At 53.6% G+C, this 230,686-nt stretch carries 221 protein-coding genes, 3 tRNA genes and 3 pseudogenes (2 of these 227 running past the window's edge); 103 read left to right on the top strand and 124 right to left on the bottom strand.

Features of this window, described 5'->3' with window-relative positions; all coding sequences use genetic code 11:
• The 5 genes and pseudogenes from JK231_RS09755 to trpA form a co-directional block, all read left to right on the top strand.
• On the top strand, positions 1-65 hold the end of the coding sequence (locus tag JK231_RS09755) for an anthranilate synthase component 1 (protein WP_211728441.1). Its footprint begins 1,498 nt before the window's first position; the window shows 65 of its 1,563 coding nt (coding positions 1,499-1,563); its start codon lies off the left edge, out of view; its stop codon occupies positions 63-65.
• Positions 65-1,658: pseudogene (trpD, locus tag JK231_RS25475) on the top strand (bifunctional anthranilate synthase glutamate amidotransferase component TrpG/anthranilate phosphoribosyltransferase TrpD). Before JK231_RS09755 ends, trpD begins: the two are co-directional and overlap by 1 nt.
• Position 1,659: 1 nt before the next feature.
• Positions 1,660-3,027 carry a bifunctional indole-3-glycerol-phosphate synthase TrpC/phosphoribosylanthranilate isomerase TrpF gene (gene trpCF, locus JK231_RS09740; RefSeq protein ID WP_160833612.1) on the top strand — a complete coding sequence of 456 codons (1,368 nt, stop codon included), beginning with the start codon at positions 1,660-1,662 and terminating at the stop codon, positions 3,025-3,027.
• Positions 3,028-3,072: 45 nt separating this feature from the next.
• On the top strand, positions 3,073-4,266 hold the full coding sequence (trpB, locus tag JK231_RS09735; protein ID WP_211728440.1) for a tryptophan synthase subunit beta: 1,194 nt from the start codon (positions 3,073-3,075) through the stop codon (positions 4,264-4,266).
• The gene (gene trpA / locus JK231_RS09730) at positions 4,266-5,069 is read left to right on the top strand and encodes a tryptophan synthase subunit alpha (protein WP_097116993.1); all 804 of its coding nucleotides are present in this window, start codon (positions 4,266-4,268) and stop codon (positions 5,067-5,069) included. Before trpB ends, trpA begins: the two co-directional genes overlap by 1 nt.
• Positions 5,070-5,114: 45 nt before the next feature.
• Here trpA and JK231_RS09725 read toward each other — a convergent pair whose 3' ends face one another.
• Positions 5,115-5,552, bottom strand: coding sequence for a hypothetical protein (locus tag JK231_RS09725; protein ID WP_211728439.1), 438 nt, complete (start codon positions 5,550-5,552; stop codon positions 5,115-5,117).
• 249 nt (positions 5,553-5,801) lie between these two features.
• On the opposite strand from JK231_RS09725, the gene JK231_RS09720 reads away from it, so the two are divergent.
• Complete coding sequence (locus tag JK231_RS09720; RefSeq protein ID WP_034828856.1) at positions 5,802-6,116, top strand: BON domain-containing protein; 315 nt, start codon at positions 5,802-5,804, stop codon at positions 6,114-6,116.
• Between the two features lie 60 nt (positions 6,117-6,176).
• On the opposite strand, the gene ompW is transcribed toward JK231_RS09720, so the two are convergent.
• Positions 6,177-6,809: an outer membrane protein OmpW gene (gene ompW, locus JK231_RS09715; RefSeq protein WP_097116991.1), complete on the bottom strand. Its 633-nt coding sequence runs from the start codon at positions 6,807-6,809 to the stop codon at positions 6,177-6,179.
• 340 nt (positions 6,810-7,149) lie between these two features.
• Here ompW and JK231_RS09710 point away from each other — a divergent pair, with 340 nt between their 5' ends.
• From JK231_RS09710 to yciA, 3 genes are read left to right on the top strand one after another with little or no spacing between them, the layout of a single operon-like run.
• Positions 7,150-7,884: a YciC family protein gene (locus tag JK231_RS09710; RefSeq protein ID WP_211728438.1), complete on the top strand. Its 735-nt coding sequence runs from the start codon at positions 7,150-7,152 to the stop codon at positions 7,882-7,884.
• A 59-nt stretch (positions 7,885-7,943) separates the two neighbouring features.
• Positions 7,944-8,483 (top strand): septation protein A, encoded by a 540-nt coding sequence (locus JK231_RS09705; protein WP_038646666.1) that lies wholly within the window; start codon positions 7,944-7,946, stop codon positions 8,481-8,483.
• A gap of 53 nt (positions 8,484-8,536) precedes the next feature.
• Positions 8,537-8,953, top strand: coding sequence for an acyl-CoA thioester hydrolase YciA (yciA, locus tag JK231_RS09700; protein ID WP_097116990.1), 417 nt, complete (start codon positions 8,537-8,539; stop codon positions 8,951-8,953).
• 53 nt (positions 8,954-9,006) lie between these two features.
• Here the strand turns inward: yciA and tonB are convergent, their stop codons facing one another.
• Positions 9,007-9,729, bottom strand: coding sequence for a TonB system transport protein TonB (tonB, locus tag JK231_RS09695; protein WP_200570156.1), 723 nt, complete (start codon positions 9,727-9,729; stop codon positions 9,007-9,009).
• A 205-nt stretch (positions 9,730-9,934) separates the two neighbouring features.
• Here tonB and JK231_RS09690 point away from each other — a divergent pair, with 205 nt between their 5' ends.
• Positions 9,935-10,231 (top strand): YciI family protein, encoded by a 297-nt coding sequence (locus JK231_RS09690; protein ID WP_034828845.1) that lies wholly within the window; start codon positions 9,935-9,937, stop codon positions 10,229-10,231.
• Between the two features lie 3 nt (positions 10,232-10,234).
• Positions 10,235-10,405 carry a hypothetical protein gene (locus JK231_RS09685; protein ID WP_166936081.1) on the top strand — a complete coding sequence of 57 codons (171 nt, stop codon included), beginning with the start codon at positions 10,235-10,237 and terminating at the stop codon, positions 10,403-10,405.
• Positions 10,406-10,421: 16 nt separating this feature from the next.
• Here the strand turns inward: JK231_RS09685 and JK231_RS09680 are convergent, their stop codons facing one another.
• Positions 10,422-10,595 carry a YciY family protein gene (locus JK231_RS09680; protein WP_097117257.1) on the bottom strand — a complete coding sequence of 58 codons (174 nt, stop codon included), beginning with the start codon at positions 10,593-10,595 and terminating at the stop codon, positions 10,422-10,424.
• Positions 10,596-10,758: 163 nt separating this feature from the next.
• On the opposite strand from JK231_RS09680, the gene cls reads away from it, so the two are divergent.
• Together cls and JK231_RS09670 are read left to right on the top strand one after the other, a co-directional pair.
• The gene (gene cls, locus JK231_RS09675) at positions 10,759-12,219 is read left to right on the top strand and encodes a cardiolipin synthase (protein ID WP_211728437.1); all 1,461 of its coding nucleotides are present in this window, start codon (positions 10,759-10,761) and stop codon (positions 12,217-12,219) included.
• A gap of 37 nt (positions 12,220-12,256) precedes the next feature.
• Positions 12,257-12,586 (top strand): HI1450 family dsDNA-mimic protein, encoded by a 330-nt coding sequence (locus JK231_RS09670; RefSeq protein WP_196250121.1) that lies wholly within the window; start codon positions 12,257-12,259, stop codon positions 12,584-12,586.
• A 53-nt stretch (positions 12,587-12,639) separates the two neighbouring features.
• On the opposite strand, the gene oppF is transcribed toward JK231_RS09670, so the two are convergent.
• The 7 genes from oppF to JK231_RS09635 form a co-directional block, all read right to left on the bottom strand.
• Entirely contained in the window at positions 12,640-13,644 is a 1,005-nt protein-coding gene (gene oppF, locus JK231_RS09665; protein WP_034828839.1) for a murein tripeptide/oligopeptide ABC transporter ATP binding protein OppF, read from the bottom strand.
• Positions 13,641-14,660, bottom strand: coding sequence for an ABC transporter ATP-binding protein (locus JK231_RS09660; RefSeq protein ID WP_097116989.1), 1,020 nt, complete (start codon positions 14,658-14,660; stop codon positions 13,641-13,643). Before JK231_RS09660 ends, oppF begins: the two co-directional genes overlap by 4 nt.
• 11 nt (positions 14,661-14,671) lie before the next feature.
• Entirely contained in the window at positions 14,672-15,580 is a 909-nt protein-coding gene (gene oppC / locus JK231_RS09655; protein ID WP_034828835.1) for an oligopeptide ABC transporter permease OppC, read from the bottom strand.
• A 15-nt stretch (positions 15,581-15,595) separates the two neighbouring features.
• Complete coding sequence (oppB, locus tag JK231_RS09650; RefSeq protein ID WP_034828832.1) at positions 15,596-16,516, bottom strand: oligopeptide ABC transporter permease OppB; 921 nt, start codon at positions 16,514-16,516, stop codon at positions 15,596-15,598.
• Between the two features lie 81 nt (positions 16,517-16,597).
• Complete coding sequence (gene oppA, locus JK231_RS09645; RefSeq protein ID WP_211728436.1) at positions 16,598-18,235, bottom strand: oligopeptide ABC transporter substrate-binding protein OppA; 1,638 nt, start codon at positions 18,233-18,235, stop codon at positions 16,598-16,600.
• A gap of 159 nt (positions 18,236-18,394) precedes the next feature.
• Positions 18,395-20,029, bottom strand: a complete 1,635-nt coding sequence (locus JK231_RS09640) for an ABC transporter substrate-binding protein (RefSeq protein WP_211728435.1) — start codon at positions 20,027-20,029, stop codon at positions 18,395-18,397.
• A gap of 574 nt (positions 20,030-20,603) precedes the next feature.
• A complete protein-coding gene (locus JK231_RS09635) occupies positions 20,604-21,251 on the bottom strand; it encodes a YchE family NAAT transporter (protein WP_211728434.1) in 648 nt (215 codons plus the stop codon).
• A gap of 443 nt (positions 21,252-21,694) precedes the next feature.
• Here JK231_RS09635 and adhE point away from each other — a divergent pair, with 443 nt between their 5' ends.
• On the top strand, positions 21,695-24,373 hold the full coding sequence (adhE, locus tag JK231_RS09630) for a bifunctional acetaldehyde-CoA/alcohol dehydrogenase (RefSeq protein ID WP_097116985.1): 2,679 nt from the start codon (positions 21,695-21,697) through the stop codon (positions 24,371-24,373).
• Between the two features lie 51 nt (positions 24,374-24,424).
• On the opposite strand, the gene tdk is transcribed toward adhE, so the two are convergent.
• Positions 24,425-25,045: a thymidine kinase gene (tdk, locus tag JK231_RS09625; RefSeq protein WP_034828884.1), complete on the bottom strand. Its 621-nt coding sequence runs from the start codon at positions 25,043-25,045 to the stop codon at positions 24,425-24,427.
• Between the two features lie 417 nt (positions 25,046-25,462).
• Here tdk and hns point away from each other — a divergent pair, with 417 nt between their 5' ends.
• Entirely contained in the window at positions 25,463-25,870 is a 408-nt protein-coding gene (gene hns / locus JK231_RS09620; protein WP_211728433.1) for a histone-like nucleoid-structuring protein H-NS, read from the top strand.
• A 96-nt stretch (positions 25,871-25,966) separates the two neighbouring features.
• Here the strand turns inward: hns and JK231_RS09615 are convergent, their stop codons facing one another.
• From JK231_RS09615 to rssA, 5 genes are all read right to left on the bottom strand, one after another.
• Complete coding sequence (locus JK231_RS09615; protein ID WP_211728432.1) at positions 25,967-26,974, bottom strand: NAD-dependent epimerase; 1,008 nt, start codon at positions 26,972-26,974, stop codon at positions 25,967-25,969.
• Between the two features lie 14 nt (positions 26,975-26,988).
• Positions 26,989-28,329: a UDP-glucose/GDP-mannose dehydrogenase family protein gene (locus tag JK231_RS09610; RefSeq protein ID WP_034828819.1), complete on the bottom strand. Its 1,341-nt coding sequence runs from the start codon at positions 28,327-28,329 to the stop codon at positions 26,989-26,991.
• A 23-nt stretch (positions 28,330-28,352) separates the two neighbouring features.
• Positions 28,353-29,261 carry a UTP--glucose-1-phosphate uridylyltransferase GalU gene (gene galU, locus JK231_RS09605; RefSeq protein ID WP_034828817.1) on the bottom strand — a complete coding sequence of 303 codons (909 nt, stop codon included), beginning with the start codon at positions 29,259-29,261 and terminating at the stop codon, positions 28,353-28,355.
• 193 nt (positions 29,262-29,454) lie between these two features.
• On the bottom strand, positions 29,455-30,471 hold the full coding sequence (rssB, locus tag JK231_RS09600; protein WP_034828815.1) for a two-component system response regulator RssB: 1,017 nt from the start codon (positions 30,469-30,471) through the stop codon (positions 29,455-29,457).
• A gap of 102 nt (positions 30,472-30,573) precedes the next feature.
• Complete coding sequence (rssA, locus tag JK231_RS09595; RefSeq protein ID WP_211728431.1) at positions 30,574-31,479, bottom strand: patatin-like phospholipase RssA; 906 nt, start codon at positions 31,477-31,479, stop codon at positions 30,574-30,576.
• A 96-nt stretch (positions 31,480-31,575) separates the two neighbouring features.
• On the opposite strand from rssA, the gene JK231_RS09590 reads away from it, so the two are divergent.
• The 5 genes from JK231_RS09590 (at position 31,576) to xthA (ending at position 34,218) form a co-directional block, all read left to right on the top strand.
• The gene (locus JK231_RS09590) at positions 31,576-32,031 is read left to right on the top strand and encodes a YchJ family protein (protein ID WP_058959826.1); all 456 of its coding nucleotides are present in this window, start codon (positions 31,576-31,578) and stop codon (positions 32,029-32,031) included.
• 57 nt (positions 32,032-32,088) lie between these two features.
• Positions 32,089-32,937, top strand: coding sequence for a formyltetrahydrofolate deformylase (purU, locus tag JK231_RS09585; protein WP_034828882.1), 849 nt, complete (start codon positions 32,089-32,091; stop codon positions 32,935-32,937).
• 143 nt (positions 32,938-33,080) lie between these two features.
• Positions 33,081-33,165, top strand: a tRNA-Tyr gene (locus JK231_RS09580).
• Between the two features lie 45 nt (positions 33,166-33,210).
• Positions 33,211-33,295 (top strand) — tRNA-Tyr (locus tag JK231_RS09575).
• Between the two features lie 110 nt (positions 33,296-33,405).
• The gene (xthA, locus tag JK231_RS09570) at positions 33,406-34,218 is read left to right on the top strand and encodes an exodeoxyribonuclease III (RefSeq protein WP_097116982.1); all 813 of its coding nucleotides are present in this window, start codon (positions 33,406-33,408) and stop codon (positions 34,216-34,218) included.
• A gap of 33 nt (positions 34,219-34,251) precedes the next feature.
• Here xthA and JK231_RS09565 read toward each other — a convergent pair whose 3' ends face one another.
• The 4 genes from JK231_RS09565 to JK231_RS09550 form a co-directional block, all read right to left on the bottom strand.
• Positions 34,252-34,506, bottom strand: a complete 255-nt coding sequence (locus JK231_RS09565; protein ID WP_236699723.1) for a YnjH family protein — start codon at positions 34,504-34,506, stop codon at positions 34,252-34,254.
• Positions 34,507-34,547: 41 nt separating this feature from the next.
• Entirely contained in the window at positions 34,548-36,470 is a 1,923-nt protein-coding gene (locus tag JK231_RS09560; RefSeq protein WP_097116980.1) for a DNA topoisomerase III, read from the bottom strand.
• A gap of 22 nt (positions 36,471-36,492) precedes the next feature.
• Positions 36,493-37,536, bottom strand: a complete 1,044-nt coding sequence (gene selD, locus JK231_RS09555; RefSeq protein ID WP_097116979.1) for a selenide, water dikinase SelD — start codon at positions 37,534-37,536, stop codon at positions 36,493-36,495.
• Between the two features lie 153 nt (positions 37,537-37,689).
• Positions 37,690-38,241 (bottom strand): NAD(P)H nitroreductase, encoded by a 552-nt coding sequence (locus JK231_RS09550; RefSeq protein ID WP_034828801.1) that lies wholly within the window; start codon positions 38,239-38,241, stop codon positions 37,690-37,692.
• A 169-nt stretch (positions 38,242-38,410) separates the two neighbouring features.
• On the opposite strand from JK231_RS09550, the gene sppA reads away from it, so the two are divergent.
• The 3 genes from sppA to pncA all read left to right on the top strand — a co-directional run bounded on the left by sppA (position 38,411) and on the right by pncA (position 41,994).
• Positions 38,411-40,270 (top strand): signal peptide peptidase SppA, encoded by a 1,860-nt coding sequence (gene sppA, locus JK231_RS09545; protein ID WP_211728430.1) that lies wholly within the window; start codon positions 38,411-38,413, stop codon positions 40,268-40,270.
• A gap of 85 nt (positions 40,271-40,355) precedes the next feature.
• On the top strand, positions 40,356-41,369 hold the full coding sequence (gene ansA / locus JK231_RS09540) for an asparaginase (RefSeq protein WP_034828797.1): 1,014 nt from the start codon (positions 40,356-40,358) through the stop codon (positions 41,367-41,369).
• Positions 41,370-41,385: 16 nt separating this feature from the next.
• Positions 41,386-41,994 (top strand): bifunctional nicotinamidase/pyrazinamidase, encoded by a 609-nt coding sequence (gene pncA, locus JK231_RS09535; RefSeq protein WP_034828795.1) that lies wholly within the window; start codon positions 41,386-41,388, stop codon positions 41,992-41,994.
• Between the two features lie 35 nt (positions 41,995-42,029).
• Here pncA and JK231_RS09530 read toward each other — a convergent pair whose 3' ends face one another.
• Both JK231_RS09530 and msrB read right to left on the bottom strand, forming a co-directional pair.
• Positions 42,030-42,311: a DUF1315 family protein gene (locus JK231_RS09530; protein ID WP_160833623.1), complete on the bottom strand. Its 282-nt coding sequence runs from the start codon at positions 42,309-42,311 to the stop codon at positions 42,030-42,032.
• Positions 42,312-42,313: 2 nt separating this feature from the next.
• Positions 42,314-42,724: a peptide-methionine (R)-S-oxide reductase MsrB gene (gene msrB / locus JK231_RS09525; protein WP_034828790.1), complete on the bottom strand. Its 411-nt coding sequence runs from the start codon at positions 42,722-42,724 to the stop codon at positions 42,314-42,316.
• A gap of 338 nt (positions 42,725-43,062) precedes the next feature.
• Between msrB and gapA the strand changes: the two genes are divergently transcribed.
• The gene (gene gapA, locus JK231_RS09520) at positions 43,063-44,061 is read left to right on the top strand and encodes a glyceraldehyde-3-phosphate dehydrogenase (protein ID WP_034828788.1); all 999 of its coding nucleotides are present in this window, start codon (positions 43,063-43,065) and stop codon (positions 44,059-44,061) included.
• Positions 44,062-44,134: 73 nt separating this feature from the next.
• On the top strand, positions 44,135-45,010 hold the full coding sequence (locus tag JK231_RS09515) for a D-hexose-6-phosphate mutarotase (RefSeq protein WP_211728429.1): 876 nt from the start codon (positions 44,135-44,137) through the stop codon (positions 45,008-45,010).
• A 21-nt stretch (positions 45,011-45,031) separates the two neighbouring features.
• On the opposite strand, the gene JK231_RS09510 is transcribed toward JK231_RS09515, so the two are convergent.
• Positions 45,032-45,880, bottom strand: a complete 849-nt coding sequence (locus JK231_RS09510) for an aldo/keto reductase (RefSeq protein WP_097116973.1) — start codon at positions 45,878-45,880, stop codon at positions 45,032-45,034.
• An 84-nt stretch (positions 45,881-45,964) separates the two neighbouring features.
• Positions 45,965-46,714, bottom strand: a complete 750-nt coding sequence (locus JK231_RS09505; protein WP_058959835.1) for a MipA/OmpV family protein — start codon at positions 46,712-46,714, stop codon at positions 45,965-45,967.
• Positions 46,715-47,121: 407 nt separating this feature from the next.
• Between JK231_RS09505 and yeaG the strand changes: the two genes are divergently transcribed.
• The 6 genes from yeaG to JK231_RS09475 all read left to right on the top strand — a co-directional run bounded on the left by yeaG (position 47,122) and on the right by JK231_RS09475 (position 55,850).
• Positions 47,122-49,056: a protein kinase YeaG gene (gene yeaG, locus JK231_RS09500; RefSeq protein WP_034828773.1), complete on the top strand. Its 1,935-nt coding sequence runs from the start codon at positions 47,122-47,124 to the stop codon at positions 49,054-49,056.
• 91 nt (positions 49,057-49,147) lie between these two features.
• Positions 49,148-50,425 carry a YeaH/YhbH family protein gene (locus JK231_RS09495; protein WP_034828771.1) on the top strand — a complete coding sequence of 426 codons (1,278 nt, stop codon included), beginning with the start codon at positions 49,148-49,150 and terminating at the stop codon, positions 50,423-50,425.
• A 230-nt stretch (positions 50,426-50,655) separates the two neighbouring features.
• Positions 50,656-52,383 carry a potassium/proton antiporter gene (locus tag JK231_RS09490; protein ID WP_038646621.1) on the top strand — a complete coding sequence of 576 codons (1,728 nt, stop codon included), beginning with the start codon at positions 50,656-50,658 and terminating at the stop codon, positions 52,381-52,383.
• A gap of 77 nt (positions 52,384-52,460) precedes the next feature.
• The gene (locus JK231_RS09485; protein ID WP_034828766.1) at positions 52,461-52,694 is read left to right on the top strand and encodes a DUF1480 family protein; all 234 of its coding nucleotides are present in this window, start codon (positions 52,461-52,463) and stop codon (positions 52,692-52,694) included.
• A 377-nt stretch (positions 52,695-53,071) separates the two neighbouring features.
• The gene (gene wbaP / locus JK231_RS09480) at positions 53,072-54,538 is read left to right on the top strand and encodes an undecaprenyl-phosphate galactose phosphotransferase WbaP (RefSeq protein ID WP_058959838.1); all 1,467 of its coding nucleotides are present in this window, start codon (positions 53,072-53,074) and stop codon (positions 54,536-54,538) included.
• Positions 54,539-54,656: 118 nt separating this feature from the next.
• Entirely contained in the window at positions 54,657-55,850 is a 1,194-nt protein-coding gene (locus tag JK231_RS09475; RefSeq protein WP_211728428.1) for a multidrug effflux MFS transporter, read from the top strand.
• Here JK231_RS09475 and dadX read toward each other — a convergent pair.
• Both dadX and JK231_RS09465 read right to left on the bottom strand, forming a co-directional pair.
• The gene (gene dadX, locus JK231_RS09470; protein ID WP_097116917.1) at positions 55,843-56,913 is read right to left on the bottom strand and encodes a catabolic alanine racemase DadX; all 1,071 of its coding nucleotides are present in this window, start codon (positions 56,911-56,913) and stop codon (positions 55,843-55,845) included. The genes JK231_RS09475 and dadX overlap by 8 nt on opposite strands.
• A gap of 21 nt (positions 56,914-56,934) precedes the next feature.
• Positions 56,935-58,236, bottom strand: coding sequence for a D-amino acid dehydrogenase (locus JK231_RS09465; protein ID WP_034828758.1), 1,302 nt, complete (start codon positions 58,234-58,236; stop codon positions 56,935-56,937).
• Positions 58,237-58,737: 501 nt separating this feature from the next.
• On the opposite strand from JK231_RS09465, the gene JK231_RS09460 reads away from it, so the two are divergent.
• Entirely contained in the window at positions 58,738-60,273 is a 1,536-nt protein-coding gene (locus JK231_RS09460; protein ID WP_097116914.1) for a SpoVR family protein, read from the top strand.
• 37 nt (positions 60,274-60,310) lie between these two features.
• Here JK231_RS09460 and fadR read toward each other — a convergent pair whose 3' ends face one another.
• Positions 60,311-61,030, bottom strand: coding sequence for a fatty acid metabolism transcriptional regulator FadR (fadR, locus tag JK231_RS09455; protein WP_034828755.1), 720 nt, complete (start codon positions 61,028-61,030; stop codon positions 60,311-60,313).
• A 316-nt stretch (positions 61,031-61,346) separates the two neighbouring features.
• Here fadR and dsbB point away from each other — a divergent pair, with 316 nt between their 5' ends.
• Positions 61,347-61,880: a disulfide bond formation protein DsbB gene (gene dsbB / locus JK231_RS09450; protein WP_097116888.1), complete on the top strand. Its 534-nt coding sequence runs from the start codon at positions 61,347-61,349 to the stop codon at positions 61,878-61,880.
• Positions 61,881-61,919: 39 nt separating this feature from the next.
• Here the strand turns inward: dsbB and JK231_RS09445 are convergent, their stop codons facing one another.
• From JK231_RS09445 to JK231_RS09435, 3 genes are all read right to left on the bottom strand, one after another.
• Positions 61,920-62,366: a YcgN family cysteine cluster protein gene (locus JK231_RS09445; protein WP_034828749.1), complete on the bottom strand. Its 447-nt coding sequence runs from the start codon at positions 62,364-62,366 to the stop codon at positions 61,920-61,922.
• Positions 62,367-62,431: 65 nt separating this feature from the next.
• On the bottom strand, positions 62,432-63,091 hold the full coding sequence (locus JK231_RS09440; RefSeq protein WP_034828748.1) for a fumarylacetoacetate hydrolase family protein: 660 nt from the start codon (positions 63,089-63,091) through the stop codon (positions 62,432-62,434).
• A 267-nt stretch (positions 63,092-63,358) separates the two neighbouring features.
• Entirely contained in the window at positions 63,359-63,634 is a 276-nt protein-coding gene (locus JK231_RS09435) for a YcgL domain-containing protein (RefSeq protein ID WP_058959843.1), read from the bottom strand.
• 153 nt (positions 63,635-63,787) lie between these two features.
• Here JK231_RS09435 and minC point away from each other — a divergent pair, with 153 nt between their 5' ends.
• The 3 genes from minC to minE are packed head-to-tail and all read left to right on the top strand — an operon-like array spanning position 63,788 to position 65,623.
• On the top strand, positions 63,788-64,498 hold the full coding sequence (gene minC / locus JK231_RS09430) for a septum site-determining protein MinC (protein WP_034828744.1): 711 nt from the start codon (positions 63,788-63,790) through the stop codon (positions 64,496-64,498).
• A 33-nt stretch (positions 64,499-64,531) separates the two neighbouring features.
• Complete coding sequence (minD, locus tag JK231_RS09425; protein WP_034828743.1) at positions 64,532-65,344, top strand: septum site-determining protein MinD; 813 nt, start codon at positions 64,532-64,534, stop codon at positions 65,342-65,344.
• A 3-nt stretch (positions 65,345-65,347) separates the two neighbouring features.
• Complete coding sequence (gene minE, locus JK231_RS09420) at positions 65,348-65,623, top strand: cell division topological specificity factor MinE (RefSeq protein WP_034828741.1); 276 nt, start codon at positions 65,348-65,350, stop codon at positions 65,621-65,623.
• Between the two features lie 54 nt (positions 65,624-65,677).
• Here the strand turns inward: minE and rnd are convergent, their stop codons facing one another.
• The 5 genes from rnd to JK231_RS09395 all read right to left on the bottom strand — a co-directional run bounded on the left by rnd (position 65,678) and on the right by JK231_RS09395 (position 72,099).
• Entirely contained in the window at positions 65,678-66,799 is a 1,122-nt protein-coding gene (rnd, locus tag JK231_RS09415) for a ribonuclease D (protein WP_058959851.1), read from the bottom strand.
• 98 nt (positions 66,800-66,897) lie between these two features.
• Positions 66,898-68,574: a long-chain-fatty-acid--CoA ligase FadD gene (fadD, locus tag JK231_RS09410; protein ID WP_211728427.1), complete on the bottom strand. Its 1,677-nt coding sequence runs from the start codon at positions 68,572-68,574 to the stop codon at positions 66,898-66,900.
• Between the two features lie 207 nt (positions 68,575-68,781).
• On the bottom strand, positions 68,782-69,378 hold the full coding sequence (locus JK231_RS09405) for a Slp family lipoprotein (RefSeq protein WP_034828738.1): 597 nt from the start codon (positions 69,376-69,378) through the stop codon (positions 68,782-68,784).
• 59 nt (positions 69,379-69,437) lie between these two features.
• Complete coding sequence (gene tsaB, locus JK231_RS09400) at positions 69,438-70,136, bottom strand: tRNA (adenosine(37)-N6)-threonylcarbamoyltransferase complex dimerization subunit type 1 TsaB (protein WP_097116884.1); 699 nt, start codon at positions 70,134-70,136, stop codon at positions 69,438-69,440.
• Positions 70,137-70,188: 52 nt separating this feature from the next.
• On the bottom strand, positions 70,189-72,099 hold the full coding sequence (locus JK231_RS09395) for an ATP-dependent DNA helicase (RefSeq protein ID WP_160869317.1): 1,911 nt from the start codon (positions 72,097-72,099) through the stop codon (positions 70,189-70,191).
• 123 nt (positions 72,100-72,222) lie between these two features.
• Here JK231_RS09395 and JK231_RS09390 point away from each other — a divergent pair, with 123 nt between their 5' ends.
• Positions 72,223-72,567: a RidA family protein gene (locus tag JK231_RS09390; RefSeq protein ID WP_097116882.1), complete on the top strand. Its 345-nt coding sequence runs from the start codon at positions 72,223-72,225 to the stop codon at positions 72,565-72,567.
• A 12-nt stretch (positions 72,568-72,579) separates the two neighbouring features.
• Here JK231_RS09390 and JK231_RS09385 read toward each other — a convergent pair whose 3' ends face one another.
• Complete coding sequence (locus JK231_RS09385; RefSeq protein ID WP_034828730.1) at positions 72,580-72,765, bottom strand: YoaH family protein; 186 nt, start codon at positions 72,763-72,765, stop codon at positions 72,580-72,582.
• 110 nt (positions 72,766-72,875) lie between these two features.
• Between JK231_RS09385 and pabB the strand changes: the two genes are divergently transcribed.
• The 4 genes from pabB (at position 72,876) to JK231_RS09365 (ending at position 78,142) form a co-directional block, all read left to right on the top strand.
• Positions 72,876-74,234 (top strand): aminodeoxychorismate synthase component 1, encoded by a 1,359-nt coding sequence (gene pabB, locus JK231_RS09380; RefSeq protein ID WP_211728426.1) that lies wholly within the window; start codon positions 72,876-72,878, stop codon positions 74,232-74,234.
• Positions 74,235-74,804 (top strand): CoA pyrophosphatase, encoded by a 570-nt coding sequence (locus JK231_RS09375; RefSeq protein WP_097116881.1) that lies wholly within the window; start codon positions 74,235-74,237, stop codon positions 74,802-74,804.
• Positions 74,805-74,995: 191 nt separating this feature from the next.
• Positions 74,996-76,360: an L-serine ammonia-lyase gene (locus JK231_RS09370; protein WP_058962469.1), complete on the top strand. Its 1,365-nt coding sequence runs from the start codon at positions 74,996-74,998 to the stop codon at positions 76,358-76,360.
• A 219-nt stretch (positions 76,361-76,579) separates the two neighbouring features.
• Positions 76,580-78,142, top strand: coding sequence for an EAL domain-containing protein (locus JK231_RS09365; protein WP_097116880.1), 1,563 nt, complete (start codon positions 76,580-76,582; stop codon positions 78,140-78,142).
• Positions 78,143-78,471: 329 nt separating this feature from the next.
• Here the strand turns inward: JK231_RS09365 and JK231_RS09360 are convergent, their stop codons facing one another.
• Entirely contained in the window at positions 78,472-80,037 is a 1,566-nt protein-coding gene (locus JK231_RS09360; RefSeq protein ID WP_211728425.1) for a TerC family protein, read from the bottom strand.
• 511 nt (positions 80,038-80,548) lie between these two features.
• Here JK231_RS09360 and manX point away from each other — a divergent pair.
• The 4 genes from manX to JK231_RS09340 all read left to right on the top strand — a co-directional run bounded on the left by manX (position 80,549) and on the right by JK231_RS09340 (position 83,783).
• Positions 80,549-81,514 (top strand): PTS mannose transporter subunit IIAB, encoded by a 966-nt coding sequence (gene manX, locus JK231_RS09355; protein WP_160833635.1) that lies wholly within the window; start codon positions 80,549-80,551, stop codon positions 81,512-81,514.
• Positions 81,515-81,571: 57 nt separating this feature from the next.
• On the top strand, positions 81,572-82,372 hold the full coding sequence (locus JK231_RS09350; protein ID WP_034828717.1) for a PTS mannose/fructose/sorbose transporter subunit IIC: 801 nt from the start codon (positions 81,572-81,574) through the stop codon (positions 82,370-82,372).
• A 14-nt stretch (positions 82,373-82,386) separates the two neighbouring features.
• Positions 82,387-83,232 carry a PTS mannose transporter subunit IID gene (locus JK231_RS09345; RefSeq protein WP_038646579.1) on the top strand — a complete coding sequence of 282 codons (846 nt, stop codon included), beginning with the start codon at positions 82,387-82,389 and terminating at the stop codon, positions 83,230-83,232.
• 92 nt (positions 83,233-83,324) lie between these two features.
• Entirely contained in the window at positions 83,325-83,783 is a 459-nt protein-coding gene (locus JK231_RS09340; protein ID WP_058960161.1) for a DUF986 family protein, read from the top strand.
• Here JK231_RS09340 and rlmA read toward each other — a convergent pair.
• The 5 genes and pseudogenes from rlmA to JK231_RS09315 all read right to left on the bottom strand — a co-directional run bounded on the left by rlmA (position 83,780) and on the right by JK231_RS09315 (position 86,925).
• Positions 83,780-84,586, bottom strand: coding sequence for a 23S rRNA (guanine(745)-N(1))-methyltransferase (gene rlmA / locus JK231_RS09335; RefSeq protein WP_160833636.1), 807 nt, complete (start codon positions 84,584-84,586; stop codon positions 83,780-83,782). The two genes, JK231_RS09340 and rlmA, sit on opposite strands and share 4 nt — an antisense overlap.
• Positions 84,587-84,725: 139 nt before the next feature.
• On the bottom strand, positions 84,726-84,935 hold the full coding sequence (cspE, locus tag JK231_RS09330) for a transcription antiterminator/RNA stability regulator CspE (RefSeq protein ID WP_034828712.1): 210 nt from the start codon (positions 84,933-84,935) through the stop codon (positions 84,726-84,728).
• Between the two features lie 86 nt (positions 84,936-85,021).
• A pseudogene (locus JK231_RS09325) lies at positions 85,022-85,093 on the bottom strand (DUF2627 domain-containing protein); the annotation flags it as partial.
• A 527-nt stretch (positions 85,094-85,620) separates the two neighbouring features.
• On the bottom strand, positions 85,621-86,631 hold the full coding sequence (locus tag JK231_RS09320) for an MBL fold metallo-hydrolase (RefSeq protein WP_097116877.1): 1,011 nt from the start codon (positions 86,629-86,631) through the stop codon (positions 85,621-85,623).
• A gap of 18 nt (positions 86,632-86,649) precedes the next feature.
• Positions 86,650-86,925, bottom strand: coding sequence for a YebO family protein (locus JK231_RS09315; protein WP_034828707.1), 276 nt, complete (start codon positions 86,923-86,925; stop codon positions 86,650-86,652).
• A 218-nt stretch (positions 86,926-87,143) separates the two neighbouring features.
• Here JK231_RS09315 and JK231_RS09310 point away from each other — a divergent pair, with 218 nt between their 5' ends.
• Positions 87,144-87,380 carry a YobH family protein gene (locus JK231_RS09310; RefSeq protein WP_034828706.1) on the top strand — a complete coding sequence of 79 codons (237 nt, stop codon included), beginning with the start codon at positions 87,144-87,146 and terminating at the stop codon, positions 87,378-87,380.
• Between the two features lie 36 nt (positions 87,381-87,416).
• Here the strand turns inward: JK231_RS09310 and kdgR are convergent, their stop codons facing one another.
• The gene (gene kdgR, locus JK231_RS09305; protein ID WP_034828705.1) at positions 87,417-88,208 is read right to left on the bottom strand and encodes a DNA-binding transcriptional regulator KdgR; all 792 of its coding nucleotides are present in this window, start codon (positions 88,206-88,208) and stop codon (positions 87,417-87,419) included.
• A gap of 193 nt (positions 88,209-88,401) precedes the next feature.
• Here kdgR and JK231_RS09300 point away from each other — a divergent pair, with 193 nt between their 5' ends.
• Positions 88,402-89,784 (top strand): MFS transporter, encoded by a 1,383-nt coding sequence (locus tag JK231_RS09300; protein ID WP_160833637.1) that lies wholly within the window; start codon positions 88,402-88,404, stop codon positions 89,782-89,784.
• Positions 89,785-89,836: 52 nt separating this feature from the next.
• Here the strand turns inward: JK231_RS09300 and htpX are convergent, their stop codons facing one another.
• The 4 genes from htpX to JK231_RS09280 all read right to left on the bottom strand — a co-directional run bounded on the left by htpX (position 89,837) and on the right by JK231_RS09280 (position 94,273).
• Positions 89,837-90,718: a protease HtpX gene (htpX, locus tag JK231_RS09295; protein WP_038646563.1), complete on the bottom strand. Its 882-nt coding sequence runs from the start codon at positions 90,716-90,718 to the stop codon at positions 89,837-89,839.
• Positions 90,719-90,936: 218 nt separating this feature from the next.
• Positions 90,937-92,976 carry a carboxy terminal-processing peptidase gene (prc, locus tag JK231_RS09290; RefSeq protein ID WP_211728424.1) on the bottom strand — a complete coding sequence of 680 codons (2,040 nt, stop codon included), beginning with the start codon at positions 92,974-92,976 and terminating at the stop codon, positions 90,937-90,939.
• Positions 92,977-92,995: 19 nt separating this feature from the next.
• The gene (gene proQ / locus JK231_RS09285; RefSeq protein WP_034828699.1) at positions 92,996-93,676 is read right to left on the bottom strand and encodes an RNA chaperone ProQ; all 681 of its coding nucleotides are present in this window, start codon (positions 93,674-93,676) and stop codon (positions 92,996-92,998) included.
• Positions 93,677-93,772: 96 nt separating this feature from the next.
• Positions 93,773-94,273, bottom strand: coding sequence for a GAF domain-containing protein (locus JK231_RS09280; protein ID WP_038646557.1), 501 nt, complete (start codon positions 94,271-94,273; stop codon positions 93,773-93,775).
• A 217-nt stretch (positions 94,274-94,490) separates the two neighbouring features.
• On the opposite strand from JK231_RS09280, the gene yebS reads away from it, so the two are divergent.
• The 3 genes from yebS (at position 94,491) to rsmF (ending at position 99,837) form a co-directional block, all read left to right on the top strand.
• A complete protein-coding gene (yebS, locus tag JK231_RS09275) occupies positions 94,491-95,735 on the top strand; it encodes a membrane integrity lipid transport subunit YebS (RefSeq protein WP_097116874.1) in 1,245 nt (414 codons plus the stop codon).
• A complete protein-coding gene (locus tag JK231_RS09270; RefSeq protein WP_211728423.1) occupies positions 95,704-98,337 on the top strand; it encodes a PqiB family protein in 2,634 nt (877 codons plus the stop codon). The genes yebS and JK231_RS09270 overlap by 32 nt, the downstream gene beginning before the upstream one ends.
• A gap of 75 nt (positions 98,338-98,412) precedes the next feature.
• Positions 98,413-99,837, top strand: coding sequence for a 16S rRNA (cytosine(1407)-C(5))-methyltransferase RsmF (gene rsmF, locus JK231_RS09265; protein ID WP_211728422.1), 1,425 nt, complete (start codon positions 98,413-98,415; stop codon positions 99,835-99,837).
• A 2-nt stretch (positions 99,838-99,839) separates the two neighbouring features.
• Here the strand turns inward: rsmF and JK231_RS09260 are convergent, their stop codons facing one another.
• Positions 99,840-100,487: a metallophosphoesterase gene (locus JK231_RS09260; protein ID WP_034828689.1), complete on the bottom strand. Its 648-nt coding sequence runs from the start codon at positions 100,485-100,487 to the stop codon at positions 99,840-99,842.
• Between the two features lie 465 nt (positions 100,488-100,952).
• Here JK231_RS09260 and JK231_RS09255 point away from each other — a divergent pair, with 465 nt between their 5' ends.
• On the top strand, positions 100,953-101,213 hold the full coding sequence (locus tag JK231_RS09255; protein WP_211728421.1) for a DUF3761 domain-containing protein: 261 nt from the start codon (positions 100,953-100,955) through the stop codon (positions 101,211-101,213).
• A gap of 62 nt (positions 101,214-101,275) precedes the next feature.
• Positions 101,276-101,554 carry a hypothetical protein gene (locus JK231_RS09250; RefSeq protein WP_097116869.1) on the top strand — a complete coding sequence of 93 codons (279 nt, stop codon included), beginning with the start codon at positions 101,276-101,278 and terminating at the stop codon, positions 101,552-101,554.
• 42 nt (positions 101,555-101,596) lie between these two features.
• Here JK231_RS09250 and JK231_RS09245 read toward each other — a convergent pair whose 3' ends face one another.
• The 5 genes from JK231_RS09245 to copC form a co-directional block, all read right to left on the bottom strand.
• Positions 101,597-101,764 (bottom strand): hypothetical protein, encoded by a 168-nt coding sequence (locus JK231_RS09245; RefSeq protein ID WP_166932300.1) that lies wholly within the window; start codon positions 101,762-101,764, stop codon positions 101,597-101,599.
• 108 nt (positions 101,765-101,872) lie between these two features.
• The gene (locus tag JK231_RS09240) at positions 101,873-102,199 is read right to left on the bottom strand and encodes a hypothetical protein (protein ID WP_211728420.1); all 327 of its coding nucleotides are present in this window, start codon (positions 102,197-102,199) and stop codon (positions 101,873-101,875) included.
• Positions 102,200-102,665: 466 nt separating this feature from the next.
• Positions 102,666-103,013, bottom strand: a complete 348-nt coding sequence (locus JK231_RS09235; RefSeq protein ID WP_176505731.1) for a YebY family protein — start codon at positions 103,011-103,013, stop codon at positions 102,666-102,668.
• A gap of 29 nt (positions 103,014-103,042) precedes the next feature.
• Positions 103,043-103,924 (bottom strand): copper homeostasis membrane protein CopD, encoded by an 882-nt coding sequence (gene copD, locus JK231_RS09230; RefSeq protein ID WP_097116866.1) that lies wholly within the window; start codon positions 103,922-103,924, stop codon positions 103,043-103,045.
• Between the two features lie 3 nt (positions 103,925-103,927).
• The gene (gene copC / locus JK231_RS09225) at positions 103,928-104,305 is read right to left on the bottom strand and encodes a copper homeostasis periplasmic binding protein CopC (RefSeq protein WP_211728419.1); all 378 of its coding nucleotides are present in this window, start codon (positions 104,303-104,305) and stop codon (positions 103,928-103,930) included.
• Positions 104,306-104,458: 153 nt separating this feature from the next.
• Here copC and JK231_RS09220 point away from each other — a divergent pair, with 153 nt between their 5' ends.
• Entirely contained in the window at positions 104,459-104,689 is a 231-nt protein-coding gene (locus JK231_RS09220; RefSeq protein WP_034828680.1) for a DNA polymerase III subunit theta, read from the top strand.
• Positions 104,690-104,696: 7 nt separating this feature from the next.
• Entirely contained in the window at positions 104,697-105,365 is a 669-nt protein-coding gene (exoX, locus tag JK231_RS09215) for an exodeoxyribonuclease X (RefSeq protein ID WP_038646533.1), read from the top strand.
• On the opposite strand, the gene JK231_RS09210 is transcribed toward exoX, so the two are convergent.
• Positions 105,359-107,422, bottom strand: a complete 2,064-nt coding sequence (locus JK231_RS09210; protein WP_211728418.1) for a prolyl oligopeptidase family serine peptidase — start codon at positions 107,420-107,422, stop codon at positions 105,359-105,361. The genes exoX and JK231_RS09210 overlap by 7 nt on opposite strands.
• Positions 107,423-107,549: 127 nt before the next feature.
• Entirely contained in the window at positions 107,550-108,062 is a 513-nt protein-coding gene (locus JK231_RS09205; RefSeq protein WP_160832844.1) for a phenolic acid decarboxylase, read from the bottom strand.
• 91 nt (positions 108,063-108,153) lie between these two features.
• Here JK231_RS09205 and JK231_RS09200 point away from each other — a divergent pair, with 91 nt between their 5' ends.
• Complete coding sequence (locus tag JK231_RS09200; protein WP_211728417.1) at positions 108,154-109,026, top strand: LysR family transcriptional regulator; 873 nt, start codon at positions 108,154-108,156, stop codon at positions 109,024-109,026.
• A 17-nt stretch (positions 109,027-109,043) separates the two neighbouring features.
• Here the strand turns inward: JK231_RS09200 and JK231_RS09195 are convergent, their stop codons facing one another.
• Positions 109,044-109,685 (bottom strand): DUF533 domain-containing protein, encoded by a 642-nt coding sequence (locus JK231_RS09195; RefSeq protein WP_211728416.1) that lies wholly within the window; start codon positions 109,683-109,685, stop codon positions 109,044-109,046.
• Between the two features lie 161 nt (positions 109,686-109,846).
• Between JK231_RS09195 and purT the strand changes: the two genes are divergently transcribed.
• Positions 109,847-111,025 (top strand): formate-dependent phosphoribosylglycinamide formyltransferase, encoded by a 1,179-nt coding sequence (purT, locus tag JK231_RS09190; RefSeq protein WP_097116859.1) that lies wholly within the window; start codon positions 109,847-109,849, stop codon positions 111,023-111,025.
• An 81-nt stretch (positions 111,026-111,106) separates the two neighbouring features.
• Here purT and JK231_RS09185 read toward each other — a convergent pair whose 3' ends face one another.
• Together JK231_RS09185 and zwf are read right to left on the bottom strand one after the other, a co-directional pair.
• Entirely contained in the window at positions 111,107-111,745 is a 639-nt protein-coding gene (locus JK231_RS09185; protein WP_034828669.1) for a bifunctional 4-hydroxy-2-oxoglutarate aldolase/2-dehydro-3-deoxy-phosphogluconate aldolase, read from the bottom strand.
• A gap of 185 nt (positions 111,746-111,930) precedes the next feature.
• Complete coding sequence (gene zwf / locus JK231_RS09180) at positions 111,931-113,406, bottom strand: glucose-6-phosphate dehydrogenase (RefSeq protein WP_034828667.1); 1,476 nt, start codon at positions 113,404-113,406, stop codon at positions 111,931-111,933.
• 373 nt (positions 113,407-113,779) lie between these two features.
• Here zwf and JK231_RS09175 point away from each other — a divergent pair, with 373 nt between their 5' ends.
• From JK231_RS09175 to JK231_RS09165, 3 genes are all read left to right on the top strand, one after another.
• Positions 113,780-114,625: a MurR/RpiR family transcriptional regulator gene (locus JK231_RS09175; protein WP_211728474.1), complete on the top strand. Its 846-nt coding sequence runs from the start codon at positions 113,780-113,782 to the stop codon at positions 114,623-114,625.
• Between the two features lie 117 nt (positions 114,626-114,742).
• The gene (gene pyk / locus JK231_RS09170; RefSeq protein ID WP_211728415.1) at positions 114,743-116,185 is read left to right on the top strand and encodes a pyruvate kinase; all 1,443 of its coding nucleotides are present in this window, start codon (positions 114,743-114,745) and stop codon (positions 116,183-116,185) included.
• A gap of 92 nt (positions 116,186-116,277) precedes the next feature.
• Positions 116,278-117,513, top strand: a complete 1,236-nt coding sequence (locus tag JK231_RS09165) for an MFS transporter (RefSeq protein ID WP_182058046.1) — start codon at positions 116,278-116,280, stop codon at positions 117,511-117,513.
• Between the two features lie 25 nt (positions 117,514-117,538).
• Here the strand turns inward: JK231_RS09165 and lpxM are convergent, their stop codons facing one another.
• From lpxM to znuA, 3 genes are all read right to left on the bottom strand, one after another.
• Positions 117,539-118,516, bottom strand: coding sequence for a lauroyl-Kdo(2)-lipid IV(A) myristoyltransferase (gene lpxM / locus JK231_RS09160; RefSeq protein ID WP_038646521.1), 978 nt, complete (start codon positions 118,514-118,516; stop codon positions 117,539-117,541).
• A 127-nt stretch (positions 118,517-118,643) separates the two neighbouring features.
• Positions 118,644-119,972 (bottom strand): murein DD-endopeptidase MepM, encoded by a 1,329-nt coding sequence (gene mepM, locus JK231_RS09155; protein ID WP_034828661.1) that lies wholly within the window; start codon positions 119,970-119,972, stop codon positions 118,644-118,646.
• Between the two features lie 14 nt (positions 119,973-119,986).
• Entirely contained in the window at positions 119,987-120,958 is a 972-nt protein-coding gene (gene znuA, locus JK231_RS09150; RefSeq protein WP_058960184.1) for a zinc ABC transporter substrate-binding protein ZnuA, read from the bottom strand.
• Between the two features lie 77 nt (positions 120,959-121,035).
• Between znuA and znuC the strand changes: the two genes are divergently transcribed.
• Both znuC and znuB read left to right on the top strand, forming a co-directional pair.
• Entirely contained in the window at positions 121,036-121,791 is a 756-nt protein-coding gene (znuC, locus tag JK231_RS09145; RefSeq protein ID WP_097117250.1) for a zinc ABC transporter ATP-binding protein ZnuC, read from the top strand.
• Positions 121,788-122,573, top strand: coding sequence for a zinc ABC transporter permease subunit ZnuB (gene znuB / locus JK231_RS09140; protein WP_034828656.1), 786 nt, complete (start codon positions 121,788-121,790; stop codon positions 122,571-122,573). The genes znuC and znuB overlap by 4 nt, the downstream gene beginning before the upstream one ends.
• 70 nt (positions 122,574-122,643) lie before the next feature.
• Here the strand turns inward: znuB and ruvB are convergent, their stop codons facing one another.
• From ruvB to aspS, 6 genes are all read right to left on the bottom strand, one after another.
• Complete coding sequence (gene ruvB / locus JK231_RS09135; protein WP_097116855.1) at positions 122,644-123,648, bottom strand: Holliday junction branch migration DNA helicase RuvB; 1,005 nt, start codon at positions 123,646-123,648, stop codon at positions 122,644-122,646.
• A gap of 8 nt (positions 123,649-123,656) precedes the next feature.
• On the bottom strand, positions 123,657-124,271 hold the full coding sequence (ruvA, locus tag JK231_RS09130) for a Holliday junction branch migration protein RuvA (protein ID WP_034828652.1): 615 nt from the start codon (positions 124,269-124,271) through the stop codon (positions 123,657-123,659).
• A gap of 207 nt (positions 124,272-124,478) precedes the next feature.
• Complete coding sequence (gene ruvC, locus JK231_RS09125) at positions 124,479-125,006, bottom strand: crossover junction endodeoxyribonuclease RuvC (protein WP_211728414.1); 528 nt, start codon at positions 125,004-125,006, stop codon at positions 124,479-124,481.
• A 37-nt stretch (positions 125,007-125,043) separates the two neighbouring features.
• On the bottom strand, positions 125,044-125,787 hold the full coding sequence (locus JK231_RS09120; protein WP_034828649.1) for a YebC/PmpR family DNA-binding transcriptional regulator: 744 nt from the start codon (positions 125,785-125,787) through the stop codon (positions 125,044-125,046).
• A 241-nt stretch (positions 125,788-126,028) separates the two neighbouring features.
• On the bottom strand, positions 126,029-126,460 hold the full coding sequence (gene nudB, locus JK231_RS09115) for a dihydroneopterin triphosphate diphosphatase (protein WP_034828648.1): 432 nt from the start codon (positions 126,458-126,460) through the stop codon (positions 126,029-126,031).
• Positions 126,460-128,241 carry an aspartate--tRNA ligase gene (aspS, locus tag JK231_RS09110; protein WP_160869631.1) on the bottom strand — a complete coding sequence of 594 codons (1,782 nt, stop codon included), beginning with the start codon at positions 128,239-128,241 and terminating at the stop codon, positions 126,460-126,462. The genes nudB and aspS overlap by 1 nt, the downstream gene beginning before the upstream one ends.
• A 232-nt stretch (positions 128,242-128,473) precedes the next feature.
• On the opposite strand from aspS, the gene JK231_RS09105 reads away from it, so the two are divergent.
• The 3 genes from JK231_RS09105 to cmoB all read left to right on the top strand — a co-directional run bounded on the left by JK231_RS09105 (position 128,474) and on the right by cmoB (position 131,066).
• Positions 128,474-129,295 carry a DUF72 domain-containing protein gene (locus JK231_RS09105; RefSeq protein ID WP_097116853.1) on the top strand — a complete coding sequence of 274 codons (822 nt, stop codon included), beginning with the start codon at positions 128,474-128,476 and terminating at the stop codon, positions 129,293-129,295.
• A gap of 77 nt (positions 129,296-129,372) precedes the next feature.
• Positions 129,373-130,101, top strand: coding sequence for a carboxy-S-adenosyl-L-methionine synthase CmoA (cmoA, locus tag JK231_RS09100; RefSeq protein ID WP_160832826.1), 729 nt, complete (start codon positions 129,373-129,375; stop codon positions 130,099-130,101).
• Entirely contained in the window at positions 130,098-131,066 is a 969-nt protein-coding gene (gene cmoB, locus JK231_RS09095) for a tRNA 5-methoxyuridine(34)/uridine 5-oxyacetic acid(34) synthase CmoB (protein WP_211728413.1), read from the top strand. Before cmoA ends, cmoB begins: the two co-directional genes overlap by 4 nt.
• Positions 131,067-131,069: 3 nt before the next feature.
• Here cmoB and JK231_RS09090 read toward each other — a convergent pair whose 3' ends face one another.
• On the bottom strand, positions 131,070-131,690 hold the full coding sequence (locus JK231_RS09090) for a LysE family translocator (protein WP_160832825.1): 621 nt from the start codon (positions 131,688-131,690) through the stop codon (positions 131,070-131,072).
• Between the two features lie 175 nt (positions 131,691-131,865).
• On the opposite strand from JK231_RS09090, the gene JK231_RS09085 reads away from it, so the two are divergent.
• Entirely contained in the window at positions 131,866-132,963 is a 1,098-nt protein-coding gene (locus JK231_RS09085) for a glycerol dehydrogenase (protein WP_211728412.1), read from the top strand.
• Between the two features lie 41 nt (positions 132,964-133,004).
• Here JK231_RS09085 and JK231_RS09080 read toward each other — a convergent pair whose 3' ends face one another.
• Together JK231_RS09080 and cutC are read right to left on the bottom strand one after the other, a co-directional pair.
• Entirely contained in the window at positions 133,005-133,865 is an 861-nt protein-coding gene (locus tag JK231_RS09080; protein ID WP_160832823.1) for a hypothetical protein, read from the bottom strand.
• Positions 133,866-134,034: 169 nt separating this feature from the next.
• Entirely contained in the window at positions 134,035-134,787 is a 753-nt protein-coding gene (gene cutC, locus JK231_RS09075; RefSeq protein WP_160832822.1) for a copper homeostasis protein CutC, read from the bottom strand.
• An 85-nt stretch (positions 134,788-134,872) separates the two neighbouring features.
• On the opposite strand from cutC, the gene JK231_RS09070 reads away from it, so the two are divergent.
• Positions 134,873-136,012, top strand: coding sequence for a PatB family C-S lyase (locus JK231_RS09070; protein ID WP_097116848.1), 1,140 nt, complete (start codon positions 134,873-134,875; stop codon positions 136,010-136,012).
• Here the strand turns inward: JK231_RS09070 and JK231_RS09065 are convergent.
• Positions 136,009-136,569, bottom strand: a complete 561-nt coding sequence (locus JK231_RS09065; RefSeq protein WP_160832842.1) for a VOC family protein — start codon at positions 136,567-136,569, stop codon at positions 136,009-136,011. The genes JK231_RS09070 and JK231_RS09065 overlap by 4 nt on opposite strands.
• A 313-nt stretch (positions 136,570-136,882) precedes the next feature.
• Between JK231_RS09065 and JK231_RS25650 the strand changes: the two genes are divergently transcribed.
• Both JK231_RS25650 and argS read left to right on the top strand, forming a co-directional pair.
• A complete protein-coding gene (locus JK231_RS25650; RefSeq protein WP_007889544.1) occupies positions 136,883-137,005 on the top strand; it encodes a hypothetical protein in 123 nt (40 codons plus the stop codon).
• A 168-nt stretch (positions 137,006-137,173) separates the two neighbouring features.
• Positions 137,174-138,904, top strand: a complete 1,731-nt coding sequence (gene argS / locus JK231_RS09060) for an arginine--tRNA ligase (RefSeq protein ID WP_045832925.1) — start codon at positions 137,174-137,176, stop codon at positions 138,902-138,904.
• A 35-nt stretch (positions 138,905-138,939) separates the two neighbouring features.
• Here argS and JK231_RS09055 read toward each other — a convergent pair whose 3' ends face one another.
• The 10 genes from JK231_RS09055 to JK231_RS09010 all read right to left on the bottom strand — a co-directional run bounded on the left by JK231_RS09055 (position 138,940) and on the right by JK231_RS09010 (position 154,606).
• Positions 138,940-139,344: a flagellar protein FlhE gene (locus JK231_RS09055; protein WP_097116846.1), complete on the bottom strand. Its 405-nt coding sequence runs from the start codon at positions 139,342-139,344 to the stop codon at positions 138,940-138,942.
• A 3-nt stretch (positions 139,345-139,347) separates the two neighbouring features.
• Positions 139,348-141,435: a flagellar biosynthesis protein FlhA gene (flhA, locus tag JK231_RS09050; RefSeq protein ID WP_058960198.1), complete on the bottom strand. Its 2,088-nt coding sequence runs from the start codon at positions 141,433-141,435 to the stop codon at positions 139,348-139,350.
• A complete protein-coding gene (flhB, locus tag JK231_RS09045; RefSeq protein WP_211728411.1) occupies positions 141,428-142,579 on the bottom strand; it encodes a flagellar biosynthesis protein FlhB in 1,152 nt (383 codons plus the stop codon). Before flhB ends, flhA begins: the two co-directional genes overlap by 8 nt.
• A gap of 87 nt (positions 142,580-142,666) precedes the next feature.
• Positions 142,667-143,488: a uroporphyrinogen-III C-methyltransferase gene (gene cobA, locus JK231_RS09040; RefSeq protein WP_211728410.1), complete on the bottom strand. Its 822-nt coding sequence runs from the start codon at positions 143,486-143,488 to the stop codon at positions 142,667-142,669.
• 11 nt (positions 143,489-143,499) lie between these two features.
• Positions 143,500-146,103 carry a nitrate reductase gene (locus tag JK231_RS09035; protein WP_211728409.1) on the bottom strand — a complete coding sequence of 868 codons (2,604 nt, stop codon included), beginning with the start codon at positions 146,101-146,103 and terminating at the stop codon, positions 143,500-143,502.
• Positions 146,100-150,167, bottom strand: a complete 4,068-nt coding sequence (gene nirB / locus JK231_RS09030) for a nitrite reductase large subunit NirB (RefSeq protein WP_211728408.1) — start codon at positions 150,165-150,167, stop codon at positions 146,100-146,102. Before nirB ends, JK231_RS09035 begins: the two co-directional genes overlap by 4 nt.
• Positions 150,168-150,177: 10 nt before the next feature.
• Entirely contained in the window at positions 150,178-150,966 is a 789-nt protein-coding gene (locus tag JK231_RS09025) for an ABC transporter ATP-binding protein (RefSeq protein ID WP_097116841.1), read from the bottom strand.
• 10 nt (positions 150,967-150,976) lie between these two features.
• Positions 150,977-151,852, bottom strand: coding sequence for a nitrate ABC transporter permease (ntrB, locus tag JK231_RS09020; protein ID WP_097116840.1), 876 nt, complete (start codon positions 151,850-151,852; stop codon positions 150,977-150,979).
• 11 nt (positions 151,853-151,863) lie between these two features.
• A complete protein-coding gene (locus JK231_RS09015) occupies positions 151,864-153,117 on the bottom strand; it encodes a CmpA/NrtA family ABC transporter substrate-binding protein (RefSeq protein WP_211728473.1) in 1,254 nt (417 codons plus the stop codon).
• Positions 153,118-153,385: 268 nt separating this feature from the next.
• Positions 153,386-154,606, bottom strand: coding sequence for a nitrate regulatory protein (locus JK231_RS09010; protein WP_211728407.1), 1,221 nt, complete (start codon positions 154,604-154,606; stop codon positions 153,386-153,388).
• 480 nt (positions 154,607-155,086) lie between these two features.
• On the opposite strand from JK231_RS09010, the gene JK231_RS09005 reads away from it, so the two are divergent.
• The 8 genes from JK231_RS09005 (at position 155,087) to JK231_RS08970 (ending at position 164,078) form a co-directional block, all read left to right on the top strand.
• Positions 155,087-155,578 (top strand): SH3 domain-containing protein, encoded by a 492-nt coding sequence (locus JK231_RS09005; RefSeq protein WP_176505716.1) that lies wholly within the window; start codon positions 155,087-155,089, stop codon positions 155,576-155,578.
• Positions 155,579-155,663: 85 nt separating this feature from the next.
• Positions 155,664-156,878, top strand: a complete 1,215-nt coding sequence (icmH, locus tag JK231_RS09000) for a type IVB secretion system protein IcmH/DotU (protein ID WP_211728406.1) — start codon at positions 155,664-155,666, stop codon at positions 156,876-156,878.
• The gene (tssM, locus tag JK231_RS08995; protein WP_034828607.1) at positions 156,878-158,992 is read left to right on the top strand and encodes a type VI secretion system membrane subunit TssM; all 2,115 of its coding nucleotides are present in this window, start codon (positions 156,878-156,880) and stop codon (positions 158,990-158,992) included. The genes icmH and tssM overlap by 1 nt, the downstream gene beginning before the upstream one ends.
• Positions 158,993-159,005: 13 nt before the next feature.
• Entirely contained in the window at positions 159,006-159,704 is a 699-nt protein-coding gene (gene tagF, locus JK231_RS08990) for a type VI secretion system-associated protein TagF (protein WP_034828605.1), read from the top strand.
• Between the two features lie 33 nt (positions 159,705-159,737).
• Positions 159,738-160,853, top strand: coding sequence for a type VI secretion system-associated FHA domain protein TagH (gene tagH / locus JK231_RS08985; RefSeq protein WP_211728405.1), 1,116 nt, complete (start codon positions 159,738-159,740; stop codon positions 160,851-160,853).
• Positions 160,850-161,626, top strand: coding sequence for a protein phosphatase 2C domain-containing protein (locus JK231_RS08980; protein ID WP_045816028.1), 777 nt, complete (start codon positions 160,850-160,852; stop codon positions 161,624-161,626). The genes tagH and JK231_RS08980 overlap by 4 nt, the downstream gene beginning before the upstream one ends.
• A 14-nt stretch (positions 161,627-161,640) precedes the next feature.
• Positions 161,641-162,591, top strand: coding sequence for a hypothetical protein (locus tag JK231_RS08975; RefSeq protein ID WP_034824256.1), 951 nt, complete (start codon positions 161,641-161,643; stop codon positions 162,589-162,591).
• Positions 162,592-162,656: 65 nt separating this feature from the next.
• Positions 162,657-164,078, top strand: coding sequence for a serine/threonine-protein kinase (locus tag JK231_RS08970; RefSeq protein WP_160832811.1), 1,422 nt, complete (start codon positions 162,657-162,659; stop codon positions 164,076-164,078).
• Here the strand turns inward: JK231_RS08970 and JK231_RS08965 are convergent, their stop codons facing one another.
• Positions 164,079-164,747: a gamma-glutamylcyclotransferase gene (locus JK231_RS08965; RefSeq protein WP_211728404.1), complete on the bottom strand. Its 669-nt coding sequence runs from the start codon at positions 164,745-164,747 to the stop codon at positions 164,079-164,081.
• A gap of 535 nt (positions 164,748-165,282) precedes the next feature.
• Here JK231_RS08965 and chaA point away from each other — a divergent pair.
• Positions 165,283-166,374: a sodium-potassium/proton antiporter ChaA gene (gene chaA, locus JK231_RS08960; protein ID WP_097116833.1), complete on the top strand. Its 1,092-nt coding sequence runs from the start codon at positions 165,283-165,285 to the stop codon at positions 166,372-166,374.
• Between the two features lie 70 nt (positions 166,375-166,444).
• On the opposite strand, the gene kdsA is transcribed toward chaA, so the two are convergent.
• Genes kdsA through hemA form a run of 6 tightly spaced genes read right to left on the bottom strand, consistent with a single transcriptional unit; the run spans position 166,445 to position 171,756 of the window.
• Positions 166,445-167,299 (bottom strand): 3-deoxy-8-phosphooctulonate synthase, encoded by an 855-nt coding sequence (gene kdsA, locus JK231_RS08955; RefSeq protein ID WP_034824264.1) that lies wholly within the window; start codon positions 167,297-167,299, stop codon positions 166,445-166,447.
• A gap of 27 nt (positions 167,300-167,326) precedes the next feature.
• Entirely contained in the window at positions 167,327-168,136 is an 810-nt protein-coding gene (sirB1, locus tag JK231_RS08950) for an invasion regulator SirB1 (RefSeq protein WP_034824266.1), read from the bottom strand.
• Positions 168,133-168,531, bottom strand: a complete 399-nt coding sequence (locus tag JK231_RS08945) for a SirB2 family protein (RefSeq protein ID WP_211728403.1) — start codon at positions 168,529-168,531, stop codon at positions 168,133-168,135. Before JK231_RS08945 ends, sirB1 begins: the two co-directional genes overlap by 4 nt.
• A 14-nt stretch (positions 168,532-168,545) precedes the next feature.
• Positions 168,546-169,376 carry a peptide chain release factor N(5)-glutamine methyltransferase gene (gene prmC / locus JK231_RS08940; protein ID WP_211728402.1) on the bottom strand — a complete coding sequence of 277 codons (831 nt, stop codon included), beginning with the start codon at positions 169,374-169,376 and terminating at the stop codon, positions 168,546-168,548.
• Positions 169,376-170,458, bottom strand: a complete 1,083-nt coding sequence (gene prfA, locus JK231_RS08935) for a peptide chain release factor 1 (RefSeq protein ID WP_034824272.1) — start codon at positions 170,456-170,458, stop codon at positions 169,376-169,378. The genes prmC and prfA overlap by 1 nt, the downstream gene beginning before the upstream one ends.
• A 41-nt stretch (positions 170,459-170,499) precedes the next feature.
• Positions 170,500-171,756 carry a glutamyl-tRNA reductase gene (gene hemA / locus JK231_RS08930; protein ID WP_058960216.1) on the bottom strand — a complete coding sequence of 419 codons (1,257 nt, stop codon included), beginning with the start codon at positions 171,754-171,756 and terminating at the stop codon, positions 170,500-170,502.
• Between the two features lie 217 nt (positions 171,757-171,973).
• Here hemA and lolB point away from each other — a divergent pair, with 217 nt between their 5' ends.
• The 4 genes from lolB to JK231_RS08910 all read left to right on the top strand — a co-directional run bounded on the left by lolB (position 171,974) and on the right by JK231_RS08910 (position 175,937).
• The gene (lolB, locus tag JK231_RS08925; protein WP_034824277.1) at positions 171,974-172,597 is read left to right on the top strand and encodes a lipoprotein insertase outer membrane protein LolB; all 624 of its coding nucleotides are present in this window, start codon (positions 171,974-171,976) and stop codon (positions 172,595-172,597) included.
• On the top strand, positions 172,594-173,451 hold the full coding sequence (gene ispE / locus JK231_RS08920) for a 4-(cytidine 5'-diphospho)-2-C-methyl-D-erythritol kinase (protein ID WP_097116828.1): 858 nt from the start codon (positions 172,594-172,596) through the stop codon (positions 173,449-173,451). The genes lolB and ispE overlap by 4 nt, the downstream gene beginning before the upstream one ends.
• Positions 173,452-173,588: 137 nt before the next feature.
• On the top strand, positions 173,589-174,536 hold the full coding sequence (gene prs / locus JK231_RS08915; protein WP_034824282.1) for a ribose-phosphate diphosphokinase: 948 nt from the start codon (positions 173,589-173,591) through the stop codon (positions 174,534-174,536).
• Between the two features lie 225 nt (positions 174,537-174,761).
• Positions 174,762-175,937 (top strand): GGDEF domain-containing protein, encoded by a 1,176-nt coding sequence (locus JK231_RS08910; RefSeq protein WP_211728401.1) that lies wholly within the window; start codon positions 174,762-174,764, stop codon positions 175,935-175,937.
• Here JK231_RS08910 and ychH read toward each other — a convergent pair.
• The gene (gene ychH / locus JK231_RS08905) at positions 175,934-176,209 is read right to left on the bottom strand and encodes a stress-induced protein YchH (protein WP_034824286.1); all 276 of its coding nucleotides are present in this window, start codon (positions 176,207-176,209) and stop codon (positions 175,934-175,936) included. The genes JK231_RS08910 and ychH overlap by 4 nt on opposite strands.
• Positions 176,210-176,468: 259 nt before the next feature.
• On the opposite strand from ychH, the gene pth reads away from it, so the two are divergent.
• From pth to JK231_RS08885, 4 genes are all read left to right on the top strand, one after another.
• Positions 176,469-177,056, top strand: a complete 588-nt coding sequence (pth, locus tag JK231_RS08900) for an aminoacyl-tRNA hydrolase (RefSeq protein ID WP_211728400.1) — start codon at positions 176,469-176,471, stop codon at positions 177,054-177,056.
• Between the two features lie 111 nt (positions 177,057-177,167).
• Positions 177,168-178,259 carry a redox-regulated ATPase YchF gene (ychF, locus tag JK231_RS08895; protein ID WP_034824290.1) on the top strand — a complete coding sequence of 364 codons (1,092 nt, stop codon included), beginning with the start codon at positions 177,168-177,170 and terminating at the stop codon, positions 178,257-178,259.
• 406 nt (positions 178,260-178,665) lie between these two features.
• Entirely contained in the window at positions 178,666-179,643 is a 978-nt protein-coding gene (locus JK231_RS08890; protein WP_211728399.1) for a DUF1852 domain-containing protein, read from the top strand.
• Between the two features lie 27 nt (positions 179,644-179,670).
• On the top strand, positions 179,671-180,699 hold the full coding sequence (locus JK231_RS08885; protein WP_211728398.1) for a methionine synthase: 1,029 nt from the start codon (positions 179,671-179,673) through the stop codon (positions 180,697-180,699).
• A 116-nt stretch (positions 180,700-180,815) separates the two neighbouring features.
• Here JK231_RS08885 and JK231_RS08880 read toward each other — a convergent pair whose 3' ends face one another.
• The 5 genes from JK231_RS08880 to JK231_RS08860 form a co-directional block, all read right to left on the bottom strand.
• Complete coding sequence (locus JK231_RS08880; protein WP_211728397.1) at positions 180,816-182,234, bottom strand: 6-phospho-beta-glucosidase; 1,419 nt, start codon at positions 182,232-182,234, stop codon at positions 180,816-180,818.
• 202 nt (positions 182,235-182,436) lie between these two features.
• Complete coding sequence (locus tag JK231_RS08875) at positions 182,437-183,870, bottom strand: 6-phospho-beta-glucosidase (RefSeq protein ID WP_211728396.1); 1,434 nt, start codon at positions 183,868-183,870, stop codon at positions 182,437-182,439.
• Between the two features lie 30 nt (positions 183,871-183,900).
• A complete protein-coding gene (locus JK231_RS08870) occupies positions 183,901-184,233 on the bottom strand; it encodes a PTS lactose/cellobiose transporter subunit IIA (protein ID WP_211728472.1) in 333 nt (110 codons plus the stop codon).
• Positions 184,234-184,241: 8 nt separating this feature from the next.
• Entirely contained in the window at positions 184,242-185,558 is a 1,317-nt protein-coding gene (locus JK231_RS08865) for a PTS sugar transporter subunit IIC (protein WP_211728395.1), read from the bottom strand.
• Positions 185,558-185,878 carry a PTS sugar transporter subunit IIB gene (locus tag JK231_RS08860; RefSeq protein ID WP_034824314.1) on the bottom strand — a complete coding sequence of 107 codons (321 nt, stop codon included), beginning with the start codon at positions 185,876-185,878 and terminating at the stop codon, positions 185,558-185,560. Before JK231_RS08860 ends, JK231_RS08865 begins: the two co-directional genes overlap by 1 nt.
• A 294-nt stretch (positions 185,879-186,172) precedes the next feature.
• On the opposite strand from JK231_RS08860, the gene JK231_RS08855 reads away from it, so the two are divergent.
• The 3 genes from JK231_RS08855 (at position 186,173) to gap (ending at position 189,313) form a co-directional block, all read left to right on the top strand.
• On the top strand, positions 186,173-187,195 hold the full coding sequence (locus JK231_RS08855; protein WP_097116821.1) for a LacI family DNA-binding transcriptional regulator: 1,023 nt from the start codon (positions 186,173-186,175) through the stop codon (positions 187,193-187,195).
• 51 nt (positions 187,196-187,246) lie between these two features.
• Positions 187,247-188,224: a helix-turn-helix domain-containing protein gene (locus JK231_RS08850; RefSeq protein ID WP_097116820.1), complete on the top strand. Its 978-nt coding sequence runs from the start codon at positions 187,247-187,249 to the stop codon at positions 188,222-188,224.
• Between the two features lie 78 nt (positions 188,225-188,302).
• The gene (gene gap / locus JK231_RS08845; RefSeq protein WP_211728471.1) at positions 188,303-189,313 is read left to right on the top strand and encodes a type I glyceraldehyde-3-phosphate dehydrogenase; all 1,011 of its coding nucleotides are present in this window, start codon (positions 188,303-188,305) and stop codon (positions 189,311-189,313) included.
• A gap of 66 nt (positions 189,314-189,379) precedes the next feature.
• On the opposite strand, the gene phoA is transcribed toward gap, so the two are convergent.
• On the bottom strand, positions 189,380-190,786 hold the full coding sequence (phoA, locus tag JK231_RS08840; RefSeq protein ID WP_211728394.1) for an alkaline phosphatase: 1,407 nt from the start codon (positions 190,784-190,786) through the stop codon (positions 189,380-189,382).
• A gap of 245 nt (positions 190,787-191,031) precedes the next feature.
• Here phoA and JK231_RS08835 point away from each other — a divergent pair.
• A tRNA-Ser gene (locus tag JK231_RS08835) sits at positions 191,032-191,119 on the top strand.
• 64 nt (positions 191,120-191,183) lie between these two features.
• Here JK231_RS08835 and JK231_RS08830 read toward each other — a convergent pair.
• Complete coding sequence (locus JK231_RS08830; protein WP_349291516.1) at positions 191,184-191,816, bottom strand: LysR family substrate-binding domain-containing protein; 633 nt, start codon at positions 191,814-191,816, stop codon at positions 191,184-191,186.
• Between the two features lie 72 nt (positions 191,817-191,888).
• Positions 191,889-191,987: pseudogene (locus JK231_RS25740) on the bottom strand (LysR family transcriptional regulator); the annotation flags it as partial.
• A 165-nt stretch (positions 191,988-192,152) separates the two neighbouring features.
• On the opposite strand from JK231_RS25740, the gene JK231_RS08825 reads away from it, so the two are divergent.
• Together JK231_RS08825 and JK231_RS08820 are read left to right on the top strand one after the other, a co-directional pair.
• A complete protein-coding gene (locus JK231_RS08825; protein WP_211728393.1) occupies positions 192,153-193,166 on the top strand; it encodes a nitrilase family protein in 1,014 nt (337 codons plus the stop codon).
• A 91-nt stretch (positions 193,167-193,257) separates the two neighbouring features.
• Complete coding sequence (locus JK231_RS08820; RefSeq protein WP_211728392.1) at positions 193,258-194,127, top strand: hypothetical protein; 870 nt, start codon at positions 193,258-193,260, stop codon at positions 194,125-194,127.
• Positions 194,128-194,198: 71 nt separating this feature from the next.
• Here JK231_RS08820 and phoH read toward each other — a convergent pair whose 3' ends face one another.
• From phoH to putP, 5 genes are all read right to left on the bottom strand, one after another.
• Positions 194,199-194,987, bottom strand: a complete 789-nt coding sequence (gene phoH / locus JK231_RS08815; RefSeq protein ID WP_034824330.1) for a phosphate starvation-inducible protein PhoH — start codon at positions 194,985-194,987, stop codon at positions 194,199-194,201.
• Between the two features lie 574 nt (positions 194,988-195,561).
• Positions 195,562-196,842, bottom strand: a complete 1,281-nt coding sequence (gene efeB, locus JK231_RS08810) for an iron uptake transporter deferrochelatase/peroxidase subunit (protein ID WP_097116814.1) — start codon at positions 196,840-196,842, stop codon at positions 195,562-195,564.
• A 2-nt stretch (positions 196,843-196,844) separates the two neighbouring features.
• Positions 196,845-197,963, bottom strand: coding sequence for an iron uptake system protein EfeO (gene efeO / locus JK231_RS08805; protein WP_211728391.1), 1,119 nt, complete (start codon positions 197,961-197,963; stop codon positions 196,845-196,847).
• Positions 197,964-198,017: 54 nt separating this feature from the next.
• A complete protein-coding gene (efeU, locus tag JK231_RS08800) occupies positions 198,018-198,851 on the bottom strand; it encodes an iron uptake transporter permease EfeU (RefSeq protein WP_211728390.1) in 834 nt (277 codons plus the stop codon).
• A gap of 527 nt (positions 198,852-199,378) precedes the next feature.
• Entirely contained in the window at positions 199,379-200,863 is a 1,485-nt protein-coding gene (gene putP, locus JK231_RS08795; protein ID WP_097116811.1) for a sodium/proline symporter PutP, read from the bottom strand.
• Positions 200,864-201,308: 445 nt separating this feature from the next.
• On the opposite strand from putP, the gene putA reads away from it, so the two are divergent.
• Positions 201,309-205,253, top strand: a complete 3,945-nt coding sequence (putA, locus tag JK231_RS08790) for a trifunctional transcriptional regulator/proline dehydrogenase/L-glutamate gamma-semialdehyde dehydrogenase (RefSeq protein WP_211728389.1) — start codon at positions 201,309-201,311, stop codon at positions 205,251-205,253.
• Between the two features lie 89 nt (positions 205,254-205,342).
• Here the strand turns inward: putA and JK231_RS08785 are convergent, their stop codons facing one another.
• From JK231_RS08785 to JK231_RS08735, 11 genes are all read right to left on the bottom strand, one after another.
• The gene (locus tag JK231_RS08785) at positions 205,343-206,425 is read right to left on the bottom strand and encodes an acyltransferase family protein (RefSeq protein ID WP_211728388.1); all 1,083 of its coding nucleotides are present in this window, start codon (positions 206,423-206,425) and stop codon (positions 205,343-205,345) included.
• A gap of 409 nt (positions 206,426-206,834) precedes the next feature.
• Entirely contained in the window at positions 206,835-207,923 is a 1,089-nt protein-coding gene (locus tag JK231_RS08780) for an acyltransferase family protein (RefSeq protein WP_211728387.1), read from the bottom strand.
• Between the two features lie 236 nt (positions 207,924-208,159).
• The gene (tcyN, locus tag JK231_RS08775) at positions 208,160-208,912 is read right to left on the bottom strand and encodes an L-cystine ABC transporter ATP-binding protein TcyN (protein WP_038646388.1); all 753 of its coding nucleotides are present in this window, start codon (positions 208,910-208,912) and stop codon (positions 208,160-208,162) included.
• Positions 208,909-209,577, bottom strand: coding sequence for a cystine ABC transporter permease (gene tcyL, locus JK231_RS08770; RefSeq protein ID WP_045815117.1), 669 nt, complete (start codon positions 209,575-209,577; stop codon positions 208,909-208,911). The genes tcyN and tcyL overlap by 4 nt, the downstream gene beginning before the upstream one ends.
• Positions 209,577-210,377 carry a cystine ABC transporter substrate-binding protein gene (gene tcyJ, locus JK231_RS08765; protein WP_211728386.1) on the bottom strand — a complete coding sequence of 267 codons (801 nt, stop codon included), beginning with the start codon at positions 210,375-210,377 and terminating at the stop codon, positions 209,577-209,579. The genes tcyL and tcyJ overlap by 1 nt, the downstream gene beginning before the upstream one ends.
• A gap of 142 nt (positions 210,378-210,519) precedes the next feature.
• Positions 210,520-211,506 (bottom strand): D-cysteine desulfhydrase, encoded by a 987-nt coding sequence (locus JK231_RS08760; RefSeq protein ID WP_160832796.1) that lies wholly within the window; start codon positions 211,504-211,506, stop codon positions 210,520-210,522.
• A 131-nt stretch (positions 211,507-211,637) separates the two neighbouring features.
• A complete protein-coding gene (gene fliZ / locus JK231_RS08755) occupies positions 211,638-212,141 on the bottom strand; it encodes a flagella biosynthesis regulatory protein FliZ (protein WP_034824353.1) in 504 nt (167 codons plus the stop codon).
• A gap of 49 nt (positions 212,142-212,190) precedes the next feature.
• Positions 212,191-212,913, bottom strand: coding sequence for an RNA polymerase sigma factor FliA (locus JK231_RS08750; protein WP_038646384.1), 723 nt, complete (start codon positions 212,911-212,913; stop codon positions 212,191-212,193).
• Between the two features lie 143 nt (positions 212,914-213,056).
• Positions 213,057-214,025 carry an HNH endonuclease signature motif containing protein gene (locus JK231_RS08745; protein WP_160832795.1) on the bottom strand — a complete coding sequence of 323 codons (969 nt, stop codon included), beginning with the start codon at positions 214,023-214,025 and terminating at the stop codon, positions 213,057-213,059.
• Positions 214,026-214,196: 171 nt separating this feature from the next.
• Entirely contained in the window at positions 214,197-214,565 is a 369-nt protein-coding gene (locus JK231_RS08740) for a cell envelope integrity TolA C-terminal domain-containing protein (protein ID WP_211728385.1), read from the bottom strand.
• A gap of 114 nt (positions 214,566-214,679) precedes the next feature.
• Positions 214,680-215,963, bottom strand: coding sequence for a FliC/FljB family flagellin (locus JK231_RS08735; RefSeq protein ID WP_211728384.1), 1,284 nt, complete (start codon positions 215,961-215,963; stop codon positions 214,680-214,682).
• Positions 215,964-216,298: 335 nt separating this feature from the next.
• On the opposite strand from JK231_RS08735, the gene fliD reads away from it, so the two are divergent.
• From fliD to fliT, 3 genes are read left to right on the top strand one after another with little or no spacing between them, the layout of a single operon-like run.
• Positions 216,299-217,726 carry a flagellar filament capping protein FliD gene (gene fliD, locus JK231_RS08730; RefSeq protein WP_211728383.1) on the top strand — a complete coding sequence of 476 codons (1,428 nt, stop codon included), beginning with the start codon at positions 216,299-216,301 and terminating at the stop codon, positions 217,724-217,726.
• 12 nt (positions 217,727-217,738) lie between these two features.
• Positions 217,739-218,146, top strand: coding sequence for a flagellar export chaperone FliS (fliS, locus tag JK231_RS08725; RefSeq protein ID WP_034824372.1), 408 nt, complete (start codon positions 217,739-217,741; stop codon positions 218,144-218,146).
• A complete protein-coding gene (gene fliT / locus JK231_RS08720; RefSeq protein WP_211728382.1) occupies positions 218,146-218,499 on the top strand; it encodes a flagella biosynthesis regulatory protein FliT in 354 nt (117 codons plus the stop codon). The genes fliS and fliT overlap by 1 nt, the downstream gene beginning before the upstream one ends.
• 72 nt (positions 218,500-218,571) lie before the next feature.
• Here the strand turns inward: fliT and yedD are convergent, their stop codons facing one another.
• Positions 218,572-219,039: a lipoprotein YedD gene (gene yedD, locus JK231_RS08715; RefSeq protein WP_058959874.1), complete on the bottom strand. Its 468-nt coding sequence runs from the start codon at positions 219,037-219,039 to the stop codon at positions 218,572-218,574.
• A gap of 148 nt (positions 219,040-219,187) precedes the next feature.
• On the opposite strand from yedD, the gene JK231_RS08710 reads away from it, so the two are divergent.
• Positions 219,188-219,511, top strand: coding sequence for a DUF6388 family protein (locus JK231_RS08710; RefSeq protein ID WP_034824381.1), 324 nt, complete (start codon positions 219,188-219,190; stop codon positions 219,509-219,511).
• Between the two features lie 194 nt (positions 219,512-219,705).
• Here the strand turns inward: JK231_RS08710 and iraP are convergent, their stop codons facing one another.
• Positions 219,706-219,999 (bottom strand): anti-adapter protein IraP, encoded by a 294-nt coding sequence (gene iraP, locus JK231_RS08705; RefSeq protein WP_058959875.1) that lies wholly within the window; start codon positions 219,997-219,999, stop codon positions 219,706-219,708.
• Positions 220,000-220,170: 171 nt separating this feature from the next.
• Here iraP and JK231_RS08700 point away from each other — a divergent pair, with 171 nt between their 5' ends.
• A complete protein-coding gene (locus JK231_RS08700; protein WP_160832792.1) occupies positions 220,171-220,410 on the top strand; it encodes a DinI-like family protein in 240 nt (79 codons plus the stop codon).
• A 19-nt stretch (positions 220,411-220,429) separates the two neighbouring features.
• Here the strand turns inward: JK231_RS08700 and JK231_RS08695 are convergent, their stop codons facing one another.
• From JK231_RS08695 to JK231_RS08680, 4 genes are all read right to left on the bottom strand, one after another.
• Positions 220,430-220,696, bottom strand: coding sequence for a hypothetical protein (locus JK231_RS08695; RefSeq protein WP_211728381.1), 267 nt, complete (start codon positions 220,694-220,696; stop codon positions 220,430-220,432).
• Between the two features lie 127 nt (positions 220,697-220,823).
• Complete coding sequence (locus JK231_RS08690) at positions 220,824-221,426, bottom strand: hypothetical protein (protein WP_211728380.1); 603 nt, start codon at positions 221,424-221,426, stop codon at positions 220,824-220,826.
• An 82-nt stretch (positions 221,427-221,508) separates the two neighbouring features.
• Complete coding sequence (locus JK231_RS08685) at positions 221,509-221,838, bottom strand: hypothetical protein (protein WP_097116800.1); 330 nt, start codon at positions 221,836-221,838, stop codon at positions 221,509-221,511.
• Positions 221,819-222,208: a hypothetical protein gene (locus JK231_RS08680; protein WP_211728379.1), complete on the bottom strand. Its 390-nt coding sequence runs from the start codon at positions 222,206-222,208 to the stop codon at positions 221,819-221,821. The genes JK231_RS08685 and JK231_RS08680 overlap by 20 nt, the downstream gene beginning before the upstream one ends.
• Before the next feature lie 144 nt (positions 222,209-222,352).
• Here JK231_RS08680 and JK231_RS08675 point away from each other — a divergent pair, with 144 nt between their 5' ends.
• Positions 222,353-223,000 carry a helix-turn-helix domain-containing protein gene (locus JK231_RS08675; RefSeq protein WP_211728378.1) on the top strand — a complete coding sequence of 216 codons (648 nt, stop codon included), beginning with the start codon at positions 222,353-222,355 and terminating at the stop codon, positions 222,998-223,000.
• Positions 223,001-223,057: 57 nt separating this feature from the next.
• Here the strand turns inward: JK231_RS08675 and JK231_RS08670 are convergent, their stop codons facing one another.
• The gene (locus JK231_RS08670) at positions 223,058-223,306 is read right to left on the bottom strand and encodes a hypothetical protein (protein WP_038646357.1); all 249 of its coding nucleotides are present in this window, start codon (positions 223,304-223,306) and stop codon (positions 223,058-223,060) included.
• A 248-nt stretch (positions 223,307-223,554) separates the two neighbouring features.
• On the opposite strand from JK231_RS08670, the gene JK231_RS08665 reads away from it, so the two are divergent.
• On the top strand, positions 223,555-224,766 hold the full coding sequence (locus tag JK231_RS08665) for a diguanylate phosphodiesterase (protein ID WP_097116797.1): 1,212 nt from the start codon (positions 223,555-223,557) through the stop codon (positions 224,764-224,766).
• Positions 224,767-224,817: 51 nt separating this feature from the next.
• Here the strand turns inward: JK231_RS08665 and JK231_RS08660 are convergent, their stop codons facing one another.
• The 3 genes from JK231_RS08660 to fliE form a co-directional block, all read right to left on the bottom strand.
• Entirely contained in the window at positions 224,818-225,000 is a 183-nt protein-coding gene (locus JK231_RS08660; RefSeq protein ID WP_045815127.1) for a hypothetical protein, read from the bottom strand.
• 229 nt (positions 225,001-225,229) lie between these two features.
• On the bottom strand, positions 225,230-225,937 hold the full coding sequence (locus JK231_RS08655) for a YnfC family lipoprotein (RefSeq protein ID WP_211728377.1): 708 nt from the start codon (positions 225,935-225,937) through the stop codon (positions 225,230-225,232).
• 109 nt (positions 225,938-226,046) lie between these two features.
• Positions 226,047-226,358: a flagellar hook-basal body complex protein FliE gene (gene fliE / locus JK231_RS08650; RefSeq protein ID WP_034824419.1), complete on the bottom strand. Its 312-nt coding sequence runs from the start codon at positions 226,356-226,358 to the stop codon at positions 226,047-226,049.
• A 234-nt stretch (positions 226,359-226,592) separates the two neighbouring features.
• Between fliE and fliF the strand changes: the two genes are divergently transcribed.
• The 4 genes in view from fliF to fliI are tightly spaced (each overlapping or abutting the next) and all read left to right on the top strand, a layout consistent with a single transcriptional unit that may run on beyond the window.
• Positions 226,593-228,314, top strand: coding sequence for a flagellar basal-body MS-ring/collar protein FliF (gene fliF, locus JK231_RS08645; protein ID WP_097116795.1), 1,722 nt, complete (start codon positions 226,593-226,595; stop codon positions 228,312-228,314).
• Positions 228,311-229,303, top strand: a complete 993-nt coding sequence (gene fliG, locus JK231_RS08640) for a flagellar motor switch protein FliG (protein ID WP_034824425.1) — start codon at positions 228,311-228,313, stop codon at positions 229,301-229,303. Before fliF ends, fliG begins: the two co-directional genes overlap by 4 nt.
• Positions 229,296-229,997: a flagellar assembly protein FliH gene (gene fliH, locus JK231_RS08635; protein ID WP_034824427.1), complete on the top strand. Its 702-nt coding sequence runs from the start codon at positions 229,296-229,298 to the stop codon at positions 229,995-229,997. The genes fliG and fliH overlap by 8 nt, the downstream gene beginning before the upstream one ends.
• Positions 229,997-230,686 carry the 5' portion of a flagellar protein export ATPase FliI gene (gene fliI / locus JK231_RS08630; protein ID WP_045815130.1) on the top strand. Its footprint extends 675 nt past the window's final position, so only the first 690 of its 1,365 coding nucleotides appear in the window; its start codon is at positions 229,997-229,999; its stop codon lies beyond the right edge, outside the window. The genes fliH and fliI overlap by 1 nt, the downstream gene beginning before the upstream one ends.

Below are 230,686 nucleotides of genomic sequence, written 5' to 3'. Positions count from 1 at the left end.
GCAATAAAGCGCGCGCGGTATTACGTGCCATCGCCACAGCCCATCATTGCAAGGAGATTTTCTGATGGCCGATATCCTGTTGCTCGATAACATCGACTCCTTTACCTATAACCTCGTTGATCAGCTGCGCACTTTTGGTCACAACGTGGTGATTTACCGCAATAACGTGCCGGCTGAAGTGCTGATTGAACGACTGCAGCAGATGGAAAATCCGGTGCTGATGCTGTCGCCAGGCCCCGGCGCGCCGAAAGATGCCGGCTGCATGCCTGCGTTACTGCAAGCACTGCGTGGTCGTCTGCCGATTATCGGCATCTGCCTCGGTCATCAGGCGATTGTTGAGGCTTATGGTGGTCATGTAGGCCAGGCCGGTGAGATTCTGCACGGCAAAGCCTCTTCGATTAATCACGACGGTGAAGCGATGTTTAGCGGCCTGAGCAATCCGCTGCCGGTGGCCCGTTATCACTCGCTGGTGGGCAGCAATACGCCTGCCGAATTGACCGTTAACGCCAGCTACAACGGCATGGTAATGGCCGTTCGCCATGATGCCGACCGTGTGTGTGGCTTCCAGTTCCACCCCGAATCCATTCTCACCACCCAGGGCGCACGTTTGTTAGAGCAAACGCTGGCCTGGGCGTTGGCGAAATAATAGGGAGATTATGATGCAAACTATTCTGGAAAAACTTTACCAGGCACAAACCCTGAGCCAGGCGGAAAGCCATCAGCTATTTAGCGCCATTATTAAAGGTCAGCTCGAGCCGACCCAACTAGCCGCTGCGCTGATTGCAATGAAAGTCCGTGGCGAGCGCCCGGAAGAGATCGCGGGTGCCGCTACGGCACTGCTGGAAGATGCGAAACCGTTCCCGCGTCCGGATTACACTTTCGCCGATATCGTTGGCACCGGCGGTGACGGCAGTAACAGCATTAACATCTCCACCGCCAGCGCCTTTGTCGCCGCAACCTGTGGGCTGAAAGTGGCCAAGCACGGCAATCGTAGCGTGTCGAGCAAATCCGGCTCGTCCGATCTGCTGGCGGCTTTTGGTATCGATCTGGATATGCCCGCTGAAAAAGCGCGTAAGGCACTGGACGATCTTAACGTCTGCTTCCTGTTTGCGCCGCAATATCACAGCGGATTCCGTCACGCGATGCCAGTGCGTCAACAGTTAAAAACCCGCACCTTGTTTAACGTGCTGGGCCCCTTGATCAACCCGGCGCGACCCCCACTGGCGGTTATCGGCGTGTACAGTCCGGAACTGGTGCTGCCGATTGCCCAAACCCTGAAGGTGCTTGGCTATCAGCGTGCGGCAGTGGTGCATGGCGGCGGGATGGATGAAGTGGCGCTGCACAGTGCAACTCAGGTCGCTGAGCTGCGTGACGGTGAAATCACCAGTTATCAGCTGACGCCTGAAGACTTCGGTTTTGGCTTCCATGATAAAGAAGCCCTGGCGGGCGGCACGCCGGAAGAAAACCGTGACATTCTGGCGCGTTTGCTCCAGGGTAAAGGCCAGCCAGCCCATGAGCAGGCCGTTGCGGTGAACGTCGCAATGTTGCTGAAAGTATTCGGAAATGAAGATTTGCGCGACAACGCTCAGCGCGCCATCACCGCAATTCGCAGTGGTCAGGCTTACGAGCGCGTTGTTGCTCTGGCAGCGAGAGGATGAGATGAGTATCAAGGGCACCGTTTTAGAGAAAATTGTTCAGGATAAAGCCGTCTGGGTTGAAGCACGCAAGGCACAGCAGCCGCTGGCGACCTTCCAGAACAGCTTGCAGCCTGCAGGACGCCACTTTTACGATGCGCTACGTGGCACGCGCACCGTGTTCATCCTGGAATGCAAAAAAGCCTCCCCGTCGAAGGGTTTGATTCGCGAAGATTTTGATCCTGCGACCATCGCCGGAGTTTATCGTCATCACGCCTCGGCCGTTTCCGTCTTAACTGACGAGAAGTATTTCCAGGGTGATTTTGAGTTTCTGCCGATCGTCAGTGCCGCGATTACTCAACCGGTGCTGTGCAAAGACTTCATTATCGATCCCTACCAAATCTACCTGGCGCGCCACTATCAGGCCGATGCCATCCTGCTGATGCTGTCGGTTCTGGATGATGAGCAATATCGTCAGCTCGCCGCCGTGGCGCATAGCCTGAAAATGGGCGTACTGACTGAAGTCAGTAATGAAGAAGAACTGGAGCGTGCGATTGCGCTGGAAGCTAAAGTGGTCGGTATCAATAACCGCGACCTGCGCGACCTATCGATTGATCTGAATCGCACCCGTCAACTGGCACCACGTTTAAGCCACGGTGTGACGGTCATCAGCGAATCGGGCATCCATAACTATGCGCAGGTGCGTGAGCTGAGCCACTTCGCCAACGGCTTCCTGATTGGCTCCGCACTGATGGAAGAAGCCGATCTCAATGCTGGCGTGCGTCGCGTATTGCTCGGTGACAACAAAGTCTGCGGCCTGACCCGGCCTGACGATGCACGCATTGCGCACGAAGCGGGCGCGATTTATGGCGGTGTGATTTTCGCAGAAGGTTCACCGCGTAAAGTCAGCGCCGAACAAGCTCAAAATGTGATAGCGGCTGCACCACTGAAGTATGTCGGCGTATTCCGCAATAACTCTGTAAGTGACATTGTCACACATGCCAGTTCACTTAACCTTTCCGCTGTGCAACTGCATGGTGATGAAGATCAGGCGTTCGTCGCAGAACTGCGCAGCGCCCTGCCAGAAGAGGTGAAGATTTGGAAGGCGCTGAGCATCAGCGGAAGCCTTCCAGTCCGCGATTGGCCGCATGTGGATCGTTACGTGTTTGATAATGGCCAGGGCGGCAGCGGACAGCGATTCGACTGGTCACTGCTGCAGGGTGAAGATCTCAGCAACGTGCTGCTGGCCGGCGGATTAAGCGCCGACAACTGCGTGGAGGCTGCACAACTGGGCTGCGCCGGACTGGACTTTAACTCTGGCGTTGAATCCGCACCCGGCATCAAAGATGCCAGTAAAGTCGCGGCGGTATTCCGCACACTGCGCGCCTATTAATTTCGCTCGCCCGCCGATGCGCGGGCCGCATAAGGAAGATGAGAGATGATGACGTTATTGAATCCCTACTTTGGCGAGTTTGGCGGTCAATATGTACCGCAGATTCTGATGCCCGCTCTGCGCCAGTTGGAAAGCGCCTTTGTCGAAGCGCAGCGCGATCCTGAATTTCAGGCTGAATTCACCGATCTGCTGAAAAACTATGCCGGTCGTCCTACCGCGTTGACGCTTTGTAGCAATCTGACAAAAGGCACAAAAACCCGCCTGTATCTGAAGCGTGAAGATTTGCTGCACGGCGGTGCACATAAAACCAACCAGGTGTTGGGCCAGGCGCTGCTCGCCAAGCGCATGGGCAAAAATGAAATTATCGCTGAGACCGGAGCCGGGCAGCATGGCGTGGCTTCAGCGCTGGCGTGCGCGCTGCTGGGCATGAAATGCCGCATTTATATGGGTGCAAAGGACGTTGAACGTCAGTCACCTAACGTGTTCCGTATGCGTTTGATGGGCGCGGAAGTGATTCCGGTGCACAGTGGTTCGGCCACGCTGAAAGATGCCTGTAACGAGGCGCTGCGTGACTGGTCTGGCAGCTACGAAACCGCGCACTACATGCTCGGCACCGCAGCGGGTCCGCATCCCTTCCCGACTATTGTGCGTGAATTCCAGCGCATGATTGGCGAAGAAACCAAAGCGCAGATTCTGGAGCGTGAAGGCCGTCTGCCAGATGCGGTGCTGGCATGTGTCGGCGGCGGTTCAAACGCTATCGGCATGTTCGCTGATTTCATTGATGATACCAGCGTCGGTCTGATTGGCGTTGAACCTGCGGGTCACGGCATCGAAACCGGCGAACACGGCGCGCCACTCAAGCACGGTCGCGTCGGTATCTACTTCGGCATGAAAGCGCCAATGATGCAGACTGAGGAAGGCCAGATCGAAGAATCCTATTCGATCTCAGCCGGCCTCGATTTCCCTTCTGTTGGCCCACAGCACGCCCATCTCAACAGCATTGGTCGCGCCGAGTATGTGTCGATTACCGATGATGAAGCGCTGTCAGCGTTCAAAGAGTTGTGTCGTGCAGAAGGCATTATTCCGGCTCTGGAATCCTCTCATGCTCTGGCGCACGCCTTGAAAATGATCCGCGAGAACCCAGAGAAAGAGCAGTTGCTGGTGGTTAACCTGTCCGGTCGCGGCGACAAAGACATCTTCACCGTTCACGATATTTTGAAAGCTAAGGGAGAGATCTGATGGAACGTTATAATCAGCTGTTTCAACGTCTGTCGGCGAAGAAAGAAGGCGCATTTGTTCCTTTCGTCACCCTTGGCGACCCGACCCCTGAACTGTCACTGAAGATCATCGATACATTGGTAGCAGGCGGAGCCGATGCGTTAGAGCTGGGCATTCCGTTCTCCGATCCGCTGGCGGATGGCCCAACGATTCAGGGGGCAACCCTACGTGCCTTCGCGGCGGGTACCACTGTCGCGCAGTGTTTCGAGATCCTTGCCGCCGTGCGCCAGAAGTATCCTGAACTGCCGATTGGGCTGTTGATGTACGCTAATCTGGTGTTCAGCAAAGGTATCGACAACTTCTACGCACAATGTGAAGCCGTCGGCGTTGATTCCGTTCTGGTGGCGGATGTACCGGTTGAAGAGTCTGCACCGTTCCGTCAGGCTGCGATGCGACATAACGTTGCACCCATCTTCATCTGCCCGCCGAATGCCGATGATAATTTGCTGCGGGAGATTGCCTCACACGGTCGCGGTTATACCTATCTGCTGTCGCGCGCGGGCGTAACGGGTGCAGAAAATCGCGCCAGCCAGCCGCTGAATCATTTGATTGAGAAGCTGAGCGAATATCATGCTGCACCACCGTTGCAGGGATTTGGTATCTCAGAAGCAAGCCAGGTGAGAGAAGCCATCGCGGCAGGCGCAGCGGGTGCGATTTCGGGATCAGCTATTGTGAAGATCATCGAACGTAACCAGAACGATCCCGACACGCTGTTAGCGGAACTGAAAGCGTTTGTCAGCGATCTGAAAGCTGGCACGCGCTAAATCCTCAGGACCCTGTTCGCGATGGCGGATAGGGTCTTCTCTTGATTATTCCAGCCTGAACGTTTGCTCATCGCCTGAGCCATCAGGATAAGTCAGCTTCATCGTCAGCTTGTCGTTTCTGATTTGCCACGTCAGCTTCTCGTCTTCGGGTCCATCGCGCCAGCGACCACTGCTATCTGGATTATCTGACATCAAGATAACGTTCTCGCCCTGGACCCGGCAGCGCACGGCCCAGCGTGATTGATCGGAGGGCCGGATATAGTGCACCCACGCCACGCCCTGCTCATCCACCTTATCCAGCTGCATGATTTTGAAGCTGCGACCAAAGCTCAGCGCGGTAGCCGCTTTGCACAGGGTCCCCAAGTGTGGATTGATTAACGGTTCTGCCTGCGCGCTGGGCACTGGCAAAATTTGTGAAGCAAATAGCTGGAGGTAGGACAGATAGCTCATTGTCGCTATCGCCAGAATGGCACGCTTTTTCATTATTGTTTCCCCTGCCTGATGCTTAAATTTGCACCTGTCGGCTTATCGTCTTGTTGTTTTATTATTCGTTTTGCCCTGCTTTTTTAGCTTACCGTTTGCCTTGCTGCCGTCATTGGATCAATAAGTGGTAAAAATCGCGTATTTCCATCTTTTTCACCCCAGGCGATTTGCCGATTTGCAAAGCGCATACCACAATTAATCTCACCGTCTCGTCGCGGTGAAACACCATCTAAGACAGGGAGATAACCAATGAATTTTTTCAAAGTCGTTGCAGGATTATTAATGGCTGCGGTCATGGCGATCACACTTAGCGCCTGTGCACCAACAGCAACAAAGGAAGGAACCGGGGGCTATATCGATGATACGGTGATCACCACCAAGGTTAAGGCACAGTTGTTGAATGACGACTCGCTGAAATCCACCGAAATCAACGTCGAAACCTTTAAAGGAAAAGTGCAGTTAAGCGGCTTTGTCAGCTCACCGCAGATGGCGAACCGTGCAGTGACGGTGACCCGCAGCGTGGCAGGGGTTAAATCTGTGGTTAACAATATGCAGATTAAGTAATAGCGTATCGATACTGCAGCGGGCGGCCTTTGGGTCGCCCGTTGTGTTTCAGCGGGTGCCTCAGAAACGGTAACCCACACCAAAGAAGAACACCCACGGATCGATGCGCGTGTTGATATTCTGTTGTTCACCGTTGGCTTTAAATTTCACTTCAGTATCGATGTCCATGTACCACAGCGATGCGTTCAGCATCCAGTCGCGGTTGATTTGATAATCCATCCCCACCTGACCCGCCACACCCCAGGAATCTTTGACGCTTAAATCACTTAAGCCCGCGTCCTGGCCGGTTTGATTAAATTTGGCATCGTAGAACGTGGTGTAGTTGATACCTACGCCAACATATGGGCGCACCGGGCTGCGGCTATCGAAGAAATAATACTGTGCCATCAGCGTCGGCGGCAGCTGGCGCACGGTAGCCAGATTTCCGGTGGCACCAAGACCAACCTTGTGACGGAACGGTGTCGCCGCCAGCAGCTCCACACCGATGTTGTCTGTCGCCATGTAGGTGAAGGTCAAGCCTAGTTGGGTGTCGTTACTCACGTTAAAGCCGCCCATACCCAGCACATTGTCAGAGCCTTCGGTTGGACGAACAGTCGCGCTACCGGCACGCATGAAAAAATCCCCCGCCTGATGAGCCAGTGCCAGTTGCGGGATAGCCAGAGCCATGAGCAATGCGCATTTTGCCAGTTTCATAATCACTCCTTTGCAGAAAAGTAAGGTCTTAATCGGGATCGCGGCACAAGATCTAACCCTTTTTCGGTAAAAGATCATCTGCATCAATTCAAATTAATCACTTAAAAAACAATGAATTGATTCAGATCAATTTTCGGCATTGCGCGCCTGAAAGAAAAAACGCTGAGGAGATTTTGAGGGCAGATGAAGAGGCTTTGCTGCTTTTATGAACCGGGTACGAACTTTAATTCCCCATTCTTTACCGGAGATGACACAAAGTTATGGTCTTGCGGGTGCCCGCCAGCCCACAGAACATGTACAATCGCCGGGTTAATTAACCCGGTTCCATCAAGGAGAGTACATGTCTATCACGGCAAGCTCGTTATACCGTGACACAGGAAATTTTCTGCGTCATCAGCTGGTTACTATTGTGCTGATGGCGTTGTTGACGTCGTTCATTACGGTGATTGTCGGTCATGCATTAACCCCAGGCGAAGACCAGTTATCCCTGCTTAGCCAGGCTGACGACAGCGCGACATCACTGTTTGAATTGGTACAGAATATGTCACCGGATCAGCAGCGCATCCTGCTGCGCGCTTCCGCTGCCGGCACCTTTGCCGCGCTGATCGGCAACACGCTGCTGCTGGGCGGTATGCTTTGCATGATCCCGCTGGTCTCCAATGGCCAACGCGTGAGTGCCCTGCGAGCAATCGGTGCCTCCGCGCCACTGCTGCCGAAACTGCTGCTGCAGACCTTCCTGATTACCTTGCTGGTGCAAATTGGCTTTATGGTATTGATGGTGCCTGGCGTGATTATGGCGATTCTGCTCTCACTGGCACCGGTAATGCTGGTCAGCGAGAAAATGGGTGTGATTGGCGCGATGCGCGCCAGTATGAAACTGGCATGGAAGAACATGAAAGTCATCGCCCCTGCCATTGTGCTGTGGTTGCTGGCGAAGATTGTGCTGATGTTCCTCATCTCATCACTCACAGTGCTGCCGGTGAACATCGCGTCGGTGGTGATGAACGCGCTGGGTAATCTGGTCTCAGCGATTCTGATTATCTATTTGTACCGACTGTATATGCTGTTACGTTAACAGCGATGGCGCTCTGCGGAGCGCCTTTATTGAACGCTCCTGCCCTAACTGGAAACGCTATGAAGCAGTTACTCGATTTTCTTCCCCTGGTAGTTTTCTTTATCTTCTACAAGCTGTACGACATCTTTGTCGCTTCTGGTGCCCTGATTGTCGCCACGGGCTTGGCGCTGGTGGTCAGCTGGGTGCTGTATCGTAAACTGGAAAAGATGACCCTCTTCACCTTCGCACTGGTGACGGTATTCGGCACGTTGACGCTGGTGTTCCATAACGATGAGTTCATCAAATGGAAGGTCACCGTGATCTATTCCCTGTTCGCGTTGGCACTGCTCTACAGCCAGTTCTTTATGGAACAGCCGCTGATTCAACGCATGCTCGGCAAAGAGCTGCAGTTGCCCGGTGTTGTGTGGCGTCGATTGAATATTGCCTGGGCCATCTTCTTCTTCGTCTGCGGCCTGGTAAATATCTATGTTGCGTTTTGGTTATCACAAGAGTTTTGGGTTAACTTTAAAGTGTTTGGTCTGACCGGCCTGACCCTACTGTTTACTCTGTTTAGCGGCGTGTACATCTGGCGACAGATGCCGCAACAAGAACAAAAATAAGCTACTCCGCCCGACAATGTCGGGCTTCTCTTCACCTGCAGAAGAACTGAGCAATGGACGAAAAACATAAATTACCGCAAGGCGAGATGGTGTCGCGCACCCTGGCGATGCCAGCGGATACCAATGCCAATGGTGATATTTTTGGCGGCTGGTTGATGTCACAGATGGATATGGGCGGCGCTATCATGGCCAAGGAGATCGCTGAAGGTCGTGTGGTCACCGTACGCGTTGATGGTATGTCGTTCCTGAAACCGGTAGCCGTGGGCGATGTCGTGAGCTGCTATGCGCGTTGCATACGTACCGGCAACAGTTCGATGACCATCAATGTAGAAGTGTGGATCAAGAAGGTTTCGTCTGAGCCAATCGGTCAAACGTATTGCGCCACTGAAGCGGTATTTGTTTACGTTGCCGTGGATAACAGCGGGAAATCCCGTCCGCTGCCACCTGGCAAAGCCAATCTTGCCGTTTAACAGCGATAAAAAAAGCGGTCAATGACCGCTTTTTCTTTGCCTTCAACCCAGGCTTACTCGATGTTAGCGCCGCCGTTGATGCGGAACACGATGTTCATGGTCAGTCCTTTTCCTGGACGACCCGGCTGATAACGCCACTTTTTCATCGCCTGCTTCACTTCACGCTCGAACATGTTGCGCGGTTCGGCTGACAGAACTTCCACATTATCGACACGACCGTCGCTATCCACATCAAACTGCACGCGTACACGGCCTTCCACGCGTAATGCAAACGCACGCGCCGGATAGGCAGGTTTGCTCACGTTCATCGCCTTAGGCCCGTCAGAGACGGTTTGCGTTGGCGCTGGGTTACTCTTCGGTGCCGTGGTCGGACGCGTCTGAGTGGTCGGGATATCCTGCTTGACCGGATTCTCCTGCGGCTTCACTTCCTTACGTGGCTTCGGCTCGACCTTTTTCTCTACCTTCGGCTTAGGTTTTGGCTTGGGTTTTGGTTCAGGTTTCGGAATCGGCACCGGCTCGACTTTAGGCGGCTCGGGTGCAACTTCCGGCTCAGGTTCGGGCTCTGGCGGCGGCGGCGTCACCACCGCGGGGGCCGGTTCTGGCTGCACTTCAGGTGCCACCATGGTCACGCTGATTGGCTGGGATGCTTTCGGAACCTCAATGGTCTGATGAAACGATGCATAGAGAATGCCCGCAATCAGCGAGCCGTGGAGTACCACGGACAAGATCATAGCTACGGGGGTACGTGTAGGAAGAGGCGTAGTCAACGTCGTCATATCAGTCATATTCATTGAGTGAAGCGCAGATTTTAAATGCAAATAGCAATCAGTTTCAATAAGCGATGTGTAAGCCACTCGCAGAAAGGCGTTTTTTAGCGGAGATTGCGCTATATGACGGTGGATTTATCTTTCATTTGCACTCTGATTAACGATCACTTAACGTGTCTCGCAATTTCGGCAAGTCTAACGGGAGTGCCCCATCGTGCTTTACGTCATTTATGCGGAAGATACCGCAGATTCACTGGAAAAACGCAATTCCGTACGCCCTGCGCATCTCGCGCGCTTGCAGTTACTGCAAGATGAAGGTCGACTGATCGCCGCTGGCCCAATGCCTGCTGTCGATAGCAACGATCCGGGTCCGGCAGGCTTTACCGGCTCAGTGATCATTGCCGAGTTTTCCTCGCTGGAAACCGCACAATCCTGGGCTAATGACGACCCGTACATTGCCGCTGGCGTGTATGAGAAAGTGGCGGTCAAACCGTTCAAGCGCGTATTTTAATCGATGTGGCAGTCTGTTTTACTGCTGGTAGCGGTGTTAACGCTGATTGGCAGAGCACTCTGGATTTGGCGTCAGCAAGGCTGGCGCCAGGCCCGGCAGCACATAGTGATGTTAGTCGTGCTGGCGGCCGCATTACAGATCGTCAATGTTTCTCTGGTGTTACGCGGCGCTTAACGGCCGCGTAAGCCATTTACATATTCTGCGTGATGAACAGGATAGATCGGCGATGCTGCTGCGCCACCTGATGACGAATGGCATGGATACGTTTATAGCGACGTGACTGCCCTTCCAGCCAACGTGCACGACGGCGGTGTACCTGACGTAACATTCTCCAGCGTGCCACTTCATTTCTGCTTCGTCTCATCACATCCTCATCAGACAGGCTAAACTCGCCAGGCATTATAAAGATCTAATTGAAAATGCCAAATCGAAAGCTTCATTGAACTGTCATTCACGATTAAAGGTTTCACTAGTGCTATTCAGCACGTAAACTTTCCTCATCAAAGCGCGAACAGGATGTCCACTTAATGACTACATTTTATACCCTAATCAGTTGGTTGCTGCTGTTCGGCTACTGGTTGCTGATTGCGGGTGTCACGCTGCGTATCCTGATGAAACGCCGCGCAGTGACGTCTGCCATGGCCTGGTTGCTGATCATCTATATTCTGCCGCTGGTGGGTATTATCGCGTATCTGTCGTTTGGTGAACTTCATCTGGGTAAACGCCGGGCTGAGCGCGCACGCACCATGTGGCCCTCCACCGCCAAGTGGCTTAACGACCTCAAACAGTGCCGCCATATCTTTGCCACCGAACACAGTGACGTGGCACGTTCATTATTTGAACTCTGTCACCATCGTCAGGGCATTGCGGGTGTCAAAGGTAATCAGTTACAGCTGCTCACTAACTCTGATGATGTGATGCACGCGTTGATTCGTGATATCCAACTGGCTCGTCACAATATCGAGATGGTGTTTTACATCTGGCATCCGGGCGGCTTGGCGGATGAGGTCGCGGAGTCACTGATGGCGGCTTCACGCCGGGGTGTACATTGCCGCCTGATGCTGGACTCTGCGGGCAGCGTGGCATTTTTCCGCAGCTCATGGGCGAATATGATGCGCAATGCCGGTATCGACGTGGTTGAGGCGTTACAAGTGAGCCTGCTGCGTGTGTTCCTGCGCCGTATGGATTTGCGACAGCATCGTAAAGTGGTGCTCATCGATAACTATATTGCCTACACCGGCAGCATGAACCTGGTCGATCCTCGCTACTTCAAGCAGGATGCAGGCGTGGGCCAATGGATCGATTTGATGGCGCGTATGGAAGGGCCGGTCGCTACCACGATGGGCATCGTTTACGCCTGTGACTGGGAGATTGAAACCGGCAAACGCATTCTGCCGCCCGCGCCGGATGCCAACATCATGCCCTTTGAGCAGGAAAGCGGTCATATCATCCAGGTGATCGCTTCGGGGCCGGGCTTCCCGGAAGATATGATTCATCAGGCGTTGTTGACGGCGGTCTATTCCGCACGCGAACAGCTGATCATGACGACGCCCTATTTCGTCCCCAGTGACGACCTGCTGCACGCCATCTGCACCGCTGCGCAACGCGGTGTGGAAGTCAGCATTGTGGTGCCACGCCACAATGATTCGCTGTTGGTGGGCTGGGCCAGCCGCGCGTTCTTTACCGAGTTGCTGGAAGCAGGCGTAAAAATTTATCAATTTGAAGACGGTTTGCTGCATACCAAAAGCGTGCTGGTCGATGGACAGCTGAGTCTGGTCGGTACCGTAAACCTTGATATGCGCAGCTTGTGGCTTAATTTTGAAATCACGCTGGTGGTGGATGATGATGGATTTGGCAGCGATTTGGCCACGGTGCAGGATGACTATATCGCCCGCTCACGCTTACTGGATGGTGCGCGCTGGGCTAAACGTGCGTGGTGGCAACGCATCGTTGAACGACTGTTTTACTTCTTTAGCCCTTTACTGTAAAACGAGCGACAAGATTACCGCCTCAGAGTAAGCAGGAATGACCATGGATTTAAATAATCGCCTTACCGAAGATGAAACGCTGGAACAGGCCTACGACATTTTTCTAGAACTGGCCGGTGATAACCTCGATCCGGCTGACATCATTCTGTTCAATCTGCAGTTTGAAGAGCGCGGCGGTGCGGAGTTGTTTGACCCGTCGGAAGACTGGCAGGAGCACGTCGATTTCGATCTCAACCCGGACTTCTTTGCGGAAGTGGTGATTGGTTTGGGTGAGGCGGACGGCGAGCCGATTACCGATGTGTTTGCGCGCGTGCTACTGTGCCGCGAGAAAGACCATAAGCTGTGCCACATTCTCTGGCGTGAATAATCGCTGACGCATAAAACAACGCCGGGCAATTGCCCGGCGTTTTCTTTTCGACCTTATAAGGGGTCGACCTTCAGACAGGATACTGCGTGGCGGAAACTGCCCTCCAGCAACGGACGCGTTTTTGCACACTCAGGTCCGGCAATCGGACAGCGAGTGCGGAATACGCAGCCCGAGGGCGGATTGATCGGTGAAGGCAGTTCACCCTCCAGTAGCTGGATCTGTTTGTTTTTTTCCAGATCCGGATCCGGAATGGGTACCGCAGACATCAGTGCACGGGTGTAAGGATGCTGCGGATTGTTGTACACCGAGTCATAAGTGCCTAACTCAACTGCATGACCGAGATACATCACCAGTACACGATCAGAGATGTGCTTCACCACAGCAAGGTCATGCGCAATGAAAATGAGCGATAATCCCATTTCACGTTGCAGCTGCTGCAGCAAATTCACTACCTGCGCCTGAATCGACACATCCAGCGCCGAAACCGGTTCATCGCAAATAATCAGCTTGGGTTCGAGGATAAGCGCACGCGCAATGCCAATACGCTGACACTGACCACCGGAAAACTCGTGTGGATAACGGTTGATGAGGTTTGGCAGCAACCCAACCTTCATCATCATGTTTTTTACCTTATCCTTCACTTCCTGCTTTGGCATCTTCGGGTAATAGGTGCGCAGCGGCTCGGCAATGATGTCGCCAATGGTCATGCGCGGGTTCAGCGAGGCCAGCGGATCCTGGAAAATCATCTGGATATCGCTGCGCGCCTGGCGCCACTCATCCTGACTCTGCCCCAATAAATCACGTCCCAGCCAGGCCACACGACCGTCGGTGGCTTTCACCAGGCCGATGATGGCGCGTGCCAGGGTTGATTTACCACAGCCCGATTCGCCCACTACGCCGAGGGTTTCCCCCTCATACAAGCGCAGGCTGACGCCATCCACTGCTTTCAGTGTTTTTGGCGGCTGCCAGAACCACTGTTTGCCGTCTTTAATATCGAAATGCACCTTAAGATCGGCGATTTCCAGTAAGACTTTCTTCTCTTCGATGACGGTGCTCATGCTAATTCCTCCACCGGTTTGAAGCAGGCACGCAGACGCCCTTCCGCGAAAGGCTCCAGCGGCGGTGACTTGGCACAAACGTCCATCGCAAAGGCGCAACGTGGCTGGAACGGACAGCCCTGTGGCAAGCGCAACAGGTTAGGCGGGTTGCCAGGAATGGTGGTGAGTGACTCACCCTCTTCCGCATCCAGACGCGGCACCGCACTCAGCAGGCCAATCGAGTAAGGATGCGCAGGCTGATAAAACACATCGCGTGCACGGCCATACTCCATGGTACGCCCGGCGTACATCACCAGCACTTTGTCACAGATACCCGCAACCACCCCAAGATCGTGGGTGATCATGATGATCGCGGTATTGAACTCGCGTTTCAGCTCGTTCAGCAGCGTCATGATCTGCGCCTGCACCGTCACATCCAGTGCGGTAGTCGGTTCATCAGCAATCAGCAATTTAGGACGACACAGCAGCGCCATGGCGATCATCACACGCTGACGCATGCCGCCAGAGAATTCATGCGGGAACATCTTCATGCGCTTGCGCGCTTCCGGCATTTTCACCGCATCCAGCATGCGCACGGACTCTTCAAACGCCTGTGCGCTGCTCATCCCTTTATGCAGTTTAAGCACTTCCATCAGCTGCTCGCCGACGCGCATGTACGGATTGAGCGAGGTCATCGGGTCCTGGAAAATCATCGCAATCTGCTCTGCGCGCAGCTTGTTCAGTTTGTTCTCCGGCAGGTTAAGGATCTCTTCACCGTTGAATTTTGCCGAACCGCCAATGCGACCGTTTTTTGCCAGCAGGCCCATCAGGGCGAAAGCGGTTTGCGACTTGCCCGATCCCGATTCGCCGACGATACCCAGGGTTTCGCCGGCACGAAGTGAAAAGTTAAGATCGTTGACTGCGGTGACATCACCATCGTGGGTGCCAAAGGTGACGCGCAGGTCTTTAACGTCCAGCAGCAGGTTACTGTTTCCCGCACGTGCAGCCATTGCTGGCTGAAATTCATGTATGGTCATCGGGAAACTCCTTAACGATCTTTCGGGTCGAGGGCATCACGCAGGCCATCGCCGATAAAGTTGAAACAGAACAGCGTGACCACGAGGAAACCCGCCGGGAACATCAACAACCAGGGCGAGACTTCCATGGAGTTGGCGCCGTCACTCAGGAGTGCGCCCCAACTGCTCAGTGGCTCTTGCGTACCCAACCCGAGGAAACTGAGGAAGGATTCAAACAGAATCATGCTGGGCACCAGCAATGAGGCATAGACCACCACCACACCCAGCACGTTTGGCACGATGTGACGCAGCACGATGTTGAAGGTTGACACCCCACCCACCTGAGCCGCTTCAATAAACTCTTTGCGCTTCAGGCCCAGCGTCTGGCCACGCACGATACGCGCCATATCCAGCCACGACACCATGCCGATCGCCACAAAGATCAGCAGGATGTTACGACCAAAGAAGGTCACCAGCAGGATCACGAAGAACATGAACGGGAAGGAGTTGAGGATTTCCAGAATACGCATCATCACGGAGTCGATTTTACCGCCGAGATAGCCCGCCAGTGAACCATACAGCGTGCCCACCAGCACCGCGATCAACGCGGAGGCAATGCCGACCATCAACGAGATACGACCGCCAATCGCCACGCGCACCAGCAAGTCACGTCCCGATGAGTCGGTACCAAACCAGTGGCCTGATACCGTATCCGGAGCGGCTGACATCATGGCCCAGTCGGTGTCATCATATTTAAACTGCGACAACACCGGCGCTAATATCACGAACAGGGTAATCGCTAACAGCACCAGCAAACTGATCAGCGCAGCGCGGTTATGGATGAAGCGGCGACGCGCATCCTGCCACAGGCTGCGCCCTTCGACTTCCAGTTTTTCACTGAAGGCATCCAGAGCTTCGCTGTTTTTCTTACTTAACATCATGGGCGAACTCCACCATCAGTAACGGATTTTCGGATCGATGACGGCATACAGCACATCCACGATCGCATTGAACAGAATGGTCAGCACGCCGACCAAAATGGTCAGACTCATCACCAAAGAATAGTCACGGTTCAGGGCACCGTTAACAAACAGCTGGCCGATACCCGGCAGACCGTAAATCGATTCGATCACCATTGAACCGGTGATGATGCCGACGAATGCCGGCCCCATATACGAGAGCACGGGTAACATGGCAGGTTTCAATGCATGACGCAGTACGATACGGCGCAGCGGCAACCCTTTGGCGCGCGCGGTGCGAATAAAGTTGGAGTGCATCACTTCAATCATCGAACCACGCGTAATACGCGCGATGCTGGCGATATAGGCCAGAGACAGCGCCACCATCGGCAGCAGCATGTAATTCCACTGCCCACCGTTCCAGCCACCGCCCGGCAGCCAGCGCAAGGTAATCGCAAAAATCAGCACCAGCAGCGGTGCGACGACAAAGCTGGGTATCACGACGCCCGTCATGGCGACCCCCATTACCGCGTAATCCCACAAACTGTTCTGTTTGAGCGCGGCAATGACTCCTGCCGTCACGCCAAGGATCACTGCAAGGAAGAAGGCGGCGAGGCCGAGTTTGGCCGAAACCGGGAAGGCATGGCCGACCAGATAGTTAACGGAATAATCTTTGTACTTGAACGATGGACCAAAATCGCCGTGCGCCAGCTGCACTAAGTAACTGACGTACTGTTTGCCGATCGGATCGTTCAAATGATATTTGGCTTCGATGTTCGCCATCACCTCAGGCGAGAGCGTGCGCTCGCCGGTAAACGGACTGCCGGGTGCCAGTCGCATCATAAAGAAGGAAATGGTGATGAGGATGAAGAGCGTCGGGATCGCTTCCAGAAGTCGACGCAGGATGAATTTTAACATTGCCGTACCTACCAGGCTGTTGCTTCACAAAGTCAAAAAGGCGGCGCTACAGCGCCGCCACTGTCGATAGCCTGAGTGCTATTAATGTTTAATGATATACAGGTTTTTATCGAGGGTTTTATCCAGCGGATCATTACCGGTGTAACCACCCACGTACGGTTTCACCAGACGCGCGTTAACGTAGTAGTAAACCGGCACGATGGTGCTGTCTTTATCCAGAATCTGCTCAGCTTTCTGGTAATCCGCGACACGGGATTTATCGTCCACCGCTTTCACCGCATCGTGGATCACTTTATCGAAGTCTGCGCTCTTATAGTGCGAGGTGTTACTGCTGCTGTCAGACAGCATGATGTTCAGGAACGAGGTTGGCTCGTTATAATCTGCACACCAGGCCGCACGAGAAACATCAAAGTTACCCTGATGACGAGTATCCAGGAAGGTTTTCCACTCCTGGTTCTCCAGCTTGATGTTCACGCCAATGTTCTTTTTCCAGATCGAAGAAGCGGCGATAGCCAGTTTCTTATGCAGATCTGAGGTGTTGTACAGCAGGTTGAAGGTCAGTGGCTTATCAGCCGTGTAACCTGCCTCAGCCAGCAGTTTTTTCGCTTCTTCGTTACGCTTGTTCTGATCCCATTTGAACCAGTCTGGCGGTAGCAATTCCATGCCGTCGGTGGCTGGCGGGGTAAAGCTGTACGCCGGTAACTGCCCCTGCGCCAGCACCTTATTCACCATGATGTCGCGATCCAGACCCAGTTTCAGCGCAGTACGCACGCGCGGATCGGTAAATGGCGCTTTCTGGTTGTTGATTTCATAGTAGTAGGTGCAGAGATACGGCTTCACCATCAACTCTTTGCCGTTATCACGCTGCAGTTTTTTGAACAGCTCGATCGGCATGTTGTTATAGGTGATGTCGCTACCGTTCTCAGAGAAGTAACGGTTCACGTCACTGACTTCTGAGTTGATCGGCAGGAAGGTCACTTTGTTCAGTACGGTGTGCGCGTTATCCCAATATTCCGGGTTACGTACGAGGGTGACACGTTCGTTGATGACGTGTGATTCCAGTTTAAACGCACCGTTGCCCACCCAGTTTTGTGGCTGCGTCCACTGATCGCCAAACTTATCGATAGCAGGCTTATATACCGGTGACATCACGGAGTTGATCAGCAGCTTGTAGAAATAAGGTACCGGCTCGCTGAGGGTCACTTCCAGCGTATGGTCATCAATGGCTTTCACACCCAGATCGGTGATCGGTTTTTTACCGGCGATGATGTCATCAACATTTAGGATGTGGCCGTATTGCGGATAGCTGGCGTAGGGAGAAGCGGTTTTAGGATCCACTAAACGCTCCCAGCTATAGACGAAATCTTGTGCCGTGACTGGCTCGCCATTGGACCATTTGGCATTTTTGCGCAGATGGAAAGTCCAGACTTTAAAATCTTTGTTTTCCCAGCTTTCTGCCACGCCCGGAATCGGTTTGCCATCGCTGTCGCTAATGATCAGACCTTCGTAGAGATCGCGTGCGATGTTGTCTTCCGGCACGCCTTCAATTTTATGCGGGTCAAGCGATTGCGCTTCATCGCCATTACCACGTACCAGCTCCTGTTTTGCTGCCAATTCAACGCCTGCTGGCACTGCGGCCAAAGCAGCATTCCCTGCCAGTGCGCCGATTGCTGCAAGAACGCCTGCGGCAATCAGGCTTTTTTTCGTGATGTTGTTCATTACTTAGCTCCAGTTTTCTTATCGTCACCGGGTCAGTGAACTGCCCGGCGTACCCCGTTTCCGGGAGATCTCTGCCTGTCTGAATAAAGACCACTACCACCCTTCAGGGTTTACCACGTTAATGTGCCGTCCGACTGTAGCGCCGGTTCCACACATTACTCAATGTTTCTTTATGTAATAGTATTTCAATGCCAGCATATCCTGCGGATCTTTACCGGTAAAACCGCCTACCCAGGGTTTCACCAGACGCACGCTGACCCGATAGTAAACCGGCACGATGGGTGAGTCCGTATCCAGCTGCGCTTCCGCCTGCTGATACAATGCGGCACGCTGTGTGTTATCGGCAGCCGTCAGAGTTTGCGCCATCAATTTATCGAAGGCATCGCTGTGATAGAACGCGGTGTTAATCGAGGAACCACTCAGCAGCATATTGAGGAAGGTTGAGGGCTCGTTATAGTCCGAGCACCAGGTGGCACGCACCACGTCGTATTGCGCCTGATGACGCGTCTCCAGCAGCGTTTTCCACTCCTGATTTTGTAGCGTCACCTCGGCACCGAGGTTCTTTTGCCACATCGAGGCGGCGGCGATAGCCTGCCGTTTATTCTGCTCAGAGGTGTTATACAACAACGTGAAACGCAGCGGGTGCTGAGCATTAAAACCGGCATCGGCCAGCAGTTGTTTGGCACTGGCGTTACGTTCGGCCTGGGTTTGCTTCGACCAGGCAGGGGCTTCAGGCGAGATGCCGTGCGTAAATGGCGGCGTCAGCGCATAGGCGGGGATCTGCCCCTGCCCCATGATCTTGTCGGCGATGATGTCACGATCAAGCGTCAGCTTCAGGGCTGTACGGACTCTTGCATCATCGAACGGCGCCTTTTTGTTGTTCATTTCATAGTAGAAGGTGCAGAGTAAAGGGCTGACTTTGACCTGATTACCTAAATCCTGCTGCAACTTCTTGAATAAATCCGGTGGCACCACGCTGTTGGTCATATCTGTGCCACCGCTGCGATAGCGATTGATATCACTGTTCTCGGAGCTAATCGGCAGAAAAACGCCCTCATCAATCACGCTTCGCGCGTTATCCCAATATTGCGGGTTACGCTTTAGAACGATCTTTTCATTCACTACCCAGTCAGCCAGCGTGTAGGCACCATTTCCCACATAGTTCTGCGGTTGGGTCCACTGCTCGTCGAATTTTTCAATCGCCGAGCGATACACCGGCTTCATCGCGGTATGGGCCAGCATGTCGACAAAATAGGGAACAGGCTCAGTGAGTGTCACTTCGAGGTGATGCGCATCAATTGCTTTCACGCCCAGTGAATCCGACGAGGCTTTGCCCGCCAATATGGCGTCGATGTTGGCGATATGGGCAGCTTGCAGATAACTGGCATAGGGTGAAGCTGTTTTCGGATCGGCCAGACGCTGCCAGCTGTAAACGAAATCTTGCGCGGTGACGGGTTCACCGTTGCTCCAGCGCGCATCTTCACGCAGGGTGAAGGTCCAGATACGCCCCTGCTGGTTGCTCCACTGCTTTGCAACGCCAGGCACAATCTGACCATTGTTATCGGTCTCGACCAGCCCCTCTAACAAATTGCGGATGACATTAGATTCGGGAACCCCTTCCGTTTTTTGCGGATCGAGCGAGGACACTTCACTACCGTTATTGATGACAATGCGCTGTGTTGCAGATAATTGCGTCCCTGCCGGGATGTCAGCCGCCTGACTGTGAGAGATAAAACCTGCCAGACAAAGCGCCAGAGACGTACGCGCGACTTTTTTCGCTACCATGCTCTTCATCAACAAATATCAACCTTAAATAAAACCTGATAGCGAGTAAGCAAGAAGCGTACACATTTGTCGCGAACAGGAAAAAAATTTGTGATGAGCCGAAAATTATCAGAACCGATGCCCGCACGCCAAAGCTAAACAGCAAAAATGTTAGCTAATTCTCTTTTATCATGTAGATCGCCTCAGGAGAAGTGTTAATTTTCACCCTAAAATATTATTCAACTCTATGTTTTATATGTAATAAATCAGTTATTTGTCGTAATTTTCGCCAAAAAGAACTTTCAACTCTCTATTTTGCAGTTAACACTGGCAATCTTTAGACAAACAATATGAAACGTTATTTGAAACGATAAAACATCCGAATAGTTACTGGATAAAATCAATTAGGCAGTGAAATATACTGTGATAATTGTCACATATATATGTTGATGAATTGGCGAAGAGAGGGAATGTAGTAGCAAAAGTGATGATAGCCTGATCATATTAAGCCAGGCGAATAACTTCACCATATTGGTGCAAAAAAATCACCCATCGCACCAATATGGATCACAGAAGTTATTTTTTGACTGAAAATACAACCTGATTAATTCAGTAAACCTGGAAATATCGCTTTCATGCCGGTGACAACAAACTCAATACCCAGCGCCATTAATAGCAGACCCATGATACGCGTAATCACGTTAATGCCTGTTTGCCCTAAGATGCGCACCATCAAAGGGGCAGCCCGGAACAGTAACCAGCAACAAAAAGCAAAAATCGCAATGGCGATAGTGAAACCGAGCAGGTTTATCCAGCTGTGGTAACGCGTGCTCCAGACGATAGTCGAACTGATGGCACCCGGGCCAGCCATCAAGGGCAAGGCCAGAGGCACCACACCAATACTTTCACGAATCGCGGTCTCTGACTTTTCCTGCTTGTTTTGCTTATCCTCGCCCAACTTGCCGCTGATCATCGACATCGCGATGGTTACCACCAGAATCCCCCCGGCGATACGGAATGAGTCAATGGAGATGCCGAAGAGATGGAGAATAGCGTCCCCGAGGAACAGCGAGGTCCAGAGAATGATCGCTACAGCCAGATTTGCCGTGAAGTTGGTTTTATTCCGCTCAGCAACAGCCTGGTAGCTGGTCATGCTAATGAACACGGGAATGATCCCCACGGGATTGACCAGGGCAAATAAACCGACAAAAAACTTAATGTAGCCGGAAAAATTAAGTAGCACGGGGTTCACGGTGAGCTCCACGAAGGTAGTGTTTCAAATCGCGCTTAATGTAGTGCATAAGCCGGGCGGAAAACCAGTGGGTTAAGCGGAAATATATGCTGCTATTTCCGCTAACTTCCAGTGGATTCATCTGTGCGAAGTGGGACATCAATCACCCGACCTATCCCTGTCAGCCAAAACCAACGAATGAGTTACTTTAGTTGCTAAAGTGGGTGCTGAAAGGTGTCAGCTTGGCTCCGAATTGATCCACATCAAAATTTGCCTACCTCATCAGGGGTAATCTTACCCCATCGAAACTATTGATACAGGCGTCAGCATCTTATCCTGGAAACCCTTTTAGTAAGCAACGGCAATCTACTCGCCACTCTGAACAACGTATAAGCATAGCGCGACTATACTTTCGGACTCAGGCTTGCTTACTAAAAGAGTTTAACTTCCTTCAGGAGAGCACTATGGCCGTTACAAATGTTGCCGAACTTAATGCACTGGTTGAGCGTGTTAAAAAGGCACAGCGTGAATACGCCAACTTTAGTCAGGAACAAGTTGATACCATTTTCCGCGCTGCTGCACTCGCCGCTGCTGATGCCCGCATCCCTCTCGCCAAAATGGCCGTCGCCGAGTCCGGCATGGGCATCGTTGAAGATAAAGTGATCAAAAACCACTTCGCTTCTGAATATATCTACAACGCCTATAAAGATGAGAAAACCTGTGGTGTGCTGGATACAGATGACACCTTCGGTACTATCACCATCGCTGAGCCAATTGGCCTGATTTGCGGTATCGTCCCAACCACTAACCCGACCTCTACCGCCATCTTTAAAGCGCTGATCAGCTTAAAAACCCGTAACGGTATCATTTTCTCACCACATCCACGTGCCAAAGATGCCACCAACAAAGCAGCCGACATTGTGTTGCAAGCTGCCATTGCGGCTGGTGCGCCGAAAGACATCATTGGCTGGATTGATGTCCCTTCAGTAGAGCTGTCCAACCAGCTGATGCACCACCCTGATATCAACCTGATTCTGGCCACCGGTGGCCCAGGCATGGTAAAAGCCGCATACAGTTCTGGTAAACCAGCGATTGGTGTCGGTGCGGGTAACACGCCAGTGGTTATCGATGAAACCGCCGATATCAAACGTGCTGTCGCTTCTATCCTGATGTCCAAAACCTTCGACAACGGCGTCATTTGTGCATCAGAACAGTCAGTCATCGTGGTGGACTCAGTCTACGATGCGGTTCGCGAGCGTTTCACCAGCCATGGTGGCTATCTGTTACAGGGCAAAGAGTTGAAAGCCATTCAGGATATCATCCTGAAAAATGGCGCGCTGAATGCCGCTATCGTGGGTCAGCCTGCGGCAAAAATTGCTGAACTGGCGGGTATTAGCGTCCCTGCTACCACCAAAATTCTCATCGGTGAAGTGAAGCTGGTGGATGAATCTGAACCCTTTGCCCACGAAAAACTGTCGCCAACCCTGGCGATGTATCGCGCAAAAGATTATTACGACGCGGTAGATAAAGCAGAAAAACTGGTGGCTATGGGCGGTATCGGCCATACCTCTTGCCTGTACACTGACCAGGACAACCAACACGAGCGCGTGCACTTCTTTGGCGACAAAATGAAGACCGCCCGTATTCTGATTAACACACCAGCTTCGCAAGGCGGTATTGGCGACCTGTATAACTTCAAACTTGCGCCATCGTTGACGCTGGGCTGTGGTTCCTGGGGCGGTAACTCAATTTCTGAGAACGTCGGACCTAAACACCTGATCAACAAGAAAACCGTGGCCAAGCGAGCTGAAAATATGTTGTGGCATAAACTTCCGAAGTCTATCTACTTCCGTCGTGGTTCACTGCCGATTGCCCTGGAGGAAGTCGCCACCGACGGTGCTAAGCGCGCCTTTATCGTCACTGACCGCTTCCTGTTTAACAATGGCTATGCCGATCAAGTCACTCGCGTGTTAAAAGCGCACGGCATCGAAACTGAAGTGTTCTTTGAGGTGGAAGCGGACCCAACACTCAGCATCGTACGTAAAGGTGCTGAGCAGATGAACAGCTTCAAACCCGATGTGATTATCGCCCTGGGTGGCGGTTCGCCAATGGATGCCGCGAAAATCATGTGGGTGATGTACGAACATCCTGAAACCCACTTCGAAGAGCTGGCGCTGCGTTTCATGGATATCCGTAAACGTATCTACAAGTTCCCGAAAATGGGCGTGAAAGCGCGCATGGTGGCCATCACCACCACTTCCGGTACCGGTTCTGAAGTTACACCGTTTGCGGTAGTGACTGACGATGCCACAGGCCAAAAATATCCTTTAGCGGATTATGCACTGACGCCTGATATGGCGATTGTGGATGCCAATCTGGTGATGGATATGCCTCGCTCACTCTGTGCGTTTGGTGGTCTGGATGCGGTGACTCACTCGCTGGAAGCCTATGTCTCTGTGCTGGCTAATGAGTACTCTGATGGCCAGGCGCTGCAGGCGCTGAAACTGCTGAAAGAGAACCTGCCGGCCAGCTACCGTGAGGGGGCGAAGAATCCAGTAGCGCGTGAACGTGTGCATAATGCGGCAACAATCGCCGGTATCGCGTTCGCCAACGCCTTCCTCGGTGTGTGTCACTCCATGGCGCATAAGCTGGGCTCGGAGTTCCACATTCCGCACGGTTTGGCCAACGCCCTGCTGATTTGCAACGTCATCCGTTACAACGCGAATGACAACCCAACCAAGCAGACGGCTTTCAGCCAGTACGATCGCCCACAGGCACGTCGTCGCTACGCTGAAATTGCCGACCATCTTGGATTGAGTGCACAGGGTGACCGCACTGCCCAGAAAATTGAAAAACTGCTGGCATGGCTGGAAGAGATGAAAACTCAACTCGGTATCCCAACCTCTATCCGTGAAGCTGGCGTGCAGGAAGCCGATTTCCTGGCGAAAGTCGATAAGCTGGCAGACGACGCGTTTGATGACCAGTGTACCGGTGCGAATCCGCGTTATCCGCTGATTGCTGAATTGAAGCAAATCATGCTGGATACCTTCTATGGCCGCGAATTCTCTGAAGCTGAAGGCCCAGTGGCTGAAGCCGCCGATGATAAAACGGTGAAAATCGAGAAAAAAACCAAAAAGGCCTAACCGGCTAAAAACAAAAAACCCGCTGCGGCGGGTTTTTTTATCGCTAAATAATCAAGCGTGCGGAGATTGCGCACCATAGATAGCTTTTAACGATCCTTCATCAATCGCCTGTTTATAGTGTTTACGGCAGACAGAAATATATCGCTCATTGCCGCCAATCACCACCTGCTCTCCTTCGCTGAACGGTTTACCGTTGGCATCAAGGCGCAATACCATGCTGGCTTTACGACCGCAATGGCAGATGGTTTTAAGCTCAACCAGTTTATCTGCCCATGCCAGTAAATATTGACTGCCGGTAAAGAGCTCGCCGCGAAAATCAGTGCGTAATCCATAACACAATACGGGAATATCCATATTGTCGACCACATCCGATAACGCCCTGACTTGCTCACGTGTCAGGAACTGACTCTCATCCACCAGCACACAATGAACCGGTTGCTTCGCATGCTCCCTGGCTATTTCCTGATTTAATTGTGTCGCAGCGTTATATAAAAATGCAGGAGACGAAAGACCAATCCGCGAGCTTACCTTGCCCGCACCAAAGCGGTCATCAATCTCGGCGGTATACACCAGAGTGCGCATGCCGCGCTCCTGATAGTTATAGGAGGACTGAAGCAAAGCAGTGGATTTACCTGCGTTCATCGCGGAGTAATAAAAATAAAGTTGGGCCATATGCAGAATCTCATCGCAGCACAAATCTGATGGCGCGCAGTCTACCATAAACAAGTAAACCTGTAGCGATGCATTATTTTTATCATTTGCTCAAATTAACGACAATGGCAGGTACGTGATTCATCATCGATGTTAAAACAGCACTTTTTGGCAAAGGACAATCTATGCTGAGAATTTATTCAGCATTATTACTGCCAAAGTGTAAGGATTAGCACAACGTCACGGTGGCAAACGCGGATAATCAAGGCTTCAGATCTAAGCGCTAACGGTAAATATATTTGTAAACCGTAATACAATGTGATTTCTGGTTTTTACTTAACGTTTTACTTTTTAATCTGACTATTGCAGTTATTTTTTAGCCCCACTATTATGAGTCGGCAGAACAACTCCCATTTATTATATTTTGAGATTAGGACAATGAGCGAAGCACTTAAAATTCTTAATAATATCCGTACATTGCGCGCGCAAGCTCGGGAATGCACTCTGGAAACACTGGAAGAGATGCTGGAAAAACTCGAGGTTGTCGTCAATGAGCGTCGTGAAGAAGAAACTCACGCGCAGGCTGAAAATGCTGAACGTAACCGCAAACTTGAACAATACCGTGAGATGCTGATTGCAGATGGTATCGATCCAAACGAATTGTTAAAGGCACTTTCTGAGACCAAAGCACCGGGAAAAACCAAGCGTGCTGCACGTCCTGCCAAGTATTCTTACGTTGATGAAAATGGTGAAAACCGTACCTGGACTGGTCAGGGTCGTACACCAGCCGTGATTAAAAAAGCGATTGAAGAACAAGGTAAACAACTGGACGATTTCCTGCTGTAATTTTCCAGTGCTTCGAATTGTGAATAGCGCTAACGTGAGTTCACTTTACACCGGGTAAGAAAAAGGAAGCCGCTGGCTTCCTTTTTTAATGCGTCTTTATTGCTGATAAAAGCGACGATACCAATCAACAAAGTTCTGCACGCCCTGCTCAACCCTGGTTTGCGGACGGAACTGAATCGCATCATATAATGGCTGAGTATCCGCACTGGTATTGAGCACATCTCCCGGCTGCATCGGCAGCATATTTTTCTTCGCTTCAATGCCCAACGCTTTTTCCAGTGACTCGATATAGGTCATCAGGCTGGTCGGCTGGCTGTTGCCGATATTGTAAACCCGGTATGGCGCAGAACTGGTGGCCGGCGATCCCGCTTCCACGGTCCAGTTTTCATCAGCCTGCGGAATCACATCCTGCATACGCACGATAGCTTCTGCAATATCATCAATGTAAGTAAAATCTCGGGTCATTTGCCCACGGTTATAGACGTCAATTTGCTCACCGGCCAGCATTGCGCGGGTGAATTTGAATAACGCCATATCCGGACGTCCCCACGGACCGTAAACAGTAAAGAAGCGCAGACCGGTGGTGGGCAACTGGTACAAATGGGAATAAGTATGCGACATCAATTCGTTGGCTTTTTTGGTGGCCGCATACAGAGAAATAGGATGATCAACAGAGTCATCCGTTGAGAAAGGCATTTTTCGGTTTAGCCCATATACTGAGCTGGATGACGCATACAACAGGTGGCCAACTTTATGATGGCGGCACCCTTCGAGAATATTGAGGTGGCCAATGAGATTGGCATCGGCGTAAGCGTGTGGGTTATCAATTGAATAACGAACGCCCGCTTGCGCACCCAGATGGATCACGCGATCAAATGCATGATCTTCGAATAATGAAGAAATGGCCTGGCGATCTGCCAGGTCCATTTTCAGGAAAATAAACTCGGGATGCTGGAGGATCTGGTCTAAGCGCGCTTGTTTCAGGCTGACATCGTAATAGTCATTTAGGTTATCGATACCGACGACCTGGTGACCGGCGGCCAGCAAAAGCTGACTCACGTGAAATCCAATAAAACCTGCCGCACCGGTAACCAAAAACTTCATACATCCCTCATTTATTACACAATTTGAATTGATGCTCCGCGGCCGATAGCGTAATACGTAAAGCCGCGTTTGCTGATACGCTCCGGATCATACAGGTTACGACCATCAAAAATCACGGGTTGTTTTAACGCGGTTTTGATAACGTCAAAATCTGGCGCACGGAAGTTCTGCCATTCAGTACAAATCACCAGGCCATCAGCACCTTGCAACGCCGCTTCTTTGGTACCGGTCAGCTTCAGGTCGTCGCGGTGGCCATAAATACGCTGCGCTTCTTCCATTGCTTCCGGGTCAAATGCCTGAATGGTCGCACCCGCTTCCCATAGCGTTTCCATCAGCACACGGCTGGAGGCTTCACGCATATCGTCGGTGTTAGGTTTGAACGCAAGGCCCCAGAGAGCAAAGGTTTTGCCACGCAGATCGTCGCCAAAATGACGCTTGATGAAGCTCGGCAATTTGTTCTTCTGTGAATCATTCACATCTTCTACCGCCTGCAACAGACGCGGTGTGTAACCAATCGACTCAGCAGTACGAATCAGCGCCTGCACGTCTTTCGGGAAGCACGAACCACCGTAGCCACAGCCAGGGTAGATGAAGTGATAACCAATGCGAGAATCTGAACCAATCCCCTGACGGACTTTCTCAACGTCGGCTCCCAGACGTTCTGCCAGATTAGAGATTTCGTTCATGAAGCTGATTTTGGTCGCCAGCATGCAGTTCGCTGCGTACTTGGTCAGCTCTGCACTGCGGATATCCATCAGAATCATGCGATCGTGATTGCGGTTGAATGGCTCATAAAGCTCACGCAACAACTCAACCACGTCGTCGTTATCAGTGCCCACCACGATGCGCTCAGGACGCATGCAGTCGTTTACTGCAGCCCCTTCCTTGAGGAATTCAGGGTTAGAAACCACATCAAACGGGATGTTCACATCACGTTTTTGCAGCGTCTCGGCCATTACTGCACGCACACGATCAGCCGTTCCGACAGGGACGGTAGATTTATCGATCACCACTTTATGATCGTTCATGTGCGCTGCAATTGTCCGCGCAACCGCAGTCACATATTTCAGATCGGCAGAACCGTCTTCATCCGGCGGCGTACCCACAGCAATAAATTGCATGACACCGTGGTTAACACCCTCTTCTGCATTGGTGCTGAACTTCAGGCGACCCGCTTCATAGTTAGACATCACCAGCGGCGTCAAACCCGGTTCGAAAATCGGAATATGGCCTTTTTTCAGGTTTTCGACTTTCTTTTCATCGACATCAATACAGAGAACGTCATGTCCGACTTCGGCTAACACCGCAGCCTGAACCAGACCGACATAGCCGATACCAAATACAGTGACTTTCATTGAATTATCCTGTGTTTAATGAATTACTTTTTGTTGCCTACAGCGCCTTCCAGCCATTGAGTAAAGTCTTTACCCAGTACTGGATGACGAACGCCATACTCAACGAAAGCCTGCATATAACCCAGTTTGTTACCGCAGTCATGGCTTACACCGGTCAGGTGATAGGCTTCAACGGTCTCTTTTTCCATCAGCATGGCGATGGAGTCAGTCAGCTGAACTTCGCCGCCAGCACCTGGAGGGGTTTTCGCCAGCAGTGGCCAGATATCAGCAGACAGCACGTAACGACCCACAACTGCGAGGTTAGAAGGCGCTTCAGAAGCTTTAGGCTTTTCAACCACACCCACCATTGGCGCGCTCTGGCCTGGCGCCAGGTCAGCACCTTTGCAGTCAACGACACCGTAAGCGGTCACATCAGCAACCGGCTCTACCATGATCTGGCTGCGGCCGCTTTCTTCGTAACGCGCCAGCATTTCTGCCAGGTTGTCTTTGGTTGGGTCAGATTCGTACTCATCGATGATCACATCTGGCAGAATCACGGCAACCGGCTCATCACCGACCAGCGGATGTGCGCACATCACTGCGTGGCCAAGGCCTTTCGCAATACCCTGACGCACCTGCATGATGGTCACGTGTGGAGGACAGATAGACTGGATTTCATCCAACAACTGACGCTTAACGCGTTTTTCCAGCATGGATTCCAGCTCAAAACTGGTATCAAAATGGTTTTCGATGGCGTTTTTAGAAGAGTGCGTAACCAACACGATTTCGTTAATGCCCGCAGCAATACACTCATTCACGACATATTGGATCAGCGGCTTATCGACCAGCGGTAACATCTCTTTTGGAATAGCTTTAGTAGCAGGCAGCATACGCGTACCCAGACCTGCAACCGGGATTACCGCTTTTTTTACTTTAGACTTATAGGCAGACATCTAAATACCTCTCTTAATAGGCCGTTCAAGTTAATACTTGATATGTCGGTTTAAAAACGAAATGAGTATATCAGTTACTATCAGACGGATTTATCCTGGATGGAGCTAATCCGCGGAATTTAAGACTATTACCCAAGTGTAAAGCTTACCCCTGGCCCTGTCTCCAGCCCGCAAAAAATATAAATCCAATCGCTTATTCTTCAGCCGATAACATCAGCCGTAGCCTGCCACCCGCGCCCCACACATGGCACTGCCAGGCATCAGCGCGTTGACTAATCTGATTGAGGTGCGTACTGCCCATAGTACCAAGCGGCACGCCATTACTGAGTTGAATCTGATGGGTGTTAATGTGCAATGTGGCGTTGAGGCCAGCGGAGACCAGAATCAGGTTTTTCAACTGACGGTGGTAGTACCCCACCAGCAAGGGGAACTGGCCACTGAGATTGGCCTGGCGTAACAGCATATTGACCTGGCGCAGCAGGCCGTTTAACTCCGGCAAGCGCTGCTTCTGTCCGGAAAGTTGTTCCTGTAACAGACCATTAAACAGCGCGCGCAACAGTAAGGCGGCCAACACGCCATTATCGCCTGCTCGGGTCACATCAAGACAGTAAAAGGCCAGATCCTTGTCGGACAACGCGGCAATATCCAGCACCAGCCCTGGCTGTTCGGCCATGGTCAGTTGGCGATAGTTAATGCGGCAATTGGCGATGGTTTGCTGAACCGGAGGTTGCAACTGCTTCAGTAACTTAGACGCAGCTAAAGGATCGCGAACCAGTGCATCCCAATCCTGAAACAGCTGTTCATCTTCCTCAACTTTGGAAGTGAACATCGAAGGATAAAGGCACTCATAAACAGCTTCACGAAAACGTTCGAGGTTTCTGAGCGGCTTAAGCAGAACATCCTGAACCCCAAGGCGCAGGACATGCGCAATATCAGCCATGTTCTGCGTGGCGGAGATGATCAAGATTGGCACGCTATTACCGCGGCTGCGGATACGTTCGACGAACTGAAGCCCCCCCATGCGCGGCATCTCCAGATCGCAAATCACCAGATCCACGGCTTGAGCCGACAGCAAGGTTAAGCCATCGAGGCCATCTCCCGCTTCCAGCGTGCTGGCTCCCAGCCCCACCAACATAGTGTCTAACATCGAACGGAAAACGACCTCATCTTCGACAATGAGTATCTTTTTGCCGATTAGTGGTTTTTCCATTCTCTCCCCCTGCGTACCAGATATTTCAATAGTGGTTCATAAAACGCAGTTGCGCCTTTCAGAATTGACTGAAGTCGCACTGCCTGAGAATGAACAACCTGATTATCTGCCTCGGACCAGCGGTAATAGTTCATCCATTTTTTTCTCGACGGCGGCTTTACCTGCCGCAATGGCTTCTTCTGCACGATGAAAATCCAGTGTGGATATCTGCGGACAAAACGGTTGAATCAGCACATCCGGTGGATCGCCCGCCATACGATTACGTTTAAGGCGGTTTTCCAGAATCTGGATGGATGTGGACATGATCTCCATGGCGCCCGGCGTTTGATTGGCCCGGCGGTGCGTCAGACCCAGTATGCGCTGGCGCAATTTTTTGCCCCAGCTTAAAGCCTCAGCCGCAGCCTCTTCTTCGCCGCTCTGAGGTGTCACCGATAATAAATCCTGCTGCATTAAATGCGCGTCATGCTGTAAATCCACCGCGATGACAATGTCGGCGCCAAGGGCTCGTGTCAGAGATATCGGCACCGGATTGACCACGGCACCATCCACCAGCCAGTAACCATTGTAGCCAACAGGTGGTAATAAGCCTGGCATACTACAGGACGCACGTACTGCCTGATGCAAATCGCCTTCGGTTAACCACAACTCACGGCCGGTACTTAAATTCGAGGCCACCACGCCAAAGGGTTTATTGCACCCCTCAATCAATTCATCGGGGATCAACTGACGGATGTGGCTGAACACGCGGTCACCGCGCAGCAAACCACCACGCTGCCACGACAGATCCATCAGACGGATTACATCCCAGTAGCGGAATGCGCTGACCCACTTTTCCATCACTCCCAGCCGATTATTGACGTACGCCGATCCCACCAGCGCGCCGACAGAGCAGCCTGCAACCACATCTATTTCAATGCCGGCACGTTCCAGCGCATTAATCACACCAATGTGCGCCCAACCTTTGGCGGCACCTGAACCCAGGGCCAGCCCGATCCTCACCTTTCTCATCGCACCTCGTGATTAGTCTGGTACGTAGCATCCCGCTCAGCAGTCGGCTACCATAGCGCACACTTTAATTAACTTTAATCACTCACAGGAGATGACGTGTCTGAAAAGTGCCCCTGCTGCAGCGGAAAGCAGTATAGCTTATGTTGCCAGCCCTTTCTGAGCGGTCAGGCATTCCCTGCCAGCGCTGAACAATTAATGCGTTCACGCTACACCGCTTATGTTGAAAAGAACGCGGGTTATCTGGCTGCGACCTGGCACTCCAGTAAGCGTGTGGCCGACCTTGAGACGTTATTATCTGAAAGTTTTTCCGGCACTGAGTGGCTGGGCTTGAATGTAACCCGTTGTAATCATGGAAGCCACGAGAATGAAGCCTTTGTGACCTTTTTTGCGCGTTACCGCGAAAAAGAGCGCACTTCGGCCATCTATGAATGTTCACGCTTTCTCTGTGAGGATCAACGCTGGTACTATATCGACGGAACGGTGCCCGAGCTGGGGCGCAACGATCGCTGTCCTTGTGGCTCCGATAAAAAATACAAAAAATGTTGTGGTTAATCTGGACAGATGCACAACGGCTTTACCATTCATCGCTTTGACAGGACTCTGATCGAGATGCAAGCGCAAAACACGCAACGAAAAGTTTTACGGACCATTTGCCCTGATGCGAAAGGTCTGATCGCCAAGATCACCAACATATGCTACAAGCATGAACTCAACATTGTGCAAAACAATGAGTTTGTCGATCACCGTACCGGGCGCTTTTTCATGCGCACAGAGCTGGAAGGGATTTTCAACGACAATACCCTGCTGGCGGATCTCGACAGCGCGTTACCGGTAGGTTCGGTGCGGGAACTGCAGAGCGCTGGCCGTCGTCGTGTGGTGATTCTGGTGACCAAAGAGGCGCATTGCCTGGGCGATCTGCTGATGAAATGCGCGTTTGGTGGTCTCGATATGGAGATTGCCGCCGTCATTGGTAACCATGAAACGCTGCGCTCGCTGGTTGAACGTTTCGATATTCCGTTTGTTCTGGTCAGCCACGAAGGCCTGACGCGTGAAGAGCATGACAACCGCATGGGCGATGAAATTGATCGCTACCAGCCGGATTACGTGGTGCTGGCCAAATATATGCGCGTGCTGACGCCTGCTTTTGTGCAGCGTTACCCGAATCAGATCATCAATATTCACCACTCGTTCCTGCCTGCCTTCATCGGCGCGCGTCCTTACCATCAGGCTTACGAGCGTGGTGTGAAAATTATCGGTGCTACCGCGCACTACGTGAATGATAACCTCGATGAAGGTCCGATCATCATGCAGGACGTGATAAACGTCGATCACAGCTACACCGCAGAAGAGATGATGCGTGCCGGTCGTGATGTCGAGAAGAATGTCCTGAGCCGCGCGCTGTATAAAGTGCTGGGTCAGCGCGTGTTCGTTTACGGTAACCGCACCATCATTCTGTAAGCGTCCTGGCGCTGAATTGTGCAACTCTTCAGCGCCACGGATGAAAAGTGGGCAAACGATTCATATTTTTGTTTTCAGCGCTTTACAGTCAGAACGCATTTGGTATCATGCGCCCCGCTTTCAGGCACATTATTCAGGCCAGTGGCGGGATTCCCGAGCGGCCAAAGGGAGCAGACTGTAAATCTGCCGTCATCGACTTCGAAGGTTCGAATCCTTCTCCCGCCACCATCTGAATAATCTCCTCGCCTGAATCTTCAAGAGCTTTATATCCCTGGCGGGATTCCCGAGCGGCCAAAGGGAGCAGACTGTAAATCTGCCGTCATCGACTTCGAAGGTTCGAATCCTTCTCCCGCCACCATCGCTTTTCCTATTGATTACATCGTTATTTCTTCCCGATTCAATCCATGACATTCTAACGAAAACTCGTTACCATCCCGGCATACTTTTGCGGATAAGAATGGCAGCGAAATGAAATTCATCTCTTTCAACATCAATGGCTTGCGCGCACGCCCTCATCAACTTGAAGCCCTCGTCGAACAGCATCAGCCAGACGTCATCGGCCTGCAGGAAACCAAAGTTCACGATGACATGTTCCCGCTCGAAGACGTCAGCAAGTTGGGTTACAACGTGTTTTATCATGGTCAAAAAGGCCACTACGGCGTCGCGCTGCTGACCAAAGCGCAGCCTGTTTCGGTACGTCGTGGTTTTCCCGGTGATGATGAAGATTCACAACGCCGCCTAATCATGGCGGAAATCCCCAGCCCGATTGGCGACATCACCGTGATTAACGGTTACTTCCCGCAGGGTGAAAGCCGTGACCATCCAACTAAATTCCCGGCGAAAGAGAAGTTCTACCGTGATTTACAGGATTATCTGGAACAGCAGTTGGCGATTGATAAGCCGGTGCTGATCATGGGTGACATGAATATCAGCAGTACCGATCTTGATATCGGCATTGGCGAAGATAACCGCAAGCGCTGGCTGCGCACCGGTAAATGCTCATTCCTGCCAGAAGAGCGTGAGTGGATGGATCGCCTGTTGCATTGGGGGCTGGTCGATACCTGGCGCGCGAAATACCCGGAAACGGCTGACCGTTTCTCCTGGTTCGACTACCGTTCAAAAGGTTTTGATGATAACCGTGGTCTGCGTATCGACCTGTTGCTGGCCAGTCAACCGCTGGCAGCGCGTTGCATTGAAAGTGGCATTGATTACGAGATCCGCAGTATGGAAAAACCATCGGATCATGCACCTGTCTGGTCGACGTTCAATCTGGAAAAATAAGTAAACTGCGTGGCGTGAGAACGCCACGCACCTTTACTTGATGATTTTCCAGATAAGCGGGTTAGTGCCCATCACTTTCTCATCACGCCCACACTGCAGCAGCACGCCTTCCGCTTTCACTACTGCCCCTTCAGAGTAACTGCGATTCTCATAAGTGCAGCACTGCAGACAGTTGCTCTGCTGATTATTCTGTCCCTGTGTCCAGACTTCCGGTGGCATATCCACCACCACATCCGTATTGCCCGTGCGACTGTTTTCCGGCTGGCGGTTCGCCAGCGCCGAATTCATGCACAACAGCAGCCCGCTAAGCGCTAATAGGATATAACGCATCACTCTGTCTCCTTGGTTTTACGCCGGGTCGATTTCGGTTTTGCTTTACGTTTAGCGGCCGGTGCGGCAATGCCTCTAAATGATTGCAACGAGGGTCGCTGACGCGCTTCGCCAATTAACCCGATCAGCGTGGCAACCAGCGGCTGCATAAACTCATCGTAGCGGCAGGCCTTTTCACTGATGCGTGTTAATGTCGATTCCCATTGAGCCGTCATATCTGGTCGGGCCGCCATTTCTGGTAACGCATGGATCAGCGCCCTGCCCGCGTCCGTAGAATGAATATAGCGGCCTTTCTTCACGAGGAATGTCCGGCGGAACAATAATTCAATAATGCCGGCTCGCGTCGCTTCCGTCCCTAAACCATCGGTCGCACGCAGCACTTTCTTTAGTTCTTTATCCTGAACAAAGCGCGCGATGCCGGTCATGGCGGATAACAGGGTGGCATCGGTAAACGGGCGCGGCGGCTGCGTCTGCTTGGCATGCACCTCACCGCGCTCACACAGCAGCTCATCGCCCTTTGCCACCACCGGTAAAGGCGTGCCATCGTTCTCTTCATCGCGTTCTTTACTGCCGAGTAAGGCACGCCAGCCCGCTTCTGCCAGAAAACGCGCTTTGGCAACAAACTTACCCCCGCCAATCTCGAGATCGATAACACATTTGCGAAACACCGCGTCTGGGCAAAATTGCATCAGATACTGACGTGCCACCAGGCCGTAAATATTGGCTTCATTCTCCGTGAGGTTCACTTTACTGGCGCGGGCGGTAGGGATGATCGCGTGGTGCGCATCCACCTTTTTATCATCCCAGCAGCGGTTCTTCTGATCAGGGTTAAAATCCGTAGGCGGTGTCAGATTGGGTTGGTGCGCCTGTATCGCATTCAGCACCGCATGCCGTCCGGCAAAATGTTCATCCGGCAAATAACGGCTGTCTGAACGCGGATAGGTAATCAACTTATGGGTTTCATACAGACGCTGGCAGCAGTCCAGTACGTTTTGCGCACTCAGACCGAAACGCTTTGCCGCCTCGATCTGCAGGCTGGAGAGCGAAAACGGCAATGGTGCGGTATCAGATTCCCGTTTGTCGTTATAGCCTGTCACTATCGCCGGCTTACCGTTGATGCGCTCTAAGACATGATCGGCCAGCGAACGGTGTAACAGGCGACCTTCCTCATCCTGCCAGGGTTCGCAGGCGTCGCTGGGTATCCAGCTGGCAACAAAACGCTCATCCTTCGGCGTCACAATGTGCGCTTTCACTTCGAAGTAATCTTTAGGAATGAAGTTTTCGATCTCTTCATCGCGACGCACCACCAGACCGAGCACCGGCGTTTGTACGCGTCCGACCGACAGCACACCATCATAACCGGCATTGCGGCCTAACAGCGTCCAGGCACGGGTCATATTGATGCCGTAGAGCCAATCTGCGCGGGCGCGGGCCAATGCGGAGACGCATAGCGGGATAAACTCGCGATTCTCACGTAAACGGCTGACTGCTCGCTCCACGGCGGAGGGGTTGAGATCGTTAATGAGACAGCGCTGCACTTTCTGCCGCTTTTCCGGCGCGAGTTGCAGGTAGTCCAGCACTTCATCCACCAACAGCTGACCTTCTCGATCCGGGTCACCGGCGTGTACCACTTCACTCGCCTGTTGCAGCAAACCCTCAATCACTTTGAGTTGCTTAGCCACCGACGGACGTGGCTGTAAACGCCACTTTTCCGGAATGATCGGCAGGTCGGCAAGATTCCAGCGCGCATAGCGGCTGTCATAGCTGTCCGGCTGCGCCTGTTCCAGCAAATGCCCGACACACCAGGTGACCATCTGATCGTTGCCACAGGCAATAAAACCGTCACCGCGTCGATGCGGTTTCGGCAGTACATCAGCAATGGCACGCGCCAGGCTGGGTTTTTCAGCAATAAACAAACGCATGTCTGGCGTCGTTCCTTCTACGTCAATTCACGACGGTAATTAATGGACAGGAAGGATCGGCAGCGAAGAGTTCACCCACCGCCGTCGCCTGCACGCCGGCCAATATTGCGCAGCGCTGGAAGGCTTCGACCTCGCTGGGTTGCACCGCCACCAGTAAACCACCCGAGGTTTGCGGATCGCACAGTAACGCGCGAGTTGCATCGTCCATCGCGGAAATCAGGGCGCCATAGCTGGCAAAATTGCGCTGAGTGCCGCCGGGCACGGCACCTTTGGCGATATACTCATCGACACCCGGTAAGCGCGGAACCTGTTTGGCGTGGATTTCCGCACGCAAACCTGATCCCTGGCAAATCTCACTCAGATGTCCCAGCAAGCCAAAACCGGTGACATCGGTCATGGCGCTGACGCCATCCAGTTTGGCGAACTCGGCACCGGCTTTATTCAACTGACACATCACCTCCGCCGCTAATGACTGGTGTTCTGGCAGCAGAAGGCCTTTTTTCTCGGCGGTGGTCAGGATGCCGATCCCCAATGGCTTGGTGAGAAACAGCTGGCTCCCCACCTGCGCAGCGCTGTTCTTTTTCACCCGCGCCACATCAACAATTCCCGTGACGGCCAGGCCAAAAATCGGCTCCGGCGCATCGATCGAATGCCCACCCGCCAGCGCAATGCCAGCAGCCTGACAGGCCGCACGACCGCCTTCAATGACCTGCTGAGCCACTTCCGGGCTCAGCACGTTGACCGGCCAACCCAGGATGGCAATCGCCATAATCGGTTTGCCGCCCATGGCATAAATATCACTGATAGCGTTGGTGGCGGCGATACGGCCAAAGGTATGGGGATCATCAACAATCGGCATGAAGAAGTCGGTGGTGCTGACTACCGCTGTGCCGTTGCCAAGATCGTATACGGCAGCATCGTCACGTGTTTCGTTGCCCACCAGCAACTGGGGGTCATGAAAAGGGGTCAGCTCACTATGAAGAATGGTTTCCAGTACCTGCGGCGAAATTTTGCAGCCGCAGCCAGCTCCATGGCTGTATTGCGTCAGACGAAGAGGTTCACTCATGGCGGGTTCCTTATGCGCTGAACAGAAGGCTGTATGTTAGCCTGGCTGTCAACCGGTGGTAAGTGTTGCGCGGTTTAAGCTCGATCTTTCGCACACGCGGTGTGCAATCTTTGCAACACGCCTCACCCTGCCGAAGAAACCCGCCGATGTCTGTCAGAAATAACTGACAAATTGCGCGGTGTCCGGTGCGACTACTGTGGTATTCGCTTTGAGTTGCGGTGTACCGAGATACAGGAATCCGACAATCGCATCCTGCTCGCGGCAACCAAAGGCTTCGCGCACTGAAGGATGGTCGGTCCATGGACCGCTGCGCCAGATACCGTTAAAGCCCTGCGCCACCGCGGCCATTTGCATCGCCATCACGGCACAACCTGCTGAAACCAACTGTTCCCAATGCGGGACTTTGGCATGCTCTTCACAGTGCGCCACAACAGTGATAATCATCGGCGCTCGAAACGGTGCGGTGGCGGATTTTTCAATCGCCTTTTCATCGAGGTTGCTGTCACGCGCCGCTTGTTCAAGCAATTTACCAAAACGCTCACGCCCTTCATTCTCTACAATGATAAAGCGCCACGGCTGCAACGTACCATGATCCGGTGCACGTAAGCCTGCGTGCAAAATGTTCTGCAAGACTTCGCCCGCTGGTGCCGGTTCTGCCAGACGCGAAGCCGAGCGGCGGTTAATTAATAAATCCAGTGCATCCATCATTATTCTCCCGTGAATAAAAAGCGTGGGCTAATCCTGGCACAGCAAGATCTTTTGTAACAGTCTGGCGCGATTTCCTGCTGACATTTCGCACGCTGCTCTTTAGGATGAACCCGACATCGGGGCAGACCGCGTGGCGACTGCCCTGTTACGTGAATATGGAGAGTTTATGCGCACATTGTGGCGAATTATTGCTGGCCTGTTCCGCTGGAGCTGGCGGGTGTTGAATTTTATTCGGGAATTCATTCTTAATTTATTCCTCATCGTCTTAATCCTCGCCGGTGTCGGTATCTGGTTACAGCTTTCCAGCGCCAACAGCAGCGAACCGGTGCAACAGGGTGCACTCAAGGTGGATTTAAGCGGTGTATTAGTGGATAAACCTTCCGTCAGTAATCGCCTGAGTCGCATCAGCCGTGAGTTGCTGGGCGCGAGCAGCGATCGCCTGCAAGAGAATTCATTGTTCGACGTGGTGGATGCGGTTCGTCAGGCGAAAACTGACAAAAACATCACCGGGATCGTGCTTGATTTGCGTGATTTTGCTGGCGGCGATCAACCCTCATTACAATATCTGGGCAAATCGCTGCGTGAGTTCCGTGATGCGGGCAAACCGATATACGCCATTGGTGATAGCTATAGCCAGGCGCAATACTACATCGCCAGTTATGCCACCAAAATTTATCTGTCACCGCAGGGCACCGTTGATCTGCATGGCTTTGCTACCAATGGGTTGTATTACAAATCCCTGTTAGAGAAGCTCAAAGTCAATTCTCATGTGTTCCGTGTGGGCACCTACAAATCTGCCGTCGAGCCTTTCCTGCGTGACGATATGTCTCCGGAAGCACGTGATGCGGATAGTCGCTGGATCGGCCAGCTGTGGCAGAACTACCTGAACACCGTTTCCGCAAATCGCCAGATTACCCCGAATCAACTGTTCCCGGGAGCAGCCGGCGTCATCAGCGGATTGCAGGCTGTTGACGGCGATACCGCAAAATATGCGCTGGACAGTAAATTGGTTGATGTGCTGGACAGCCGTGCGGCTGCTGATCAGGAACTGGTGAAAACCTTTGGCTGGGATAAAGCCAATAACGATTATCGCAACGTCAGCATTTACGATTACACCGTAAAGCAGCCTCAGCAGGATCAGGATGGCAATATTGCGGTGATCTTCGCCAGCGGTGCGATTATGGACGGTGAGGAAACCGCCGGAAACGTGGGTGGCGATACCACCGCTTCGCAGATTCGCGATGCGCGTCTCGATCCGAAAATCAAAGCGATTGTACTGCGCGTCAACAGCCCAGGTGGCAGCGTGTCGGCATCGGAAGCGATTCGTGAAGAGTTAGCCGCAGCCCATGATGCCGGTAAACCGGTGGTGGTTTCCATGGGCGGCATGGCGGCATCCGGCGGCTATTGGATTTCAACGCCGGCAGATTACATCGTCGCTGCGCCAAGTACATTGACCGGATCGATAGGTATATTCGGGGTCATCAATACCGTTGAGAACAGCCTGAGCAGCATTGGTGTGCACACTGATGGCGTGGCCACTTCGCCACTGGCGGATGTTGCCACCACTAAAGCCCTGCCGACGGAAGTGCAACAGTTGATGCAGCTGACCATCGAAAACGGCTATCGCAACTTTGTCGGGCTGGTGGCGAAGTCACGTCACAAAACGCCTGAACAAATTAATGATATCGCCCAGGGCCACGTCTGGACCGGTAGCGATGCCAAAGCGAATGGTTTAGTCGATGCGTTGGGTGATTTTGACGATGCCGTGGCGAAAGCGGCTGAGTTGGCAAAAGTCGCCAAGCCGCAGCTTAGCTGGTATCAGGACGACCCCGGCATGATTGACCTGCTGCTAAATCAGATGAATGCCTCTGCACAAGCGATGCTGCCAGCAGCACTGAAGGTGTGGCTGCCCGCGCCGATGCTGGACGTCATGAGTGCAGTGAAAGATCAGCCTGGCCTGATGAACAATCTTAATGATCCGCAAAATCGCTACGCCTTCTGCCTGAACTGCGGCAACGTACGCTAATCTTTACAGCCCGGCCGCTGGTCGGGCTGCTTTTCGCTGTTAATCCCCTTATACTGCGCGTTTTACGGCAAGTCTGAGTTCTTCCATGCAAAAGAAAAATATCTATGTAGCCTACACGGGCGGTACCATCGGTATGCAGCGCTCCGCGCACGGCTACATTCCGGTTTCCGGCCACCTGCAGCAGCAACTGGCCAACATGCCAGAATTCCATCGGCCTGAGATGCCGAATTTCACCATCCACGAATATCAGCCTCTGATGGATTCGTCAGACATGACGCCATTGGATTGGCAATCGATTGCTGATGACATTAAACAGAATTACGACAGCTATGATGGTTTTGTCATTCTGCACGGCACCGACACCATGGCATTCACTGCCTCGGCGCTGTCATTCATGCTGGAAAACCTGGCGAAGCCGGTAATCGTAACCGGCTCGCAGATTCCACTGGCAGAATTGCGCTCAGATGGTCAGCAGAATTTACTCAATTCGTTGTACGTGGCCGCTAATTATCCGATCAATGAAGTGGCGTTGTTCTTTAACAACACGCTGTTCCGTGGCAATCGCACCACCAAAGCCCATGCCGACGGCTTCAACGCCTTCGCTTCACCGAATCTCCCTCCTTTGCTGGAAGCCGGTATTCACATTCGTAAACTCAATACGCCGCCGGCACCACAGGGCCGTGGCGAGTTGATTGTGCATCCGATTACCCCACAACCGATTGGCGTGGTTACCATTTACCCCGGGATCTCTGCCGATGTGGTGCGTAACTTCCTGCGCCAGCCGGTGAAAGCACTGATTCTGCGCTCTTATGGTGTCGGCAACGCGCCGCAAAATGCAGAATTCCTGGCTGAACTGCAGCAGGCGAGCGAACGTGGGATTGTGGTGGTGAATCTGACGCAATGCATGTCCGGAAAAGTGAATATGGGGGGCTATGCCACCGGTAATGCGCTGGAACATGCGGGGGTGATCAGCGGTTTTGACCTTACCGTTGAGGCTACATTAACAAAACTGCACTTTTTGTTGAGCCAAAACCTCACCAACCCGGAAATTCGTGCCAGAATGCAACAGAATTTACGCGGCGAACTGACCGACGACTGATACGGAGCGAGATGTAATGAAGCGGGCATTGATAATCATCGATATTCAGAACGATTTTTGCCCCGGCGGCCCAATGGCGGTGCGCGAAGGCGACCAAACGGTTGCCGTTGCCAATCGCTACGCACGCGAGTTCCGCGATCGGGGAGAATGTGTAGTGGCATTGCAAGACTGGCATCCGGCAGATCATGGCAGCTTCGCCTCCGTCTCTGGCGAACCAGTGTATACCCTGGGTGAATTGAACGGTCTGGCGCAGATTTGGTGGCCCGATCATGGAGTCGAGAACTCAGTGGGGGCGGATTTCCACCCAGAACTGGACCGCACACTGATTGATGCGGTGTTCCATAAGGGGGGCGACGCGGATGTGGACAGCTACAGTGCTTTCTTCGATAACGGCCATCGCCGCAAAACGGAGCTAGACAGTTGGCTGCGTGAACGCGACATCAGCGACCTGGTGATGCTGGGGCTCGCTACCGACTATTGCGTCAAATACAGCGTGCTGGATGCGCTGGAGCTGGGCTACAACGTTGAAGTGGTGAAAGAGGGTTGCCGCGGCGTCAACCTGAATCCTGATGATAGCGATATTGCCATCGAACAGATGCAAGCTCAGGGTGCGGTAATAATCTGAAAATGAGGGCTGGTGAAAACCAGCCCTTTTGCATTCTAGTGCAGGTTAATGCGCGTGATGTCCGGCTCGATACCAAACTCTTCCTTGAGCTGCTTTTTCGACTTCATCACCATCTCCCCTCCTTTGCCAATGGTCATATGCTGCGGGTCGTCGTTGTGACGCGCCTGCCACAGCATCACCAGCTGCAGGCAATTATCGCGCTGCTCTTGAGTCAGCGCGACACCGTCCGGCCATTTACCGATTTCCACTGCGGTGGCGAGCCGCTCGTAGACTTCCGGCGTCATCGCCGCCAGCATGGCTTCCAGTTCTTGCTTCATGCTCAGCCCTCTTGTTGCTTGCCCTGCTCATCGGTGAAGCTCAATGAGGCGGAGTTAACGCAGTAGCGCTCACCGGTAGGCTGCGGGCCATCCGGGAACACGTGGCCGAGATGCGCATCGCAATTGCCACAGCGAATTTCCACGCGGTGCATGCCGTGGGAATCATCTTCCAGATAACGAATCGCTTCGTCGCTGTAAGGCTGGTAAAAGCTCGGCCAGCCGCAGCCTGAATCATATTTAGAGTCGGAGAGGAACAGCGGTGAATTGCACACTAAACAGTGGTAGATGCCCTCCTGCTTGTTGTGCAGTAGCGCGCCACTGAAAGGAGGTTCCGTGCCGCGATGCTGTGTGACATAGCGCTGCATCTCAGAAAGCTGCGCGATTTTTGCCTCGGGTGCGGTGTCTTTAGCCATTTTGAGTTCCGGAGTGTCATTCTGTAAAAATCGACTAGTATTCTAACAAACGAACAACATCATCATGGTCTTTTTTCGTGCGAACCCGTTCGCCACGACTGCCACAGCGCAAAATTGTGACGTCGATCACCCTTTGCAAAAGTCATCCCTTTTCGGTCGGTATTCGGCGTAACATAGGCGCGCAATAAGGGTGCTGCGTAAGCGATTGCGCAACCAATTATTCCTGGCGTTGGAATTGACCTGTCGCAACAATTGACACGATTCCGCTTGACGCCTGGTAAGGTTTTTGTAATTTTACAGCCAACCTTTTATTCACTAACAAATAGCTGGTGGAATATATGACTATCAAAGTAGGTATCAACGGTTTTGGCCGTATCGGTCGCATCGTTTTCCGTGCTGCACAGCAGCGTTCTGACATCGAAATCGTCGCGATCAACGACCTGCTCGACGCCGATTACATGGCTTACATGCTGAAGTATGACTCTACGCACGGTCGTTTCGACGGCACCGTAGAAGTGAAAGACGGCGCGCTGATTGTTAACGGTAAGAAAATCCGTGTTACCGCTGAGAAAGACCCGGCTAACCTGAAATGGGACGAAGTGGGTGTTGACGTTGTTGCAGAAGCAACCGGTATCTTCCTGACCGACGAAACCGCTCGCAAACACATTCAGGCTGGTGCGAAGAAAGTGGTTCTGACCGGTCCTTCTAAAGATGCGACCCCAATGTTCGTTCGTGGCGCTAACTTTGAAAAATATGCTGGCCAGGATATCGTTTCTAACGCCTCTTGCACCACTAACTGCCTGGCACCACTGGCTAAAGTGATCAACGACCACTTCGGTATCGTTGAAGGTCTGATGACCACTGTTCACGCCACCACCGCTACGCAGAAAACCGTTGATGGCCCGTCTCACAAAGACTGGCGCGGCGGCCGCGGCGCAGCTCAGAACATCATCCCATCTTCTACCGGTGCTGCTAAAGCAGTGGGCGTGGTTCTGCCAGAGCTGAACGGTAAACTGACCGGTATGGCGTTCCGCGTTCCTACCCCGAACGTGTCTGTTGTTGACCTGACTGTACGTCTGGAAAAACCAGCCACTTACAAAGAAATCTGTGCCGTGATCAAAGCTGAATCTGAAGGCAAGATGAAAGGCGTTCTGGGCTACATCGAAGACGACGTTGTATCAACTGACTTCAATGGCGAAACCCTGACTTCAGTATTCGATGCTAAAGCCGGTATCGCACTGAACGACAACTTCGTGAAACTGGTTTCATGGTACGACAACGAAACTGGCTACTCACACAAAGTTCTGGATCTGATTGCACTGGTTGCTTCTAAGTAAGCGACTGGCGAAACAGACAAGGGGTGACTTCGGTCGCCCCTTTTTTTCATTTGGAAGAAGAGAAGGTCTGACGATGCAAGATACGCTTTATAGTTTACCAGTGGTGAATCAGATCACCCCTTACCTGTCTCAGCGCCAGGTGGGCGATTTGCCGATCGTGGTTGTGAGCCATCCTAAAGTTCGTGCGGCGATCGCGCTGCAAGGCGCGCATCTGCTCTCATGGCAGCCCAGCGGCCAGCAACCGGTGATCTGGTTGAGCGATAAGACGCCGTTTGCCGCAGGCAAAGCAATCCGTGGAGGCGTGCCGATTTGCTGGCCTTGGTTTGGTCCGGCAGGTGAACCGGCGCATGGTTTCGCCCGTAATCAACCCTGGACATTGACTGCACACGATGAGAACGAAGATGCCGTAATGCTGACGTTCACACTGGAAAGCAACGCGCAAACGAAGAAGCTGTGGCCGCATGATTTCACCCTGCTGGCCCGTTTTCGTATCGCCGAACATTGTGAAATTGAGCTGGAAGCCTGGGGCGATTACCAAGCCACCGCAGCCTTGCACACCTACTTCCAGATCGCCGATATTGCTCAGGTGGAAGTGAGTGGCTTAGGAAATAGCTTTATCGACAAGGTGAACGCTAACACGGTAGGCAGTTTGGCTGATGGCAAGCAAACCTACCCTGACCGCGTCGATCGGATTCACACCGCCGCCGAAGATTGCAGTGTGATTCACGACATCGCAGGAAAACGTCAGATTGGAGTGTATCACCATTATCAAAGTGACGTTGTCACATGGAATCCAGGCCCAGAATTGTCCTGCAGCATGGCGGATATGCCTAATGAGGGTTACAAAACTATGGTCTGCGTGGAAACGGCTCGCATCAACAAGCCGATGAAAAGTGCCGGTGAATCCCCTGCTCGCCTCGGTACCACCCTGCGCGTGCGCAATAAGTAGGTTTGCGGCGCAGATGCGCCGCTATACCACGTCTAAGCCCGTTTTATGTTGCGGTGCTGGAAACGCCCGGTCAATGACCGCCAACTCTTCAACACTCAAATGCAGGTCTAACGCAGCCGCATTTTCCGCCACGTGTTGTTGGCTGCTGGCCTTGGGAATGGCGATCACGCCTGGCCGACGAATCACCCACGCGAGCAGTAATTGCGCCACGCTGATGCTCTTCTGTTGTGCAATTTGGTGCAAATGGGGATCTTCAAACAGTGACTGACGTAAACGTCCCGCCTGTGCCAGAGGGCAATACGCCATGATCGGCATATCACGTTGCTGGCATGCCGCTAACAAATCGTATTCGATTCCTCGTGATGCCAGGTGATACAGCACCTGATTGGTAGCGCAGTTTTCACCGCCCGTCTCACTCCACAGTTCATGCAGATCGTCCGTGTCGAAATTGGATACCCCCCAATGCCGAATTTTTCCCTGCTGCTGTAAGGTTTCCATGGCGCGAATGGTCTCTTCCAGTGGCACATTGCCACGCCAGTGCAGTAAATAAAGATCAAGATAATCGGTCTCTAAGCGCTGTAAGCTGCGCTCGCAGGCCTCTATCGCATCCACTTCCCCGGCATTCCACGGATAGACTTTTGACACCAGCCAGGCCTGATGGCGGCGTCCGCGTAGCGCTTCGCCCACCACCTCTTCCGCCCCGCCTTCGGCGTACATTTCTGCGGTATCAATCAGTCTCAGCCCCAGATCCAATCCAGCCTGTAACGCCGAGACTTCCTGACGACGCAGCGCTGCATTCTCCCCCATATACCAGGTTCCTTGCCCAATAGCGGGTAAAGTTGATTCTCCACGGAATTGAATCGTCTTCATTACGCCTCCTGATGCGCCATGATGGGGCGCGTTATTGGTGCAATGTAATAAAAACGCCTCATTACGAGGCGCCATGTAAAACCATTAGAAGCTGTAGCTGATGCCGGTCCAGAGAGTGAACTGACCACTTTTGTCCACCATTGGACTGTCTTTGATTTCGCTATCAAAGCGGGTGTAACGCCCGGACAAACTGGCATTCCAGCTATCGCTAATCTGGTAGCTGGCATTCATTTCCACATAAGGAGACCAGCTGTCATCCGGTTGATATTCAGCAATACCTGTCCGCGCGCTTTCGTGCGAAGACACGCCATAGTAGTAGCGGTTTTGATTGGCGCTGTTCCACATTGCACCGATGCCTGGCGTCAGGCTGAACGCGCCAAAATCGAAGCGATACAGATAGGTAAGATCCCAGATGATGCCATTACTGTTGTTCAGCACATCGCCCAGCAGAGCGGTACGCACGATACCCCAATCGGCAACATGGCGATAGGTGGCACCTGCCATCAGAGTCATCCGGCGCTTATCCAGAGCCTTCATGTCACCCAGATCGTTATCCTTGGGATCATACTGTTGCGGTGAACCCAACAGGGTTAATGACAGTTGATCCTGCTGGTCTTTCCACAGGTAGTAGCCGCCCTGCAAGCTACGGAACCAGAAGTTTTCGCCTTCATAATTGATGACCGGGATGGGGATGTATCGGTCCTGTCCACCGCGATAAGGTGACTGGGCATAAATAACCGAAGCCCCGAGAGATAAGGGTTCTGCATGAGTGCTGAACGCCGCAAAATAACAAGGGACAACACAAGCAAGCGCTTTAAGTTTGAATTGGTTCACAATTTAATCAGTCCATTAATATAACAATCACACGTAGAGTCTAACTAAAATTTCGCGCTGGGTTAACGTTAAATCAGGGATGTTTATCACCCATGCGGAATAGTCTGAAGCAGGCTGCAGTGGTAGACATGCAAACGGAATGCCTTAGTGCTTATGAGACTTTGTTATTGATATATCGCTAAATAAGGAGAAAAGTGGCGGCAGATTTTCTGAATGCCTTCTACAGTTAAAAGTAAGCCGAGACTTTTTGTACGAGCAGAGTAACCATAAGAATTGTGTATCCCGATAAAAAAACGTCAGGTTGGCATAAGGGTTGCTGTACTCAATAAAGAATATCTTCCGGGAGCTGCAAACGTATCTAATTTCGCTCCTTTACCTGTGCTAAAAACGAAAGGACGGGCATCGCTATGAATATATTCGATCACTATCGTCAGCGTTATGAAGCTGCCAAGGACGAAGAGTTCACACTGCAGGAATTTCTCGCAATCTGTAAGCAGGATCGCAGTGCATACGCCAACGCTGCAGAGCGACTATTGATGGCTATCGGTGAGCCGGTGATGGTTGACACGGCGCAGGAGCCACGCCTTTCCAGAATCTTCTCTAACCGCGTCATGGGACGCTATCCCGCCTTCGAAGAGTTTTATGGTATGGAGGAAGCGATTGAACAAATCGTCTCCTACCTGAAACACGCTGCGCAAGGCCTGGAAGAGAAGAAACAGATTCTCTACTTGCTGGGGCCGGTCGGTGGCGGTAAATCGTCACTTGCTGAGCGTTTGAAAGCCCTGATGCAACGCGTACCGATCTACGTGCTGAGCGCTGATGGCGAACGCAGCCCGGTCAACGATCATCCTTTATGCCTGTTCAACCCGCAGGAAGACGCCAATATTCTTGAGAAAGAGTATGGCGTGCCGCGGCGTTACCTGGGCACCATCATGTCGCCGTGGGCAGCAAAACGCCTGCATGACTTCGGCGGCGATATTACCCGCTTTAAAGTGGTCAAAGTCTGGCCTTCTATCCTGGAGCAAGTGGCCATCGCCAAAACGGAACCGGGAGATGAGAACAATCAGGACATCTCTGCATTGGTCGGTAAGGTGGATATCCGCAAACTGGAAAACCACGCGCAAAACGATCCCGACGCTTACGGTTACTCGGGCGCACTCTGCCGCGCGAACCAGGGCATCATGGAATTCGTCGAGATGTTTAAGGCACCGATTAAAGTGCTGCATCCATTGCTGACCGCCACTCAGGAAGGTAACTACAACGGTACTGAAGGGATCTCTGCCCTGCCGTTTAACGGCATCATTCTGGCGCACTCCAACGAGTCAGAATGGGTGACTTTCCGTAACAATAAGAACAACGAAGCGTTCCTGGACCGTGTTTACATCGTCAAAGTGCCTTACTGCCTGCGAGTGTCGGAAGAGATCAAAATCTACGACAAACTGCTTAATCACAGTGAGCTGACGACGGCGCCATGTGCACCAGGCACGCTGGAGACCTTAGCGCGCTTCTCTATCCTGTCGCGTTTGAAAGAGCCGGAAAACTCCAGCATCTATTCAAAAATGCGCGTCTATGATGGTGAAAGCCTGAAAGATACCGATCCAAAAGCGAAATCATGGCAGGAGTATCATGACTACGCTGGCGTGGATGAGGGCATGAACGGCCTTTCGACCCGTTTCGCGTTCAAGATTCTGTCGCGCGTGTTTAACTTTGACCATGCCGAAGTGGCGGCCAACCCGGTACATCTGTTCTACGTACTGGAGCAACAAATTGAGCGCGAGCAGTTCCCGCAGGATCTGGCAGAGAAATACCTTGAGCACCTGAAAGGTTATCTGATTCCGAAATACGCGGAGTTTATTGGCAAAGAGATTCAGACCGCCTATCTGGAGTCTTATTCAGAATACGGCCAGAACATCTTCGACCGCTATGTAACCTACGCCGACTTCTGGATTCAGGATCAGGAATACCGTGATCCCGATACCGGACAGTTGTTTGATCGTGAATCACTGAACGCCGAGCTGGAAAAAATCGAGAAACCTGCCGGGATCAGTAACCCGAAAGATTTCCGTAACGAGATCGTCAACTTTGTGCTGCGTGCACGGGCGCAAAATAGTGGACGTAATCCCAACTGGACCAGCTACGAAAAACTGCGCACGGTTATTGAGAAGAAAATGTTCTCCAATACCGAAGAGTTGCTGCCGGTGATTTCGTTTAATACCAAGACCTCAACGGACGAACAGAAAAAACACGATGATTTTGTCGATCGCATGATGGAGAAAGGCTATACCCGCAAGCAGGTACGCTTGCTGTGCGAATGGTATCTGCGCGTGCGTAAATCGTCTTAATCGTTACCTGTAAGCTACGCGGCGCCGCGACGCCGCAACAGGAGGCCGGAGTGGTTCCGGCCTGGCTTACACTGTAGTTTGGGGGATATGTATGGCCTATTTTATCGATCGGCGTCTGAACGGTAAAAACAAGAGCGCGGTCAATCGGCAGCGTTTCCTGCGCCGTTACAAGTCGCAAATCAAGCAGTCGATCTCCGAGGCCATCAACAAGCGGTCGGTCACCGACGTGGAGAGCGGCGAATCTGTCTCGATTCCTATCGATGACATCAATGAGCCCATTTTCCATCAGGGACGCGGCGGCAGTCGCCATCGCGTGCATCCGGGGAACGATCATTTCGTCCAGAACGACCGCATTGAGCGCCCACAAGGGGGCGGTGGTGGCGGTGGCAGCGGTCAGGGCAACGCCAGTCAGGACGGTGAAGGTCAGGATGAGTTTGTCTTCCAGATATCGAAAGATGAATATCTTGATTTGCTGTTTGAAGATCTTGCCCTGCCAAATCTGCGTAAAAATCAGCATCGCCAATTGAACGAATATAAAACGCACCGCGCGGGCTTCACCTCAAATGGGGTACCGGCCAACATCAGTGTGGTGCGTTCGCTACAAAATTCACTGGCGCGTCGTACTGCCATGACCGCCGGTAAACGCCGTATGCTGCACGAACTGGAAGCCACGCTGACGGAAGTGGAGAACAGTGAACCGGCTCAGTTGCTGGAAGAGGAGCGGCTGCGCAAAGAGATTGCCGAACTGCGGGCACGCATTGAACGCGTACCCTTTATTGATACCTTCGACTTACGCTACAAAAACTTTGAGAAGCGCCCTGAGCCTTCCAGCCAGGCGGTGATGTTCTGCCTGATGGATGTTTCCGGTTCCATGGATCAAGCCACGAAAGACATGGCGAAGCGTTTTTATATTCTGCTCTATCTGTTCCTGAGCCGGACCTATAAAAATGTGGAGGTGGTGTATATCCGTCACCATACGCAGGCGAAAGAAGTCGACGAGCAGGAGTTCTTCTACTCGCAGGAAACCGGCGGCACCATTGTCTCTAGCGCATTGAAGTTAATGGATGAAGTGGTTAAAGAGCGCTATGACCCTGCGCAGTGGAATATATATGCGGCACAGGCCTCTGATGGTGACAACTGGGCGGATGACTCTCCGTTATGTCATGAGATTCTGGCCAAACATATTTTGCCGGTTGTACGTTATTACAGCTACATCGAAATCACGCGCCGTGCGCACCAGACGCTGTGGCGTGAGTATGAACATCTGCAAGCCATGTTTGATAACTTCGCGATTCAGCACATCCGCGAGCCAGAAGACATTTACCCAGTATTTAGAGAACTTTTCCACAAACAGGTGGCAGAAGCCTGAACATCAAGCCGGTCATTGACCGGCTTTTTCTTTTCCGCGCCACCGCTCATTCGCCTGAAATCCCCGCTGATTTTTCACACAATTTTAACGATCTATGGGATAGCGCTCCGCAGATTGAAAAAATATGCAATTAAGCGCTGACAAGCTATTGATAAGGCATTATCTTTTCACCTTGTCTGTGTGAATCCCCCGCAGTTTGTCATTTCCGCTCGTACCGCAGGAGAACGCCGTTGAATGCCAGCATGATTTACAGTTTGTTTATTATTGGTTCCGTGCTGGTCGCAGCAAGTATTCTTCTGAGTTCATTCTCGTCACGGCTTGGCATCCCTATTCTGGTAATCTTCCTTGCGTTAGGCATGTTGACCGGCGTTGATGGGATTGGCGGCATCGCTTTTGACAACTACCCGGTGGCGTATCTGGTTTCTAACCTCGCGCTGGCGATTATTTTGCTGGATGGCGGCATGCGCACCAAAGCCAGCTCATTCAAGGTGGCACTGGGGCCCGCATTATCACTCGCCACGGTCGGTGTGATGATAACCGCCGGTTTGACCGGTTTGGCTGCAGCCTGGCTCTTTAAACTCGATTTGATGCAAGGTTTCCTGATTGGCGCGATTATCGGTTCCACCGATGCCGCCGCCGTCTTCTCGCTGCTGGGGGATAAAGGGCTTAACGAACGTGTCAGCTCCACGCTGGAAATTGAATCCGGCAGTAACGATCCCATGGCGGTATTCCTGACCATCACGCTGATTGACATGATCCAGCAAGGCCAGTCAGGCTTAAGCTGGATGTTTGTGGTACATCTGGTGCAACAGTTCGGTCTCGGTATTGTACTGGGGCTGGGCGGCGGCTGGGCACTACAGCAACTGATTAACCGTATCAATCTGGCGCAAGGTCTCTATCCCCTGCTGGCGTTAAGTGGCGGCATCATTGTGTTTGCACTGACGACGGTGATGGAAGGCAGCGGTATTCTGGCGGTTTACCTGTGTGGCTATCTGCTGGGTAACAGCCCGATCCGCAACCGTCACGGTATTCTGCAAACCTTCGATGGTATGGCGTGGTTGAGTCAGATCGGCATGTTTATCGTGCTCGGCTTACTGGTGACGCCATCTGATTTGTGGCATATCGCCGTTCCTGCCATGATTTTATCTCTCTGGCTGATTTTGGTGGCGCGTCCGCTTTCAATTCTGGTGGGCCTGTTGCCATTTAAAGGTTTTACCGGCCGCGAACGCATCTTTATCAGTTGGGTTGGCCTGCGTGGCGCAGTACCCATCATCCTCGCGGTGTTCCCGATGATGGCCGGGCTGGAAAACGCCAAGCTCTACTTCAACATCGCCTTCTTCGTGGTTCTCGTGTCGTTGATGCTGCAGGGCACCTCACTGGGCTATGCGGCCAAACGCGCCAAAGTGGTGGTTCCCCCTACTGCATCACCTATCAGCCGCGTCGGACTGGACATCCACCCTGAAAACCCCTGGGAGCAGTTTGTTTACCAACTTAGTGCTGATAAATGGTGTATTGGAGCCGCGCTGCGTGATTTGCAGATGCCACGCGAAACGCGCATCGCTGCCCTGTTCCGCGATAACGCGCTGATGCATCCCAACGGTAGCACGCGCCTTAAAGAGGGCGATGTGCTATGTGTGATTGGACGTGAACGTGATTTGCCCGCTTTGGGTAAAATGTTCAGTCAGTCTCCACCCGTCGCGCTCGATCAACGCTTCTTTGGTGACTTCATTCTGGATGCCGAGGCACGTTTACGCGATGTGGCGCAAATTTATGGGCTGGAACTTGATGAAACCACCAACGATCAGCAATCCCTCGGTCAACTGGTGATGGGCCTGCTGGGCAGTACACCGGTGGTGGGCGATCAGGTGGAGTGGAACCAATTGACCTGGACCGTGGCGGAGAAAGAGGACAACCAAATCGTTAAAATTGGCGTACGTGTCATGGAAGACAAGGAGTAATCCTAACCGCGAATACGCCAAAACTGCGCGTGAGCGACTATGATCACTGTTCCACCCAGCACAAACGGGAGAAGCGCATGGGACACGTGGTAAAGATTGGTCGTTACGAGATCGTTGATGCAGAACTGAATGCTGAAAAGCTCGATACCATCAGCATTCCCTGCAATACCAACCCCGGCCTGAGTTACCAACTCGATGGCTGGGATCATGAAACCAGCGTGCCGGCGTGGATTGATGGCGAGCCCGTCGATCTGCAGATCGGACACTATGACAAGCAACAAGACCGCTGGGTATTAAAAAAACCCGCCTGATGTACCCCCGCCGCCATCCGCTTCGTATGGCGGTCATTCCTAAAAGCAGTCTTAAAATGAAGCGTTCTATCTGTGTTTTTTTTAGTTTTAACCTTGTATTTCAATTAGCTAACTCACTATTTCACGCAGCATTTATTTCCTTTTAAGACTATTTCCATATTAACTCTGTCAAATAACTCCTGCATACTCTTAAACGTTGCTGCAGCTTTTCGTGACGTACATCACGTCTCAAACGGCCCTTTCCATGCAGCGCTTATGGCAGCATTGACTTATATCGCACTGAAAAATTATTTCTTTTTATTTTCGGTGGACAACTCCTGAGCGCGTACTTGATTCTGGTCAGGCCATCTTTTACTTAAGAAAAGAGAGCAGGTTTTATGGCAAGTACATTGGTAATGAATGATGCAACCCGCTCGTGGAGCGGATTGCGTAAAAATCTCATCGCAAAAGTCGCTTTAAGCTTTTCGGATTTAATTGCTCTGAATCTGGCTTTGTTTTTATCTGCAGCAACCGTTCAGGGTATTTGGGGAGAACTGGACACCTTTATTCCGCCGCAGCAGATTGAGTACCGCTTCATCGCTCAATTAGGGCTTTCTGTACTTTGCACCGCGTGGTTTTGGGTGCGCATGCGTCATTACACTTACCGCAAACCGTTCTGGTTCGAGTTAAAAGAGATTGTTAAAACCCTGTTCGTCTTCTCGCTGCTGGATTTGGCGCTGATTGCCTTCTCCAAGTGGGATTTTTCGCGCATGGTTTGGGTGTTTAGCTGGACTTACGCACTGCTACTGCTGCCGCTGATGCGTGCGGTGGTCAAGCGTGCCATTAACCGCGCAGGTCAGTGGCAGAAAGAGACCATCATCATTGGTTCAGGCAAGAATGCCATGGAAGCTTATGCAGCCCTGCAGAGTGAGGAAATCCTCGGCTACAACGTCCAGGCTTTCATCTCACTGGAAGATGAGCACCACCCTGAGAACGTGAATGGTGTACCCGTGATCACCTGGAAAGACATCAACTGGCAAACGATGGATCGCGACAACACGCAATTTATCGTCGCCACTGAGTTTGAACAGCAGGTGGTGCGCGATAAATGGCTGAAGTTCCTGTCCAAAATGAAGTGCCGCTCCATCTCCGTGATTCCAACCCTGCGCGGTGTGCCGCTGTATGGCACTGATATGTCATTCATCTTCAGCCACGAAGTGATGATCCTGCGCGTCAGCAACAATCTGGCGAAACGCTCATCCCGCTTCCTCAAGCGTACTTTCGATATCGTGGTGGCATCACTGTTGCTGCTGTTCCTTGCCCCGGTATTTGGTCTGCTGTGTGCGATGGTGAAACGTGATGGCGGCAATGCCATTTATGGACATGAACGCGTTGGGCAAGACGGTGTGAAGTTTAAATGCCTGAAGTTCCGTTCGATGGTCACTAACTCCCAGGAAGTATTGCAAAACCTGCTGGCGACCAGTGAAGAAGCGCGTGCCGAATGGGATCGTGATTTCAAACTGAAGAACGATCCACGCATCACCAAAATTGGCGGCTTCCTGCGTAAAACCAGTCTCGACGAATTGCCGCAGTTGTGGAATGTGATTCGTGGTGAGATGAGTCTGGTGGGACCACGTCCGGTTATCGAAGCTGAGCTGGAACGCTACGCAGGGGATGTCGATTATTACCTGATGGCGAAACCAGGCATGACGGGGCTGTGGCAGGTGAGTGGTCGTAACGACATCGACTACGACACCCGCGTCTATTTCGATTCCTGGTATGTGAAGAACTGGGCGTTGTGGACCGATATTGCCATTCTGTTCAAAACCGCAGGCGTAGTGTTACGCCGTGACGGCGCTTACTGATCCTACCCTCGAGGCGATGTCTGTGTTGGTCCAGCAGACATCGCTTTTTTATTCCTTTCTTTTTCCCGGCTAAGTCATTACCCTTCCCGCTTGTTTAACAGGACGTTTCTGGTTTCAGATGCAAAAATTTACCCTGCTGCTTTTAAGCCTGGTGCTGCTGGCACCGCTCGGCATCGATCTTTACCTTCCCACTCTGCCGCAAATCGCTGAAGGCCTGAACAGCCCGGTCAGTTTGATTCAGATTACCATTCCGCTGTTCTTACTGGTGATGGGCATCGGCCAACTGGTGACCGGACCTTTGGTGGATAATTTTGGCCGTAAGCCGATTGCGCTGATTGGCCTGGCACTCTATATCGTGGGTAGCGCTGTGGCTGCGACCGCCACCGTATGGCCGGTGTTCTTCCTCGCCCGTTTGATTCAGGGCTGCGCGGTCTGTTGCAGTGCTGTGGTGGCCTTCAGTGGCGTGCGCGATCGTTTAAGCGGTGATGAAGCCGCACGCGCCTATGGTTTCCTGAATGGTGCACTGAATATTGTGCCGGCACTGGCGCCACTGCTGGGCGGCATCCTTGCTGAAGCCTATGGCTGGCGTGCGCCCTTCTGGTTCCTGTGTGGCTATGCTGCCATGATTGGTTTGATCGTGGTGTTCTGCCTGCCGGAAACCCGTCCTGCCGATACGCTGCGAGTTAAAGGATTGCCGCTGGCGCAGTACGCGTCTATTGCACGTGAACCGCGTTTTCTTGCCTTCGCCTTTGCCAATGCGGGCGCGCTCGGCATGGTGCTGACTTATGTGTCACTGGCACCCCACGTGCTGATGACGGAAGGGGGTCTGACGCCCCTGCAATTCTCCTTTGCCTTTGGTGCTAACGGCTTTTGGATCATGCTGGTGAGTGCGTTTGTGAATAAGACCATCCGTAAAGCCGGACGCCCTTTCTGCCTGGCGATGGGCTTCGTCACCATGCTGATGGGTGCCATTCTGCTGCTGGCGGGAATGACGCTGTTGCCTGCCGTATGGCAGACACACTGGGCGCTGTATATGATTCCAGTGGCGGTGTCGGTTGCGGGACTGGCCTTTACCGTTGGCCCCGCCACCAGCTACGCATTAGAGCCGTATCAGCAGCAGGCCGGCGTTGCCGCGGCATTGCAGGGCTTTATTCAGATGGCTTGCGGCGCAGGTGGCAGCCTGATGATTGTCGCGTTACCGGTCGCCGAGAAATCCTCACTGGCCTTAATGATGCTTTTAGGTGCAGCGCTGGCCCTGATTGCCTGGCGCTGCAGTAAGAAGATGCACGGCAGCGTGACCGCGCTTAAATAACCTCAACCGGCACACGGGGCGCGAGCGCACACATCAGCTCGTAACCCACCGTGCCGGCAGCTTTCGCCACCTCATCGATTTTCACCTGATTGCCCCACAGTTCCACTTTGGAACCAATCCCAGCCTGCGGACAAGGTTCGAGGTCAATCATCATCATATCCATGGAGATCGCGCCCAGCGTCTGGGTACGAATTCCGTCGACGCTCACCGGCGTGCCGGTTGGCGCATGACGCGGATAGCCGTCGGCATAGCCACAGGCCACAATTCCGATACGCTGCGAGGACGTAGCGTGATAGCGATAGCCATAGCCCACACCATCGCCAGCACTGAGTTGCTGCACACCAATGATTTCACTGTTTAAGGTCATTACCGGCTGCAATCCGGTACTGGCAATGTCCTGCCAGTCACCACTCGGCGATGCGCCATAAAGAATGATGCCTGGGCGCACCCAATCAAAGTGCGCTTCTGGATGCCACAAGGTGGCAGCAGAGTTGGAGAGCGAGCGTAGGCAATCCAAACCTTCGGCAGCCAGTTCAACGCGCTTCATCGGCTCGATCAGACCTTCCGGATTTTCCGCGTCCGCAAAATGCGCCATCAGCGTCATCTCGCCGACGTTGGGCAACGCACGCAGTTTCTGCCACGCAGCCTGCACCTGTTCCGGACGGAAACCCAGACGATTCATGCCGCTGTTCATCTTCAGATAGATATCAACTGGCGCAGAAAGTGAAGCTTTGGCCAGCGCCTGAATCTGCCAGTTGCTGTGCACGCTGGTAGTCAATCTATAGCGATCAATCAGCGTCAAATCTTCCGCATGGAAGAAACCTTCCAGCAACAGAATCGGTTTTTTCCAACCCTGCTCACGCAACAGAATCGCTTCTTCCATATTCAACAGCGCGAAACCATCGGTCTCTGCCAGACTTTGCCAGACACGCGCGATACCGTGCCCGTATGCATTGGCTTTGACCACTGACCAAACCCGCGACTGTGGTGCAGCCTGCCGTACAATCGCCAGATTGTGGCGCAGCGCCTGTTGGTTAATGGTGGCGCCAGTAGGACGTGACATGCTTGTGCTCTCCCTGAGGTCTCAACGCGCCGCGTTAGCGTTACGCAACGGCGATGAATGGGGTTCGAAACCCGGCAGGTAGCGCAGTACTGACAAATCGTCTGCGGCAATCGCCGGTTTCTGACCGGAAATCAAATCAGCCAATAGCTGACCGGAACCACAGGCCATGGTCCATCCCAGCGTTCCGTGACCGGTGTTGAGATAGAGATTGGACAGCGGCGTACGCCCGACAATCGGCGTGCCGTCCGGCGTCATCGGACGCAATCCTGTCCAGAACGTGGCCTGTTCAACAAAACCGCCTTCAGGATAGAGATCGCTGACCACCATCTCCAGCGTTTCACGTCGTGCAGGCGTCAGTTTGGTGTTAAAACCAACAATTTCCGCCATGCCTCCCACGCGAATGCGATCGTCAAAGCGCGTGACCGCCACTTTGTAGGTCTCATCGAGGATGGTGGACACCGGCGCAGCGTCGGGATTCTTAATCGGAATGGTGAGGGAATAACCTTTAAGCGGATAAACCGGAATTGAGACAATATCTTTCAGTAACGCGGTCGAGTAGGAACCAAAGGCCACCACATAGGCATCCGCTTTAACCACCTCATCACCACACTTCACACCGTAAATGCGATTCCCTTCACGCAGCAGTTGATCAACCTGAGTGTCATAGCGGAAGGTGACACCCGCAGCGGCTGCCATCTCGGCCAGGCGCTGCGTAAACAGCTGGCAGTCTCCGGTTTCATCGTTCGGTAAACGCAGCCCACCGGTCAGTTTGTGTGCGGTCGTGGCCAGCGCCGGTTCAACGCTGTGGAGCTGGTGTGCTTCCAATAGTTCGTATGGCACGCCGGCTTCTTTGAGCACGGCAATATCTTTGCTGGCGCTCTCAAACTGCTGCTGAGTGCGGAACAACTGCAAGGTGCCACCCTGCCGGCCTTCATAGGCGATACCGGTCGAGGCGCGCAATGCTTTCAGGCAATCACGACTGTATTCCGCGATACGTACCATGCGTCCTTTGTTTTCCTGATAATGGCGCATGTCACAGTTACGCAGCATGTTCCACATCCATTCCAGCTGGAACTTGCTGCCATCGAGGCGGACGGCCAATGGCGCGTGACGCTGGAACATCCATTTTACCGCTTTCAGTGGCACGCCCGGTGCCGCCCAGGGCGCCGCATAACCTGGAGAGATCTGGCCAGCGTTGCCGGCACTGGTTTCCAGCGCGGCCCCCGGCTGGCGATCAATGACCGTCACCTCATGTCCAGCCTGCGCCAAATACCAGGCACTCGCCACTCCCACGACACCACTTCCAAGAATCACTACGCGCATAAGCCCCTCGCCGCGGCAAAAGCATAATCAACTATGAATGCTGCCTGAATCAGCATAACCAGACAGCACTTCTTATCTTATATTCGACAGACATATTTCACATGTTTTTCACCTTCCTGCACACAGAAATCATGAGCTAGTGCAAAAATCAGGATTTTTTATGCCATAAAACCATTAATCAGCAATTTATTATGCGCAAGGGAGTGCTTTTCTCTTTTTTCAGGAGAAAGCGCCGCAGTCATACAATGCACTTATAAACAGAACTTTATTCTGCAACTTAGATAAAAACCAACAGTTGTCATCAGTAATGACTTAAGCGACGATTTTTGAATGATTTTCTGCCAAAAGAATTCGATTGAGTTCCGGTTTCGGATAAGCGACAGTGGACTATCATTGAAGTGTTCGCTCAGTTTTATTGGGCTGTCTTTCTCAGGATGAAGCCTTAAACGATCGTGACAGGTGACACTCCGTTGCCTGCCGCTTGCAAAACAGAGGTGCGCTATGACGACAATCTTTGACGAGCCAACCCGGAGCAGTAAACGACTCAGTGATGGACCCGACTGGACCTTTGAACTGCTTGATGTTTATCTGGCAGAAATTGACCGTGTAGCGAAAAGCTATGGGCTTGATACCTATCCGCATCAAATCGAAGTCATCACCTCCGAACAAATGATGGATGCCTACTCCAGCGTGGGTATGCCGATTAACTACGCCCACTGGTCGTTCGGTAAAAAATTCATTGAAACCGAACAACGCTATAAACATGGCCAGCAGGGCTTAGCGTACGAGATCGTCATCAACTCCAATCCTTGTATTGCCTATCTAATGGAAGAGAACACCATGACCATGCAGGCGCTGGTGATGGCGCACGCGTGCTATGGGCACAACTCTTTCTTTAAAAATAACTATTTATTCCGCAGCTGGACCGATGCCAGCTCCATCGTCGATTACCTGTTATTCGCGCGTAATTACATCACCGATTGTGAAGAGCGATATGGCGTCGAAGAAGTGGAGCGGTTGCTCGACTCCTGCCATGCTCTGATGAACTACGGCGTGGATCGCTATAAACGTCCGCAAAAGATCTCGCTGCAGGAAGAGAAAGCGCGGCAAAAAAGCCGTGAAGAGTATCTGCAAAGCCAGGTAAACACCTTATGGCGCACCCTGCCGCGTAAAGAGAAGGAGTCTGTGCACGTGGAAGCGGCGCGCTATCCTTCGGAACCGCAGGAAAACTTACTCTACTTTATGGAAAAAAACGCCCCGCTGCTGGAGTCCTGGCAACGCGAGGTGCTGCGCATCGTGCGCAAGGTCAGCCAGTATTTCTACCCGCAGAAACAGACGCAGGTGATGAACGAAGGATGGGCGACGTTCTGGCATTACACCATCCTCAACCATCTCTACGACGAAGGGAAAGTGTCGGAACGCTTTATGATGGAGTTCCTGCACAGCCACACCAATGTGGTGTATCAACCACCGTATAACAGCCAGTGGTATAACGGCATAAACCCTTATGCTTTGGGCTTCGCCATGTTCCAGGATATCAAGCGTATCTGCCAGTCACCGACGGAAGAGGATCGCTACTGGTTCCCGGATATTGCGGGTTCCGACTGGCTAAAAACGCTGCACTTTGCCATGCGCGAGTTTAAAGATGAGAGTTTCATCAGCCAGTTCCTGTCACCCAAAGTGATGCGCGACTTCCGCCTGTTTACGGTAATGGATGACGATCGCAATAACTTCCTGGAAATTGCCGCGATCCACGACGAAGCAGGCTATCGTGCCATCCGCCAGCAGCTGTCAGCACAGTACAACCTGAGCAATCTGGAGCCTAACATTCAGGTCTATAATGTGGATCTGCGCGGTGACCGTTCGCTGACCTTACGCTACGTGCCACAGCAACGTGCGCCGCTGGATAAAAGCCGCCGCGAAGTGCTGAAGCATGTGCATCGGTTGTGGGGTTTCGATGTGATTCTGGAACAACAGAACGAAGATGGCAGCGTTGAGCTGCTGGACCGCTCGCCAACACGTGGACCCGCACTGTAAACATAAAAAAACCGGACTGTTAAAGTCCGGTTTTCTTTTAGCGCTTGCTGGCTAAATCATCGGGCATGCTTTTTTGCATGCTGTGCCAGATCTCTCCACTGCGACGACCATACTCACGTACCGTATCGACAATCTGGTCCTGCGTGGGATTCGCACTGCACAAATCCGCCAGTTGACGATAGAAGCTACGAGCCTGCTGACGCGCCTCGGGATTAGAGAAGTAGTGGCGCCCCACGCGGGTGTACAGCCCTTTCAAACCGTTCAGGATCAAACCATAAATCGGGTTACCGGAGGCAAAGGCCAAACCACGGAACACGCGATAATCCAGTTCGGTGTAGGCTTCTGCTTTATCCTCTTCGCTCAGTGCAGTTTCCAGCACCTCGCGCGCTTTGTCCGGATGATGGCGCAGTGCGCGGCTAATAAAAATCGATGCGATATTGGTACGCACCGACAGCAGATTATCAATCAACTGCGGTACGCTATCGTGATCGAGGCGGGCAAGCGTTTCGAGAATGTTTAGACCGGAGGTTTCCCAGAAATCATTCACGCGCGTGGGTTTACCATGTTGAATGGTTAACCATCCATCGCGTGCCAGACGTTGCAAAACTTCACGCAGCGTAGTGCGTGTAACGCCAATCAGTTCAGAAAGCTCACGTTCAGCAGGCAGAATAGACCCCGGCGGAAAGCGACTGTTCCAGATGCTTTCAATAATATACTCTTCAGCAAATCCTGCGGGGCTTTGCGCCTTAATCACCATAGCATTTATTTCTCATTGCTTTCTTTGTCGTAATGGCACTCATCATACCAGAGCGGCTATAGCGGAAATAGACTGACAACCTATTAAAAGCGCGCGCTGGAGCAAAATTCAGCGGTGTTTTTAACCGGTCAGACGGCAACGCACTCGTTTGCGTGGTATGGACCTTCTGCCACCTCCGCTTGATCAGTAAATGCGCTTTTTATGGCCTGGATCAGGCTTAAGTCATTTTTGTACATGATTTTTTCCCCTTACCTGGCTGGCACGGTTACGCTTTTGGTTTACACTGCGAAGCATTAATGGTTACAGGATAAGCAATATGTTGCGATATTTGAATCAATGCTCACGAGGACGCGGGGCATGGTTATTGCTGGCTCTGACAGCACTGGCTTTTGAACTGACTGCACTCTTCTTTCAACACGTCATGGGACTGAAACCCTGCGTGATGTGTATCTACGAACGTTGTGCGCTGTTTGGCGTCATGGGCGCAGGTATCGTTGGCGCGTTCGCCCCGAAATCCCTGCCACTGCGCTGGGCCGCTATCCTGATTTGGCTTTACAGCGCTTATAAGGGATTAATGCTTGCGATTGAACATACAAATATTCAGCTGCACCCGAATCCGTTTGTTACTTGTGACTTTGCCGCACGCTTCCCGACCTGGCTGCCGTTGGATAAATGGCTGCCATCAGTATTTGTCGCCAGCGGTGATTGTGCCGAACGCAGCTGGACATTCCTGACCTGGAGCATGCCACAATGGATGATCGTCATCTTTGCCGCGTATCTGCTGGTTGGCGCACTGGTGCTGATTGCCCAGCCGTTTAAGCCAAAACGCCGCGATCTGTTTAGCCGTTAATCAAAATAAAACAGGCAGCTCTCGCTGCCTGTTTTCACGTCAACCGTTACGGTCGGGTCGATCGATAATGTGATCTTCCCAGTCGCGTACTTCACTTTCCCGCACCGCAATGTAACGCACCGAGATACGCTGCGCATGCATCGCCTTTTTCGAACCGGCCACCAGTGGATGCCAGGCAGGTAAAGTCCCGCCCTCGCCTAACAGACGATAGGCGCAGGTACGCGGCAGCCAGTTAAAGGTGGTGAGGTTTTCACGCGTGAGCTTGATGCAGTCCTCTTCGTACTCAAACCGTCGCTCATAGTTACGACACTGGCAGGTTTTAATATTCAGCTGATTACAGGCCACATTGGTGAAATAGATTTCATCGGTATCCGCATCCTGCAACTTGTTCAGGCAGCACTGGCCGCAGCCGTCGCACAGTGATTCCCACTCTGCATCGTCCATTTGGTCAAGGCGTTTTGTCTGCCAGAAAGGTTGTTCAGTCATGATCGCGGTCCGGGTTGTGCAATAAGACCGCACCTTATAAAGGGTTAGGTGCGGTGATGCAAGTTTTACAGTACGCGGGTGGTAATTCCGTGACCGGCCAGCGAGATTTCGAGTTTATCGCCAGATCGCATTGGCCCGACACCTTCCGGGGTGCCCGTCAGGATCACATCGCCGGCGCGCAGCGTAAAGTACTGGCTCATGTAAGCAATCAGCGGCAGGATTTTGTGAATCATATCCGCCGTGCTGCCATGCTGGCGCACTTCGCCATTCACCACTAGCTTCAGTTCAGTATCCTGCGGGTCGCCGCTGAATTCAGAAACTGGAATGAAACCTGACAGCGGGCAAGAGTTATCGAACCCTTTGGATTTTTCCCACGGCTGACCGGCTTTTTTCAGCCCCGCCTGCACATCACGCAGCGTCAGGTCCAGGGCCACACCATATCCGGCAATCGCTTTCACCACATGCTCTTCCGTTGCCTGCTTCAGCGTGGAGCCTATCAGCACCGCCAGTTCCACTTCGTGATGCACTTCGCCGAAGTTGGCTGGAATCGAAAGCGGCTGGCGCAGATCGCACACCGCCGTTTCCGGTTTGATAAACACCACCGGTTCTGTCGGCGTGGCACTGCCCATTTCCTTGATGTGCTTCGCATAGTTGCTGCCCACGCAAACCACTTTGCTGACGGGATAATCCAACAAAGCGCCCTGCCAGTTACGATGCTGATACATGCTGTTCCCCTGCATTAGTAGTGTTTGATGCCAGTCTGACTGGCGGATAGGTCAGGTTCAGTGCCGGAACGCGGCAAGCTGAGGAGGATTATATTAGCGGTTTTATGGCAGCAGACGTGGCGGAAATTGTCAAAAGTCGTTAATCATACGCAACAAACAGGATCACAACCTGGAATTATTGCCCGCAATAATGCTTTAAAGCGGGCGAATAATTAATGCAAATAACACTGAGGATTTTTACAGGGAATATTTACAGATGAATCCGAATTAAACTTTTTTACTCTGATCAAGATGAATGTTGAGCAGACTTTCAACCGGTGGTGGGATCTGTAAATAATAGCCTTGATCGCTCAAACCTTGCTTAACTTTATTGATATCTGCATTAGCCAGTTTGTCGCGTTTGTCCAGTGATAGCACCATTGCTAGCTGGGGTTTACCAAAGCCACGCAGCAGTTCTTCCGGAACGCGCGAAAAATCGTCTTTTTTTTCAACATAAAGATAAGTTTGTTCACGTTGCGGGCTTCTATAGATCACACAAAACATATTTTTTACTCGAATTAACCTATGGCGTCACTTGCCTGAATATAGCAGTAACTATAACATGCTTGCAGAACTTCGAATATTGACCGTTTGATGTTAATGACGATTTTATCGGCGTACATCTTAGGGTCGTAAAACAGGACTGAGTCAGGACAGATGTCGCAAACGCCAATCGAATTCAAGGGAAGCAGTTTTACCCTGTCAGTGGTTCATCTGCACCATTCGCAACCCGAGGTGATTCGTCAGGCGCTGCAGGACAAAATCGACCAGGCACCTGCGTTTTTGCAGAATGCACCGGTGGTGCTCAACGTGTCAGCACTGAACGGTGACATCAACTGGAAACAGATGCAGCAGGCGGTCATCGCCACCGGTTTACGCATTGTCGGTGTCAGCGGTTGTAAAGATGAAGCCCTGAAAAAGATGATTGCCCGTGCAGGCTTGCCGGTGTTGTCAGAAGGCAAAGAGAATCGCAAGCGTGCGGAAGCGCCAGTGGTTGAAGAAGCCCCGCCTATCCTGGCGCCGGTCGCTGAAACCGCCAGCAAAACCCGCATCATCAATACGCCAGTGCGCTCAGGCCAACAAATTTACGCACGGAATGCCGACCTTATCGTCACCAACAGCGTCAGCGCCGGTGCCGAACTGGTGGCAGACGGCAATATTCATATTTACGGCATGATGCGTGGTCGTGCGCTGGCGGGTGCCAGTGGCGAACGTGACAGCCAGATTTTTTGTACCAACCTCGCAGCCGAGTTGGTCTCTATTGCCGGGGAATACTGGATCATGGATCAGATTCCGGCGGAATTTTTTGGTAAAGCCGCGCGCCTGTGCCTTAAAGAGGGCGCGCTCACCATTCAGACACTTTATTAGGCCCCTTTTCTTTCGTTAAGGAAATCAACATTTATGGCACGCATCATTGTAGTTACATCGGGTAAAGGGGGCGTTGGCAAGACCACGTCAAGCGCGGCCATCGCAACCGGTTTAGCGCAGAAGGGCAAGAAAACTGTCGTGATCGATTTTGATATCGGTCTGCGTAACCTCGACCTGATCATGGGCTGTGAACGCCGTGTGGTTTATGACTTCGTCAACGTCATCCAGGGCGATGCAACCTTGAACCAGGCACTGATTCGTGACAAGCGCACGGAGCAACTCTATATCCTGCCTGCTTCACAAACACGTGATAAAGATGCGCTGACCCGCGAAGGCGTGGAAAAAGTATTAAACGACCTGGCCGCGATGGAGTTCGACTTCATCGTATGTGATTCCCCTGCGGGGATCGAAACCGGTGCGTTGATGGCACTGTACTTTGCGGATGAAGCGATTATCACCACCAACCCGGAAGTCTCTTCCGTGCGTGACTCCGACCGCATCCTCGGCATTATCTCTTCTAAATCGCGTCGTGCTGAAAATAGCCAGGACCCGGTGAAAGAGCATCTGCTGCTGACACGTTACAACCCAGGCCGCGTGACGCGTGGCGACATGCTGAGCATGGAAGACGTGCTGGAGATTCTGCGTATACCACTGGTGGGTGTGATCCCGGAAGATCAGTCAGTACTTCGTGCTTCTAACCAGGGTGAGCCGGTCATTCTCGACGCTAACTCTGACGCCGGTAAAGCTTACGCTGATACCGTAGATCGCCTGCTTGGCGAAGAACGCCCCTTCCGCTTTATTGAAGAAGAGAAGAAGGGTTTCCTGAAACGCCTGTTCGGGGGATAACCAATGGCATTATTAGATTTCTTTTTATCCCGTAAGAAGAACACAGCCAACATAGCCAAGGAAAGGCTGCAAATTATCGTAGCCGAGCGCAGAAGGGGCGACAGTGAGCCCCATTATCTGCCGCAACTGAAGCGCGATATTTTGGAAGTGATCTGTAAGTACGTGAAAATTGACCCGGATATGGTGACCGTTCAGCTGGATCAGAAAGGGGACGATATCTCCATCCTGGAACTCAACGTCACACTGCCGGAGACGGAGACGGAAGACGTTCCTAAATGATTGTAGCGGGTTCCTGATTTTCCCCTGCGTTGTGCGCAGGGGAAACCATTCCGCTTATAGCGCCTGCAGGATCTCGTCGATTCGCTTTTGCAGCAATTCACCACGCCAGCCAGTCAGTAATTCTGGTGTACGGCATCCGCTTTTCAAGCCCCAGTATACGCTTAACACCTGATTGATTTGGCGACGTGAAGCCAATAGCTCCTGACTGAAACCCGTCTCTTCGCTTACCTGTAACACCAGCGCTTTGATAGCTTTAAATGCCTGTTTGTAATGCGGATGGTCAATCAGATTGGGCAACGGTTGTGGCAAGGTCGCTTCATCCTGAGCCTGAGCTTCCGCCACCAGCGCCACCATCGCTTTCCCGTGGAAGCGAATCTCGTGACCGTTCAGGCCCAAATGATCGAGCTCACCCAGGCTACCCGGCATAAAGCGCGCCACTTTCCACAGATTCTCTTCACGCACCACAAAATTCACGGCCATGTCTTTCTGACGGGCGATGTTCAAACGCCATGCCGCCAGGCGTTGCAGCGCTGCCAACTGGCGCGGTCGCAACTGCCATGCGTTGGTGATGTCGCGCCATGCATCCTCTGGCTGTAAAACGTCAAGACGACGCTGGCAAAGATTATCGCATTCGCTCAGCGCAGCAGCCATGTTGCCTGCGGCTTGCGTCTGCTCAACTAACTGATGGGCAATCGGCAGAAGATAAGCGACATCTGCTGCGGCATAGTCGCATTGACGCTCAGTGAGCGGGCGCGCCAGCCAGTCAGTACGGGATTCGCTCTTATCCAGTTCAATTTGGTTAAAGTGATTAACCATCGAAGCGAAGCCCCATGACAGCGGCTGCCCAGCGAAGGCCGCCAGGATTTGGGTATCGATCATCGGATCAGGCAGGCATTTAAAACGATGCAAGAAAACTTCAAGATCTTCGCCACCGGCGTGCAGGAACTTCGTCACCTGCTTGTCTTGCAGCAGTGCGATGAACGGCGTCCAGTCACTGATGTTGAGCGGATCGATCAGAACCAGTTGTTCACCATCGAACAGCTGGATCAGACCCAACTGCGGATAGTAAGTGCGCGTGCGCACGAATTCAGTATCCAGCGCAACGGCATTATGCTGGCGCGCTTGTTCGCACACGGCAGCCAGCTGGCTGTTTTGGTCGATCAGGGTGTAATTCACGTATTCATTCTCGCTGCGGCACACTTCGCGCAGCGCTCCATGTTAAAAGCAATAAAAACGCCGGACTGAGCCGGCGTTAACCTGGAGAGAAAGGCAGCTTACTGCCCTTCTCGCTTCGCCTCGTCACGCAATTCGCGGCGCAAAATTTTGCCCACGTTGGTCTTCGGCAGCTCATCTCTAAACTCGATAATCTTCGGCACTTTGTAGCCGGTGAGCTGACGGCGGCAATGATCCAGCACTTCTTCTTTCGTCAGTGATGGATCCTTTTTAACGACGCACACTTTCACCGCTTCGCCGGAAAGGTCGCTGGGAACACCGATTGCGGCGGCTTCGCGCACTTTCGGATGCTGCATCAGCACATCTTCGATTTCGTTAGGATACACGTTAAAGCCTGACACCAGAATCATGTCTTTCTTCCGATCGACGATGCGAATAAAACCTTCGCCATCAACGGTAACAACATCACCGGTGTGCAGCCAGCCATTTTTCAACACTTCTTCGGTGGCATCCGGTCGCTGCCAGTAACCGACCATCACCTGTGGACCACGAATACAGAGTTCGCCCGGTTCGCCTGGCGCCACATCGTTATCTTCGTCATCGACGATACGCACATCCGTGGAGGGTACAGGAAGACCGATACTGCCGGTGTGGCAGGTGATGTCATACGGATTGACCGATACCAGTGGTGAACATTCAGTCAAACCATAACCTTCGAGCAGATAATGCCCGGTGAGTTTTTCCCAGCGTTCGGCCACGGCCTTTTGCACGGCCATGCCGCCGCCAGCAGAAAGACGCAGCGTGGAGAAATCGAGCTTATTAAAGTTTTCGTCGTTGAGCAGCGCGTTAAACAGCGTATTGACGCCGGTAATGGCGGTGAATGGGAATTTGCTTAGCTCTTTGACAAAACCGGGGATATCTCGCGGATTGGTGATCAGCAGGTTGGTACCGCCGAGATCGAGAAACAGCAGGCCGTTTACCGTTAACGCAAAGATATGGTAGAGCGGGAGTGCCGTGACCACCTGCTCTTTGCCCGCACGCAGCAGTTTGCCATAGGTGGCTTTGGTCTGCTCCAGGTTTGCCTGCATGTTACCGTGAGTTAGCATCGCGCCCTTGGCGACGCCGGTGGTGCCGCCGGTGTATTGCAGGAATGCCAGGTCACTGTTAGTCAGCGTCGGACGCTGGTAAGTCATCTGCGCGCCCTGCTGCAGTGCGCTGCGGAATGGCACCGCACCCGGCAGATGGTATTTCGGCACCAGCTTCTTAACATACTTCACCACGAAATTGACCAGCGTGGCTTTGACCGGGGCAAGTTGGTCACCCATGCGCGTCAGCATCACGTGCTTGATCGGTGTTTCCGCGACGACTTTTTCCAGCGTGTGGGCAAAGTTGGACACAATGACAATCGCGCTGGCGCCACTGTCATTCAGCTGATGTTTCAGCTCACGCGGCGTGTAGAGCGGGTTAACGTTGACCACCACCATACCCGCACGCAGCACGCCAAACAGCGCCACCGGATATTGCAGCAAGTTTGGCATCATCAGCGCCACGCGGTCGCCCTGCTTCAGGCCCAACCCTTGTTGCAGCCAGGCCGCAAAGTCGCGACTTTGCTTATCCAGCTGACGGTAAGTCATCGGCTGACCCATATTAATAAACGCCGTTTGATCGGCATACTGCAATGCTGCGTGCTCGAAAAGTTCGACCAAAGAGGTATAACGGTCCGCATTAATCTCCGCAGGAACATCTGCCGGATAGCGTTTAAGCCAAACCTTATTCAAAGAATCACCCCGATATTCTTGTTGCGTAGCCATCGCCGCCTCTGCAATCAGTGTTGTTAACAATATTTTAACTGATTGTACCAGTTTGCCTGTTTCGGCATTTTCAGGTTGCGAAGCGCATCACTAAATTTCGCGCATCGGTTGCGCGCCCAATAAAAAAGCCCGGTCGCGAGCACCGCGACCGGGCCGTCAAATAATGAAGATGAATTATTCGGTCAGGATAGTTTCCACCTGCGCGGGACCGGTATTCATGTTCATCCCCCAATAAGGATTAGGCCCCCAGTAACCCGGATGACGACGCGTTGGCCCATACCAAATCCAGGGATCGATAGGCTGCGGTGGCGTCATCACCTGCTGAGTCAGGTGCCAGCGCTGATAGCCACGGACATCCACCACCACAAAGTTGTAGCTGGCTTTACCAATTTCACCTTTTTCGGTGCCTTTGATATTCCCCAGTACCGTAACGTACTGATTGTTCAGATCCACCGGATCAACAAAACCGCGAATGTCGGCGAAAATACGCCCAACCGATGCGGAACCTAAACGCGGCCGCGCACTGTCATCCAGCGGTTGGGTGGCGATCTCCAGGCGCGTCACGCCCGTCAGATTGGTGACTTTCACCACTTTACCGCCAAAACGTGACTCCTGGCCGACATACAGCTGAGGCGCATTCATCACGCGTAATAAATCTTGCTGTGGAAGTTGAGAACTCCCTTTAATGGAATCTGGCACCGAAACGCAGCCGCTGAGCAACAGCGCGCAGGCTAACAGAGCGCCAGACATCCCTTTACGACTTATTGGCATAGCACTTCTCCTGTTATTTCTCAGTTAGACTGGGCGCTTACGGAATAGTTGCGTGGCGCTTAACGGCCTGGCAACTTTTTCCATGCCACTTCATTACGCAGGTAAACCGGCTCGGCATTCTCCACCGCCACCGACTCACCGCGCTGCCAGGCACTCAATGCCAGCGGCAGCATATCCTCCGCTGCTGGCAGCGTTACTTCTGTGGTCACTAAGGTTGCGCCCGTCGAGCTTAACAGATGCGGATAAGCCGCCCAGCCGGTGCCGACCGTTGCCCACTCGCCGCTTAGCTGGCCGATGCGCGCCTGCACATCTTCGGGTTTCAAAACGGCTTCCGAGTCCGCACCTTGCCATTCACCGTTAGCATCACGCTGATATTCGGCCCAGTAAACTTCGCCCATGCGCGCGTCGATGGCAGCCAGCACGCGTTGAGCGCCGGTTAAGCGCCATGCGCCCTGAGCCATAGTCGCGAGAGAAGAGACGCCGATCATCGGCAAGTTCGCACCCAACGCCAGCCCTTGCGCAATACCAATGCCAATGCGCACGCCAGTAAAACTGCCTGGCCCACGGCCAAACGCCAGCACGTCAAGCGCGGTCAGATCCAACTGCTGCAACTGCAACAGCTCTTGTACCAGCGGTAAGATGCGTTGGGTGTGATCGCGCGGGGCGATTTCAAAGCGGGCATCGATCTGCTGCTGATTGAGCAGCGCGGCAGAACAGGCTTCTGTCGCCGTGTCCAGAGCTAAAATTCGGGCGGACATAACAACCTCTGAAAGTCAAAATGGCGCGCATCTTAACACAGCCTGGCACAAATTAGTGCTTCTCTGGCTGGCGGACGAAAGCGATGGCGCGCTGCAAATCGCGGGTACGCGGCGTAGGTGGCAGACTGTTGAGGAACAATCCGCCATACGGACGCGACACCAGACGCTGATCACAAATCACCAGCACGCCACGATCGTCAGTATCACGAATCAAACGGCCGACACCCTGCTTCAGGGTGATCACCGCATCCGGCAGTTGCACATCATTGAAGGGATCGCCACCGCGCAGGCGACAATCTTCCATGCGCGCTTTCAGCAACGGATCTTCCGGCGAGGTAAACGGCAGCTTATCGATAATCACCAATGACAGCGCATCACCTCGCACATCAACGCCTTCCCAGAAACTGCTGGTCGCTACCAGTAAGGCGTTACCGGCCTCAAGGAACTGCTTCAGCAGCTGGCCTTTACTGGTTTCTCCTTGCAACAACACCGGCAAAGTCATCGAGGCGCGGAATTCGGCGGCCAGTTCGCGCATCATCTTGTGCGAAGTACAGAGGAAGAAGCAGCGTCCTTTATTGGCATCGATCAGCGGTTTCATCATCTGTGCCAGCTTACGGGCACCGCCGGGTTGATTGGGTTCCGGCATATTGCGAGGCACACATAACAGCGCCTGCTGGGTGTAATCGAAAGGACTGTCGAGAATCATGGTGGTGGCTTTGTCGACGCCCAATCGGCTGGAGAAGTGGCTCATCTGCTCATTCACCGCCAGCGTGGCGGAGGTGAATACCCACGCCGCTTTACGGTTATCCATCACTTCACGAAAACGTTCTGCGACCGATAGCGGGGTTAACGCCAGCGTAAAGTGGCGGCTGGTGCATTCATACCAGTAGCTAAAGCCGGGTTCATCAATGGCGCGCAGACGTTTAAGGCGAGTGCGATATAACGCGGCGCGCTCAAACGCCGCATCCAGCAACGCCGAGCGCCCCAGCGACAATTTAATCACGTCGTAGCAAAGCTCCAGCGCATCATCCAGCAGGGTCAACATGCGCATGATGTTGTTGTCGCTTAGCAGGTCACGCAGATTGCCGCGAAAACCCGGCTCGCCGAGCGTTAAACGGAAATCCTGGGCGCACTGTGCCAGACGGTCGGCTGATTTCTGTAGCTGCTGCACGTCGCGCACCTCAGTGCGATAGGCAATAATGATGTCTTTGGCGAGGTCCTGCAGTTGGCGGCTCGAAAGCTGCTGACCAAAGTACTGACTGGCGATATCGGGTAGCTGATGCGCTTCATCGAAGATCATCACATCAGCCTCAGGAATCAGCTCGCCAAATCCGCCCTCTTTCACGACAAGATCGGCAAGGAACAGATGGTGGTTCACCACCACCACATCGGCATCCATGGCTTTTTTACGCGCTTTCACCACAAAGCAATCTTTGTAGAGCGGGCAATCGCTGCCAAGGCAGTTATCGTTAGTGCTGGTGACAAAGGGCCAGATCGGACTGTCTTCGGCCACGCCGGAACAGCTGCTGACATCGCCATCCGAAGTTTGATTTGACCAGCTGCGCACATTAATTAAATCCCCGAGCGCCTGCACGGTGAGATCGCCACCGGTTTGATTCTGCTGTTCGAGACGTTCGAGGCATAAATAGTTGGAACGCCCCTTCAGCAGGGCAGTTTTACCGCTGAACTTCAGGGCACGAGCGATGGTGGGCAAATCGCGGTTATACAGCTGATCCTGTAGTGCTTTGGATCCGGTCGAGATAATGACCTTTTTTTTCGCACGCAATGCGGGTGCCAGATAGGCATAGGTTTTACCGGTACCGGTGCCGGCTTCGACCACCAGCTCACCGCCCTTCTTCACCGCTTCCATGACCGCTTGCGCCATTTCACGCTGCGCGGCACGCGGTTTGAAACCTGGAATAGCCTGCGCCAGCGCGCCATCTGCTGCAAAATCGTCTGCCACACATCCTCACCGATTGGTCAAAAACACTGTAATTATGTCAGGATTCCCCTGAGGCGACCACAACAGATGACAGCGCCCTACTGGATATGGCAGGCTAGCGCAGCGAAATTACAGGAGAACACCATGACCATTACGCGTATTGATCCCGCACCCCGCATGTCAGAAGCCGTTGTGCATAACCAGACCGTCTATTACACCAGCGTGCCAGAAAATCTGGATGACGATGCCGAAGCGCAAACCGCCAACGCGCTGGCGGTGATTGACGCGATTCTGACCCGAGTCGGATCAGACAAAAGTAAGATTCTTGATGCCACAATTTTCCTGGTCGATAAAGCTGACTTTCCGGCCATGAACCGTGCATGGGATGCGTGGGTTTCACCTGACAACGCGCCAGTGCGTTGCACCGTGCAAGCCGAGTTGATGAATCCGAAGTACAAAGTGGAAATCAAAATCATCGCCGCACTGTAACCCTTTCGGGCGTTATTCGTCTTCTTCGTCGTCTTCGAACATCGCCCGAATCGATTCACCCTGATAGCTCTGACGGATCTCGTGTGCCACTTGCGCAATCGCCTGACCACTCGCCATGCCACCCGCCATCAATTCCTGGATACGTTCCACAGCTTGCTGCTGCTGTTCATGAGATAAAGCCGGAAGACCTGTAAACATTATTTGCTCCTGGTGCAAAAGGGGACGCATTATTCCATGAGGAACAAACAGGTGCCAGCGACAAAAAAATGTGCCAGGCTACGCGCCTGCTTGTTGGATTAATTAGCCCGATGATCGTAAAAACCCTTAACCTGAAGTATACGCCGGATGCGCTGTTGCACCGTTTTTCTGCGCTTGCTCATCGTCCCTGGGCGATGTTGCTCACCTCAGGCCATGCCGACCATGCCGATAATCGTTTTGACATTTTAACGGCGGATCCCCGTGCCACGCTTACCACGCGCGGCGAGATGACGGAAATCGACTGTGATGGCAAGGTGATCCTCTCCGCCGATGATCCACTGCACCTGGTGCAGCAACAGTGCGAAATGCTGGGCGCGACTCCACTGTTTGATGCTGATCTGCCTTTCCAGGGCGGCGCGCTGGGTTTGTTTGGTTATGATCTGGGACGCCGCTTTGAAATCTTACCGCAGCGCGCTGAGCAGGATCTGACAACGCCGGATATGGCAGTCGGCATCTACGATTGGGCTTTGATCGCGGATCATCATCAGCAAAAACTCACCCTGATTTCACTCACCGATGCCGGGCAACGCTGGCAGTGGCTGCAGGCGCAGGCGATTCCGCAGCCTAAAGCTTTTGCGCTAACCAGCGACTGGCAGTCAAACCTCAGTTTTGATGAATATGCCGCGCGTTTTGCACAGGTTCAACATTACATTCAGGCCGGTGATTGCTATCAGGTGAATCTGGCGCAACGCTTTCAGGCTCGCTATCACGGCGACGAGTGGCTGGCCTTTTTACGACTCAACCGCGACAACCGTGCGCCTTTCAGTGCTTTTATCCGCTTACCTAAAAGCGTCATTCTCAGTCTGTCACCGGAACGCTTTCTCTCGTTACAGCAAAAGGGGATTGAAACCCGTCCGATCAAAGGCACTTTGCCACGCTTAGCCGATCCAGAAGCCGATCGCTTGCAGGCTGAGAAACTGGGCCATGCGGAAAAAGATCGCGCCGAGAACCTGATGATTGTCGATTTGCTGCGCAATGACATTGGCCGCGTGGCAGAACCTGGTAGCGTTAGCGTCCCTGAGTTGTTTGTAGTGGAACCTTTCCCGGCGGTGCATCATCTGGTGAGCACAGTACGAGCGCGACTACCTCAACATCTCGGCGCAACCGATCTCCTGCGCGCCTGTTTCCCCGGCGGCTCCATTACCGGTGCACCAAAAATTCGCGCGATGGAGATTATTGAGGAACTGGAACCGCAGCGCCGCAACGCCTGGTGCGGCAGCATCGGTTACATCAGCCTGTGTGGTCGCATGGATACCAGCATCACTATCCGCACGTTAATCGCTGAAAATCAGCATCTTTATTGTGCGGCGGGCGGTGGCCTGGTGGCGGATAGCGATGTGGAGCTGGAATATCAGGAGACCTTCCACAAGGTCAATCGTATCTTGCCCAGCCTGAGCGGCGAGGTTTAAATGAGCCTGACGCTCGACCAGTTCCTGAACCGCTTTGTCATGCAACCCCCTGTGAGTGCGCCCAAAAGCGTTATCAGCGGGCGGCGAGCGGCCGTGTTGGTACCGGTGATCGACGGTGCTGAACCGGGTTTACTGCTGACGCGTCGCTCATCACACCTGCGGAAACACGCGGGCCAGGTCGCGTTCCCCGGCGGCATGCAGGATGCAACGGATGATTCGCTGATCCACACTGCACTGCGTGAGGCCGAAGAAGAAGTCGGCATTCACCCCGCTCAGGTTAGCGTCGTGGGTGTGTTACCGCCCGTGACCAGCAGCACCGGTTTTGCCGTCACGCCGGTGGTCGGCATTATTCCAGCGGACCTGCCTCTCAATATTAATCCTGACGAAGTGGAAAGCACCTTCGCGATGCCGCTGGCAGAAGCCCTGCGTCTCAGTCGCTACAGTGGACTCAGCTTGCGCCGTGGTCATCGTCAGCATCAGGTGTGGTTATCGTGGTATGAGGATTATTTTATCTGGGGCATGACCGCCGGTATTATTCGGGCATTAAGTCAGCAAATCGCCCTTCCCTGAGTTCCGCGCTGCATGTTACTTCCGCCATAAACTCGATCCACTTTACAACCGCAGAATGGGATAACTATTTCTGTGGCTTATAATTAGTTTATTTCATGCGAAAAGCTGCTCGCTGAGTCACGCGGGCGATTACTATTAGCCGCATAAACGGCCTCAGCCGTACAGAATAAGATTTGTGAGGAGTGTCACCGGTGATTAGTGTTTTTGACATGTTCAAAGTGGGCATTGGCCCATCCAGTTCACATACCGTAGGTCCGATGAAAGCGGGCAAGCAGTTTGTTGATCTGCTGGCCGAACAGGGCAAGTTGCAAGACGTGACGCGCATTGCCGTCGACGTCTATGGCTCGCTGTCGCTCACAGGTAAAGGTCACCATACCGATATCGCCATCATTATGGGGCTGGCCGGCTTTGAGCCCGCCACCGTGGATATCGATAGCATTCCCGCTTTTATTAAAGACGTCGAGCAGCGCGAGCGCCTGCTGCTGGCGAACGGTGCACGTGAAGTCGACTTCCCACGCGAAGGCGGCATGGTGTTCCGCAGTGAAAATCTGTCGTTGCATGAAAACGGCATGACGGTTTTCGCCTTTGCCGGCGATCTGCTGATCCTGACCAAGACCTACTACTCGATTGGCGGCGGATTTATCGTTGATGAAGAGCATTTCGGCCAATCCGTACTGGATGAGGTCTCGGTGCCGTATGCGTTCAACTCTGCCAAAGAGTTGTTGAGCCACTGCCATGAAAGTGGATTGTCCCTTTCCGGTTTGGTGATGAAGAATGAGCTGGCGCTGCACAGCCGTGAAGACATATATGCCTATTTCGGCAACGTCTGGCAAACCATGCAGGCCTGTATCGATCGCGGCTTAAATACCGAAGGCGTATTGCCGGGTCCACTGCGCGTGCCGCGCCGCGCTGCCTCGTTGCGTCGTTTACTGGTTTCTTCTTCCAAGCACTCCAATGATCCGATGAACGTGATTGATTGGGTCAACATGTTTGCCCTGGCGGTTAATGAAGAAAATGCCGCCGGTGGACGGGTGGTCACCGCGCCAACCAACGGCGCCTGCGGTATCGTCCCTGCGGTGCTGGCCTATTACGATCACTTTATTGAGACCGTGACGCCGGACATCTTCATCCGTTACTTCCTGGCCTCGGGTGCCATTGGCGTGTTGTATAAAATGAATGCCTCGATTTCAGGTGCTGAGGTGGGCTGTCAGGGCGAAGTCGGTGTGGCCTGTTCGATGGCTGCCGCTGGCCTGGCGGAGTTGCTCGGCGCCAGCCCGGAGCAGGTGTGTGTCGCCGCTGAAATCGGTATGGAACATAACCTGGGATTGACCTGTGACCCGGTGGCAGGTCAGGTGCAGGTGCCGTGTATCGAACGTAATGCTATCGCCTCAGTGAAAGCCATCAATGCTGCGCGCATGGCGTTGCGCCGTACCAGTGAACCACGTGTTTCACTGGATAAGGTGATCGAAACTATGTACGAAACTGGTAAAGACATGAATGCCAAATATCGTGAAACCTCACGCGGTGGCCTGGCGATCAAAGTTCAATGTGATTGACCAGGCGTGTTGAAAAAATAATCAATTAGATTTTTTTCTGCATCTCACGCTACCTCCCTGTGAGTAAACCAGATACATTAATTTGCGCGCGGCCCTTAGTGGCCGCGCTGTTTTTTAGTGCCGCTTTTTTTCTCTGCGGTGCGCTAAACCTGGCCGCCTCAATGCCGATAACCTACACGTTAATTTGGCTTCAATTTTTGTTTTGCAAGGTGGTTACTGATGCTCATTCCCCAGCAATTTGTCGGTCAATTTCGCCGTAAGCGTTTGCTTATCGCGTTGGTGATCGCGGCGCTGGTTCTGATTCTCACGCTGACTTTTCGTTATATCGAAGAGAAATCGCGTATTGAGCAGCAGTCCCTGAATTTTGCCAGTCGCGCCATTGAGCGCTTTGACCGCATGTTCTCCCCGCTGGATGTCTCCGCCAACAACACGCTTGGGCTGGTTGGCGTGCCTTGCGCACAAGTTCGCTATCCGTTAATCGAAAAGATTTCTTCATTGCAGACCGTGCGCACCATCCTGCTGGTGCAGGATGACAGTATTTACTGCTCCAGTATTTACGGCCCGCGCAATATTTCGTTTAGCCAGACCTATCCAGAGTTGGCGATTAATAATCAGCGCATGATGCTGACCACCGATAATTATCTGCTGAAAGGCTCACCGGTCTTGCTGCTGTGGACACCCAAATCGCTGGATAATCGCGATGGGCTGCTGCAGGTTATCAATGTGGAATTGATGACGAATTATTTGCTAGAGCCACAGTTACCTTGGGTCGAACGGGCCATTTTTAATGTCGGCGGACAGAGTCTGGAATATGGCAATCCGCTGATTGAAGAGACAGTGCCATCGGAAGATGAAGTGGCTTTTGATCAGGCTTCACTGCGTTACCCCTACAGCATTACCTTGTATGGCCCTTCTCCAGCGCGTCTGGCGTTGCATACGCTTCCTTCACAGCTACCGTTGGCGGTGCTGCTGAGTTTGCTGATGGGCTATATCGTTTGGTTAGCCACCGCGAACCGCATGAGCCTCAGCTGGCAAATCAGCTATGGCATTACCGCGAATGAATTTATGGTGTATTGCCAGCCGCTGATTAACGCCAAAAGTGGTGAGTGCGATGGCATGGAGTTGTTGCTGCGCTGGCACAATGCGCGTCAAGGCTGGGTTGCGCCGGATGTGTTTATCCCGCTAGCTGAGCGTCAGAACCTGATAGCACCACTGACGCGCTTTGTGTTAGCCAAAGTGGTGGATGAGTTGCCTAACCTGCCGCAATGTTCTTCTTTCCATATTGCGATTAACGTTGCCGCCAGCCATTTCCGCGATCGTGCGATTGTCGAGGATCTGCAAAGTATCTGGTGGCCCGCTAACCCGCTGCCGAAGCTGGTGGTCGAGTTGACCGAGCGCGATGCGCTGCCGGTTATTGATCAATCTGTGGTGTCGCAGTTGCATGAGATCGGCGTGCGCCTGGCGATTGACGATTTCGGTACCGGACACAGTTCCCTCGCCTACCTGAAAGACCTGAAGCCGGACGTGCTGAAAATTGACAAGATTTTCACTGCGGCCATCGGCACCGACGCGATTAACGCCACGGTGACAGATATGGTGATTTCGCTGGCGCAGCGTTTGAACATTGCGTTAGTGGCTGAGGGCGTGGAAACCGCGGAGCAGGCACACTATCTGCGTGAGCGCGGCGTGGATCATTTACAGGGCTATTATTACGCCCGTCCAATGCCCATCGAAGATTTCCCTGTGTGGCTGGAGCAGCATCAGGCGCATCTTAGGGCCTGATGTTGGGTTGTATTGTTGTGTCTGATGCTGGGTTGGATTGCTCTGTTTGATGGTGCGTTCGATTGCTCTGTTTCATGATGCGTTCGATTGCTGTGTCTGGTGGTGCGTTCCAGCCGGTAAAGGGGGATGTTCCGTAAAGACGGCGTGAATACATCCCTGTAGCCTCGGACGCCGCATCCCTGCGGCGTACGCTTTACTCCTCATCCCCCTTTACCGGCTTCATGTGGCATTTTTGCGGTCTGCATAGCGCTGTATTCGGATCGGGTCACAGAAATACAAAAGGCCGATATCGTGGATATCGGCCTTTTCGATGACAATTAACTTAGCGCTTACGCCTCATGCTCTTCATCTTCATGCGGCTTATCTTTGGTTACGCGCACCAGGTCGATACGATAATCCGTAGCCTCAATGATTTGGAAGTGCAGCGGCGGCAGGTCGATGATCTCACCAGGCTGCGGCAGTTGGCCTTTCTGGGCAATCAACAGACCCGCCAGCGAGGCATGATCTTCTTCCCGATCCACCAGCTCATGGTGGTCGAGCAACTGCTGCAGTGAGTGCAGATCGGTACCGCCCTTCACTAACCAGCTATCACCATCCGCGATAATATCGGGCGTTTCATCTTCATCCGGGAACTCACCGGCAATCGCTTCCAGCACGTCCAGTGGGGTTATCAAACCTTGCACCACACCAAATTCGTTGGTGACGATGACAAAGCTGCCTTTAGCGCGGCGCAGTACGCCCAGCAGGTTGATCGGATCCAGCGTTTCAGGCACCACTATCGCCGGAGTGGTAGCAGCAAACGTCGCCACGTCCATACCATGCTCCAGCGCCACCAGCAGTTCTTTAGCACGCACCACGCCGATGATCTCATCCAGCTCACCGCGACATACCGGGAACAAACTGTGCGGCGTGTCGAGGAGCTGAATACGAATTTCATCCACCGGACGTTCAGCATCAACCCAGGAGATATTGCCGCGCGGCGTCATGATGCTACGAATGGAGCGCTGTGACAGCGTCAACACACCGTTGATCATGTAACGTTCTTCGTCTTTAAACGCTTCCTGTGGCATCGCCTGCGTCAGCGCAGCTTCTTCAGTGGTCACCGGCTGATGACGCTGGCGACCGCCCATCAGACGCAAGATCGCTTCAGCCGTACGTTCTCGCATCGGCCGATGTTCCTGATGGCGAATAAAGTTACGACGCGCAATTTGGTTGAACAGCTCAATCACAATCGAGAAGCCAATTGCGGCGTACAGATAGCCTTTCGGAATGTGGAAACCGAAGCCTTCCGCCACCAATGACAAACCAATCATCAGCAGGAAGCTTAAGCACAGCACCACAACCGTCGGATGGGCATTGACGAAGTTGGTCAACGGCTTCGAAGCCAACAGCATCACACCCATGGCAATCACCACGGCGGTCATCATCACCGGCAGATGGTTGACCATCCCCACTGCGGTAATCACCGCATCAAGCGAGAATACCGCGTCCAGCACCACAATCTGGATCACCACGGCCCAGAAGCTGGCATAACCTTTGTTGCCCTGATGTTCCATGCCGCGGTTTTCCAACCGCTCATGCAGTTCCATGGTTCCCTTGAATAACAGGAACAAACCACCGAACAACAGAATTAAATCTCGCCCGGAAAAACTGAAATCGCCTACGCTGAATAGGGGTCGCGTCAATGTCACGATCCAGGAAATCAGCGACAGCAGGCCCAATCGCATCACGAGAGCGAGTGACAGACCGATCAAACGCGCTTTATCACGCTGTTTCGGTGGCAGCTTGTCCGCCAGGATGGCGATGAACACCAGGTTGTCGATGCCGAGAACGATCTCCAGCACGATCAGCGTTAGCAAACCCGCCCAAATTGAGGGGTCGAAGAGAAATTCCATCAATGACTCCTTACAACACAGAGGGGCGAACGAGATTGAGCCTGCGCGGTGAAGCGAGACGAGAGATCGTTAGCAAATGAGGTCACGCTGAAGAGCGTTGTAGTGTGCGCCAGAAAGCGCTGAGAACATGTTGAGCGACGTCGGTGACGGTCCATATAGGTGAGCTGAAGCCCGATACTCCTGAATATTAAACAGAACGCTAATGTATCAGTTACATCAACAACGTCAAAAAATTTTATTACATTTACAAACAACTGCACAAACGCAGGAATAACGAACATAAATGCAATTTTGCAGCGTTACGCTCGAAATAGCTGACAAACATCACATAAATTATTTTTTCGCACACTAAAATAAATCGCGACCTTACTGCTGTGCAGCGGACAGTTTCGGAACATTTATTGATGCGACTCTTCATCTTAGACCCAAACGATCCACCTGAATCAACAACGGTAATTCTCAATGATTCCCGGCAATGCCAGAGAATCTCTCATGCGAACGGAGGTAGCAAGTGACCATTGCTATTGTAATTGGTACACATGGCTGGGCGGCAGAACAGCTGCTTAAAACAGCAGAAATGTTGTTGGGTGAGCAGGAAAATGTCGGATGGATTGATTTCGTGCCCGGCGAAAATGCAGAAACGCTAATCGAAAAGTATCAGGCGAGACTGGCAGAACTCGACACGTCGAAAGGCGTGCTGTTCCTGGTGGATACCTGGGGTGGCAGTCCATTCAACGCGGCCAGCCGCATTGTGGTGGATAAGCCGGATTATGACGTCATCGCCGGGGTGAACATCCCGATGCTGGTGGAAACCCTGATGGGGCGCGATGATAATCCATCCTTTGAGGAATTGATTCATATTGCCGTGGAAGCCGGCCGCGAAGGTGTTAAAGCCCTCAAGACCGAAACCCCTACCCCGGAAGCTGCAGCACCCGTTGCCGCACAAGCCCCGGCGCAACCGCAAAAGCCTTTGGCACCAGGCGAGCACATGAAGATCGGCCTGGCGCGCATCGATGACCGTTTAATTCACGGCCAGGTGGCAACCCGCTGGACCAAAGAGACCAACGTGACTCGCATCATCGTCGTCAGTGATGAAGTGGCTAATGACCATGTGCGTAAAACGCTGCTGACGCAGGTGGCCCCTCCTGGCGTGACCGCACACGTGGTGGATATTGCCAAGATGATCCGCGTGTGGAACAACCCGAAATATGGCCGTGACCGCGTGATGCTGCTGTTCACCAATCCTACCGATGTGGAACGGATTGTTGAACAAGGCGTGGATATCAAGTCGGTCAACATCGGCGGCATGGCATTCAAACAGGGTAAAACCCAGGTCAACAACGCAGTTTCGGTCGATCAGAAGGACATTGAAGCCTTCCGTAAACTGAATGAACGCGGTATTGAGTTGGAAGTGCGTAAAGTTTCAAACGACCCAAGACTGAAAATGATGGACCTGATTGCCAAGGTCAATCAGTAGTTCGCTTTTGCCTGCGCTGGCGGGCGAATACTTGAGACCTTGCTGAGGAGAAAAGCAATGGAAATAACCACGCTACAAATCATCCTGATATTTATTGTGGCTTGTATTGCCGGGATGGGATCGATTCTTGATGAGTTCCAGTTCCACCGTCCACTGGTGGCCTGTACCTTGATTGGTGCGGTTCTGGGTGACATGAAAACCGGTATCATCATCGGTGGTACCCTGGAAATGATCGCGCTGGGCTGGATGAACATCGGTGCGGCGGTTGCACCCGATGCGGCACTGGCCTCCATCATTTCGACCATTCTGGTTATCGCAGGTGGCCAAAGTGTTGGTGCGGGTATCGCACTGGCGATTCCACTGGCGGCAGCCGGCCAGGTTCTGACCATCATCGTCCGTACCATCACCGTTGCCTTCCAGCACGCTGCCGATAAGGCCGCCGAGAAAGGCAATCTGAGCGCCATCAGCTGGATCCACGTCTCTGCACTGGTATTGCAGGCGATGCGTATTGCAATTCCAGCCCTGATTGTGGCGATTTCAGTCGGTACCAGCGTGGTACAGGAACTGCTGAGTTCAATTCCAGAAGTGGTCACCAACGGTCTGAACATCGCCGGTGGCATGATCGTGGTGGTCGGTTACGCGATGGTCATCAACATGATGCGCGCAGGCTACCTGATGCCGTTCTTCTATCTGGGCTTTGTGACGGCGGCCTTCACCAACTTCAACCTGGTTGCTCTGGGCGTGATTGGTGTGGTCATGGCGGTGCTGTATATCCAGCTGGCGCCGAAATATAACCGTACAGCAGGCGCGGCCGCTGCCGGCCCTGCACACAATGACCTCGACAACGAACTCGACTAGGAACAGGTGAAATCATGGTTGATACAACTAACACGCAAAAGAAACTCACCCCGAGCGATGTCCGTGGTGTGTTCATCCGCTCTAACCTGTTTCAGGGTTCATGGAACTTTGAACGTATGCAGGCGCTGGGCTTCTGCTTCTCAATGGTGCCGGTGATTCGTCGCCTCTATCCTGAGAACAACGACGATCGTAAACAGGCGATTAAGCGTCATCTGGAATTCTTTAATACCCATCCATACGTGGCAGCACCGGTGCTCGGCGTTACCATGGCGATGGAAGAGCAGCGTGCTAACGGCGCGGCGATTGATGATGCCGCGATTAACGGCATTAAAGTCGGCCTGATGGGACCGCTGGCGGGGGTGGGCGACCCGATCTTCTGGGGTACCGTTCGCCCGGTGTTTGCTGCACTCGGTGCCGGTATCGCGATGAGCGGCAGCTTGCTCGGTCCCCTGCTGTTCTTCATTCTGTTTAACGCCGTGCGTATGCTGACGCGTTATTACGGTGTGGCGTATGGTTATCGCAAAGGCGTGGATATCGTCAGCGATATGGGTGGCGGCTTCCTGCAAAAGCTCACGGAGGGGGCGTCGATTCTCGGCCTGTTTGTCATGGGGGCGCTGGTCAACAAGTGGACACACGTGAACGTGCCGCTTGTGGTGTCCCGCATTACCGATCACACCGGCAAAACCACCGTGACCACCGTTCAATCGATCCTCGATCAGCTGATGCCGGGCTTAATCCCGCTGCTGCTGACCTTCGGCTGTATGTGGCTGCTGCGCCGTAAAGTTAACGCACTGTGGATTATCGTGGGCTTCTTTGCCCTGGGTATCTTTGGTTACTGGATCGGCCTGCTCGGTCTGTAATCATCTCGCCGGGGGCTTCGGCTCCCGGCAGTTTTCAGCGAAGTTACCTGAGCGCCAACGTTGAGGTAAATTCGGTTGAGGAAGAAAATGTAATGTCACTGACTGACGCTCTGATTGCCCTGCTGATCATCGCTTTCGCCCTGTTCGCAATTTACGATGACGCTATCCTGCCGCGGCGCAAGGGGCCGACCAAATTGCGTGTCGCGCTGCGTCGTCGCCATAAGATCGACAGCGGCATTTTTATCGTGTTGCTGCTGATTTTGCTGTGGAATAACGTCAGCAACCATGGCCCGCAGCTCACCACCACGCTGCTGATGGTGCTGTGCTTTATGGCAATCTGGCTGTTCTGGCTACGCACGCCGAAACTGTTGATGAAGACAGAGGGACTGTTCTTCGGCAGCGTGTGGATCGACTATCGTCGTATTCAAAGTATGAACTTGTCTGAGGATGGCATTTTAGTCATGCAACTGGAACAGCGTCGCCTGCTGATTGCTGTGCAACAGCTCGACGACCTGGAACGTATCTACAATACGCTGGTGGAAGCGCGTTAAGTGCGCTGCCATAGCGTCAGCATGAAGTCGGCATCGCAGCTAAAGCTATCGGCTGCCACCAGCTGTTGCCAGACTTCTTCGCGCGCGCGCCAGGCAAAAGGCGTCATCTGCAGCAAGCTCACCGCTTCGGCCCCATTTAACGTCATCTCATAACGCAGATTGTGTTGCCCGACCTGGCTAAAACCTTCGTAAGCCTTTTCTTCTGCCGCGTGCAGCTGCACTTCACGATAAATCAGCGCCTTGAACTGCTGCAGATGATGTGGACCCGGCGTCACCGTCAGCAGATAGCCGCCCGTTTTCACCACCCGGTTCAGTTCGGTTTCATTACAGGGAGCATAGATGCGCACAATGCCCTCCAGCGATGCATCAGCAAAGGGTAAACGCTGGCTGGAGGCGACACAAAATTTCACCGTGCGATAACGTTTAGCCGCCATGCGAATCGCCGCTTTCGCCACATCCAGGCCAAACAACTGCGCCTGCGGAAGGGCTTCTGCCATTGCTGCGGTGTAGTAACCCTCGCCACAGCCAATATCCAATACCTGTGCCGCCTGGCCATTCAGGCGCTGTGCCAGATGTTGCGCCACTGCATCGCGTAATGGCTGATAGTGGCCGGCATCAAGAAATGCGCGACGTGCCAGCAGCATTTCCGCACTGTCACCCGGTTCCTTTGAGCCTTTATGCTGCACCGGCAACAAATTAACGTACCCTTCTTTAGCCTGATCGAATTGGTGACCTGCATCGCAGCGGAAGCTGTTGGCTTGCTGGTGCAAATGTTGCTGGCAAAGGGGGCAAATCAAAGACATAGACAACTCCGGGTTCACGATTCGCGCGCAGTTTACCCTGATCGTCTGGCAACAGAAAGGATAAAAGAAAAGCCCCGGTCAGAGACCAGGGCTTTACAATTCGTGTCAGCGGCGCATGGCACCGAGTCTGAGAACGAAATCAGATAGCAGTAACGTTTACTGCAGCTGGACCTTTCTGGCCGTCCTGAATTTCGAACTCAACAGCCTGGCCTTCAGCCAGAGTTTTGAAGCCGTTACCCTGGATTGCAGAGAAGTGTACGAACACGTCTTTGCTGCCGTCAGCAGGAGTAATGAAACCAAAACCTTTAGACTCGTTGAACCACTTAACCTGACCTTTAATCTTTGCCATTTTTGCAAATTCCTTTGATTGTTTATATTGCCCGAAGGCAGTCTTACAGATAAACCAGAGACGTTACTGAATGAGGCACTAATTTAAGGTTCGGCAAGGAAGCGGAATTCAACGTCAACGTCTTTACTCGTAACTTCTTTACTGAAGATGCCATACATAAACAGAACTGTACCTCGTTTGACCCAAGAGTCGTTATCACATATCCGCAAATTAATGGCAAGCCATTTTTAAACGGTGATCGACATGACGCACATAATTGGCCGTTGCTCTGCACTCTTCTGCCATTAGCATATTGACAGATGACGGAATAACTGCACAAAAAAATGTTATTTGTCAGAGTAGTTAGCGCCAGTACGTACATTAGTCAAGCGTAGCGACGCAATCTAAACCAGCACAATTAAAGCGGTCAAGGCTACGCAAAAAGTATTGCATTAATATGGCATTGATAAAATATTTCGCCAAAAAATTAACGTGGAATGCAACATTCGTGCGCTGAGCAAAAGTTGTACAATCCGATTTATTAAGTACAAGTCATTAATTGTTTTGCACCAAAATCAGGAAAATATAAGCGCTCTTGCCCCAAATATATGCACGCTCGTTTTGGCGGTTATCTTATTTTTAACTAACGACTCTACAATTAAATGTTAAAAAAACGCACTGCGACGCTTGATTTAACAAATCGGGCTTAGGACACATCTGAATCACTATTCTGCAAGCTTCGGCTGGTGCCTATTCTCCATGGCATAAAGCGTGAGTCCCCTTCTCCCGCGGATTGCATTGCTTGCGCCAAAGCGGCAGGAGGTTCATCTAAAGGATCATCCGCCAGTTCAAACACACCCCAGTGGATCGGCAGCGTTAACGGACGCCCTATCGCCTGCCATAAACGCACCGCCTGATCGGGGTCCATATGTTGACCGCGCATGAACCATTTTGGTGCATAAGCGCCAATGGGCAACGCGGCAAGATTAAAGGGCCCGAGACGTTCAGCAATTTCTAACAGGTTTTCGCTATAGCCACTGTCACCTGAAAACCAAAAATTCACACTCTGGTTTCGCACCACCCAGCCACACCACAGTGAGCGATTACGATCCCAGAAAGTTCGCATGCTCCAGTGCCGCGCGGGTACGGCAGTCAGCGTCACTCCTGCGATATCAATGGATTGCCACCAGTCGCGTTCGGTGACATGACGCACGCCACGTTTGCGACACCAGGTTCCCATACCCAGCGGCACAACAAATTGCGCATCCGGGAAACGACGTGCGATGCGCTTTACCGTAGGTCGATCGAGATGGTCGTAGTGATTGTGCGAAATCAGTACCACGTCGAGATGTGGCAACTGTGCAATATGGAGCGGAGCGGGCGTTTTACGCTGTGGTCCAGCAAACGGCAGCGGTGAAGCACGCGCAGAGAGTGCCGGATCGATGAGAATATAGCGGCGATTGAGCCGCATCAACACGGCGGCATGACCTAACCACCAGACGCGATCGTCATCACCGCCCAGATCGCTTTCCTGATACCAGCGGGCAATGAATGCCGGATAACCGGCCTGAGGCGGCAGCGGCAAATGGTCCGCTTTGCGCTCCCGCCGCCAGCGCTGCAAATCCCCTGGCTGGCGCAATTCCGGTTCCGGATTGCGGAAACCTTCTGGCGTGTGATGCGCCAGCGTTGCGTCGTACCAGGGATTTTGCCAGGCCATTACTGCTCCATCATGTGTTTAACGTTCTGGAATCATACGGATGAAGTCGCGCTGTTCTACTGCGTCTTCTTCCTCCTGCTGTTTTGCTGTGGCAGGTTGAGCATCCGCCAGGCGGCGCAACAATGCATTCTGTTTTTTCTGCTCTTCCAGCAGAGCTTCCAGCAAACGAATCTGTTCACTGGCGCGCATGCTGGCCCGGTTAACGAAGAACCAGGCTATCAAGGCCACAACAATAATGATGGCCAGTACACCATAACTGAACAGCGGACTGGTATTTGCGGCTAACTCGTTCATAACTGCCTCTATTGTCAAACATAAAACACTTACACCGCCGCTGATTCTACTCGTTGTGTGCGGAAAAGATAATGGTTGCCGGTGGAAAGCAGATTATCCCGCATCTTGATGGCTTTCAGTTATCTCTGATCGATTTCATGAGCAGGACGCGTCATGCTGCTACTATAGAAATCGCAGCGACTTCAGGATAGCTGCGTTGTGTATCACAAGGAGATAAGATGAAACTATTCATTCGGGCGATAATCGTGGTGGCAGTGGTCTGGTTAGGGATGCTGTTTACCGGCTATGGCGTACTGACCGGAAGCAACAAAAACGCCGCTGGACTGGGCTTACAGTGTAGCTATCTCACTGCACGCGGCATGATCACCGCGCAATATCTGCATACCGACAGCGGTATTGTGGGTGTCACCGATTGTCCACTGCTGAAGAAAAGTGGCGAAGTGGTAGATAATTAGTGACTCAAACGGGCTGGCGACAGCCCGTTCTGCTATTCAGAATGGGTAGTCGTGGTAACCCAACTGGTCGGAAATATTGCGCGCGGCACGATGCAGCATCGCCACATACTCGTTTTTTGCTTCTTCAGAGAATCGGATTGTCGGGAACGAGATGCTCAATCCCGCGATCACCACGCCGAAGCGGTCGAAAACCGGCACAGCGATACAGCGTAAGCCCTCTTCCTGCTCTTCATTATCTTCACCGAACCCCTGCACTTTTACCTGATCTAATACCTCAAGTAGCGCTTCAGCACTGACGATGGTGTTGGCGGTACTGCGACGAAACTCGACTTCGCTCAGGATTGCCTGAACTTCAGTGCGATCGCGCCATGCCAGTAACACTTTACCGATGGCGGTGGTATGCAGCGGGTTACGACGCCCGATGCGCGAGTACATGCGCAGGTTATACAGCGAATCAATTTTATGGATATAGACAATGCTGTCTTCTTCCAGCGCACCCAGGTGGATGGTTTCTTTGGTCAAACGCGACAGTTCTCGCATTTCGACATCGGCACTACGAATCAGGTCGACGTTTTGTAGTGCCCTGGCACCCAATTCAAACAGCTTGAGCGTCAGCGAATATTTTTCACTTTCCCCTTCCTGCGCGACGTAACCCAATGATTTCATGGTTTGCAGAAAGCGGTAAACCGTGCTTTTTGACATCATCACGCGTTGCGACAGCTCGGTGATACCATGATCACGATCTTCGCCTAACGCCTGTAAAATGCCGAACACTTTCATTACCGAAGAGACGGAGTCTGGCTGTTTATCGTTATCACTGCTCGCCATTGCGCGTATCCTTTTTTGACGGTGTTTCAAAAAAAACGGAACAGAAGCGCCAGTATATGCGTTTCAGCCCAACGGCGGCAACGACTGGCAATCTGCGACACATTCCTTCGTAATTTTTTGTCAATGAATGCGGTGCTTTCCGTCACAAAATTGATTAGCATGATGATATTCACTTCCTTCATTTATTTCATTTATGTCCCCTACAGTCTCTCAGGATGGATTACCTGTTCCGCAGCGGTACGGCGCGATTATCACTATTGCGTTAGGCATCATGATGGCAGTGCTGGATGGTGCCATTGCTAACGTTGCGTTACCCACCATTGCACGCGAACTGAATGCCAGTCCGGCGGAATCAATCTGGATTGTTAACGCCTACCAAATCGCCATTGTTATCTCGTTACTGTCGCTCTCCTTTCTGGGCGATATGCTGGGTTATCGCCGTGTTTATCAGGTAGGGCTGGCGTTGTTTATCGCCACTTCACTGTTCTGCGCCCTCTCCTCTTCACTCAATATGCTTACCGTGGCGCGTATCCTGCAGGGTTTTGGCGGCGCGGCACTGATGAGTGTGAACACAGCGCTGATTCGTATTATCTATCCGCAGCGTTTTCTCGGCCGCGGTATGGCGATTAACTCGCTGATCGTCGCGGTGTCGAGCGCTGCGGGCCCAACGGTGGCAGCCGCGATTCTCTCCATCGCCAGCTGGAAATGGTTATTCCTGATCAACGTGCCGCTGGGCATTGTGGCACTGTGGCTGGCGCTGCGTTTTCTGCCAGATAACACGCAGAAAGCTAAACAGCAGAAGTTCGATGTTCCCAGTGCCATCATGAACGCCCTGTTCTTTGGCCTGCTCATATCGGCCCTCAGCGGGTTCTCACAGGGGCAGGACCACTGGCTCATTCTGGCTGAAGTCGTCGCACTGGTGTTGGTGGGCGTGGTGTTTGTTCGTCGCCAGTTGGCGATGCCAGTGCCGCTACTGCCGGTGGATTTGCTGCGCATCCCCATTTTTTCGTTGTCGATGTGCACTTCGATTTGCTCGTTCTGTGCGCAGATGCTGGCTATGGTTTCGCTGCCATTCTTCCTGCAAAACGTGCTGGGACGGGATGAAGTGGCAACCGGGTTGCTGCTCACACCCTGGCCGCTGGCCACCATGGTGCTGGCCCCCATTGCTGGCCGGTTGATTGAGAAAGTCCATGCGGGATTATTGGGTGGCCTGGGGCTGGCAATGTTTGCGGCGGGTCTGTTCTTACTGGCACTGCTGCCTTCACAACCCACCGATATTGATATTATCTGGCGAATGATGCTTTGCGGTGCGGGCTTTGGCCTGTTCCAGTCTCCAAATAATCACACGATTATCTCCTCTGCCCCGCGCCATCGCAGCGGTGGCGCCAGCGGTATGTTAGGGACGGCGCGTTTGGTCGGTCAGAGCAGCGGTGCAGCATTGGTTGCATTGATGTTCAATCTGTTTAACGACAGCGGAACACATGCATCACTGGTTCTGGCGGGTAGTTTCGCCACGGTGGCAGCCGTCGTCAGTATGTCTCGGATGACGCAATCGAGTCAGACGGTGAAGTCATAAAACAACAAAGGTGCCCAATTGGGCACCTTTGTTTATTGCAACAGCCAAACCATTATTTCAGATAGTCACCGTTACGCAGCGCTTCAATACGCTTATCGAGCGGCGGATGCGACATAAACAATTCGCTCAACGATTTGCTTTTGCCGTTAATGCAGAATGCCATCATGCTGCTTGGCTCCTGCGGCTCGTAGCTGGTTTTCAAACGCTGCAGAGCGGCAATCATCTTCTCGCGGCCCACCAGTTTGGCTGAACCTGCATCCGCGTGGAATTCACGGTGACGTGAGAACCACATGGTGATGATGCTGGCGAGAATGCCGAACACCAGTTCCAGCACGGTCGCGACCGCAAAATAGACCAGCGGGTTACCGTTGCTGCTCTCTTCACCGTCACGGTTACCCGACAGGAAGCCCGATGCTACCTGCGCGATAATACGCGAAATGAAGATCACGAAGGTGTTCACCACACCCTGAATCAGCGTCATGGTGATCATGTCACCGTTAGCGATGTGGGCGATTTCGTGCGCCAGCACCGCTTCCGCTTCATCACGGCTCATGTTCTGCAGCAAGCCGGTCGAGACCGCAACCAGTGAGGCGTCACGACGCGCACCGGTAGCAAAGGCGTTAATATCTGGCGCGTGATAGATCGCCACTTGCGGCATCGCAATGCCGGACTGTTGAGCCTGGCGACTGACGGTATCCATCAGCCAGCGTTCTGTCTCGTTACGGGGTTGTTGAATCACTTCACCGCCGACGGAGCGCAACGCCATCCATTTAGACATCAGCAGTGAAACAAACGCACCGCCAAAGCCAAACAGACCTGCCATAATCATCAGACCCTGAACACTGCTTGACTGAATTCCTGTCAGACTCAGAATCAGTCCGAATACCAACATCACCGCCAGGTTGGTGACCAGGAAAAGCGCAATACGCATCATAAACGTTAATCTTCCTCAGTTGTGCTCGCGCTCATGCGCGGATATACATCCTATGTCCATTGCGCAGGTTTTCAAGCAACCTTAATCTTTAAGTGTCTAAAAAGACATAACTTTACATTTGGTAATGATGTGCGCAATTCTGCCCATTAGCCACAATGAACAATACCTTTGGTGCAAAAAAAAACACCGCCGGAGCGGTGCTTTTATTCAGCGAAAATTTATTTCGCGCCTTCGGCAGCAGGCTGGGTTTTCTCCAGCTGTGCCATGTCGTTGGCAATTTTCACGGTTTCGTCCAGATACGGGTCTGGCTCTTTGTAGTCTTTCGGCAAATCTTCAATGCTCTTCAGCGGGGCTTTGCCTTCCGCCTGGTAGCGCGCGTTAATGCGTTCCAGACGCAGTGCATCATCTTCGTGGTTCTCTTTCTCACGTTGAGCAAGATTGAGCGACACAATATTGCGTTTATCTTTCATCGCGTCAAAGCGCGCAATATCTTTCATGATGTACTGGAACTCGCGATCTTTAGCGATACGATCGGCGTGCTCTTTGGTCAGCTGCGGTACCAGCGCGGTGATATCACCGGTTTTGGTGTAAGTCGCGGCATTCACGCTATCCCATGGCAGCGCGTTGTCCTCGAACTTCTCACCGGTTTCCGCCGCTTCTACGCCAGTTGGCATCAGCAGGTCCGGCGTGACGCCTTTACGCTGAGTACTGCCACCGTTAATGCGATAGAACTTCTGGATGGTGTATTGCACTGAGCCCAGCGCCGGCCATTCCGGACGCAGCATCTGATCGTAGATGCGGTTCAGTGAACGGTACTGCTGTACGGTGCCCTTACCAAAGGTTGGTTCACCGACGATCAGTGCGCGACCGTAATCCTGCATCGCAGCGGCGAAGATCTCAGAAGCCGAGGCACTGAAACGATCGACCAGCACCACCAGCGGACCTTTGTAATAAACGATACCGTCGTTATCGCTGTCCTGGCGCACGCGACCGTTGTTGTCACGGACCTGCACCACTGGGCCACTTGGGATAAACAGACCCGACAGTGATACGGCTTCGGTGAGCGCACCGCCGCCGTTGGTACGCAAATCAATCACGATGCTGTCGACGTTCTGCTTCTGCAGTTTTTGCAGCTGCACTTTCACATCGTCAGTCAGGCCAACGTAGAAGCCTGGAATATCCAGTACGCCGACTTTCTCTTTACCGACGTTATGTACGGTGCCTTTCACCGCGCGATCTTCAAGACGGATCTTTTCACGCGTCAGTGTCACGGTGCGGGTTTTGGTGCCCTTGCCAGCAGGCAGGATTTCCAGGCGCACTTTGCTGCCTTTCGGTCCTTTGATTTTGGACACCACATCATCCAGACGCCAGCCAATCACATCTTCCATTGGCTTGCCTGGCTGAGCAACACCGACAATACGGTCGCCCACGCTGATGGATTTGCTTTTCGCGGCCGGTCCGCCAGCCACCATAGAGTTGATGACCGTGTAATCATCGTCCATCTGCAGCACGGCACCGATACCCTCCAGCGACAGGCTCATCTCGGTGTTGAACTGTTCGGTGTTACGCGGTGAAAGATAGTTGGTGTGCGGGTCGATTTCATGCGCAAAGGCGGTCATCGCCAGCTGGAACACATCTTCACTGTTGCTCTGCGCCAGGCGACGAATGGCAAAGTTGTAACGCTTAGTCAGCGTTTCACGAATCTCTTTGTCATCTTTACCGGCCAGTTTCAGGCTCAGCTCATCATATTTAACTTTGGCATCCCACAGCGCGTTCAGCTCATCGCTGTTTTTCGGCCAGGGTGATTTTGCACGGTCAATGTCGATGGTGTCATTGCCGGTGAAATTCATCGGGCGATTCAGCACGCTCAGCGCATATTGATAGCGCTCGAAGCGACGTTTCTGCGCCAGATTGTAGAGATCGTAGAACACATCCAGCTTACCGCTGCGCAGTTCATCACCCAACGTGGTTTTCTTATCGGCGTATTGCGCGATGTCTGAAGCCAACAACACGTTATGGTTGTAGTCGAGCAGATTCAGGTAGCGATCAAAAATTTTCGCAGAGAAATCCTGATTCAGATCGAACTGACGATAGTGAGAACGGGTGAAACGCGAAGTGACGCGTTCACTGACGGTAGGATGCTGCGGGTCTTCATGTAACTGTGGAATCTGGTCGGCGCGGGTAATGTTATCTACGCCAAAGGTGGGGCCTGCTAACAGCAGGCCCGCGATCATACCGATCTTTAAAATGTTGTTCATGCCGAGGTCAGCCTCCGTTTCAGAACTGCAAGTGTTCTGCGCGCACAATCATTGCCATGCCGGAAGCGAGCTGCACCCGAACGCCATCCTTGGTGATTTCAAGAATGGTGGCGTCCATTGCACTTTTGCCTGCTTTAACTTTGATGTTCTGGCCGGGTTGCAAAGTTGAGGTATCAGTGACAGGTTTAGCTCGCGGTGGGCGCGGTGCAGCAGGACGTTCTGCTGATGCGGCACGCGGTGCCTGTGGACGAGGCTTGCGAGGTGCTTCGCCTTCAGCCGCTTTGCGAGGAGCAGGTTTACGAGGACGACGTTCAGCGGTCTCTTCACCGGCTTCGCGTTTCTTCGCTTTTTGCTGATCGCGCTGCGCCTGAACGCGCGCTTTAGCTTCTTCCAGCTGCTTGCGCGCATGTTCTACGTGTTGTTCGTCCAGCACGCCACAGGCGTTGCCATCAAGATCAACTCGGATTGCACCCGCTTTAATGCCGTACAGGTAACGCCAGCTTGAGGTATAAAGGCGCAAGGCTGAACGCAGTTGCGTCTTGCTCAGGCTGTTTTCACCCTGAACGCGCTCAACCAGATCCTGGAAGATACCGATTTTAAGCGGACGCGCTTCACCTTCGGCGCTAAAACATTGCGGAAAACGTTCCGCCAAAAAGGCGATCACTTCTTTACTGCTATTCAACTTAGGTTGATTTTCCATGAAATTTCCTGATTACTACGGGTTTGCCGACCAGAGCAGGCATGAACAGGCGACATTATAATGACAACATCGCCAAATGCTATGTGATCCAGTCGATTAGCTGCGTGACAGTTGAATAAATTTTTCGATGTCACTGCCCGCCAGCACTTCACAAAGCCCGTCGGTAAGGGCCACCAGCCCCGCTTCATCCTCACTATCAAAGCGAGAATAAACCGTACTATCAATGTCTAGCACACCGACAACGGTGCCATTCACTTTCAGAGGAATCACGATTTCAGCGTTGCTGGCCGCATCACACGCGATATGACCAGGGAACGCATGCACATCCTCAACGAGCTGTACTTTATCCTCTGCAATCGCTGTGCCACAAACCCCTTTGCCCACCGGAATGCGTACGCAGGCAATTTTGCCCTGGAACGGGCCCAGCACCAGCGTATTTGGCTCGGTGAGCAAGTAGAATCCTGCCCAGTTCACGCCTTCCAGGCGTTCAAACAGCAGCGCACTGCAATTACCCAGTGCTGCCAGGAAAGAGGTTTCGCCCGCTAACAGTGCACGGACATCGCGATTTAAATCCTCGTAAAAGGCTTTTTTGTTCATTGTTTAACCATAACTCGTCACTGTCGTGAGCTTGTTGTCACTCAGTTGTTAAAATAAGCACTAATAATCCAGCCCCATCAGGTGAATCATTGTGTTAGTTACTATACCCTTAGCAGTCGGTGGTTAAGACTATTCTTGTACCACTCCCTATTGCAGTCAGAATGCTCTGAACAGCATGCCGGTAAACGTAACGAACGATGGGCCACTTGCGTCACCTATGAAAATTCACGCTATCAGCCAGACGTTGCCCCACGCACGTTATCAGCGTTGTCCGCAATGCGATACCCTTTTTTCCTTACCGGATGTGAAATCGCATCAGTCGGCGCATTGCCCGCGCTGTCATGCAAAAATTCAAAGTGGCCGCGATTGGTCAATGACGCGACTCACCGTAATGGCCGTGACCATGATCGTGTTGATGCCCTTCGCCTTCAGCCTCCCGTTGGTGGATATTCGCTTGCTCGGCATGCGCATCAACGCCAGCCTGGTGGAAGGCGTGATCCAGATGGCGCAGCAGGGCAACGTGCTGACGGCCTCGATGGTGGCGTTTTGTACCATTGGTGCACCGGTAACCTTAGTCGCGGGCATCTGCTATTTATGGATTGGCAACGCCCTCGGGATGAACCTGCGTCCGGTGTTGCTGATGCTGGAGAAGCTCAAAGAGTGGGTGATGCTGGATATCTATCTGGTCGGTGTGGCGGTCGCCTCTATAAAGGTGCAGGATTACGCCGCGCTGGAAGTCGGCTATGGCCTGGTGGCCTATATCGCGCTGACGGTGCTGAGCCTGCTGACGCTGATTCATCTCAACGTGGAAGAGCTGTGGGAGCACTATTATCCGCAGGCTGTGCCCACCACACCTCCGGAACAGTGGCAGGTGTGTCTGAACTGTCATCAAACCGGCATGCCGGACGATCGCGGACGTTGTACACGTTGTCACACCCCGCTCGATTTCCGTCGTCGCCACAGTTTGCAGAAATCCTGGGCCGCGCTGATCGCTTCGATTGTGCTACTGATCCCCGCTAATCTGCTGCCGATTTCAGTAGTTTACGTTAATGGCGCACGCCGTGAAGATACGATCTTCTCCGGTATTCTGGGTCTGGCTTCCGGCAACATCCCGGTGGCGGCGGTGGTATTTATCGCCAGTATCCTGGTGCCGTTTACCAAAGTGTTAGTGATGCTGACTTTGCTGGTCAGCATCCATTTTAAGTGTGAACAGGGCTTAAAAACCCGCATTCGACTGCTGCGTGCCATCACCTGGGTGGGACGCTGGTCGATGCTGGATCTGTTCGTGATTGCGGTCACCATGTCATTGGTGAATCGCGATCAACTGCTTGCTTTTACCATGGGACCTGCCGCCTTCTACTTTGGCGCGGCAGTCATCCTGACCATTATGGCTGTAGAGTGGCTTGATAGCCGCCTGATCTGGGATGCACATGCAACAGGAAACGCCGACTACACCGACTAGCGCCAACCTGCGTAACAAACGCAAGGTTTCGCCGTTCTGGCTATTGCCCATTATTGCCCTGCTGATTGCTGGCTGGCTGTTATGGACCAACTATCAGGAACGCGGTACCACTATCACCATCAACTTCCAGACCGCGGATGGCATCGTGCCGGGCCGTACGCCGATTCGCTATCAGGGCGTGGAAGTGGGTACCGTGCAAGGTATTGTGCTGAGCGATGACTATCACAGCATCCAGATCAAAGCCAGTATCAAGAGCGATATGCGCGATGCGCTGAAGGACAATACACAGTTCTGGCTGGTCACGCCGAAAGCCTCTCTGGCAGGTGTTTCAGGATTGGATGCGCTGGTGGGCGGTAACTATATTGGCATGATGCCCGGCGACGGCAATCCGCGTGAGCACTTTACCGCGCTGGACACCCAACCCAAATATCGCGTCAACACCGGCGAGTTGCTGATCCATCTGCACTCCCCCGATTTGGGATCGCTGAATACCGGTTCGCTGGTCTATTACCGCAAAATCCCGGTGGGACGCGTGTATGACTACAGCATCAACGGTAATACTGATGGCGTCACGGTCGACGTACTGATTGAGCGTCGTTTCGTCAATCTGGTGAAAAAGCAGAGCCGCTTCTGGAACGTGTCCGGCGTAGACGCTGACGTCAGTCTGAGCGGTGCCAAAGTGAAGCTGGAGAGCCTGGCAGCGCTGGTGAATGGGGCGATTGCCTTTGATTCTCCAGAAGAAGGTCAGCAGGCTAACAGCGACGAAAACTATCAGCTCTACCCCGATCTGGCACGCAGCCAGCGTGGCGTGCAGATCAGTCTGGATTTACCGAGCGGCGATAACCTCAAAGCGAATAGCACGCCACTGATGTACCAGGGTCTGGAAGTCGGTACCTTGACCAAACTCAATCTGTTACCGGGCGGCAAAGTCACCGGCGAACTCACCGTGGATCCTTCGGTGACGAGCCTGATGCGCAGCGGTACCCGCATTGAAATGCGGGCGCCCAAACTGAGCCTGACCGACACCAATCTCAGCAGCTTGCTGACCGGTAACACCTTCGAACTGGTACCGGGCGAAGGTCCCGCGCAGGATCACTTTACCGTGCTGCCTGCCAGCGAAACCCTGCTGCAAAAACCGGATGTTCTGACGGTAAAACTCAGCGCGCCGGAAACCTACGGTATTGATGGCGGTCAGCCGGTGATGCTGTACGGCATGAAGATTGGGCAGGTCATTTCGCGTCAACTGGATGAGAATGGCATTAGCTTTGCGGTGGCCATCAATCCGGAATATCGCCATCTGGTGCACGCGGACAGCAAATTCATTGTGAATAGTCGTCTCGACGTGAAGTTTGGTCTCGATGGAATGCAGGTGCTGGGTGCCAGTGCGCGTGAATGGGTAGACGGCGGCATACGTCTGGTGCCGGGTGCGAAAGGCAATCCTTCCGCCCGTTATCCTTTATATGCCGATGCTGAGCGTGCGCAGGAAGGGATTATCGGTGACCAGCCGCCAACCACACTGAAACTGACCGCCAACAGCTTGCCAGATGTGCAGGCAGGTTCAGTGGTGCTGTATCGTAAATTCCAGGTGGGTGAAGTGGTGGACGTGGTGCCGCGCGCCGATGCCTTTGAGATTTCCATCCACATTGAGCCGCAATACCGCAAATTGCTGACCAGCGAGAGCGTATTCTGGGCCGAAGGTGGTGCGAAAGTGCAACTTAACGGCAGCGGTTTAACGGTGCAGGCTTCGCCGCTCAACCGTGCGCTGAAAGGGGCGATCAGTTTCGATAACCTCACTGGCGCGCAAGCGGCGAAAGGCGTGAAACGCGTACTCTATGCCTCTGAAACGGCTGCGCGTGCAGTCGGCAGCCAGATCACCTTGCATACCTTTGATGCCAGCAAGCTGGCTGCGGGCATGCCGATTCGTTACCTCGGCATTAATGTCGGCCAGGTCGAATCACTGGCATTGAGTAAAGACAATAATCAGGTGGTGGCGAAAGCGGTGCTTTATCCCGAGTATGTGCAGGACTTTGCGCGTATCGGCAGTCGTTTCTCGGTGGTCTCACCGGAAATTTCGCCAGCGGGTGTTAATCATCTGGAGACCTTGCTGCAGCCTTACCTCAATGTCGATCCCGGCAAAGGGGCTCAGGCACGTACCTTTGAGTTGCAGGAGAGTACCATCACCGATTCGCGTTACCTCAACGGACTCAACATTTATGTTGATGCTACAGAAGCCGGTTCGCTGTCGTTGGGTACCCCGGTGCTGTTCCGTGGGGTAGAAGTGGGGACGGTAACCGGTACCTCGCTGGGCAACATGGCGGATCGCGTACAGATCGCGCTGCGCATCAGCAAGAAGTATCAGCATCTGGTGCGTAATAACTCCGTGTTCTGGCTGGCGTCTGGCTATAACCTCGACTTCGGTCTGATTGGTGGGGTCGTGAAAACCGGTACCTTCCAGCAGTTCATTCGTGGCGGCATTCAATTTGCTACACCGCCGACGGTGCCGCTGGCGCCACAGGCGGGCGCAGATAAACACTTCCTGTTGCAGGATGAAGCGCCGAAAGAGTGGCGCAGTTGGGGAACGGCGATTCCGGATCCCAATTAAGCAATCGGGCAGCCTGCGGGCTGCCCGTTTTATTTGCACGTGTTACACTTCGCGCTAAATTTGATACCCCGGTAAATGTCCGTGTCCGATCGCTTTCCTGAAGATTTCCTTGCGCTGATGCGCACCAGCCTGGCTGACGAAAATGAACTGCAGCGTTTCCTGGCGATTAGCCAGCAGCCGCTGCGCCGCAGCCTGCGCGTCAATACGTTGAAAATCAGTGTGGAGGCGTTTTTAGCACGCACCGCGCATTATGGCTGGCGCTTAACGCCGGTTCCCTGGTGCGCTGAAGGATTCTGGATCGAGCGGGAAGATGAGACATTGCCGCTGGGCAGTGTGGCCGAGCACCTGAGCGGTTTGTTCTACATTCAGGAAGCCAGCTCAATGCTGCCGGTCACCGCGTTGTTTGATGCCGCGCCAGAAGCACGCAAGGTGATGGATGTGGCCGCTGCACCCGGTTCCAAAACCACGCAAATGGCCGCGTTGATGCGCAACGAAGGCGCGATCCTCGCCAATGAATATTCAGCCAGCCGTGTAAAAGTGTTGCATGCCAATATCAGCCGCTGTGGCGTCAGCAATGTGGCGCTGACGCACTTTGATGGTCGTGTGTTTGGTGCCGCCCTACCTGAGCAGTTTGATGCCATCCTGCTGGATGCGCCCTGCTCCGGCGAAGGTGTGGTGCGTAAAGATGCCGACGCCCTGCGTAACTGGACACTGGCCAGCACTGAAGAGATTGCCGCAACTCAGCGTGACCTGCTCGACAGTGCGTTTCATGCCTTACAGCCAGGCGGCACGTTAATTTATTCCACCTGTACACTGAACCAGATTGAAAATCAGCAGGTGATCGCCTGGCTGCAGCAGCGCTATCCCGATGCAGTAGAAATCGTGCCGTTGCGCGACCTGTTTGACGGTGCCGAGCGTGCATTGACGCCGGAAGGCTTCCTGCATGTCTTCCCACAGATTTTCGACAGTGAAGGCTTCTTTGTCGCACGCCTGCGCAAAACGGCCAGCATCCCGGCGCTGCCCGCGCCCACCTATAAAGTGGGTAAACTGCCCTTCTCGCCTGCCAGCCGCAAGCTGGTTGCTGAAGTGCAACAGGCGGCTGCTAAGGTGGGGATTGAGTGGGATGAGCAGCATGCGTTGTGGCAGCGTGATAAAGAACTGTGGCTGTTCCCGGCTGCGCTGGAAAGCTGGCTCGGCAGAGTGCGGTTCTCCCGCATCGGTCTGAAGCTGGCAGAGACCTTCCCGAAAGGCTATCGCTGGCAGCATGAAGCGGTGGTTGCCCTGACTAAACCGGGCAGCGCACTGGATTTCGAATTGACAGAAACGGAAGCAGAAAGCTGGTATCGCGGCCAGGATATTCATCCTGAAACCGCACCAACTCGCGATGAAGTGATTGTCACCTATCAGCAGCAGCCATTGGGTTTAGCCAAGAAAGTCAGTAACCGCATCAAAAACAGCTATCCACGCGACCTGGTGCGCGACGGGCGTTTGTTCCGTTAACTCTATTGAAGCTGAACCAGCGTTAAGCGATTACCGAACACTGCGCCGGTGTCGATGTAATGCTGGTTCGCCACATTGAGCGGCTGTTCCAGTGGCGTGTGGCCGAAATAGAAATCGCTCGCACCGTCAATACTGGCGGAAGCGCCACGATGATGGCGGCCGAGACGATCGCGGCTCCACACCACCTGATGCCAGTCCACGTCCTGACCCAACTCATAATGGCTGGCTGGATAGTCGGCATGGGCGATCACCACCACGCGGTCGGCTAACTCTAGGTGCAAAATCAGCGGCAGATCGGCACAGCGTTTCAGCGCATGGCGCGCCGCAATTAAATCCGCCCCTTTTAATTGCCAGAACCAGTCACCGCCGTTCATCATCCACAGCATAGGGTCTTGCCCTTCCAGCGCCGACAACGCCATCTGTTCATGATTACCGCGCACACAGCGAAACCATGGCTCCTGCAACAGCTGTAAGCAGCCGGGGCTGTCGGGACCGCGATCGATCAAATCCCCTACCGACAGCAGCAGGTCTCGCTCTTTGTCGAAGTCATGCAGAATGAGCTGCGAGTCCAGTTGAGCGCGGCAACCATGCAAATCGCCCACCACCCAAATGTTACGCCACGTTTTGGCACTCACCGTTTGGTAAAACATGTAATCTTTCCCGGTTGACTGGAAGTTTAGTGAACCCGGCATAAAGTACAGTCCGGTGAGATGAAGCCAGGGGAGGGAGCAGCGTGAGCAGCCGTAAACAATTTATCGGTGTACTGGTGTTTATATTTCTCGGCAGCCTGTTGTTGCTTGAATCGCTGGCGCGTTTGGTGCATCTGCTGTTTGTGGGCTGAAGGATTTTACATCTCAGAAGTTTCAACAGTGGCTGCGTCCTGCAGCCCTGATGAAAGTCCCGTCCGGCGCTTATCTCCGGCGCTCATTAAAGGCGTTAGCTCTGTGCGGGACGGCGATCACTTTATCAATCCAGACAATTCCGAACAAGTTAAATGATATTAACTATCATTCTCATCATTGCTTTTTTACGCTTCGCTTACATTAGTGATGTTTATTTAAGCTTTCTTCCTTCCTGCCGATAACGTCCTATCCTCTTTCCTTCTTTATGAGAATATGAAAACGCTTTCTGTTATCACCCTTATGCTGTTGCTTTTCAGCATGCCCACTCACGCCAAAAAGCATGTTGAACTGATCGAGCAAGGCAATTACATCAACAGCGAAGGACAATCGATTCATCGTCCTGCACATACGCAAAATAATGACGTTCCCGATGGCGCAACCGCTCGCTGTCGCGATGGGTCATACAGTTTCAGCACCCATCACCGCGGGACCTGTTCTCGCCATGGTGGCGTTGCGGAATGGCTGGCATCTTAAGCCACACGCAATAAGCAGCATGTGCCAGGCTTAAAGGACACTATTTTCTTAAGGAGTGAGCAATGAAAGACTATTATAAAATCGATCTGGAGCTTTTTATGCAAAATAACGTGGACTTGATTCGCGAAATAAAAAGCAAAGCGCCGGTTTATGCAGATGAGTTGGGATTAGAGCTGGTGCAGTATATTAACCGCGAAGTGAAACAAGCCCATCTGGATTATATCGTAAGCCTCGGCGTGCGCGATCCTTATGAATATTACGTCTCGCAACATGAAGAAGATCGTCACCTGGCTGACACGCTAATTGCTCAGCATCGTGCCGCTTTACACCACACCGCTTAACCAACTGATTTGCCACACAAGCCGTGTGGCAAACGGTGTTCTTTAATGCGAGAGAAAGAATATCGCCAGCAGGAAAAATACCCATAATCCGGCAAAGGTCGCAAAGCCAACACGAGGCGTTTTCGTCCGACCGACTACCACACCGATAAAGATGCTTAGTAGCGTTAAGGTGCCAATCATTACCCAGAGAAGATATTGCGCATTTGCCATGAAGGATCCTTATTAATCGGCAATAAAAACAGTGCGCACTCTTATACCATTTTTCACGCTAACTGGCTGCTGTTAAATGTCCGCATCTTTCGTGCTGGCTTGAATTCATTACGCCGTTGGGTGACTGCAACGCACGGCTTTTAATTGTTCCAGCTGATTTAACCGTGTCGAGGCATGCTTGTTGGCGCTAGCCTTAGCGATACCGTTGCCGATGCCAAAATCGCCGATGAAACCAATCACCGTCAGCGCATCAAACTCGCCGGTTTTGTCGATCTGCTGCTGCACACTGTGGGATTTCGCAATTTCCTGATCCAGTGCCGCACAATTGTAGGTTTGCGCTTCTTCATCACTGACTTTGGGTGATTGCGGGTATTGTTTCAACGCACAGCCGTTGAGCAGCAGGATAGTGGTGAACAGTACAGCAGGTTTGAACATCTCAAGACTCTCGTTTGGGCTGGCAGGGTTGGCGTATTGCTGAGAGGAAATGTAGCACGTGAAGCGAGGCACGATTGGGTGAATAACTGGGCGATTTGCGGGTATTTTGCGCAAAGATTGGGTTAGGATTGCGGGATATGAAATTGATTCGGATAAAAGGATTTCGGACAAATTTCGGGAAACTTGGTTGAAGAGTAAATTATAATCATAATCAATTACATAAAAAAAGACCCAATACGATTCCTGTATCGGGTCCAGGGAAATGGCTCTTTGAGAGCCGTGCGCTAAAAGTTGGCATTTTTGAAGGCGAGTTCGCCTTGCCATTTAAAGGTAGTCCAAGGGTGATTATTTTCCAGCCAACCGTCACGATGCGGTCAGGAAGCTGCCAACTCTGTGATCGTGCTGACACATCGGGAAAGCAAGCGTAGCGGCAAAACTGTGCGCTACGCCCGAATTTTTGCAGGGACTACTTACCGCACAGCTGTTGCGCGCGATCGACGATCGGTTGCAGGCTCATCTTCTGGCCCGGATGCGCTTTGTCTTCCGCCACGATGGTATCGATGGATTGCAGTGTGCCCTTACCGGCATCAGCGCGTGCTTGGGCTTTATCATTCAGCGGATACTGCAGCAAGGTGCTCGGATTGATGGCAAACAGCGCGCCGTCTTTCTCACAGGTCAGCATCACCTCTTCGCGGGTGAAGGGCCATTTGTCTTTGCCAATCTCAAAGCGGCTGACGGTAATAATCTGCGCGGCCATCACCTGGCTGCACAGTGTCATCAGAATGCAGGCTGGAATCAATTTCTTCAGCAAAATATCGACCTCATTTTCTCTTTAATTACAATTCAGGCCGGAGACAGCGTGGCAAACACGCTAACCAATCCGACAACAACAATGGCCAGCAGCAGCTCAAGCTGCGTCAGGCGAATAAACTGCTGCGGCGCGTGACTACCCGCGACGCGAAAACCTGGCACCAGAACATAGCGATTGATCAGCGCAATGCCCACCATCATCATCACCAGCATCACTTTGACCACCAGCATCGCACTCCACAGCGTGGTGCCCCAATTGAGCGGTGTGCCGCCTATCAGCAGGCTGTTGATCAGCCCGGTGAGCAAAGCCAGTGCGACAGCCAGATGACCGTAACGCGAAAAGCGCATCATGCAGCGAATCGCATCGGTGCGATACGTAATCTGACGGGCTTCACGCATTAGCAATAACAGGGGCAGTAAGCCGCCAGTCCAGAACGCGGCGGCAATCAAGTGCAGCGCGTGATTGATCTGCTGCAGCAAGCCGGGTAAACCATCGCGCATCGCGGCGTGCCCGACGCCTGCCAGCGCCGCCAACTGCAACAGACCACTTATCAGCAAGAGCTGTTGGCGCAGTGTGCCACGCAGCAGCAAGGCCAGCGTGCTCAGCAGTGCGAACCCCAGTTCCCAACACCACACCGCGCCAAAGCGCGTCGCTAAAACCGCCTGCCAGGTTTCCAGGTCACCAACATTGTGCCAGTCACCGCTCATCAAACCGGTTTGCGTGGCGAGCATTAACACCGCACTGAGCAGACTCAATAGCGCTGTCGTGACTAAAATTTTGTGCAAACGTTGCGCCAGCACCGGGCGATAACGCCGCGGTGCCAGCAGAGCCGTATAGAACGCGCTGCCAGCCAGCAATAGCACCGCAATAAAATGCAGGGCGCGCAGGACGATCCACAACGTACTCAGAACCATGGATTACTTCACGCTAAACGCGTAACTTCCCTTGGTTTTGTGACCATCTACCGACAACACATGCCAGTTCACCTGGTAGTTGCCAGATGGCAGCGGTTTGCTGATCGGCACGATCAACTGATCATGCTGCTTGTCGTTGAGTTTGGCTTTTTCCACGGCCATCGGCTGATTCTGCGCATTGAGCACTTCAACACCGCTGAAGGCAGGCTCAACATCTTCAGTGAAGGTCAGCGTCAGATTTTGTGGCGAGCTGTCGATCACCGCTTTATCGGCGGGAACCGGCGTTTTCAGGTGAGCATGTGCCAGTGCAAACTGACTGAAGACCAACGTGGATGACGCCAGCAACAGCGCCACAACCGGGTTTAACGCAGTTTTCTTCATCACTTCTTCCCTTTGCCATGCGGCGCTCTGCCGCAAACGTGGCAGCAGGATACGCCGCTGGCAAAGACGTGTCGAGACTTGCGGTGCGATCCAATTTCCTTGATCCGTAAAGGGGAAACCATTACTTTTGCCCCTGTTTATCAGGAGAAATGCATGAGCCAAAACCTTGCCCTGTTGTCGCAGGAAGAGAAAGACAAAGTCAATGTCGATCTGGCCGCCGCAGGCGTGGCCTTTAAAGAGCGCTACAACATGCCCGTGATCGCGGAAATGGTCGAGCGCGAGCAGCCGGAAGCGCTGCGCGAGTGGTTCCGTCAGCGTTTGATGAGCTATCGCCAGGCATCGCTCAGCCTCTCTCGCCTGCCCTACGAACCCAAACAGAAGTAATTAACCTATGTTACGCGTTATCGATACCGAAACCTGTGGCCTGCAAGGCGGCGTGGTCGAAGTCGCGTCAGTGGATGTGATCGACGGACAGATCGTCAATCCGATGAGCGATTTGATTTGCCCGGACCGCCCTATCAGCCGTCAGGCGATGGCGGTGCATCGCATTACGGAAGCAATGGTCGCCGATAAGCCGACCATTGAAGAAGCGATTGGTCGCTATCATGGCAGCCCGCATTATGTGGCGCACAATGCCAGTTTTGATCGTCGTATGTTGCCGATCATGCCCGGTGAATGGATCTGCACCATGACGCTGGCGCGCCAGCTGTGGCCGGGCATTAAGTACGGAAACCAGGCACTGCGTCACAGCCTGAAGCTTGACGTTACGCCACCTGCTGAACTGCATGCGCACCGTGCGTTGTATGACTGCTATGTCACCGCTGCGCTGCTGATCCGCATCATGGAGACCTCCGGCTGGAGCGTCAGTGATATGGTCGGCCGCTGTCAGCCCGCAGAAGTCAGCGGCGATGTGTTCCCGTTTGGTAAATATCGCGGGCAAAGCATTGGCAGCATTGCGCGTAAAGATCCCGGCTACTTACGCTGGGTGCTGGAGAATGTGCGCGATTTGCGCCCACCGTTACGGCAGGCGCTGCGCAAGTACGTGAAAGTCGATCAATAATCGACGCGGTCTGGCAAGCTGCCCTGCGCCAGACCGATCAGGAAAGTAAACTCCTGCGCTACCCCTTCATAGGCTTTAAAACGCCCTGATTTACCACCGTGACCGGAATCCATCTCGGTACACAGCAGCAGCAGTGTATCGTTGGTTTTCAGCTCACGCAGTTTTGCTACCCACTTCGCCGGTTCCCAATACTGCACCTGGGAATCGTGCAATCCTGTCGTCACTAACAGATGCGGGTAGGCTTTCGCTTCGATGTTGTCATACGGGCTGTACTGGCGAATGATGTGGTAAAACTCTTCTTGCTCCGGGTTGCCCCACTCGTCATATTCGCCGGTGGTTAGTGGGATGGACGGGTCCAGCATGGTCGTCACCACATCGACAAACGGCACTTGCGCCACAACACCGTGGAACAGTTCGGGGGCAAGGTTCATCACACCGCCCATCAACAAGCCGCCCGCACTGCCGCCCATCGCATACAGCTGCTGCGGATTGCCGTAGCCTTTCGCCACCAGCGCCTGCGTCACATCAATGAAGTCGGTGAAGCTATTCATCTTCTTCTTCAGGCGACCATCGTCATACCACTGCTGCCCCAGTTCGCCACCGCCGCGCACATGGATAATGGCGTAAACAAAACCGCGTTCCAGCAAGCTAATGCGACTGGTGCCGAAACTGGCGTCCATGCTACTGCCGTAGGCACCATAGCCGTAAGCCAGCAGTGGATTACTGCCTGGTTTGAAATGCTTGCGGTGATAGACCAGCGACACCGGCACTTCAGTGCCATCACGCACCGTGATCCAGTGATGTTCGCTTTTGTAGTCGTCTGAGTTGAAGCCCGGCACCGGCGTCTGTTTCAACACCCGGCGATCGCCCGTCTCCATATTGAGCTCAAACAACGTGGTTGGCGTGGTCATGGATGAGTAGCCATAACGTAACGTGTCACTTTCCGGCGAAGGATTGTAGGCCAGCCAGGTGACGTAAGCCGGATCGTCAAAGGCGATCCCGATGCTTTCACCGCTTTCCCAGTTGATCTGACGCAGCGTGTTGACGCCGCGCTGGCGCTCTTCCACCACCAGCCAGTGGCGGAACAGTTGGAAATCCTCCAGCACCACGTTATCGCGTGCCGGAATCAACGCCTGCCAGCGGTTCTCGGCCAGCCATGCGCTGCGATACAGGCCAAAGTTTTTGCCGTCGCGATTCGAGCGAATATAGAACTGGTGATTGTAGTGATCGATGCTGTATTCGTGATCACGGCGACGTGGACAGAACACCTGCGGCTGCGCATCCGGATACTCGGCATCAATCAGCTGGATCTCACTGGTGGTGGTGCTGTACATCGCAATCAGGATGAAGTGCTCGGAGGTGGTTTTGTGCACGCTGAGATGGAAGCTCTCATCCTGCTCTTCATACACCAGCTGATCGTCTGATTGCGGATGACCTAACTCATGGCGCCACACCTGATAGGCGAGCAGCGTTTTCGGATGCTTACGCACGTAGTACAGCGTGCGCGAATCATTGGCCCACGCCACGCTGGAAGAAGCATTGCTTAGCACTTCCGGATACCAACTGCCACTCTCCAGGTTACGGAAACGGATGCCATACTGGCGGCGCGACAGAAAATCTTCCGCCAGCGCCATCACCTGGTTGTCGGGTGAGATCGCCAGTGCGCCCATGGTGTAGAAATCACTGTGAGAAGCTCGTTGATTACCGTCGATCAGCAATTGCCAGGGTTCATTCTCTGGTGCGCTAATCGGCTGACGAAAATAGAGCGGATACTCGTTCCCCACCTCATAGCGACTTTGATAGCGATAACCGTTTTTTACGTAGGGGACGGAGTGGTCCTGCGGTGGAATGCGGTCGACAATCTCTTTTAATACCCGTTCCTGCAAAGGATCTTGCGACGCCATCATCGCTTTACCGTACGCATTCTCGGCGTGCAGATGTGCCAGAATTTCTGGGTTTTCACGCTCGTCATCGCGCAGCCAATAGTAGTTATCGGTGCGCGATTCGCCGTGCAGATTCATGACGTGGGGGATTTTTTTCGCTTGTGGCTGATGCATTCTGGCTCCTTTCCCTGAAAGACAACATTCAGCAAGCGTGGCACTTATCACGCGGGAAGCCAAGCAGCAGCGCACAGGAAGTGTAACGAAAGGAGCGCTTTTTCATGCGCCCCCTCGTCAAGGGTGGTTAACGCAACAAATTAGCTGGAAAATCAGCGGGCAATTCACTGGCCGCACAGGCGATGACCTCATCATTATCGGCACCACAATCTCGCACCAGTGTGATGGTGGCAAATTCGTCGATCACTTCAGTGGGATAAGCTGGACCCGCTTCGCGATAACGATTCATTTCGTTGAGATGTTCATTCTGGAAGCAAACCGTCTGCTGCGGGTTGTTCATCACCCAGCGGGGGAAGAAGATCGTACCGTGAAATAATCTGTCTCCCAGATTCGCGATCAAACTGACGTCAGTGCCGGTGGGTTCAGTCCAGGAAACTTTGTAGACCTCTTGCGCGACTCGCACAATATAGGCGCGCTGGTCCTTAACCCAACGATTACCCACCATCCCGCTATGAATACGATAATCAACGGTGCTGGCATTTTTAATATACAGCTCATAGTTCCAGCCATTGTCATAGGTATAGATCAGGTGTTTGCCAACAAATCCAGCCAAATCATTTTTATCGAAGTTACTCATAATGTGTCTCCTTTGGTTTGAAGCCAGATTACGCCTTCACTTACCTGATGAATAACGCTATGTTTCGATAAAATTCATTCAAAATTTAGATGATATGCATAAATCAACGTTGGAACAGTGGAGCTTGTTAAATGAGGTGGTGCTGCGCGGCAGTTTCGCCAGCGCGGCTGAGTCGACACATCGCAGCCAGTCTTCGGTAAGCTATAACCTCGCCATGCTGCAAGAACGCCTTGAAGTCACCTTGCTGGAGACCAAAGGAAGGCGCACCGTGCTGACGCCTGCAGGCGAAAAGCTTCTGGCGCAGGTCAGGCCACTGTTGAAAGCTTTCTACGCGCTGGAAAGCACCGCCAGCGCTATGCGCAACGGAGAGCGCAGCCGCATCGAACTGATGGTGGATAGCATCTTGCCGCGCGAGCATTTGTTCAGTGTGCTGAGTGAATTCCAGCGTCTCTATCCAGGTACGCAGGTTAACGTCACCGAGGTGTTGGAAACGCAGATACCGGATAACAGCCAGGCGGATGTAATGGTATTGAGCCAGCGCCAGCCCGGGACAGGCCGGGGCGAATGGATGATGAATGTGGATTTCGTGGCTGTTGCGCACCATCAGCATGCGTTACATCAATTGAATGGTGCGGTTAGTGCTGAGCAGTTAGCTGAATATCCGCTGATCCGCATTGCCGATCATCAGCATTTTAGCGTACTGCAGGAGCACCATCAGGGAGAGATCTGGGCTTGTTCCACCATCGAGGCCGCAATTGAGGCGGTAATGCATCAGGTTGGTTATGGTTGGTTACCGGAGACCCGTATTCAGTCCGCCCTGGCGGCAGGAACATTGAAGATGCTGCCGCTGCAACAGGGCGTTCGTCGCGTAACAGCGCTGCATTTACTGATCAATAACGAGATCATTGTTATTGATGCACAGTTGCAAACACTGCTCGATCTGATGCGCAATAAAGCCTGGATATGATCCAGGCTTCAGCATCATTACGCCGCTTTCTCCGCCTGAATATCGCGCTGAATGCCGTCGCGCACATCCTGTGGGATCTTAAGGGCATCACCCAGTGCAGAGAGATAGCTGCGCTCCATAAAGTGATCCACATCGATGGCGGCACAGCTGAGGAAGTACAGTTCCAGCGCCTCTTCTTCGTTTTTCACATCGGCTGCCAGCCACAGTGGATCGAGTGGACGGTTCATCGCCTGCTGGATCAGCGTTTCCGCCTGTGAACCATAACCCGCCTGATGGATATTCTGCTCAATAGCGGCACGTTCGCGATCGTCAATATGACCATCGCTTTTGGCGGCAAACACTAACGCCGTCACCAAACGTTCAGCGCGCTGATCCACAGGTGTCTGCAACTGACCAAATTCCGGCTCATCCTGGTGCGTTTCACGCACACGCTGTTTGTATTTGTTCCATAGCACGGCGCCCGCTGCCGCACCGCCGCCGACCAGCAAGGCTTTGCCGCCATATTTGGTCAACAGGCTTCGTGTAGACTTGCTGGCCACCAGCAATCCCGCTAAACCACCCAGCGCGCCGGGTGCCAGCATATCGCTCAAACCACCGGCTTTGCCGTCGCCGCCCTTCTTCGCCAGCACCGACTGGATTTGCTGCAACCAATTGCTCATCGTTTAACTCCTGTTTAAGTTTCCGCGTTCCATGCTGCCGTAGCGAGTGTCAGGTAACGTCAGAGCGGGAAAAGTATGGCAAACCTGATGAAGGCGAATGCGTGAGTACGCAAACGTTTTCGTATATACTGCGCGCGCATTTTGACTGCTAAGGTGAAATTATGACGACTCTCGGAACCGCGCTGCGCCCTGCCGCAACGCGTGTGATGCTGTTAGGTTCAGGCGAATTGGGCAAAGAAGTGGCGCTGGAGTGTCAGCGTCTGGGTGTGGAAGTGATTGCCGTGGATCGTTATGCCGATGCCCCTGCGATGCACGTTGCACACCGTAGCCATGTGATCAATATGCTGGACGGTGATGCGCTGGCTGCGTTAATTGCGCTGGAGAAGCCGCACTTTGTGGTGCCAGAAATTGAAGCTATTGCCACTGAAAAACTGCTGGAACTGGAAGCACAAGGCCAGAAAGTGGTACCTACCGCGCGTGCTGCGCGCCTGACCATGAACCGCGAAGGTATTCGCCGTCTGGCGGCAGAAGAGTTGTCGTTACCGACTTCAACCTATCAGTTCGCTGACAGCAAAGAGAATTTCGTCGCAGCCGCCAATGAAATTGGTTTTCCGTGCATCGTTAAACCAGTAATGAGCTCATCGGGCAAAGGTCAGAGTTTCATCCGCGAAGCGAGCCAGCTGGATAAAGCCTGGGATTACGCGCAGCAAGGCGGACGTGCCGGTGCCGGTCGCGTGATCGTCGAAGGTGTGGTGAAATTTGATTTCGAAATCACCCTGCTGACCATCAGCGCAGTGGATGGCATCCATTTCTGCGCGCCGATTGGTCATCGTCAGGAAGATGGCGATTACCGTGAATCCTGGCAGCCACAGCAGATGACCGACCTGGCTCTGCAGCGTGCACAAGATATCGCCGCAAAAGTGGTGAAAGCCCTGGGCGGATACGGTCTGTTTGGCGTTGAGCTGTTTGTCTGCGGTGATGAGGTGGTGTTTAGCGAAGTCTCGCCACGCCCACACGATACCGGCATGGTGACGCTGATTTCTCAGGATCTGTCCGAGTTTGCTCTGCATGTGCGCGCGTTCCTCGGCTTGCCAATCGGTGGCATTCGCCAGTATGGCCCGGCGGCTTCGGCGGTGATTCTGCCACAGCTGGATAGCAACAATGTGCAGTTCGTGAACATCGAAGCGGCATTGGGTGCGGGACTGCAGTTGCGTCTGTTCGGCAAGCCAGAGATTGCTGGTCAACGTCGTCTGGGCGTAGCGCTGGCTACCGGTGACAATACCGATCAGGCGATTGCACGTGCCGTGGCGAGTGCCGCAGCCGTGAAAGTAGAGGGCTAATTCCCTCAGCTGCTGACAGCGAAAAAGGGCGGCCACCAGGCCGCCCTTTCAGTTCCAATGATTCGCACCCTGCCAGATGCGTTACTTCGCGCCTTCAACGGCTTCGCGAGCCAGACGCGTAATGCGATCCCAGTCGCCGCTTTCCAGCGCATCGTTCGGCACCAACCACGAACCACCAATACAGAGCACGCTTTTCAGCGCCAGGTAGTCACGATAGTTGGCCGGTGAGATACCGCCGGTTGGGCAGAAGCGCACCTGTGGGAAAGGACCGCCAATCGCTGACAGCGCTTTAACACCACCATTCGCCTCAGCCGGGAAGAACTTAAACTCACGCAGGCCATAATCCATACCCAACATCAGTTCAGAAACGGTGCTGATGCCCGGAATCAGTGGTACCGGACCTTCAACTGCGGCTTTTAGTAACGGCTCGGTCAGACCTGGGCTGATCACGAACTGCGCACCGGCATCAGTCACCTCTTTCAGCTGCTGGGTGTTAATCACTGTGCCCGCACCGACAATCGCTTCTGGCACTTCTTTGATCATCGCACGCAGCGCGTCCATCGCCACCGGCGTACGCAGCGTCACTTCCAGCACACGCACACCGCCGGCCACCAACGCTTTGGCCATCGGCACGGCGTGTTCCAGTTTATTCACCACGATCACCGGCACAACCGGGCCCGTAGTCATGATCTGTTCAGCTGTGGTTTTCCAGTTCTTCATCAGGTTTCCTTAGTGGCATCAGCCCGACTCGCATCCGGCTGTCAATGTTTGGGCTCTACCATACAAGATTGGCTGGAGCGGCGTCTATCGGATATCAAAAATTATTGAAACTCTGGTTCAATTTTAAGAAAAATGAATTTTGGGCACAAAAAAGCCCGCTCATTGGCGGGCTTAAATTTCAAGGCTTATTCAAACTCATTCCACGAACGGCCATCACGCGTAATCATCGCGACGGACGCCACCGGACCCCAGGTGCCAGCCTGGTATGGCTTAGGCGCTTCAGCATCGGCGTTCCATGCATCAATGATGGAATCCACCCAGCCCCACGCCGCTTCCACTTCGTCACGGCGTACAAACAGCGCCTGAATACCGCGCATGGTCTCCAGCAGCAGACGCTCATAGGCATCCGCCAAATGCGACTGGTTGAAGGTCTCGGAGTAGCTCAGATCCAGCTTGGTAGTCTGCAGTTTGTGCTTGTGATCCAGACCCGGCACTTTGTTCAGGATCTCGATATCCACCCCTTCGTCCGGCTGCAAACGAATGGTCAACTTGTTCTGCGGCAGTTCAGCATAAGAGTCTTTGAACAGGTTCATCTCTGGGTTCTTAAAGTACACCACAACCTCAGAGCATTTGGTCGGCAAGCGCTTACCGGTGCGCAGGTAGAACGGCACGCCCGCCCAGCGCCAGTTGTCGATATCAACACGGATCGCCACGAAGCTCTCGGTGGCGCTCTGCTTGTTCGCGCCCTCTTCTTCCAGATAGCCTGGTACTTTTTTGCCCTGCACGAAGCCGGCGGTGTACTGGCCACGCACGGTTTTTTCACGCACGTTGGTCTGGTCAATACGACGCAGCGAACGCAGCACCTTCACTTTCTCATCACGGATGGCATCCGCACTGAGATCGGATGGCGGTGACATGGCGATCATCGTGAGGATCTGCAACAGGTGGTTCTGGATCATGTCGCGCATCTGGCCAGCTTTATCGAAGTAACCCCAACGACCTTCGATACCCACCTCTTCCGCCACGGTAATCTGCACGTGATCGATGGTACGGTTATCCCAGTTATTCACGAAGATAGAGTTGGCGAAACGCAGAGCCAGCAGGTTCAGTACCGTCTCTTTACCGAGATAGTGGTCAATACGGAACACCTGGCTCTCTTCGAAGTACTTGCCAACGCTGTCATTGATCTCTTGCGAGGTCTCGAGCGAGGTGCCGAGCGGCTTCTCCATCACCACGCGCGCCGGTTTAGCATTCAGCTTGGCGGCGCCCAGTCCATCGCAAATGGCGCCAAAGGTGCTCGGCGGCATGGCGAAGTAGTTGATGGTGACACGATCTTTCTGGTCAAGCATCTTGCCCAGTTTGGTGAAATGCGAGGTGTCGTTAACGTCGAGGTTGCAGAAATCGAGACGGCTGCTGAGTTTATCCCACAGCGCTTCGTCGATTTTCTCCTTCATGAAGGTTTCCAGCGCTTCACGCACCACTTTGGTGTACGCGTCTTTGTCCCACTCCGCGCGCCCCACGCCGATGATGCGTGTGGTGTCGTGAATCTGACCGGCTTTCTCCAGCTGATACAGTGAAGGCAACAGTTTCCGGCGAGCAAGATCGCCTTTGGCACCGAAAATAACCAGATCGCATGCCTGGGCTGTTTGTGTTACCGCCATTTTCCTCTCCTCGTTGCAGGATATACCCGGTTTGAGCGTCCTCATCATCCCAGGTCCTTATTGTAATTTTCTTACAGCACAATGTACTTTTTTCCCCGCATCGGAACAACCCAGACGCGGTGTGGCATTAGCCATTACTTTGAACATGATGGCGAACAAAGGTGTGTTGTGGTGTGCGCTTTTCACGCTTTTTCTGTTTCGATGTTTGTCGGGATAAAACCCGGCAACGATCAAAGTATGACAAAAAAAACGCGCTTACATTTGTCCGCTGCTGCGTGCGAGGGTGTATTACACGGTATATTGTTGTGAATTGGCAGCGTTTTATCAGGTGATGAACGCGACGAAAGTGATTGAGGCGCATCGGGTTAACGACATGCTGGAACATATTCAGGCGCAACTTAACGCGCTTAGCAAATCAGAACGGAAAGTGGCAGAACAGATTCTGGCCGCTCCGCAGCAGGCAATGCACTCCAGCATCGCCACCCTCGCCCGCGCCGCCGACGTTAGCGAACCGACAGTGAATCGCTTCTGCCATCGTATGGGCACGCGCGGCTTCCCCGACTTCAAGTTACGCCTGGCGCAAAGTCTGGCGAAGACCCCGAACTGGGTCAGCCGCGATGTGGAAGAAGATGACAGCGTTGAAAGTTACAGCCACAAGATTTTTGATTCCGCCCTCGCCGGCTTAAGTCATGTGCGCCAACAACTGGATCTTCAGGTCATTGATCAAGCGGTTCTAGCCCTGACTCAGGCCCAAAAAATCGCCTTTTTTGGTCTCGGCGCCTCTGCGGTTGTGGCGCACGACGCGACCAATAAATTCCTGCGCTTTAATCTGCCGGTCATCTGGTCAGAGGATATTGTGATCCAGCGCATGAGTTGCATAAATAGTGGACCAAATGACGTTTTTGTTCTCATATCACATACTGGTCGAACCAAAAATATGATAGAACTGGCTCGCCTGGCGCGTGTAAACGCTTCCACAGTACTGGCTATCACCTCTCCGGGTTCACCCCTTGCGGCAGAAGCAACCCTCGCACTGACGCTCGATGTACCTGAAGATACGGATATCTACCTGCCGATGGTTTCCCGCCTTGCGCAATTAACCGTGGTTGATGTTTTGGCGACAGGTTTTACCCTTGAGCGTGGCGCGGCTTTCCGCGAAAACCTGAAACGGGTGAAAGAAGCGCTCAAAGATTCGCGCCTGGAAAAGCGGTTGCAGTAAAATAATTAACATCACATTCACAATGTGAGTCGAATCACAGCCCATCGATCATATAGAATATGCGATTACACCGTGTCCCCTTGAGAGTGACACGAACCTTTGTCAACGGAGTCCTTCATGTCAAGACGTCTCAGAAGAACCAAGATCGTAACTACCCTCGGCCCAGCCACCGATCGCGACAATAACCTCGAAAAAATCATCGCGGCGGGCGCGAACGTGGTGCGACTCAATTTCTCCCACGGTACCCCGGAAGACCACCAGATGCGCGCCAACAAGGTGCGTGAGATTGCCGCTAAGCTTGGCCGTCACGTGGCGATTCTGGGCGACCTGCAAGGTCCAAAAATTCGTGTTTCCACCTTCAAAGAAGGCAAAGTCTTCCTGAATGTCGGCGATCGCTTCCTGCTGGATGCGGATATGGGCAAAGGCGAAGGTGATAAAGAGAAAGTCGGTATCGACTACAAAGGTCTGCCAGAAGACGTGGTGCCGGGCGACATCCTGCTGCTGGATGATGGTCGTGTACAGTTGAAGGTGCTGGAAGTTCAGGGTGTGAAAGTCTTCACCGAAGTCACCGTCGGCGGCCCGCTCTCCAACAATAAAGGCATCAATAAACTCGGCGGCGGTTTGTCTGCCGAAGCGCTGACGGAGAAAGATAAAGTCGATATCATTACCGCCGCGAAAATCGGCGTGGATTACCTGGCCGTGTCATTCCCGCGAAATGGTGAAGACATGAACTACGCTCGCCGACTGGCGCGCGATGCAGGTTGTGAAGCCAAACTGGTGGCCAAAGTCGAACGTGCAGAAGCCGTTGCGTCTCAGGAAGCGATGGATGATATCATTCTCGCCTCTGACGTGGTGATGGTCGCGCGTGGCGACCTCGGCGTTGAAATTGGCGATCCAGAACTGGTAGGGATCCAGAAGGCGTTGATTCGTCGTGCGCGTCAGCTGAACCGTACCATCATCACCGCCACGCAGATGATGGAGTCGATGATCACCAACCCGATGCCAACCCGTGCTGAAGTGATGGACGTGGCGAACGCCGTGCTGGATGGTACCGATGCCGTGATGCTGTCAGCAGAAACCGCTGCCGGTCAGTATCCAGCGGAGACCGTGTCAGCGATGGCGAAAGTGTGTCTCGGTGCGGAAAAAATCCCAAGCGTCAACGTGTCTAAGCACCGTCTTGAAGTGCAGTTCGACAACGTGGAAGAAGCGATTGCGATGTCCGCGATGTATGCAGCCAACCACCTGCAGGGGGTTTCTGCCATCATCACCATGACCGAATCGGGCCGTACTGCGCTGATGACGTCACGTATCACTTCTGGCCTGCCGATCTTCGCTATGTCACGTCACGAACGTACATTGAACCTGACTGCGCTGTATCGCGGCGTGACACCGGTTTACTTCGACAGCAACAATGATGGTGTAGCCGCCGCGCATGATGCAGTGAACCTGCTGCGCGACAAAGGTTTCCTCGTCTCGGGCGACCTGGTGATTGTCACCCAGGGCGACGTGATGGCAACCACCGGCACCACCAACACCAGCCGTGTTCTGCGCGTAGACTAAACGCTCACGCACCACTCACAGCGGCTGTAACAACATGGATAAACGCGACTGCCTGGCAGTCGCGTTTTTATTTTTTCTGACAAGGAGGCCAGATGGCCCGCTATCAACCGATTACCCAACTCACTGGACGGGTGCTGCTGTTCCCGCTCGCGCTGGTGTTGTTTGAGTTCGCGACTTACATCGCCCATGACATGATTCAGCCCGGCATGCTGCTGGTCACTTCTGAATTCAACGTCGGCCCGGAATGGGTGTCGACTTCTCTTACTGCTTATCTGATGGGCGGCGTGGTGCTGCAGTGGCTGCTCGGCCCGCTCTCGGACAAATATGGTCGCCGTCCAGTCCTGCTGTTCGGCATTCTGTTCTTTGCTGCGGCCTGCATTCTGACCACCTGGGTCACGAACATCGAACAGTTTGTCACCCTGCGCTTTATTCAGGGCATCAGCCTGTGCTTTATCGGTGCAGTCAGTTATGCCGCCGTGCAGGAAGCGTTTGATGAGGCTTTAGCGGTGCGCATGATGGCGCTAATGGCCAACGTGGCCCTCTTAGCCCCGCTGGCCGGTCCGCTGGCGGGTGCCGCCTGGTTGACCGTGGGTGAATGGCGCAGCATGTTCTGGCTGTTTGCGATTTGTAGCGTGGTGGCTTTTGTGGTGCTGTGGCGCATCATGCCGGAAACCGCTGGCGATCGTAGCCACTCCATTGCCCTGCCGAATCTGGCACGCGCCTATGGCCGTCTGGCACGCGATCGTCAGGTGATGTATGGGTCTTTCGCTATTGGCCTGGTGTTTATTCCGATTCTGACCTGGGTTGCCCTGTCGCCCGTGATTCTGATGCATGACGAGGGCTTATCGCGCATGGAGTATGCGTTGCTGCAACTGCCAGTGTTCCTTGCCATGATTGCTGGCAACCTGACGCTGGGTAAACTGGCGGGTCGCGTTCCCATCGAGCAGCCGGTCAAATTCGCGGCGTGGCCGATTCTGCTGGGTTTAAGCATCTCGTTGCTGGCTAACCTGCTCGACAGCCATACCTACCTGCTGCTGACCGCAGGATTAAGTCTGTATGCCTTTGGTGCGGGCATGGTCAACGCCGGTCTGTATCGTCTGACGCTGTATTCCAGCAGCGAAGGTAAAGGCAGCGTGGCAGCCATGCTGGGAATGATCAGTATTCTGACATTGGCCATCGGGATTGAACTGGCGAAAGCAGGCTACTTCAGTGGTGGCACGCCATGGTTCAGCGGCATCAACTTTGCGGCGGGTGTGCTGTGGTTTGGCCTGGTCACACTGTTCCTGCGTGAACGTATCCGGCGCAGCCACGTTGAAGCGGTAGAATAATCAAAGGGGCCAATCGGCCCCTTCGTTATTTCTTGCGAGGATAAAGCTCCTTACGCGCATAAGGTTCAATATCCCCTTCTTTACGCGTTTTCAGCAGCTTTAAAATCCAGGTGTATTGCTCTGGATGCGGCCGCACAAATATCTCAACTTCCTCATTCATTCGCCGCGCCAGGGTGTTATCGTCGGCATCCAGCAAATCGTCCATCGGCGGACGCACATAGATTTCCAGACGATGGGTCTCGCTGTTGTACACCGGAAACAGTGGCACCACGCGCGCTCGACACACTTTCATCAATCGGCCGACCGCTGGCAGTGTTGCTTTGTAGGTGGCAAAGAAATCCACAAATTCACTGTGCTCCGGGCCGTGATCCTGGTCCGGCAGATAGTAACCGTAATAGCCCTGACGCACCGAGGCGATAAATGGCTTAATGCCGTCATTACGTGCATGCATGCGGCCACCAAAGCGACGCCGTACGGTGTTCCACACATAATCCAGCAGCGGATCGCTCTGATTATGGAACATGGCCGCCATCATCTGGCCCTCTGACGCCAGCAGCATCGCCGGGATATCCACGGCCCAACCATGCGGCACCAGAAAAATCACGTTCTCTTTGTTGGCCTGCAGGGCTTCGATAATTTCACGGCCGTGCCAGTCAACGCGTTGGCGCACACGAGCCGGATCGCGCATCCCCAACTCAGCCATCATCACCATCGCCTGTGGCGCGGTGGCAAACATACGATCAGCAATCTCTTCGCGCTGTGCTTCGCTTAACTCCGGCAGGCAATAATAGAGATTGATCAACGCACGACGACGCGCACTTTTTGCCAGCTTACCGGCAAACCGCCCCAATCCACCCAAAATCGGGTCGCGCACTTTGGCAGGCAGCATTGCCATGCCCGCCAGCGCACCAATCGCCAGCCAATTGCCCCAGTATTTCGGTTTTAAAAAAGAACGTTGAAAAACGGGAATAAATTCACTGTTATTTTTCTTTCGGGTTTCCATGCACTCGCCTCTGACAATGACGGGACAATGATAGTGACGGTGGTTAATTTTGCAATCATCATGCGTCAGATAGCAAAAAACCGACGAATAATTCATCGGTTTTTTCACTATTGGCTACAGAAATGGGTTATTTCAGTGCCAGCTGTGGCAGATAACTCTTCACGTCCGCCAGATAGTTGCTGCGATCTTTACCAGTCAGCCCTTCCATACGCGGCAGTTTCGCCGTGAGTGGGTTGACGGCCTGATTGTTGATCCACACTTCGTAATGCAGATGTGGCCCCGTAGAACGCCCGGTGTTGCCTGACAGCGCAATACGGTCACCGCGCTTCACTTTCTGTCCTGGTTTCACCAGCGCCTTACTCAGGTGCATATAACGGGTCATATACTGACGACCGTGACGAATGGCCACATAGTTACCCGCCGCCCCGCCATTTTTGACCATCACCACTTCACCATCACCCACGGCCAATACCGGTGTACCGATCGGCAGCGCGAAATCGACACCCTTATGTGGTGCGATGCGGCCCGTTACCGGGTTAAGACGGCGCGGATTAAAGTTGGAGGAAACGCGATACTGTTTCACCGTCGGGAAGCGCATAAAACCACGGGCAAGGCCTGAGCCGTTACGATCGTAGAATTTGCCATCTTCCGCGCGGAACGCGTAGTAATCTTTGCCACCGGTACGCAGACGCACGCCGAGCAGCTGGCTCTGCGCACTTTTGCCATCCAGCATCTCGCGGGACATCAGCACGCTGAAATCGTCACCGGCGCGCAGTTTGCGGAAATCCATCTGCCACTGCATGGCTTTGATAACATTGCTGGTTTCAGCACTTGTCAAGCCTGCACGCTGGGCGCTGGCACCAAAGCTGCCACGCACTTCACCTTTCAGCACACTATTTTGCCACTCGCCCTTTTGCATCTCCTGCTGCATCTTAAAGCTGCCATTCGGCTGGCGCTCGTAAGTGCGGGTTTCACGGCGATCCACTTCCCAGGTAAAGTTTTGCAGTTGACCATCCGCATCCAACGTCCAACTGAGTTGCTGACCGACGCGCAGGTTACGGAAGTCTTTATCGCTATTGACTAACGCATTGATATCACTGAGATCAATACCGTACTGATTCAGTGCGCTGCTCAGGGTATCGCCAGAGGAAACGGTGTAATCGTGTTGATTCGGGTTGTCCTGCACATCTTTATCGATGTCATCGGCCGGAATCTCTTCTTCCGGTTCAACCGTGGTCTGATCAATCGGCTCACTGGCTTCGGGTAACAGCGTGCGCAGTTCGTTTTTGTCCAGCGTGATGTCTTTCACGATGGGGGCAACATCATGGGGATGATAAACGTAAGGCCGCCAGACAGCGACGGCCAACGTGATAACGGTTAATGATCCCAGCATAACGCGGTGGGGACGCGGCAAATTATTAAATGCGAGGGCGACAGAGCGGGCTATCTGCTGCACTTTTACTTATTCCTCTATGCTCCATTCAGGCAGCTCGCATACTGGCTCGACAACTGTGAGAGGAATTTCACATAGCTGTCTTTGGTTAAGCTGATTCCCATGCCCAGCGGGTCAAGTGTGCCTTTGCGCACGTTGGTTCCGCGAGACACGGCATCGATGACGGCCGGCCTGAATTGTGGTTCAGCAAAAACGCATACGGCTTTTTGCTCAACCAACTGTGTTCGTATTTGATGTAAACGCTGGGCGCCCGGTTGGATCTCAGGGTTGACGGTGAAATGTCCAGCAGGGGACAAACCGTAGTGTTTTTCAAAGTAGCTGTAAGCATCGTGAAAAACGAAATAACCCTTACTCTTAACGGGGGCAAGCTGCGCGCCAATATGCTTATCCGCATCTGCTAATTCTGCTTCAAACTGCTGCAGGTTCGCGTCAAGTTTGGCTCTGCTTTGCGGCATAAGTTCCAATAATTTTCCGTGGATTGCAACCGCAGATTGTCGCGCAATCTCAGGTGACATCCACAGGTGCATATTAAACTCACCATGGTGGTGGTGTGTATGAGACGGCTCCTGGTCATCAGACTTATCTGAGTCATGCTCATGATCGTGACCGTGCTCATGTTCGTCCTCGTCTTCACCACCACGAATCAGTAGCGGTTTCACCCCTGGCATCGCCGCTATTTCGAGATTTTTAGCCTCAGGTAACTCTGCCGCTGACTTGGTCAGAAACGCCTCCATTTCTGGTCCAACCCATACCACTAAGTCCGCGTTTTTAATACGTTTTACATCAGAAGGACGTAAAGCATAATCGTGCTCTGAAGCGCCATCGGGCAACAGCACTTCCACTGGCGTCACGCCATCTGCAATGGCCGCTGCGATAAATCCGATCGGTTTGATTGAAGCCACTACGGCTGAGTGCGCGGGCATCGCGCAGGCGGCGGCGAGAGCCGCAGCAGGAAGAGTGAAAGCGAAGCGCTGCTTAATGTGTAACATAATGCGTCATTCCATCGTGACCTGTTGATGGAATGTGATATTATAACATTCGAAATTCAATGCAACCCGTAAATAATATGTCGTCACTTGTTACACTTGAAAACATCTCCGTCAAGTTTTCCCAGCGGCCTGTGCTAGCAGGTATTAGCCTGACACTGGAGCCAGGGAAAATACTTACGCTGCTTGGGCCGAACGGCGCGGGCAAATCGACGCTGGTCCGGACGGTGCTCGGCCTTCTTACGCCTACAGGGGGTAGCGTCAAACGCACCCCCGGTTTACGCATTGGCTACGTGCCTCAGAAGTTGCACATTGACCCGACGTTGCCGATCACCGTTGAACGTTTTATGCGTCTGACGCGTGGCAGCAAGCGAGATGCTATTCTCCCGGCTTTGAAACGCGTGCAGGCCGGACATCTGCTGAATGCGCCTCTGCAAAAACTCTCAGGTGGTGAAACCCAGCGCGTACTGCTGGCGCGTGCCCTGCTCAATCAACCCCAGTTACTGGTGTTAGATGAACCTACGCAAGGGGTTGACGTAAATGGGCAAGTGGCGCTCTACGATTTGATCGATCAGCTTCGTCAGGAGCTCAACTGTGGCGTGCTAATGGTTTCGCACGATCTACATCTGGTGATGGCAAAAACTGACGAGGTACTGTGCCTCAACCACCACATCTGCTGTTCCGGCACGCCAGAAGCGGTGTCGCAGCATCCAGAATTTATCGCCATGTTCGGCCCACGCGGCGCGCAGCAATTGGCTATTTACCGCCATCATCATAATCACCGTCACGATTTACAGGGACGCATTGTGCTGCGCAAAGGAAATGGTCCATCATGATTGAACTGTTATTACCCGGCTGGCTCGGTGGCGTGCTGCTGGCGCTGGCGGCGGGTCCGCTTGGCTCGTTTGTGGTCTGGCGCCGCATGTCTTATTTCGGCGATACCCTCGCGCACGCTTCGCTGCTCGGCGTGGCCTTTGGTCTGCTGCTCAATGTGAATCCCTATTATGCAGTGATTCTGGTGACTGTATTTCTGGCTCTGGGCTTAGTGTGGCTGGAGCGTCGTCCGCATCTGGCCATTGATACGTTACTCGGTATTATGGCGCACAGCGCGCTGTCGCTGGGTTTGGTGGTAGTCAGCCTGATGCAGGGTGTACGTGTCGATTTAATGGCGTATCTGTTTGGCGATCTGCTGGCGGTGACACCGGATGATTTGTGGATGATGGGCGCTGGCGTGGCCATTGTACTGGCGGTGATGGCATGGCAGTGGCGTTCACTGCTGTCGATGACCATCAGCCCGGAGTTAGCTCAAGTGGATGGCGTCAACATTCAACGCACGCGCCTGATGCTGATGCTGGTCACCGCCTTAACCATTGGTGTGGCAATGAAGTTTGTCGGTGCACTGATTATCACCTCACTGTTGATTATTCCCGCTGCCACCGCACGTCGTTTCTCCCGTTCACCGGAACAGATGGCCGGTTTTGCGGTGATTATCGGTATTCTGGCGGTCACCGGCGGACTGACGTTCTCCGCCACTTACGATACACCCGCCGGCCCTTCCGTGGTGCTGTGCGCCGCTGTGCTGTTCATCTTTAGTATGGCGAAAAAGCCGGCGGCGTAATAAAGGGGCCATTAATGGCCCCTTAGCGAATGCCCGATCGTGAAATCGCGCAGCCGGACGAACGCCAGCATTACTCGTCGCGGCTGATGCCGAAATGCTTGTAGGCATGCTGCGTGGCCAGACGGCCGCGCGGCGTGCGCTGAATGAATCCTTGTTGAATCAGGAAGGGTTCAATCACATCTTCAATGGTTTCCCGTTCTTCACCAATCGCCGCCGCCAGGTTATCCAATCCCACCGGACCACCCGAGAACTTGTCGATGATCGCCAGCAACAGCTTGCGGTCCATATAATCAAAACCCTGATTATCGACGTTGAGCATATCGAGTGCGCTGGCAGAGACTTCTCCACTCATCACACCGTTGGCGCGAACTTCGGCGTAATCGCGTACGCGACGCAATAAACGGTTGGCGATACGAGGTGTACCACGGGCACGGCGCGCCACTTCTAACGCGCCCTCTTCACTCAATGCCAATCCTAAGCACGCTGCACTGCGGCTGACGATGTGTTGCAGATCCGGTACGTTGTAAAATTCAAGGCGTTGCACAATACCAAAGCGATCGCGCAGCGGCGAGGTCAGCGAGCCCGCGCGCGTGGTGGCGCCAATCAGGGTAAAGGGGGGCAAATCAAGTTTGATTGAGCGCGCCGCTGGGCCTTCGCCAATCATAATATCCAGCTGATAGTCTTCCATCGCCGGATAGAGCACCTCTTCCACCACCGGTGATAAGCGGTGAATCTCATCGATAAACAGCACGTCATGAGGTTCGAGGTTGGTCAGCATCGCAGCCAGATCGCCTGCCTTCTCCAGCACCGGACCAGAAGTGGTACGTAAATTCACGCCCATCTCATTCGCCACAATGTTAGCCAGCGTGGTTTTACCTAATCCCGGCGGGCCGAAAATCAGCAGATGGTCCAGCGCATCGCCACGCAGTTGCGCTGCTTTGATGAAAATCTCCATCTGCTCGCGCACCTGCGGTTGCCCCACGTATTCCGCCAGGAGCTTAGGACGAATGGCACGGTCGAGGCTCTCTTCTTCATTTATAGAGACGCCCGAGACCAGGCGATCGGCTTCAATCATGCATTACCTCAAATAGCTGCGCGCAGAGCTTCACGGATCAGGGTTTCGCAATCCGCATCAGGTTTGCCGACTTTACTGATCATGCGGCTGGCTTCTTGCGGTTTATAACCCAGCGCCACCAGTGCAGCAACCGCTTCGGCCTCAGCATCATTCGCGGCTGGCGCTTCAGACGGCGTGGTCAATGTGAAGGTCGAGTCACTGCCAAACAGATCGCCGTGCATGCCTTTAAAGCGGTCTTTCATCTCCACCACCAGACGCTCGGCGGTTTTCTTGCCGACGCCAGGCAACTTGATCAATGACGCGATCTCTTCACGCTCAACGGCGGTCACAAACTGTTGTGCTGACATGCCAGAAAGGATTGCCAGTGCCAGTTTTGGCCCCACGCCATTGACTTTCACCAGTTCACGAAACAGCGCACGCTCTTGTTTGTTATTGAAGCCGAACAGCAGCTGCGCATCTTCACGCACCACAAACTGGGTGAAGATAATCGCTTCCTGATTGATCTCCGGCAGCTCGTAGAAGCAGGTCATTGGCATGTGCACTTCATAACCCACACCGTGCGCCTCAATTAACACCAGCGGCGGCTGTTTTTCCAGAATATTGCCTCGTAAGCGACCAATCACCTGAGCAGTTCCTTATGTAATCCTAAAAATACCTGATTGATTTCCGCTGACGTTAAAGCGGCAAGCGAGCGCATGACGATGAACGCACTGAGGTCAGTGATTCAGGTGAACAAGGGTAGCTCGCGCATCAGCCAGTGGAAAGATGACGGGTATTTATATCATAAAAAAGGCTGGATCAATATCCAGCCTTCAATGTTTGGGTTTTCGTCAGCCGGACCGCAATCGCCCACGCGTCATCACCAGCTTAGCGTCACTCAATCGCGTGGTGTTTTGGCTCAGGTGACAATGGGTAATGGCAATCGCCAGCGCATCAGCGGCATCAGCTTGTGGGTTAGCGGGCAGTTTCAGCAAGGTGCGCACCATGTGCTGAACCTGACTTTTTTCTGCCCCACCGGTGCCGGTTACCGTTTGTTTGACCTGACGCGCTGCATATTCGAACACCGGCAAATCGAGATTCACCGCCGCCACAATCGCTGCGCCACGCGCCTGGCCCAGCTTAAGCGCTGAGTCCGCATTCTTCGCCATAAATACCTGCTCGATAGCAAAATAGTCTGGCGAGAATTGGGTGATGATTTCTGTCACCCCGGCGTAAATCAATTTGAGGCGAGAGGGTAGATCGGTGACGTTGGTGCGGATGCAGCCGCTGCCCAGATAGCTGAGCTGGCGGCCAATCTGACGAATCACACCGTAACCGGTGACGCGCGAGCCGGGGTCAATCCCGAGAATGATCGCCACTACGCGCCTCCGGCTGTGAGGTTAATGGAAAACGCCATTACAGCGTTTCCGCGACCTCATCAGAAATTTCACCATTATGATAAACTTCCTGCACATCGTCGCAATCTTCCAGCATGTCGATCAGACGCAGCAGTTTCGGTGCGGTTTCCGCATCCATTTCCGCTTTGGTGGAAGGGATCATTGAGACTTCAGCGGTATCCGCCTTCAGGCCACCGGCTTCCAGCGCATCACGCACCGCACCCAGCTCTTCCCACGCGGTGAACACATCAATCGCACCGTCGTCGTAGCTCACCACGTCTTCCGCACCGGCTTCCAGCGCCGCTTCCATGACCGCATCTTCATCCTGGCCTGGCGCAAAGGAGATCACACCCTTTTTGCTGAACAGGTAAGAAACGGAACCGTCGGTGCCGAGGTTGCCACCGGTTTTGGTGAAGGCGTGACGCACTTCGCCCACGGTACGGTTACGGTTGTCACTCAGACACTCGATCATCACCGCTGAGCCGCCTGGACCGTAACCTTCATAGATGATGGTTTCCATGTTGGAATCATCTTCGCCGCCCACGCCGCGTGCAATCGCACGGTTCATGGTGTCACGGGTCATGTTGTTGGACAGGGCTTTGTCCATTGCTGCGCGCAGACGCGGGTTCGAGCCGGCATCGCCGCCGCCCAGTTTCGCTGCGGTCACCAGCTCACGGATGATCTTGGTGAAGATTTTGCCGCGCTTAGCGTCCTGCGCCGCCTTGCGGTGCTTGGTATTTGCCCACTTACTATGTCCAGCCATCTTGAGTATTTCTCCGATCTTTTATTTCGCACGAGCTATCTTACTTGCGATCTCGATTCCCGGCAGTGCTCGCAATCCTCACATACAAAAGTACGCTCCGGTTGCTGCGCGCTGGCGGTAACCGACCTCGCTGCGCCGATTACGCTCGACTGTTCAATATTAGGGCGCAGGGTTGAAACTCTGCGCAGGATAAATGAAATCTAGCTGATTCGTCGCCGGAAAAACGCGCGGCGGCGGGCATTCAGGTAAATTCTTCGATTGCCTGGCGATTACTCCAGGACTTGGTCAGGGCTGCGGCAGCGGCAGGATCGAGCCAGCGCGCGGCGAGATGCTCGGTGAGCAGCAGGTCACGCTCTTGCGGGAGTGCCAGCCGGAACCAATGTTCGCGGTTGTGCGTGATGCCAGGTGCGTAGCGATGGCGATAGTGCGGGAAGATTTCAAACTCAATGTGTTTGTGGCAATCGTCCAGCACCAGCTGTTCGCCCGCAACGTCGATACCCAGCTCTTCTGACACTTCGCGCTGTGCCGCCTGACGCGGGCTCTCACCCGCTTCGAGGCTGCCCGTTACGGATTGCCAGAAACTTTCATCATCCCGTCGCTGCAGCATTAACACCCGGCCAGTATCTCGCGCAAAAATCACCACCAGCACTGAAACCGGATGTTTATAGCCCATTACTTGTTCTCTGACTTTTCTTTCTTCGGAGCCACCAGAATGCCGAGATCCAACAACGCTGCCGGGTTGGCTTCGCTTGGCGCTTCGGTCATCAGGCACGCCGCTGCAGTGGTTTTCGGGAACGCGATAACATCACGGATGTTGTCGGTGCCGGTCAGCAGCATGGTCAGACGGTCCAGCCCAAAGGCCAGGCCCGCGTGCGGTGGTGTGCCGTATTTCAGTGCATCCAGCAGGAAGCCAAACTTCTCGCGCTGCTCTTCTTCGGTGATACCGAGAATGCTGAATACGGTCTGCTGCATGTTGCCGTTGTGGATACGCACGGAACCGCCACCCACTTCGTAGCCATTGATCACCATATCGTAAGCGTTCGCCACGGCCTGCGTCGGGTCGACCGCCAGCTGTTCAGCCGTCAGTTCTTTAGGCGAGGTGAACGGGTGGTGCATCGCAGCCAGACCGCCCTCTTCATCCGCTTCAAACATTGGGAAGTCGATGACCCACAGCGGTGCCCACATGCTTTCGTCAGTAATCTTCAGATCACGGCCCACTTTCAGACGCAGTGCACCCAGCGCATCAGTGACGATTTTGGCACGGTCAGCGCCAAAGAAGATCAGATCGCCATCTTGTGCAGTGGTGCGGTTCAGAATCGCTTCAACGATTTCAGGCGTCAGGAACTTCGCCACCGGGCTCTGTACACCCTCGAAGCCTTTTGCACGCTCGTTGATCTTCATCCACGCCAAACCTTTGGCGCCATAGATCTCAACAAATTTGGTGTACTCATCAATCTGCTTACGCGTCAGCGCTGCGCCACCCGGCACACGCAGCGCGGCAACACGACCTTTCGGATCGTTAGCCGGGCCTGCAAACACCTGGAATTCCACGCTTTTCAGCAGGTCAGCCACGTCCACCAGCTCCATTGGGTTGCGCAGATCGGGTTTGTCAGAACCGTAACGGTTCATAGCTTCAGCAAAAGTCATTTGCGGGAAGTCACCGAGATCCACGCCTTTCACGTCCATCCACAGTTCACGAATCAGACGCTCCATCTTTTCACGCACCTGCTCGGCGGTCATGAAAGAGGTTTCCACGTCGATTTGGGTGAATTCTGGCTGACGGTCTGCACGCAAGTCTTCATCACGGAAGCATTTAACGATCTGATAATAGCGATCGAAACCGGACATCATCAGCAACTGTTTGAACAGCTGTGGGGACTGCGGCAGCGCGTAAAATTTGCCTTTGTGCACGCGGCTTGGCACCAGATAGTCACGCGCACCTTCTGGCGTGGCTTTGGTCAGCATCGGGGTTTCGATATCGAGGAAGCCCTCGTTATCCATAAAGCGACGCACGAAGCTGGTGATTTTCGCACGGGTTTTCAGACGCTGTGCCATTTCCGGACGACGCAGGTCCAGATAGCGATAGGTCAGACGCGCTTCTTCGCTGTTGGTCTGGTTAGAGTCCAGCGGCAGAGGTTCAGCGCGGTTGATGATGTTCAGCGCATGGGCAAACACTTCGACATCGCCGGTGGCCATATCGCTGTTGCGGTTTTTCTCTTCACGCGCACGCACGGTGCCGGTGATCTGGATACAGAATTCGTTACGCAGCTCAGAGGCCAGCTGGAAAGCGTCCTGATGATCGGCGTCGAAGAATACCTGAGCGATACCTTCACGGTCGCGCATATCGATAAAAATCAGGCTGCCCAGATCGCGACGGCGGTTAACCCAACCGCAGAGAGTGACTTGCTGACCCACGTGAGACAGATTGAGCTGTCCGCAATATTCTGTACGCATAACGTATCCTTTTAACTTCGCCGCTGCTGCCAGACAGCATCAGGCCGCGTAACCTTCTGAGATGCTGTCGCAAAAAAGGCGGCTATTATAATGGAAAAACCCAGGCAGGATAAGTAGAGCCAGATCAAAGCGGGCAAAACATTGCGGTTTATCGCGCGGATTTTCCTGCCGACACCAAAACAGGGTACATTACCCGGCCTATTCCCGCCCGTAAAAGGATCAGGAGCCGCGTTTGACACTTCGCATTGGATTACCACAATGGCAGCATCCCCGCTGGAAGCAGTATGGGCTGGAAACCCTGGCGGATTACGCCCAGCTGTTTGACTGCGTGGAAGGCAACACCACGCTGTATGCGCTGCCCTCGCCGGAAGCAGTGATGCGCTGGCGCGATATGACTCACGATGACTTTCGCTTCTGCTTTAAATTTCCCAACAGCATCAGCCACAAAGCCGCGCTTCGGAACTGCGATGAACTGCTGAACGAATTCTTCCGCTTGCTCGATCCGTTGAGCCAGCGCATCGGGCAGTATTGGCTGCAACTGCCGGCGACCTTCTCACCCACGCAACTGAAAGACTTGTGGCTGTTCCTCGATAGCCTGCCGCGCGGGTTTAGTTACGGCGTTGAAGTGCGCCACGAGCAGTTTTTTGCCAAAGGCGAGGCTGAGCGCGCGTTCAACCGTGGCCTGCTGGAACGCGGCGTGAATCGCGTGATCCTCGATAGCCGTCCGGTGCACGCCTCGACTTCGCAAAGCGCCGCCGCCGTGGACGCCCGGGCGAAAAAACCGCGCGTGCCACCGCATGCCGTGCGCAGCGGTTCGCAACCGATGGTGCGCTTTATCGGCAGTGACAGCGTGGAAGAGAGCGTGCCGCTGTTTCAGCCGTGGCAAAATAAACTGGCAGAATGGCAGGCGGACAGCGATCCGATGCTGTTTATCCATACGCCGGATATGGGCGAAGTGTTCCCCTTACTGCAGGCGCTGTGGCCTCAGTTGCTGCAACTTGAGCCTTCGCTGCGCAATCTGCCCGACTGGCCGCAACAAAGCAGCTTGTTCTAAACTCAAAGCGGGTGCAGCCTGCGGGACTTTCTGACAGAATAGCGCCCTTTCCGATTCCTCTCTCCGGACTTTTCATTATGTCTGACCGCGATACGCTATTTTCCGCACCCATCGATAAGCTGGGTGACTGGACCTTTGACGAGCGCGTGGCTGAAGTCTTTCCCGATATGATTCAGCGCTCGGTGCCGGGTTATTCCAACATCATTTCGATGATTGGCATGCTGGCAGAACGCTTTGTGAAGCCTGATAGCCAGGTTTACGATCTCGGCTGCTCGCTCGGTGCCGCCACGCTCTCAGTGCGCCGTAATATTCATGTGCCGGGCTGCCAGATTATTGCCGTGGATAACTCTCCGGCGATGGTGGAGCGTTGCCGCCGCCATATTGATGCCTTCCGCGCAGATACGCCGGTGCAGGTGATTGAAGCGGATATTCAGGATATCCATATTGAGAATGCTTCAATGGTGGTGCTGAACTTTACTCTGCAATTTCTTGAGCCGCCTGCGCGCCTGGAACTGCTGAAAAAGATCGCTAAAGGCCTGAACCCCGGCGGTGCGCTGGTGCTGTCTGAGAAATTCAGCTTTGAAGATGGCGAAGTGGGCGAACTGCTGTTCAACATGCATCACGACTTCAAGCGTGCTAACGGTTATAGCGAACTGGAAATCAGCCAGAAACGCAGCATGCTAGAAAACGTCATGCTCACCGACAGTGTAGAAGCGCATAAAGCGCGTCTGAAAGACGCCGGTTTTGCCCATGCGGAATTGTGGTTCCAGTGCTTTAACTTTGGTTCTTTGGTAGCGTTGAAATGATTGATTTTGGCCGTTTTTATCAGCAAATCGCCACCGGCCCATTGGCGAGCTGGCTGGAAGTTTTACCCGCACAAGTCGCAGTCTGGCAGCGCGAGAATCTGCACGGTAAATTCCGCGACTGGGAAAAGTCAGTGGATTACCTGCCGCTGCTGAACCCGCAAACGCTGGATCTGGTCAACAGCGTCACGGCCACGGCTGACGATCTCACCGATCGCCAACGTCTTGGTATTGAAAACCTGTTGCGCAACCTGATGCCCTGGCGCAAAGGTCCTTATTCCCTTTACGGCACCGAGATTGATACCGAATGGCGCTCGGACTGGAAATGGGATCGCGTGCTGCCGCATATCTCGCCATTAACCCACCGCACGGTGCTGGATGTCGGCTGCGGTAGCGGCTATCACATGTGGCGCATGATCGGCGCAGGCGCGAAGCTGGTGGTCGGCATCGATCCGATGCAGCTGTTCCTGTGTCAGTTCGAAGCGGTGCGTAAGCTGCTGGGAGACGATCGTCGCGCCCATCTGCTGCCACTTGGCATCGAACAACTGCCCGCCTTGCAGGCTTTCGACACGGTGTTTTCGATGGGTGTGCTGTATCACCGCCGCTCGCCGCTCGATCATTTATTGCAGTTGAAAAACCAGCTGGTGAGCGAGGGAGAGCTGGTGCTGGAAACGCTGGTCGTTGAGGGCGATGAAAACACCGTTCTGGTGCCGGGTGAACGCTATGCGCAGATGCGCAACGTTTACTTTATTCCGTCCGCTGCCGCGTTGAAGGGCTGGCTGGAGAAGTGTGGATTTGTCGATGTGCGCATCGCGGATTACGCGGTGACGTCAGTGGAAGAGCAACGTCGCACCAGCTGGATGACCAGCGAATCACTGGCCGAGTTCCTTGATCCTAACGACAGCAGCAAAACCATTGAAGGTTATCCAGCACCGCTACGCGCGGTACTGGTGGCACGCAAGCCGTAATGCTTAACGCCGCGACAGCGCCAGCTTCGCGGCGAAACCGATAAACACACAGCCCGCCAAACGATCCATCACTTTCAGCACTGTTGGACGACGCAGATGCGCCGCAAAATACTGACTGCCGCCAATCAATATCGCATTCCATACCAGGCCAATCATCATATGCGTTAACGCCATCAGGGTGCACCATAGCGCCACTGACGCACCGGCCGGAATAAACTGTGGCAGGAAAGTGACATAAAACACACCGACTTTCGGATTTAACAGATTGCCGAATAATCCTCGCGAGAAGCAGGCGAAATAGCTTTGCTCTTTGCCCTGCACACTCTGACTCTCTTCCGCCTGGGTGCGGGGATTCAGCAGCAGTTTAATGCCGAGATAGAGCAGATAGGCGGCGCCGACCCACTTCAACAGGTTATACGCCATTTCGGAAGCCAGCAGCAGCGCGCCGAGACCCAGTCCCACCGCAACGCCCCACACCAGACAGCCCATGGTGACACCCAATGCGGTGGCTGATGCCCGTTTCCAGCCTTGCGCGGCTGCGGAACGCAGCACCAGCGCGGTATCAAAGCCTGGCGTTAACGTCAGAATAGTAATGGCAAAAAGAAATGAAAATATCAGTGTCATGGCGAGCTCCCTGTCAGTTCGCCGCTATCTTAACCTTGCCGCAACATCTTGACGATAGTTACCTTCCGTCAGTAATTGATAATAATTCTCAACTTGCCAGTAATGGTTAAATCTCCGTCATTTATCTGTGTCACTTTATCGTTAACGGCTTTTCTCACATCAAGGAGTTGTCGCTATGAGTAAATTCATTTTTTCTTCTCCGCGTAAGTATGTTCAGGGTGCAGGTGTGCTGGATGAATTGGGGACCTATGTGGCCGAGCTGGGCCAGCATGCATTTTTGGTCGCCGATGACATCGTCTGGAAACTAATTGGTGAACGCACACAGAAAACGTTAAAAGCGGCGGGCATTGAGTTCAGCTGGCAGCAGTTTAACGGTGAAGCCTCCAGCAACGAGATCAATCGTTTAACGCAACTGGCGAAATCACAAGGCAGCAATGTGGTGGTGGGCCTTGGCGGCGGTAAAACGCTGGATACCGTAAAAGCGATTGCGGATGAGCTTAAGCAGCCGGCCGCCATAGTACCAACCGTGGCCTCGACGGATGCACCCTGCAGCGCCTTGTCCGTGATCTATTCCGACAGCGGCGTATTCGAAAGCTATCGCTTCTACAGCAAAAACCCGGATCTGGTGCTGGTGGATACCGCTGTTTGCGCTGGTGCGCCAGCCCGCTTGTTCGCCTCCGGCATTGCCGATGGTCTGGCCACTTGGGTGGAGGCTCAGGCCGTGCTGCGCTCGCATGCCAAATCGATGGTCAACGGCGATCCGACCATTGCAGGCACCGCGATTGCGCGCGCCTGTGAAGAGACGCTCCTGACATGGGGCTACAGTGCTTACACCGCTGTGAGTGAAAAACGCGTGACGCCAGCCGTCGAAGCCGTGGTGGAAGCCAATACCCTGCTTTCAGGACTCGGATTCGAGAATGCCGGATTGGCGGGTGCGCACGCCATTCATAATGGCTTTACCGCGATTGATGGCGATATCCATCATCTGACGCACGGCGAGAAAGTCGCTTACGGCACGCTGACGCAGATGGTGCTGGAGCAGCGTCCGGATGAGGAGATTGCGCGTTATATCCGCTTCTACCGTTCCATCAAAATGCCGACCACCTTGAAAGAGCTGCATCTGGAGAACGAGTCCTGGGAGAATCTGCTGCGCGTCGGGGCGCTGGCAAACAGCGAGGGGGATACATTGAAAAACCTCAACCCGAACTTGTCGCCAGAAGACATTGCCAACGCGATTGTCGCAGTGGATGCCTTCAGTAAAACCGTGCAGTAAAAGAGGTTGGGCGCACCACGGTGCGCCCGGACCAACCGCGTTTACTCCCCGTCATCCGCTACGGCTGGCGGGCGATCCCAGTACTGATATTTGTACGCAGAACTCAGGTGGCGCTCGATGGTGCCTTTAGCAAACACCTCGGTTTCATGCAGATAACTTAGCGTACAGTTGCCCACCTCATCCCATAACTGACACTCGTCAACTGAACTTAAGGTACTGACAGGCGTGGTAGCGAAGCCATTAAGCCGCAGCTCTCGCCACTGCTTATCATAACTATAGGTGTCTTTACCGCGTGCACTGGACGATGAGGTGACCAGCCCTTGTGGATTCCAGCGCCAGGTGCTCTCTCCGTTGGTCATCACATCACTGCCGCGCGCGACGCTTTTCTCCAGACGAAAATGTTTGTCGTAGCGGTAAGTGGTATCGGTGAAGCCATCCTTGCCCATGCTGGTAAATTTGTCGGAAGAACTGATGATGTTGCCATGTTGACCCATTTGCCAGCTGATGGTGCCCTGACGGTTATCCACCACTTCCTCTTTGCCCGCTTTTACCACTTTGACCAGGTAGGCATACTCCGCCACCCAACCTCGCTGCACGCGGGCGATGTGCTGTTCCATGGTCAGCACCACGTTGCCTTCGTTCTTGTCATACGTAATGTCGGCAACCATCAAATCCCCGCACTGATCGAACTGCCCCAGCACGCGTTTTTGCGAATCGACATCTTTACCAAACTCACCGGCTACGACCTGACGTACCGCGCCTTTGGCATCACCACCCAGCATGATCCAGTTGTTGCTGCTGGTAATATTTTTGCTCAGAGGCGGACAGGCACTGCTCACCGCCAGCGCTGAACCAGACAAGGGAAACAACAGCACTAAAACAGCACAAGAGTAGGATTTCATGAATGTTATCCGCGCTAAGCCATAAAGTAATCAAAGCATCTTTTTTAACAATGCGCTATCAACGGCTGTACAGCAGACAAAAAGAACCCCAGCAAAACTCACTGGGGTTTGGTACTTGCAAACATCACGTCAGAGTTTTGGCGTGCTGCGCGGCAAAAGGGGTGCGAACTCAGGCGACACGAACTGCGGTCATTTCCAGCATGCTTTTCATCGCTTCGACCACATCGCCGTCGACACAAGTTCGGCTGAATTCGTCGACTTCTGCTTCGGAGCACATGGAGACACCGGCTTTACGGTAGCGCATCGGCGAAGCAACCAGTCGGCTGGCGGAGCTGTGAACTTCCTGCAGACCACTATCGATAAATTTCTGCAAATTGCTCAAACGAACACCCGCACCGGCCATAATAATTGGACCCGTGCTCAGTTCATTTAGTTCCCGCAACAATGCAATTCCAGTTTCTGCGCTCTGCTGCTGGCCGGAAGTCAAAATACGCGCAACGCCTAAATCCGTCAGTACGTCCAGCGAACGTTTGGGGCTGTGGCACAAATCAAAAGCGCGGTGGAAGGTCACCGCCATGCCATCACTGAGCGCCATGATCTGCCGCATGCGCGCAATATCAACATGGGCATCTTCATCCAGCATGCCGATCACCACGCCAGGGAAACCGAGTTCACGCATCAGTGCAACATCGGATTTCATCACCTCAAATTCCTGTGCGGTGTAACAAAAATCGCCGCCACGCGGGCGAACAATCGGGTGAACCGGTATGGACAGTTCACGTTGTGCGGCTTCCAGCACGCCAGCTGACGGCGTCAGCCCGCCTTCGCGTGGGGCACTGCACAGTTCCACGCGATCGGCACCGGACTGCTGTGCAGTCATTGCACAGTCGATGCCGTAGCAACAAATTTCCAGTTTCGTCATAGCTTGCTCCTTTTCATGACTTCTGGCTCGAGAGGATGGCTTGAGTTAGTCTGCTTAATTGGACAGTTTACGTGGAAACCTCACTATGGCATTCGATTTTGATCAATGGATAGACCGTCGTCACAGCGATAGTTTGAAGTGGCACAAATATGGCGATCGTGATGTGCTGCCTTTATGGGTTGCAGACACGGATTTTCGCTCGCCGCCCTGCATTATTGAGGCCATTAAAAAACGCGCCGATCACGGTGTTTTTGGCTATGGCGGCACACCCACAGGATTGATTGATATCACTGTTTCCCGCCTGGCGCAGCGCTACAACTGGCATATTCAGCCGGAATGGATCGTTATGCTGCCTGGCGTCGTCAGTGGTCTGAACCTTTCGGTCCGCGCGTTTACCGAGGCTGGGCAACGCACAGTCGCGCCAACGCCGATTTATCCACCGTTCCGCGCGGCCTCAAAACTCGCCGAGCGTGAACAGATCAACTTGCCGCTGCATTTACAGCATGGCCGCTGGGTCGTCGATCTCGATACGGCTGCGATGCAGGGCAATGAACGCCTGCTGATGCTGTGCAATCCGCAAAACCCCGGCGGCACCGTGTATCGTCGCGAGGAACTGGAGGCGCAACTGGCGTTCGCTCAGCAACACGATTTAATCGTTTGTTCTGATGAAATTCACTGTGATTTGATTTTGTCGCCCGATGCCCGCCATATTCCTTTTGCAGCATTGAGTGATGATGCTGCACAGCGCAGCATTACGCTGATATCGCCCTCGAAAACCTTCAACATCGCTGGTCTCGGCGCATCAATGGCGATTATCCCCAACCCTGAATTACGCAAACGGTTTAAACAGGTACGCGAAGGTATTGTGCCAGGGGTCGATATTCTCGCACTGGTGGCAGCAGAAGCAGCCTGGCGTGAAGGTGATGCATGGCTGGAGGCGCAAATCCAATACCTGCGGGCGAATCGCGACTGGCTGGTGGCGCAGGTGAATGCACTCCCCGAATTGCACATGAATTCGCCCGAAGCGACCTATCTTGGCTGGATTGATGCCAGCCAGCTGGATGTGGCCAGCCCCGCGCTCTATTTTGAAAAACACGGCCTCGGTTTTTCACCCGGCCGCGATTTTGGTGATGACAACTTCGTGCGCTTTAACTTCGGCTGTACTCGCGTCTTACTGGAACAGGCGGTGAGCCGATTGCATAGCGCAGTCATGGCACGGCGTTAGCCTTGTTCACTGGCGACAATTTCTTCCAGTCGCCAGGGATGAAACTTGATGGTGGTTTGCCCGTCCGTCACCGCCAGTGTCGGGTTGGGCAAACGCTCATGCTCACCTTTTGGCGCGCTGGTTTTGAACGAAATGCCGGGTTGCGTCAGTGCATGATCGGAGAGCAATGCCATCGCGCGCACACCCAATGTTTCGGGCTCACCGCGCAACACGATTTCCACATGTTCCCAGCCTTCATGGCGATACAATTTCTCACCCGGCCAGGGTAACTCAATCACATCGACCTGCCATCCAGCGATCGTTAACGGCTGATGCAATTTGAACAAGCAGATCGGGCGTCCGTTGATCATGGCTTCGGAAAACTGACTGCCCATCTGCTGCAATCCCGCCTTCCAGCGCTCCGCCGTGGCGAACTGATGGCAGCGCACCGCCAGGTGATCGGCCTCATGTTCGGATAACCGCAGCCCTAATCTTTCAGCAAATTGCTGCAAGGAGTGCTCAAATCGAGCCAGGTCTTGTTCTAAATCACTCAGTTCAGCAGGAAAATTCATCTCAATACTCCAGACACATCAATATCAATTCAATTATTTTAATCAATTTAAAAACAGCAGCGCTTCAGAATCCGCTTGACAAAATCGCCGGATTCCTCCGATTTCATCATGAAAAAGACCTGAAACCGCATAAATAGGCCCTCTCTTTAGGATTATTCGCCTAAATAGGTCCAGCGGTTACTTTATGAAAACACCTTAAATCACTGTTAATATTAACGATAATTAATACAATGAGATAAGTCTTATTTCAGTTGCAAACAATTGCAGCTTGATACCCTTTCTTATAAATTTGTGTTTCACAACTACAAGGAATGGCTCTATGTCTATGCTCATTGTTGTCGCGGTCCTGATTGCATTGATGGGATTTGCAATTTCCCGCCACTGGAAGGTGCGTGAAGACAAAAGCGTTAAAAATCCTCGTCGTCACCCGCGTCGCCGTTAACCGGCGCGCGGGTTGCTGTTACCCGCCATTGCGCATGCTAAAAGCTGACGCACTTTAACATTTCACGTATACTTCCCCTCTTATTTTTCCGTCCCGCCGCGCTATTGCGGGATGAAGGCATCGGCTCGCCGCCACTGGCGGGCCTTTTCAGCATATGAAGGTAACGCGGTGAATATTCAGGCTCTTCTATCCGATAAAGTCGGTCAGGCAATGGTAGCGGCGGGTGCGCCAGCAGATTGTGAACCTCAGGTTCGTCAGTCGGCTAAAGTGCAGTTCGGCGATTATCAGGCGAACGGTATCATGGCTGTGGCGAAAAAGCTCGGTCAGGCTCCGCGCCAGCTGGCTGAACAGGTGATTCAGCATCTGGATCTCGCCGGCATCGCCAGCAAAGTCGAAATCGCCGGCCCCGGCTTCATTAATATCTTCCTCGATCGCAACTGGTTGGCTACCCAGGCCGCGCAGGCCCTGCAATTGCCGCGCCTTGGCGTCAGCAGCCTCAAGCCACAAACCGTTGTCATTGACTACTCGGCACCCAACGTCGCCAAGCAGATGCACGTCGGTCACGTCCGTTCCACTATCATCGGTGACGCTGCGGTACGTACGCTGGAATTTCTCGGCCACAACGTGATCCGCGCCAACCACGTCGGCGATTGGGGTACTCAGTTCGGTATGCTGATTGCCTATCTGGAAAAGCAGCAGAATGAGCACCACGAAGATATCGCGCTGGCGGATCTGGAAGAGTTCTACCGGGAAGCCAAGGTCACCTATGATGCGGACGAAGCCTTCGCCGAACGCGCCCGTGGTTATGTGGTGAAACTGCAAGGCGGCGACGAATATTGCCGTGCAATGTGGAAAAAACTGGTGGATATCACCATGAGCCAGAATCAGGAAGTCTATGACCGCCTGAACGTGACGCTGACGCGTAAAGATGTGATGGGTGAAAGCCTGTACAACGATATGTTGCCTGGCATCGTAAGCGATTTGCGTGAAAAAGGGCTGGCCGTAACCAGCGAAGGCGCAACCGTGGTGTTCCTTGATGAGTTCAAAAACAAGGAAGGCGAAGCGATGGGCGTGATCATCCAGAAAAAGGATGGCGGCTACCTCTACACCACCACCGATATCGCCTGCGCCAAATACCGCTATGAGACGTTGCATGCCGACCGCGTGCTTTACTACATCGATTCGCGCCAGCATCAACATCTGCAACAGGCGTGGACCATTGTGCGTAAAGCCGGATACGTGCCCGAGTCTGTGCCGTTGGAGCACCATGCGTTTGGCATGATGCTGGGCAAAGATGGCCGTCCATTTAAAACCCGTAGCGGTGGCACCATTAAGCTGGCCGATCTGCTGGATGAAGCCGTTGAGCGTGCGCATGCGCTGGTCAGCGAGAAAAACCCGGAAATGTCAGCGCAGGAGCTGAAAGATCTGGCGGAAGTGGTGGGTATCGGCGCGGTGAAATATGCCGATCTGTCAAAAAGCCGCACCACCGATTACATCTTCGACTGGGATAACATGCTGGCGTTTGAGGGCAACACTGCACCATACATGCAATATGCCTACACGCGCGTGCTTTCTGTGTTCCGTAAAGCCGGCATTGAAGCTGACAGCCTGAGCGGCGACATCGTGCTGACCGAAGAGCGTGAAGCGCAACTGGCAACTCGCCTGTTGCAGTTTGAAGAAGTGATCACCCAGGTTGCGCGTGATGGCACGCCGCATGTGATGTGTGCTTACCTGTACGATCTGGCAGGCCTGTTTTCAGGCTTCTACGAGCACTGTCCAATCCTCTCCGCCGAGGATGAGCAGGTGCGTAACAGCCGTCTGCAACTGGCTGCATTGACCGCTAAAACGCTGAAACAAGGTTTGGATACGCTGGGTATCAAAACCGTCGAGCGTATGTAGTAACAAAAAACCCGCCTCGGCGGGTTTTTTATTGGCTATTGGTAATTCACCGTCACTTCACTGCTCACCACTCGCAATCCCGGCGGTAACGCGCCCTTCCCCTGAAAACCGAACGCCAGATGCAGCGTCTCGTCAGCCGGAATATTCGCCAGGCTACGCGTTGAACCACTGCCGCCCTCAATCTCTACGCAACGCTGAGTCGCACACAAACGCACGATCAGCCCCGAGGGGGCTGGACGGCTCAACTGGTAACGCCAGTTCACCACCGTAATAGTGCCCACTGCGGGCGAAGGTGCTTTTAAAGCTGGCGTCGTGTGCCAGTTGCCGCGCACGCCGAGGCTCGGACCACTGGCACTGTCATGCCAGGATCCTGCTGCATCCACATAGAGCGGTAGCGCCATCATCGGCAACATCATTAGAGTCCAACACCAACGGCGCATCGGTTATTTGCCCCCAATGGTGGCGGTCATACGGATCTGGCGATTGTCGGTCAGCTCCATATTTGACAGCACCACCAACTGTGGCAGATTGCGGCGCAGGAAGCGCGCCAGCAAGGCACGCAGCGGATGGTTCACCAGCAGCACTGGTGGTGCACCCGTCATCTCTTGCTGTTGCAATGCACCCTGCGTCTGCACTAACAGACGATCGGCCAGGCCGGGCTCTAACCCCCCACCGCCCTGTAACGCTTGCAGCAGCAGACGCTCTAAGGTGGCATCCAGTCCAATCACCTGCACTTCACCGTTACCTGGGAACCACTGCTGAGTAATCGCACGGCCCAGCGCCACACGTACCACGCTGGTCAGCTCTTGTGGATCGGTCTGGACCGGCGCATGTTCCGCCAGGGTTTCGATGATGGTGCGCATATCGCGGATCGAAACACGCTCAATTAACAGGTTCTGCAGCACTTTGTGCAGGGTGGTCAGGGTGATAACGCCCGGCACCAGATCTTCCGTCAGCTTCGGCATCTCCTGGGTCACGCGATCCAGCAGCTGTTGCGCTTCCTGACGACCAAACAGTTCACTGGCGTATTGACCAATCAGGTGGTTAAGATGCGTTGCCACCACGGTACTGGCTTCTACCACGGTAAAGCCCTGAATCTGCGCCTGCTCTTTCAGCGCACTATCGATCCAGATTGCCGCTAAACCGAAGGCAGGATCGACGGTCGGTTCACCCGGCAAAGAACCGGCTGCAGTACCAGGGTTGATCGCCATCCAGCGCCCAGGATAGGCATCACCGCTGCCAATTTCCACGCCTTTCATCAGGATGCGGTAACGCGCAGGCGGCAACTCCATGTTGTCACGGATGTGCACCACCGGCGGCAGGAAGCCCACCTCCTGTGCGACTTTTTTACGGATACTGCGGATGCGACCCAGCAGCTCACCGTTTTGCAAATGGTCAACCATGGGAATCAGGCGATAACCCACTTCGAGACCCAGCGAATCTTCCAGCTGCACGTCTTTCCAGGAAGCTTCCACCGTGGCGGGTGTCTCCTGCGTTTTGACCAGACTAGAAGGTTCAGAGGTAGTCTTCGGTTTCATCTCTCGACCGCGCAGCCACCAGGCCAGACCGAGCAACGCGGCGGTAAACAGCAGGAAGACAAAGTTGGGCATACCCGGCACCAGGCCGAGCAGACCGATAACACCACCACTCAGCATCAACACGCGCGGATTGCTAAACAGCTGGGAGACCATCTGATCGCCCACATCCTGATCGGTGCTGACGCGCGTCACGATAACACCCGCAGCGGTAGAGATGACCAGCGCCGGGATCTGTGCCACCAATCCATCACCGATGGTCAGCAGTGTATAGGTTTCACCTGCGTGCCCCAGATCCATGCCGTGCTGCACTACGCCCACCAGCAGACCGCCGATGACGTTAATCACCATAATCAAAATACCGGCGATGGCGTCACCACGTACGAATTTACTCGCACCGTCCATTGAGCCGTAGAAATCGGCTTCCTGGGTCACTTCGCTACGACGACGTTTGGCTTCCTCTTCCCCGATTAAACCGGCGTTAAGGTCAGCATCGATCGCCATCTGCTTACCGGGCATCCCATCCAGCACAAAACGCGCGCCCACTTCGGCGATACGTCCGGCACCTTTGGTGATAACCATAAAGTTGATGATAACGAGGATGATGAACACCACGATACCGATGGCAAAGTTACCGCCCACGAGGAAGTGGCCGAAAGCTTCAACCACGCGTCCGGCGGCATCGGCACCCGTATGGCCCTCGAGCAGGATAATACGGGTTGAGGCGACGTTCAGCGCCAGGCGCAGCAACGTTGAGAACAGCAGAATGGTCGGGAATGCCGCGAATTCCAGCGTACGCTGGGTAAACATTGCCACCAACAACACCATGATCGATAAGGCAATGTTGAAGGTGAACAGCAGGTCGAGAATGAAGGCAGGTAACGGCAGCACCATCATCGACAGGATCAACATGATCAGTATCGGTCCAGCCAGCACCTTCCACTGCGTGTCTTTAAAGTTGCCCGGTAAACGCAGCTTTTCGGCCAGATTAGCCATCGTTTCTGTTCTCTCCTGCAAAGTCCATGTCTGCCGGAACCGGCAGCTGTTTTGGTTTAGTTGGGATCAAGCCACCTTCGCGTTTCCAGCGACGCAGTTGCCATACCCAGGCCAGCACTTCCGCCACGGCACCGTAAAGCGCGCCGGGGATGAACTGACCAATTTCCGTGTGTCGATACAGCGCACGCGCCAGCGGCGGTGCTTCTAAAATCGGAATGCGATGTTCTTTTGCCAGCTCACGAATTTTTAGCGCAATATCCCCGGCCCCTTTCGCAATCACCTTTGGCGCGCTCATCTTGCCTTCCTGATACTGCAACGCCACCGAGTAGTGCGTTGGGTTGGTGACGATAACGTCGGCTTTCGGTACATCTGCCATCATGCGACGACGGGCCGCCGCACGCATCGCCTGACGAATGCGCCCTTTGACGTGCGGGTCACCTTCGTTTTGTTTGTGTTCGTCGCGGATTTCCTGGCGGGACATTTTCAGCTTTTTGAAATGGCTGTAGAGCTGCCAGAACACGTCGAAACCGACCATGGGCACCAGGCCCAGCATGATCAACGCACAGCTAATGGCGATCATGGTTAAACCGTGATGGAGCGCGTTGGTGGGTGATTCACTGATTAACCGCAGCATCTCCTGCCAGTGCGACCAGATGTACCAGCCACCCACCAGACCCACCAGCACCGCCTTCAAAATGGCTTTTAGCAGTTCCGCCCAGGTCTGTGAGGAAACCATGCGTTTAAGACCACTCAACGGATTCAGCTTGTTGAAATCCAGCTTGATCGATTTACCGCTGATATTGATCCCACCCAGCAGCATCGGTGCAGCTATCGCCACAATCACCAGGCCTGCCATCAACGGCAGCAGCGCCATCACTGCCTGGCCGATCAGGTTGCTAATGTGGGCGATGATCATTTTGTCATCGGTCACCATGGCATGATCGAAACGAAAGCCAGTGGCCAACATGCTGGCCAGCTGTTCAGCCATCAGTTCGCCGCCGAGCCACAGGATCAGCAAGCCCGCCAGCAGCATCAGTATCGATGTCAGCTCGCGCGATCGCGGAATCTGCCCCTCTTCTCGCGCCTTCTCTAGTCGGTGCGCCGTGGGCGATTCTGTTTTGTCCTCGTCGCTCTCTTCAGCCACGACATACCTCAGCTGGCAGGAATTCTGAGCATAGGATGCCAAAACCCGCCAAGGCTAAAGCGTGGATTAAGGGGGGAAAATACGAGTTTATTTAGCCATAAGTGAAATTGCGTTGAGATCGGCGCTTTGTGGCTGCCGATAAAAGCGTACCACTTCACCCACCAGCAACAGTGCCGGGGATTGCGCCTGCTCACGCGCAATGGTGACGGTCAGATCCGCCAGAGTGGTCACCATCACGCGCTGGTCAGGGCGCGTGCCATTTTCAATGATCGCCACCGGCGTATTGGCAGCGCGACCGTGCGCCTGCAACTGGGCGCTGATGCTGGCGCTCCATTTCAATCCCATGTAAAACACCAGCGTCTGATTGCTGGCGGCTAAACTGGCATCATCCAGCTGTGGCTCACCGCTTTTGCCGTGCCCGGTGATTAGCCGTAAAGACTGCGCACAGTCGCGATGCGTCAGCGGAATGCCGCTGGCTGCCGCACAACCTGCTGCGGCAGTGATGCCGGGCACTATCTGGCAGGTAATACCCGCCTGCTGCAGAAACAGCATCTCTTCTCCGCCGCGCCCAAAAATAAAGGGATCGCCGCCCTTCAACCTCACCACTCGCCGCCCACTGGCCGCCAGATCGGCCAATAGCTGATTGATCTGCGCCTGCTTCAGGCCATGGCTACCGGGCTTTTTACCGACATCGATCGACAGCGTCGAGGACGGCACTTCAGCCATGATCTCGTCGCTTACCAGGCGGTCATACACCACCACATCAGCGCTTTTAATCAGGCGTAGTGCTTTCAGCGTCAGTAATTCGACATCACCCGGCCCTGCGCCCACCAGCCACACGCAGCCCGGCGCCGAGTCCCCACTTTGGAAATTGAACAGTTTTTCAAGACGCTCAATGGCCTGAGTCATGATGTTCTCCGCTACTGCGCCACGCGCAGGGTTGCCAGTAAGTTTTTAAGTTCCGGAATACAGGAGCCACAGTTGGTGCCGCACTTTAACGCTGCCCCCAGTGCCGCTGGCGAGCCGCAGCCCTGCTCGATCGCCCCACGGATCGCCACTTCTCCCACGCCGAAACAGCTGCAAATTGTCCGGCCCTGGCTTTCCCCCTGAGCCGGACGCCCACCCAATAGCGCATGACGCAGCTGAGGAGACGTTGGCGTCTCCGTGAAGGCTCGCGCCACGAAGCCATGATCAATCTCTGGCAACCAGGGCGCAGCATAAAACGCACACACCAAACGTCCGCTGCGCCAGCCCAGCATGTGTAACTGCTGTCCCGCCTGCGCCTGTTGCCACTGCACTTCCTGCATAGCGGGTAACTGCATCAACCAATCTGCTGCCTGCGCCTCACCCGCCAGCACATAACGCTGTGCTCCCTGTTGCGGCGCACGCGACCAATACAGCAGTTTCGATGGTGTTATCACCTCAGGCATGAACAACCATCCCTGCCACAACGGACGCAGCGGTTGCAAACGCACTGCGGTCTGCTTCAACGCAGGTTGCCCCGAGTCGGGACAGCATTGAGCCGCTATTAATCCGTCGACATTCGCCTGCGCACTAAACTGACGCGTCCAGTGCATCGGGACAAACAGCTGGCCGCGGGTTAAGCCACTGTCGATCACCACACGACCACTCCACCAGCCCAATGCCGACTGCATGCGAGTGAGATCGCCCTGACTTAGGCCATATGCCGCCGCATCGTGCGGGTGCAGCGCGACAAAAGGCTCATCGTAATGCTGCATCAGGCGCGGCACGTTGCCGGTGCGCGTCATGGTGTGCCATTGGTCACGAATGCGTCCGGTATTCATCAATAAGGGGTAACGCGCACTGGTGAGCGTCTTAACCGGAATGGCGGGCGGCAGCAAACGTGCTTTGCCATCCGCGTGGAAGAAACGACGATTGGCAAACAGCCGTGCGGTGCCACTCGGTGCGCGGTCGTTAAGCGGCCACTGCACGGGTGCCAGCTGGTCATATTGCTCACGGGTGATATGCGCCAGTGCACTGATGTCGAAAGCGCGGCGGCCATGATTTTCGAAGCCAGACAGCGCCGCATGTTCAGCAAAAATTTCGCTGGGATGCTGCCAGGCAAAGGCTTCGGTATATCCCAGACGTTGAGCCACCTGCGCCAGTAACCACCAGTCAGGTTTCGCTTCGCCAGCTGGGGCAATAAAACTTCGCTGGCGTGAAATGCGCCGCTCGGAGTTGGTCACCGTACCGTTTTTCTCGCCCCACCCTTGCGCGGGCAGCAAGACGTGCGCTAAATCAGCGGTATCACTGCGCGCGCTCACTTCCGACACCACCACGAGTTCGCACTTTGCCAACGCCTGAGCGACACGATTCCCCTCAGGCATCGACACTGCCGGATTGGTGCCCATAATCCACACTGCTTTGACCTCGCCACGATCAATCGCATTGAACAGATTAACCGCCGTTAAACCGGGCTGGCGCGCCACCTGCGGGCTGTTCCAGAAGCGACTCACGCGGTCCACTTCCTCTTCGCTGAACCCCATATGCGCCGCCAGCTGATTGGCGAGGCCACCGACCTCACGCCCGCCCATGGCGTTCGGCTGTCCGGTTAATGAAAAGGGACCCGCGCCTGCATAGCCGATTTTTCCGCTGAGCAGATGGGCATTGATGATGGCGTTATTGTTGTCACTGCCGGTTTGCGACTGGTTGATTCCCATGCACCACAACGTCACCACGCGGGGTTGCTGGGCAAACCGTTGCCAGAAAGCCACAATATCTTGCTCGCTGAGCTGGCAGGCGGCGGCGACTGTGGCCAGATCCCAGGCCTTGCAGGCCGCCAGCGTGGCTTCGACGTTGGACAGATGGGGCAGCATGCTTGCATCCACCGCATCATTGTCGCTCAGCCAGTTAAGCAGCCCGGCGAACAGCGCACTGTCCGACCCCGGCTGCAGGGCCAGATGCAGATCGGCGATATTACAGCTGGCGGTGCGACGTGGGTCGATTACCACCAACTGCATTTCTGGTCGATCGGTTTTCGCCTGCACCAGCCGCTGCCACGCCACCGGATGCGCCCACGCCGCGTTTGAACCGACCAGCACCACCATATCCGCCTGTTCGATATCTTCATAACAGCAGGGCACGGCATCGGCACCGAATGCGCGTTTGTAGCCCACCACTGCCGACGCCATACATAGCCGCGAGTTGGTATCGATATTGGCGGCGCCAATAAAGCCCTTCATCAGCTTGTTGGCGGTATAGTAGTCCTCGGTCAGAAGTTGGCCAGAGCCATAAAACGCCACTGCCTGAGGACCATGCTGATCGATGATACGGCGCAATCCTTGTGCGACATGATCCAGCGCCCGATCCATGCTGACGCGTTCACCGTGGATCTGCGGCCACAACAGACGTCCTTCATGAGACAGGGTTTCACCCAGCGCTGAGCCTTTCACGCACAAGCGGCCAAAGTTAGCCGGATGCTGGCGGTCCCCGCTCACCGGCTGATCGGGCGCGTTGACTTCTACGCCACACCCCACGCCGCAGTAAGGACAGGTAGTTTTCATGATGCTGCCGCAAGCGCGAGAATGGGCTGATGGCCGAGCCACACTTTGCCGCCATCCACCCGCACTGGCCAGCAACGCAGCTGGTGCTCGGTATTGTCCAGACTCTGCCCATCGCGCAAACGAATCCGCTGCTTATAAAGCGGAGAAATCACCACCGGTTCGCCCGCCACATCGCCGAGAATCCCGCGCGACAATACGCTGGCGTGCGTGCCCGGCTCAATATCCTCCAGCGCGTAGACCGCCTCACCTAAGCGGAAAAGCGCCACACGCTGGCCACCCAGTCGCGCGCCCATCCCTGCTGCCTCAGGAATCGAGGACACATCACAAATCGCACTCCAGGGTTCAGCAGGCAGCGTGGTCACTGGAATGATTTCCATGGCCGCGGGTTGTCGCTGGTCGCGCACGCGCACATAGTTGAGGGTTTCATCCGCTTGCTCACTGTTGACTGTTGCACTGAACAATGCGCGGCGTGAAGGATCCTGCAGCGTGCTTTGCCACTCGCACTGGTAGCGATCCACCACCAATTGCATCTCCTGCTCCAGCATGTCGCCGATACCGAGGGCATCCTCGATGATCACGCTGCGCAGGTAATCCAGTCCGCCCTCCATGTTGTCCATCCACACGCTGGTGCGCTGCAGACGGTCAGCGGTGCGCACATAAAACATCAGAATGCGATCCACATAGCGCAACAGCGTTTCATCATCCAGATCGCTGGCGAACAGGTCAGCGTGACGCGGCTTCATCCCCCCATTGCCACAGACATAGAGGTTCCAGCCTTTGTCGGTGGCGATCACCCCAATGTCCTTGCTCTGCGCTTCAGCACACTCTCGGGTACAGCCCGACACCGCCATTTTGATTTTGTGTGGCGCACGCAGCCCCTTGTAGCGATTCTCCAGCGCGATAGCGAAAGCGGTCGAGTCCTGCACGCCATACCGACACCAGGTCGAGCCGACACAGGACTTCACGGTGCGCAGCGATTTGCCGTAGGCGTGGCCGGTTTCAAAGCCAGCAGCGATCAGTGTTTCCCAGATGTCGGGCAACTGATCCAGCCGTGCACCAAACAAATCGATGCGCTGGCCGCCAGTGATTTTGGTGTAGAGATCGTAACGGGCCGCCACTTCGCCAATGGCAATGAGTCCCTTGGGCGTGATCTCCCCAGCGGGCACGCGCGGCACCACCGAGTAGGTGCCGTCTTTCTGGATGTTGGCAAAGTAGCGGTCATTAGTATCCTGCAACGGCAGATGCTGGGGTTTCAGCAGGTACTCGTTCCAGCACGAGGCCAGCAGCGAGCCCGCCAGCGGCTTGCACACTTCACAGCCGTGGCCACGACCATGCTGCTGGATCAGTTGATCAAAGGTGGTAATATTACCGACGCGAATCAGGTGATACAGCTCCTGGCGTGAGTAGGCAAAGTGCTCGCAGATATCCTTTTTGACCACCACGCCTTGGTTCGCCAGCTCGAGCTCCATCACCTGTTTCACCAGCGCATTACAGCCGCCACAGCCGGTGGCCGCTTTGGTGCAGCTTTTGATTGCGGCCATATCGCCACAACCGCCCTGCACGGCTGCACAAATATCCCCCTTGCTGACGTTGTGGCATGAGCAGATCTGCGCGGCTTCCGGCAACGCCGCTACCCCCAACGCTTTGGATGGCACCCCTGCCAGCTGCGGCAGGATCAGGCTTTCTGGTTCACTCGGCAGCGGCATCTTATTGAGCATCATCTGAAGCAGACTGCTGTAATCACCGCTGTCACCCACCAGCACACCGCCGAGCAAGGTTTTGCTGTCTTTGCACACCACCAGTTTTTTGTAGATGCCTTTGGGATTGTCAGTCCAGTGATAGCTTTGACTGTCAGCCGTGCGGCCATGCGCATCACCAAAGGAGGCCACTTCCACACCGAGCAGTTTAAGCTTGGTGCTCATGTCCGCGCCGCCGAATACCAGCTCCTCCTGCGCCAGCTGCGCTGCCAGCACGCGCGCCATTTGATAGCCTGGCGCCACCAGGCCAAAAATCTGACCTTGCCACAGTGCACACTCGCCAATCGCATAAACGCCGGCCACGTTGGTTTCACAGCCATCGTTGATGGCAATGCCACCCCGATCGCCGAGTTGAATCCCCGCCGTACGCGCCAAAGTATCGCGTGGTCGGATACCGGCGGAGAACACAACCAGATCGGTTTCCAGTACGCTGCCATCGGCAAAGCGCAGCAGCACGCTGCCTTCCGGCTGACTTTCAATCGCTTCGGTCTGTTTACTGGTGTGGATCTGCACGCCCAGTGCGCTGATTTTGCCGCGCAGCATTTGCGCCCCGCCATCATCCAGCTGCACCGCCATCAGACGCGGGGCAAACTCCACCACGTGGGTTTCCAGCCCGAGTTGCTTCAGGGCGTTGGCCGCTTCCAAACCCAGCAAACCTCCGCCGATCACCACGCCGCGCGTGGCCTGTTTGGCGCAAGCGGCAATCGCATCGAGATCGGCCAGAGTGCGATAGACAAAACAGCGTGGGCTTTCACGTCCTGGCACCGGCGGCACAAACGGCATCGATCCGGTGGCCAGCACCAGCTTATCCCACGCCAGTTCCGCACCGCTGGCATCGCGCAGGCTGCGCTTGTCGGTATCAATCGCCAGCACTTCGCAACCCGTGCGCAACTCTATCCCGTGTTGCTCGAAGAAGTTCTCGCTCACCAGCGAGAGATCGTCGGCACTTTTGCCGGTGAAGTACTCGGTGAGGTGCACGCGGTCATACGCCATCTGCGGCTCATCGCCATACACCACGATGTGATAGTGCTGGTGCAGTTCACGACTCACCAGCTGCTCAAGAAAATGGTGGCTGACCATACCGTGACCCACCACGGCGAGAAGAGGTTTGCTCATGACATTGCTTCCTGCAGCACACGGCTGCGTTAAGGGATTCTCCAGACCAAACAGCGCGTGAATGTCCACGTGTTCTGCCTGTTGTAATTGGGTTAGCAGCGAACTGGCACCCTGACTGTCGCCAAACAGCAGCACGCCGCGCAGGGCGCCATCGCGTAAGAACAGACGGCGATAGTGGCCGTCGAAAGGATCAAAACTGGTAATAGAGTCGCCTTCACGGATGTCGCCCGCGCTGAACATCTCAATGCCGGTGACTTTGAGCCGCGTACCGCTCTCCTGATGGTAAAAATCCGCCACTGGCGCGCCGGTCAGCTGTGCCGCCAGCACGTCGGCCTGAGCCAGGCACGGCGCTACCAGGCCAAAGGTCTCACCGTCGATTTCACAGCATTCGCCCAGCGCATAGACGTTAGCGACCTGGGTTTGCAGCTGACGGTTAACGATGATGCCGCGCTGGCATGGCACGCCAGCCTGCTGCGCCAGGGCGATTTCAGGCACCACGCCAATCGCCATCACCATCTGCTGCGCGGGCAGCAACGTGCCATCGGTGAGCGTCACGTGAGCGCGCTGGATCGATTGCAGCGACACGCCGAGACGGCAGTGGATCCCGCGCTGAGTGAGATGCTGTTTCAATAGCGCGCCCGCCTGTTGATCCAGCTGGCGATCCAACAGCCAGGGACGATGATGCAGCAGCGTGACATCGCGCCCGCGCAGACGCAGCGCCGCAGCGGCTTCCACCCCAATCAACCCGCCGCCCAGCACCACCACCGGTCCATCCTGCGCCAGCATGGTGTCGACATCGCGCAAGGTGCGAAATCCCAACACCTGCGGGCGCTCAACTCCCGGCAGATCCGGCATACGGGGTTGGGATCCACAGGCAAACACCAGCTTGTCCCAGTGCAGCGTGCGTTGATCGGTGAACACCGTCCGTGCGGTGAGATCCACCTGCAGCGCTTCTTCACCCATCAGCAGTTGTACGTCATGTGCGACATACCATTCCGGCGTGTGGATCAGCGTGTCCGCGAAGGCTTTTTCCCCAGACAGCACCGGTGACAGCAGCACGCGGTTGTAATTGCCCTGTGCTTCACGGCCAATCACCGTGATGGCATAGCGGCCCGGCGCACGTTGCAGCAAGGTTTCCACCATGCGCATCGCCGCCATCCCGTTACCGATCACCACCAGCTGCTGAGTCATCGCCCGCTCCTTACGCCACTGCCGTCTGTTTTTCGTAGAGGAAATGTAGGATCTGCTGGCGTAGCTGGTGATAGCGAGGCTCATCGGCCAGCGCCACGCGTGAACGCGGGCGCGGCAGATCGATAGCAAGGATCTCGCCCACCTGCGCCGCCGGGCCGTTAGTCATCATCAGCACGCGGTCCGACAGCAATACCGCTTCATCCACGTCATGAGTGATCAGCACAATGGTGGTTTTCAGCTCCTGCTGGATGCGCATCACGCTGTCTTGCAAGTGGGCACGCGTTAAGGCGTCGAGCGCGCCGAATGGCTCATCCAACAGCAGCACGCGCGGTTTCATCGCCAGCGCACGCGCAATACCGACGCGCTGCTTCATGCCGCCGGAGATTTCCGAGGGGCGCTTGTGCATGGCATGGCTCATCTGCACACGATTGAGGTTGTGTTCGATCCACTCGCTCATCTCGCGCTTGTTCATCTGCCCTTTAAACACCTGCTGCACCGCCAGCTCAACGTTCTGATAGGCGGTGAGCCATGGCAGCAGCGAATGGTTCTGAAATACCACCGCACGCTCGGGGCCGGGGCCGCTGATTTCGCGGTTCTCACACAGCAACACGCCGCTGCTCGGTTGAGTTAAGCCGGCGATCAGGTTGAGCAAAGTGGATTTACCGCAGCCGGAGTGGCCAATCAGGCTCAATGTTTCACCCGCGTGGATATCGAAGCTAACGTTATCGAGTGCCAGAAATTCACCGCTGGCGGTGTTAAAACGCTGACTCACCTGCTGTACGCGAATAATCGGATTCATCATCGGCCCCTTATTTATCCCAGCTAAAACGACGTGCCAGCAGCATCAGTGCCTGCTCCAGCAACAGCCCAATCACGCCGATCACTACGATGGCGATCAGGATGTTTTCCACATTGAGGTTGTTCCACTCGTTCCAGATCCAGAAGCCAATCCCGAGACCACCGGTCAGCATCTCGGCGGCGACGATCACCAGCCAGGCGATGCCCATCGACAGGCGCATCCCGGTGAGCGCGGCGGGCAATACCGCCGGGAACAGGATGCGGCGCATCACCGTCCATTCGTTGAGTTGCAGCACGCGGGCGACGTTGAGGTAATCCTGCGGGATGCGCTGCACGCCCTCGGCGGTGTTGATCACCATCGGCCAGATCGAGCAGATGAAAATGGTCCAGCTGGAAGCGGGTTCGGCACGCTGGAACAGCAGCAGGCCAATCGGCAACCACGCCAGTGGGCTGACCGGACGCAGCAACGCGATGATTGGGTTGAACATGCGTGCCACAAAGGTGAAGCGGCCAATCAGGAAACCGGCTGGGACGCCCACCAGCGCTGCCAGCCCAAAACCCACCGCCACGCGTTGCAGCGAGGCGACGATGTTCCAGCCAATACCCTGGTCGTTTGGCCCATTGTTGTAGAAAGGATCAGCGAACAGCGTGATGGCTGCCTGCCAGGTGGCAAACGGCGTTGGAAAGCCTTTGCTCGACATTGATGCCAGCTGCCAGACAAACAGCAGCAAAATCACACCGCAACTCGCCGGGATCAGTCTTTGTAGCAGCGGTTGCAACCAGCGCTGACGAGCGCGCGGTTTCTGTGGCACGTTAAGCGCAATCACCTGCGCCGGTTGAGCGACGACAGGCGTCGCGGGTTTTAGCGTGCGGGCTTCAGATTTCATGCTGACCTCACTTAACTGCGTTTAATGGCAAAGCTGTCGGCATAAGCGGCGGGGTTGCTGCCGTCCCACACTTTGCCGTCAGTAAGCGTGCTGCTGCGCATTTCACTGGACGGCACGGAGACGCCTCCCACTGCGCTGGCGGCTTGTTTGTAGATGTCGATACGATTGATTTGACGGGCAACGGCAGCGTAATCGGGAGCGGTCTTCACCATGCCCCAGCGCTTCATTTGCGTCAGGAACCACATGCCATCAGAGATCCATGGGAAGCTCACTTCGCCATCGTGGAAGAAGCGCATGGCATGCGCGTCCTGCCATTTCTGGCCGAGACCGTTTTCGTACTGGCCGAGCATGCGCCCTTCTAAGGTTTCAACTTTGGTGTTGATCCATGCGCGCCCGGCTAATACGGCGGTGGTCTCTTTGCGATTTTCATCAGAAGCATCGATCCAGCGTGCGGCTTCCAGCACCGCTGCCGTCATGGCGCGCGCCGTGTTGGGGTTTTCTTTCACCCATTGCGCGCGAGTGGCGAGGATTTTTTCCGGATGATCGGGCCAGATTTGCTGCGTGGTGGTGGCGGTAAAACCGATGTTGTCGCTGATGGCGCGCTGATTCCATGGCTCGCCCACGCAGAAGCCGCTCATGTTGCCCATCTTCATGTTCATCACCATCTGCGGCGGCGGCACCACCACGGTGCGCACATCCTCAAACGGATCGATACCGGCGTTTGCCAGCCAGTAATAGAGCCACATGGCGTGGGTGCTGGTCGGGAAGGTGTGCGCGAAGGTGAACGTGCCTTTCGCCTGGCTGGCGATCAGCTTTTGCAAGCTGGTGGCATCACTGACCTTCTGCTGTTTTAGTTGATTGGCGAGCGTGATGGCCTGACCGTTGTTATTCAACGTCATCAGGTTAGCCATGTCGTGTTGTGGCCCTGCTACGCCAAGCTGTAAGCCGTAGATCATGCCATACAGCGCGTGTGCCGCATCCAGCTCTCCGGCTGTGAGTTTGTCGCGCACCGCCGCCCAACTGGCTTCTTTACTCGGCTGTAGCGTCAGACCGTACTTCTTATCAAAACCTTTTACAGAAGCCATCACCACCGGAGCGCAGTCAGTGAGTGGAATAAAGCCCACGCGCACGCTGCTTTTTTCGGGCGCATCTGAACCGGCAGCCCATACCGCATTGCGTAAGCCCGGCAGTAAATAACTGCTTCCTACCACCGCGCTACCCAGCAGGAACTGACGACGTGAGACTGAAAACCGCGTTTTACTCATCATGCGCTTCCTGAAAAAAAAGAAATAAAAAAAGGCGTCCTCCCGCATGTCGTAAAAACATGGGGCCGGACGCCTTTATCCAAAGCACTCGCTTCACCGCCGTTGGCGAAACAAATGCGCAATGTCAGTGGAATATTGCAAAGCCTGTGCCAGAAAATTTTTTACTGCAAAATCAATATTAGCGCGCCATTGAGCCGTGAATCTGACTCCGCTTTGCACTGCCAGGACGCATAATACGCACAAGCTTTGTGCAACTACCTCCTTCGGGTTATGGCTTCAGCGTGGCCGCTACAGCGAGGATCGCCTGAGCAATATCCAGCATGCGTTTGTTCTGATTCATGGCACTTTTGCGCAACGCTTGCCACGCTTCCTGCTCGCTAAAACCGTGCTGCTGCATTAGCCATCCCTTGGCCTGGTCGATGACTTTTCGCTCATCCAGAGAAGCACGCATGGTGGCTAGTTCATCCGCCTGTGCCTGTAAGCGTTGCGCCTGCTCGCGAATCAGTGACAGCACAGAGCGGCCGAGTTGGGGGGCGAGACCGTTACTGTCCAGTGTGGTTACCTGCTCACCCAGCCAGCTGGCGCCAGCGACATACAATGAGAAACTCGCGTCCTCATTGATCGTCAGGTGCTGGGGTTCAGCTTGTTCACTCGCCGCAATGGCGCGCTGGCAACACGCCATTAATGTGCTGCAGAGTTCATCTTCAATCTGTTTCATCTGATCGAGACGTTGGCTCAGCAGCGTGAACCACTGCAGCACGCCATTCTCACCGCACTGCGCGCCGGTGCAGGCAATACGCCGCAGTCGCTCAATCTGGCTGTCCGCATCCGCCATCACTAGCCATCGCTGCTGATTTTGCGCATCCGCGAACTGACTGAAGGTCGCGAAGCTTTTCTCCTGAGCAGCGATCAACATTTGAATCCGCTGGCGCTGTTCCGCGGTAAACTCCCCGGCAGCAAACCCGGCTGAACCAGTAGCGCGCTCCTGCCCCGCCAACTCCTTACCCTGCATAAAGCTAAAGAGCGCAATCAGCGCGCGGGAAATCTCCGGCTCACTGGCCGTGTCGGTGGCTTCGAAGACCAGATTAAGTAAGGTGCGGATAATGTGATTAAAGCCCTCCATCGCCTCTGCATGGCTGCACTGCCCCGCCCGAATTTGCTGGCGTAACGATGGCAGGCTCTCTAACGACTGCAGCGCTGCGGCAATTAGCATACAGAAACGGCTGTAACCCGGCTGCGCCACCGCTTCCGGCAGGACCATAAGGGCATTTTCCTGTCGCTGCTCTACCTCAAGTGCGCGCGCATCCAGCTCATCGCCAAACAACCGTCCTGCGGAACAGATCCAAATGTTGCTGGCACCGCGCTCACGTTGTAGCACGTGAATTAACTCACTGATGGTGAGAATCTGTTCGCCTGTGCGCAGAAGTCGTCGCAGGCTGGCAATTTCGCTGGCGCGGCTGGCGCGCAAATATTCTAAAGCCCGGCTCATAAGGTTCTCTTGAGCAAAATAGACATAACGACTTTAAGCAAAAGCCGTGCCGGACTGACTTTAAAGCTGGCGGAAATGTGCACGGAAATTCCGAAAGTAAGAAAATTGTTTACCTGCGCAATCTTTTTTTAACCTTAAGGAAAGATTAAGAAGACTTACCAATGACAAGACATCTTTCTACGGCACTTCGGCTTTATCGCCTGCGTCACACACTTACACGACTAAATAAGTAAATTCAGCTTATCTATCACTAAAGGCACAGGTTTTTTATCCCCCTGCTATGCGCTGTTTTCGCCCGTTAGCACGGGTTTTCTCGCTATGCAATGGATTGAATTCTCAAAAGTCTTAGGTAGACTGAGCACAGTACTATCTTTCTGTAATCTGACTGTTTTTTGATGGCTTTCCCGCTGCATACTCTGCCCGCCTTAAATGCGTGTGCCACATATTAATCTGCAGCTAATCTGATGAAATTTGAGGTTCATGGTGAATAAGAGTCTGTTGCTCACTCTGCTGGCAGTATTGACATTGGCGGGTTGTAAAGCGCCACCACCGCCGATGACTGATGACACCCTGGTCACCAGTGAGGTAAATGGCGTCAAGCTGGTTCACCGTCATGCGGTGGCAGCGCCAGGCGAATTCACGCCGGTTAATGAGAGTTTCCGCGCACTGTATGCGGCGTCGGTGATGACCACGCCAGATTATGGCGGCAAGGTCGTTCGTTATCTCGATAACGCTAAACCCTTTGAAGTACTAGGACGTGTCGAACACAGTTGGTTAGCCGTTGCCGATGAACCCAATGGACAGCTGATTGGTTACATCCCGCCGAAAGCCGGGGTTGAAAGTAGCCGTTATGACGCCACCCTGCGTAGCGACCGTCCACGTCCCCGCCGTACTAAACAGGTCTGCGTGGCCGTTGGCGGAGCCAGCAAGGCTTGCCGCACCAACGATACCGCGACCTGGATCCTAGACTGATAATGCAATATGGCGCAGATTGTCCACAGCAAGGTCGCACTCTGTGGACGCTCCCTAGCGCCATTGCCAGGAAAAAAGATATTTAATGACCCAGGATTCTGTTGTCCGCGATGGCATTGTCGCGGGCAACGATAACCTTTTGCTTAATGCCGCAGCACCGATATTGAATGCCGTTGTCCGTATACGGCAGGCTGCTACGCATGACGATCCCGCCGGTTTACGCCAGTTACTCATTGAAGAGATCCGCCAATTCGAACATCGCTGCAAGCAAGCCGGTTTGCCGTTTGAGATGATTATTGGTGCGCGCTACTGCTTATGCAGCGTACTGGATGAAGCTGCCGCACAAACTCCATGGGGTACGCGCGGTGTGTGGTCAGGGAACGGCATGCTGGTCACTTTCCATAATGAAAGCTGGGGCGGCGAAAAAGTGTTTCAGCTACTTTCCCGCGTCTCGCAAAGCCCGCAGCAACACCTGTGGTTGCTGGAGCTGATTCATTACTGTCTGCTGCTGGGCTATGAAGGACGTTATCGCGGCAGCGATGCTGGCCGTGCACAGTGTGAAGGGATTCGTAAACGCCTCGCTCAACTGATCCAGGAAACGCGCCCGTCGACCACGAACCCGGCCGTGCCGCTGGTGGAAGTGCATCCCCTGGTCAGTAGCTTAACCCGTCCGATGGTGCCGCTATGGGCCTGTGCGATGTTAGCGGCCCTGATTGCCTGCCTGATTTACAGCGGCCTAAACTGGCGACTGGGCAATGCGGCCGAGCCGCTGCTGCGCGCCATCTATCAAACACCGCTGCCACAAATTATGCCCGGCCGTCGCCCTACCTCACCGCAGGCATTGCTGGATTTGCATCAGCGTTTGAATGATGTGATCGCCGCCGGTCAACTGGAAGTCAGCGATGGCGCCTTTGGCAGTAAAGTGATCATTCCTGCCGATAAACTCTTCTCCCCTGACGGTACCGTGGTCAATCAGGTTGGTCGCGCGCTGTTGGCGCACGTTGCCAGCGCCATGAAAACCGTTAAAGGCACGGTACTGGTGTCGGTGTATACCGATAACAGCCCGGTGGATGGGCGTTTTGCCTCAAGCTATGAATTTTCCTTTGCGCGCGCACGCGCCGTGACCCAGTTGCTAAACCCGCAACTGGCGGAAGGGCACAGTGTGAAAGCGGAAGGCCGCGGCGACAGTAATCCGCTGCTGCCAAATGACAGCAATGAAAACCGCGCGCGCAACCGCCGTGTGGAGATCACCCTGTTTGCCGCACCGGAAACCCTTGGCAATCATCCAGGAGGTGAGTGATGCGCGCATCGCTGCAACATCTGTTAACCCACCGCCTGCTGTGGAGCCTGATTGGTGTCACTGCCTTAAGCTGTGTGCTGTGGATGCTCGGCCCGCTGTGGAGTTGGGGAGACACCCGCCCCCTTGAGCCGGTGTTTCCTCGTCAACTGCTGGTCGGTTTGCTGTTCTTCTGCTGGGTGCTGTTCCAGTTTATCCCGGCGATCTGGCGCGGCTGGTTTAACAGTAAACTCCTCAACCGTTTGCAGGAGATGAGTCACGAAGAGCTGTCCGATCGTCAGGCCACTGATACGCTGCTGGCTCAGCGCTTCAGTGAAGCAGCGCTGCGCCTGAAACGCACACAGTTTGGTCGACGTCATCAACAGAACTGGCTGGCCCGCTTTCAGAGCCACTATCTCTACCAACTGCCCTGGTATGTGATGATTGGGGCGCCCGGCGCGGGCAAAACCACCGCCCTGCTTAATGCCGGACTGGAGTTTCCGCTCACCGATAGCCTCGGCAAAGCGGCGATTCGCGGCGTCGGCGGCACGCGTCACTGCGACTGGTGGTTTACCGACAGCGCGGTGTTGATCGATACCGCAGGGCGATATGCCCTGCAGGAGAGCCAGCGTGCACGCGACGGCGCCGAGTGGCAGAGTTTTATTAACCTGCTGAAACGCTATCGCACCCGCCAGCCGATCAACGGCGTGATCATGACTATCAGCGTGGCTGATCTGCTCACCGATTCCGCGGAAGCGCGTCACGCACAGGCCAGCGCGTTACGTAGCCGCATGCAGGAGTTACACCAGCAAACTGGTATCCATTTCCCGGTGTATGTGATGGTGACCAAGACCGATCTGCTGAAAGGGTTTTTAAGCTTTAACGAAGGCCTGAGCAAACCGCAGCGCGACGCCATCTGGGGATTCACCTTCCCCTGGGAACCGGGTAAACCGCACAAAGATGACTGGCATAACAGTTTTAGCCAGCAATATCAGCGTTTGGAACAGCGCCTGCAGCAGCAACTGCCCACGGTGATGGCGAATGAACGCGATCTCACCCTGCGTGCTGACTGTTTCCTGTTCCCACAGGAGTTCAGCTCGTTAAGGCCGTTGCTGAATGAGTACCTGGATGTGGTGTTCTCGCGCCATGAGGATGAGATTGCCTGGTCAGCGCGCGGCTTATTCTTTACCAGCGGGACTCAGGAAGGCTTACCGTTTGATCGCATCATGGGCGAACTCAACCGTAAGCTTCAATTGCCACATACCGGTGAAAGTAGCCTCGCCACCTGGGATAGCGTCACCCGTAATAACCCCATCCCCGGCAATAAAGGCCAGAGTTTCTTTATCCGCGACCTGCTTAGCGATCTGGTGTTCCGCGAAAGTGGCTTAGCGGGCAGTAACCGCCATTGGGAGTACCGCAACCGCCTGTTCCACTGGATTGGCTACGGTGCGCTCACTGGCGCATTGCTTTTGCTCTCCGGTTTATGGCTGGCCAGCTATGTCCAGAACCAGCAATATCTTAACCAGGTTGCCGAGCGTATTGAGCCAATGACTCGTCAGAGTCAGCAGGTGATTCATCAGCCAGCCGATAATATCTTTGATCTGCTACCCTTCTTAAATAACCTGGTGAAGCTGCCGTTGTCGGAGCGCTTTTCCCTCGACAATCCACCGCTTAGCATGCGCGTGGGTCTCTATCGTGGCAACCAGGTAAGCGATGCGGCATGGGTGCTTTATCAAAATGCGCTTAAGTCTCTACTGTTACCGCGCGTGGCCCAGCAAATCACCAATTTGCTGCGTGATGACCCCGGTAACGACAATGAATACAGCCGCAATGCGCTGCGTGCCTATCAGATGTTGTATCAACCGCGCAATTATGACGGCGAATTCCTGCGCGCCTGGCTGATGCAGAATCTTCAACGCAATCTGCCAGATGATGTCAGCGCCCGGGATTTGCAGCAGCTTGACTGGCATCTTAGCCAGCTTCTGGATCAGCAGATTCAGTCGTCGCCTTATGCGCGAGATAACGCACTAATGATGCGCAAGCTTGCAGAAAATCTGAAAATTGCCGGTGCGAATGGCAGTTCGCTGGCGATTGCACCACAGCGGGTTTCGCAGCGATTGACCGGACACAGTGAGTAATGGTGAGGTAACCATGGCGACGCACACCGCGCCGGGTTGGTACGGCAAATTACCGGCCACCGGCGATTTCCTGCGCCAGCGCCTGAGTGAGAATACCGTGACGCCCTGGAGCCATTGGTTTCAACAGGGGCTCATGCACTGGCATCAGCAACCCGATGCCTCCACTCAGCTGTTTCTGCGCGCACCTGTCTGGAATTTTGTTCTGCCGCTGTCGCCGCTACGTCAGCAGGTGCAGATGGGCTGCCTGCTGCCTTCGTGCGATCGCGTGGGGCGCAGCTGGCCGCTGCTGGCTTTGCGAAGTTTTCCGCTCAGCCACTGGCACAGCGCTCAGCTGGCCATGTCGGGCGACTGGTTTCAGGAGTTGGGGACGCTGCTACTACGCGGCGTGCGTGACCGGCTGAACCCGGATGCGCTGGAGCAGCAGATGCAACGCGTCACGCCGCTGATGGTCCCGGATAATCAGCGCAGCGATATTATGGATGTGATTGGTTTTGATGATCTGCCCTGCACACTGAGCTGGCGTGAAGTGGCGGATAAATTCGATCCCCAGCAGCATATTAGCTACTGGTGGAGTAATCGCAGTGACGGTTTTGCCCACGCCACACACAAACACAGTGGGCCGCTCACCGCGCAACTTTTTGCGTTACTGTTTAACCCGGCGGCAGGTGCACAGCCGGGACGCAACGGCCTCTATCCACCCATGTTTGAATGAGCCGCAGCGTTTTCCTTGTTAACAGGATGACTCATGCAATTTACCATTGTGCAGTGCAATACGGATGTGCCAGCAAAGACGGTTGCTTTTAAACCGCCTGGGGGAACCATTGGCCGCAGTCAGGATAACGATCTGGTGCTGCCTGACGAATCGCGCGCCATTTCACGCTTGCAGGCGCTGGTGCATATCTCCCCGGAAGGTGAGTGCCGCCTGACCAATCAGGGCAGCGTGACCTCGGTGGTATTGAACGGCGTGGCGCTACAGCGTGGTTCACAAGTGCAATTACAGCATGGTGATGCACTGCAAATCGGCGATTATGGCCTTGAGGTGCGCGATCCTGCCTGCCAGAGTACCCAGCATGATGACCCGCTCACGTTCTTCGCGGACAGCACTGCCGATCCTCTCGGTATGCAGCAGGCATTCGACAGGGTGCCGGAACCCACTGCGGCGCGTCCGGAGCGCCTGACTGACCCACGCCTGGGTATTGATCCACAAAGTGATACCCCTTCGGCTCCCGCCACGTTGCCGCATGCCGATCAGGACAAGCTGCTGGCTGCGCTGCTGGAGGGCATGGGATTGAACAATGGCCATCACACGACGATCACCGAAGAGCAGATGCGCGTGACCGGCCGCATGCTGAGCCTGTTCTCGCAAGGCACTGTTGCCCTGCTCTCTTCCCGTTCGATCCTCAAGCGCGGCGTGAAAGCCGATATGACGATGATCCTCAATGAGGCCAACAATCCGTTTAAAATTTTGCCTTCGGGTAAGACGGTATTGATGCAGATTTATCAGAGCCAGATGCCCGGTTTTATGCCGCCAGAAGCGGCAGTGCGCGATGCACTGGTGGATTTGCAGGCGCATCAGCTGGGTATGATCGCTGGCATACGCGCGATCATCGCGGCGATGCTGCAATCCTTCAATCCGCAACGGCTGGAAGAGGAAGCACGTAAAGATGGCGTGTTGCCTAAGCTACCGTTTAACGGCGGGCGTAAAGCGGCCTTGTGGGATTACTTTTCACGCCACTACCAGCGCACTGCCGGTGAAATTGAAGATGACTTCCATACCCTGTTTGGTGAAGCGTTCCTGCATGCGTATGACATGGAAGTGAATCAATATAAAGATTCCCAGACTCGGACCGAAGACGCATGAAAATGATGTTTGCCAGCCGTTGCCAGCAGGGAATGCGCGATGAAAACCAGGATCGCACCGGAGCCGAGCTGGATGAGCACAAAGCCTGCTTTCTGGTTTGCGATGGCGTGGCCGGTTTGCCTGGCGGTGACAAAGCGGCGCAAATCGTGCGGGATACGCTGCTGACCCAGTTACACAACAGCCCGACGTTCACGCCCGAGAGCACTCGTGCAGCGATTGAGCACTGCCAGCAGGTGTTGCTTGAGGCGCAGGGAAAAAATCCGAAATATGCTCGCATGAGTACCACGCTGGCCGCGCTGTTTATTGACCGCGAGACACAGCGCGCATGGTGGGCGCATGCTGGTGACAGCCGGGTTTATCACTTCCGTCATGGGGTGTTGAGTCAAGTGACGCGTGACCATAGTCTGGCCCAGCAACTGCGCGAAGCAGGCTATGAAAATACCGGAATTAACAGTAATTTACTCTATAATGCGCTCGGCGTTGAGCCTGCACGTCCAGCCACCTTTAGTGAAGTGATTTCATTGACGGATGGCGATGCGTTTCTCGTCTGCACCGACGGGTTCTGGCTCAATCTGACCACTCACGAGATGGAACAAGCCCTGCGCATGGTCAATGCCTGCGAAGAGTGGCTGACTTTGATGGAACAAGCCGTTAACCGCAGTGTAAAAAGCGACAATCTCAGCGCTCTGGCCATCTGGATTGGCGAACCGCAGGAAGCGACGCTGCTTTATTCCCAGGCTGATGCGGCACGTTTTCTGCCGACACGTTATTGATCCCAAGGACCCTTATGAAAGTGTGGTTGCCGGGCTTAGCGACCCTGTTGCTGGCTCTAAATGCGCAAGCTGATGATTATCGTGTGGTCTATTCGCCGAGTCTGTCGCTTGAAGTCTATATCGATAATGTGGCCAGCAATTCACCCAACGACTGGTGCAAAGAGACCTTGCCGTTGCGTATTGTTTCCGGCAAAAGCACTGATTCCAGCATTCTGACCAGCTTCCTGCCGCGCGTTGGCACGCTGCTGGCGAATCAATGCGGCACGCTGGATGAAATCCCGTGGCAGATGACCAATAAAGACGGCAGCGTGCTGGCCAACGGCAGCGCAGCAAAATTACAGAACTGGCGACCCATCGTGATTAACGATGCGACCGCCAGTGCCAGTGCCAGCAATGCCGCCCCGCTGGATCTCTCACGCCCGGCAGACAGCACCCCATTGCAGCACTTTACCCTACCAGCGGGTTGTCATTTCCGCACCTCCTGGGACGAAAACGGCGACTCGCTATTTATTCCGGATAACCCGCAGCAGCACTGCTCCACGGATGGCTGGCTTGAAGGCCCGAGTGAATTAACGCTGATGAGTGGTGACAAAACCCGCTCGCTGGCGGTGAATTTCTATCAGGGCTACCCCATTGCCAACCTCAAGCTCAGCGGCCCGGCACTGGAAGTGGTGGCGGTGAACAAACAGCGCATGATCGTGACGCGTCCGGACGCCGAAGAGAGTTGGTTAGTGCTGCCGTTCGATAGCCAGCAACATGTGTGGCGCTTCACCGGCAATCTGCTGATTAAAATGGATAAGACAGCAGGTCAAGACAGTGACACGGTGAAGAGTCGGGTTGAAACCTTACGCGGCGTTTGGTCGTCGCAGTTTATGCCACAGCAAAAAGTGACTGTGTTACTGATTGACACCCTGCATGCGGATCTTGCCGATCCGGCGATTGGTGCCTGGCGTAACATTAATTAATTAGCGGTCGTCGCCTGACGTCAACAGACTGGCAGGCGCTACAGGACGTGTTCAGAGAGTTCACTATGTCGGCAAACGAAAACCACACACCGAATGCCCTGCCTGCGGGTTACCGGTTTAATGAATTTGAAATCAAGGAAGTGATTGGCGGCGGCGGCTTTGGCATTGTTTACCGTGCCTGGGACCATCAACTGGAACGCACCATCGCCATCAAAGAGTACATGCCGGTTTCACTGGCGGTGCGTGCCGCTGACCTGTCGCTGGAGTTGCGTGGCGAGCGCTTCCAGAAACTGTTCAACGCCGGACGTAACAGCTTCATTCAGGAAGCCCGTTTGCTCGCACGTTTTAATCATCCCGGCCTGCTGCACGTGTTGCGCTTCTGGGAAGAGAATGGCACCGCCTATATGGGCACGCTCTACTACAGCGGGATGACATTAAAAGAGTGGCAGGTCACCAGCCCGGACAGTATCGATGAGTCCTGGATTCGTCGGCTGTTACCGCCGCTGTTTGGCGCAATTAATACCATCCATACCGCCGGTTATCTGCACCGTGATATTTCGCTGGATAACATCCAAATCCAGGAAAATCAGCTGCCGGTGTTACTCGATTTTGGCTCAGCGCGGAAGGAGATCGGCAATCTCTCCGATGAAACCGAGATCATGCTGAAGCCTGGCTTTGCCCCGATTGAGCAATACAGCGAAGAGGGTGAAGTTGAGCAAGGTCCGTGGACCGATATCTATGCGCTTGGCGCGGTGCTGCACAATCTGATTACCGGCCATGCGCCTCCGGTTAGCGTGGTGCGCTGCATCGAGGATAACTATCAGCCACTGGTTGAACGCAAGCCAGCAGGCTATTCCCTGCCGCTACTGCATGCCATCGACTGTGCGCTGGCAATGAAACCCGGCGATCGCCCACAAAGCATTGATGCGTTTGCCAGCCTGATTGATTTGCCGGTGAGCGATGTTGAAGCACTGGTCACCACCTTCCCGGTGGCGGTTGAAGCTCCAGCTCCAGCGCCTGAACCCGTCGCCGCTCCGGTGCCTGAACCACAGGTAATGGCGGTGAATCATGCAGCGGCGGCGATTGAACCTGTCACGCCACGCAACGTGCGTCGCCTTTCGCCTGGTCTGGTCGCCGCCGCTGCCATTGCCATTCTGGCCGTGGTGGTGGTGGTGTGGAAAACGAATCGCCACAGTGAAACCGCTTCGATCGCCGCGACACCTTCTGCGTCAGCGCCGGTAGCGAGTCAGAGCGCAGCAGCCAGCGCGCCAGGTATGGCAACCGTCTATCTGCGCTTGCAGGAGGGAGAGAAAGTGCTGCTTAACGGCGAAGCGAAGGACGTGAAACCCACCAGCAGCGGCTTTGCTTCACTCAATCTGGCGGCGGGGAGTTATCGAATTGAAGTGCAAAATGGCAGCCAGGTAATGAGCCAATCACTGACCATTGACAAACCCGGAACCTGGCTGATTAATCCGGTTAAACAGTAGTTAACGCGCTGCAGACTGCTGCAGCGCCCTCACTTCAGCGGCCAGACGCGTCAACGCATCTTCCTGCATGCCGCGTTTACCCAACTCCTGTTCGAGGGAGTAGAGATACTGGGCATTGGTACCCAATGGTCCGCTGGCCTGGGCAATCAACGGTGCGATGGTGCTGCGACAGGAGTCTGCTTCATACAGCGGGTGACGCGGATCCATGATGAATACCAACGCCGTCACTTTGCGAGCATCTTCCAGTTCCAGTTCGCACCAGGTTGGCAGATAACAGCCGGTGATCATCTCGCGCTTCCACAGCAGCTCCAGCTCGTCATGCAACCGCGCTTCGGGTAAACGGAAAGCCAGACCGCTGGTTGCACCGCCTTCTTTTAGCGCCAGCATACGACCGGGCGTCAATACCGTTCCTCTGCCAGCGGTCAGACGCAGACAGAAAGCACGATGCCAGCCTTCGAGTCGTCCGGAAGCCACTTCTTCCGCCTCAAAAACCGGGTTCCACATCAGGGAGCCATAGCCGAAAATCCACACGGGGCTTTGGTCAGGGCGACAAGCCAGTGTGGCAGCGAGTGACGCGGCACGCTTTTCACAGCTCCACAGCAGCGCTTCGTCAATATCGCCAAATGATGTTTTACAATCCGCTTTTAACAGAAATTCCCGGGTTAACAATGCGACCTCCTCTACTGCGCTGACATCTTGTCGGTTCGGCTCCTCAAAGATGATGTCTTACAGGCAACACGCGTTGCGTCGACTTAAGAGAAGACATTAATGCATTTTTAACAAAAGTTTCAAGATTGACCCCGATCACAAAGGGGAAATTCTTTGTAAATAGCATCGGCTGACTGGCAGATAACTTGAACAGCGTGATGACGAAGAAAGCAATGAAATGGCAAACATATACTTTAGTTACACAAGGTTTTTTAAATTCATAAAACTCCGATAAACCGCATTGAAATAAGATTAAAACAGGTATTATTTTATCCCAAAATTACTTTTATCGATTCATAACAAAATGAATAGTCTACGTTATTAGTAGATAATTACTTCTTTTGATGGATTAGAATCAAAAACCTGACAAAGTAAAGTCGCGTAAAAAGCCTGAAACACAACTGTTGAAAAGTTACACTGCGCTGCGTCAGAAAAGTCATTATATTTATCAGGCACTGATCGCCTGTTTTGTTCTTTTTGCCGGAGAGGATGGTGAATGGCTACACATGAGAAAACCCGACATACCGAGTACTCACTGATTTTCCCGATTGTCGCGCTGACGGTGCTGAGCTTCTTTGGCGGTCAGACGGCATTATTGCCGATTATCGGCATCAACCTGCTGGCGCTGGTCGCCATCCTTTGTAGTGCTTTCAGCGTGGTGCGTCATGCTGACGTGCTGGCACACCGCCTGGGTGAACCCTATGGCTCGCTGATTTTGAGCCTGTCCGTGGTGATTCTGGAGGTCAGTTTGATCTCCGCCTTGATGGCCACCGGCGATGCTGCACCTGCGCTAATGCGTGACACGCTCTACTCCATCATCATGATTGTCACCGGCGGCCTGGTGGGCTTTGCGCTGCTGCTGGGCGGACGCAAATTCGCCACCCAATATGTCAATCTGGCGGGCGTAAAGCAGTACATGATTGCCATCTTCCCGCTGGCGATTCTGGTGCTGGTGTTTCCGAATGCGCTGCCAGGCGGTAACTTCACCACGGCTCAGGCGTTGATCATTGCCGCGATCTCCGCTGCCATGTACGGCGTGTTCCTGCTGATTCAGACCAAAACGCACCAGAGCCTGTTTGTTTATGAGCATGAGGATGACGGTGACGATGGCGATCCGCATCATGGTAAGCCTTCTGCGCATAGCTCACTGTGGCACACGGTATGGTTGATCATTCATCTGATCGCGGTGATCAGCGTGACCAAGATGAACGCCAACACGCTGGAGCATCTGCTGACGGAACTGAATGCACCTGAGCAGTTCACCGGTTTCCTGGTGGCGTTGCTGATTCTGTCGCCGGAAGGGTTAGGGGCCATCAAAGCGGTGTTAATGAACCAGGTACAGCGTGCGATGAACCTGTTCTTTGGTTCGGTATTAGCCACCATCTCTCTGACGGTGCCGGCGGTGAGCATTATCGCCACCCTGACCGGTCAGCAGCTGATATTTGGTCTTGAGCCACCACATATGGTGATCATGAGTGCCGCGCTGATTCTGTGCCATATTTCGTTCTCAACCGGGCGTACCAATGTGCTGAACGGCGCCGCGCATCTGGCACTGTTTGCCGGCTATTTACTGACAATTATGCTGTAGCGTCTGACGCTCAGATTCAAAGCAAAAAAAAGGCGCCCATCGGCGCCTTTCTTACATCTGGATAACGCAATTAGTTGCTGGTATCCAGTTCCGGGAAACTCTTGACCAGATCATCAATCGCTTTCATCTGCACCAGGAATGGCTCCAGCTTATCCAGCGGCAGCGCGGATGGGCCGTCGCATTTCGCGCTGTTCGGCTCAGGGTGCGCTTCAATAAACAGACCGGCGATACCCACCGCCATACCCGCACGAGCCAGTTCAGCTACCTGCGCGCGACGTCCACCTGAAGCCGCGCCGAACGGATCGCGCGTCTGCAGTGCGTGGGTCACGTCGAAGATCACCGGGCTGTTGTTGGTGACCTTCTTCATCACGTTGAAGCCCAGCATATCGACAACCAGGTTGTCGTAACCGAAATTGCTGCCACGGTCGCACAGGATTACTTTGTCGTTACCGCCTTCCGCGAATTTATCGACAATGTTACCCATCTGGCCTGGGCTAACGAACTGCGGTTTCTTAACGTTGATGACTGCACCGGTTTTCGCCATCGCTTCCACCAGATCGGTCTGACGCGCCAGGAACGCAGGCAGCTGAATCACATCAACGACATCCGCCACCGGCTGCGCCTGTGAAGCTTCATGCACATCAGTGATGATTTTCACGCCGAAAGCCTGTTTCAGCTCCTGGAAAATCTTCATGCCCTCTTCCAGACCTGGACCACGGTAGGATTTGATGGAAGAGCGGTTAGCTTTGTCAAAAGAGGCTTTGAACACGTAAGGGATACCGAGTTTGTCGGTCACTTTTACATAGTGTTCGCAAATACGCATGGCGAGGTCGCGCGATTCCAGCACGTTCATGCCACCAAAGAGAACAAATGGCAGATCGTTTGCGACCTTGATATCGCCGATATTTACTACTTTCTGAGTCATGCCCTTTCCTTATTGTCGAGATGACGCTTAGTGCAGCGTCACCTGTTTCTGTTCAATTGCGTGAATCTGCACTTTAATCATTTCGCTGACCGGATCTTCTGGACACTGTTCAACGAAGTAGGTCAAATCGGTCAGCGCGATATGTTCACACTCAAGCTGAGCGTAGATTAACCCCCGATCGCGGATTTCATACGGGTCATCGGGATCAATCTGCAGCAGTACCTGGCTGACGTTTAACGCCAGTTCCATCTGCTTCTCTTCCATCAGTGCCGCTTTCAACGTATCCAGCATTTTACGCATCACGTTGATGGTTTTGGCTTCATCCAGATCATCATTGTAGAGCTTCGCGGTCGGGCTGATATTGCCCTTCAGCCACACTTCCAGCGTATGTGTATCCAGCGTTTCGCCGTTGAAAGGGTTGATCAACCACATTTCACCGTCCAGCCAGTCAGCACGCAGAATCAACTGGGTAGGGAAAATCACCGGGATCAGCGGCAGCTCCAGCTCGTCGGCAATGTGTAACAGAATCACCCCCAGCGATACGGCGGTGCCCTGTCGGCTCTTCAGCACTTTATCGATCCACAGCGCATCGGACAAATTGTAGACGCCGCTGGCGCCACCAAAGCCCCACTGGCGATAAAACAATTCAAGCAGCTTGCCCAGTTGCAAGTCGGCATCCTGTTCGCTACTGACGTATTCCCGTGCTTCTTCAACTAATGCCGCCAGCTGTTGCTGAACGGATGGCGCAGAAAAATCATTGCGTATGGCGCAGGTTGCGCCAATCACCGCTTCACTCAACGGTGTTTCACTGTAATCAACTAGCTCTGGCGAGGTCATACTATCCCCAATAACGGCATTTTGGTCATCGCCAGCTTAATCACAAACAGCAGTGCTACGATTGCAATCAGACAAGCGATCCAACGTGTCCCCATCTTGCGTGGGCGACGGCTCAATGCCACGGAACCTAAGGCGATGTAGATAATAACCCCTAACAGCTTCTCCGTCAGCCAGCTTCCTTGCGGTGAGAACGGATAAAAGTGCGTAATCACCACCAGCAATACGCCACTGAGAAATAAAAAGGTGTCATTAATATGCGGCGCAATGCGAACCCAGCGGCGCTGCAGCATTGCCGAACCGGTGGTTAGCCAGTAAAAGCGCAGTAAAAACAGACTGATAGTCAGGGCAACCGTCAGCAGGTGAAAATGTTTAATCAGCGGATACCAGCTTGCCATGGTGCTTCCTTAAATCAAAAAAATTGCCCAAGTGTGACGCGCGGATTGCCGCCATAATCGTTAATGCTGCTGACCTGCTGATAGCCGTGCTGCGTCATGATCTCGCGCACAGCTTCATCTTGTTGCCAGCCGTGCTCCAGTAACAGCCAGCCGCCAGACTGCAACCAATGTGGGGCACGGTGAATAATCAAACGCAAATCAGCCAGCCCCGCCTCGTCGGCCACCAGTGCGCTAAGCGGTTCAAAGCGTACATCGCCCTGCTGCAGATGCTCATCGGCGGCGTCGATATAAGGAGGATTGCTGACGATGAGATCGAAACGCTGGGCGGGAATGTCATCGAACCAGTGGCTGAGCTGGAAACGCGCATTGCTGATGTGCAACCGCTGAGCATTCTCTTCCGCCAGCGCCACGGCTGCTGGGATACGGTCGCAGCCCAACACCTGGCAGTCAGGACGTTCACTCGCCAGCGCTAATGCGATAGCACCGGTGCCGGTGCCAAGATCGAGCAAGGAGGACGGTGTTGCGGGAATACGTAAGAGCGCCTGTTCCACCAGCACTTCGGTATCCGGACGCGGAATTAATGTGGCATCATTGACGCGCAACGGCAGCGACCAAAACTCACGCTCGCCCACCAGATGCGCAATCGGTTCGCCTTTCACCCGACGCGCCAGCAGCGCATCAAGTTCGGCAAGCTGAGTAGCGTCGAGTTCATGATCGTCAAACGCCACCAGCCAGCTGCGTGATTTTCCCGTTACGAACCCCAGCAAAATCTCCGCATCCCGTTTCGGGCTGTCTCCGCCACAGAGTGCGAACACTGCGTGCTTGAGCCAGTGGCGAATCATCATCAGTCTTGTCCAGCCAGCGCGGCCAGCTGATCGGCCTGATACTCCTGTACAATCGGCTCGATCAGCGTATCCAGCTTCCCTTCCATGGTTTCATCCAGGCGGTACAGCGTCAGGTTGATACGATGATCGGTAACACGACCCTGCGGGAAGTTGTAAGTGCGGTTACGGTCCGAACGGTCGCCGCTGCCCAACAGGTTGCGACGGGTTGAGGCTTCTGCCGCATTACGCTTGGCGGTTTCGGCGGCATGAATACGCGCACCCAATACCGCCAGCGCTTTGGCTTTGTTTTTGTGCTGGGAACGTTCGTCCTGACACTCCACCACAATACCGGTGGGCAAGTGGGTAATACGAATCGCTGAGTCGGTGGTGTTAACGTGCTGACCACCGGCACCTGAGGAGCGGAAGGTATCGATTTTCAGGTCGCCCGCGTTGATTTCCGGCATTTCTGCTTCCGGCAATTCTGGCATCACCGCCACGGTGCAGGCAGAGGTATGAATACGGCCCTGAGATTCGGTTTCCGGGACGCGCTGAACGCGATGACCGCCGGATTCGAATTTCAAACGACCGTAAGCGCCTTCACCATTAATTCGGGCGATAACTTCTTTGTAGCCGCCGTGCTCGCCTTCGTTGGCGCTAATGATCTCGACCTGCCAGCGGCGTGCTTCGGCATAACGGCTGTACATACGGAACAGATCGCCTGCGAAAATTGCCGCTTCATCTCCGCCGGTTCCGGCGCGCACTTCCACAAAGCACGAACGTTCATCATCAGGGTCTTTTGGCAGCAGCAGCACCTGAAGCTGTTGTTCCAGCACTTCACGCTTCTCACGCGAAATTTTTAACTCTTCGTTAGCCATTTCACGCATTTCAGGATCGTCGAGCATCATTTCAGCTGTTTCGATATCTTCCTGCACCTGCTGCCAGTCGCGGAAGCAACGGGTCACATCGGTCAACTGTGCATATTCGCGTGATAAGGCGCGAAAACGTTCCTGATCGCCAATGACGCCGGCATCGCCCAGCAACGCTTCAACTTCTTCGTGGCGTTCCTGGAGGGCTTCCAGCTTGGCAACAATAGAGCTCTTCATGTAATAGAGGGTATCCCAGTGATAGGTCGTGACAGACCAGATTACTCTAAACCGAGGCTGTCACGTAAGATCTGCAGGCGTTCGTTGTCGCCATCGCGCGCGGCCTGCTGCAGTGATTTGGTTGGTGCATGAATCAGACGGTTGGTCAGCTTGTGCGCTAACTCTTGCAAGACTTTCTCGGCATCCGCGCCCTGACGCAGCGCGGCAATCGCACGCTCCTGCAACTCGGCACGCACGTCGTCCGCCTGTGAACGATATTCGCGAATGGTGTCGCCCGCGCTTTGCGCACGCAGCCATGCCATAAATTCGCCACTTTCCTGCACAACTATGCTTTCGGCCTGGACTGCAGCGGCTTTGCGTTGTGCCATATTCTGCTCGATGATCGCTTGCAAATCATCGACGCTGTACAAATAGGCGTTCGCCAGCTTACCCACTTCAGGTTCGACATCACGCGGTACGGCGATATCCACCAGCAGCATCGGCTGGTTGCGACGTGCTTTCAAGGCGCGCTCCACCATGCCTTTGCCAATAATCGGCAGCGGGCTGGCAGTAGAAGAAATAATGATATCCGCATCGGCCAGACGGGTTTCAATATCACCCAACCCAATCACTTCTGCGCCCACTTCATCGGCCAGCAGCTGCGCACGCTCGCGGGTGCGGTTGGCAATCATCAACTTCTGCACTTTGTGTTCACGCAGATGACGCGCCACTAACTCGATGGTTTCCCCGGCGCCCACCAGCAACACGTTGACCGTGCTGAGTGATTCGAAGATTTGACGCGCCAGAGAACAGGCGGCGAAGGCGACAGAGACCGCGCTGGCACCGATTTCAGTTTCGGTGCGCACGCGTTTAGCGACGGAGAAGGTCTTCTGGAACATGCGCTCCAGCTCGCTGCTTAGCGCATGGTCACGCGAAGAATCAGCATGGGCCTTTTTAACCTGGCCGAGAATTTGCGGTTCGCCCAATACCAGCGAATCCAGACCGCTGGCAACGCGCATCAGATGGCTGACGGCGGCGTTGTCCTGATGCCAGTAAAGGCTGGCACGGACATCCTCTTCACGCAGATCGTGATACTCGCACAACCAGCGCACCAACCTCTCCTGCAAATCTGTCTGCTGCTCTACGCTGAGATAGAGTTCAGTACGATTACAGGTTGAGAGCACCACACCACTCTGAACCATCGGCTGGGACAACAGGCTATTCAGAGCCTGATCCAGCGTGTCTGGCAGAAACGCAACGCGTTCGCGCAGCGCAACAGGTGCGGTTTTGTGGTTGATTCCGAGAGCAAGCAGCGTCATGGTGATTCGGGTTGGGATGTCCCAATATTTGTCAGGGCTTTGTGAAGCGCATTCTACAAGATGCCATAGATCAAGAAAAGCCATACAAAGGCTATGACTGTAATAAGATTAAACTGATCGTGCGCAATTATCCTTACATCGGCATTGACGGCATAGTATTGGATGGTTAGCGTTATCGGTTACGAAGTAAAAACGTGTCTGAGGAGACGACCACGTGATGCATTTGCCCCCGCGCAAGCTGTTGCGCCTTTTGCCCCTTGCCAGCGTATTGCTGGCTGCTTGTAGCATCAACAAACCACAAGGTCCTGGCCCCAGCACCACCTCACCGCAATGGCAGCAGCATCAACAAGCCGTTGAGAAAATCACCCAATATCAAACGCGTGGCGCTTTTGCCTATCTCTCTGATAAGCAAAAAGTCTATGCGCGCTTCAACTGGCAGCAAACCGCCGCCGATCGCTATCGTCTGTTGTTAACCAACCCGCTTGGCAGCACCGAGCTGCAGCTGGATGCGCAAGGTTCGGTGGTGCAAATCGTCGATAACAAAGGCAAGCGCTACGTGAGTAACGATGCTGAGAAGATGATTTCACAGTTGACCGGCATGGATATCCCGCTGGCGAACCTGCGTCAGTGGATGATGGGTCTGCCGGGTGATGCCACGGATTATCAGCTCAACAGCAGCTATCAGTTGCAGAGTGTTAACTACAGCCGAAATGGTCAGCAGTGGAAAGTGAACATCTCTGATTACGACAGCAAAGTGAATCCACCGCTGCCGGCCAATCTTGAACTGACTGAAGGTGGTCAGCGAATCAAACTGCGCATGGATAGCTGGACCACGCAATGATCACCACCTGGCCTGCTCCGGCAAAACTGAATCTGTTTCTCTACATTACGGGCCGTCGCGCTGACGGCTACCACAATCTGCAAACGCTGTTTCAGTTTCTTGATCACGGCGACAGGCTTGAGATCACGCCTGACCGCAGTGGGAAGATTACGCTGCTGACGCCGTTAGCGGGCGTCGCCGATGACGATAACCTGATCGTGCGGGCGGCGCGGATGTTACAGCAAGCCGCGGTCGTTCGCGGTACGCTGCCCGAAAACGCGGGTGCGGAGATAGCCCTGGAAAAACGTCTTCCGATGGGCGGCGGACTGGGCGGCGGTTCATCGGATGCCGCGACCGTGCTGGTGGCGCTGAACCATTTATGGCAAACCGGGCTTAGCGTGGATGAGTTAGCCACCCTTGGCGTCCAGCTCGGTGCCGATGTTCCGGTGTTCGTGCGTGGTCACGCCGCCTTTGCTGAAGGGGTTGGCGAGCAGATTCAGCCCGCAGAACCGGAAGAGAAATGGTATCTGGTGGCGCATCCTGGCATCAGCATCGGCACGCCGGATATCTTTCGCGATCCTGACTTGACGCGCAATTCACCGATACGCACATTAGATGAACTGTTACAGCGTCCTTTTCACAATGATTGTGAAGCTGTGGCAAGAAAACGTTTTCGCGAGGTTGATGCGCTGCTTTCCTGGCTGCTAGAATACGCGCCGTCGCGCCTGACCGGGACCGGATCTTGTGTATTTGCTGAATTTAGCACCGAATCCGCTGCTCGTCAGGTGCTGGAGCTTGCCCCGAAATGGATTTGCGGATTTGTGGCGCGCGGGCTTAATATCTCGCCGTTGCAACGCACCCTTTCCGGGCTCTAAGCGTTTGCGTGACAGTGCCACCCTGTTCCAGGCACTGCACGTGACGCATTAACACACCCGTATGAACGACTTCAAAAGTATTCGCCGGTTACTTTTGAAACGTTCATTCTCTGGACGCCAAGCCTGAGGTTCTTCTCGTGCCTGATATGAAGCTATTTGCTGGTAACGCCACCCCGGAACTAGCACAACGTATTGCCAACCGCCTTTACACTAGCCTCGGAGACGCCGCTGTCGGCCGTTTCAGTGATGGTGAAGTAAGTGTACAGATCAACGAAAATGTACGCGGTGGTGATATTTTCATCATCCAGTCCACCTGTGCCCCCACCAATGATAATCTGATGGAGCTGGTTGTGATGGTCGACGCGTTGCGTCGGGCTTCTGCTGGTCGTATTACTGCTGTTATCCCTTACTTTGGTTATGCCCGTCAGGACCGCCGCGTGCGTTCTGCTCGTGTGCCTATCACCGCCAAAGTGGTTGCCGATTTCCTCTCCAGCGTGGGTGTTGACCGTGTTCTGACGGTTGATCTGCACGCCGAACAGATTCAGGGCTTCTTCGATGTCCCGGTTGATAACGTGTTCGGTAGCCCAATCCTGCTGGAAGATATGCTGCAGATTGGCCTGGAAAACCCGATTGTGGTTTCCCCGGACATCGGCGGCGTCGTGCGTGCGCGTGCTATTGCTAAGCTGCTCAATGACACTGATATGGCTATCATCGATAAACGTCGCCCGCGTGCGAACGTTTCTCAGGTGATGCACATCATCGGTGACGTGGCAGGTCGTGACTGTGTACTGGTCGACGATATGATCGACACCGGCGGTACGCTGTGCAAAGCAGCTGAAGCGTTGAAAGAGCGCGGCGCGAAACGTGTCTTCGCTTATGCGACTCACCCCATCTTCTCTGGTAACGCGGTCGAAAACCTGCGTAAGTCAGTGATCGATCAGGTTATCGTATGCGACACCATTCCGCTGTCAGACGAGATGAAAGCCCTGCCAATCGTGCGTACCTTAACGCTCTCTGGCATGCTGGCCGAAGCGATTCGCCGTATCAGTAACGAAGAGTCCATCTCCGCAATGTTCGAACATTAATACATTGCATGAAACCGGGCCCCGCGCCCGGTTTTTATTCCCAACAATCCGCTTCATTTACCGATTAAGCCGCTCTCGCTACAGATATTTTCGCGATAAATTTCGTTAAAATTCGCTATTCTCCCTGCCTTACACTCTTTTCATTCGACTCGCGATGCTGCACTTTAGCGGGCCATTGATTAGTGGTATTTTTCTCCACACTTTTTTCTGAGAACTCCGACCACTATGACTCTCGACATTTACACACTATTTGTTTGCGAGCTCTATGTGCTGGGTTTTTTGAGCATTATTTTGGTGTTCGCCTGGGTGGGTGCGCAGTACGATCGCGTGCTGGGGTTCACTACGCTGGCGCTCACATTGACCCTGACAGCGGTGTTTCTCAGCAGTCTGCGCAGTGCTGGATTTGTTTTTCTTCCCATCGCTGTCGGCAACGTGGTGATGATGCTGGCCTATGGTAATCTGCTGAACGCTTTTCGAGCATTCTGCAATAAACCTCTCGGATTCAGCTGGTTAGCGGCTGCATTGTTATGGGCCATTCTCTGCGCGTTCCCGCAGTTTTACGCCAGCCAACCTAAACGCGTTTTAGTCATATGTCTGCTTTGCATTATTTACACCGGTGCCCTGATTCGCCTGTTATGGCAATCGCGCAATGCACTGCAGGTGACCTTTTGGCCGGCGCAGATGTTGCTGTGGATCCATCTGCTGTTTCACGTGGCGCGTATATTCCTGGATGATGCCATCGCCACCCCGGTGCGCGGCGCGATAGCCGGTTCCAGCTTTTCGGTGTACGTGATTCTTGAATCCATTCTGTTTGTGATTGGCCTGACATTTACCATTCTGGCGATGGTCAATGAGCGCACGCAGATAGCTCACAAACGGGCCTCGCTTCACGATCCCCTGACCAGCGTCTGGAATCGTCGCGCCCTGTTCGAGCAAGCCGATAGATTAGTGTTACGCAATACGCGCAATCCGCAGCCATTGGTTTACTCGGCCGTGCTGTTTGATCTTGACCATTTCAAAGGCATTAACGATCGTTACGGCCATCTGCAAGGTGACAGCGTATTAATCGATTTTTGTCAGGTGGTGCAGGCGTTGCTGCCCGCAGAAGGTCATTTTGCCCGTCTGGGCGGTGAAGAGTTTGCGGCGATTCTGCCGGGCAATAGCGAGGATGCAGAACGGGTGTGTGAGCGTATCCGTCTGGCGACACAGCTGTCGCAGCCCAACGACGTCTGCTATACCGTGAGTATTGGCTATGCTACCGCTAACCATCGCGATCACACCTTCCCGATTTTACTCGGCCTGGCGGACGAAGCGTTATACCGTGCAAAAGCCAGTGGCCGTAACCGCGTCGAACGTTATTTCGTGCAGTTACAGCCGGTGCAGGAAGCTGCTCTCTCTTAATGTGAAGAGTGATTGCGGCGGCAGCGTTTGTCACCGTAATGGCGTAACCAGAAGTAGCGGTCTTCGACACGCTCACGTCCGCTGACGCGCGCCCCTACCAGCCACAACAGTGCCCCGACAAAGATGCTGAACATGGCACCATGCGCGAGGAATTGCGGCAGGTTTAACGCAGGCAGCTGATTAATAATGGAATAGCCGACGCCTAATACCATCGTCAGTAAACCTAAACACATCAGGCCATTACCTAAATAGCGGCATTGTTGACGTTTCATGATTCACCTCCATCCTTATGAAAAAGCAAAACAGCACGTATGGTTAACTTGTCATAAGTTTAGGCAATGACTGCCGGTTAAATTGCGTACAGGATCACACATCCTTCACAATCTCTGACATTTCTTTACGGCCAGAGGCTTGATTTCGATAGAAATTGATAAGTCACGCAGAGGTATCATCTGTACTCAGCACCCTTTGTCATCGCCGCTTGCAGGCAGTAAACTATCGCCCTTTCCGCAGCAAGACAGGATAAACATCGTGAGCAGCATTAAACTGATTGTGGGGCTGGCCAATCCCGGCGCTGAATACGCCGCAACGCGCCATAACGCAGGTGCCTGGTATGTGGATTTGCTGGCCGACCGGAACAATCAGTCATTGAAAGAGGAGCCGAAATTCTACGGCTACACTGCACGCCTGTCACTGGCGGGTGAAGATGTCCGTTTGCTGGTGCCCACTACTTTTATGAACCTGAGTGGCAAAGCGGTTGCGGCAATGGCGACCTTTTATCGCATCGCACCAGAAGAAATTTTAGTGGCACACGATGAACTGGATCTGCCTCCTGGCATCGCCAAATTCAAACAGGGCGGTGGTCATGGCGGGCATAACGGTCTGAAAGACATCATCAGCAAGCTTGGCAATATCAATAATTTCCATCGCCTGCGGGTTGGCATCGGTCATCCCGGCGATCGCAATAAGGTTACCGGCTTCGTGTTAGGCAAACCGCCTGCCAGCGAGCAAAAACTGATTGACGATGCCGTGGATGAAGCGGTGCGCTGCACAGAACTGTGGCTGAAAGAAGACAAAATCAAGGCGATGAACCGCCTGCATGCGTTCAAGGCTGGCTAAGCCCAATTCCCGCGCCGCAGAAGGCAATTCTGTGTATAATGCGCGAAATTTTTTGAATCTGTCGGCGCTGCCAGCCAGTGCCGTACACTCAGTGAGAAAGGTAATCAGACCATGGGATTTAAATGCGGTATTGTGGGCCTGCCGAACGTCGGTAAATCCACCCTGTTCAACGCGCTGACTAAAGCGGGTATCGAAGCAGCCAACTTTCCGTTCTGCACCATCGAGCCTAACACCGGTGTGGTGCCAATGCCCGATCTGCGCCTCGATCAGCTGAGCGAAATCGTTAAGCCACAGCGTGTTGTGCCGACCACCATGGAATTCGTCGATATCGCCGGTCTGGTAAAAGGCGCATCCAAAGGTGAAGGCCTCGGTAACCAGTTCCTGACCAACATTCGTGAAACCGAAGCTATCGGTCACGTGGTGCGCTGCTTCGAGAACGACAATATTATTCACGTTTCCGGCAAAGTGAATCCGGCGGAAGATATTGACGTCATCAACACCGAGCTGGCGCTGTCCGATCTCGACACTTGTGAACGTGCTATTCAGCGTTGCCAGAAGAAAGCCAAAGGCGGCGACAAAGATGCTAAAGCTGAGCTGGCTGCACTAGAGAAGTGCCTGCCGCATCTGTCCGAAGCGGGCATGTTACGCGCGCTGAAACTGGATGCAGACGAGAAAGCGGCCATTCGCTACCTGAGCTTCCTGACCCTGAAGCCCACCATGTACATCGCTAACGTGAACGAGGACGGTTTTGAAAACAACCCGTACCTTGATCAGGTGCGTGCGATTGCAGAAGCCGAAGGTTCAGTGGTGGTGCCGGTATGTGCAGCCGTTGAATCCGACATCGCAGAGCTGGATGACGAAGAGCGTGACGAGTTCATGGCAGAGCTGGGTCTGGAAGAGCCGGGTCTGAACCGCGTGATCCGTGCAGGTTATGCCCTGCTCAACCTGCAAACTTACTTCACCGCTGGCGTGAAAGAAGTACGTGCATGGACCATCCCAGTGGGCGCGACCGCGCCACAGGCAGCCGGTAAAATTCACACCGACTTCGAGAAAGGCTTTATCCGTGCGCAGACCATCGCTTTTGATGACTTTGTTACCTATAAAGGTGAGCAAGGCGCGAAAGAAGCCGGCAAGATGCGCTCAGAAGGTAAAGAGTATATCGTGAAAGATGGCGACGTGATGAACTTCCTGTTCAACGTCTAACCTTCAAGTCGATGATTAGACCCTGTTGAATTAAATTCAGCCAAAAAAATCCACGCCTGGCGTGGATTTTTTATTTCCCATTAGGTAAATTCTTCCGCGTCGCCTCCGGGCGTGTTGGCCATCACTTCACTTTTGTCGCTGGTCTGGCCCATCTTCACCGCTCGCTTTTCCGCAAAAAATCCCCCTTCTGACCACCCTGCTTCAGAGTGTGAACCCGATCATGAAATTGGCTCATGCAGGTTTGAAGTTTAATCACTTTCAATCACTGAGTGACTCTGGCATAAAATTCGCATTGTTATTGACTTAAGACAATGTGAAATCTACCGCAGGTGATAGGCCGAAGTATCAGGTCTACCCGCCTAAAGCCGGAAAGGTTTTGCAGCTGAAATCAGGATACCCGAGCATCATGAGCAACGATTTTGCATTTTCAATTAAGAGCAGCGTTTTCGATGAGAACTACAATCCATCTGAAAATACGCGCATCACCACGAACTTTGCTAACCTGGCACGTGGAACCCATCGCCAGCAGAATTTGCGCAATGCCTTAATGATGATGAACAACCGTTTCAACTCTCTGGCGCACGCGGACAACCCAAAAGGCGATCGTTATGCCGTTGAGCTGGAAATCATTTCTGCGGAAATTGATATTGAAGGCAATGGCAAAACCTTCCCGGTGATCGAAATCCTGAAAACCAATATTGTTGATCGCAAAACTCAGCAGCGTATCGATGGCATCGTAGGCAATAACTTCTCATCTTACGTGCGTGATTACGATTTTAGCGTGCGTCTACTGGCGGCCAATAACAATAACTCCGGTTTCAGCCTGCCAGAAGGTTTCGGTGATCTGCACGGCAATATCTTTAAAAGCTTCGTCAACTCGGCGGCTTATCAGGAGCGCTTTAATAAAAAGCCAGTGATCTGCCTGAGCGTATCCAGCAAGAACACCTATCACCGCACTGACTATCAGCATCCGGTATTGGGCTTTGAATATCAGCAAGATGAGCTGTCTCTCACCGACCATTACTTCGGCAAAATGGGATTGCAGGCGCGCTACTTCATGCCTGAAAACAGCGTCGCGCCATTAGCTTTCTATTTCACCGGTGACTTGCTGAATGATTACACGGATCTGGAACTGATCGGCACCATCAGCACTATGGAGACGTTTCAGAAGATTTACCGCCCGGAAATTTACAATGCCAACTCTGCCGCAGGCCAGTGCTATCAGCCAAGCCTGACACATGGCGACCATTCATTAACGCGCATTGTTTACGATCGAGAAGAACGCAGCCGGTTGGCTATTGAGCAGGGGAAGTATACGGAAGAGCACTTCATCAAACCCTATCAAGACATTCTTGAGCAGTGGTCTGCACATTACGTTCTTTGATTAAGCCAAAATAAAAGGTTATTGATTATGAAATTGTTATTACCTACTTCAACGGCAGGAAGCTTACCGAAACCGGCCTGGCTTGCTCAACCTGAAACGCTGTGGTCGCCATGGAAATTGCAGGGTGATGAATTAGCCGAGGGCAAAAAAGATGCCCTGCTGTTATCCCTGCAGGATCAGCAATTAGCGGGTATTGATATCGTCAGTGATGGTGAGCAAACGCGCCAGCACTTCGTCACCACCTTTATTGAGCATCTCAGCGGCGTTGATTTTGAAAAGCGTGAGATTGTGAAAATTCGCAATCGCTATGACGCCAGCGTGCCGAGCGTGATCGGTGAAGTCGTACGTAAAAAACCAGTGTTTGTTGAAGATGCTAAATTCCTGCGCCAGCAAACCAAACAACAGATCAAGTGGGCTCTGCCAGGCCCAATGACCATGATCGATACGCTTTATGATGGTCACTACAAAAGCCGGGAAAAACTCGCCTGGGAATTTGCCAAAATTCTTAACCAGGAAGCCAAAGAGTTAGAAGCAGCCGGTGTTGATATTATTCAGTTTGATGAACCCGCATTTAATGTGTTCTTCGATGAAGTGAATGACTGGGGCATTGCCGCACTGGAAAGAGCCGTTGAAGGTCTGAAGTGCGAAACCGCCGTGCACATTTGCTATGGCTACGGCATTAAAGCGAACACCGACTGGAAAAAGACCCTCGGCACTGAGTGGCGTCAGTACGAAGAAGTGTTCCCTAAACTGCAAAAGTCTTCTATCGATATCATTTCACTGGAAGCGCAGAATTCGCGCGTGCCAATGGATCTGATTGAGCTGATCCGTGGCAAAAAAGTGATGGTCGGTGCCATTGATGTGGCGACCAACAATATTGAAACTGCGGAAGAAGTCGCTGACACCTTGCGTAAAGCACTGCAGTTTGTCGACGCCGATAAGCTTTATCCTTCTACTAACTGCGGTATGACGCCACTGTCGCGCCGTGTTGCCAGAGGTAAGCTGGAAGCCTTGAGCGCAGGTGCTGCTATCGTACGTAACGAACTCACCGCGTAATGCTGATCCACTCACCGCCCAACAAGACGGTGAGTGCTTTTCTCGGCGCCCAGCGATGTTCAAACGGGCACCGTCTTCAGTCTCCTGCCTGCCTCATTCGATCCTGTAAAACCTCATCACGCCCTATGCGCGTGCGCTTGCCTGTCGGCCAGTAACTGATCGACGAAGGTAACGATCTCCGGTTTGGTCTGCTCAATCTCCGCAATTTTGCTGGCGAACTTCAGCAAATAGGCTTTATGGGCATACAACAATTGATCCAGCACTTTGATCGCCGTGTCGCCCGCCGGAATCAGCGGATTAATGGTGAAAGCGTGTAATGCCGCACCGTAATCTCCAGTAACGGCGGCTTCAATCACTGTTTCCTCCATGGCTTTCATTAACTGAATCATGCCGCGCGCCGCAGGCGGTAACGCTCCCCAACGCAGCGGTTCTGCGCCATGAGAAGTGATGGCGGCAGTGACCTCCACCACGCAATCAAACGGTAAATCGGCAATCGCGCCATTATTGCGCGTTGAGACCACCATTAATTTTCCGCTGTTATTTTGAATCGATGCAATGAGTTCGCAAGCCGCATCGCTGTAATGCGCCCCGCCCCGCTGACTTAACTCTTCAGGCTTGTAGTTAAGATTGACGTCTTTATATAACTCGAACAGCCGCGCTTCGGTTTTCTTCACCACTTCAGCGCGGGTTTCATACTGTTCGAACTCTTCGATGGCATGAGCGAGCATCGGTTCCTGCAAATAGTAATAGCGGTGATAACCACAGGGCAGCAGGCCGAGATGTTTTACCTGATCGTAGTTAAACGGAATCTGATGAATATTTTTCAGCCCTTCATCGCTTGTTTCCTGCTGGTCTGGGGAATAGATTTTATCAATCAGTTCTGCGGTGCGTTCATTGCCCTGCTGATCCCAGACGCGATGCCAGTGGAAATGGTTAAGCCCGGCAAATTTGAAATAGAGATCGTTCTCTTCCGCACCGAGCACGCTGCATGCCTGAGTGATATGGCCGAACGGCACATTGCACAGGCCAACGGTTTTTTCCCACTTGCCATATTTAATCGCCGCTTCTGTCACCATGCCTGCCGGATTAGTGAAATCCACCAGCCAGGCGTTTGGGCATAATTGACGCATGTCTTCGATAATGTCGAGAATCACCGGCACCGTGCGAAACGCTTTAAATATCCCGCCCGGGCCGTTAGTTTCCTGGCCCAGTAAACCATTGGCTAATGGAATCACTTCGTCTTTTAAGCGTGCATCCAGCAACCCCACGCGGAACTGAGTGGTCACGTAATCCGCATCCTTTAACGCTTCCTTGCGATCGAGAGAAAGATGCACCTGCCAGTCGAGTTTGGCAGCCGCGATCATGCGTTTTGCCATACTGCCAACAATTTCCATCTTTTCTGCGCCATCCTCAATATCCACCAGCCACAACTCGGCAATCGGCAACTGCTCCTGACGCAGGATAAGCCCTTCAATCAACTCTGGCGTATAGCTGGAACCCCCACCGATAGTGACAATCTTGATCTTATTTGGCATAGGATATAACTCCGTTTGGTTGCAATCAGGTGAGCAGAAGCGCCGTTTCAGGCAGCATCAGGCCTCACCGCATGGATGATATTTTTTCCTGGTTCGGGTTCATGTTATTTATTCAGCCTGCCTGCGCAGGCTGGAAAGGATATTCACTGCCGAAGAGATGACAACTCTGATTAACCCGGGCTTCCTGCCCGGGCATTGCTAATTAAAGCGCTTCACCCTGCGAGGCGATGACCTTTTTATACCAGGCAAAACTCTTTTTCTTCGAGCGCGAAAAATCGCCGGTTTGATCGTCATTACGGTTTACGTAAATAAAGCCGTAGCGTTTGCTGTATTGGCCGGTGCCAAAAGAGACACAGTCGAGACAGCCCCAGGGCGTGAAGCCCATTAAATCCACGCCATCTTCCAGTACGGCTTTTTTCATTTGCTCGATGTGTTCACGCAGGTAGGCAATACGATAGTCATCATTGACCTCGCCGTTGGCCTCACGTTGATCGACGGCGCCAAACCCATTTTCCACAATAAACAGCGGCTTCTGATAACGCTCATACAGCGCATTTAGCGTGTAGCGCAGGCCAACGGGATCAATCTGCCATCCCCAATCTGACGCCTGCACATGCGGATTTTTTCGGCTGCCGGGGAATGCTTCGAGTGCGCTGTCCATGCGGGTCGCGCTGGCATACTCCACGGCGTTACTCATGTAATAGCTAAAGCCGAGATAGTCGGTGCAGCCTTCTCGCAGCGTTTGTGCATCTTCCGGCGCCATCTCAATGTGGAATCCGCGCAGTTCCCACTCTTTCAAAATGTAGGAAGGATAGGCACCGCGCATGTGCACATCGCCAAACAGATAACGTTCCTGCATCGACTTTTGCGCATACATTACGTCATCAGGATGGCATGACCACGGATACAGCGGCACCATCGCCAACATGCAACCGATCTTGAATTCAGGATTGATTTGATGCCCCAGCTTCACCACTTTGGCACTGGCCACAAACTGATGATGCAGTACCTGATACATCACCTCTTCCGGATTTTCATGATCGGTGAAAATCACGCCTGAGTTGCTGTAGCCGAACAGCGGTCGGCGCCAGTTACGCTGGTTGTTGATCTCGTTAAAGGTCATCCAGTATTTCACTTTGCCTTTGTAGCGCTTCATCACCACTTCGCTATAGCGTACAAAGAGATCGATCAATTCACGATTCAGCCAGCCGCCATATTGCTGCACCAGATGCAATGGCATCTCGAAGTGCGACAGCGTAATCACCGGTTCGATGCCATATTTGAGCAGCTCATCAAACATGTCGTCGTAGAACTGCAGGCCCGCTTCGTTAGGTTGTTGCTCATCGCCTTTCGGGAAGATGCGTGTCCAGGCAATCGAGGTACGAAAACACTTAAAACCCATCTCGGCAAACAACGCGATATCATCTTTGAAGTGATGATAAAAATCGGTGGCCTGATGATTGGGGTAGTGTTTACCCTCGACAATGCCATCGGTAATTTCACGTTCAACGCCATGCGCTCCGCCCGTCAACACATCGACGATGCTCGGCCCTTTACCGCCTTCGTTCCATCCACCTTCAACCTGATGCGCGGCAACGGCGCCGCCCCATAAAAAATCAGCCGGTAACTGAGACATAATCCATCCTTTCATGTGATTAACTGCGTCTTACTGCAAGTGGGTTTTTGATAACTCCTGCACCTGACGATGCAGATAGATCAGCTCTTCAACTAAATCGCGGCACAACATGGCGTTCATCAGATGATCCTGCGCATGCACCATAATCAGGTTGACCGGAATTTTGCCGCAGCCTTCATCCGCACCGATTAACGCGGTTTGAATTTTGTGGGCTTCGCGCGCGGCATCTCGTGCACTTGCCAGCAACGCATCGGCTTCCTGCCAGTTGTGTTTTCGGGCCGCTTGCAGTGCCTGCATCGATGATGAACGGGCTTCCCCGGAATGAATGATCAGCTCCATCACCGTGCTTTCCATTTCCTGCATCTCTTGCATTACTTCATCTCCTCAGCCAGTTGTTCCTGCGCCATCTCTTCTTCCTGCGCAAGCAGTTGGCGTTCATACATTTTGAAGAACGGGTAATAAATCAGCGTGGATAAACAAATCAGGAACGCGACTAACACCACTGCGCGCCAGTCCCAGCCGGTTGACCAGGCGGCACCAATCGGTCCCGGCGTGGTCCAGGGGGCCAGCGAAATGACGTGGTTGATTAGGTTGGTACGGGTAGCGGTCCAGGCGATAACCGCGTTGATCAACGGCGTGGTGATAAAGGGAATAAACAGCAGCGGATTCATCACCACCGGTGAACCGAAAATAATCGGCTCATTGATGTTAAACATACCGGGTACAAAGCCGAGGCGGCCGATGGCGCGCAGATGCGCGGAGCGGCTGCGCAGATAGAGAATCACCAGGCCCATGGTGGCACCCGATCCGCCTACGGTGATGAAGAACTGCCAGAATGGCTCGATAAAGATTTTAGGGATCTCTTGCCCGGCATTTAACGCTTCCTGGTTCAGCCCCAGATTACTCAGCCAGAATGCCTGCAGGATGCCGCCGACAATCGCCGCACCGTGAATGCCGGCAAACCACAGCAAATGACATAGCAAGACGGCGATGAGCACCGCAGGCAGTGAATCGGCTGCTGAGATAATTGGCGCAAACACTGACATGATGGCCTGAGGAATCAACAGACCAAAGTGGCTCTCCATAAACAGGTTCAGCGGGTAGAGCGTCAGGAAAATCACCATGATGGGGATCAGCAGGTCAAAGGACTGACGAATTTTCGGCGGCACCTGTTCCGGCAGTTTGAAACCAATGTTGTACTTCACCAGCCAGTGCATCACTTCCGTGCAGTACAGGCTGATCAGGATGGCGGTGAATATTCCTTCCCCACCCAGCGAAGCGACGGACAATGCGCCGTTCTTTTCCGGTGCAGCCACCACCAAAAAAGTCATCAGCGACAGCAGCGCCGCCATCAGGCCATTCAGTTTGTAGCTTTGCGCCAGGTTATAGGCAATCGCGCCGGTGATGAACACCGCCATGACGCCCATCGTCATGTTGTAGGGCATCATCAGCTGGTCGTTGTACTGCTTCACCATGCCCAGCCACCACTGGGCGAAGCCCCATTGGCTGTCCTGACTGAAAGGAGGATGTGAGAACAGCAGCATGAATGAGCCGACAATCAGGAACGGCATTGAGGCAATAAATCCGTCCTTGATCGCCACCACATGCCGTTGCGATGAGAGTCGCGCAGCAATCGGACTGATGCGGTTTTCAATCACACCAAATAAGGAGTCAGCCAGTGTACTCATCATGCCCCCTTATTAGCATCAATCAGGGCGAGCGCCGACTTCAGGATCTTTTCGCCATTTAACATGCCGTAATCCATGGTATTAATGACGGTGACCGGTTTGTGATACTCCTGCGCCTGACGTTCGAAATCTGCCAGCTTATATTTGATCTGTGGGCCTAGCAGACAACAGTCATACTCGGCGATTTTTTCACTGAACTCTTCCATGCCAACGGCATCAATTTTGGCTTCTAAACCCAGCTGCGTAGCGGCTTTCTGCATTCTTTGTACGACCATGCTGGTTGACATACCTGCGGAACAACACAATAGAATTTTCACCATGACACCCTCCGTTTTTTTTAAATAATTACGCGCCGAGAATCGTTTCTGCAACCGGTTACACATTCAATTTGTTCTTTTTGTGATCTATAACTCAAACCGTTAAACCTTATTTAAAGAGTGAAAATATGATTAATCTGAGACCGGTTTCATATTATTTTTATGTTAGCCTTTTAAATATGTAATGAAATCGAATGATAATGAGAAAAAACGTTATCGGTTAGAAGAGCCTCACTCTGCGGTTTTCAGATTGAGCTTTTGCGCTACAATGCGCGAGAACGCTGAGAAGGAAGATAAATGACGACAATGCTTGATGTCGCAAAACGCGCAGGTGTGTCAAAAGCCACGGTGTCACGAGTGCTGGCTGGCCATGCTTATGTGTCTAAAACGGTGCGGGATCGGGTGATGCTGGCCATAGATGAGATGGATTACCGTCCTAACCTGCTGGCACGAAGTCTTGCGACCAACCGTTCGCACAGTATTGGTCTGATGGTACCCAATACGCTTTACAATGGTCCCTTTTTTACCGAGCTACTATTCCAGGCCGCGACCATGACGGAAAAACTCGGTTCACAACTGGTGCTGGGCGATGGCAAACACAATGCGCAGCAAGAGCGCGAAGCCATAAACTTTTTAATCGATAGCTATTGCGATGCCGTGATCATCTATCCGCGCTATTTAAGCGTGGAAGATATTGATGCACTTATTCCTGGTATGAGTAAGCCGTTAATCGTGTTAAACCGCCGTTTGAAGCAGCATCCGCAATATTCGGTGTGTGCTGACCACGAAAATGACACCCTCAACGCGGTGAATCATTTAATTGCTCAGGGCCACCGCGAGATCGCTTTTATCAAAGGGATGGGAAGCTCTCACACCGGATTAAGTCGCCTGAAAGGCTATATTTCATCGTTGATGGACAATGGCATTGAATACGACGAAAACCTGATGCTGGACGGCTGCTGGACCAGCGCCAGTGGGCAACTGGCGGTTGAAGCACTGTTACGTCGTAAAGTCAGATTTTCCGCGATTGTCGCCAGCAATGATGATATGGCGATTGGCGCCGCCTGCGCCTTGCACAACGCGGGTTTGCGCATCCCGCATGACGTCTCCTTGCTGGGCTTTGATGATATCCCGGTTGCGCCCTATCTCCTGCCGGCGTTAACCACGGTGCATGTTCCGGTTGCTGAGATGGTGTCGAGCGCATTAACGCAACTGTCTAAAATGCTGGATGGCGAAAGCGTGACGGCGCAGCCACTGATGCCGGGCCGACTGGTGCTGCGTAATTCGATCACCCAGGGACCGTATTACCAGCAAAAATAACGGCGCCGTGCGATAATCTGGCTTATTTTGCCACGATGAGCATTTTACGCCATGAAGCACTTTCTCGTTATCGTCCCCGATGGCGGCATGTTATTTGAAGCCGCCGGTATTGCCGACATCCTGATGCACGCCAACCTGCACCTGCCCGTTGGCGTTGATCAGCCACGTTATCGCGTCAGTATCGCCACCACGCAGCCGCATCAGGTGATCCATGGTCAGTCGGGCCTCAACCTGCTGGCTGACCTGAAGCTGGCCGAATTAGATCCCCGCGCCGCCTGGGACACCATCATGATTACCGGACGCGGTGACAGCGTTGAAGAGGGCAATATGGTGGTGGATTTCATCAGGCTGGCGGCTCCGCAGGCTCGGCGTGTGGTGTCAATTTGTGGTGGCGCGATGCTGCTCGCCGAAGCCGGTTTGCTCGACGGACGCCGCGCCACGTCACACTGGCGCCTGCTGGAAACCCTGCAAACCCGCTTCCCCCGTGTTCAGGTGGAAGGGGGTCCGCTGTATATTCAGGATGGTCCTATCTGGACGTCCGGCGGCGTCAGCTCCGGCTTTGATCTCACGCTGGCGCTGGTTGAAGAGGATTTTGGCTTCAGCGTGGCACGCGATATCGCTCAGGATATGGTGATGTATTTGCGTCGCCCCGGCGGACAGATGCAGTTCAGCCGCTACCAGTTACAGCAAACCAGCACTGGCCCGATCCACGATCTGCAAAGCTGGATACGCGCTAACCTGGCGAAAGATCTGTCGGTTGAGAAATTGGCCGAACGTGTCGCCATGAGTCCACGCAATTTCACCCGCGTATTCACCCGTGAAACCGGTGCGTCACCGGCGCGCTATGTCGCAGAAGCGCGATTGGCCGCCGCACGAGAACTGTTGGAACAGAGCCGCGCGACGCTGGAACGCATCGCCCTTGACACCGGATTTGGCAGCAGCATCAATTTGCGCCGCAGTTTTGAGCGCCAGCTGCATCTCACTCCGGGTGAATATCGCCAACGCTTTCACTGCCGTAAAATGGCGTAAAGTGATCCTTTTTTGTCGTTTACGTCAATCACGCATCGTCCTACATTGACTGCAACCACTTCGGATAAGGAGTCAATGATGATCAAGGTTGGCATTAACGGTTTTGGCCGTATCGGACGTAACGTATTCCGCGCCGCACTGGGAAGCGATGATATTGAGATTGTGGCGATTAACGATCTCACCGACAGCAAAACGCTGGCGCATCTGCTTAAACACGACTCATTGTTAGGCAGACTTCCTGCAGAAGTTGAGGCCGGTGAAGGTGAGCTGCGCATCGATGGTAAGCCGGTGCGGGTGTTCAGCGAACGCGACCCGGCCAATATCCGCTGGCGTGACGTGGGTGTTGATATTGTGATTGAAGCCACCGGCTTCTTCACCGAGCGCGAGAAAGCGGCAGTGCATATCACGCACGGCGGCGCAAAAAGAGTGATTATCTCCGCTCCTGGTAAAAACGATGATTTGACGATTGTGCTGGGCGTGAACGATCAGCGCTACGATCCCCAGCAGCATTTCGTGGTGAGTAACGGCAGTTGCACGACCAACGGCCTCGCGCCAGCCGCGCAAGTATTGCATCAGGCATTTGGTATTGAGCATGGTCTGATGAATACCACTCATGCTTATACCAATAGCCAGGTGCTGCACGATCAGCCGGAGAAAGATCTGCGCGGCGCGCGCGCGGCGGCGCTGTCAATCGTGCCTTACTCCAGCGGTGCGGCGAAAGCGCTAGGTCGCGTCATCCCGGAACTGGATGGCCGTCTGACGGGGTATTCACTGCGCGTGCCGGTGCCAGTGGTGTCGATTGTGGATCTCACCGTGAGGCTGAAGCGTGATGTGACGGCAGAAGAAGTGAACAATGCATTTAAGGCCGCCGCCGCTGAAGGTCCATTAAAAGGCATTCTGGGATACAGCGATGAGCCACTGGTCTCCAGCGATTATCAGGGCGATCCACGTTCATCGATCATTGATGGGCTCTCTACCCTGGTGATTGGTGGCAACCTGGTCAAAATCCTCGCCTGGTACGATAACGAGTGGGGCTTCTCAAATCGTCTGGTGGATTTAGCGCGCTTGATGGCGCAGCGCGGATTGTAATTCGCACCAATCTGCAGCCAAAAAAATCCCCGCTGATGCGGGGATTCTCGTTGCTGCCGGGAGTGATTACTTGATGCCCATCGCATCCTTCAGCGTAAAGAACAAGTCCGTCTGATCGGTCAGGCCCACCACGTTAGCCGCATAAGGACCATAGGCCGCGATGCGCAACTGTGTGCCGGTATGCCCCTGAGAATCCTCTTCAGAGTTACCGTAGCTGATGGTCATGACCGCACCATCTTTGGTGTTCACCGCCTGGGTCAGGCCTGGGGCTTTGCTGCCATTTTCAATAATCTGGCTGCTATGCGCATGGTCTGCCGTCACTACCACCAGCGTGTCACCGTGTTCACGTGCAAAAGCCAGCGCCTGCTGCACGGCCTCATCCAGATCCACCGTTTCGCCAATCTGGCCGCACGGGTTCGCCGCGTGATCCTGTTTATCTATTGAAGCCCCTTCCACCTGCAGGAAGAAGCCTTTCTCATTGGTGCTCAGCAGATCAATCGCCTTTTTGGTCATCTGCGCCAATGTTGGTGTTGATGCCGGGCGATCTTTATTGACTTCACAGGTCACCACCGGTTTATCGATATTGCCGTGATAGCTGGCTTTCGGTCCCTGCCAGCGAACCGGCATATTGCCGTCAGAGAACAGCCCGAGCACCGGCTTCGTCTGATCGGCCTGTTTAATTGCATTCATGCCATCAAGGTTATCGACCAGCTGGAAGCCCAGTGCCTGAGCCTGCTCGCGCAGGGTTTTACCCTGATATTCACCCGCTTTGGCGCTTTCAGAGAACGATTTCGCCCCGCCGCCAAGGGTGACATCTGGACGGGTTTTCAGCATCTGCTCGCTGATGGACCCTTTACCGCCCTGCTCCAGCGCATTGGTGGGACACAGCTCGCTGGTTTTCTCCGGGCCATAACATTTACGCGACGTGACATGCGCCATTAAAGCGGCGGGCGTGGCATCCTGCAATTCTGCAGTCGAGACGTTACCGGTGGCTTTCCCAGCGGCTTTCGCCAACTCCAGAATGGTGACCTGATCCTTGCCATTAACGTCTACGCCGATGGCGCCGTTATAAGATTTGGTGCCCGTCGCCCAGGCGGTCGCGGAGGCAGCCGAATCGGTCACGTAATTCGGTTTGTGAGTTTTCTTGTCTAACGAGTAGTGGGTGTACTGACCGGTTAACGGCAGCGCATCAATGCCTGGGAAGAAACCACCCGCGCCCATCGCCTGATTTCGTGCAGCGGTGATTTCCGAGTCACCCATGCCATCGCCGATCAATAAGATGATGTTTTTGGCCGAGGTATTAACGAGTGAGGCTTTCAGCGCTTCCGTCTGGTCGCTGCTGAGGCGGCGCGCGCCACCGTGTTCGGTGATATCACCGGTGGCGGCGCGGCTATACGTTGTTGTGTCTGCCACTGCTGACGTCGCGATGAGTGAAGCCAGCAGAGAAACCGTGAAAAGAGGTATGTGTTTCATTTATAAGCATCCTTATCAGTAAATATAACCAAATGTTTCCGCAGACAAGTCTGCGACAGTCTGGTGACACTTTTGTGGCAGAGAAGGAATAATTTGATGACAGAACACGCAGTTCGGCGAGAGATGCAGCAAGCTGCACAGAGCTTAAGCGGATAGAACAAAAGGAGAAAATAGGGCTTGACCGTATTCAGGTAACTCCCTATAGTAGCGCCCCGTTGACCCAGTGCGGTTGGCAGAAAAAATGTGGTGAGATGTCCGAGTGGCTGAAGGAGCACGCCTGGAAAGTGTGTATACGGCAACGTATCGGGGGTTCGAATCCCCCTCTCACCGCCATCATTTTGAAGAAGAGCCTGAACGAAAGTTCAGGCTTTTTTTTGTCTTCAATTCAGCCACATCGTTAATTTATCTGGCCATCTTCCATTACCATCGCTAAAAACTTGTCTCTTAGCGGGTCCTTAATATGACCATTCCACGCCAAACCGGTGTGCCATTGGGTATGCTCGCCTTCCAGAAGCAATAGTGTGACGCCTACAGGCAGGATGTGTTTCACACTCGCCGGCAGTAACGCCACACCATCACCAGCGGCCACCAGCGCCAGTAACGTCTGAATATCATCAGCAGCCGACACCGTGCGCGGCGTGAGGTTTCTTGCGGTCAGGAATTGATCGGCCTGCGTAGTGAGCCCTTCGCCCCGCTGAGGTGCCAACTGTAAGAGTTGATGATTTTCAATAACCTGTGTTGTTTCTAAGTGACTCGATAATTGATCAGCGGCTACCGCCAGCACTAATTGTTCCGTATCCAGACTGTGACTTTGCAGTGGTTCAGGCACGGGTAAGAGCACAAATCCCACCTGCAGTCGTCCTTCAGCAAGCCATTGGGTCTGAACCGCCGAAGGCATATCGTTGAGCGAGACCTGTACGCCGGGATAACGAACGCGAAAGGCAGCGACACGTTTGGCAGCAAAAAGATAAGAAGAGATGCCAAAACCCAGAGTGAGTTTTCCTGAATCCCCTCTTTGGATCGCCGTCACGTCAGCGAAAAAATCCGCATAGCGCTCCACTGCCTCGCTGGCAGCCGCTAACAATTGATCTCCCGCCACCGTTAACCGCGCACCATGCCGTCCGCGATGAAATAACGTCACACCAGAAAGGTGCTCCAGTGTCTGGATCTGTTTCGAGAGTGCGGGCTGGGTGATGCAGAGCTTATTGGCCGCCTAGTGGTAGGTGCCTTCTTGCGCCAGCGTCACAAAGGCGCGTAACAGTTTAATATCCATTCCAATCGGTTATCAAAGTGGGAGAAGTTGTGATTATACACGGTGGTTTTCCCTCTGGTGAAATAGCGACCTGGTTCCTTTTGGAGAATCACCATGGAACATTCACTTCGCGTTGCCACCGTGCAGTTTTGCCATCGCGCCAGCGACAAAGCTTACAATCTTTCCGTGATGGAGCGCTTTATCGCGCAGGCCGCACAAGAAGAAGTCAAAATATTAGCCTTTCCTGAAATGTGCATCACGGGTTACTGGCATGTGCCGGATCTGCCCATTACAGAGGTCGAAGCCCTGGCCGAGCGCACGGAAAACAGCCCGTCACTGGCGCGTATCGCGAGCCTGGCGGAAAAGCATCAGATGGCGATCGGCGCCGGCTACATCGAAAAGCATGATAATGGACTGCTCTACAATGCCTATGCGGTCTGCATGCCGGATGGCCAACGCCAAGTACATCGTAAGATCCATGCTTTCGAACATGCGGGCATCGCCCAGGGAAATGAATTCACCGTGTTTGACACGCCATGGGGGGTGAAAGTCGGGATTCTGATTTGCTGGGACAATAATTTAACCGATAACGTCCGCATCACCGCGCTCATGGGAGCCGATATTCTGATTGCCCCGCATCAAACAGGTGGCACCCATTCACGCAGTCCCTTTGGTATGAAACCCATTCCGGTGAGCCTGTGGGAAAACCGAGAAAGCGATCCCACCGCACTGGAAATCGCTCTGGCTAGCGACAGCGGTCGAGGCTGGTTGATGCGCTGGCTGCCTTCGCGTGCGCACGATAACGGTCTTTTCGTCCTGTTCAGTAATGGCGTCGGACTGGATAACGGCGAGATCCGTACCGGCAATGCGATGGTGATTGATCCCTATGGCCGCATCGTTAACGAAACCACTTCCTTCAGGGATACGCTGGTGAGTGCCGACCTGGATCTCTCGTTACTGGCGATGTCTACCGGACGCCGCTGGATCCACGGTCGTCGCCCGGAGCTTTATCAACTCCTGTGTGAACCTCAGGGCTATGAGCGTGATGCACGTACTGCACGGTTCTCCGAAGATGTTCCTGTGTTCGATCATAAAATGGCGCGTAAAACATTTTTGGATAAAAAATAACGCAGCATGAGGAGTAAACCTTTCGCTTTTTATGAATACCGACACTGAAGACGCCTGGGGAAGTTAATACTAATATAGGGAAAAACAATAAATGAAGGGATTTATGCATCATGGCATTTTTATCTGCGCCATGACATTCACCTCGTTAGCTGAAGCGGTAATAGAAATTCCGTTTAAATTCGATGAGAGTGCAGTACCGATTGCAACACTGAATATTAATGGTCAGGATGGCGAGTTCATGCTTGATACCGGCTCCGCATTTGCTTTCCATTTTGATCAGTCATTTATACGACAGGTGCCCTGGTTAAAACCCCTAAAGGAGAAAGTGCGCATCACCGATCTGACCGGCGAAGTGTTCCTGCATGATAAATTCATGTTCCACCATGTTTACGTCAATGGTATGAACTTTGAGAATGTTGAAGGGATTTCCCTGGTTCCATGGGGGCTGACGCTGCAGCCTGACGGCAAACGTCCGGAAAGTATGGTTATCGGATTGGGGCTATTCCGGCAGAAAGCCCTGCTCATCGATTATCAGCATCGCCTTTTTTCCGTTGCTGATCGGCTGGACGATTTCAATATCGATCGTCAGCAATGGTTAACGCTGCCGTTAACCTTAACCCATGAGGGTATTATCATTGAGGCAATGAAGAATAATGAAACCTTTAATATGCTGCTGGATACCGGTGCATCACACTCAATGCTGTGGAGTAAACGTTTAAATAGAACAGAGAACGTTTATCCCTGCAAAGAAGTCATCGACGAATTGGATTATGAAGGCTGCCGGGCGACTCAAATAAATATCAAAAACGCGACATCCGGGGAAATAGATATCGATGTCGTGCTATTAGATGATGTTGACTCGCGAATGGCAGCGGAGGGTTTATTAGGCACCGATTTCTTACAGCACCATCTTGTTCTGATCGATTTTCCTAACCAGCAGTTATTCATTGAACCAGGCTAAGTAGCAATAAAAAAACCCGGCTTGCGCCGGGTTTTGCTTCGCTACACTCTCAATCAATTACGACTCAATGGTTAACCGTAAGCCAGCAGCGTGCGCTGGCAAAGTGCCGAACGGACGCAGTCGTTTTTGTCGAAACGCACCACACCAATCATCTCGTCTTCTTCGAAACGCGCCAGCGCATCAGCAAGACCGGATTTGACATGGGACGGCAAGTCACACTGGGTGATATCTCCGTTGACGATAACCGTCACGTTCTCGCCTAAGCGTGTCAGGAACATCTTCATCTGTGCCGCAGTGACGTTTTGTGCCTCATCAAGGATCACTACCGCATTTTCAAACGTACGTCCGCGCATATATGCGAAGGGCGCAATCTCTACCTTGGCAATTTCAGGCCGCAGGCAGTACTGCATAAAAGAAGCGCCGAGACGTTTAACCAGAACGTCGTATACCGGTCGGAAATACGGGGCGAACTTCTCGGAAATATCCCCAGGAAGGAAACCGAGGTCTTCATCCGCCTGCAGAACCGGGCGCGTCACAATAATCCTTTCGATATCCTTATTGATCAGGGCCTCAGCCGCTTTGGCTGCGCTAATCCAGGTTTTACCGCAACCGGCTTCACCGGTGGCGAATATCAGCTGTTTCGTTTCTATGGCATTAAGATAGTGCGCCTGAGCTTCATTTCTGGCTTCAATCGGGCCACGATCGCGTGAATCACGCGCCATACCAATTGAGTCCAACCCACCCATCTGCACCAGCGAAGTGACCGATTCTTCTTCGCGCTGACGGTGACTGCGAGAATCACTACGAACGACTCTTCTTGCTTCACGACGCGCTTTGATCACTGCTTTCTGTCTTCCCATAGTGGCACCTTACAGTTGGTTTCATTTATCGCGGCGGATCACCCGCGGCGATGACTTGAACGCTTTAGAGGTTTGTTTGGCTTCCTTGTAAGCCGGGTCTGGCCATTGAAAATAGTGTGCAACAACGACGAAGCGCTGAAGCGCACCGGTAGAGAATTGGCGTTAGTTCGGAAACGATAATTGAAAAGTGAAGAGGATACTTTGGAGGGAAGAAATCCCCCGCAGTGTACTGCGCTAGCTGAAGTGTATTTAACTGTCCATAGAAGGACCGGGTCATGCGCGAACTCCAGTGGACTTAGCCACACAACTGACAACGCTTATGAGTAAAGTGCATCATATTAACCATGCTTTGCAACAGTATTTTTACGTCACGACAAAGAAAAACAGATAAGCGAAGCATGAGAATTTTCGTCTTAAATTAAATTATCTCGCATTTTCAGTTAGATGGATTATTTGACGTGCGACGAACTTTTTCGGAACATTCGGAACAGGAAGCGACCAGGGGAAAGTTTACGGTCGGTGAAAAAAGCGCCAGCGCAACCTTATCGCTGTGCTGGCACGGTGCGTTTATTAATCAGGCCTGCAGTAAAGGCTGGCCAAGGTAATGTTTTTCGTCAGGGACGCCGGGCAAAACGAAAAAGTATCCGCCGCCAATTGGACGAATATATTCTTCCAGCGCTTCGCCATTGAGACGTTTTTGCACGGTGATAAAGCCTTTGGCTAAATCATGCTGATAGCAAACGAACAAGAGTCCCATATCTAGCTGCCCCGAACCGGTAATCCCTGAGGAGTAACTGTAACCCCGGCGCAGCATTAAACTGCTGTCGGTTTCCGGCGTGCGTGGGTTAGCGAGACGGATATGCGCATCCAGCGCGATGACATCGCCATCCGGGTCTTTGCTGTAATCCGGCACGTCATGTTCCTCTTTCATGCCCAGCGGCGCACCGGAAAGTTTCTCACGACCGAATATCGTTTGCTGTTCACCCAGTGGAGTGCGATCCCACATTTCAACGTGGAAACGAATGATACGCACCGCCTGATAACTGCCTCCCTGCGTCCATGCGGGTTCTTGTTGATTTGCAGTGACCCACAGCAACTGATCCATCAACGCAGGATTATGCGTGTCAGGGTTAGCGGTGCCATCTTTAAAGCCCAGCAGATTGATCGGCGTTTCTTTACCGTGACTGCGTGCGGCGTGGTCGGCGATAAAGCCGTCGCGCCGCCAGCGCACGGCCAGCAGATCGGGCGTGTACTTAATGATGTCGCGCAGTGCGTGTATCACCGTATCTTGCGTATTGGCGCAGATTTGCAGCAGAAGATCGCCGTGACACTGATCGGCATCCAGCGAATCGTTGGGGAAGCGCGTCATGCTTTGCAGTTGCGTCGGTTTGTGTGCACTCAAACCAAAGCGCTCATCAAACAACGAGGTGCCCACGGACAGCGTCATGGTGAGATTATCGGGTGCGATATCGGCGCCAAGAATGCCGGAATCCATTGGCGGCAGCTGCGGGTTGGTGACAACTGGCGCGGCGCCTCCTTTTGTCAGGAAAGCGAAGCGCGCTGTTAGCAGACGGAACAGACGCTCGAGGTCACTTTTATCACTGGCTAAGACGTCAAAGGCCACCAGCATCATCGAAGCTTGCTGCGGGGTGATAATGCCAGCCTGATGCGGGCCGTAGAAAGGTTGCGCCTGCTGGCGCGCATCGGGTGCAACCGTGCCAGGAGAGAAGCTGTCAGCCGCGGCTGCCGTATGGAACGGACAACCGCCACTCAGGGCGGCCGCGCCGCCCAACATACCTAACCCCTGCAATAAACGACGACGCGACGGCTCTGCCGCGTCATTTTTATGGCTCATGATTAGTCGAGACCTAAAGTTCCGCGCAGCAGGGAGAGATCTTCCGCCAGAGTGGTGATCGGCCCTTTCAGCGCATTGCGGTCAGCGGTAGTCAGTTTCTCGTAAGATTCGAAACCGTCTTTGGTCCGGTATTTGCTGAGGATGCTGTCGACTTTCTTAAAGTTAGCATCGACTTTCGCCAGCAGCTGCGGGTTAGCTTTTTGCAACTGTGGACGCAGCAGATCAACGATTTTCTGTGCGCCGTCGATATTGGCCTGGAAGTCGGACAGGTCGGTACGGCTGTAACGATCTTCTTCACCCGAGATTTTGCTGGCCGCCACTTCTTCGATCAGGCCAGCTGCGCCACCGACCACTTTCGCCGGAGGGAAGGCCAGTTCACTGATGCGGGTCTGCAGATCCAGCACGTCCTGATTCAGCTTAGTGGCGAACTCTTCAGCACCTTTGGTGGTTTTGTCGGCCCACAGGATTTTTTCGATGCGGTGGAAGCCGGTGAATTTCGGATCGTCCGCTTTTTTCTCGAAGTCATCTTCACGGGCATCAATGCTGCTGTCCAGATCTGAGAACAGTTCTGCAATCGGTTCGATACGCTCGTAGTACGCACGGGTTGGTGCGTACAGCGCTTTGGCTTTTTCCAGGTCGCCCGCTTTAACCGCATCGGTGAAGGCCTGAGTGCCCGCCACCAACTCTTTGACTTCGCTCATCACGTAGGTTTTGTAGTCTGTGATTGGGCCAGCCAGCTGCATGATGTCGGTTTTACCTTTGGCAGCGGTTTTCGACTCACCCGATACCACCAATTTGCCTTTCGGGTTGGTCAGCAAGCCACAGGTCATGTCATATTCGCCCGCTTCGAGGTTCGCAGTCAGTTTCTGGCTAAAACCCGGCGCGATGTTTTCACGCTCTTCTACCACCATCACCCCTTTCAGGATTTCCCACTCCAGCGCTTTCTGGCTGTTGTTTTTAATGATGAACTGGGTTTTACCCGCCTGCACATTGAGTGACATCGGCTCACACTGTTTGTCAGTGACGGTAACCGTGACTTGCGGGATGGATGCAGCAGATGCGGCGCCTGAGAGAGCCAGCATTGAAACCAACAGCGCCTTACGGCGGAAGCGAATCGTCATAGTGATATCCCTGTTACATGGAAGAACAGACGCGCAATCGCGCCTGATTTAATTTCAGCGTGTGGTGCGCGCAGCACTGGCCGTTGGGCGCGCCGGGAAGAAGAACAGCAGCAGCGCCGGAATCAGGTAGATAAGCCAGGCCGCCACTTCACTGACGCTTGGCGTTTCCTGATAGCCGAGAATGCCTTCCAGCAGCGTACCGACCACCGAGTGGGTGGAGAGCGTGTTGCTGAGGTCGAAAGCAATGTCCTGGAAGTGGTTCCAGAGCCCCGCTTCGTGGAAAGCACGGATCGCACCTGCCGCGAGACCTGCGGCAACAAAGAGAATGAATAAGCTGGTCCAGCGGAAGAAGCTCGCCAGGTTGAGGCGGATGCCGCCGTAGTAGAGCAGCATGCCCAAAACAATCGCCGTTAATAAGCCCAGCACCGCGCCAATCGGCGGCGCGTAGCCAACATCCTGGGTGAAAGCCGCCAGCAGGAAGAAGACGGATTCGAGACCTTCACGCGCCACGGCCAGAAAGACAATGAGGACCAGCGGGAAGCCACCGCCGCCCTGCTTTTGCAATGCCTGATCGACCGATCGTTCCAGTGTGGCTTTGATGTTACGTGAGACTTTGCGCATCCAGAACACCATGGAGGTGAGGATGACCACCGCGACGACCGCGACGATGCCTTCAAACAGTTCTTGCTGTTTTTGCGGGAATTCGCCGGTGGTTTCATTGATGAAGATGCCAAGGCCTAAGCAGAGTGCCGCGGCAATGAAGACACCCGCCCACATCGCGGGGAACCACTGAGTGCGCTGGGTGCGTTTCAGGTAGCTGGCAATCAGGCTGACGATGAGAGCTGCTTCAAGACCTTCACGCAGCATAATGAGAAACGGTACGAACATCACCAACCTCTTGATTGTTAAGGAGGGTAAACCTTAGGTAAAAATACGTAAAGTGCAAACGATATCGATTATCATTATCGCGGGTAAAATTACAAGTCACTGAATGAAATTATTTCTCATTTGCGGGCTGTAATACGGATTCACTGAAAATGGGTGATGGGGATTTCAGCGTTCAGATAAATATTCAGTGCTGGGGTGTGGCTGCAAGCTCAGTGCCGGGATATCGCTGCAGGTTCAGTGCCGGGTTTTCGCTGCACGTTCGGTGCAGAGTTATCGCTTCAGGTTCAGTGTAGAGGTGTCGCTTTGAGTTCAGCGCATTGTCCACTAAAGGCCATCCCGATCGCGAAGAAACCACGCATCCCTGCAGATCGGCCGCGCCGTCCATGGCGCGGACGCTTCGCTCCCCGGAATGGCCTTTATCGGACGACTAACTATGTCATTGCTTTGAAGGGAATGCTGAAGCCTGGTCGATTCCATAATAAAAAAGCCCGCCGTATACGGGCGGGCTTAGTGTGTCAGAGACAGAATTACTTGGTGTTGTATTCAGCTTCAGCGGCGGCGAAGCGCGCTTGTGCTTCTTTTGATGGGCCTTTGCCGATCAGGCTGAACACCACAATCGCGATGCTGGCGAAGATGAAGCCAGGAATGATTTCATACAGTTCGGTGTAACCATACTGTTTCCACAGAAGCACCGTCAGTGCACCAATCACCATCCCGGCCAGCGCGCCATTGCGGGTCATACGTTTCCAGCATACGCCGAACAGAACAACCGGACCGAAGGCAGCACCAAAGCCCGCCCATGCATAGCTGACTAAGCCGAGCACACGGTTTTCCGGATTGGCCGCCAGCGCGATGGCGATCAACGCAATCAGCAGCACCATTAAACGCCCTACCCACACCAGCTCTTTCTGACTGGCATTTTTACGCAGGAAGCCTTTGTAGAGATCTTCTGTCAGGGCGCTTGAGCACACCAGCAGCTGGCAGCTTAGGGTGGACATCACCGCTGCCAGAATCGCAGACAGCAGGATGCCAGCAATCCACGGGTTAAACAGGATACGCGCCAGTTCAATGAACACGCGTTCGCCGTTCTGGCTTACGCCTGCCGCTTGCTCAGGGTGGTTCTGGAAGTAGGCGATACCGAAGAAGCCCACCGCCACGGCACCGGCCAGGCACAGGATCATCCAGGTCATGCCAATGCGACGTGCAGTGCGAATCGAGTGATGTGAATCCGCCGCCATAAAGCGCGCCAGGATATGCGGTTGTCCAAAGTAACCCAGGCCCCATCCGAGTAAGGAGATAACGGCAACAAAGTTGAGCCCTTTCAGCATGTCGAGGTTTTCAAGACTTTTTGCTTCGATCACCGCCAGTGAATCATCCAGGCCACCTACCGCGATAATCACAAACACCGGAGTGAGGATCAGCGCGAAGATCATCAGGCTGGCCTGCACGGTATCGGTCCAGCTCACCGCCAGGAATCCGCCCACCAGCGTATAAAGAATGGTGGCAGCAGCACCGGCCCACAGCGCAGTTTGGTAATCCATACCGAAGGTGCTTTCAAACAGACGTGCACCCGCAACCACGCCTGATGCGCAATAAATGGTGAAGAAGATGAGAATGACTACAGCGGAGATAACACGCAGCAGCTTGCTTTTGTCTTCGAAACGGCTGGAGAAGAAGTCCGGCAGCGTTAAGGCATTATCGTGATGTTCGGTCTGCACGCGCAGGCGACCTGCCACAATTTTCCAGTTAAGCCAGGCACCGATGGTCAGGCCAATGGCGATCCAGCTTTCTGAAATGCCGGAAAGGAAGATGGCGCCGGGTAAGCCCATCAGCAACCAACCGCTCATATCTGATGCACCCGCTGACAGTGCGGTGACCACACTGCCTAAACTGCGTCCGCCCAGAATGTAGTCGTCAAAGTTTTTGGTCGAACGGTAGGCAATAAAGCCAATCAGCACCATTCCCAGGATATAAATTACAAAGGTCACCAACATCGGTGTACTCATACTCATACTCTCTCCACTTATTATTTAATCCGTTAAGAGAAATCTTTTTTCCTGAGCCATCGGAACGGGACGGCATCAGGGCTTTACCGCATCCAGAGAAAGCGATTTCTCTTAAGGCGCGGTATCCTGCCGCAAAGGGGCGGCGCGCACAATGCATTTAACACAGCTGTCACAATGGTTTCACCTGACTTCGCTGATTTAATGCCAATAGGTTGCACGCGCTCACACTTTGAGTTGCACCTTGTTCAACATGAGAGTGCTCTCGTTGAAGGGAGTTGCAACTTTGGCGAGCTTCTTGCAGCAAGTTTTGTGCCGTTTTTTCACATGGCCTATTTTAAGTGTTGATAAACGTGCAACTCAGGTCACATTTAACATGGTTGCACAAAGTTGCAACATGAGTGATAGTGCAGCCCACGCTGATGTTGAATCATATTTTGAGGACGAGGAAATCATGGGAACGACCACCATGGGGGTGAAGTTGGATGAAGCCACCCGCGATCGCATTAAATTGGCGGCAGGTAAAATTGACCGCACCCCACACTGGCTGATCAAACAGGCGATTTTTAACTACCTTTCGCAGCTGGAAGCCGGTGAATCTTTGCCGGAAATTCCCCTACAGCTCGCCGACGCCGCCAGTGAAGAAGGCACGGCAGATGAGTCATTCCAGCCCTTCCTCGACTTCGCTGAACATATTTTGCCGCAGTCGGTTACGCGCTCTGCCATCACCGCTGCGTGGCGTCGTCCGGAAACCGATGCGGTACCGATGCTGCTTGAGCAGGCGCGTCTCCCTGCCCCGCTGGCCGAGAAAACCCATCAGCTGGCTTATAGCCTGGCGGATAAGTTGCGTCACCAAAAAGGTGCAACCGGGCGCGCCGGAATGGTGCAAAGCCTGTTACAAGAGTTCTCTCTTTCTTCGCAGGAAGGCGTGGCGCTAATGTGTCTGGCGGAAGCGCTGCTCCGTATTCCCGACAAACCAACTCGTGACGCGCTGATTCGCGACAAAATCAGCAATGGCAACTGGCAGTCGCATCTGGGCCGCAGCCCGTCGATGTTCGTTAACGCCGCAACCTGGGGTCTGCTGTTTACCGGACGTCTGGTATCGACTCACAATGAAGCCAACTTGTCGCGTTCACTAAATCGCATTATTGGTAAGAGTGGAGAACCGCTGATCCGCAAAGGCGTGGATATGGCGATGCGCCTGATGGGCGAGCAGTTCGTCACCGGCGAAACCATTGCGGAAGCACTGGCCAATGCGCGCAAACTGGAAGAGAAAGGCTTCCGCTACTCCTACGATATGCTGGGTGAAGCAGCGCTGACCGCCAGCGATGCCAAAGCTTATCTGGTGTCCTATCAGCAGGCGATCCATGCCATTGGTAAAGCTTCCAATGGTCGTGGCATCTATGAAGGTCCAGGCATCTCGATCAAACTGTCGGCCCTGCATCCTCGCTATAGCCGCGCGCAGTATGAACGCGTGATGGAAGAGCTATATCCTATCCTTAAATCACTGACCTTACTGGCGCGCTCTTACGACATTGGTATCAATATCGATGCGGAAGAAGCAGACCGTCTGGAACTGTCGCTCGATCTGCTGGAAAAACTGTGCTTCGAGCCGGAACTGGACGGCTGGAACGGGATTGGCTTTGTGATTCAGGCATACCAGAAGCGCTGCCCGTTTGTGATCGACTCCCTGATCGATCTCGCCCAACGCAGCCGCCGTCGCCTGATGATCCGTCTGGTAAAAGGCGCGTATTGGGATAGCGAAATCAAACGTGCGCAGATTGAAGGGCTGGAAGGTTATCCGGTTTATACCCGCAAGGTGTACACCGACATCTCTTACCTGGCTTGCGCCCGCAAACTGCTGGCGGTACCGAATCTGATCTATCCGCAATTTGCTACTCATAACGCTCACACGCTGGCAGCGATCTATCAGCTGGCAGGCAATAACTACTATCCGGGTCAGTACGAGTTCCAGTGCCTGCACGGCATGGGCGAACCGCTGTATGAGCAGGTGGTCGGCAAAGTGGCAGACGGCAAACTGAACCGTCCGTGCCGTATCTACGCACCGGTCGGCACCCATGAAACCCTGCTCGCCTATCTGGTACGTCGCTTACTGGAAAACGGGGCCAACACCTCGTTTGTTAACCGCATCGCGGATAACACCCTGCCGCTGGATGAGCTGGTTGCCGATCCGGTTTCTGCGGTGGAGAAGATGGCGCTGACCGAAGGCGCAGTCGGTTTACCGCATCCGAAAATCCCGCTGCCGCGCGATCTGTATGGTGAGAAGCGCGCCAACTCAGCCGGTCTGGATTTGGCTAACGAACATCGTCTGGCATCACTCTCCAGCGCCCTGCTCAATAGCGCCAGCCAGCCATGGATTGCCCAGCCGTTGGTCGAAGGTGAGCTGGGTGACGGCGTGAGCCGTCCGGTACTCAACCCTTCTGCGCCAGCCGATGTGGTGGGCAGCGTGCGCGATGCCAGCGAAGCAGAAGTCTCGGAAGCGCTGGATGCCGCAGTAAATGCCGGTCCAATCTGGTTTGCCACCCCGCCACAAGAACGTGCAGCCATTTTGGAGCGCGCCGCCGAAGCGATGGAAGGCCAGATGCAGCAGCTGATTGGCCTGCTGGTGCGTGAAGCAGGTAAGACCTACAACAACGCCATTGCCGAGGTGCGTGAAGCGGTTGATTTCCTCTATTACTACGCCGGTATGGTGCGTGATGATTTCGATAACGAAACCCATCGTCCGCTCGGCCCGGTGGTGTGCATCAGCCCGTGGAACTTCCCGCTGGCGATCTTCACCGGTCAGATTGCTGCAGCACTGGCAGCCGGTAACAGCGTGCTGGCGAAACCCGCTGAGCAGACGCCGTTGATAGCCGCGCAGGCGGTACAAATCATGCTGGATGCGGGCGTGCCATCAGGTGTGCTGCAACTGCTGCCGGGCCAGGGCGAGACTGTCGGTGCACAGTTAACGGGTGACGAGCGAGTACGCGGTGTGATGTTCACCGGTTCCACCGCCGTCGCGACGCTGCTGCAACGCAATCTGGCGGGTCGTCTCGATCCGCAAGGCCGCCCAACGCCGCTGATTGCTGAAACCGGCGGCATGAACGCCATGATCGTGGATTCTTCGGCGCTGACTGAGCAGGTGGTGGTCGATATCGTTGCCTCCGCCTTTGACAGCGCCGGACAGCGTTGCTCGGCGCTGCGTCTGCTGTGCGTACAAGATGATGTCGCCGATCACACCCTGAAAATGCTGCGTGGCGCGATGGCCGAATGCCGCATGGGCAATCCGGAACGTCTTTCTACGGATATCGGCCCGGTGATCGACGCCGAAGCCAAAGGTAACATCGAGCGCCACATTCAGGCGATGCGCAATAAAGGTTTCACCGTGTATCAGGCGGCGCAGGACAATCCGCAAGACAGCAAAGAGTGGACCAGCGGCACCTTTATCAAGCCCACCCTGATCGAACTGGGTCAGGTGAGCGATCTGGATAAAGAAGTGTTTGGCCCAGTGCTGCACGTGGTGCGTTATGCGCGTAACAGCCTGCCACAGCTGATCGATCAGATTAACGCCTCGGGTTACGGTCTGACGCTGGGTGTGCATACGCGTATCGATGAAACCATCGCGCAGGTCACGGCAGGCGCGAAGGTCGGTAACCTGTATGTGAACCGCAATATGGTCGGCGCGGTCGTCGGCGTGCAGCCCTTTGGTGGAGAAGGTTTATCCGGCACCGGTCCAAAAGCCGGTGGTCCTTTGTATCTCTATCGCCTGCTGGCAAACCGCCCAGACAGTGCACTGCGTAAGACCTTCGATCGTCAGGATGCCGAGCGTCCAGTCGACAGTTCCGTACGTGCTGAGCTGATGAGCGCGCACCAGGCATTGCAGAGCTGGGCGCAGGATAAACCTGAACTGCTGGCACTCTGTCAGCGTTATGACGAGCTGGCGCAGGCGGGTACGGTGCGACTGCTGCCAGGCCCAACCGGTGAACGTAACACCTTCACGCTTCTGCCGCGCGATCATGTCCTTTGTATCGCGGATAACGAGCAGGACGCACTGACGCAACTGGCAGCAGTGACCAGCGTGGGCAGTCAGGCAATCTGGCAGGATGATGAGTTGCATCGCGCACTGCGCAAATCACTACCTGCCGCCGTGCAAAAACACGTGGTGTTGGTGAAAGATTTGCTGGCCGCCGGGTTTGATGCGGTGATCTATCACGGTGACGCCGATCAGTTACGTGTGCTGTGCGAGCAGGTTGCTGCGCGTGACGGCGCGATTGTTTCGGTGCAGGGCTTCGCGCGTGGCGAAACCAATCTGCTGCTGGAACGTCTGCTGATAGAGCGCTCACTGAGTGTAAATACCGCCGCAGCGGGTGGTAACGCCAGTCTGATGACCATTGGTTAAAAAGATAAGGGCCCGCAAGGGCCCTTTTTCATGGCGCGCCGCGACGAGTATATCCACTTGTTGCGGCGCTACTGTTTTGTACTTTGAGCTTAAGCCACAGACTTGTTGCGCTTCATACCAATCAAGGTCGGGAAGACAAACAGCGACTGCCCCAACCCGCGATTGGTGACAGACCACACCGCCACCGACAGCAGCGAGCAAATCCCCACAATCGCCACCGGATAGAAACATGCCCACAACACGGAGAACCAGGCATAGTCAAACAGATGATGGCGCTGAGCGAACAGAATCGCTGACATGCCAAAATACTCAATGAAAATACGATGGATCACGTAGATTTGCAGGGTGTTACGGCCAATCCAGTTAAAGTACGTCATCTTAAAGTGCGCGTTAAGCCAGCGGCAGGCCGCCACGCTCGCCAGCACCGCGATGATGCACAGGAACAGGCTCTTATCCAGACCGAAGATAATGTGAATCCCTGATACCGCCGCCAGCAGCGCCCATGGCACGAGATTTTCACGACGCCATTCGCTCATACGCAGCATCAGCGGGCTCCAGAACGCGCCCAGCAGGAAGAACAGGAAGTACTGCGCCACGCTTTGCGGTCCCCAGTATGGAATGATCTTCTCCACCGCCAGATAGTTAAGCGCAACCGCGACCACCAGCAACGCCACTTTCTGTTTGTGGAAGATCTTCGCACACAGGAAATACAGTGCCAGTCCGTACAGATACCACGAGGTGCTCATCGCCATAAACGTCAGCTTCAGGAACTCAAACAGTGAACCCGCATAGGCGGCATTCAGATTGTGTGAGATACGCTGGCCGGTAATCTCTGTCGAGATACCCACAATCGACCACCACTGAATAAAGCCCCACAAAATATAAAGATAGAACAGGTTGGTAATACGACTGGTAAATACCTGCTTCCACGGACGATTAAGAATCCCGTTGGTTGCCAGCAAGCCCGAAACAAAGAAAAAGGCTGGCATACGCAGCGGAGATAAAACAGTATTAAACTGCACCCATATTTCTGCCGGTATCCAACCCGCCGTCAATAATTTCACCGTTCCTTCAAATCCGGGTAATACGGTGTGGTACAACACCACCAGCAATATGCAGGCCCCTTTTAGGGTATTGACCCATGCAATATCTTCTTTCCTGGCGTTATTCATATGATTAACTCCCGCTGCTGTGTAGGTCTTTAAGGAGAAGTATGAGGAAATAAACAATGATGCATTTCTGGTTATTCAACGATTATTAAACAAGCTGGCGGGGGATGACTCTAGCGAAAGTCCTAAAAGTTTTTTACTGGTCCTGATATAACAATACTTTACAGTTCCAGACACTAATCAAATGCTAAGCAGGCTAACAATATCTTCCCAAATTAGAGTCACTAAGGGTATGACGAGGGAAATAAGGTTAGCAATTAATACAGGGAAATTAAGAACAATCCATCACAAACAAACCAAATTAAAATCAAATTTTATTCGGACAATTATGATATGTGGCAGATGGATAAACGCGGATATTAATATTGTGCTAAGAGAAAATAATTAGGGCCAGCGAACTGGCCCTTTTTGATTATTGCAGCGGTGCCGCTTTTGTCTCTGGCACGGGTTTTCTCAACAGTCGCGGATAGATGAATAACATTCTGCCTGGACCGCGATTCAGCAGTGACCACACCGCCAGTGAGATCGTCACGCAGAGCGCCACGCCCGTCAACGGCATCAGCAGCGCCCATGCCCAACTGAAGGCCGCATGACCAAACCAGCCGTAATGCAACGCCAGGGCAATCGCGCTCAGTCCCAGCAACTCTATGAAGATGCGGTGCAGTACGTAAATCTGCAGCGTGTTACGGCCAATCCAGTTCAGCCACGCCATGTTCAGGCGCTCATTGAGGAAACGGCACACGACGATACCAAACACGATGGTCAGCAGGCTGTAGAACGGGTTTTTATAGATGCCCCCCACATGATGTACCACGCCAATCACCGCGATGCCTGCCAGCAGTAGCCAGTGTTGGCGCTTAAGCTGGCTAATCTCAATCAGAGACTGGCTGAAGAATACGCCGAGCAGGAAGTAGAGATAGTTTTGCGCCACGCTGGCCGGCCCCCAACCAGGGATCAGGCTAAACTGCGCAGCGTAGGTCGCGACAATCGCCAGTGCCATCAGCGCCATTTTCTGGCGGTGGAACAGCTTGGTGAACAGGAAGAAGCCCGCCAGCGCGTACAGATACCAGAGGCTGGTCATCGAGGTCAGCAGCAGTTTAAGGAACTCAAACGGCGTGTCGGCATAGGCAGCGTTTTTAGTGCTGGACAGCCGCTCACCGAGGTGCGCGGAGATATAGTGAATGCTCAGCCACTGAATCACCCCCCACAGCAAATAGAGATACACGATATTGCTGAACTTCTTGGTGAACACCTCTTTCCAGCTCTTTTTGACGATCGAACTGGCCGCCAGCAGGCCTGAGACAAAGAAAAAAGCGGGCATACGCAGCGGTGAAAGATAGGTATTGAAGGTCACCCACCAGTGCGCAGGCACTATGCCGGCCGTGAGGTGATGCAGTGAGGGAGCGAAAGTGGTGATAATCGAGTGGTGCAACACCACCAGCAAGATGCAGGCACCTTTTAACGTGTTGATCCAGAGGACTTCATTTCTGGCATGTGTCATTTTATGATCCTGATTGCGCCATGAATTTGTAAAGAATTATTTATATTTACAAAGATGTCTCAATCGGGGGCGTCTTAAAAATCCTTCTGCTCCTTGCCAGCAAAATTTCATAGGCAATAAAATATTATTTTTCAGATGGTTAATTGAAAGTTCTTTGACAATTTTCAGAGGAAACTGAGAGAAGGGATTCAGATGAGAAAAGAGAAAGCGCCGTCAGAACCAGACGACGCTTGAGACTATTGGTTAAGAAACTTGTCAAGAAATTGGCGGGTGCGTGCCTGCTGCGGATGGCTGAACAGCTCTTTCGCTGCGCCCTGCTCCACGATACGGCCCTGATCCATAAAGATCGCCCGATCGGCCACGTCACGCGCAAAACTCATCTCATGCGTGACGATCACCATGGTGCGTTTCTCCTGCGCCAGCGCGCGGATGGTATTCAGCACTTCACCCACCAGCTCAGGATCCAACGCCGAAGTCGGCTCATCGAACAGAATCACTTCCGGTCGCATCGCCAGCGCACGCGCAATGGCGACACGCTGCTGCTGCCCGCCAGAAAGGCGACGCGGGAAGCTCTCCTCTTTGCCGTGCAGACCGACCTTCTCCAGCAAGCTGCGGGCGCGGGCAATGGCTTCCGCTTTCGGTTCACCCTTCACGATCACCGGCCCTTCAATGATGTTCTCCAGCACTGAACGATGCGGGAACAGATTGAAGTTCTGGAACACGAAACCCACCTGCTGACGCAAACGGCGAACCTGCTCTTTCTGCTTGTTGAGCCCAATACTGGCATCAATGGTGATATTACCCACCGTGACGCGGCCGCTATCGGGCACTTCCAGCAGATTGATACTGCGCAGCAAGGTGGTTTTCCCCGAACCGCTTGGCCCGATAATTGCCACCACTTCACCCGGTGCCACATCCAGATCGATGCCGTGCAACACGGTCTGGCCGTGGAACTGCTTGACCAGCTGACGTACTTCAATCGCACTCATTTTGCCTCCCGATCCTGTCGATTCACATGCGCTTCAAGGCGGTTTTGCAACGCCGACAGCACCGTCGCCATCACCCAGTAAATCAGCGAGGCAGCCAGATACATGGTGAACACTTCCAGCGTACGTGAGGTGATCAATTGCGCCTGACGGAACAGCTCCGGCACCTGAATGGTGGCCGCCAGCGAGGTGTCTTTCACCAGGCTGATAAAGCTATTACCAAGCGGTGGCAAGGCGGTACGTGCCGCTTGCGGCAGGATGACACGACGCAAGGTTTGCCATGGCGTCATGCCAATACTCGCCGCCGCTTCCCACTGCCCACGTTCAATCGCAGCAATCGCGCCACGCAGGGATTCAGAGGCGTAAGCGGCAGTATTGAGTGACAAACCGATCATCGCTGATGGGATAGGATCCAGCTCAATACCGAACTGCGGCAGGCCGTAGTAGATCATAAACAGCTGGGCGATCAGCGGCGTGCCACGGAAAATCGACACATAGATGCGCGCCAGCCAGTTTACTGGCCAGAAATGTGACAGGCGCATCAGCGCCAGCACAAAGCCAAGTACCAGACCGAAGAACATCCCGCCGATACTCAGCTGCAGCGTGAACAGCGCGCCTTTGAGTAAGAATGGTGCTGAATCCAGCACCAGTTGTAAGCTTTCCTGCATTATTTAGTGACGTCCGCGCCGAACCATTTCTCAGAGAGTTTGCTCAGCGAGCCATCTTTCTGCATATCAGTAATCGCTGCATCAATGGCTTTCAGCAGGTCGTCATTGCCTTTACGCAGCGCCACGCCGGATTCGAGTCGAGAGAAGGCCGGGCCCGCTACCGCCATGGTGTCGCCGGTTTTCTTCACCAGATCCAGCGCCGCTAAACGGTCCACCAGAATGGCATCAACACGACCTGAACGCAGATCCTGGTATTTGGTTGGGTCATCATCATAGGTACGGATATCGACGCCTTTGACGTTGTCACGCAGCCACTGTTCGTAGTTAGACCCCAGGCCGACACCGACTTTCTTACCAGAGAGATCCTCTGGCTTGGTGATGCTGCCAGCATTTTTCTTCATCGTCAGCGCCTGAACGCCAGAGATGGTGTATGGCGTGGAGAAGTCATACTTCTTCTTACGCTCGGGTGAAATCGTTACCTGATTGATCACCACGTCGATACGTTTAGAATCCAATGCCGCCAGCATGCCATCCCACTTGGTCGGTTTCAGATCCGCTTTGACGCCAAGGTGTTGCGCCAGCTCTTGCGCAAACTCCACTTCGAAACCAGTCAGCTTGCCGCTCTCATCCTGGAAACTGAACGGCGGATAGGTGCCTTCCAGACCCACGCGCAGCTCACCTTTGCTCTTCACCTGTGCCAGCAGATCTTCTGCGGCGAACGTTTTAACGTTAACGCCCGCGACCAGCGCGACCGCCATCATGCCCATCACCAGTTGGCGACGAATTGGAGAGAAAGCCATGTTTACCCCATTATTGTGATGTGTTGTGTGCTATGAGGCGGCGAAACCGGGATTTGCCGCCTTTTCGTTATTGGCGCTGCATTCAGGCCCATTTCAGGCCAGAACAACAGCTGCCGGATTATAAACCTTTTTTATCTTAGCCTTAGACCGAAGGATGATAAGCAAATAACGCAGGCGCGCCGCCAGTATGAATAAACAGCAGCGGCCCTTCACGACGGAAACGATTCTGCGCAATGCCATCTATCAATCCGGCCATCGCTTTACCGGTGTAGACCGGGTCAAGCATGATGCCTTCAAGACGCGCCAGCAGTTTCACCGCTTCCATGCCTTCATCATTAGGTTCACCGTAACGCGGCGCGAAATAGTCATCCCAAAGCGTGATCGGCGCGTGCGTCTGCACTTCCAACTGTTCAGCCAGCGCGCTGCGGATGCGCTCTACCACCGGCAACTGCGCGTCGACTTTGCGTGAAACCGTCACACCGACCAGCTCGGTATCAGGCAGCAACTGCTCAAGACCTACCGCTAAACCTGCATGGGTGCCGGCGCTGCCCGATGCAACCACCACAGCGGCGAAATCCACCACGCCTTCGCTTTGGTGCGCGATCTCCTGCGCACACTCCACGTAACCGAGCGCGCCCAGTGCGTTGGAACCGCCAACCGGCACAATATAAGGACGGAAACCCTGGGCTTCGAGACGTTCAGCCTGTTCGGCCAGCTGTTCAGTGGGGTTGTGCAACGCATCGACCATCACCACCTCGACATCCATCAGGTCGAGCATCAGGCGATTACCGTTGGTGAGGTAGTTTTCTGAGATCGTGCCAATCGGATTTTCCAGCAGCGCCACACACTTGAGGCCAAGACGCGCCGCCACCGCCGCCGTCTGGCGCACATGGTTGGATTGAATCGCGCCCGCCGTCAGCAGGACATCCGCGCCCTCGCGCAGCGCATCGGCCGCGAGGAATTCAAGTTTGCGCAGTTTGTTGCCGCCCATGGCCACAGGCGTGAAGTCATCACGCTTAATAAAGATATCGCGACCGAGATAATCAGAAAGCCGTGGCAGATGCTCAAGCGGCGTAGGTGCACCGAGTAATTCAAGACGTGGGAACTGGTGCAAGAGATGTAAAGACAATGCAGCCTCCATTCGGGCAATGTGCAATTATCCATACAGTGTTGCAGAAGATGAGAAAAGTCGCACCCGGAATTCTGCGAGTGCGTCCCCTGTTGCTGCTATGCTCAGCAACAACAAGGGCAGGATCACAATCAGCCCTGCTGCCAGCCTAAAAACTGGTCATATTTACGCAGTGCGATGCGGTAATTGTTGTTACCCGCATCCGGCAAATCGTTTTCCAGGCATTCATGCCAGCTGTTGCCCCGTAATCTGTCGGCCGGGAAATTTTTCGCTTTCAGCATGTCATCAAGACGACGCAGCCGCACCACATACTCGCGAATGGTGCTGTGACTCATCTCGGTCTGCTCAAACAGATACTGTTTGAACGCCATAATGTCGAAGTAATTAGGATGGGTATTACAAAAAATATCGCTGCAGAAACGACATAACGCGGTCAGTTCCGGCTGGAGTTTCATCCATACCTGGTCATCAATCATCTGGTCCATCCGCGCGATGGCCTCTTTATTGATGATCTGTCCACGAAACACTAACGCCATACGATCTAAAACTTTGCCACAATGTGAACAGTTGCTTTGGCTGTGTTTATAGTCTTTAAGATAACGACTTAAAGGTCTGGCTTTGGCTTTGGCTCCCATTGCTGAGTCCCCGGTATTTTTATTTTTTCGATGCCAGGTACTGAGTCTGTCAGCGCGCCCCCGCTAACCGGGCACGCAGGCGTTTAATCGCCTGACTGTGCAGTTGACTGACGCGGGATTCCCCCACTTCCAGCACTGCGCCAATCTCTTTCAGGTTCAGTTCTTCCTGGTAGTACAGTGTGAGCACTAATTTTTCACGATCGGGCAATGCCTCGATGGCTTCAATCACGCGATCACGCAGGTTTCCTTCCATTAACTGATGAAGCGGGTTGGCTTCTTCATGCCCCTCCGTCACCAGCTCCGCACTGTCACCGTGTTCTTCCCGATACTCGTCGTAGGAGAAGAGTTGGCTGTTATTGGTATCGAGCAGAATCTGCCGATACTCTTCCAGCGAAACATTCAACTGTTCAGCCACTTCCTGCTCAGTAGCCGAGCGCCCCAACGCTTGTTCTACCTGATGCATAGCACCGGCCACCTCGCGCGCATTACGACGCACGCTACGAGGTGCCCAGTCGCGGCTGCGCAGTTCATCCAGCATCGCCCCTCGGATTCGCTGCACGGCATAGGTGGTAAAGGCGGTGCCTTGCAGCGCGTCGTAGCGCTCCACGGCATTCAATAAACCAATGCCACCGGCCTGCAGCAGATCGTCAAGCTCAACGCTGGCTGGCAAACGTACCTGCAAGCGCAACGCTTCGTGTCGCACCAGAGGAACGTAGCGCTGCCAGAGCGAATGTTTATCCATCACGCCTTCGGGCGTATAGAGATCGTTCACGATGACTACCCTGCGTTAATAAAGTTATCGGCATGATTATCCAATTCTGTAGGGGTTTCGATTGGCAGAATAGGCGGGCAAAAGCGAGGTTATTTCAAATTTGTTATGGATGGCGGTGGAATACACCGCCATTCAGGGTTTCTTTAGCGCAGGTTTTTTAGCCGTAGCCGCGTGCCAGGCGGCACCGCGTCCCACAGAGCACAGGTTTTGCCATCAAGTGTCTGATAAAAATCGCTAATCGGCGCTTCTGTTTCCAGTGCCGGATTAAACATCACCTGCCCGGTTTCGGCGTTAATGCTTATCATTTTGTTGATAAACAGACGCTGTAAGTCACTGCGCAGGAACAATCCGTTATCGACGCTGTTATCGGCAAGAAAACCTTCTTCATTTTCCTGGGTATCGATATAGCAGGCCTCCACCCACGGCCAGCTGTGACGTTCCGTAAGCTGCGTGCCGGTTATGATACAGGCGCCATAGCGTGCCTTCACCGCCGAACTGAACTCCGCCTGGCTGGCACGCTGGAACACCTTAGCCTTAACGCGACGCCCGACTTCTGTGCCTGGCATCACCGCCGTCGGCACTTTATGCTGCGGCGTGCTCAGCACCACCAGAAACTGAATTTTGCGCGACAGTGGGAAGCAAGGGTGCGCATGCGGGTCGAACAGCTGCCAGTACTCCTCCTCTTCCGTCTGTCGCATCAACACCAGCTTGAAGCCCCGACTGGTGAGCAGGTTCTGCGCTTCTGCCGAATTCGGATCCAGCATGGCGTAAACCTGGGTTTCACCCACCACCTTCCAGCGCCCCTCCTTCTTTATCTCATCGTTACGACGGAAATAAAGGAAAGCCTGCTGGCTTTTGAGATAGTGCTCAAAACGACGCAGATAGTTTTTGCGCTCGTTATCGTCAGAGACGAACAGCAGATCCTCCAAGGGACTGTTGATCTCCTCCTGCGCGAACACTGCACGGATCACCAAATTGCGAAAGCTGGTCGACGGGCTCAGCAACCCGCGTGCGGTGAGTTCTTTCTCATCAGGATGCTGCTGCGCATAGCGCAACGCGATCTCTTCGAAGGTCAGTAGCTCACCCGGTAACAAGTCATAATTGAAGCGCATAGACACCCCAGAAACAGAAAAAAATCGTGCGAAAAAATTGGAATGATTCTGGGGAAGTTATCGGCAATTCTGTGCGGGACTGTAACTGGGTGGTTACTTTTTTAGGGTTATAGGGGGATGGGGGAAATCATCATCGCTGATGAAATAAAATTTGGTTTATTGCAGGAATAATCACTGCGGGGCAAACATGATCACCATATGTTTGGTCTTCTCATGCACTTCTGCCGAAGGCGGTACCGGAAGTTCAGCATGCTTAGCCGCATACAACGCTTCGGTACAGAGCGATAAATCGCCGGTGCGCATATGTAGGCCGTTCAACTGCCCTTTTTCATCCAGATCAATGTCTATCTGACAGGTTTTGCCAATGTAATGGTCAGCGTCAAAAAACTGGGTCTGGATAGCAAAGTGGACGGCGTCATAATAGCTTTTGAGATCGGTCACCACGGGTGCAGGAGGGTTTTGCGAATGCGTGCGAGGATGTTTAATTGGCACACAGCCAGAGAGCAGGAGAAGCGTTAAAAGGGTAAAGCGATTACGCATGGTTCACGTCCTGTGAAAAGAGAGAGCTGTGAGTATATCTGCATATTCATGATATGCAGATATAAAAAAACCCCGCCAAAGCGGGGTTGGATAAGCAAGAAGCTTAAGTAGCGATTAGCCCTGCAGCAGAGACAGAACCTGCTGTGGAACCTGGTTAGCTTTAGCCAACACTGAGTTACCCGCCTGCTGAATGATCTGTGCTTTAGACATGTTTGAAACTTCAGTGGCGTAGTCAGCATCCTGAATACGAGACTGTGCTTCAGACAGGTTGGTAGTGGTGTTGTTCAGGTTAGTTACCGCTGAATCCAGACGGTTCTGAATCGCACCCAAGCTTGAACGGAAGGTATCAACAGAAGCAATCGCTTTATCAAGCAATGCCAACGGATCTGCAGTTGACGCGCCAGTGAACAAGCTAGCGTTTGCGCTATCTGAGATGTCACCGATATCTTCAGCCGTATCCTGAGTACCTGCAGCAGTACCGGAGTTGGCAATAGCCGCAGCTGTCAGGCTGAAATTCTTACCGCCAGTTGTAACGAAACCTACTGCTCCACCCGACGCATTAGCACCCACCTGAATCAGTGAATCAGCCAAGGTACCTGTGCTGCTGGTGCTGGTATCGGAATAAGCAACGTCAGCATGGTTAAGAGTTACAGTACCTGATGAGTCTTCTACGGAAACTGAATAGTTTTTATCGCCAGAGCTTACCACAAATGTGTTGGTTGCCGCGCCAGCTGAAGTTTGCACGTTATGCAGAGTCAAAGTGCTTGCATCAACTTTTAATTCAGATGCTACTGAAGAAAGATCAACATCTTTCAACGCATTGCTTGCGCCAACCTGAGTAACAGCATCGCTCAATTTTAATGCATTACCATCTACTGAGAACCCTTTCAGGCCTAAAGTAGAAGAGTCGATTTTTTGCAGATCGATTGAGATTGTTTCACCATCGTTTGCACCGACCTGGATTTTCATTGAGCCATCTTTAGCCAGTACGTTCACGCCGTTGAACTGAGTCTGACCAGATACACGGTCAATTTCGTCCAGACGGGATTTGATTTCGTCCTGGATTGAAGACAGGTCAGAATCAGAGTTGGTGCCGTTCTGAGCCTGCACAGTCAGTTCACGAACACGCTGCAAGTTGTTGTTGATTTCTGACAGTGCGCCTTCAGTGGTCTGCGCAGCAGAGATACCGTCGTTGGCGTTACGCGCAGCCTGAGTCAGGCCGTTGATGTTAGAGGTGAAGCGGTTGGCAATTGCCTGACCAGCAGCGTCATCTTTAGCGCTGTTGATACGAAGACCAGAAGACAGACGCTCAATAGAAGTAGACAGAGCAGACTGGTTCTTGTTGATGTTGTTCTGGGTGATCAGCGAGAGGCTGTTGGTGTTAATTACTTGAGCCATGGTTTAAGTTCCTATTAATCAAGTCTTTGGTTATGGTTTGGGCTTCAACCCGCCGGCTTCAGCGCCGTCAAAGTTGTTATCGTCTGTGCTTAAACAACCTTTAGAGATTTTTTAGTACCAGGCGAAATTTTTTCTCTTCAGCCTGTCACGCTTATCCTTATCGCCCTCACCTCGCACTTCTTTAGTGCAAACCCAATACTTTTCTAGCGCCGGAAATACCCTTCTCTATATGCCTTATTCGCTTTATCACTCGCAGGTAAATAATTTTAAACTTTGCCTATTAAGAGCCGATAACCCCGGTATTCACTCTCCGTGTCGGTATAAAAGGAAACAACATGGCTAGTATCTCTACCCTCGGTATCGGTTCAGGACTCGACTTAAGTACTATTCTGGATAGCCTGACCACCGCCGAGAAAGCGTCTTTAACCCCTATCTCTACTCAGCAAACGGCGTACACCGCTAAGCTGAGTGCATACGCGACGCTGAAAAGCTCACTTTCAACCTTCCAGACTGCGAACACCGCGCTTAACAGTGCTGACTTGTTTACTGCGACATCCGCGACCAGCAGTTCCAGCGCTTTCAGTGCCACCACATCCGGTACAGTTGTCGCCGGTAAATACACCATTAGCGTGACCCAGCTGGCCCAGGCGCAAACGCTGACTTCAGCGGTGCAGACCAGCAACACCACCGCTCTGGGTGACAGTTCTGCCAGCAGCCGCACCTTAAGCATCGCGCTGAAGGATGGCACCAGCAAAGACATCACCTTAACCAGCGATCAGACTTCGCTGACCGGTATGCGTGATGCAATCAACAGCGCTGATGCAGGCGTCTCTGCCACTATTATCAAGGTGGGCGATGGGAGCTACCGTCTGTCACTGACCTCAAGCGAAACGGGCAGTGATAACGCGGTAAGTTCAATCAAAGTCACGGGTGATGACACCCTGCAGGGTATCGTCGGTTACGACTCAACTGCCAGCAGCAATGCGATGACCGAAAGCGTCACCGCGCAAAATGCCAAACTGACTGTGAACAACGTTGAAATTGAGAACAGCAGCAACACCATCAGCGATGCACTGGAAGGCATCACTCTCAATCTCAATGACACTACCAGCGGAAACCAGACGCTGACCATCACCAAAGACACGTCGAAAGCTGAAAGTGCTATCAAGACCTGGACCGATGCCTACAACACCCTGCTGGATCAGTTCAACACCCTGACCAAATACACTGCGGTGGATGTCGGAGCTGACTCTCAGGATTCCAGCAACGGTGCATTAGTCGGCGATAGCACGCTGCGCACTATCCAGACCCAGTTGAAAAGCATGCTGACTAATGCGCAAAGTTCTTCAACCTATAAGACCCTGGCGCAGATCGGTATCACTACCGACCCGACTACTGGTTCACTAGAGTTGGATTCTGACAAGTTAGAAACTGCCCTAAGCAGCGATGCAGATGGCGTGAAAGAGATGATCGTCGGTGACGGTAAAACCACCGGTATCACCACAACCATTGCGACGAATCTGACCGGCTGGCTGTCAAGCACCGGTATTGTGCAGGCTGCCACCGACGGCGTAAGTAAAACGCTGAATCAATTGACCGATCAGTACAACACCATGAGCACCCGCATCGACAACATGGTGGCGCGCTACAAAACGCAATTTACTCAGCTTGATGTTCTGATGAGTTCGCTGAACCAAACCAGTAGCTATCTGACGCAGCAGTTCGAGTCATCAAGCAGCTCTAGCTCCAGCAGCTCATCGTAATAAGGAGTGATCATGTACAGCGCAAATGGCACTAAAGCCTATGCAAAAATTGGTGTGGAGAGCGCAGTCATGAGCGCCAACCAGCAGCAGCTGGTCTCCATGCTGTTTGACGGCGCGCTCAGCGCGCTGGTTCGTGCCCGCCTGTTTTTGCAGGATGGCAATATTGAAGGCAAAGGTTCATCGCTGTCTAAAGCGATCAACATCATCGAAAACGGACTTAAGCAGGGTCTGGTGGAAGGTAGCGGCGATGAGCTCACCGATAATCTGGTGGGACTTTACGCCTATATGGTCCGCCGTCTGCTGCAGGCCAACCTGCGTAATGACGTAGAAGCCATCGAAGAAGTCGAAGGTCTCCTGCGTAATATCGCTGACGCCTGGAAAGAAGTCGCACAACCTCAACACCTTCAGGACGCCGTTTAATGAAAAACGCACCGCATCTGATCACCGTTTACCAAGAGTTACTTGATCTCAGCCATGGAATGCTGCGCCTGGCCGCAGACGGCGAATGGGATGACCTGATTACAAAGGAAGTGGATTACGTCAGTGCGGTGCAAACCTTGGCCCGCTCGACCGAAGCGGCGCCGCCCTCCAGCCAGTTGCAGGATCAGCTGCGTCCGGTACTGCGCCATATCCTCGACAATGAGAGTGAAGTCAAACGTCTGTTGAAATTGCGTATGGACGAGCTGACGCAACTGGTGGGCCAGTCATCGAAGCAGAAATCGGTGATGAGCGCGTACGGCAAGCAAGGCAATGTCTATCTGCCACAGAATTAATTCGCGGCGGGCTGAATGAAAAACGGGTGAGCTGATGCTCACCCGTTTTTATTTGGAACTGTGCTCACAAAATCACTTCTGCGCAGGGACCGACACCGGCTCCATAATCTGCGGCTGAATATCCTGAATCACCGCATCCTTCGGACGCTTCGCCACTTCTTTCAGCGCCTGCTGGCACTCAACAGTGGGTTGGTCGACCTTACGCATGCGCAAGCCGTCATAACGCAGTTCACCGTTCTCCAGCGTCAGCGGCATCACGCGCACCTGACGCGTCACGTTGACCCACTCATCGCTCAGGCGGGTTAACTTGCCTGGCTTGGCAATTACGCGCTGCCACTGGCGGCAGTCCAGCGTGTCGCCTTCTGCACCGATGATCAGGCTGCCCATCGCCTGGCCACTGATCAACTTGCTCTGCGGTCCGACAGTCTGCCAGTTACCTTGCAATTCCACTGGTGCCGGGGTTTTTACCGCTTCATCGTAATTGCTGATTTGCGCACATCCGCTCAAGCCCAGCGCGGCCAATACCATCCACTTTTTCATTCCTGGTCCCTACACTCGCCTCAATGGCGGCTACGTTATAATTTTTCGCGTAAGTTACGCAAGGAATCTCGGCGAAAACCCGGCTGAGCCTGACAAGACACTTCGCGCACGTTACACTAGCGCGCAAGTCGATAAGCAGGAAATTCGCATGAAAACCCCAGAAGAGTATTACGCCCAGGCCCGCACGATGTTTTTTGCCGCGCACGCCGATTTTCAAGCCGCGCTGGATGAACTGACCGAGAGCGATGCGCGCGCGGCCAACTTGTCACTGCGCCAACTGCGCGAGTGGCACGCTGAGCGCATCTATGCCGCATTCTTACGCCAGAAAAAGCTGGATGGCATGCTGTTTTCCATTCAACTGGCAGAGCCTGATAAAGCGGTTGCTGCTGAAGCCATTGAAACTTACCTGAAATCCCATGCGGAAGCGCTCGGCATGACGTGGGAAGAGTTTTGCATTAAGAACGAACTTTAAGCGCAGCGGCCCTAAATTATCTCAAACACACCTCCAACCACACAAATCGGCAAGGAAAAAGTTGTACAATCCTGAATAAGTTGTATAACTTGTATCTGACGGCTTCGGTCGTAGATTGTCCTTGAACGAAGGTGCTATTGCGCCGCCTCTGGAGGAGTTGCTGGATTTCCCCTCCAGAGGTAGTATTTTTTTGCTTACCCCTCGCGCTCAATCCCTTTCACTTCCACATAACTTGCCACCGCCAATAGACGATTGATGTGCGTCAGCAGCAGATCCACATCTGACTGTAAAAATTGCTGCCCGGCACGCGATGCGGTCAAAATGGCATCCTGAACGGTGTCGCTGATCGTTAAGTTATTATCCTGCTTCGCCTGAATCAATAAGGCCGCAATCAGTAATGACTGTGCCTCAACCTGCGCCACCAACTCTTTTGCTTCCGTATCCATTTTTGCCATTTTCAACAAAATATCGATCACCAGTTGACGCATGTTTACCCCCTAAAAAAGCCAATTCGCTTTGTAACGCTGTTGAGTATCAGTGCAAATCCCGCTAACTGTATCTCAGATAGAAAAATATTCTTACCTATAGGGCTTCGAGCCTTGCCACTGTTTTTATTTACAGTAATATGACGCACCCTCTTTAAAGAATGGACTGCCCTGATGTTTGTGGAGTTGATTTACGATAAACGCAACGTTGCCGGTTTACCAGGCGCACGTGAGATGATATTGCAGGAGCTTGAGAAGCGCGTGCAACGCGTATTTCCTGAGATCGAGGTACGCGTCAAGCCAATGGAGCGAAACGCCATTGATACCGATCTGAGTAAGAATGATAAAGCGACGGTGGCACGTATTGTCGAAGAGATGTTCGATGAAGCAGACATGTGGCTGGTGGCCGATTAAGCCACCAGCGCGGGGGAACTTAGCTTTCTTGATCGCTGTGATTGATGGCGATCTCTAAATCCTGAATCGCCAACTCAATATCATCTAACAGCTGTCCCTGCTTGTTGAGCAGCGTGTCAAAACGTCCCGCATACTCTTTGTCTTTGTACTCGCCTGCATCAAATGCCAACCAGTGGCTGGATAGCGTCTCAGTATTGGTCTGCGCATAGTGACGCATCTCTTTTAACTGGGAGGTGACATCACGCAGGTAGTCAGTTTTGGTTTTGATTGCCTCTGTATCACTCATGCTATCTTCCTTTTCGCTAATTAAACCCGTTTAAATAACGTTTGAATGTTTAAAGTTAGTAGAAAATAGCGAGACCGCATTAAGAATAATCGGAAGATGAAAAGGCGACCCGAAGGCCGCCTGAGGACTACAGATACTTGCGCGCCAGGGCGATCAACTCATCCTTTGCCGCCACACCTAACTTCTCAACCCCACTTTCGACAAAGTTAAATGCCTGAGTGAAGTCCTTCACGCTGGCGTTGATGTCCTGACTGACAGCATCCGTACTCACTCCCACGACAGGCTGCCCAGCGAGATCCCCGAGGGTAGAAGCCGATGACGGCCCGGCGCTGGCAGAACCGTTTGCCAGGGGATCAGGCGTGGCCAACTGCTGGGTAAGATCCGTCGCATCCTTAGCCGCCGCAGCTTGAGCCTCGCTGCCAGCGTTCGCGGCTGGCGTTGAGGTGTCCGGCGCGGGCACGCTGCTTGCTGTAGACAATGAAACGTCCGGAGCTGGCGCATTGCTCTCGGCGGGCACTGAGACGTCAGGTGCTGGCGCACTGCTTATCGCTGGCGTTGTGGCTTCCTGCCCTGCCGCGCTGCTAAAGGCTGCCGTTGAGGCATCCGCAGCGGGCGCACTGCTTGCCACCGGCACCGCCACCTCATTCGCAAAACTCTCTAACGGTGACAGCGTGCTGGCATCCGGTGTTGCCGTTGCTGCACTATTTTCGATTACAGTTTGGTCGCTCATAATTTTCTCCTTCTTGCTTAATAAAGACCACAGTCGGCCGAAGCTGGCTGCAATCCGCTCGGTAATACTCATCCTGGCCTCCTTAATGCGTCGATTCGGGTGGCGCGTCTTCCCCCACAACCTGCTTCACTTTGTCCGCTGTCTTGTTAGCGGTGCGGTCCGGCAAGCCATCGAGTTTTTTCTGCAATGTCACCAGTTGGCTGGTCAATTCCGCCACCCGCGCTTCCCGGCGATCAGAGATCGCACGATACTGCTGTCGGATATCCTCCACCCGCCGGTTGGCGCTGTTATTCACGAAAACGAACATAATCGTCATTGCCGCACACAGTAGCGACAGCATCAGCAGCAGACCGCCAAGCAGCAGCTGACGCCGATGGCCGCGTACTGAAAATTCACTGTTTATCTGCACCATCGCGACTCTCCTCTAAGGTGGTGATCAGTTGATTGATCTGACTGCGGAATTTATCGCTGTGATCAGATTCCGTGGTGGCTAACAGAATGCCCAGCGCGTTCTTAATCAGCCGTAGATCGGTCTCCAGCGAAGAGATGCGCCGCAGATTCTTGTCGTGGCGAATACGCAGGTCATCGTTCTCCTGGCGCATCAGCGCGTGGCTCTCTTTGAGAAGCAACACCTGCTCTTTGTAGCTGGTGATGATCTCGCCGCCGGCGCGATTGCTGGTGACGATGGCCGCGATGCCGGCCATTAAGGGTTTCCAAAACACAGCTGCCGCACCGCCACCGAGAAGCAGCGCACCGACGCTGGTCACCAAACTACTTTCCATGCCTCACCTCTCTTCACTTGCAAGGGAGCCGCCTGAAGAACATGTTGTCCGCCCTTGCCAGTTGCGCGGCCAACACCAGAATTTAAGCTTACTTTAATTAATGAATTTAAGTATACTTAAGTAAAACCCAACAGAGTTGTCAAGATGATGAAAAAAGAATCTGCAGGTGAACGCATTCGCAGCCGTCGTAAAGCGCTGAAGCTCACGCAGTTAGTGGTGGCAAGTGGCATTGGCGTGTCACATGTCGCTGTTTCACAATGGGAAAAAGATGAGACCGTTCCGCGCGGCGAGAACCTGTTGCGGCTGGCAGAACTGCTGCAATGTACGGCAGCATGGATAATTGATGGCGAGGGCGAGGTGTTTGCCGCCCCGCTTAACGTCAGTGGTGTCAGTGCTCTGCCGTTGATCACTCTGGCGCAAGCGGCTGCGTGGATGCAGGAGCAACGCTTATTGATTCAGCAGCAGGCGACCCGCTTTCTCTACAGCGATAGCAGACTGAGTGAATCGGCGTTGGCGATCACCCTGGAGGATACCGCCATGCAACCTGACTACCGACCCGGCGACACACTGATATTCGATCCTGCCGTTAATCCACAACCGGGTGATGTGGTGCTGGCACACATCAATGGCGAGGTTCTGATACGTATTTATCGCCTGATGGCCGAACAGCATGACGAGCAAATTTTCTCGTTGCGGCCGTTGAATGACGATTTTCCTTTGCATGCATCGTCGGAGAAAAGGATTGAATTAATTGGAACTATGATGGAAATGCGCCGCTATCGCGCCAAATAAGAGAATGCAAAAAACCCGCCTATGAGCGGGTCAAAACCAGCAAAACTACGGCAATTATTACAAAACGTCGGTCAAATGATCGACGACAACCCTCCCGTGCACATCCTTCTGCGTAATGCGATAGTTAACACAATATGAGCGGCGGTTGCAGAGCTTATCGAACAGCGTCACGCTGCCTTTTTGCTTGCCGTCTACGCTTACAATATGCCATTCAGTGACATCTTCCTGACCGCGGTTGTTGAGTCTTAATACGCTCTGTTCAACTAAACGGTCGCTATCATCAATCTTTAAATAGTCGCGTAACATTATGCTCACCTCTGGTTAACGAGGGTCAAGATACGCTTTTTATTTATCCATTCAATCGAAATTATTTATCGTAAATACTCCCCCGGAGCAATTAATTAACAATTCGATTTGACGCCGTTTCGCTAGCCGTTTCGGTTAACTCATTAATTGGAAAATACTTTACGATTCGAGTCTGTATTGGTGGACAGCCCCCGCCCCAGGCCTGCTAATGTAGACGCCACAATAAAAAAGTTGTTCGGACAATCGCTATGCTCACCACCATCATTTATCGCAGTCACCTCCATGATCATGTTCCTATCAAAACCCTTGAAGACATGGTGGCGAAAGCGAATAACAAAAACAGCTCGCACGATGTCACAGGCATTCTGCTATTTGATGGACTGCACTTCTTCCAGTTACTTGAAGGGCCCCGTGACGCTGTGCAGGGTATTTATGATCGCATTTGCCTGGACGCCCGCCACCACAATCTGGTGGAGTTGATGCATGACTTTGCTCCCGCTCGCCGCTTTGGCAAAGTGGGTATGGAGCTGTTTGATTTACGCGAGCATGATAAATCCATGGTGCTGCAAGCCGTGTTAGACAAAGGCACCTCTCGCTATCAACTGACCTACGATGATCGCGCGTTGCAGTTCCTGCGCACCTTTGTTATCGCCCGTGATAAAGAGAACTATTTTGAAATCCCCGCAGCCAGCACCTGGGAATTTATTGCGGATGAGCCATCTCGTACCCTTCAGGATGAAGTCATTGACTCACTGAAAGAGTGCCACTTCGCCTTTCAGCCGATTATCGATCCGTTCGCACGCCGCGTGGCATCGTATGAGGCGTTAATCCGTACCCCGAATGGCGGTTCGCCAGGCGAATACTTTTCTGCCTTCGGTGGCGAGGCTGTTTATCATGCGGATATTCAGTCTAAAAAACTGGCGTTCGAACTGGCGAAAAAGTTAGGTATTGGCGAACACAGTATCTCCATCAACTTGCTGCCAATGTCCCTGGTCACGGTTCCTGATGCGGTGGATTTTCTGCTGACGCAGATTGAAGCCAATGGTTTGGTCCCCGAGCAGGTGATTGTTGAAGTCACAGAAAATGAGATCATCTCGCGCACCGATGAGTTTGCGGCACAGGTGCGCAAACTAAAATCGGCGGGTATCAGTCTGGCCCTGGATGATTTTGGTGCGGGCTTTGCTGGCCTGTCACTGTTATCAAGATTCCAGCCGGACAAGATTAAGATTGATCGTGAGCTGATTAGCGATGTGCATAAAAGCGGTCCTAAACAGGCCATTTTGCATGCCATCATTAAGTGCTGTAACTCGCTGGAGATTGCGGTGATTGCAGAGGGCGTGGAGAAAGCCGAGGAGTGGATGTGGCTGGAAGCGGCAGGCATTAGCCAGTTCCAGGGGTATCTGTTCGCGCGTCCGCAGTTAAATGGTTTCCCGGCTATCGCCTGGCCGGAAATCAAATAGCGAACGGTTAGAGAGAATAAAAAAACCGCCTTTAACCGGCGGTTTTTGCATTTAAAGCGGGAAGTAACCCGGTGGTAATAATCGATCGCTGATGACCTGGTAGTTCATCAACTTAAAAGAACTTAAGGTGATGGGCACGGCAACGCAGGGACGGTACCAGCCAAATTGCTTTATATATCGCCAGACTTCTGGTGGGTTATCTTTATCTCTAACCCAGTAATAACCTTCTTTCATTCTTACACGCTTCTTGTCGCTGCAGCACTTACTCAACACTCCTCAACGCCTCGCGTGATGCGCATGTTGCACACCGAGTTCCCTGCTCTGACGAATGCTTACCTAAGGCCCACACTTTAGCATATCGAGCGCGCAATTGATCAGTAAGTGATTGTTTTATTTAGCGCTTCGCTTATCGACACCGATATTAACGGCATAAAAAAAGCCGCATTCGCGGCTTAATCAGGCATCAATAATAGGTGACATCAATGGTGCCGTACTGCCTGTCCGTGACTTGCCCTTCGGCATCAATGGTTACGGTATCGCAACGGAAAGGAACATCATTCTTATACTGGCATTGCGTGGTAACCGTCTTGCTTTGCTCGTTTCTTTGCACCGTCGTCACCACATCGGATATCTTTTTTGCGTCCGTATCATGTTTGGCACTGGCGCGTGACACTTCCTCATCGCCCTTCTTAATACTCAACAGCGTCATATCACCGACGTTATTGTAGGTCAGATGGAATTTAACATCGGAGGCGGGAGAGGAGATTTGATCAACCCAACCCTGATCGTTATAGCCAATATCCACCGTCATGCTAGGAGTGACTTTTTTTATTACCGCGCACTGCTTATTCAGCGTGACGACCACATCCTGACCGTTTTCTGTGCCAGTCAGTTTATCGCCTTCCCGCGTCACTTCGGTGATCTGCCCGGCTTTGTCGATGGATTTCACATGGGCAATGCAGCCTTGCCCATCGAAGGCGATATCGACATCAAAGATTGGCGTGTCGTCGGCGCTAAACAGGCGCTGATGCGTGCTTTTGACTTTGCCGGGAATAGCTTCGAACTGATAGAGGTAAGCGTAATTTTTCATCTGCGGTGCAAAGTCCGCATTTTTATTATCACAGCCGGATAGCATGATCGTTGCCATCAACAGCAGCAGGGTGGGCTTCACGTGAGAATCCTCTTCTCGATATACGCTGTGTGTCAGGCCAGCATCATGCCGCTGTTACTGAAAAAGATAAATGCTTTCCCGCCTGACACCGCAACAATCTTTGCAGCCACTACACCTGCATATTCATGATATCGGTGTACGCCGATACCAGTTTGTTACGCACCTGAATCCCCATTTGCATGGAAATGGAGGATTTCTGCAGATCGACCATCACATCGTTTAACTGGATGCCCGGTTTGCCCATTTCAAAATCCTGTGCCTGGGTGCGCGCGGCGGTTTGCGTGTCGCTGATCTTATCCAGTGCTGCTTTCATGGTGGCACCAAAATCTACCTGATTGGTTGACTCGGCCTGCTTGCCGCTGGCCTGTAACGACGTTAACTGCAGCTGCTGCAACACACCATCTATTGCCTGAATCGACATGCCTGTACCTCATTAAAGAAGGGTTTAAATTTTCACGCTGCAAAAGTTAACACACTGTCAATAGGACAAAGGCGCTAAATAAACGTAAAAAACCCAGCTTATCCAGCCATCGAAGTGACCCGATTCATCAATAATGCCAGCCATAAGATTGGAATTTCATTTAAGACGTTGCTTCAGGGAGTCTGTTTTGTCACCACAACTAACCCGGTCAATTATGTCAGGCAGGAATCGGTCATGAATGCGAGTGCAGCCGCCACACAAGATACCGCAAAGAAAGGTTTCAATGACCTTCTGGCTCGCCTGCGCGCCAATCCGCGAATTCCAATCATTGTTGCTGCCGCTGCCGCTATCGCAGTGGTTTTTGCCTTGGTGCTGTGGGCTAAAGCCCCTGACTATCGCGTGCTTTATAACAACCTCTCCGATGAAGATGGCGGCGCGATTGTTACCCAGCTAACGCAAATGAACATTCCTTACCAGTTCGCCGAAAACGGCGGTGCCTTGATGGTGCCTGCCGATAAGGTACATGAACTGCGTCTGCGCCTGGCGCAACAGGGGCTGCCGAAAGGTGGCTCTGTTGGCTTTGAGCTGATGGACAAAGAGAAGTTTGGCATCAGCCAGTTCAGCGAGCAGATCAACTACCAGCGTGCGCTGGAAGGTGAGCTGGCTCGCACCATTGAAACGCTCGGCCCGGTCAAGAGCGCGCGCGTGCATCTGGCGATGCCAAAACCCACACTGTTCGTGCGTGAGCAGAAAGCGCCTTCGGCCTCCGTGACATTGAACCTGCAACCGGGTCGCGCACTCGATGAAGGCCAGATTCAGGCCATTCAGCATATGGTGTCGAGCAGCGTCGCCGGTCTGCCGCCTGGCAACGTGACCGTGGTGGATCAGGCCGGTCGTTTGCTGACCCGTTCTGACAGCGAAGGTCGTGACCTGAATGATGCACAGCTGAAGTACGCGTCTGAAGTGGAAGCGCGTTATCAGCAGCGTATCGAAGCCATCCTGAATCCGATCGTTGGCCAGGGCAATGTGCATGCGCAGGTGACAGCGCAGATCAACTTTGACCGCAGCGAACAAACCGACGAGAAGTACAAACCGAACGCCGATCCGAACAGCACGGCGATTCGCTCGCGTCAGACTAATACCAACCAGCAGAATGGCAGCCCGTACCCAGGTGGCGTGCCGGGTGCGTTGTCGAATCAACCTGCCCCTGCGAATACTGCACCGGTTAACAATCCGCAGCAGCAAAATGCCAACGGCCAGAATGCGAATGGCCAGAACAACGCGGCAAACAATAACGGCACCACAACCAGCACGCAGCAAAGCAGCGGCCCGAGCAGCTCAAGCCGTAACGACACCGTGAACTACGAACTGGACCGCACCATTCGCCACACCAAGGTCAATGTGGGCGATGTGCAGCGTCTGTCGGTGGCCGTGGTGGTGAACTACCGTGATGACGGCAAAGGCAAAGCCGTTGCACTGAACGATCAGCAGATCAAACAGATTGAAGACCTGACCCGTGAAGCGATGGGCTACTCGCAGAATCGTGGCGACAGCGTCAACGTGGTGAACTCGCAGTTCAACATCACTGAGCCGACTGGCGGTGACCTGCCGTTCTGGCAGTCGCAAGCCTTCTTCGACATGTTGATGAGCGGCGGTCGCTGGCTGCTGGTGGCGCTGGTTGCCTTCATCCTGTATCGCAAGCTGGTGCGTCCACAGCTGATGCGTAAGAAAGCGCAGGAGCAAGCGGCAGCAGAAGCAGCGGCAGCGCGTGCGGAAGCGCTGGAATCTGAAGAAGCTTACAGCGTGCAGCTCAGCAAAGATGAGCTGGATCAAGAGCGTAAATCAAATAACCGCATGAGCGCCGAGGTGATGAGCCAACGCATCCGCGATATGTCTGAAAACGATCCGCGCGTTGTAGCGCTGGTTATCCGCGAATGGATGAGTAAAGAACTATGAGTCTGACCGGTACTGAAAAAAGCGCCATTCTGATGATGACCATTGGCGAAGAACGTGCGGCCGAGGTATTCAAACACCTCAACCAGCGTGAAGTGCAGCACCTGAGCGCCGCGATGGCGGGAATGCGTCAGGTGTCGCACAAGCAGCTAACCGAAGTGCTGCGCGAGTTTGAGGCGGATGCCGAGCAGTTTGCTGCGCTGAGCCTCAACTCCAATGACTACCTGCGTTCGGTGCTGGTGAAAGCTTTGGGCGAGGAGCGCGCCTCCAGCCTGCTGGAAGATATTCTCGAGAAAAACGAGACCACCAGCGGCATGGAAACACTCAACTTTATGGAACCTCAGGCAGCGGCCGACCTTATCCGCGACGAGCATCCGCAGATTATCGCCACCATCCTGGTGCACCTTAAACGTGGCCAGGCCGCAGATATTCTGGCGCTGTTCGACGAACGCCTGCGTCACGACGTGATGCTGCGTATTGCCACCTTCGGCGGTGTACAGCCAGCGGCGCTGGCAGAACTGACCGAAGTCCTGAACGGTCTGCTGGATGGCACCAACCTCAAGCGTGCGAAGATGGGTGGCGTGAGAACCGCAGCCGAAATTATCAACCTGATGAAAACGCAGCAGGAAGAAGCGGTTATCGAAGCGGTACGCGACTTCGACGGCGAGCTGGCACAGAAGATCATCGACGAGATGTTCCTGTTCGAAAACCTGGTGGAAGTGGACGACCGCAGCATCCAGCGCCTGCTGCAGGAAGTGGAGTCCGAGCAGTTGCTGATCGCCCTGAAAGGTGCCGAACAGCCGCTGCGCGAGAAGTTCCTCAAGAACATGTCAGCGCGTGCAGCCGATATCCTGCGCGACGATCTGGCCAACCGTGGTCCGGTGCGTATGTCGGCCGTGGAGAACGAACAGAAAGCGATCCTGCTGGTGGTCCGTCGCCTGGCAGAATCCGGCGAAATGGTAATTGGTGGTGGCGAGGAAACTTATGTCTGATGCCTTTTCCGCCCGTGCGTGGCAGCGCTGGCAGCCTGATGATTTAGGCAGCACCTTCAAAGTGGCGGAAGAACTGCCGCAGGAAGAGCCGGCTGTGGATGTCGAAATGAGTGCCGAAGCTGAGCAACAGCAGATGCTGGAGCGCATGCAACAGCAGATGCGCAAAGATGCACAGACGCAAGGTTACAGCGAAGGCTATCAAAAGGGTTTTGCCGAGTCACAGCAGAACGGTTACGACGCCGGTTTCCAGCAGGGACTCGCCGATGCCCAACAGCAGCAGGCGCCCTTACAGGCGCGCATGCAGCAGTTAGTCACTGAGTTCCATCACACGCTGGAAGCGCTGGATAGCGTCATCGCCTCACGTCTGATGCAGCTGGCCTTGGAAGCGGCACGCACGGTGATTGGCCAGGCTACACAAGTGGATGGCACCGCCCTGCTGCGCCAGATTCAGCAGCTGATTCAACAAGAACCCATGTTCAGCGGCAAACCGCAGCTGCGTGTGCATCCTGATGATTTACAGCGCATTGAGCAGACACTGGGCCCGACGCTGGATCTGCACGGCTGGAAACTGCTGGCCGATAATTCACTGCATCCCGGCGGCTGTAAACTCAGCGCCGAAGATGGTGATCTCGATGCCAGCGTGGCAACCCGCTGGCAGGAACTGTGCCGTCTGGCCGCACCGGGGACCTTGTAATGACCTCGTCGCGTCTTTCCCGCTGGCTTGGCGCACTCGATGCCTTCGAGGATCGTATTTCGCAGGTGCAAACCGTGCGCCGCTATGGCCGTCTGACCCGTGCTACCGGTTTAGTACTGGAGGCCACCGGGCTGCAACTGCCGCTCGGTGCGACCTGCATCATCGAACGTCACGACGGCAACAACATCACTGAAGTGGAAAGTGAAGTGGTGGGTTTCAACGGTCAGAAACTGTTGATGATGCCGCTGGAAGAAGTGGACGGCATTTTGCCGGGTGCGCGCGTTTATGCCCGTTTTAGCGGTGACAACGCACAAGGCGGTAAACAGCTGTTGCTTGGGCCAGAACTGCTCGGCCGCGTGCTGGATGGCGCAGGCAAACCGCTGGATGGTTTACCTGCCCCGGACACCGGCTATCGTGCGCCCTTGATCACCGCCCCGTTTAACCCACTGCAACGTACGCCAATCCACGATGTACTGGATACCGGCGTACGGGCGATCAACGCCCTGCTGACTGTCGGACGGGGTCAGCGTATGGGCCTGTTTGCGGGTTCCGGCGTCGGTAAGTCGGTGTTGCTTGGCATGATGGCGCGTTATACCAAAGCCGATGTGATTGTGGTTGGCCTGATCGGTGAACGTGGCCGTGAAGTCAAAGAATTCATTGAGAACATCCTCGGCGCAGAAGGCCGTGCA

This window comes from Pantoea sp. JGM49, from assembly GCF_018257655.1.
GTDB classification, from domain to species: domain Bacteria; phylum Pseudomonadota; class Gammaproteobacteria; order Enterobacterales; family Enterobacteriaceae; genus Pantoea; species Pantoea communis.
This window is presented reverse-complemented; position numbering and strand designations above follow the sequence as displayed.

Bases quoted from the DNA above. Each gene is read 5' to 3' on its own strand.
- JK231_RS09080 (WP_160832823.1), bottom strand. From the start codon at position 133,865: ATGAAATCCTACTCTTGTGCTGTTTTAGTGCTGTTGTTTCCCTTGTCT.
- JK231_RS08910 (WP_211728401.1), top strand. From the start codon at position 174,762: ATGACTCTCGACATTTACACACTATTTGTTTGCGAGCTCTATGTGCTG.
- JK231_RS09510 (WP_097116973.1), bottom strand. From the start codon at position 45,880: ATGAAGACGATTCAATTCCGTGGAGAATCAACTTTACCCGCTATTGGG.
- yciA (WP_097116990.1), top strand. From the start codon at position 8,537: ATGGACGAAAAACATAAATTACCGCAAGGCGAGATGGTGTCGCGCACC.
- iraP (WP_058959875.1), bottom strand. From the start codon at position 219,999: ATGCGTCAACTGGTGATCGATATTTTGTTGAAAATGGCAAAAATGGAT.
- cls (WP_211728437.1), top strand. From the start codon at position 10,759: ATGACTACATTTTATACCCTAATCAGTTGGTTGCTGCTGTTCGGCTAC.
- fliT (WP_211728382.1), top strand. From the start codon at position 218,146: ATGAAAAACGCACCGCATCTGATCACCGTTTACCAAGAGTTACTTGAT.
- JK231_RS09485 (WP_034828766.1), top strand. From the start codon at position 52,461: ATGGGACACGTGGTAAAGATTGGTCGTTACGAGATCGTTGATGCAGAA.
- JK231_RS09560 (WP_097116980.1), bottom strand. From the start codon at position 36,470: ATGCGTTTGTTTATTGCTGAAAAACCCAGCCTGGCGCGTGCCATTGCT.
- JK231_RS09720 (WP_034828856.1), top strand. From the start codon at position 5,802: ATGAATTTTTTCAAAGTCGTTGCAGGATTATTAATGGCTGCGGTCATG.
- JK231_RS09725 (WP_211728439.1), bottom strand. From the start codon at position 5,552: ATGAAAAAGCGTGCCATTCTGGCGATAGCGACAATGAGCTATCTGTCC.
- JK231_RS09085 (WP_211728412.1), top strand. From the start codon at position 131,866: ATGAGTAAATTCATTTTTTCTTCTCCGCGTAAGTATGTTCAGGGTGCA.
- JK231_RS08665 (WP_097116797.1), top strand. From the start codon at position 223,555: ATGCTCACCACCATCATTTATCGCAGTCACCTCCATGATCATGTTCCT.
- rlmA (WP_160833636.1), bottom strand. From the start codon at position 84,586: ATGTCTTTGATTTGCCCCCTTTGCCAGCAACATTTGCACCAGCAAGCC.
- cobA (WP_211728410.1), bottom strand. From the start codon at position 143,488: ATGACTCAGGCCATTGAGCGTCTTGAAAAACTGTTCAATTTCCAAAGT.
- JK231_RS09220 (WP_034828680.1), top strand. From the start codon at position 104,459: ATGAGCCAAAACCTTGCCCTGTTGTCGCAGGAAGAGAAAGACAAAGTC.
- JK231_RS09440 (WP_034828748.1), bottom strand. From the start codon at position 63,091: ATGTATCAGCATCGTAACTGGCAGGGCGCTTTGTTGGATTATCCCGTC.
- JK231_RS08850 (WP_097116820.1), top strand. From the start codon at position 187,247: ATGAAGCACTTTCTCGTTATCGTCCCCGATGGCGGCATGTTATTTGAA.
- JK231_RS08820 (WP_211728392.1), top strand. From the start codon at position 193,258: ATGAAGGGATTTATGCATCATGGCATTTTTATCTGCGCCATGACATTC.
- JK231_RS09035 (WP_211728409.1), bottom strand. From the start codon at position 146,103: ATGAAAACTACCTGTCCTTACTGCGGCGTGGGGTGTGGCGTAGAAGTC.
- JK231_RS09375 (WP_097116881.1), top strand. From the start codon at position 74,235: ATGAGCCTGACGCTCGACCAGTTCCTGAACCGCTTTGTCATGCAACCC.
- gapA (WP_034828788.1), top strand. From the start codon at position 43,063: ATGACTATCAAAGTAGGTATCAACGGTTTTGGCCGTATCGGTCGCATC.
- tssM (WP_034828607.1), top strand. From the start codon at position 156,878: ATGCGCGCATCGCTGCAACATCTGTTAACCCACCGCCTGCTGTGGAGC.
- JK231_RS09475 (WP_211728428.1), top strand. From the start codon at position 54,657: ATGCAAAAATTTACCCTGCTGCTTTTAAGCCTGGTGCTGCTGGCACCG.
- znuC (WP_097117250.1), top strand. From the start codon at position 121,036: ATGTCGTCACTTGTTACACTTGAAAACATCTCCGTCAAGTTTTCCCAG.
- JK231_RS09515 (WP_211728429.1), top strand. From the start codon at position 44,135: ATGCAAGATACGCTTTATAGTTTACCAGTGGTGAATCAGATCACCCCT.
- JK231_RS09685 (WP_166936081.1), top strand. From the start codon at position 10,235: ATGTGGCAGTCTGTTTTACTGCTGGTAGCGGTGTTAACGCTGATTGGC.
- JK231_RS08695 (WP_211728381.1), bottom strand. From the start codon at position 220,696: ATGAGTGATACAGAGGCAATCAAAACCAAAACTGACTACCTGCGTGAT.
- cmoB (WP_211728413.1), top strand. From the start codon at position 130,098: ATGATTGATTTTGGCCGTTTTTATCAGCAAATCGCCACCGGCCCATTG.
- JK231_RS09365 (WP_097116880.1), top strand. From the start codon at position 76,580: ATGCTCATTCCCCAGCAATTTGTCGGTCAATTTCGCCGTAAGCGTTTG.
- ntrB (WP_097116840.1), bottom strand. From the start codon at position 151,852: ATGAAATCTGAAGCCCGCACGCTAAAACCCGCGACGCCTGTCGTCGCT.
- copC (WP_211728419.1), bottom strand. From the start codon at position 104,305: ATGAAGAAAACTGCGTTAAACCCGGTTGTGGCGCTGTTGCTGGCGTCA.
- pabB (WP_211728426.1), top strand. From the start codon at position 72,876: ATGATCGTAAAAACCCTTAACCTGAAGTATACGCCGGATGCGCTGTTG.
- JK231_RS08860 (WP_034824314.1), bottom strand. From the start codon at position 185,878: ATGGTGAAAATTCTATTGTGTTGTTCCGCAGGTATGTCAACCAGCATG.
- trpCF (WP_160833612.1), top strand. From the start codon at position 1,660: ATGAGTATCAAGGGCACCGTTTTAGAGAAAATTGTTCAGGATAAAGCC.
- JK231_RS09530 (WP_160833623.1), bottom strand. From the start codon at position 42,311: ATGAAGCAAGAACTGGAAGCCATGCTGGCGGCGATGACGCCGGAAGTC.
- JK231_RS08945 (WP_211728403.1), bottom strand. From the start codon at position 168,531: ATGGCAAGCTGGTATCCGCTGATTAAACATTTTCACCTGCTGACGGTT.
- msrB (WP_034828790.1), bottom strand. From the start codon at position 42,724: ATGGCTAAAGACACCGCACCCGAGGCAAAAATCGCGCAGCTTTCTGAG.
- JK231_RS08670 (WP_038646357.1), bottom strand. From the start codon at position 223,306: ATGTTACGCGACTATTTAAAGATTGATGATAGCGACCGTTTAGTTGAA.
- JK231_RS09315 (WP_034828707.1), bottom strand. From the start codon at position 86,925: ATGAACGAGTTAGCCGCAAATACCAGTCCGCTGTTCAGTTATGGTGTA.
- JK231_RS09460 (WP_097116914.1), top strand. From the start codon at position 58,738: ATGACGACAATCTTTGACGAGCCAACCCGGAGCAGTAAACGACTCAGT.
- sppA (WP_211728430.1), top strand. From the start codon at position 38,411: ATGCGCACATTGTGGCGAATTATTGCTGGCCTGTTCCGCTGGAGCTGG.
- exoX (WP_038646533.1), top strand. From the start codon at position 104,697: ATGTTACGCGTTATCGATACCGAAACCTGTGGCCTGCAAGGCGGCGTG.
- minC (WP_034828744.1), top strand. From the start codon at position 63,788: ATGTCGCAAACGCCAATCGAATTCAAGGGAAGCAGTTTTACCCTGTCA.
- dadX (WP_097116917.1), bottom strand. From the start codon at position 56,913: ATGTCACGTCCTACTGGCGCCACCATTAACCAACAGGCGCTGCGCCAC.
- proQ (WP_034828699.1), bottom strand. From the start codon at position 93,676: ATGGAAAATCAACCTAAGTTGAATAGCAGTAAAGAAGTGATCGCCTTT.
- nirB (WP_211728408.1), bottom strand. From the start codon at position 150,167: ATGACTCAGCAGCTGGTGGTGATCGGTAACGGGATGGCGGCGATGCGC.
- rsmF (WP_211728422.1), top strand. From the start codon at position 98,413: ATGTCCGTGTCCGATCGCTTTCCTGAAGATTTCCTTGCGCTGATGCGC.
- yebS (WP_097116874.1), top strand. From the start codon at position 94,491: ATGAAAATTCACGCTATCAGCCAGACGTTGCCCCACGCACGTTATCAG.
- kdsA (WP_034824264.1), bottom strand. From the start codon at position 167,299: ATGACTCAGAAAGTAGTAAATATCGGCGATATCAAGGTCGCAAACGAT.
- galU (WP_034828817.1), bottom strand. From the start codon at position 29,261: ATGTCTGCCTATAAGTCTAAAGTAAAAAAAGCGGTAATCCCGGTTGCA.
- JK231_RS09025 (WP_097116841.1), bottom strand. From the start codon at position 150,966: ATGAATCCGATTATTCGCGTACAGCAGGTGAGTCAGCGTTTTAACACC.
- JK231_RS08710 (WP_034824381.1), top strand. From the start codon at position 219,188: ATGAAAACCCCAGAAGAGTATTACGCCCAGGCCCGCACGATGTTTTTT.
- tcyJ (WP_211728386.1), bottom strand. From the start codon at position 210,377: ATGGCTTTCTCTCCAATTCGTCGCCAACTGGTGATGGGCATGATGGCG.
- JK231_RS08865 (WP_211728395.1), bottom strand. From the start codon at position 185,558: ATGAGTACACTGGCTGACTCCTTATTTGGTGTGATTGAAAACCGCATC.
- JK231_RS25650 (WP_007889544.1), top strand. From the start codon at position 136,883: ATGTCTATGCTCATTGTTGTCGCGGTCCTGATTGCATTGATGGGATTT.
- JK231_RS09260 (WP_034828689.1), bottom strand. From the start codon at position 100,487: ATGTTTTACCAAACGGTGAGTGCCAAAACGTGGCGTAACATTTGGGTG.
- purT (WP_097116859.1), top strand. From the start codon at position 109,847: ATGACGACTCTCGGAACCGCGCTGCGCCCTGCCGCAACGCGTGTGATG.
- ispE (WP_097116828.1), top strand. From the start codon at position 172,594: ATGATCACCACCTGGCCTGCTCCGGCAAAACTGAATCTGTTTCTCTAC.
- JK231_RS09250 (WP_097116869.1), top strand. From the start codon at position 101,276: ATGAAAGACTATTATAAAATCGATCTGGAGCTTTTTATGCAAAATAAC.
- oppC (WP_034828835.1), bottom strand. From the start codon at position 15,580: ATGATGTTAAGTAAGAAAAACAGCGAAGCTCTGGATGCCTTCAGTGAA.
- ruvB (WP_097116855.1), bottom strand. From the start codon at position 123,648: ATGATTGAAGCCGATCGCCTGGTCTCGGGCGTCTCTATAAATGAAGAA.
- JK231_RS09280 (WP_038646557.1), bottom strand. From the start codon at position 94,273: ATGAACAAAAAAGCCTTTTACGAGGATTTAAATCGCGATGTCCGTGCA.
- JK231_RS09270 (WP_211728423.1), top strand. From the start codon at position 95,704: ATGCAACAGGAAACGCCGACTACACCGACTAGCGCCAACCTGCGTAAC.
- efeB (WP_097116814.1), bottom strand. From the start codon at position 196,842: ATGAGCCATAAAAATGACGCGGCAGAGCCGTCGCGTCGTCGTTTATTG.
- JK231_RS09660 (WP_097116989.1), bottom strand. From the start codon at position 14,660: ATGACCATACATGAATTTCAGCCAGCAATGGCTGCACGTGCGGGAAAC.
- JK231_RS08975 (WP_034824256.1), top strand. From the start codon at position 161,641: ATGAAAGTGTGGTTGCCGGGCTTAGCGACCCTGTTGCTGGCTCTAAAT.
- cspE (WP_034828712.1), bottom strand. From the start codon at position 84,935: ATGGCAAAGATTAAAGGTCAGGTTAAGTGGTTCAACGAGTCTAAAGGT.
- prfA (WP_034824272.1), bottom strand. From the start codon at position 170,458: ATGAAGAGCTCTATTGTTGCCAAGCTGGAAGCCCTCCAGGAACGCCAC.
- pyk (WP_211728415.1), top strand. From the start codon at position 114,743: ATGTCAAGACGTCTCAGAAGAACCAAGATCGTAACTACCCTCGGCCCA.
- JK231_RS08700 (WP_160832792.1), top strand. From the start codon at position 220,171: ATGTTTGTGGAGTTGATTTACGATAAACGCAACGTTGCCGGTTTACCA.
- JK231_RS09120 (WP_034828649.1), bottom strand. From the start codon at position 125,787: ATGGCTGGACATAGTAAGTGGGCAAATACCAAGCACCGCAAGGCGGCG.
- efeO (WP_211728391.1), bottom strand. From the start codon at position 197,963: ATGACGATTCGCTTCCGCCGTAAGGCGCTGTTGGTTTCAATGCTGGCT.
- purU (WP_034828882.1), top strand. From the start codon at position 32,089: ATGCAAGCGCAAAACACGCAACGAAAAGTTTTACGGACCATTTGCCCT.
- trpB (WP_211728440.1), top strand. From the start codon at position 3,073: ATGATGACGTTATTGAATCCCTACTTTGGCGAGTTTGGCGGTCAATAT.
- prmC (WP_211728402.1), bottom strand. From the start codon at position 169,376: ATGATGATTCGCCACTGGCTCAAGCACGCAGTGTTCGCACTCTGTGGC.
- JK231_RS09465 (WP_034828758.1), bottom strand. From the start codon at position 58,236: ATGCGCGTAGTGATTCTTGGAAGTGGTGTCGTGGGAGTGGCGAGTGCC.
- nudB (WP_034828648.1), bottom strand. From the start codon at position 126,460: ATGGGCTATAAACATCCGGTTTCAGTGCTGGTGGTGATTTTTGCGCGA.
- JK231_RS09090 (WP_160832825.1), bottom strand. From the start codon at position 131,690: ATGACACTGATATTTTCATTTCTTTTTGCCATTACTATTCTGACGTTA.
- JK231_RS08970 (WP_160832811.1), top strand. From the start codon at position 162,657: ATGTCGGCAAACGAAAACCACACACCGAATGCCCTGCCTGCGGGTTAC.
- minD (WP_034828743.1), top strand. From the start codon at position 64,532: ATGGCACGCATCATTGTAGTTACATCGGGTAAAGGGGGCGTTGGCAAG.
- trpA (WP_097116993.1), top strand. From the start codon at position 4,266: ATGGAACGTTATAATCAGCTGTTTCAACGTCTGTCGGCGAAGAAAGAA.
- cutC (WP_160832822.1), bottom strand. From the start codon at position 134,787: ATGACGAAACTGGAAATTTGTTGCTACGGCATCGACTGTGCAATGACT.
- tagF (WP_034828605.1), top strand. From the start codon at position 159,006: ATGGCGACGCACACCGCGCCGGGTTGGTACGGCAAATTACCGGCCACC.
- JK231_RS09385 (WP_034828730.1), bottom strand. From the start codon at position 72,765: ATGTTTACAGGTCTTCCGGCTTTATCTCATGAACAGCAGCAGCAAGCT.
- fadR (WP_034828755.1), bottom strand. From the start codon at position 61,030: ATGGTGATTAAGGCGCAAAGCCCCGCAGGATTTGCTGAAGAGTATATT.
- JK231_RS09245 (WP_166932300.1), bottom strand. From the start codon at position 101,764: ATGGCAAATGCGCAATATCTTCTCTGGGTAATGATTGGCACCTTAACG.
- JK231_RS09320 (WP_097116877.1), bottom strand. From the start codon at position 86,631: ATGGCCTGGCAAAATCCCTGGTACGACGCAACGCTGGCGCATCACACG.
- icmH (WP_211728406.1), top strand. From the start codon at position 155,664: ATGACCCAGGATTCTGTTGTCCGCGATGGCATTGTCGCGGGCAACGAT.
- JK231_RS09710 (WP_211728438.1), top strand. From the start codon at position 7,150: ATGTCTATCACGGCAAGCTCGTTATACCGTGACACAGGAAATTTTCTG.
- znuA (WP_058960184.1), bottom strand. From the start codon at position 120,958: ATGTTACACATTAAGCAGCGCTTCGCTTTCACTCTTCCTGCTGCGGCT.
- gap (WP_211728471.1), top strand. From the start codon at position 188,303: ATGATCAAGGTTGGCATTAACGGTTTTGGCCGTATCGGACGTAACGTA.
- JK231_RS09390 (WP_097116882.1), top strand. From the start codon at position 72,223: ATGACCATTACGCGTATTGATCCCGCACCCCGCATGTCAGAAGCCGTT.
- JK231_RS08785 (WP_211728388.1), bottom strand. From the start codon at position 206,425: ATGAATAACGCCAGGAAAGAAGATATTGCATGGGTCAATACCCTAAAA.
- JK231_RS09070 (WP_097116848.1), top strand. From the start codon at position 134,873: ATGGCATTCGATTTTGATCAATGGATAGACCGTCGTCACAGCGATAGT.
- JK231_RS09015 (WP_211728473.1), bottom strand. From the start codon at position 153,117: ATGAGTAAAACGCGGTTTTCAGTCTCACGTCGTCAGTTCCTGCTGGGT.
- oppF (WP_034828839.1), bottom strand. From the start codon at position 13,644: ATGAGCACCGTCATCGAAGAGAAGAAAGTCTTACTGGAAATCGCCGAT.
- zwf (WP_034828667.1), bottom strand. From the start codon at position 113,406: ATGGCGGTAACACAAACAGCCCAGGCATGCGATCTGGTTATTTTCGGT.
- ychF (WP_034824290.1), top strand. From the start codon at position 177,168: ATGGGATTTAAATGCGGTATTGTGGGCCTGCCGAACGTCGGTAAATCC.
- JK231_RS08685 (WP_097116800.1), bottom strand. From the start codon at position 221,838: ATGGTGCAGATAAACAGTGAATTTTCAGTACGCGGCCATCGGCGTCAG.
- tcyL (WP_045815117.1), bottom strand. From the start codon at position 209,577: ATGCAGGAAAGCTTACAACTGGTGCTGGATTCAGCACCATTCTTACTC.
- tcyN (WP_038646388.1), bottom strand. From the start codon at position 208,912: ATGAGTGCGATTGAAGTACGTCAGCTGGTCAAGCAGTTCCACGGCCAG.
- rssA (WP_211728431.1), bottom strand. From the start codon at position 31,479: ATGAGAAAGGTGAGGATCGGGCTGGCCCTGGGTTCAGGTGCCGCCAAA.
- JK231_RS08885 (WP_211728398.1), top strand. From the start codon at position 179,671: ATGAAATTGTTATTACCTACTTCAACGGCAGGAAGCTTACCGAAACCG.
- JK231_RS08680 (WP_211728379.1), bottom strand. From the start codon at position 222,208: ATGGAAAGTAGTTTGGTGACCAGCGTCGGTGCGCTGCTTCTCGGTGGC.
- JK231_RS09405 (WP_034828738.1), bottom strand. From the start codon at position 69,378: ATGCCAATAAGTCGTAAAGGGATGTCTGGCGCTCTGTTAGCCTGCGCG.
- yeaG (WP_034828773.1), top strand. From the start codon at position 47,122: ATGAATATATTCGATCACTATCGTCAGCGTTATGAAGCTGCCAAGGAC.
- fliE (WP_034824419.1), bottom strand. From the start codon at position 226,358: ATGTCGATTCAGGCAATAGATGGTGTGTTGCAGCAGCTGCAGTTAACG.
- JK231_RS09610 (WP_034828819.1), bottom strand. From the start codon at position 28,329: ATGAAAGTCACTGTATTTGGTATCGGCTATGTCGGTCTGGTTCAGGCT.
- JK231_RS09350 (WP_034828717.1), top strand. From the start codon at position 81,572: ATGGAAATAACCACGCTACAAATCATCCTGATATTTATTGTGGCTTGT.
- JK231_RS09670 (WP_196250121.1), top strand. From the start codon at position 12,257: ATGACCATGGATTTAAATAATCGCCTTACCGAAGATGAAACGCTGGAA.
- fliG (WP_034824425.1), top strand. From the start codon at position 228,311: ATGAGTCTGACCGGTACTGAAAAAAGCGCCATTCTGATGATGACCATT.
- JK231_RS09615 (WP_211728432.1), bottom strand. From the start codon at position 26,974: ATGAAGTTTTTGGTTACCGGTGCGGCAGGTTTTATTGGATTTCACGTG.
- prc (WP_211728424.1), bottom strand. From the start codon at position 92,976: ATGAACAACATTTTAAAGATCGGTATGATCGCGGGCCTGCTGTTAGCA.
- phoH (WP_034824330.1), bottom strand. From the start codon at position 194,987: ATGGGAAGACAGAAAGCAGTGATCAAAGCGCGTCGTGAAGCAAGAAGA.
- ychH (WP_034824286.1), bottom strand. From the start codon at position 176,209: ATGAAACGTCAACAATGCCGCTATTTAGGTAATGGCCTGATGTGTTTA.
- phoA (WP_211728394.1), bottom strand. From the start codon at position 190,786: ATGAAACACATACCTCTTTTCACGGTTTCTCTGCTGGCTTCACTCATC.
- JK231_RS09005 (WP_176505716.1), top strand. From the start codon at position 155,087: ATGGTGAATAAGAGTCTGTTGCTCACTCTGCTGGCAGTATTGACATTG.
- JK231_RS08875 (WP_211728396.1), bottom strand. From the start codon at position 183,870: ATGTCTCAGTTACCGGCTGATTTTTTATGGGGCGGCGCCGTTGCCGCG.
- JK231_RS09345 (WP_038646579.1), top strand. From the start codon at position 82,387: ATGGTTGATACAACTAACACGCAAAAGAAACTCACCCCGAGCGATGTC.
- xthA (WP_097116982.1), top strand. From the start codon at position 33,406: ATGAAATTCATCTCTTTCAACATCAATGGCTTGCGCGCACGCCCTCAT.
- JK231_RS08890 (WP_211728399.1), top strand. From the start codon at position 178,666: ATGAGCAACGATTTTGCATTTTCAATTAAGAGCAGCGTTTTCGATGAG.
- JK231_RS08880 (WP_211728397.1), bottom strand. From the start codon at position 182,234: ATGCCAAATAAGATCAAGATTGTCACTATCGGTGGGGGTTCCAGCTAT.
- dsbB (WP_097116888.1), top strand. From the start codon at position 61,347: ATGTTGCGATATTTGAATCAATGCTCACGAGGACGCGGGGCATGGTTA.
- efeU (WP_211728390.1), bottom strand. From the start codon at position 198,851: ATGTTCGTACCGTTTCTCATTATGCTGCGTGAAGGTCTTGAAGCAGCT.
- htpX (WP_038646563.1), bottom strand. From the start codon at position 90,718: ATGATGCGTATTGCGCTTTTCCTGGTCACCAACCTGGCGGTGATGTTG.
- lpxM (WP_038646521.1), bottom strand. From the start codon at position 118,516: ATGGAAACCCGAAAGAAAAATAACAGTGAATTTATTCCCGTTTTTCAA.
- JK231_RS09175 (WP_211728474.1), top strand. From the start codon at position 113,780: ATGCTGGAACATATTCAGGCGCAACTTAACGCGCTTAGCAAATCAGAA.
- JK231_RS09300 (WP_160833637.1), top strand. From the start codon at position 88,402: ATGTCCCCTACAGTCTCTCAGGATGGATTACCTGTTCCGCAGCGGTAC.
- hns (WP_211728433.1), top strand. From the start codon at position 25,463: ATGAGCGAAGCACTTAAAATTCTTAATAATATCCGTACATTGCGCGCG.
- selD (WP_097116979.1), bottom strand. From the start codon at position 37,536: ATGAGTGAACCTCTTCGTCTGACGCAATACAGCCATGGAGCTGGCTGC.
- JK231_RS09240 (WP_211728420.1), bottom strand. From the start codon at position 102,199: ATGTTCAAACCTGCTGTACTGTTCACCACTATCCTGCTGCTCAACGGC.
- JK231_RS09640 (WP_211728435.1), bottom strand. From the start codon at position 20,029: ATGAAGAGCATGGTAGCGAAAAAAGTCGCGCGTACGTCTCTGGCGCTT.
- JK231_RS09680 (WP_097117257.1), bottom strand. From the start codon at position 10,595: ATGAGACGAAGCAGAAATGAAGTGGCACGCTGGAGAATGTTACGTCAG.
- JK231_RS08825 (WP_211728393.1), top strand. From the start codon at position 192,153: ATGGAACATTCACTTCGCGTTGCCACCGTGCAGTTTTGCCATCGCGCC.
- rssB (WP_034828815.1), bottom strand. From the start codon at position 30,471: ATGGAAAAACCACTAATCGGCAAAAAGATACTCATTGTCGAAGATGAG.
- JK231_RS09210 (WP_211728418.1), bottom strand. From the start codon at position 107,422: ATGCATCAGCCACAAGCGAAAAAAATCCCCCACGTCATGAATCTGCAC.
- JK231_RS09165 (WP_182058046.1), top strand. From the start codon at position 116,278: ATGGCCCGCTATCAACCGATTACCCAACTCACTGGACGGGTGCTGCTG.
- JK231_RS08780 (WP_211728387.1), bottom strand. From the start codon at position 207,923: ATGACACATGCCAGAAATGAAGTCCTCTGGATCAACACGTTAAAAGGT.
- JK231_RS08660 (WP_045815127.1), bottom strand. From the start codon at position 225,000: ATGAAAGAAGGTTATTACTGGGTTAGAGATAAAGATAACCCACCAGAA.
- aspS (WP_160869631.1), bottom strand. From the start codon at position 128,241: ATGCGTACAGAATATTGCGGACAGCTCAATCTGTCTCACGTGGGTCAG.
- JK231_RS09010 (WP_211728407.1), bottom strand. From the start codon at position 154,606: ATGAGCCGGGCTTTAGAATATTTGCGCGCCAGCCGCGCCAGCGAAATT.
- tsaB (WP_097116884.1), bottom strand. From the start codon at position 70,136: ATGTCCGCCCGAATTTTAGCTCTGGACACGGCGACAGAAGCCTGTTCT.
- znuB (WP_034828656.1), top strand. From the start codon at position 121,788: ATGATTGAACTGTTATTACCCGGCTGGCTCGGTGGCGTGCTGCTGGCG.
- ompW (WP_097116991.1), bottom strand. From the start codon at position 6,809: ATGAAACTGGCAAAATGCGCATTGCTCATGGCTCTGGCTATCCCGCAA.
- oppA (WP_211728436.1), bottom strand. From the start codon at position 18,235: ATGAACAACATCACGAAAAAAAGCCTGATTGCCGCAGGCGTTCTTGCA.
- lolB (WP_034824277.1), top strand. From the start codon at position 171,974: ATGCATTTGCCCCCGCGCAAGCTGTTGCGCCTTTTGCCCCTTGCCAGC.
- JK231_RS09360 (WP_211728425.1), bottom strand. From the start codon at position 80,037: ATGGAATTTCTCTTCGACCCCTCAATTTGGGCGGGTTTGCTAACGCTG.
- JK231_RS09255 (WP_211728421.1), top strand. From the start codon at position 100,953: ATGAAAACGCTTTCTGTTATCACCCTTATGCTGTTGCTTTTCAGCATG.
- JK231_RS08690 (WP_211728380.1), bottom strand. From the start codon at position 221,426: ATGAGCGACCAAACTGTAATCGAAAATAGTGCAGCAACGGCAACACCG.
- JK231_RS09495 (WP_034828771.1), top strand. From the start codon at position 49,148: ATGGCCTATTTTATCGATCGGCGTCTGAACGGTAAAAACAAGAGCGCG.
- JK231_RS09550 (WP_034828801.1), bottom strand. From the start codon at position 38,241: ATGGATGCACTGGATTTATTAATTAACCGCCGCTCGGCTTCGCGTCTG.
- minE (WP_034828741.1), top strand. From the start codon at position 65,348: ATGGCATTATTAGATTTCTTTTTATCCCGTAAGAAGAACACAGCCAAC.
- JK231_RS09340 (WP_058960161.1), top strand. From the start codon at position 83,325: ATGTCACTGACTGACGCTCTGATTGCCCTGCTGATCATCGCTTTCGCC.
- JK231_RS09565 (WP_236699723.1), bottom strand. From the start codon at position 34,506: ATGAATTCGGCGCTGGCGAACCGCCAGCCGGAAAACAGTCGCACGGGC.
- JK231_RS08745 (WP_160832795.1), bottom strand. From the start codon at position 214,025: ATGCGCTTCAATTATGACTTGTTACCGGGTGAGCTACTGACCTTCGAA.
- JK231_RS08855 (WP_097116821.1), top strand. From the start codon at position 186,173: ATGACGACAATGCTTGATGTCGCAAAACGCGCAGGTGTGTCAAAAGCC.
- JK231_RS08870 (WP_211728472.1), bottom strand. From the start codon at position 184,233: ATGCAGGAAATGGAAAGCACGGTGATGGAGCTGATCATTCATTCCGGG.
- fliS (WP_034824372.1), top strand. From the start codon at position 217,739: ATGTACAGCGCAAATGGCACTAAAGCCTATGCAAAAATTGGTGTGGAG.
- wbaP (WP_058959838.1), top strand. From the start codon at position 53,072: ATGGCAAGTACATTGGTAATGAATGATGCAACCCGCTCGTGGAGCGGA.
- ansA (WP_034828797.1), top strand. From the start codon at position 40,356: ATGCAAAAGAAAAATATCTATGTAGCCTACACGGGCGGTACCATCGGT.
- oppB (WP_034828832.1), bottom strand. From the start codon at position 16,516: ATGTTAAAATTCATCCTGCGTCGACTTCTGGAAGCGATCCCGACGCTC.
- tagH (WP_211728405.1), top strand. From the start codon at position 159,738: ATGCAATTTACCATTGTGCAGTGCAATACGGATGTGCCAGCAAAGACG.
- fliD (WP_211728383.1), top strand. From the start codon at position 216,299: ATGGCTAGTATCTCTACCCTCGGTATCGGTTCAGGACTCGACTTAAGT.
- putP (WP_097116811.1), bottom strand. From the start codon at position 200,863: ATGAGTATGAGTACACCGATGTTGGTGACCTTTGTAATTTATATCCTG.
- adhE (WP_097116985.1), top strand. From the start codon at position 21,695: ATGGCCGTTACAAATGTTGCCGAACTTAATGCACTGGTTGAGCGTGTT.
- JK231_RS09185 (WP_034828669.1), bottom strand. From the start codon at position 111,745: ATGAAGAACTGGAAAACCACAGCTGAACAGATCATGACTACGGGCCCG.
- JK231_RS08980 (WP_045816028.1), top strand. From the start codon at position 160,850: ATGAAAATGATGTTTGCCAGCCGTTGCCAGCAGGGAATGCGCGATGAA.
- tdk (WP_034828884.1), bottom strand. From the start codon at position 25,045: ATGGCCCAACTTTATTTTTATTACTCCGCGATGAACGCAGGTAAATCC.
- JK231_RS09055 (WP_097116846.1), bottom strand. From the start codon at position 139,344: ATGCGCCGTTGGTGTTGGACTCTAATGATGTTGCCGATGATGGCGCTA.
- yedD (WP_058959874.1), bottom strand. From the start codon at position 219,039: ATGAAAAAGTGGATGGTATTGGCCGCGCTGGGCTTGAGCGGATGTGCG.
- chaA (WP_097116833.1), top strand. From the start codon at position 165,283: ATGGCTACACATGAGAAAACCCGACATACCGAGTACTCACTGATTTTC.
- pncA (WP_034828795.1), top strand. From the start codon at position 41,386: ATGAAGCGGGCATTGATAATCATCGATATTCAGAACGATTTTTGCCCC.
- JK231_RS09195 (WP_211728416.1), bottom strand. From the start codon at position 109,685: ATGAGCAATTGGTTGCAGCAAATCCAGTCGGTGCTGGCGAAGAAGGGC.
- sirB1 (WP_034824266.1), bottom strand. From the start codon at position 168,136: ATGACCTCGCCAGAGCTAGTTGATTACAGTGAAACACCGTTGAGTGAA.
- JK231_RS09310 (WP_034828706.1), top strand. From the start codon at position 87,144: ATGAAACTATTCATTCGGGCGATAATCGTGGTGGCAGTGGTCTGGTTA.
- fliH (WP_034824427.1), top strand. From the start codon at position 229,296: ATGTCTGATGCCTTTTCCGCCCGTGCGTGGCAGCGCTGGCAGCCTGAT.
- JK231_RS09705 (WP_038646666.1), top strand. From the start codon at position 7,944: ATGAAGCAGTTACTCGATTTTCTTCCCCTGGTAGTTTTCTTTATCTTC.
- flhA (WP_058960198.1), bottom strand. From the start codon at position 141,435: ATGGCTAATCTGGCCGAAAAGCTGCGTTTACCGGGCAACTTTAAAGAC.
- tonB (WP_200570156.1), bottom strand. From the start codon at position 9,729: ATGACGACGTTGACTACGCCTCTTCCTACACGTACCCCCGTAGCTATG.
- fliZ (WP_034824353.1), bottom strand. From the start codon at position 212,141: ATGGGAGCCAAAGCCAAAGCCAGACCTTTAAGTCGTTATCTTAAAGAC.
- JK231_RS09435 (WP_058959843.1), bottom strand. From the start codon at position 63,634: ATGTTTTGTGTGATCTATAGAAGCCCGCAACGTGAACAAACTTATCTT.
- fliF (WP_097116795.1), top strand. From the start codon at position 226,593: ATGAATGCGAGTGCAGCCGCCACACAAGATACCGCAAAGAAAGGTTTC.
- JK231_RS08675 (WP_211728378.1), top strand. From the start codon at position 222,353: ATGATGAAAAAAGAATCTGCAGGTGAACGCATTCGCAGCCGTCGTAAA.
- copD (WP_097116866.1), bottom strand. From the start codon at position 103,924: ATGGTTCTGAGTACGTTGTGGATCGTCCTGCGCGCCCTGCATTTTATT.
- cmoA (WP_160832826.1), top strand. From the start codon at position 129,373: ATGTCTGACCGCGATACGCTATTTTCCGCACCCATCGATAAGCTGGGT.
- JK231_RS09200 (WP_211728417.1), top strand. From the start codon at position 108,154: ATGCATAAATCAACGTTGGAACAGTGGAGCTTGTTAAATGAGGTGGTG.
- hemA (WP_058960216.1), bottom strand. From the start codon at position 171,756: ATGACGCTGCTTGCTCTCGGAATCAACCACAAAACCGCACCTGTTGCG.
- JK231_RS09445 (WP_034828749.1), bottom strand. From the start codon at position 62,366: ATGACTGAACAACCTTTCTGGCAGACAAAACGCCTTGACCAAATGGAC.
- kdgR (WP_034828705.1), bottom strand. From the start codon at position 88,208: ATGGCGAGCAGTGATAACGATAAACAGCCAGACTCCGTCTCTTCGGTA.
- JK231_RS08740 (WP_211728385.1), bottom strand. From the start codon at position 214,565: ATGCGTAATCGCTTTACCCTTTTAACGCTTCTCCTGCTCTCTGGCTGT.
- JK231_RS08735 (WP_211728384.1), bottom strand. From the start codon at position 215,963: ATGGCTCAAGTAATTAACACCAACAGCCTCTCGCTGATCACCCAGAAC.
- putA (WP_211728389.1), top strand. From the start codon at position 201,309: ATGGGAACGACCACCATGGGGGTGAAGTTGGATGAAGCCACCCGCGAT.